Consider the following 227337-nt stretch of genomic DNA (forward strand, 5'->3'; position numbering starts at 1 on the left):
TTTTTGCGTGTTGGTGCAGGCGCGGCATGCTAGCTTGCATGCCAACGCAGAATCCGAGGGACGACAGGTTGATCGACAAGCTTGAACTGCTGCTGGCGCTGGCGAAGGAGCGGCATTTCGGACGCGCGGCGGAGGCCTGCGGGGTCACGCAGCCGACCATGTCGACCGGGCTGAAGCAGCTCGAGGAAATCCTCGGGGTGATGCTGGTCCAGCGCGGCTCCCGCTTCCAGGGTTTCACCCCCGAGGGCGAACGGGCGCTGGACTGGGCGCGGCGGATCGTGGGCGACGCCCGCGCCATGCGTGACGAGATCAACGGGCTGAAGCACCAGCTCTCCGGCGAGATCCGCATCGCTGCGATCCCGACCGTGCTCGGCATGGTCGCCTCGCTGACGACGCCGTTTCGCGCGAGGCATCCCGAGGTGCGCTTCCGCATCCAGTCGACGACGTCATCGGAGGTGCTCGGCCTGCTCGAAAATCTCGAGGTGGATGCGGGGCTGACCTATATCGAGAACGAGCCGATCGGCAAGGTGCGCACCATTCCGCTCTACAACGAGAGCTATCGCCTGCTCACCGCGCCGGATGCGATGTTCGGCGACCGCGAGACGGTGACCTGGACTGAGGTCGGGCAGGTGCCGCTGTGCCTCTTGACGCCCGACATGCAGAACCGCCGCATCATCGACCGCGCGCTCCGTTCGGTCGGCGCGGAGGCGACGCCGACGTTGACTTCGAACTCGCTGCTGGTGCTGTTCACGCATGTGAAGACGGGGCGCTGGGCGAGCGTGATGCCGGCCAAGCTCGCCGAGACGCTCGGCCTGTCCGATACGGTGCGCTCGATCCCGATCACCGATCCCGAGGTGAATTACAGCATCGGCTTGGTGATCCCGCAGCGTGATCCCATGACGCCGCTGATCGCGGCGCTGGTCAATGTGGCGCGGGAAGTCGCGCCGACGCTGCAATTGTAGATCCGAGCAAGCGCCTCGTCCTTCAAGACGCGCGCCGGGCGCGCTCCTCAGGATGAGGCTCCACACCATTGTGCTCCCTTGAAACTGCTGCCACGCACCGTGCCCTCATCCTGAGGGCCCGCGTCTCGAAGGATGGCCGCAGGCACTTAGCTCGCGCCGCCTCAGGCCGCAGCCGATATCCCGGCCGCCTTGACGGCGTCGCGCGGCAGCGTCACGCGGACGACGGTGCCGACTTCGATCTTCGAGCGCAGCCGCATCGAGCCGCCGTGGAGCTGCGCCAGCGAGCGGGCGATGGCGAGGCCCAGCCCCGAGCCGTGATAGGTCTTGGTGAGCTGGCTCTCGACCTGCTCGAACGGGCGTCCGAGCCGCGCCAGCGAATGCGGGGCGATGCCGATCCCGGTGTCCGCGATCATCAGCACGATCCTGTCGTCGAACTGCCGGCTGCGCACCACGATCCGTCCGCCGTCGGGCGTGAACTTCACCGCGTTGGAGAGCAGGTTGACGATGATCTGCTTGGTGGCGCGGCGGTCGGCGACGACCGAGATCGATGTCCCTATGTCGGCATCGAGCGTCAGGTGCTTGTCGTGAGCGCGGCCGGAGACGACGCGCAGGGATTCGGCGAGCGTCCGTGCGAGGTCGAGCTTTTCCATGTCGAGCTTCATGCGGCCGGCCTCGATCTTGGACATGTCGAGGATGTCGTTGATGACCTCGAGCAGATAGTGGCCGCTGGTGAGGATGTCCTGGCAGTATTCCTGGTACTTCTCGCTGCCGAGCTCGCCGAACATGCCGCTTCCCATGATCTCGGAGAAGCCGATGATGGCGTTGAGCGGCGTGCGCAGCTCGTGGCTCATATTGGCGAGGAATTTCGACTTGGTCTGGTTGGCTTCCTCGGCGCGAGTCTTCTCGCGCTGGTACTTCTCGGCGAGGTCGGCGAGCTCGTTGGTCTGGCGCTCCAGCGCGGCCTGCGAGCGCTTGAGGTCGATGACGGTGGCGCGCAGGCGAAGATCGTTGTCGACCAGCTTCTGCTCGTGCTCCTTGATGCGGGTGATGTCGGTGCCGACCGAGACGTAGCCGCCGTCCTTGGTGCGGCGCTCGCTGATGTGCAGCCAGCTGCCGTCGTCGAGCTGCGCCTCGAAGGTGCGCGCGCCCGGGCCTTGGGCAGCGGTCTCGTTGTGGCGGGTGCGCACCTCCGGCATGCGGCCGACCTCGAGCACGGTCTCGTAGGAGGTGCCGGGGATGACGGCGCTGTCGGGCAGCTTGTGCAGGCGCTGGAAGTGCGAGTTGCAGAGCACGAGGCGGTCGCTCGCGTCCCACAGCACGAAGGCCTCCGGAATGGTCTCGATGGCGTCGCGCAGCCGCAAGTCCGCTTCGACCGTTCGCTCGGCGAGGCTCTTCTGCTCGGTGATGTCGACGGCGATGCCGATCAGATGCACGCTGGAATCGGTCGCGCCGCTGGTCTTTTCGCAGCGGACGCGGAGCCAGATCCAGTGGCCGTCGACATGCTGCATACGGAAGGTCTGGTCGATGTGGTCGATCTTCTCGGAGATGAGCTGGTCGGCGATCTCGAACAGGTCGATGTCGTCGGACTTCACCAGCGCGTTGACCTCGCCGAAGGTGAGGAGCTCGTTGCGGCCGTCGAGGCCGAGCATCGAGAACATCGATTGCGACCAGAAGATCCGGCCGCGCGACAGGTCCCAGTCCCACAATCCGCAGCGGCCGCGGTTCAGCGCGGTGTCGATCCGGCCGCGCACGGCGTCGTTGATGAGGTCGCCCTCGCGGGCGCGGGTGGACTGCCAGTGGAAGGCGAAGCCGAGGATCAGGACGACGAAGCCGGTCGTCGCCGACAGCGTCACCGAGAGCGCGGCGTCCGAGCCCCAGATCGGCTCGTTGCGCTCCTGGATCACGGTGACGAAGCCGGGCAGCGACTTGATCTGCCGCGCGGTCGCCATCGCGGCGTTGCCGTTCGGCAATGTCATATCGGAGATATTGCCGTCGCGCGGCGGCGCCGCGAGCAGCTGCGCCGTGGTGATGGCATCGAGCAGGCGGTCGTTGCCGGAAGGATCGCTGTCGATGGGAATGCGGGCGAGGATGCGGCGGTCGATCCCGGCCGAGGTGACGATGACGTGGCGGCCGTTTGCCGTGCCCCAGGACGGGATCAGGTCGGGCAGCAGCGTCGGCAGGCGCTCGATGTTCTTCTGCCGATCGATCCGCACCGAGGTGAGGCGGTCGATGCGCTCGGCGAGCAGGTCGGCGAGCGCGGAGATGTCATGCCGGACCACCAGCCGCTTCTGGCGCGTCTGATCGACGACCTGCACGAACGCGCCGAGGCAGATCGTGATCAGGAATGCGATGATGAGCGTCGGCACCGCGCGGCGCAGCGCCGGCTCCGCAACAAGGAGCCGATGATAGGCAGGTTTCGCGATCGATTGCGCCAATCCCTTGATTGAATCGGATTGGACGCACGCGTTCGCGGCGTCTGCACGCGACATGCCTTCGGCCCCCTGAAAACTAGCTTGCAACTTGAGTTCGGAGGCAGCCCCACGTCGCTTCCGAATCAGACCGATTTGAATCCAGTTTTCCCGGGCTGTCGAGAGTCAACGAATCGTTAACGCGAAATTATTCTTATCCAACGCGCAGTTTGCGCATCGCGCGTGCGCAAACCCACGGGCGCGAGGAGTCCGAAACGAGAACGTGTGACTCCGCGCACATTCTGCGTCACGCGCGCGGCGGCTCGGCGTGACTGATGACGCGCTTCACGCTCGGGAACGCGCGGCGCAAGGCACGCTCGATCGCATCGACCTGCTCGTGCACCCTGATCACGCTCATCGACGGCGCGGCGCGGCAATGGAAGTTGACGATCTCGCCGGCGTCGGTGTTGCGGACGCGCACATTATGGATGTCGTGGATCTCGCCTTCGCCGGCGAACTCCGCCAGCGCGGCGGCGATGGTCTGCACCCTCTCCGGCGCGGCATCGACACCGAACGGCAGTTCCGGTTCCAGCGGCTCGATATGGACGTCGACCTCGACATCCTCACCGAACTCCTCCTGGATGTTGCGCTCCAGCGTGTTGGCGATGTCGTGGGCGGCGTCGAGCCGCATCCCGGCGTCGACCTCGAGATCGATGCTGACGATCAGCTTGGCGCCCAAGTCTTGAATCGTACCCAAGTCGTGCACCGTGACGTGGTGGATGGCGAGGCTCGAATTGCGCGCGATCACCATGATGCGGTCGCGCACGGTCTCGTTGTTGCGCGCCACGGGGACCGGGGTGAAGGTGAGGTCGGCATCGCCGAACGCCGTGTCGAGGGCGGCCTGCGCCTTGCGCTTGATCTCCTCGACGCGGTCGATCGGGTAGGTCCGCGGCACTTTCGCGATGGTGTCGATGAAGGTGGTCGCCCCGACCATGCGCACGCGCAGGCGCTCGACCTCGATCACGCCCGCTACGCTGCGGATCGCGGCCGTGGCCTTCTCCTGCGCACCCTCCGGTGCGCGGTCGACCAGCGTCTGCACGGTCGAGCCGGCCATGCGCAGGCCGAGAGCGGCGATCATCACGGCGACCGCGGCGGCGGCCGCGGCATCGCCCCACCAGAAGCCGAGGCCGGCGAGGACCAGGCCGACGATCACGGCGCAGGAGCCCATGACGTCGGAGGCGAAGTGCAGCGCATCCGCGGCGAGCGCCTGGCTCCGGGTCTCGCGCGCGGCGCGGTGCAGGGCGCGGGCGCGCCAGAGATTGACGGCAATGTCGACCACCAGCACCACGAACGGCACGGCCGAAATGGTCGGCGGCGGCGTTCCCTCGCGCAGCCGGCTATAGGCTTCGACCAGGATGCCGCCGGCGAGCACGTAGAGCAGGGCGGTGACGCCCAGCGCAGAGATGCTCTCCAGCTTGCCGTGGCCGTAATGGTGCTCCTCGTCCGCCGGCTTGTCGGACACCCGCACCACCGCCCAGGTGATGATGGTCGCGATCAGGTCGATCGAGGAGTGCAGGGCCTCGGAGATCAGCGCCAGCGAGCCGATCGCCACGCCGACCACGAACTTGGCCGCCGCCATGCCGCCGCTGGCGAAGATCGAGATGGCGGCGACCGATGTTTTGTTGTGCTGTGCGCTCATGGCGGGGATTTAGCAGGGCGCGGGTGAACATCAAGCGGCGATCCACAGCCGTAGTCGCGAGTGAGTTGCAGGAGCGGATGCTCCTCGGCCCCGTCATTCCGGGTTCGGCCCTGCGGACCGCCCCGGAATGACGGCATCATATCGGTCTCGTAGGCGGGCAAAGGCGCGATGCGCCGTGCCCACGTTCTTCCGCGATCACTGACGGATGGTGGGCACGCTCCGCTCTGCCCACCCTACGAGATTGGGTCTTGGGACGGTGTCTGCGTGCTACGGCACCGTCACCACGATCTTGCCCAAATGCTTGTTCGCCTCCATATGCGCGAACGCCTTGTCGATGTCGTCGAATGCGAACACCTTGTCGATCGGCAGCTGCAGCTTGCGCGACTCCACCGCGCCCCAGATGTCCTTGCGGACCTCGTCGAAGATCTCGCGGACCTCCTCAATGGTGCGGGTACGGAAGGTGACGCCGATATAGCTGATGCGGCGCGCCGCATGCAGGTCGAAGTTGAAATCGGCATGGGTGCCGCCGAGCCGGCCGACATTGACGATGCGGCCCAAAACTCTCGTCGCGGCGAGGTTCTGGCTCGCGACCTTGCCGGAGACCTGGTCGACGATGAGGTCGACGCCTTCGCCGTTCGTCGCCTTCAGCACCTCGTCGACCCATTTGGGATCGGAGGAGTCGACGGCGAGGTCGGCGCCGTATTCCTTCAGCCGTCCGCGGCGATAGGCATCGGTCGATGAGCCGATCACGAGTCTCGCGCCCTTGAGTTTTGCAATCTGCATCGCCATCAGGCCGACGCCGGAACTGGCCCCCTGGATCAGCACGGCTTGCCCGGCCTGCACGCCGCCGATTGTGATGACGGCGTTGTACATGGTCGCCAGCGCGACGGGGAGGGTGGCGGCCTCCTCGAAATTCATGTTCGAGGGCGCGCGGAACAGCCGGCCGTGATCGGCCAGCGTGTATTCGGCGAACGCCGCGCCGCCCGATCCCATGATGCGGTCGCCGACCTCTAAGCCCTTCGCATCCGGTCCGAGCTCGGCGACCTCGCCGGCCCATTCCATCCCGAGCACCGTGCCGACGCCGCCGGCCGCGCCATGGGCGTGCCCCTTGCGCATGCCGGTATCGGCGCGGTTCAGTCCGCAGGCGCGCACGCGAACCAGCACCTGCGTGCCTTTCGGCTTCGGTTGAGCGACGTCGGAAATCCGAGCGCCCTCAGGGCTGTAGACATAAGCCTTCATGCGTTACCTCGGGCTCAATTGAGTTTGTGGATGAAGAGCGATGCCGTTCTTCGCCTCTCCCCGCTTGCGGGGAGAGGCCGACGCGCGGAACGCGCGGCGGGTGAGGGGGAGTCTCCGCGAGTCCAACTCTCACCTCCCTCGTGGAGACTCCCCCTCACCCCAACCCTCTCCCCGCAAGCGGGGCGAGGGAGCATACCTTCGGCGGTGCGAGCGCTGTGTTCAAATCACATCGATGATCATTCCGCCGCTTCGCGTTGCGGCTGAATGATCATAACCTCCAGCCGGCTGCGGATGATCGCCTCCGCCTCGCGCACGATGCGCGAGATCAGCTCGGCGCAGCTCGGGATGTCCTGGATCAGGCCCTGGACCTGGCCAGCCGACCAGATGCCTTCGTCCGAATTGCCGGTCGCATAGACCATCTTGCCGCGGGCCCCCGCAACGAGCTCGCGGATGTCCTCGAACTTGGCGCCCTCCTTCTCCATCGCGACGACCTTGGTCGAGATCTCGTTCTTGGCGACGCGCGAGGTGTTGCGCATGGTGCGGAAGATCAGCTCGGTCTCGCGCTCGTCATTGGCGACGATCTTCTCCTTGATGGACTGGTGGATCGGGCTCTCCTTGGTCGCCATGAAGCGGGTGCCCATGTTGATCCCTTCCGCGCCGAGCGCCAGCGCTGCGACGAGGCCGCGCGCATCGGCAAAGCCGCCGGAGGCGATCATCGGGATCTTGACCTTGTTGGCGGCGGCCGGGATCAGGATCAGGCCGGGCGTGTCGTCCTCGCCGGGATGGCCGGCGCATTCGAACCCGTCGATCGAGATGGCGTCGACACCCATCCGCTCGGCGGAGAGGGCGTGGCGGACGCTGGTGCATTTGTGCACGACCTTGACGCCGTTCTTCCTAAACTCGTCGACATGCTCCTGCGGCTTGTTGCCGGCGGTCTCGACCACCTTGATGCCGGCCTCGATGATGGCGGCGCGGTATTCGGCGTAAGGCGGCGGCTTGATCGCCGGCAGGATGGTGAGGTTCACGCCAAAGGGCTTATCGGTGAGGTCGCGGCAGCGCGCGATCTCCTTGGTCAGGTCTTCCGGCGTCGGCTGCGTCAGTGCCGTGATGAAGCCGAGCGCACCGGCATTGGCAACGGCGGCGACCAGCTCGGCGCGGCCGACCCATTGCATGCCGCCCTGGACGATCGGGTGCTCGACGCCGACGAGCTTTGTGAACCGTGTCTGCAGCATGATGTGTTTCCCCCCGGATGGCCCGCAGGCTCTGTTGTCGGTTGATGCCGGGGAGGATGCCGCCGGGGGTAGGAAAAGTCTATTGCGCCGCCAGGCGGGGCGATCATGCAGGAGGCGAGGGGATTCCGCAGGGCGGATAATTGAGGCGCGCCGTTGCCCGATGAGGGCAAGCTCTTTCCTCAAACTTCACCGTCATACCCCGCGACCCGGCGACGCCAAGGCTTCGCCGGGGTTGGGGTCTAGGGGCGCCGAAGCTTTAGCGTAGGCGGCAGGCGGGGTATCCAATACGCCGCGGCCTCTCGGCTCTAGCCTGCTGTCTCTGGAATACTGGATTGCCCGCTTTCGCGGGCAATGACACCGAGTATGGAGCGAACAGCTACTCCGACAGCCGCACCATCTGCCGGCCGCCGTTCATTTCCTTCAGGCGGTTGACGAAGTTTTCCGGGCGCTGCCAGCGGTTGGGGACTTCCAGGCCCATGAACTCGGCGATGTCGCCGATGAAGCCGGTGCAGTTGGCGGTCTCGGCGTTCCACACCGGCGAGTTCGACTGCAATTTCTTGATATAGGCGAACACGCGCTTGGCGTCGGCCTCGTTCAGGTAGACCCGATAGCTCGCGGTCAGATATTCCGGATCGAGATCGCCGTAGCTCGCACCGGTCTCCGACGGCACGAACGTGATGTGACCGAGCACGTAGGCGAGCGTGTCGCCGGCCGGCGTCAGGCCCGCGACCTCGACCGCCTTCTCGCTGGTCTTGCCGTACCAGACGAAGGCGTGGCCCCAGCTCGCCGCCGTCCGGGCGCGGAAGTCGACGTAGTAAGGGCCCTTCTCCGCGCGCGCGACGGGACGCCGCATCGCTTGCGGCTGAGGCCGCGATGCGGTGTCGGTCGTGGCAAGCGCGTTGGCATCGGCAACGCGCTTGTTCGCTTCGTGGGCCGAGGCCGTGGGCGTCGTGCATGCGATCATCGCCGCGAGGGCGAGCCCCGCGAGAATGCAGGATCCCGATCGATCAGCTTTGTTCGTCACGTTGAGCCCCCTCGACTGTCGGCCGCTTACGCAAAATCTGCGCGTCAGTAGCGCGCAGCGACCGGGCCGGGCGCCTTGCCGATCGGGGCCTTGCCAACCGGGCTCTTGCCAATCGGCATCTTGCCGATCGGCGGCTGCTCCGCCGGATAGACCGGCACGGGCTGCCGGCGCGGAAGGTCCGCGGCATTCGCGGCCGTCACCAGAGCAAGCGTGGCACCCAGAACAAATGCAATCTTCTTCACAGTCATACCCCTAGAAGGTTTGGTCCAAACACGGCAATGCCGTGCCCCCAGACACGCCTCTCAGAAGGGCGGTCGAATGCGTCCAAGTTGCGGCGAGCGCGGGACATGTTGGCGGCATTGATCGGACGCGCGCAGATGTGATGTGTCTGGATGTTTCGCTGCGGCGGCGGTGTCGTAGCCCGGATGAGCGCAGCGATATCCGGGATGCTTTGCGGATCGTCCGTCCCGGATGTCGCTTCGCTCCTCCGGGCTATAGCAGCCGTGCTCACCCGATCCGGTTCAAGCTGTTCCTGATCGTCGCGAAGATGCCGCCGATGTCCTTGCGCAAGGCGTCGAGCGCGTTGAAGTTCTCGAAGATGCGGGCGATGCGGTCTTCGACCTCGCGCTTGCTGTTCGTCAGCGCATCGACGCGCGAGGCCAGCGTCACGCCCGCGTTCGCCTCGATCTCGCCGACGGTTTGGGCGAGGAGATCGCGGGTGGTGCCGACCTCCGCGATCATCGCCTCGATGCCGAACACCGGAGCCATCAGCGGAACGAGGTCGGCTTGCGATTTCGACAGCTCGGTCTTGAAGGTGTTCAGCGTCGCCAGCGTCTCCTGCAACGCGCCGAGACGCTGGCGCGACTGGAGGACGAAATCGTTCAGCGCATTCTGGCGCTCGGTGAGGCTCCTGCCGTCGCCATCGGTCTCGACCTCCGCGATCGCGCGTTCGAGCTGGCCCCGGCGCTGGCCGAGCTCCTCGAAGTCGAGCCGGATGCCTTTCAGGATGTTGAAGCTGTCGTCGATACGGGCGAGGCGCTGCTCGATCTCGATCTTGTTCTTCGACAGCATCTCGACGCGGCTGCCGAGCGGCGCCTCGCCGCCGGTCTCGAGCTCGTCGATGCTTTTTTCGAGGCGGTCATGGTTGAGGCTGAGCTCGCTGATCAGGGCGTTGATGCCGGCATCGGTCGAGCGCAGCGGCGTCAGCTCGGCATGGGACTTCGCCAGATCTTCCTTGTACTGGTTGAGGGTCGCGAATGTGTCCTGGACTGCGCTCACCCGTGTCAGCAGCGCCGACACGTCGCGCGCGATGTCCTTCAGGCGGTCGGCGAGGTTGTTCTTGCGGTCGTCGGTCTCGAGGTCGTGCAGGGAGCGTTCGAGCTGGTTCTGGCGGTCGCGAATCTCGGTGAAGACGGGCTCGACCGCGCGGCGCTGATCGGCGACCTTGCCGACCATCTCGCGCAGCGCCTGCTGGCGGCGGCGGATCTCGGCGAGCTGGTCGTGCATGTCGGTGGCTTCGTTGCGGCCCTGCTGCAGCAGCGCGCGCTGCTCGGTCTCGCCGAGCTTGTCGTGCAGGGCGGAGACGGCCTCCCGCGGATCGCTCTCGATCAGGTGCTGGACGGTAGCGTCGAGGTGGTTTTGCAGGGCGTGGGCGACGACGACGTCTTCCCGGGTCTTCTTCAGGCGGTCGCGCAGCGTGTCGAGGCGCCGGTCCTGGCGCGACAGCTGCCAGGCGGTTGCGCCGATCAGCGCCAGGCCTGCAGCCGGGATCGTGCCGGCCGCGATGCGTTGCGGCATCGACAGGGCCGCGAACCACGCCGGCAGGTGACCGAAATCGTAACCAAACGCCTGCTGGGCGAGAAGCGCGATGGCGGCCAGCAGGGCAAACCAGGCAACCAGGAAAAACAGCCACATCGTGAATTCCTCACGCCGGCACACATTTTCGCCGTAGTTGCTATTGGAGAGCGGAACCGAGATCAAGGGGCGCACGGGTTGTAGATCGCGCGATCCACCGTCGCGCGCGTCCGCCGATTGCTGGAGGACGTTGCGGGGATTGCCGGGTTTTCCCGAGGGGGCTGCGGCCCTCGGCCGTCATTCCGGGGCGCGACGAAGTCGCGAGCCCGGAATCCATGCATCCAACGTCACTGCCGCCCGATGGATTCCGGGCTCGCGCTCCGCGCGCCCCGGAATGACGGAGAGAGGGGAGTGCGGCCGCGTTCGCCGCTACAGCCGAAATTCGTTGGTGAGCTCGCCGATGCCGTCGATCGCAACCGTGACCGTATTCACCGGCTCCTTCATCACGCCGACGCCGACCGAGGTGCCGACGGCGATGAGGTCGCCGGGGAGCAAGGTCATGTCGTGCGAGATCTTGCTCACAAGCTCCTGCGCGGTGAAGATCATGTCCGAGATCGGATAGTTCTGCCGCTCGGCGCCGTTGAGGATGGTGCGCACCGTCAGTTTTGCGGGATCGAGGCCGGTCGCGATCACGGGGCCGAACGGGCCGTAATCGTCGATACCCTTGGCGCGGGCCCATTGCGGGAAGGTGGGATCGCGGGTCAGGATGTCGTTGGCGGTGATGTCGTTGACGCAGGTGTAGCCGAAGATGAAGCTATCGGCTTCCGCAGGCGACACGCGGGCACAGGTCTTGCCGATGACGATGCCGAGCTCGCCTTCATAAGTCGTCTTGCCGTGGTAATAGGCGGGACGGCGGATCACGGCGCCCGGCGTCGTGACGCTGGTGGTCGCCTTGAGCAGGTAGAGCGGCTCCGGCGGCTCGGGCTGGTTCAGCTTGGCGGCGAGCGCGTGGAAATTATTCCAGAGCGCAACGATCTTGCTGGGCGCGCAGGGCGCGAGCAACTCGACCTCCGACAGCGCCAGTGTCCTGCTGGTCGCGACGTTGCGGCCGAACATATCGCCCTCGTGCACGCTGATGCCGGAGGATGTCAGCGTGCCGAAGCCGGTCGCGCCGGCATGGCGGAAGCGCAGCCACTTTTTCATCTCGCCGGCCATCACGCCACCGCCAGCGCGCGCGGATCGGTTGTCGAGACGCCGTCATAGAGGCCGGCGATGCGGGCGCGCTGGCTCACCATGGCCAGCACCGAGTCGAGCGCGGGCGTCGGAATGCCGGTGAGGCGGCCCATCTCCTGCACCACGGTCACGAGCGGGTCGATCTCCATCGGGCGGCCGCGCTCGAGATCCTGCAGCATCGAGGTCTTGTGCGCGCCGACCTTGCGCGCGCCCTCGATGCGGCGCTCGACGTCGACACGGAATTTGACCCCGAAGGTCTCGGCGATGCCTTGCGTCTCCACCATGATCGCACGCGACAGCGCGCGCGTGGCGGGATCGGTGCAGATCACGTCGAGCGTGGCATGGGTCAGCGCGCTGATCGGGTTGAAGCAGACATTGCCCCAGAGTTTCAGCCAGATCTCGTCGCGGATGCGGTCGAGCACCGGGGCCTTCAGGCCGGCGGCGACGAAGAGATCGGCGAGGCGCTGCACGTCGGAGGTGATCTCGCCGGAGGGCTCGCCGAGCGGGAAATTGTTGCCGTAGACGTGGCGGATCACGCCGGGCGCCTCGATCTCGGTGGCGGGATAGACGATGCAGCCGATGGCGCGCTCGGCGCCGATCTCGCGCCATTGCCGGCCGCCGGGGTCGATGCTCTCCAGCGTCGAGTTCTCGTGTTGGCCGCCGTGCTTGTAGAAATACCAATAGGGGATGCCGTTGACGGCGGTGACGATGCGGGTATGGGGCCCGAGCAGCGGCTGCATCTTCTCGATCACGCCGGTGATCGAATGCGCCTTCAGCGTGATGATGATGTAGTCCTGCACGCCGAGTTCAGTGGGATCGTCGGTGCAGCGCGGATGCACGGTGTGCTTCTCCTCGCCGGCGAGCAGCGTCAGGCCGCGCTCGCGCATCGCGGCGAGATGCGCGCCGCGTGCGACCAGGCTGACGTCGGCGCCCGCACGCGCGAGATGAACCCCGAGATATCCGCCGATCGCGCCGGCGCCGTAGATGCAGATCTTCATGAAATCCTCGCGAGCAGAGACCGGAATTTGGGACGAAAGATCCGGTCCGGCTCGGAAGGATCCGAGCCGGGGCCGGTAGTCGCAGGGGAAGTGTTGCCGCTCTAAAGCGCGATGCGCTTTAGTCTATTGTTTGAGCATGATCTTGTCGGAAAACCGCTACGCACTTTGCGCTAACGCGGCTCTCCGGGTCCGGATCATGCTTTAGGCTGCCGCTTGCGGCGTGCCGTTGATCGCCTCGTCCATGGCAGCGGCGATGTCGCGCATGCTGATCACGGAGACGAGGCTGTAATCATCGATGACCGGCAGGTGACGGATGTGATGCCGGTTCATGAGATGGCGAACGTGCTCGATCGTGTCCGAGGAGGTGCAGGAGACGAGCTGCTGCACCGACACGAGCTGCGAGACCTTGACGTTGACGGCATTGGCGCCGTGCTCGGCGACGGCGCGCACCACGTCGCGCTCGGTGAACATGCCGACCGCGGTGTTGCCCTCGGAGCGGACCACGTCCTTGACCACCAGCGCGCTGATATTGTTGGCGCGCATCAGCTTGGCGGCGATACCCACCGTTTCGTTCATTCGCACCGTGACAACGCGCGGCGTCTTCTTGCGCAGAATGTCTCCGACCAGCATTGCAACCTCCCTGGGGTGAATGACTGGGGGAAGTGTGGTATACATAATGCCAATCGTCAAGCGCTGGATTTGGCTGATCCGAAAAATCTTGCGGCAGGAATACTGACGTTTGTCGTCGATCAAAAAGAAAGGGCGCATCGCTGCGCCCCTTCTTCAACCGCTGCCAGGCGTGCGGTGATTTACGCCGTCTCGGTCTTGGCGCTGTCGGGCGCCGTGTCGGCGCTCTCGGCTTCCTTGCCGAGGATGAAGGAGCGGCGCAGCGGCTTGATCACGAACAGCGCCATCAGCGCGGCCGTTGCATTCAGCGCCACCGCCACCACGAACACGGCCTTCCAGCCATACGTTGCCGAGATCACGCTTGCGAGCGGAACGAGCAGGGACGCCGTGCCCTTCGCGGTGTAGAGCATGCCGTTGTTGGTCGTTGCGAACTTCGAGCCGAAGGTGTCGCCGCAGGTCGCGGGGAACAGCGAGTAGATCTCGCCGAACACGCCGAAATACACCGCGGTCGCGAGCACGAACACGATCGGATTGTGGCCGTAGGCCGACAGCGCCAGGAGCATCACCGCGGCGGTGCCGAAGGCGATGAACATGGTGGGCTCGCGACCGATCGTGTCGGAGACCCAGCCGAAGAAGGGGCGTCCGAAGCCGTCGAAGATGCGGTCGAGCGAGATCGCGAAGGTCAGCGCCGCCATCTGGAAGCCCGCGAGCGTCACCGGCGTGTCGGCGATCTTGTAGTCGTGCGCGATCGGGCCGATCTGCGCCGCGGTCATCAGGCCGCCGGAGGCGACCATGACGAAGACGAGGTACATCACCCAGAAAATAGGGGTGCGCAGCACTTGTGGCGGGGTGAAGTCGATCTTGGTCTGCGGCAAATTGAGCTGCTTCTTCCTCGGCGGGATCGAGAGCCGCGGCGGCTGGATGAAGAAGGCAAGCACGAACACGATCAGGCCCTGGCCGATGCCGAAGGTGAGGAACGCCTGCTGGTAGCCGCTCGATGCGATCATGGTGGCGATCGGGACGATGGTGAGCGCGGCGCCCGCGCCGAAGCCTGCGGCGGTCGCGCCGGCGGCAAGGCCGCGGCGGTCGGGAAACCATTTCAGCGCGTTGCCGACGCAGGTGCCGTAGACGGCGCCGGCGCCCATGCCTCCGATGATCGCGGCCGCGTAGAGCAAAGTGAGTGAGTCGGCGTAGGAGTTGAGCACCCAGGACAGCGCGATCATCACGCCGCCGAACATGACGACGATGCGCGGGCCGTATTTGTCGACGAACCAGGCCTCGACCGGCACCAGCCAGGTCTCGGTGACGACGAAGATGGTGAAAGCGAGCTGGATCGCGGCGCGTCCCCAATGGTGCGCGGCATCGATCGGATCGACGAACAGCGTCCAGCCATATTGCAGGTTGGCGATCATCGCCATACAGACGATGCCCATGACGAGCTGGAGCCAACGGAAACCGGTGCGAAGAGGCGCGGCCGTGACGGCGCCGTCCGTGCTGGAAATCATCAAGAACCTCCCAAGCGCCTGATTGCTTGCGACGTGGGATTGCAAGATGACCCAGTGTCGCAATGTTGTGGCTTATCGTCGCAAGCGCGGCCGCCAGCTTGGTATACCATATTCCAGATTGCAAGTCTTAACTTGCCCCATGGTGCAAGAAATTGCGAGTTCGCTTCGGATTTTGCGGAATGCCGAAAGCCTGCCCGAAACGAAAACGCCCGGCCGTGAGGCCGGGCGTCGTGTTTGGATGAGTTGTGCTGGAGCGGGTCAGACGGTCGATTTCGCGACCACGACCTTTCGCCAGGGCTTGAGCACCGCGATCGCGAGCAGCGAAGCCAGGATGTTGGCGCCGGCCGCGATGATGAACACGCTGTCCCAATTGCCCGAACCCTGTTGCATCAGGTTTGCGGCCGGGACGAGCAGCGCGGCCGTGCCCTTTGCGGTGTAGAGCAGGCCCGCATTGGTGGTCGCGAACTTCGCCCCGAACGTGTCGGTGCAGGTCGAGGGGAACAGCGAGTAGATCTCACCCCAGGCGAAGAACACGAAGCCCGAGAGCAGCACGAACCAGACCGGGTCGTGGCCCCAGAGATAAAGCATCCAGATGCCGATACCTTCCATGCCGAACGCGATGAACATCGTGTTCTCGCGGCCGATATTGTCGGAGATCCAGCCGAAGAACGGGCGCGTCAGGCCGTTGAGCACGCGGTCGATGGTCGCCGCGAACGTCACCGCCGTCATGGTCATGCCGATCAGCGTGACCGGAATGCTGTCGACTTTCCAGTCGACTGCGATCGGCTTCAGGTTCGCCGTTACCATCAGGCCGCCGGCGCCGACGATCACGAACATGAAGTACATCAGCCAGAAGATCGGCTGGCGCAGCACCTCGGTCGGCTGGTAGTTGCGCCGGCTCTGCAACAGCGCGGCATTCGCCACCACGTTCGGCACCTGGCCCGCTTTCGGCGCGAGCAGGAAGAAGGCGAGGATGCAGATGATGATGCCTTGTCCGAGGCCGAAATAGAGGAAGGTGGTCTGGAATCCACTGTCCTTGATCATGGCCTGGATCGGCGCGACGGTGAGCGCGGAGCCTGCGCCGAAGCCTGCCGCCGTGATACCCGCGGCGAGACCGCGCTTGTCCGGAAACCATTTCAGCGCGTTGCCGACGCAGGTGCCGTAGACGCCGCCGGCGCCGATGCCCGCGATGATCATGCCAAGATAGTAGCCGTTGAGCGAGGTGGCCTGTGCGTTGATCACCCAGCCGATGGCGCAGAGCACGCCGCCGACGAGAACCACGATGCGCGGACCGTATTTGTCGACGAACCATCCTTCGACCGGCACGAGCCATGTCTCGAACAGCACGAACAGCGTGAACGCCCACTGGATCGAAGCGCGATCCCAGCCGAACTTCTTCTGGATGTCGGGGACGAAGAACGTCCAGCCATATTGGTAGTTGGCGATCATCACCATGGCCGCTACACCGATCGCCAGTTGCGCCCAGCGATACGTGTCGCTAACGCGCGCGGTGGTAGGGGCCGTTGCCTGCACCATGTCCGTCATAAAGCCTCCCGTGGCGCCTCTAATTTTTCTGCGAGCGCTGGAGAGGCATTCTTGTATGCATTATGCCAAGCTTCAAGCGCCGGTCCGGCCACCGTGCGCAAATGCCGCAGGCCCTTGTCCGGGTGCGGCAGTGACTCAGGACAGCACAAGTAGAAATGGCCCCGTCCTGCGGGGCCATTCATCAAAAGTCGAATGTGGACGGTTCCAAAGCCGGCGCGCGCTGCCTCGGCAGCTGCAAAAGCAGGGGCTTAGAGGCCGAAGCGGGGCAGGTCGCCGTTGTGATTCGAGATCTCGGCGCTCGCCATCAGGAAGCGGTCGACAGCGGCCAGGAAGCGGGCGAACAGGGAGGAGGAGGGGACGAGAGCGACGGTAGCGGTCTTGGACATCGGAATTCCCTTTCTTGAGACGGTCAGTGTTGCTGTCTCATTTCGAAGGACAATCTATGTATACCAGATGCCAATGTCCATGCATGCCATTGCATAGCAGCATGCGCTCTGCCGCATTGCAACATAATGCTCCATTAAAGCGGCCGCTTCGGGCTTAAAATTGCCGATGGGACTACTGCGGGTGCAAGACCAGCCCAAAAACCGTCGACTCCGGCGGCAGAAGAGCGCGGCCACCGCGCACACGGCGGCACAAATCTAACTGCACTGCAGCATTTGGATCTTGGCAGCGCAGGCCAAAGCCGTTAGTGGTCTGCCCCCTTTTCCAATCATCTGTCCGAGTGGTTCATGTCGAGCGCCTCGCCCGCCGTCTCGATCGGCATCGATTTTGGGACCAGTAATACGGTCGTAGCCCTCGCGGCCGACGACCGCCGGGTCGAGGCCATCCGCTTCGATCATGGCGGACAGCGCCACAGCGTCTATGTGTCGGCCCTGTGCTTCTGGGAGGATCGGCCGGGAGCCGGCGCCCAGGCCGAAGGCGGGCCGTGGGCGATCGAGACGTTCCTCGAAGGACGCCACGTCTACCGCTTCCTGCAGTCGTTCAAGACCTTCGCGGCGAGCAGCAGCTTCAACACCACGCAAGTGTTCAGGCAGCGCTTCAAGTTCGAGGACATCCTTGCGGCGTTCCTGCGGACGCTGGCGCGCCATGGCGGCGAGAAGTTCGGTTTCGAGACATCGAGCATCACGGTCGGCCGCCCGGTGCGCTTCGCCGGCGGCAATCCCGACGAGGCGCTGGCGATGCAGCGTTACCGGGCCGCGTTCGAGCGGCTCGGTGCCGGCCACGCGCGCTATGTCTATGAGCCCGTGGGAGCGGCGTTCTCCTTCGCCCGCAGGCTCGAGCGCGATGCCACCGTGCTGGTTGCCGATTTCGGCGGCGGCACCAGCGACTTCTCGGTGATGCGGTTTTCCCGCGCGGGCGGCGTCCTGCGCGCCGAGCCGCTTGGACACGCCGGCATCGGCATTGCCGGTGACACGTTCGACTATCGCATTGTCGACCACGTCGTCTCGCCGCGGCTCGGCAAGGGCTCGAGCTTCCGCTCGTTCGACAAGGTGCTGCCGGTCCCCAGCGGCCACTACACCAACCTTGCGCGCTGGCATCAGCTCGCGATGATGAAGAGCAACGGCGACCTGCGCGAGCTCCGCGAGCTTGCGCGTACCGCGCTGAAGCCGGAGCTGCTCGAGGATTTCATCACCATCGTCGACCTCGATCTCGGCTTTTCGCTGTACCGCGCGGTGTCCGACGCCAAGGTCGCGCTGTCGGGGCAGGACCAGACGGACTTCCGTTTCAAGGGCGGCGGCGTCGACATCGGCGCGACCATCACCCGGAAGAATTTTGAATCCTGGATTGCCGACGATATCGCCCGCCTGGGCGCGACCGTCGACAAGGTGCTGGCCGAGGCCGGCATCTCCGCGCGCGAGGTGGAGAAGGTGTTCCTGACCGGTGGCACGTCCTTCGTGCCCGCTGTCCGAAAGCTGTTCGCCGAGCGGTTCGGCAACGAGCGGCTGATGTCGGGCGACCAGTTCGAGTCGATCGCCTATGGCCTCGCCCTGATCGGGCACAGCCCCGACCCGGACCGCTGGACCGCCAGCGGCGGGCTTGCGCCGAAGGCGGGCGCCTAGCCCAGTAGCAGCCGTCATTGCGAGCGGAGCGAAGCAATCCAGGATCGTTCCGCGGAGGGACTCTGGATTGCTTCGCTCCGCTCGCAATGATGTGGGTCGATCTGCGCATGCAATCGAACAGTGCCGTAGGTGGGCAAAGGCGCGGAGCGCCGTGCCCGCCATCTTTCCGAGGTTGAGAGATTGGTGGGCACGCTGGGCTTTCCGCCCTACGATACTGATGTCACCGCTACTGGTTGATCTCGGGCTCGACGAGCTTCGCCAGATTCCGCAGCGACTCCTGCCAGCCGAGGTAACAGGCCTCCGGCGGAATGACGTCGGGAATGCCGGCCTGCGTGATGTCCACTTCGGTGCCGACCGAGACCTTCTTCAGGATCACGGTGACCTGGATCTCGCCCGGCAGATTGGGATCGTCGAACTTGTCGGTGTAGCGCAGGCGTTCGCCGGGGACGAGCTCGAGATATTCGCCGCCGAAGGAGTGGCTGTTGCCCGTCGTAAAATTCCGGAACGACATCTTGAACGTGCCGCCGACCTTGGGCTCGAAATGATGCACCGTGCAGGTGAAGCCGTTCGGCGGCAGCCATTTCGCCAGCGCATCCGCCTCCAGGAACGCGCGATAGACTTTTGCCGGGGTGGTCGTGAGAACGCGGTGCAGGCGGACAGTGCTGGGCATGTTTCTCTCATCCTCTTGAACTGATGGGCCGACCTTGGCGTCTACGACCCATTCATGTCCCTAGGACGACCGGGATGCCGCCGATCCGACATGGGCATCCAACATTTTTGTCAGGAGCGCTGCGGCAGATTGTCCGCCTTGAACCGCCAGGGAGTCGTCACTCCCGGGGCTCCATCGTGAACGTCCGTCACTTCGTGATGACGTGCTTCGTCGGCGTCACTGCAGGCGGCGGCGCCGCCGGCGAGATCACGAACGTCACCCACGCATTCCAGCCCTCGGGCCGGTTCTCGGCGGCAAATTCCTTGTAGCCCTTGAAGTTGAGGTAACCCTGTTTGTCGCCGACCGGGAAGATGAATCCGATCTGCGGGCCGATCCCGCCCACCCGCGAGCGGAAGCAGCCGACGCGATCGCCGGATCCGCTGTCGCAGCCGAGCTGTTGGTAGACATAGCCGACGAGGCCCACCTGCACCTGCTTGCTCACAAACTGGGACGCGCCCCAGTCGAAGTGCATGTCCACGCCACTCTGATACTGTGTATCGGTGTTCTTGAAATTGTAGGTGAAGCCGAGCACGCCGGATAGCTCATGTCCGGTCTGCGGATTGAAATAGGTATAGCCGCCGCCCGCGTCGATCGCGCCATGTCCAAGCCCCATATTGGCGAGCCGGGTCGACTGGTAAGCCCCGACCGGAATGTCACCCATGACATAGGTCATGTAGTTGTTGACACCGACATTCCAGCGCAGCGCGAATTGCGGGATCACATCGCCGAAGGCGGTGATGGAATCGCTGATCGAATCGAAGCGCGAGAAGGAGCCGAGCGGCGTTGCGAGCGTCACTAATCCGTTCAGCGAAGTGGTGTTTGCACCGTAGATTCCGAACAGGCTGGCCGAGGCCTGACCGCCGAGCACTGGCGTCGCGAACACGTAGGTCGCGTTCAGAACACCGAGATCCACGTTCGCATTGACGTTCGCGTTTAAGGTGGCCGTCACGTTCACCGGAATTCGGCCGATCTGAATTTCGCGCGCGCGCGCCACCTCGGCGCCGGCGGACACCGAGGTGTGATAGTAGATCGCGGCGGCCGTCCAGCCCGGTTGCTGAGGTGTGGCAGCAAGGCTGCCGAATATGCCCGGAATCCAGAAGCTGATGCCGCTTTCGTCGGCCAAGGTCTTGGTCGGCATTGATGCCAAGGCCGCAAATGCAAGAGCGGCAAACGCTTTCGTCAATCGCATGGTGCCTCCTCCCGAACCACGAGCTTCGCTCAGTGGGAGCGCCTGATATATTGCCGATCATATGACCGAGCCGACCGGACTTGCCATAGTTGCCGATGTGCCGGGAATTTTTGGCAGCCGGGTGTAGCAAGAGAACAACACTACCGCCCCTTGATACCGGCCACGGAGATGAGGCCCCGGGGAGTTTACGGAAAAACGACGCTATTCTGTCTCCAGCATCTCCGCTTCTGATCCGTCATCCTGATCTGTTGATCCATATCAAACCTTTTTCTGGCCGCCGCAAAATGATGGCGCCTCATTTGAGGGGAGCAATTGCAATGAATACTGCGCGATCCTTTCATCTTGTCGCATTTTCACTGACCCTTGCATTTTCGGCGCCGGCATTCGCACAGCAAGCCCAACAGGCCGCGCCGCCCCCGGGCTCGCCCGCGGCGACCATCACCATTCCCGGCAATCAGCTGCCTCCGCCGCCGCAGAAGTTCGGTGGCAAGATCGAGCGCGATGCGCGCAATTCGACTCCTTTCTGGCCCTCGCGCGTGGTGCCCCCCAAGGGCGCACCGAACGTGCTGCTGATCATCACCGATGATGCCGGCTACGGCGTGCCAAGCACGTTCGGCGGCGTCATTCCGACGCCGGCGCTCGACCGAATCGCGCAAAGCGGATTGCGCTACACCAATTTCCATTCGACGGCGCTGTGCTCGCCGACGCGCGCGGCGCTGATCACCGGACGCAATCATCATTCCGCCGGCTACGGCGTGATCGCCGAGCAGGCCACCGGTTTTCCCGGCTACGACAGCGTGATCACCAGGGACAAGGCCACGATCGGCCGCATCCTGACCGACAACGGCTATCACACCGCCTGGTTCGGCAAGAACCACAACACGCCGGAATATCAGGCGAGCCAGGTCGGCCCGTTCGACCAGTGGCCGACCGGCATGGGCTTTGAATATTTCTACGGCTTCATGGGCGGCGACACCAATCAGTGGGAGCCCGGCAATCTCGTCCGCAACACCACGCCGATTCACCCCTACGTCGGCAAGCCCGGCTGGAATCTGGTGACGGCCATGGCTGATGACGCCATCGACTATGTCAACCGGATGAATGCGCTCTCGCCGGACACGCCGTTCTTCGTCAAGTTCGCCCCAGGTGCGACGCATGCACCCCATCACCCAACGCCGGAGTGGGCCAAGAAGATCGGGGATATGCATCTCTTCGACCAGGGCTGGAACAAGCTGCGCGAGACCATCTTCGAGAACCAGAAACGGCTCGGCGTCATTCCGCCGAATGCCAAGCTGACGCCGTGGCCGAAAGATCTGATCAAGGAATGGGATCAGCTCTCAGCCGATGAGAAGAAGCTGTTCATCCGTCAGGCTGACGTATTTGCCGCCTATGCGGCTTATGCCGACAATGAGATCGGCCGGGTGATCCAGGCGATCGATGACATGGGCAAGCTCGACAACACGCTCATCATTTATATCGAGGGCGACAACGGGACCAGCGCGGAAGGCCAGCCGAACGGAACGCCGAACGAAGTGGCGATGTTCAACCAGATCAACCCGTCCGTCGAGGATCAACTCAAATATTTCTACGACGTCTGGGGCACCGATCGCACCTACAACCACATGTCGATCGGCTGGGCCTGGGCGTTCGATACGCCGTTCTCCTGGACCAAGCAGATCGCCTCTCACTTTGGTGGCATACGCCAGGGCATGGCGATTTCCTGGCCGGCGGTGATCAAGGACAGGGGCGGCATCCGCCACCAGTTCCACCACGTCATCGACGTCGTGCCTACCATCCTCGAGGCGGCTCAGATCAAGCAGCCTGACATCGTCGACGGCATCAAGCAAAGCCCGATCGAAGGCGTCAGCATGGCCTACACGTTCGATCAGAAGAACGCGAACGCGCCGTCCACACACAAGACGCAGTATTTCGAGATGTTTGCCGACCGCGCGCTCTATAACGACGGTTGGATCGCGAGCACCAAGGTTCAGCGTCCGCCATGGGTGACGATTGCGAAATTGCCGGCTCCGGGTGATTACCCGTGGGAGCTCTACGACCTCAGCAACGACTGGACGCAGGCCGACGACGTTGCCGCCAAATATCCGGACAAGCTGAAGGAACTGCAGGCGCTGTTCTGGAAGGAGGCGGAAAAATATCAGGTGCTGCCGCTCGATTCATCGGTGGCGACCCGCCTCATCACGCCGCGTCCGAGTCTCAGTGCCGGCCGGACCAGCTTCGCCTGGACGCGGCCGATGACCGGCACGCCGAATGGCGATGCGCCGAGCCTGCTCAATACCTCCTACACCTTCAAGGCCGACGTGGACATTCCGCAAGGAGGCGCCGAGGGCATGCTGGTGACACAAGGGGGCCGCTTCGCCGGCTATGGCCTCTATGTCCTGAAGAACAAGCCTGTGTTTACGTGGAATCTCGTCGATCTCAAGCGCGTGCGCTGGGAGGGGCCGGAGCTGACACCCGGCAAGCACGTCATCGAGTTTGACTTCAAATATGATGGTCTCGGGGCCGCCACCATGGTGTTCGGCAACTATAGCGGCATCGGACAGGGGGGCACGGGCACGCTGAAAGTCGATGGCAAGGTAGTGGCCACGGAGAAGATGGAGCATACGCTTCCCCTCATCCTCCAGTGGGACGAGGCGCTGGACATCGGCTCCGACACCGGCACGCCGGTCGACGACGACGACTATCAGGCGCCGTTCGCCTTCACCGGCACGATCATCAGGATCACGCTCGACATGGATCGACCAAAGCTGAGCCCGGAGGACATCAAGCGGCTGCAAGAGGCAGCGCGAGTCGCGGGCGACGGTCCGGCGACCGACGACGGAAAGATGGCCTCGGCCGCACCACAGGTCGGCACCGTCGGCCTGAGCCTCGTCGAAAAAATCCAGCTCAGAATGGACAAGCGAGAAGGCTGTCGCAAACAGGCCGAGGCGAAGGGCCTTGGTATGGTGGACCGGGTCAAGTTCGTTCAGGAATGTGTCCGCCAATAGCTCGGCGCAAGACCGGCGGGAAGGCAATCGGCTTCCCGGCGGCCAATGAACGCAAGGCGCGATCGGAGAAGCTCATGAAAGACGGTCGTTGGATATTCCTTTCGGCGCTTGCACTGGTCGACGTCTTGTCCGTCGGCCGCGCTGCGGCGCAGGACGCGGCGGAGACGCTGCAGGGCATGCTCGCCATCCAGATTCGTTCACAAGGCTTTGTCTGCGACAAGGCCCTTGGCGCCATAAAGGATACGAAGCGCTCGAAGCCGGACCTCGGTGTCTGGACCCTCAAATGCAGCAACGCGACCTACAGGATCAGCCGTGCTCCTGACATGGCTGCGAAGGTAACGCCGCTGGAATAGCCGACATGGGCGACCTGTTGCCGCTGACGCCGTCGGTCGAACAACTGTCCCGGATTATTGGCAGCGTCGCGGCGCCTGCCTTTCTGCTGGGCGCGGTGGCTGCGTTTATCTCCGTATTGATTTCGCGGATGAACCGCGTGATCGATCGCTCGCAATTCCTTCACAGCATCACTCGCGATGAGGTCAAAGCGTATCTCAAGGATGATATTCCCCGTCTCAAGCGCCGCGCCGCACTGCTCAACCAGGCGGTATTCTATTCCACGATATGCGCCGTCATCACGTCCATGCTGATCATCGTCGCTTTCGTAAGCGCCATGTTGCATCTGGCGCATGAGTACGGCGTTGCCATTTTGTTTGTTGCCGCCCTGATCTTCTTCGTCCTGTCGCTGATCAACCTCGCTCGCGAGACGCGAATTGCCCTGAGGGATTTTGACCATCACGTGTAAGATCGCTCGCCAAGAGACCCTGTGACGGAAGGTGGATGTGGCAAGGGCATCTCGCAGGAAAACGCGCCGCAAGTACGCTCGCCCGCCCAACGACTCGCGTCGCTCGATGCCCGGTGCCGATGCGCAACCGGGGCGACTGCTCGGTCTCAAGAGGAATGCCCTCGGAATGTTGGCTGCTGTGGGCATCGTTATCGCAGGCGGAGCGTTTTGGTGGTATCTGTCCAGCGGCAGTCAGCAATCCAACGATCCGTCAAGCTCGCAGCACGCGACATTGCACTTCGTCGGCAGTAAAGCCTGTGCCGGCTGCCATCAGGCCGAAGCAGCCCTTTGGCAAAATTCGCAGCACCGGCACGCAATGGATCACGCCACCTATGGATCCGTGCGCGGCGATTTCGATGATGCGACTTTCGACTACGCCGGCACCCGCTCGCGCTTCTTTCGCAAGGACGACAAGTTCCTGGTCGAGACCGATGGGCCCGACGGCAAGCTCGCCGTCTTTGAAGTGAAATACACCTTCGGCCTCGAGCCGCTGCAGCAATATCTGATCCAATTCCCGGATGGTCGCGTCCAGGCCCTGTCCATCGCCTGGGACACGCGGCCGAAAGAGCAGGGCGGTCAGCGCTGGTTTCACCTCTACCCGGACAGCGCCATCACCAGTAGCGATTCCCTGCACTGGACGAAGCTGAACCAGAACTGGAATTTCATGTGTGCGGAGTGCCATTCGACTGATGTGCACAAGGGCTATGACGCCGAGAAGGATCACTTCGTCACCAGATTCTCCGAGATCAGCGTCGGCTGCGAGGCTTGCCACGGCGCCGGCTCGCGCCACATCACGTGGGCCCGCGTCGCCCCGGCGGCGCGCGACGCCGATAACGGCCTGCTGGTCCGCTTCGATGAGCGCAGCGGCATCACCTGGTCCGCCTCTGCCGGCACATTGACGCCGGTACGCAGCGCGCCGGCGCCGGCCCTGCGCAAGGAGGTCGAGACCTGCGGGCGCTGCCACGCGCGCCGCGGGCAGCTTTCGGAAGACTGGATGCCGGGCCGACCGCTCTCTGACACCCACCGCGTATCGCTGCTCGACCGCCAGCGCTTTCATGCCGACGGCCAGATGCGCGACGACGAGGAGACCTACAATTACGCGCCGTTCAAGCAGAGCAGGATGTTCGCCAAGGGCGTGACCTGCAGCGACTGCCACGACCCGCACAGCGCAACGTTGAAGGCGCCCGGAGATGGCGTTTGTTCGCAATGCCATGCGCCCGCCAAATATGAATCCGCCGCGCACCGGCATCACGCCGATGTCTCGCCGCCGCCGGGCTGTCCGGCCTGCCATATGCCGGAGCGCCGCTACATGGTCGTCGACCGCCGCCACGACCACGGCTTCCGCGTTCCGCGTCCCGATCTCTCGGTGCAGACAGGCGCACCGAATGCGTGCAACGATTGCCATCGCGACAAGCCGGCAGCCTGGGCAGCGGATCAGATCGAGGATTGGTTCGGGCCGGAGCGGCGCGGCCATCAGACCTGGGCGCGCGCGTTTCATGCGGCCTGGAGCGAAGCTGCCGACGCGCAAGCGCAGCTCGCCGCAATCGCTGAATCGGCTGACGTTCCCGGTCTCGTTCGCGCCAGCGCGCTGGCGGAGCTTCCGGCGCCAATTCTCGATCTGATCCGGCATGGGCTTTCCGATTCCGATCCGCTCGTGAGGCTCGGCGCGCTCGATCGGCTCGAAGGAGCGCCCGCCGATCAGCTCTGGCCGCTCGCCTCGCCGCGTCTGGGCGATCCCGTGCGTGGTGTGCGCATTCGCGCCGCCGAGCTTCTGGCCGCCGTGCCTCCAGCGCGCCAGCCGGCGGCCGATCGCGACAAGTTCACGCGGGCGGCCACCGAATTCGTCGCTGCGCAGAAGCTGAATGCTGATCGGCCGGATGCGCGAACGGCGCTTGGTAACTTCTTCATGCGCCAGGCCAACCCCGGCGCAGCAGAGGCCGAATACCGCACGGCCCTCAGGCTCGATCCCTCGTTTGCGGCGGCCGCCGTCAACCTGTCCGACCTGTACCGGCAGCTCGGACGCGACGGTGACGGGGAGAAGATCCTGCGTGAAGCGCTCTCCGCGTCGGCGCAGGACGCATCTCTCCACCACGCGCTTGGGCTGACACTCGTGCGCCAGAAGCGCAGCGAGGAAGCCCTCGACGAGCTGCATCGGGCTGCCTCGCTTGACCCCGGCCAAATGCGGTATGCCTACGTCTATGCTGTAGGGCTGAACGGAATGGGCCGCCGCGACGATGCACTTTCTGTGCTGAACCAGAGCCTGCGCGGACATCCGAACAATCTGGAGCTGCTTTCAGCCGCTTTGAGCTTCAGCAGGGAAAAGGGAGACATCGCGGCGGCGCTTGGATATGCAGAGCGACTGGCGCTTCTCCGGCCTGACGATCCACGATTGGCGAACCTCATCAGAGAGCTCAGGCGATAGCCGGGGCGCGAGCGAGGTCGCGCCGCCGCCATAGCTCGCGACGGAATCCACCGGGCATTGATCATGCCTGCTGGTGGATCTCCTCCATCGAGCTCGAAAACCTCACAATGGCGCACCCGGAGATCGTCGAAGCCGCGGCGGTCCCCTTAGGATGAGGCTAAGCAGCATTTGCCCCGTTGAAATTGCCGCCGCGCACTCCGCCCTCATCCTGAGGGCCCGCCGTCGGCGGGCGTCTCGAAGGATCGGCTGCGGGTGAGCTGTCCGCCACGCTTCTTCATATGCGATAGCGCTGCGCCGACGGCGGCTGGGCTGTGATGCCCGTCACATACGCTGTCGATGAAGCGTCTTGCGTCGCGCTCGTCTTCGCCGGATTATCCGGCTAGAATTTCAGGCGTGTTGCGTTTGAAAGCGATTTCCGTTGCAATACCGTTTTGCGGGGAACGACGATGCGGTTCACATCTGTCTTCGCCGTGTTTGCCTGTGTCACACTCGCCGGCCCGGCCTTGGCGGCCAGCGCAAAAGACCTCCGGGATTGTGACGATGCGCGCGGCGATGCCAAGATCGCGGCCTGCTCGCGGGTTATCAGGGCCGGCGACATCTCCACCAATGCGCTCGCCTCGGCCTATAACAAACGCGCCATTGCATGGGGAAACAGGGGCGACAGCGACAAGGCATTCGACGACTACAGCGCCGCGATCCGCACCAATCCTTCCTTCAGCGACCCCTACCACAACCGCGCGCTGATCCTGCAGGAGCGCAAGGAGTACGATCGCGCCATCGCCGATTTCAATCTTGCGATCAAGTTCGACCCGAACTTCGCGCCGTCCTGGAGCGGACGCGCGGACTGCTGGGACTTCAAGAACGAGCACGACAAAGCGATCGCTGATTATTCCGAGGCGGTCCGGCTCGATCCGAAATATGCGTCGGCCTATAGTGGCCGCGGCGATGCCTGGAACAGCAAGCGCGAGTACGACCGGGCGATCGTTGATTACAGCCAGGCCTTGCGGCTTGATCCCAAGAATGCCGTCGTCTTCAACAGCCGCGGCAATGTCTGGGAGAACAAGGGTGACCACGATCGAGCGATCGCGGATTACAGCCAAGCGATCAAGCTCGATCCGAAATATGCCGACGCCTATCGCAATCGCGGCGATGCGCAAAAGAACAGGGGCGAGTTCGAACGAGCGATGGCCGATTACAACGAGGCCATCAGGCTCGAGCCGAAATCTGCTGATAATCATCTCGCGCGCGGCAATGCGCTCGAAGACAAGAACGAGCACGACCGCGCGATCGCGGACTACTCCAAGGCCATTGCTCTCGACGCGACGCTCGACAGCGCCTTTCATGGGCGCGGCAACGCCTACAAGAGCAAATACGAATTCGACCTGGCGATCGCCGACTACAACGAGGCGATCCGTCTAGATCCGAATTTTGCGGGGACATATTCCGCCCGCGGCAGCGCATGGGACGGCAAGGGCGAGACCGCACGCGCGATTGCCGATCTCGATGAAGCGATCCGGCTCGAACCCACCGCCGAGCGCTACTGCGATCGCGCCGACGTCTGGATCGACGCCGTCGAGTACGACAAGGCAATTGGCGACTACGACAGAGCCATCGCGCTCGATGCCAAAGCGTCCCGCCCGCACACCGGCCTCGGCATCGTCTGGCTGAACAAGGGCGACGTCGCGAAGGCCATTGCCGAGCTTGACGAGGCGGTCCGGCTGGAGCCGAAGAAAGCGGACCCCTACGTCGGTCGTGGCAATGCCTACAAGGAGTCCGGCCAGTACGACCGGGCGATCGCCGACTACAACGAGGCGATACGACTCGAGCCGAAGGAGCCGTCGCATTACTCGATGCGCGGCGATGTCTGGTACGAAAAAAGCGATCTCGATCGCGCCATTGCGGATTATGACAAGTCGATCAGCATCAATCCTCGTCATGCCGACGGCTATGCCGGTCGCGCCATGATCTGGCGGGAACGCGACCAGCTCGACCGCGGGCTCGCCGAACTCAAGGAAGCGTTGCGGCTGCAGCCGAAGAATTCGTATTTCGTCGGCTCACTCGCGGTCTTCTACAACGAGCAGGGCGAGAATGAGCGGGCGATTGCGACTTACACCGAAGCGCTCGCGCTCAATCCGAAGAACGCGTCGGTGCTCGGCAATCGCGGACTGGTCTGGGTCGACCTCGGCGATTACGAGCGCGCGATGGCGGATTACGACGAGGCCGTGCGGATCAATCCTCGTCTGAACAAGAGCTATTCCAATCGCGGTGAGCTGTGGCGGTTGAAAGGCGATCTGGTGCGCGCCATCGCCGACCATGAGCGTGCGATCAAGCTGAATCCGGGGGACATTCTCGGCTATCTCTATCGCGGCCACGTTTATCGCTACAAGGGCGACTTCAAGGCTGCACTCGCCGATTATGAGACGGTGCTGCAGCGTAATCCCGACGACCTGACGGCGCTGACGAGCGCCGGCCTGACCTACGAGAAGATGGGCGATCTCGCGCGGGCCAAAGCCGAGTTCCAGAAAGCGCTGGCTTCGAAATCGCAGGAGCGCGGCAACATCAACCGCGAGGCGCTGGCCACCGCACGGGCGCGCCTTGCCGCGCTCGATTCCGGCGCGCTGCAGCCGTCGATCCCTGCAGCTCCATCGAAGGCCGCCTCCGCGAACTCGATCCCGACGCCGACCGTCGCCGTTCCCGTGGTGGTGCCGGGTGCAACGACGCCGAAGCAGGGCAAGCGGATCGCGCTCGTCATCGGCAACTCCGCCTACAAGAATGTGGCGGCGCTTGCCAATCCCAAACGCGACGCCGAGGCGATCGCCGCCTCGATCCGCGCGGTCGGCTTCCAGGAGGTGACGCTGATCGCCGACTCCAGCCGCGAGAAGCTGCTGGACGCGCTGCGCAACTTTGCCAGCCAGGCCGAAACCTCGGAATGGGCGCTGGTCTATTACGCAGGCCACGGCATAGAGGTGAACGGGACCAACTACCTGATCCCCGTCGAGGCCAGGATCGCGGTCGATCGCGACATTCAGTTCGAGGCCGTGCCGCTCGACCAGGTGATGACCGCAGTGGAAGGCGCGCACAAGCTCCGCCTCGTGATGCTCGACGCCTGTCGCGACAATCCGTTTGCCGACCAGATGAGGAAGGTGCCGGTCGCGCAACCCGCGCTCGCTTCGGCAGCGCCGGCAGCACCTGCGACCGGCACGCGGTCGCGCTCGACCAGCCGCGGCCTCAGCGAGGTCAAGGTCTCGGGCGCGACGCTCGTCGTGTATGCTGCCAAGCACGGCCAGGTCGCCCTCGACGGCGAGGGCGGCAACTCTCCGTTCGCAGTGGCCTTCGCGCAGCGAATCGCCACGCCCAATGTCGAGATCAACAAGCTGTTCCGTCTGGTGCGCGACGACGTGATGGAGGCAACCGCCGGCCGCCAGGAACCCTACACCTATGGTTCGTTGCCTGGTCGCGAGGATTTCTACTTCCTCGCGAAGTAGCAGGTCCGCATTGGAACATTCGCGTCGATGTCGCCTCTTGCTGGCGATCTCGATGGGCGTCTCGTTCTGGCGTGCCCTTCGTAGTAGTAGCATCTGCGGCGCTGACCTCAGGAGGCGAGCGACCTCGTAGCTCGGGCTTCGACCGCACGGCTGCGTTCGCCGACCTGATGCTTGCCCGTTCGAGCCCCCATTGCGACGAAGGTTCCGCTGAAGTCCGGAGCTCGATTAAATCTGCCCGAAGCCTTGCTAATGTCGATGGCGAGGTATAGCGTCGCTTCATTCGTTCAGCCGCTGTGCTTGTTGAATGCGCCCGCGGGCTCCTTTTCCAGAGACATCGACGAATTGAATCGATCTGCGTGAGCGTCACGCGGAATGCGCGTCTATGCGCTTTGGAGAAGAGAATGGCGACAGGTACTGTGAAGTGGTTCAACGGCCAGAAGGGCTTTGGATTCATTCAACCCGACGACGGCGGCAATGACGTGTTCGTTCACATCAGCGCGGTCGAGCGGGCTGGTCTTGCGGGGCTCGCCGAGGGCCAGAAGGTCAATTTCGAGACCAAGACCGACAAGATGCGAGGCAAGGTCAGCGCTGAGAATCTCTCGCTGGCTTGAGCTCTGCACCGCCGTTTCACGGATGTACTGAAACGGCTATGCGACCCGCTCGATCGTAAGGATTGAGCGGGTTTTCTCCGTTGCCGGGCAGGGTGAAAGATGAGCGCCAAAAGATGAGCGCCAGGAAATCGGCCGAACCGTCACCCGAAGCCATCGCCCGGTCCGAGCGTCAGCGCCTGGCCGCCGAAGAGGGCGCGCGGGCGATCGCCGATGTCGAAAGGCGCGCTGTCGATATCCGCAAGAACATGGCGCGGCTTCGCGAGCTGCGCGAGGCCAAGGAAGCAGCCGAGCAAGCGGCCGACGCCACTCTTCGCACATCGTCGCCGGCGCCCGCATCGAAGAAGCGCACGAGGAAATTGCCGAGATAGCCGAATTCGAAAGTGCAGACGACAATCTGAAGAGGGTCGTTCACATGCGAAAGAGTGCGGGCCGTGCCTAGGATCAAGCCGGATGACGGCGGCACAATCACCTTCTTTCTCGCGCTCGGCGCGGGCCGACAGCTATGCCGTCTCGCGACGACCTTTCAGACGCAGAAGCAGGCCTTCAGCTATCTTCAGAAATACCGGACGGAGTTCGAGCGTATCGCGCGGGCGCGACTGGCTTCCGGGGAGCTCGAGGACGGCGTCGTCGTCCTCTCGATGCTCTGAAAAATACCGGCGCATTCGCACCGGATCGATTGTGTCCCCCGAAAACAGGCGCTGGCGGGCCCGATCAACTCCGCGCGGCTCGCTTCACCCGGCTGCGGCGAGCGGGTTTGACCTTAGGCGAGCGAGCAGGACGCACGTCGTCGGAAACCTTGCCACGGCCTGCAGACAACGCTTCCAGAGACAGACTTTCGTCGGGCACGTGAAGCGTCGAGAGAAAATCAGCACCGGCCCGCATCACATGCTCGGCGGCAAGCGTGGCGGCCGCGCGCTCGTCGCCGGCAATGATCGCGCGGAGAATGCCGGCATGCTCATCCCAGGTGCGCGCCTGACGCTCCGGATCAGTCGGTGCAAACAGCATCGCGGTCCGCTCGCGCAGCCGCTTGAGCAGATCGGACAGAACGCGATTGCGGCCGGCCGCTGCGAGCTCCTGGTGGAACTGCTGATTGAGTCCGGGCAGCAGGTCGTAGCGCTTGGCCGCGACCGCCTCGGTTCCCTTGTTCAGCACGGCAGCGATCCGCGCCAGAATATCCTCGTCGCGGCGGCGCGCGGCAAGCCGCGCATTCTGTCCCTCAAGCAGCGCACGGACTTCGATGGTCTCGCGCGCTTCCTCGTCCGTCATGGCAAGGACCGACGCGCCGCGGCGTGCGGTCACCTCGACCAGGCCTTCTGTGGTCAGCACGCGGATCGCTTCGCGCACCGGATTGCGCGAGACACCAAGCTCGTCGGCAAGCCGCCCCTCGACCAGCCGCTCGCCGGGCTTCAGCCGCCGGCTAAGGATGGCCTGCCGCAGCTCCTCGATGACCCTGTCGTGCAGGGAGAGGTAGTCGTCACCAAGACGTCGTTTGGAGTTTCCCAGTCTGCCCGCCATGAGATGACCTGTTCAGCCGCGTCGCGTGATCTTCAGAATCACGGCGAAATCCAGGTCGCCATCGACCGATTCGCAATTCCCGGCAATGCGACCGGGACAGTACTTAGACCGGCGATTGTATACCGGCAAGCCGTCGAGTTCGACGGTCAACAGAGCGATTGGTCCGGCAGTCCGGCCAGGACGCTTAGTTCTGGGATTGACCTTCGGCCGCCGGCGCTTCGGGCCGGGCGCTGGCGCCGGTTAGCCGGGGCGTCCAGGACACGCTGACATTACCGATGAGGAATGTCTGACACGCCATCCGGTAGCCGGCGGCGAATTGCTCCTCAGTCAGGTGCTTTCGTTCCTTCGGCTTGATCGCGTCGGTGTTCTCGATGCCTTTCTCGATTCGGCATTTGCAGGTCCCGCAGATTCCGCCGCCGCACTTGAAGGGAATGCCGCCTTGCTCGCGCAGAGAGACCCGCAGCAGGTTGCTGTTCTCCGGCGCGGTGACGGTCTTTCCATCGTTGGTCAGGAACGTGACTTCGATCATGACGGTTTTCGCGACACGCGCATTGAGTTCCTGGAAATCACAGCTTGCGCAGCGCCGTGTCCATGTGGCCGAAGGTCGTGAGGTGCTGAAGCTCGCTGAAGGCGCGCTCGGGCGTTTCGAACTTCTCGAGGAATTTTGAGGGCACCTCGTTCACGATCGGAGGCGACCAGGCCTCGTCGATCACCCTGATCTTGGTGTCCTTGACGAGCTCCGCGATCACGAAGGTCGCCTTCTTCGTGCCGTAGAACAGATAGTCGTAGGATGCGAGCGGCTTGAGCCCGTCGACGATCTCGGTCCGGAACTGTCCGATCTTGCTCGTCAGTATCACATACATGGTTCGCGTCCCTCCCTGTTCTCAGCATGCGCGCTGGCAGATGCATTCACGGCGTGCGGAGCACACCCGGTCCAACAATCAGCCGACATTGGTCGGAGCGACGACGTCGGCGAGCGGCGTTGCCTCCTGTGACAGCTCGATGTCGTGGGTCAGCCAGAGCTGACAGGCGAGGCGATAGCCAAGCTCAATCCTGGCGCCCAGACGCTTCTTTTCCTTCCAGTTCGGCTCCGGCAGGTGTTCGCCGCCCTTGATGATGAGCGCAGTGCACTTGCCGCATTTGCCCATGCCGCAGCCATAGAGGAAGTCCGGATATGGAAATTGCCGGATGCCCGCCCTCACGACGAGATTGGTGTTCTCCTTGACCTCGCCGTGAAAGGTCTGGCCGTTCCTGTGAAAGACGACGTTGGGCATCCTTGCCGTTCCGCTTCAGGCCTGCAGCAGGGTGCGCTCGTCGGCAGGAACCTTGTTGTCGACGAGCTCCGACAGCGGAATGTCCTGGGCGACGTAGTCGTGATAGAGCGCGGTGGTGTAGAGCAGGCGCATCTGCGCGCCGATCTCGCAAATCTTCAGGCAGCGCTGCTGCAGCTCGACGGTGTTGGCGTGCTCGAGCACGATCTGGTAGCCGCGCTCGCCGTGAATCTCGTCCGACACGATGTGGAGATCGAAGAACTCCACCTCCTCGTCGGTGAACTTGTACTTCTCGCGCAAGGTCGGCGTCTGCTTGCGGTAGATCGACGGCACCTGCGATTCCAGGCCGACCACGAGACCGGCCACGGCCACGATCGGGTCCTCGCGCATCGCCACTGCATAGCACCAGCTCTGCAGCCCGCGCGTCGTGGCCGTCATGTTGTCGGGATCCTTGACCCGCGCCGCGGTCGTGCCGCAGGCTTCCGCGAACCGGATCAGGAGGTCGGTATGGCGATCGCCGCCGATTTCCTCCTCGTACATATTGGCGAGTAGGAAGTCCTTGGCTTCCTGGTATTGCTCCGGCATCCGCGCGTAGATGTAGCCGAGATAGTCGGCGAACGGCCCGACATAGTGGTAGTGGTTCTCCGCCCAGCGCGCGAGATGCGCACGGCTCAGCTTTCCGCTCGCCCACGCGATGCTGAAGGGCGCCTTGTTGGCGCTCTTGCCCTTGATGGCATTTTCGAGAGCCGTGCGAAATTCCACGTGGTTCATCAGCTTTTGCATCGTCGCGCTCCTGTCCGCCGTAGTGATGGGTCGTTCCGACTTGAACCGCAGCATTGTGCGAAAATTTCAGTATACAGTATACAATTATGGCGAGCTGTCAACACGCGAGCCGTGGTTGTTTGTGGCTTGCATTTTATTTCTGCCAGTTAAAATATTGAAATACATTCGGAAAACAAAATTTTGGGGAGCGTTCTGCAGCGGCCTTTGCAACGCAATCGCAGTTTCCTGTTGCAATTTTAGAATACAGTATACAACATTGCCGGCGATTGGGGAGCCTACACATGACACTGCAGTCGCATGTTCCGATCGTTGCCGCGCATTGGGTTTATCTGTTCGGCGTCGCCATCATCGTCCTGACCATGATCTGGCGCGCCAATGTGGTCGTGCCGTCGGTTATTGCGACCTGTCTCGTCACACTGGCCTGGACGCACAGTCCGATCGCCGCGCTCGGCAGCATCTTCAATGCGAGTTTCACCGCGGCCAAGGAGCTGTTCAACATCTTCCTGGTGATCGCGCTGATGACCGCGCTGTTGAATGCGCTGAAGGTGCTGCGCTCCGACATCCGCATGGTCGAGCCGTTTCGTGCGGTCATGAAGGACGGGCACTCGGCCTATTTCGTCCTGGCCGCCATCACCTACATCATTTCCCTGTTCTTCTGGCCGACGCCGGCGGTGCCGCTGGTGTCCGCGGTGCTGCTTCCTGCGGCGATCGCGGCCGGACTGCCGCCGCTCGGCGGCGCGCTGGCGATCGCGATCGCCGGACAGGGCATGGCGCTGTCCTCCGACTACGTCATTGGCGTTGCCCCGGGCATCAGTGCCAAGGCCGCCGGCGCCGCGGTCAGTGCCGCCACGGTTGCCGACCGGGCGCTCGTGTTGTCGCTGATCACGGGCCTCATCGCACTGGTGCTCGGCTATTTCGCGATCCGCAAGCTTATCACCAAGCCGGACGACAGGCTGCTCGAACGCTGGCAGGCGCAGTCGATCAACGGCGAGCTGGCGCGTATCGAGGAGGAGGGCACCTTCGACAAGGCCGAGATCGCGCGCGGGACCGCAGGTGACCAAAAGGCATTCGCAACCCAGGCGCAGATCGACAGCGCGCTCGCCGCGCTCCCGAGCCGCCGCGAAAGATGGTCGAAGGTCTTCGCCATTGCCACGCCGGTCGCGTTCCTCGGCGTCATCGTCGTGATGGTGCTTTCCAAGCTCGGAATCGGCCATGATCTCAAGGGCGGCGATGCCGCGGCGCTGGTTGGCGGTGTCGCCGCCGTGCTGATGATCTGCGCGTCGTTCGTCACCGACGAGCTGCGGAAATTCCTCGACGCCAGCGCCGACCATGTGACCGAAGGTTTCATCTTCGCGTTCAAGGCGATGGGGTCGGTGTTGCCGATCGCGGGATTCTTCTTTCTCGGCGCAGAGCCGGGCCTGTCCGCGCCTATTCTCGGCGTTCCCGCGGCGCAGGCGCCGAACTTGCTGTTCGAGCTCGTCCAGGCCGTGCAGGGATGGATTCCGGGCAACCAGGTGTTCGTTGCGTTCGGCGTGCTGATCTCCGGCATGATCACCGGCATCGACGGTTCGGGTTTCGCAGGCCTGCCGCTCACCGGTTCGCTGTCGGGCGCGCTGGCACCCACCGTCGGGCTCGATCCCGCCACGCTCGCAGCGATCGGCCAAATGGGTGCCGTGTGGACCGGTGGCGGCACGCTGGTCGCGTGGTCGTCGCTGATCGCGGTTGCCGGATTTGCCCGCGTCCCCGTGTTCAAGATCGTTCAGACCGTGATGATTCCGGTGCTCACGGGACTGGTGGTCTCGACGATCTGCGCCGTCCTAATCTGGCACTGAGGAAAGTTCGACGAAAATGAGCGACGTTGCTGTGCAGACTGCGCCGGCTTCCGACGGAAGCGCAGCGAAGGTTGAAACGTTCCGGAATCGGATCGACGGCGAGTGGTGCCACAGCGCCTCCAGGCCGTTCGACAACCTCAATCCGGCAGACACCTCGGATATCGTCGGACGTTTCCAGGCGTCCACGGCGGAGGACGCCGAGCGGGCCGTCGGCGCAGCGCAGGCCGCGTTCGAAGTCTGGAAGAAGACACCGATCTCGCGGCGCGCCGCCATCCTGAACCGTGCGGCGGATCATCTCGATGCGTATGCGGACAGGACCGCACGGGAGATGACCCGAGAGATGGGCAAGGCGCTCAATCTTGCCAAGGACGAGATCCTGCGCTCGGTACAGACTTTGCGGTTCTACGCGGTCGAAGGCCAGTCGTTGACCGGCGAAGTGTTTCCAAACGACGATCCCGACATGACCGTCTATACGCTGCGTGAGCCGCTCGGCGTCGTGTCGGTGATCACGCCGTGGAATTTCCCGGTGTCGATACCCGCCCGCAAGATCGCGCCCGCGCTCATCACCGGCAACACGGTCGTCTTCAAGCCGTCGTCGGACGCGCCGCTGAGCGGCTACCGGCTCGCCGAAGCCTTCGCTACGGCGGGACTTCCGAAAGGCGTGCTCAACTTCATCACCGGCGGGGCCGGCGAGGTCGGCCCCGCCATCACCGAACCGCCGGTCATCCGCGCAATCTCCTTCACGGGATCGACCGCGGCCGGCGAGCACATCTGCCGCTCGGTCGGATTCACTACCCGCACACAGATGGAGCTGGGCGGCAAGAATCCGCTGATCGTGATGGACGACGCGGATCTCGACAAGGCGGTTGACCTGACCGTCAAGGGCGGCCTGTCGCTCGCAGGCCAGGCCTGTACCGGCACCAGCCGGGTCCTGGTCATGAAGCAGGTGCGGGCCGAGTTTACCGAAAGGCTGGTAGCCAAGGTGAAAGCCCTGAAGATCGGCAACGGCTTGACGGCGGGAATGGATATGGGCCCGCTGGCTACCGCAAAACAGCTCGAGACGGTGTTGCGCTATATCGCCATCGGAAAGCAGGAGGCGACGCACGTCTATGGCGGCGAGCGGCTCACCGGTGCCGGCTATGAACGCGGCTACTATGTCTCGCCGGCGATCTTTGCCGACGTCAGCCAGGAGATGACGATCGCGCGCGAAGAGATTTTCGGCCCTGTGATCGCGATCATCGAGGTCTCGTCCTATGCGGACGCCATCGCTAAGGCCAACGATACCGAATACGGATTGTCGGCGGCGATCGTGACGCGCAACCCGCGCATCATGCACGATTTCGCCAATGACATTCAGTCGGGAACGGTGAAGATCAACCGCACCACGACCGGCAATCTTGTCAATGCGCCGTTCGGCGGCCTGAAACGGTCGAGTACGTCGACTTTCCGCGAGTCCGGTCGCACGGGACTCGAATTCTATACGCAGATCAAGACTATCTATCGCGGCTGCTAACGGAGCCTTTGTTTGCAGCTGCGCGCCGAGCAAGCGGCGTGCAGCCGCCATAATTGGAAAGGGAAAAATGAAGACATCGATAAAGCTTGAATTGTCGGAGGCCAGGCATATGGCCGCGGCTGCGCTCCAAAAGGCCGCCCAAATCGGCGTGCCGGAGACGGTTTGCGTGGTGGACGAGGGCGGCTATCCCCTCGTTCTCGAACGGATGGATGGTGCGCGCGTCACCGGGCCGCAGATCGCCTGGAACAAGGCGTTCACCGCCGCCGGACACAAGCGGTCGACGCATCTCTTCAATCAGGCACCGAACGGACCAGCACTGCCTGGCAATGAAGCTTTCGGCATCCAGTGGAGCTTCGAAGGCAGGTTCGCCATATTCGTCGGCGGCTTCCCGATCGTTATCGACGACGAGGTCGTCGGCGGCGTCGGGCTGAGCGGCGGTAATGGCGAGCAGGACACTCATTGCGGATTGGCCGCGCTGCAAGCCCTGCAGGAACTGCTGCGCGGCCATCGCGTGCTTGTCGCCGCCGACATCAAGAAGTGATCCATTGAGCTTAAGCGGAGCGGGCTGATGTCGCATCGGATTCAACTGCCGCGAACGGGGGAATCGTTCGAAGCCCTGATCGGCGAAACCGTCTTGCAGGCGGCGCAGCGCGCGGGGGCCGCACTCGCGCATGATTGCGGGGCGGGCGGCTGCGGCACTTGCCGGGTCAGGCTGATCGAAGGCGCGGTGACTTACGACGAATTTCCGTTTGCGCTGACGGAAGAGGAGGCGAGCGCCGGATACGCGCTGGCCTGCCAAGCTCGCCCCACCACCGACTTGGTGATCGAAGCTTCGCGTGCGGTCGAACTGCTGCCCGACCCGGAGCGCCACACAGCCGTCATTCGATCGGTGCGCGCCATCGCTCCCCGAGTCGCCCACCTTACGCTGGAAGTAGAGGCCGTCGGGGCGCTGGCCTATCGTCCTGGGCAATACGCGAACGTCGTTCTCGATGATGGAGAAACGCGCAGCTTCTCGATGGCGTCCGCGCCGCGCGAGCGGCTGATTGACTTCTATATTCGCCGGCAGGAAGGCGGCTTCTTCACCGAACGCATGCTGGCCGCGGCGCGGAAGGGCGATATGCTGGAGGTGGAAATCCCACGTGGTTCATTCGTCCACCACAAGGAGGATGACCGGCCGCTGTTGATGGTCGCGACCGGCACGGGGATCGCGCCGATCAAGGCGATGCTTGAAGGCTTGATGGATGATCCGGATTGTCCGCCGGTGAATCTTTACTGGGGGGCCCGAACCGTCGCCGATCTATATCTTCACGACGCCATCCCCACCTGGGGGCAACGGCTCTACGGTTTCAACTATGTGCCGGTGCTTTCACGAGGGACTACACCGCTTTGCCGCAGTGGCTATGTGCAGGACGCTGTCGCCGCCGATTTCGACGATCTCTCCGAGCACGCGATCTACCTGTGCGGCTCACCAATGATGATCGCCAGCGCTTTGCAGACGTTCCTCGATCGCGGTGCTGTGCGCGAGCGCATCTACACCGAAGGCTTCACAGTCCAGACACGGACCAACCCGGCTTAATCTGATGACCATTCAGCTCACGACCCAGGGCGCAGCGGGCTCAATCGGAGCGCCCAACACGCCCATGCTCCGCCTGTCGACCGAGGACCAGGCACGCCTCGCGAGGTTGAACCGGCATTGGAATGACGACATCGTCAGGCACCGCGCCGAAGTTCTTGAGATCTATGCGCCTTTGATCCGGCGGATGGACAAGGATGGAATAGCGGTATTCCGCGATATCGGCTACGGCGCCGACCCGCGGCAACGACTCGACCTCTTCGTACCGCCCGGCGCCGAGCAATGTCAGATCCTGATCTTCGTCCATGGTGGCGCCTTCACACGCGGCAGCAAGAGCGCTGCTGGCGACTTCTACGACAACGTGGCCTACTGGTTTGCGCGCCAGGGCTTCGTTGCAGTCAACGTGGAGTATCGTTTGGCTCCGGCGGCGCCGTTTCCTGCCGGAGCACAAGATGTTGGGCGGGCGGTCGCCTGGGTGGCGGAGAATATCGCCACCTATGGAGGCGATCCGGGCGATGTGGTGCTGATGGGCCATTCGGCCGGAGGATGCCATGTCGCCTCCTACCTGCTCGATCCGCTGGCCTGGGACGAACCCTATGCCGGCGTCTCTGCTACCGTTTTCGTCAGCGCGCGGTTGCGCTTGGAGTGTCTGTCCAGCAACCCCAACGCCTCGAACGTGGTCGCCTATTGCAGCGCCGATCCGGCGGTGCTCGAGCGCTGCTCGCCCGTCAACCACGCCGAGCGCTGTCGCTGGCCTGTGTTCATTGCGATTGCCGAGTACGAGAACCGCTATCTCGATGCCTATGGACTGGAGTTTGCGGCGCGACTGGCGATGACCCGCGGCCAGGCCCCTCGCATGGTGCAGATGCAGGGGCACAACCACAGCTCGATCATCGCCCACTTCAACTCCGGCGAAGACCGGCTCGGCCGGGAGATCCTCGCCTTTCTCGCCGCCAACAAAGAAACCCCGCGATGATCAAGCTGCCAGCGCCGCCCAAGCCACGCGGGAACGATCGTCCGACGGTGACCTTTGGAGGACTCGTCCAGCTCGGCGGACAGGTGTCCCGGGACGACGCCGGCATGGCGATCACGCGGCGCCTCGTGTCCGGCGACGATCTCGCCACGGCACGCCAGGCTGCGGAAACAGCAATGCTGAGGTGCCTGAGCGCCCTGGAGGCGGAGATCGGAAGCCTCGACCGAGCCGCGCAAATCCTCATGGTGCGCGGCTACATCCGCAGCATGCCGGATTTCGAGGCGCACCCGCAGGTGATGGACGCCGCCTCCGATATTCTGGTGTCGGTACTGGACGAACGCACGAGGTCCTTGGCAGTGTCGGCAAGAGACAGCGCAGCTTCGATCTCGGCAGCTCTCTGGTTCATCAGACTCAGTCCCTCTTCGTCCACAGCGAGTGCCTTGCCGTCCCTGATGTCGAAGTAATAATGCGGCACCGGCATTGCCTTATTTGGGACGATGTGCCTGCTGGGCCTCTCGAGCCAGCCGTTCCGCTTTCAGGCGCTCGCGATTTTCATGAAGAGACTGTTGCGCCTTCGCATAGTCGGTCATCGGCTTCTTCGTTTCGACCGGCTTGAATGCTCTATTGGCCTCCCGCAGAGCCCGGGACGCGGGATGATCTTTCATCATCTTGACCTCGATGTGGGTGGACGGGCGCGATCTCGAAACGCGCCGGACCCGGCGTGTCCAGCTCGCGGCCGGTAGCGATCGATTTGTTGTCGGATGGCCGCCTGCGCTCCCACGGGCGCGCCGGTGCAGGGAACAACGGGGCGGAACCCCGTCTGTTCCCTGCAGGCGGCCTTTAATTCGGCATCGGTCGCTTCCCGGAGTGATCGCAGTGCCATCTCGTCTGGCGCCAATGAAAAGGCCGCCGCAACGGAAGCCACGCGGGTCCGATGCGGTGTGGGACGACAATGGCATAATACCCCTGTTTTGCCCGACGGGTCAACGCGATTTTCGCTAAACCAGAAATCCCCTTTGGTGCCAAGGGGGTCGCTACTGTGCATGGGGTTGTTTTTTCAGTTTTGGTTTGGGCCTGCGACCACATCGCCTTTTCTCATGCAAAAAGGGCCGCCCCTTCGGGCGGCCCTTTCGTCGTTCTCTGACAGACTCGCTTACTCAGCGGCCTGCTTCTGCGGCGGGTCGAGCGCGCCGGACTTGTGGATGTCGGCGACCTGGTGATCGCTGAAGCCGAGCACCGAGCGCAGGATCTCGTCGGTGTGCTCGCCGAGCAGCGGCGAGCGCTGCACGTCGCTCGGGCTATCCGACAGCTTGATCGGGTTGCCGACCGAGATGTACTTGCCGCGGGTGGGGTGATCGACCTCGACCACGGTGCCGGTGGCGCGCAGCGACTGGTCTTCGGCGATCTCCTTCATCGACAGGATCGGGCCGCAGGGGATGTCGTCCTTGTTGAGGATTTCCATCGCCTCGAACTTGGTCTTCGTCATCGTCCACTGCTCGATGCGGGCGAAGATCTCGTTCAGCCGCGGCAGGCGGGCCGCCGGCTTGGCGTAGTTCGGATCGGTCTTCCAGGTGGGCTCGCCGATCACGTCGCAGATCTTCTCCCAGACCGGAGCCTGGGTGATGAAGTAGATGTAGGCGTTCGGGTCGGTCTCCCAGCCCTTGCACTTCAGGATGCGGCCGGGCTGGCCGCCACCGGAATCGTTGCCGGCGCGCGGCACGGCATCGCCGAACGGAACGCCTTCGCCGAACTGGCTGTATTCCTTCAGCGGTCCGTGGGCGAGGCGCTGCTGGTCGCGCAGCTTGACGCGGGCGAGATTGAGTACGCCGTCCTGCATCGCGGCGGTGACCTTCTGGCCCTTGCCGGTGGTGGTACGCTGGTGAAGCGCGGCCAGGATGCCGATCGCGAGGTGCAGGCCGGTGCCGGTGTCGCCGATCTGCGCGCCGGTGACGAGCGGCAGGCCGTCGCGGAAGCCGGTGGTCGAGGCGGCGCCGCCGGTGCACTGCGCGACGTTCTCGTAGACCTTGCAGTCTTCATACGGTCCGGGACCAAAGCCCTTGATCGAGGCGACGATCATCCTCGGGTTGAGGCTATGGATCTTCTCCCAGGGGAAGCCCATGCGGTCGAGCACGCCGGGGCCGAAGTTTTCGACCAGCACGTCGCACTTCTTGATCAGCTCGGTCAGGACTTCCTTGCCCTTGGGGTTCTTGGTGTCGAGCGTGATCGAGCGCTTGTTGTGGTTGAGCATGGTGAAATACAGGCTGTCCACGTTCGGGATGTCCTGCAGCTGGCCGCGGGTGATGTCACCCACGCCGGGGCGTTCCACCTTGATCACGTCGGCGCCGAACCAGGCGAGCAGCTGCGTGCAGGTCGGTCCGGACTGGACGTGGGTGAAGTCGAGAATGCGAACGCCCGTGAGCGCTTTGGTCATCATGTTGCTCCTGTTACCACTTTGTTTCCGTCATGCCCGCGAAGGCGGGCATCCAGTATTCGCTGTCGTTTCAGTTGGGTTCAGTGCTCGCCACCAATGTGGTCCGGCGAATACTGGACTCCCCGCCTGCGCGGGGAGTGACCCGGCGGTCGATTACTTCTTCTTCTGCAGAACGCTCTGCGGATTGAGGTTGCCGATGCGGCCGCTCTCCGAGCCCGCGGCCGGATCGATCACCGCGTTGATGAGCGTCGGCTTGCCGGACTTCATCGCTTCGTTGACGGCGCGCTTGAGCTCGTCGGGGGAAGTGGCGTTCACGCCGACGCCGCCGAAGGCTTCCATCATCTTGTCGTAGCGCGCGCCCTTGACGAACACGGTCGTCGCCGGATCGGCGTTGGCGCCGTTGACGTCGGTGCCGCGATAGATGCCGTCATTGTTGAAGATGACGACACAGATCGGCAGGTTGTAGCGGCAGATGGTCTCGACCTCCATGCCGGAGAAGCCGAACGCCGAGTCGCCTTCCACCGCGAGCACGGGATGGCCGGTCTCGAGCGCGGCCGCAATCGCCTGGCCCATGCCGATGCCCATCACGCCCCAGGTGCCGACGTCGAGACGCTTGCGAGGGCGGTACATGTCGATGACGCCGCGGGCGAGGTCGAGCGTGTTGGCACCTTCGTTGACGAGGATCGCCTCGGGATACTCCTTGATGACGTTCTTCAAGACGCCGAGCGCGCCGTGATAGTCCATCGGCGACTTGTTGTTCATGAGCTTCGGCGCCATCTTGGCGACGTTCTCTTCGCGCTTGGACGAGATCGCCTTGGTCCATTCCGCGGGCGGCGCGGTCCAGCCAGAAGCCATCGCCTGGTTGAAGGCGGAGACGACCGAGCCGATGTCGCCGACGACAGGCGCGACGATCTCGACGTTGGAGTCCATTTCCTTCGGCTCGATGTCGACCTGGATGAACTTCTTCGGCGTTTCGCCCCAGCTCTTGCCCTTGCCGTGCGAGAGCAGCCAGTTCAGCCGCGCGCCGATCAGCAGCACGACGTCGGATTCTTTCAGCACGGTCGAGCGGGCAGCACCAGCGCACTGCGGATGGGTGTCGGGCAGAAGGCCCTTGGCCATGCTCATCGGCAGGAACGGCACGCCGCTCTTCTCGACGAAGCTCTTGATCTCCTCATCGGCCTGCGCGTAGGCCGCGCCCTTGCCGAGGATGATGAGCGGACGTTTTGCGCTTTTGAGCACGTCGAGTGCGCGCTTGATCGAAGCAGGCGAGGGGAGCTGCGCGGGCGCCGCGTCGATCACCTTGACCAGCGACTTCTGGCCGGCCTCGGCGTTCATCACCTGGCCGAACAGCTTTGCCGGCAGGTCGAGATAGACGCCGCCCGGACGGCCCGAGACCGCGGCGCGGATGGCGCGGGCGAAACCGATGCCGATGTCCTGGGCGTGCAGCACGCGATAGGCCGCCTTGCACAGCGGCTTTGCAATCGCGAGCTGGTCCATTTCCTCGTAGTCGCCCTGCTGGAGGTCGACGATCTCGCGCTCCGAGGAGCCCGAGACCAGGATCATCGGGTAGCAGTTGGTGGTGGCGTGCGCGAGCGCGGTGAGGCCGTTGAGGAAGCCGGGCGCCGACACCGTGAGGCAGACGCCGGGCTTCTTGGTGAGGTAGCCGGCGATGCCTGCGGCGTAGCCGGCGTTCTGCTCGTGACGGAAGGAGATCACGCGAATGCCTGCAGCCTGCGCCATGCGGCCCAAATCCGTGATCGGGATGCCCGGCACATTATAGATGGTGTTGATGCCGTTCAGCTTGAGCGCGTCGATGACGAGATGGAAGCCATCCGTCAGTTCCTGCTCGGTGCCCGGTGCTTCGGACTTGGTCGCGGTATTCAGCATGGGCCTTGTCTCCCTGGTCTCAAGTAGTGGGGCGAATTTTTCGCCCTTCTGGTGAACGTTGCTAGGTCAAGAGTTACGTAAACAGTTCCTGGCCATGCGCTTCGACGTAAGCGGCAAGGCCAAGGGTGTGGTCGCGGGCGCGCTTCTCGGCGAGTTCGGTGTCGCGCGCTTCCAGTGCTTCGATCATGCCGAGATGCTCGGGCAGGGACGTCGCGGTGCGGTCCTTGCGTCCGATGGTCAACTGGCGATAACCGCGCACATGCAGCAGCAGGTCGTTGGTGAGATCGACCAGCACAGGGGATTCCGACAGCGAGATCAGCGCCTGGTGGAAGGCGATGTTCGCCTTGGAGTATTCCTCCACATGATCTTCGGGCAGGCGGTCCTTGCCGAAATCCTTGAAGAAGTCGCGCAGCGCCGTGATGTCCTTCTTGCGCGCGGTGGTGGTGATGAGGCGCGCGGCCATGCTCTCCAGCGCCGCCCAGGCGCGGATCATGTCGACGATCTCGCTCTTGGTCCTGCGCACCACCATGATGCCGCGGCGCGGCACCGTCTTCACGAAACCGTCCTGCTCGAGCATCGCGATGGCTTCGCGGATCGGCGTGCGGCTCACGCCCAGTCGCTCGGACAGCGCGCGCTCGTCGAGCATCACCGGCTCGGGCGTCGAGTAGATGTCCATCTTGAGGATGGCTTCCTTCAAGGCGTCATACGCCTTGTTCTTGAAGCTGCTCTCCGGGGCAATACGAACGATTGCGATGTCTGCCTCGGCCATGTTCGGCAACGCCTTGGTTGGTTTCCGTAGTGACACGACGAATCTCCTCCAGTGGGAGTCGTCTTTTACAGGATTATTGACGGGAAAGTTTTTGGCATACCACATGCCAGAATGTCAAGCTGCCTATTTTTTGCGGCGTTCCAGGGTGCGCCGCGACTTGACAAGTTGGCTTCTGGCATACCAAATGCCATCGCCAGCCATTTTTGATCCAAGCCGGCGGAGTAATCTCAGGCTTTATGCCACTCCGTTCCGCGGCATGGAACAGAGCGCGGCGAATGGCAAGCATCACGGGCGGCCGCGACACGCGCGCGCTTTGCAAAGAACGAACCGAGGTCAAGGGAGAAGCCATATGTCCAATTCCAAAGATGCCGTCCGCAAGGTGCTTGACCAGGTCAAGGCGGACAACCGCACCAGCCTGACGGCGCCGGAAGGCAAGCTGGTCTGCGACGCCTACGGCATTCCGGTGCCGAAGGAGGGCGTGGCGAAGTCGGCAGGCGAGGCCGGCAAGATGGCTTCCTCCATGGGCTTCCCCGTCGTGATGAAGATCGTCTCGCCGGACATTCTCCACAAGACCGAAGCCGGCGGCGTCGTCGTCGGCCTCAAGACGGCCGAGGATGCCGAAAAGGCCTACGAGACCATCCTTTCCAACGCCAAGAAGTACAAGGCCGATGCCAAGATCGAAGGCGTCCAGGTGCAGCAGATGCTGGCCGGCGGCACCGAGGTCATCGTCGGCTCGATCACCGACGGCTCGTTCGGCAAGCTGGTGGCCTTCGGCCTCGGCGGCGTGCTGGTCGAGGTCTTGAAGGACATCACCTTCCGCCTCGCGCCCGCGACCAAGGAAGACGCGCTCTCGATGCTCGACGGCATTCAGGCGCATGAGATCCTGAAGGGCGTTCGTGGCGGCGAGCCGGTGAACCGCACGGCGCTCGCCGACGTCATCGTCAAGGTCTCGCAGCTCGTCACCGATTTCCCTGAAATCGTCGAGCTCGACCTCAACCCTGTGTTCGCGACCCCGAAGGGCGCAACCGCCGCCGACGTCCGCATCGTCGTCGACTTCGCCTACAAGCCCAAGCCGAAGCCGCGCCCGACCGAAGAGATCGTCGCGGCGATGAACCGCATCATGCAGCCGAAGGCGGTCGCCGTGATCGGCGCCTCCGCGGAGGACGGCAAGATCGGCAATTCCGTGATGAAGAACCTCATCAACGGCGGTTACAACGGCGAGATCATTCCGATCCATCCCAAGGCCGCCGAGATCCTCGGCTACAAGGCCTATAAGAGCGTCAAGGACGTACCGGGCGTGATCGACGTCGCGGTGTTCGCGATCCCGGCAAAATTCGTCGCCGGCGCGCTCACAGAATGCGGCGAGAAGAAAATCCCGGGCGCGGTGCTGATTCCGTCGGGCTTTGCCGAGGCCGGCGCGCCGGAGCTGCAGGCCGAGATCGTCGAGGTCGGCAAGAAGTACGACATCCGCCTGATGGGGCCGAACATCTACGGCTTCTACTATACGCCCGCCAATCTCTGCGCGACCTTCTGCACCGCCTACGACGTCAAGGGCCACGCCGCGCTGTCGTCGCAGTCGGGCGGCATCGGCATGGCCATCATCGGCTTCTCGCGTTCGGCCAAGATGGGCGTGTCCGCCATCGTCGGCCTCGGCAACAAATCCGACATCGACGAGGACGATCTGCTCGCGTTCTTCGAGCAGGATCCGAACACAAACCTGATCGCGCAGCACTGCGAAGACCTCAAGGACGGCCGCGCCTTTGCGGAAGCCGCCAAGCGCGTTTCCAAGAAGAAGCCGGTCGTCGTGCTCAAGGCCGGCCGTACCTCGGCCGGTGCGAAGGCGGCGTCCTCGCACACCGGCGCGCTCGCCGGCAACGACCGCATCTACGAGGATGTGTTCAAGCAGTCCGGCGTGATCCGCGCCCGCAGCTTGCGCCAGCTGCTCGAATTCGCCCGCGGCGTGCCGGTGCTGCCGACGCCGAAGGGCGAGAACGTGCTGATCATCACCGGTGCCGGCGGCTCGGGCGTGCTGCTGTCGGACTCCTGCGTCGACAACGGCCTGTCGCTGATGTCGATGCCGCCGGATCTCGATGCGGCGTTCCGCAAGTTCATCCCGCCGTTCGGTGCAGCCGGAAATCCTGTGGATATCACCGGCGGCGAGCCCCCGATCACCTACGTCAACACCGTGAAGCTCGGCCTGTCGGATGAGCGCATCCACGCGCTGATCCTCGGCTACTGGCACACCATCGTCACCCCGCCGATGGTGTTCGCCCGCAACATGGTCGAGGTGAAGAAGGAGATGGAGGCCAAGGGTTTCGTGAAGCCCATGGTCGCCTCGCTTGCCGGCGACGTCGAGGTCGAGGAAGCCGCCGAATATCTCTACCAGCACGGCATCCCGGCTTACGCCTATTCGACCGAGCTGCCGGTCGAGGTGTTAGGTGCCAAGTACAAGTGGGCGCGCGGGGCAGGGCTGCTCTGAGACGTTGACCTTCGCCTCTCCCCGCGTGCGGGGAGAGGCCGAATTCGAGCAAGGCTCGAATTCGGGTGAGGGGGACTCTCCGCGAGTCCCACTCTCACCGTCTTTGCGGAGATAGCCCCTCACCCCAGCCCTCTCCCCGCAAGAACGGGGAGAGGGAGAAGAGGCGGCTCGCGTCTTGTCTGATTGGCAAATGCAGGTCGCGATGAGCAAGAACGTGATCCGGCGCAAATCGCTCGAAGCCCGGCCGCCATCGGAGGTCGAGCACGAGGCGCGCGACGGCGGCGTGCAGTCTGTCGACCGCGCGCTGTCGATTCTCGAAACGCTGGCCGAGGACGACGAAGGCTACCGTCTCAGCGATCTCGCCGTCCGCACCGGCCTGTCAGCCTCGACCGTGCACCGGCTGCTGGCGACGCTTGAAAGCCGCCGCTTCGTGCAGTTCGACCGCGCCGAATCCAAATGGCATGTCGGCGTGCGCAGCTTCACCGTGGGCGCCAGCTTCGCCCGGCGGCGCAATTTCTCGGCGCAGGCCGTTCCTTACTTGCGCAAGCTGCGCGATCTCACCCGCGAAACCGCCAATCTCGCCGTCGTCGACGACGAGTTCATCATCGTGCTGACCCGCATGGAGAGCCGCGAGATCATGCGCTCGCTGACCAAGGTCGGCGGCCGCGTCCCCATGGTGACGTCGGGCGTCGGCAAGGCGGTGCTCGCGACCTATTCCGACGAGGACGTCGGCGCCGTCATCCGCCATCACGGCATGCCGCGCCTGACCGAAAAGTCGATCGTGCGGCCGAGCGACTTGTTCAGGGAGCTCGAAAAGATCCGCAAGCAGGGCTTTGCGATCGACGACGAGGAAGCCTGCATGGGCCTGCGCTGTATTGCCGCAGTCGTCTATAGCGACTGCGCCGAGCCGCTGGCCGCGATCTCCGTCTCCGGCATGACCAGCCGCCTGACCGACGACAGGCTGCCGGAAATCGGCCAGATCGTGCGCGAAGTCGCCGCCGAGCTGACCGTCGCGCTCGGCGGGGTGATGCCGACGTCCAGCTAAGGGGGAACCCAGGCCTGTCGCTGGACAGCATCGGCCGTTTTGGCTGATATGCGACCAAACGACACAATGCGGCACCTTGATCAACACGTCCGCACCAGCCTGGAGAATGCCCCATGTTTCGATTTTCCGCGCGCCTTGCCGGCGCAGCCGTTGCGCTGACCCTTGCGGCAGCGACGTCTGCCTTCGCCCAGCAGCTCGAGCTCAAGCTGATGGCGCCGGCGGCTCCGGGCGGGGGCTGGGACCAGACCGCGCGCTCGATGCAGCAGGCGCTGGTCGCTGCGGGGGTCGCACGCAGCGTGCAGGTCACCAACGTTCCCGGGGCCGGCGGCAGCGTCGGCATCGCGCAGTTCGTCAACGGCGCCAAGGGCGACGGCAACCAGATGATGGTCAACGGCTTCGTCATGGTCGGCGCGCTCGCCATGAACAAGTCGCCTGTCACCCTCGACCAGGTGACGCCGATCGCGCGCCTCACCGAGGAAATCCAGGTGATCGTGGTCCCTGCGAATTCGCCGATCAAGACTGCGCAGGACCTCGCCGCCGCGGTGAAGGCCGATATCGCCAAGGTGACCTTCGCCGGCGGCTCGGCCGGTGGCGTCGACCACGTGATGGCCGCGCTGTTCGCAGGCGCGGTCGGCGCCGACGCCAAGAAGATCAACTACATCCCGTTCTCCGGCGGCGGCGAGTCGCTCGCTGCGATCCTCGGCGGCAAGGTCACTGCGGGCATTTCGGGGCTGAGCGAATATGACGGGCAGATCAAGTCCGGCAAGCTGCGCGCGATCGGCGTGACCTCGGAGAAGCGCATCGCAGGCAGCGACATCCCGACCTTCAAGGAGCAGGGCATCGACCTCGTGATCGCCAACTGGCGCTCGGTGGTCGCACCTCCCGGCATCACGCCGGAGCAGCGCAAGACCTTGAGCGATGCGGTCGAGAAGATGGTGAAGTCGGACGCCTGGAAGGAGATCCTCAAGCAGAAGGGCTGGGAGGATGCCTATCTCGGCGGCGACGCCTTCGCCGACTTCCTGAAGAAGGAAACCGTGCGCGTCACCGACGTGCTGAAATCGGTCGGCCTCGTCAAGTCATGAGCTCAGGCGATCCTGCGCAGCCGCGGCGTGTCGATCGCGCCGGCATCATCATCGCCGCCTTGCTCGCCGCGCTCGCAGCGGTGCTGGTCTGGGACGCGCGCGGCCTGCAATCCGCGGCGATGTACGGCATGGGCCCCGAGGCGATGCCGGTCGTCATCGCCAGCGGCCTTGCGCTGCTCGCGATCGGCAATTTCATAGACGCGCTGCGCGGTAATTTGCCGGCGCGCGAGAGCACCGATCCCGTGCCGGTATTTCTGATCCTCGTCGGCCTTGCGCTGCTGATCGCCATCATCGGCTTCGGCGGCGGCTTCATCCTGGCGACCTCGGCGCTGTTCGTGACGACGTCGGCGGCGTTCGGCCGCCGCGCCGTCCTCGTCGACAGCGTCATTGCCCTCGTGATGTCGACCCTCATCTATCTCGCCTTTGACCGGCTGTTGACGCTGAGCCTTCCGGCCGGCCCCCTGGAGCGACTGCTGTGATGGACACTTTTGCGGCGCTGGCCCACGGCATGGCGGTCGCCATCCAGCCGATGAACCTGCTCTATGCGCTGATCGGCGTATTCCTCGGCACCGCCGTCGGCGTGTTGCCCGGCATCGGCCCGGCGCTGACGGTCGCGCTGCTGCTGCCCGTGACCTACAAGCTCGACCCCGGCGGCTCGCTGATCATGTTCGCGGGCATCTACTACGGCGGCATGTATGGCGGCTCGACCACCGCGATCCTGATCAATACGCCCGGCGAAAGCGCCTCGATGGCGACCGCGCTCGAAGGCAACAAGATGGCCAAGGCCGGCCGCGGCGGGCCCGCGCTCGCGACCTCCGCGATCGGCTCCTTTGTCGCCGGCACTATCGCCACCATCGGGCTCGCATTTCTTGCACCCTGGCTGGTCGATTTCGCCGTACGCTTCGGCCCCGAGGATTACTTCGCGCTGATGTGCGTCGCCTTCGTCACGGTATCGGCGACCTTCGGCGATTCCCCGGTCCGCGGCCTGACCAGCCTGTTCATCGGCCTGACGCTCGGCCTTGTCGGCATCGACAAGCTGACCGGCCAGGCACGGCTTGCGTTCGGCGTCCCTGAATTGCTCGACGGCGTCGAGGTGACGACGCTCGCGGTCGGCCTGTTCGCGGTGGGCGAGGCGCTCTACGTCGCCTCGCGCCGTCACCACACCGAGGAGAAGCTGGAGCCGGTGCGCGGCTCGCTGTGGATGACGAAGGAAGACTGGAAGCGGTCGTGGAAGCCGTGGCTGCGCGGCACCATGTTCGGCTTCCCGATCGGCGCGCTGCCCGCGGGCGGCGCGGAGATCCCGACCTTCCTGTCCTATTCGACCGAGAAACGGCTGACGAAGCACCCCGAGGAATTCGGCAAGGGCGCGATCGAAGGCGTCGCCGGACCCGAAGCCGCCAACAACGCGTCCGCCGCCGGCACGCTGGTGCCGCTCCTGACGCTTGGATTGCCGACCTCGGCCACGGCCGCGATGATGCTGGCGGGCTTCCAGCAATACGGCCTCAACCCGGGCCCGCTGCTGTTCGCCGAACGGCCTGACCTCGTGTGGGGCCTGATCGCAAGCCTCTTCATTGCCAACGTGATGCTGCTAGTGCTCAACCTGCCGCTGGTCGGCCTGTGGGTGCGGCTGCTCGCGATCCCGCAGCCCTGGCTCTATGCCGGCATCCTCGTGTTCGCGACCATGGGCACCATCGCCGCAAAGCCGTCGGTGGTCGAATTGTCGATGCTGGCCGGTTTCGGCGTGCTCGGCTTCCTGATGCGCCGGTTCGATTTCCCGATCGCGCCGGTCGTGGTCGGCCTGATCCTAGGCCCGATCGCCGAGAGCCAGTTGCGCCGCGCGCTTGCGATCAGCCTCGGCGATCCCATGACGCTGCTGCAGAGTCCGATCTCGGCGACGCTGCTTGGCGTCGCGCTGATCGCACTGCTGGCACCCTTCGTGTTGAAGGGGCTCGGCCGGTTCAAGGCGAACGAGGATTAGACGTTTCCAGACGCAATTATCTGCTACTCTGGCGTCCATCTCGCTGGGAAACGCCATGCCGTCCGAACTTCGCTCGCCCCGTCTCGCCGTCCTGATCGACGCCGACAATGCGTCCGCCAAGATCGCGGATGGATTGTTTGAAGAGATCGCCAAGATCGGCGAGGCCAGCGTTCGCCGCATCTACGGTGACTTCTCCAATGCGCGTTCCAGGGGCTGGGCCGACATCCTGTCGAAACATGCGATCATCCCGCAGCAGCAGTTCGCATATACGACGGGAAAGAACGCGTCGGACATTACCCTTGTCATCGACGCGATGGACCTGCTTCACAGCGGACGGTTCGATGGTTTCTGCCTCGTCTCGTCCGACAGCGACTTTACCCGTCTGGCCGCCCGTATCCGGGAGCAGGGCATCGATGTCTTTGGGTTCGGCGAGCAGAAGACGCCGGAAAGCTTCAGGCAGGCCTGCCGAAGGTTCGTCTACACAGAGAACCTGCTTGCCGGCACGACGACCACCCAGGACGCCGCTTCAAGATCTGCACCGCTTCAGCCGCCCGATGCCGCCACGCCCATCATCAAGAAAGTCATCACCCAGATGGAGAGTGAGGACGGTTGGGTCACGCTCGGAGAAGTCGGGCGGCAGCTTGCAAACCTGGCTTCCGATTTCGATCCGAGAACGTTCGGCTTCCGCAAGCTGAGCGATCTCGTGCGAAAGACGAATTCGTTCGAGATCGATGAGGCAAAGGGCCGGTCGATGCGAATCCGGGTCAAGCCCACTGCCGCACCGCCGCGGCGGAGGCGGAACTCGCGGCGATCTGCAGGGGCGGGCACGGCAGGCAGTTCGGCGCCTAAGACGTAAGCAGAGCCTGCCGCTATATTTGCGCTTGCCCGGTTTGGTGCGGGGCGTAACCATCGCTCGCCCGTAACGCCACGCGAGGGTCCCGATGACCAAACTCACCCGCTTCACCGTCGCACCGCTGCATGCGATGACCCGACGTCTGGCTGACGTCGCCTCGGCGCGCGTTGCGCCTGATTTGGTCATCACTGGCGCGCGGGTACTCTCGACCTATTCGGAGCGTATCCATCTGGGGCGGGAGGTCTGGATCATAGGCGGCCGCATCGCGGCGGTGAAGCCGGCCGGTACAGCGAAGAAGGCGTGGAGTGACGTACCGCTCTATGACGCCGCCGGGGGCATCGTCGCGCCGGGCCTCGTCGATCCGCACATCCATATCGAATCCTCGATGGTGACGGCCTGCGCCTATGCCGAGGCCGCGCTGCTCAACGGCACCACCACGATCTTCTGCGACAGCCACGAGATCGGCAACGTCATGGACGTCGCCGGCGTCGAGGCGATGCTGGAGGACGCACGCGAGGCGCCGCTCTCGATCTTCCTGACGGTGCCGAGCACGGTGCCTGCGACGTCGGCGGAGCTAGAGACGGCCGGGGGCGATCTCACGCCCGACAAGATCGCCGGCCTGTTCGACCGTTGGCCCGAGGCCGTGGCGCTCGGCGAGAAGATGGATTTCGTGCCTGTCACGATGGGCGATGAACGCAGCCACGCCATCCTCGCCGCCGCCTTGAAGCGGGGACGGCCGGTATCCGGCCATGTCTACGGCCGCGAATTCGTCGCGGCCTATGCGGCATCAGGCGTCACCGACACCCATGAGGCGATCGACCGCGACATCGCCGACGATCTGCTCGATGCCGGCGTCTGGGTGTTCCTGCGCGGCGGCCCGCCGACGACGCCCTGGCATTCGCTGCCGCAGGCCATCCGCACGATCACGGAGCTCGGCGCCTCGCACAAGCGCACGGCCATGTGCACCGACGACCGCGACGCCGACGATTTGCTTCTGTTCGGCCTCGATTGGGTCGTGCGCGAAGCCGTGAAGGCGGGCATGTCGCCGGAGCAGGCCTGGTCAATGGGCTCGCTGCACGGCGCCACGCGCTTCGGCATGGAAGGTGACATCGGCGGCCTCGGCGGCGGCCGCCGCGCCGATCTCGTGCTGATGGACGACCAGCTCAAGCCGCAATGCACCTGGTATGGCGGCGAGCTCGTGGTGGAGAACCGCAAGATCACGGCACGTCTCGATCAGGCGCTGTCGCAGCGCTATCAATATCCGAAGGCGGCCTATGCGACGGTGAAGCTGCCGGCGAAGGTCAAGCTGACGCCGGAGCTGCCCGCGAGGGCCTGCACCGTCAATGCGATCAAGACCGCGCTGCCGGGCATCACCTTGATCCACGAGAAGGTCGCGATCGAGCCCGCAAAGGACTGGCCGTCGTTGTTCGCGCGCTACGGCCTCTGCTTCGTCACGGTGGTCGAGCGCCACGGCAAATCGGCGGGCAATGTCGCCCATGGCCTGCTCAAGGATTTCGGCCTCAAGCGCGGCGCGGTCGCCTCCAGCGTCGGGCACGACAGCCACAACATCATCGTCGCCGGTACCAATGAGGCCGACATGCAGGTCGCGATCGCAGCGATCAAGGAACAGCAGGGCGGCGTCTGCGTCGTCGCCGACGGCAAGGTGAGGGCGCTGGTTCCGCTGCCGATCGCGGGGCTGCTCTCCGACAAGCGCGTTACGGAAGTCGCCGAGCAGGTCAAGGCGCTGAAGAAGGAATGGGCCGAGGCCGGCTGCACCATCCCGTACATGGGCTTCAATTTGATTCCGCTATCGGTCATTCCGGAAATTCGCATCACCGACAAGGGCCTCGTGCTGGTGCCGCAGATGGAGCTGGCGCCGCTGTTCGAGTGAAGCAGCTTTCACGCGTCTCACCGTCTAACTGCTTGAGGCCACCGCGATTTTTTCCACGGCTGCCGCATCGTGGAAAATAAAATCGATCTCGTTGAGATCGCATCCTGCGCACCTGATGATCTCGCTCGCTGACTTAAGCCAAAGCGAGGTCCGATATGGCGAAGATGCGAGCTGTCGATGCGGCTGTGCGAATCCTGGAGAAGGAGGGCATCTCGACTGCCTTCGGTGTTCCCGGGGCTGCGATCAACCCGCTTTACTCGGCGCTGAAGAAGCGTGGCTCGATCCGCCACATCTTGGCACGTCATGTCGAGGGCGCCTCGCACATGGCCGAAGGCTATACGCGGGCCAAGGCCGGCAATATCGGCGTCTGCATCGGCACCTCCGGGCCGGCCGGCACCGACATGATCACCGGGCTCTATTCGGCGATTGCCGATTCCATTCCGATCCTCTGCATCACCGGCCAGGCCCCGCGCGCGCGGCTCTACAAGGAAGACTTCCAGGCCGTCGACATCGAGTCGATCGCCAAGCCCGTGACCAAATGGGCGGTGACGGTGCGCGAGCCAGCGCTGGTGCCGCGCGTGTTCAGCCAGGCCTTCCACATCATGCGCTCGGGCCGGCCGGGGCCGGTGCTGATCGACATGCCGCTCGACGTGCAGCTCGCCGAGATCGAGTTCGACGACGAGACCTATGAACCGCTGCCGGTCTACAAGCCCACAGCGACGCGCAAGCAGGTCGAGAGGGCGCTGGAGATGCTCAACGCCGCCGAACGGCCGCTGATCGTCGCGGGTGGCGGCATCATCAACGCCGATGCGTCGGACCTGCTGGTCGAGTTCGCCGAGATCGCCAACGTGCCTGTCGTGCCGACGCTGATGGGGTGGGGCGCGATTCCCGACGATCACGTGCTGATGGCCGGCATGGTCGGTCTTCAGACCAGCCATCGCTATGGCAATGCCACGCTGCTGGAATCCGACTTCGTGCTCGGCATCGGCAACCGCTGGGCCAATCGTCATACTGGATCGGTCGAGACCTACACCAAGGGCCGCAAATTCGTTCACGTGGACATCGAGCCGACCCAGATCGGGCGCGTGTTCAATCCCGACCTCGGCATCGTCTCGGACGCAAAGGCCGCGCTCGAACTCTTCGTCACCGTCGCCAGGGAGTGGCGGCGGTCAGGCAGGCTTCGCGAGCGTCAGGCATGGCCCGCTGCCTGCCGCGATCGCAAGAAGACGATGCTGCGCAAGAGCCATTTCGACAACGTCCCGATCAAGCCGCAGCGTGTCTATGAGGAGATGAACAAGGCGTTCGGCCGCGACACCACCTATGTCACCGTGATCGGCCTGTCGCAGATCGCCGGCGCGCAATTCCTCGGTGTCTACAAGCCGCGCAACTGGATCAATGCCGGGCAGGCGGGCCCGCTCGGCTGGACACTGCCCGCTGCCCTCGGCGTGCGCGCGGCGTGTCCGGAGCGAGAGATCGTCGCGCTGTCGGGCGACTACGACTTCCAGTTCCTGATCGAGGAGCTCGCGGTCGGCGCGCAGTTCAATCTGCCCTACATCCACGTCGTCGTGAACAATTCCTATCTCGGCCTGATCCGCCAGGCCCAGCGCGGCTTCGACATGGACTACCACGTCCAGCTCTCCTTCGAGAACATCAACGCGCCCGAGATCGGCGTCTACGGCGTCGACCATGTCGCGGTCGCCGAAGGCCTCGGCTGCAAGGCGATCCGCGTCACGGATCCGAAGGACACGCAGGCCGCGTTCGCCACCGCGCGTGAATTGATGGCCAAGCACCGCGTGCCCGTGGTGGTCGAGTTCATCCTCGAGCGCGTCACCAACATCGCGATGGGCACGGAGATCGACAACATCGTCGAGTTCGAGGAGGTGCTGGATCTGCCGCTCGACGAGGTCGGCACCACGCGCGTGTTGCAGCCGGCGGAATAGGGGGAGAGCATCATGCCGAAGTTTGCCGCCAACCTCACCATGCTCTTCAACGAGATGCCGTTCCTCGACCGCTTCGCGGCGGCGAAAGCGGCAGGCTTTGCCGGGGTCGAATATCTCTTCCCCTATGATTTCGACAAGGCGCAGCTGCGCGAGCAGCTGGAGGCCCACGGCCTGACGCAGGTGCTGCACAATCTCCCCGCAGGCAACTGGGCTGGGGGCGAGCGCGGCATAGCGATCCTGCCCGACCGCACCGCCGAATTCCGCGACGGCGTGTTCCGGGCCATCGACTATGCCAAGGCGCTCGATTGCGAGCAGCTCAACTGCCTCGTCGGCATCGCGCCTGTCGATGCCGATCCGCGCGAGCTTCAGGAGACGCTGGTCGGAAACCTGCGCTTTGCGGCCTCGACGCTGGCGCGGGAGAACATCAAGCTGCTGGTCGAGCCGATCAACACGCTCGACATTCCCGGCTTCTACCTCAACGGCACCGAGCAGGCGGTGCAGCTGATCTCCGAGGTGCGCTCGAACAACCTCTTCATCCAGTACGACATCTATCACATGCAGATCATGGAGGGCGATCTCGCCCGCACCATGCAGGAATATCTGCCCCAGATCGCCCACATCCAGCTCGCTGACAATCCCGGCCGCCATGAGCCCGGCACCGGCGAGATCAACTATCCCTTCCTGTTCCGCCATCTCGACGCGATCGGTTATCGCGGCTGGATCGGCTGCGAATACAAGCCGCGCACCACGACGCTGGAAGGCCTCTCCTGGCACGCGGCACAGACGTTTGAGACGTGAGGACATCCTGATATGATCGACATCGGCTTCATCGGACTTGGCACCATGGGACGGCCGATGGCCGGCCACCTCCTGGCCGCGGGCCATCGTGTGTTCCTGCATGACGTCGCGCCGGTCGCGGCCGAGCTGATCTCTGCGGGCGGCATCGTCTGCAAATCGGCCAGGGAGGTGGCGGAGCAGGCGGACGCCGTCATCATCATGGTGCCGGATACGCCGCATGTGGAGGCCGTGCTGTTCGGCAAGGACGGCGTCGCGAGCGGCATCTCCAAGGGTAAGATCGTCGTCGACATGAGCTCGATCTCGCCGCTGGCGACGAAGGAGTTTGCGAGGAAGATCGAGGCGCTCGGCGCCGATTATCTCGACGCGCCGGTGTCGGGCGGGGAGGTCGGGGCGAAAGCTGCGAGCCTCACCATCATGGTCGGCGGTCCCGAGCGGGCCTTTGGCACCATGAAGCCGGTCTTCGACAAGATGGGGAAGAACGTCACCCATGTCGGCGCCAATGGCGACGGCCAGACCACGAAGGTCGCCAACCAGATCATCGTCGCGCTGACGATCGAGGCGGTGAGCGAAGCGCTGCTGTTTGCATCGAAGGCCGGCGCGAATCCCGCGCTGGTACGCAAGGCGCTGATGGGCGGCTTCGCCTCGTCGCGGATTCTCGAGGTGCATGGCGAGCGCATGGTGAAGCGCAATTTCGATCCGGGCTTCCGCATCGAACTGCACCAGAAAGATCTCAACCTCGCGCTCGAAGGCGCGCGCGCACTCGGCCTGTCACTGCCGAGCACGGCGGTGGCGCAGCAATTGTTCTCGTCCTGCACCGCGCATGGCGGCAGGGCCTGGGATCACTCGGCCATGGTACGGGCGCTGGAACTGATGGCGGGTCACGAGATCGCCGCGAGCTGAACTGTTACGCGGTAACAGTCTCCAGACGTGTGATGCATCTTTCGTCGCAGGGGAACCGGAACAATGCTCCAGCCCCGCGGGTTGAAGATGTACAACAATCACTGGAGGCGTAAGGACATGAAAACCCGTCTTGCGATTACGTTGGCTGCTGCGTCGCTGCTGGCGTCGAGCGCAGCCTTTGCCCAGTCGACGACCGAACAGGGCGCCCGAGAAGGCGCGCGCGCGGGTGGCGATATCGGCGGACCGATCGGCGCGATGGTCGGCGGCACCGTCGGTGCGGCCGTTGGCGCGGGCCTAGAAATTCCGAATGCGGTGCTGGGCGGAATCCCGCGCGATCATTCCGTCGTGGTTCACGAGCGCGTCGTCGTCGGCGAGCCACTGCCCCCGACCGTGGTGCTGCGGCCCGTGCCGAACTACACCGAGTATCGCTACGCGGTCGTGAACGATCGCCGCGTGATCGTCGAGCCGCGCACGCGCCGCGTCGTCAGGATCATCGATTGATCGGCGCAGCGTCGCATAGCTGAATCGGGCCCTGCGGAGCATCGCTCCGCGGGGCCTCAGCTTGTCAGGGCCGAGTTTGCCCGAAACCGGGTCATGACCCAATCGGCGACGGCGGCGAGCGCAAAGCCGATGCAGGCGGTGCCGGCATCGACCAGAAAATCCTCCAGCCGCGCATGGCGCCCCGGCGCCCAGAATTGCATCAGTTCGAGCAGGCCGATCAGGACCACCGAAACGGTCGCAACTGCCAGGCGCCGCTGCCGGTAGGCGAGGCCGAAGGCCAGCCCGACAAGGATGAAGGCCAGCGCATGCTCGCCGTCCTGGCCGAGATCGGAATGGGGCCGCAGGCCCGGAGGCCCGAGCGTTGCAAAGGTGACGGCGGCGGCGAGCAGCCAGGCAAAGAAACGAACAAAAATGGACATCCGGTGCCGATAGCACGGAATCGCGACATCCTGTTGCGGGCTGCGGATCAGATCGCCGTGTAGTTAATGACGAAACGTTTAGAGTGGCTCGCGCACGCCGAGGCCGTGCATGAAGCGCTCGCGGATCTGCACGGGGTCACGCCTTGTGGTGCCGACGCCCGGCTTGTCGTCGATGCGGACCGCGATCAGGCTCGGCTCGGAGGCCGACATGGCCTCCTCGACCAGGCGCTCGAAATCCTCCTCGTCCGCGGCCCAGGCGCTGTTGGCAAGGCCCGAGCCCGTGGCAATGGCGACGATGTCGGCGACGCCAGCGGCCGGCGTCGGCTGCGCGCCGGTGATCTGGTAGATGCCGTTGTCCATCACGATCATGATCAGGTTCTTCGGCTTCAACGCCGCGATCGTCGAGAGCGCGCCGAGCTGCATCAGGAGCGAGCCGTCGCCCTCGAGCGCGAAGACGCGGCGGTCGGGCTGCGCCAGCGCCACGCCGAGCGCGATCGGGAAGGCGAGGCCCATGCTGCCGAGCATGTAGAAGTTCTGCGGGCGGTGGCCAGCGGCCCAGAGGTCGAAATTGGTGTTGCCGATGCCGCCGATCACGGCTTCCTCGTGCTGGAGCTTTGCGATCAGGCGCGAGGTGATATCGAAGCGGTTCATCACCTTGGTATTGCCAGTATTCATCGCCGGCCTCACTGGTCAAAAACCTTGCCGCCCGTGAGCAGCGGGTTGAGGATCAGGGCCACCGGCGCCTGCGTGGTGACGGCCTGCTTGATCGAGCGGTCGGCAATGAATTCAAGCTCGTCGAGCCGAGTGATGGTGTGGTGCTCCAATGCCAGCGAATCCAGCACCGGGCGCATGGTGCGGCAGACCAGCGACTGGCCGTAGTTGAACTCGCCGAGCGTGCCGCGCTCCGAGACGAACATGATCAGCGGGATCTGGTAGGGCACCGCGAGCGAAGCGAGAACGTTGGCGAGCGTGGCAAAGCCCGAGGTCTGCATCAGCACTGCGCCGCGCCGTCCGCCCATCCAGGCGCCGGAGACGATGCCGACGGCCTCTTCCTCGCGTGCCGTGGCGAAGGTGGTGAAGAAGGGATTGGCGTGCAAATTCTTGATCAGCGGCGTCAGCACGCGGTCAGGCACGTAGGGGATCAGGCTGATCTCGTTCCGCTTCAGGGTCTGCAGGACGATGCCATGCCAGCTTCTGTCGCTTGTCCCCTGTGCCTGCTGTTCCGCAATCGCCATTGCGTTCTCCCCTCGGCCGCGTGTGCTTCTTGGTTCTTGCCGTCGCGGCGATCCGTCGAACTTGACGCAGGCCGCGGGATTGTCAACATGTCCGGGCCGGCACCGTGATCTGCGCCAGACGGCCTGCCGTGGCCGGCGGCGCCATGGCATAAGCCGTCATAACCAGAAAACGGGAGGGGCACGGACGGGCGCGCATCGCGCTGACCTTGCGGATCTCCCACGAGAGAGCCGGAAGGGTCCTGATGTCCGTCAACAGCAAGCGCGTCTTCTACGTCAAATACCTGGCCAATCCGATTTATATCGACATCCTGAAGGCGCGGCCCGACGTCCGGCTCGATCGTATCGAGAACGAAAGCCCCGAGGACTTTTACGCACCGATCCTGAGCGCGGCCCATGTCTACCAGGTCGGCGCCGCCCGCGATGAGCTCGCTCCGCATTTCCATGTCGATGCCGCCTTCCTGAAGCGCACGCCGAATTTGCTGCTCGTCTCCAGCAACGGTGCCGGCTTCGACCCGGTCGACGTCGAGGCCTGCACGGCCGCCGGCGTCGTGGTCGTCAACCAGTCCGGCGGCAACGCCCATTCGGTCGCCGAGCATGCGCTGGCGATGATGCTGACGCTGTCCAAGCGTATCATCCAGTCGGACCGCCGGCTGCGCCGCGAGCGCGACGTCAACCGCAATGAGCTCGTCGGCAACGAGGTCGAGCACAAGACCGTCGGCATCATCGGCCTCGGCAATGTCGGCCGCCGCATCGCCGCCCTCTGCAACGGCCTGCTCGGCATGAAGGTGCTGGCCTATGATCCGTATCTCACCGCCGAGGTGATGGCGGAGCGGGGCGGCGAGAAGGTCGAGCTCGACGAGCTGCTGCGCCGCTCTGATTTCGTCTCGATCTCCTGCCCGCTGAACAAGGGCAGCCGCAACATGATCAGCGTGCGCGAGTTCGCACTGATGCAGCCGCATGCCTATTTCATCACCACGGCGCGCGGCTTCATCCACGACGAGGACGCGCTGCTGCAGGCGCTGCGCGACAAGCGCATCGCCGGTGCCGGCCTCGACGTCTGGTCCAAGGAGCCGCCGCCGCCGGAGCATCCGCTGCTCCAGCTCGACAATGTGCTGGCGAGCCCGCACACGGCCGGCGTCACGATCGAGGCGCGCCAGAACATGGGCCGCATCGCCGCCGAGCAGGTGCTGGAGACGCTCGACGGCAAGCGCCCGCCGCGCATCATCAATCCGGAGGTCTGGCCGCACTATGCCGAACGCTTCAAGCAGGCTTTTGGCGTGACGCCGGGGTAGGGGCGGCGCGAAGGCTATTGCGCGCCGGCCATTGGTTACCGCGAGGGAAATACAGAGGGGCGCATCTTATCGATGTCGTGAATGAACGTGTATGACTTGTCCTGTAGATCAGGGAGCATGAGCATACTTTCGATTGCGACATCCGGACTTTCCGCGGCAAGTTTGCGCGTGAACGTGGCCGCGAGCAATATCGCCAACATCAGCACGACCGGCCCGCTGCCAGCGTCAGGCGGATCGGGCACATCGGCCGGTGCGGGCAGTTCGAGCATTGCTCCGACGTTTCCCGCCGCCTATGTGCCGCTGCGGGTCGATCAGGTCTCCCAATCGAGCGGCTCGACGCCGGGCGGCACGGTCGCGACCGTGTCGGCGGTTTCGCCGAGCTATACCGCGCAATCCGACCCGAGCGCTCCCTTCGCAAACCAGGACGGCCTGATCGCCGCGCCGAATGTCGATCTCGCCAATGAGTTCGCCCAGCTGGCGGTCGCAAAGTACAGCTTCATTGCCAATGCGAAGGTCATTCAAGCCTACGCCGAGACGGAAGACACACTCCTGGATATCAAGACGTGACGGCTGATGCCGGCCCTGTCTTGCCGGCATCCCTCCCGTTGGCCTCCACCGGCATAACGCCGGGGTAGGGCGTCTACACCAGCTTTGCGCCGAGCTGCCGGAACACGGCCTCGCAGGTCATGAGGTCGAGATGACCGCCGCCGGCGTTCTTGAAAAACGTGATGTCTGACGGTGACGTTCGCCCCTGCACGCGGCCGCCAGCGAGGTCGTAGAGGTCGCCGAGGACATCCGCCTCGCTGATCGCACCGCTTGCGATCGGCTGCAGGATGTCGCCGACGCCATGGAAGGCGGATTCCCGCCGGTCCACGAAGACGCGCGAGCGCTTGGCGGCCTCGTCGTCAGCCTCGCGGGTTTGCGGCGTGTAGCCGCCGACGAGGTCCAGATGCGTGCCCGGCCGCAAATTGCGGCCCTTGATCAACGGCTGATGCGCGCGGGTGCAGGTGGTGATGATGTCGGCCTCGCGCGTCGCGGCGTCGAGGTCCGTGACCGTCTCCGCCTTCACGCCGTCGGCCGCCAGGCGCCTGGCGAGATCATCTGCCCGGTCCGGGCTTCGATTCCAGACCAGCACGCGTTGCAGCGACGTCCGCACGGTGCGATGGCCCCGGATCAGCCACTCGGACATCTCGCCGGCGCCGACGCAAAGAAGGGTCTCGGGATTGGGCGGGGCGAGCAGTTTCGTGCCCAGCGCGGAGTCCGCCGCGGTGCGCCAGTGCGTGATTTCGGTGCCGTCCATCGCCGCCAGCGGCCGCCCATTGGTGCCGTCGAACAGCACGCACACGGCCTGTACCGCCGGCATCTTGCCTTCGGCCAGATTGGCCGGAAAGCTGGTGAACATCTTGCTGGCCATGTAACGGCCGGGATCGACCGCGCTGCGGATGACGTATTGCCCTTTCTCGTCGCCAAGGAAGGCGTCAAGAACCTCCATCTTCGGCCGGCGATGCGCTTCCTCCAGGACTGCGATGAGGATCGGAAACGTCAGAACTTTCGTGACTTCGGTATCGGAGACAAAGTGCAAGGCAAAATCCTCATGGCGATCGGCACTTGCCCATAAACCCGCCCGTTGGGTTCCGCAACGAATCTTCGGTCAGAACTGCCCGGTCTTGATCCGCGTCAAAATCTCCTTCCCCCGTCCGGCCTAAATGGGATTAGAGTGCTGCCGGGGGGCGCAGGAGGTCCCATGTCTACTTTTGTCGTCAAGTTCATGAAGGACGTGCTTGGCGAGTACGGCCGGCAATGCGAGGTCTGTCAGGGCACGCTCGAGATCGACGCCGCCGACGAGGACGAGGCTAGGGAACAGGCGAAGGCGAGGTTCTGCAAGGACCAGGCGTTGCATCACTGGTCGCTGCATGCCGACCGCATTCATGTGAGACCGGCCGACTTTCCGTCATGAGGTCTACCGGCCCGGCACCGTGACCGGGGGCGCCGTCGTTCCCGCGCCGAGCGACCGCTGCACCATGACAGTGTCGGACCAGCGGCCGTGGCGATAGGCGACGCCGCCGAGCAGGCCGGCGCGCGCGAAGCCGAACTTCTCGTGCAGCGCCAGCGAGGGCGCATTGTCGGCGTCGATATAGCCTATCATCTGGCGAAAGCCGGCCGCCGCGCAGGCATCGATCAATTCCTGGAGCAGAAGCCGTCCGACCCCGCGGCCGAGATGCGCGTGGTGGACGTAGATCGAATGCTTGGCCGTATAGCGATAGGCCGGGCGCTTGCGGAACAGGACGGCATAGGCATAGCCGACGACCTCGCCGCGATAGGTCGCGACCAGATGCGGCAGGCGGGTCTGTTTCAGATTCTTGCGGCGGTCGCGCAAGTCATCAGGCTCCGGCGCACCGGTTCCCTCGACATCGCGCGGCACGCCATTGCGGACGTGATGGCGGTAGATCGCCAGCATCGCCTCGACATCGCTCTCGCGTGACGGCCTGACCAGGACGGGTTCGTCACTCGCGCGCGCGGCTGTTTCGTTCATCGGCACCTACTCGGCAACGACGTAAGTGTAGAGCCCGATGCGCCCCTGAGCATCGATCTCCTTGTAGACGCCCTGGATCTCGACGTCGAAGCCCGGGAAGGTGTTGAAGCAGGTCTCGAACATCTTGAGATAATCCACCATCGGCTTGGCCCGTTCCGTCAGCCGCTCGCCGGGCACGATGGTGGCGATGCCGGGCGGATAGACCACGAAGGGCGTGGTGGCGATGCGGCCCGCGATCGCCTCGATCGGAAGGTAGTCGACGTCGTTGCGGAACAGATAGCGCGCGGCATCGCGGGGCGACATCGCGATCTCGGGCATGTGCTCGGGCGTGAACTGCCGGGCCTGGAGCGCGCTGACGTCGGCGGCGCGGAAGAAGCGGTGCATGTCGCCGCAGAGGTCGCGCAGGCGCACACCGGCATAGCGCGTCTGCCGCCGCTGATAAAATTCCGGGATCGCGTCGGCCAGCAGCGCATTGTCGTCATGCAGCCTCTTGAACGCGACGAGGCCGGAGATCAGCGTGCCGGCCTTGCTTGCCTCGACGCCGGGGGTGAGCAGGAAGAGCAGGGAGTTGAGGTCGTTCTTCTCAGCGACGATGCGGTTCTCGCGCAGATATTGCGCGACGACCGGCGCGGGAATGCCGTGCTCGGCATAGGCGCCGGTGGCGCGGTCGAATCCGGGCGTGAGCAAGGTCAGCTTGTTCGGATCGGTCATGGCAAAGCCTTCCGCGAGATCGGGAAAGCCGTGCCAGTTGGTATCAGGAGAGAGCTGCCACAGCGCGGGATTGGTCGCGAGCTCGTCGGTGGAGAGGGTCTCCCAGGCGACGTTATGCGCCGTGCCGGGGCGGCTGACATCGGCAATGGCGACGCGATCGGGAACGAAGGGCTCGAAGAACCAGCGGCGATCCGGATTTTGCTCCTTCTCCTCGAACTCCCGGCGCATCGCACGGACCTTCTTGCGCAGCTCGATGCCAAGGCGGATCGTGTCGTCCCACAGCACTTCGCCGGAGCGGCCCTTCATCATCTGCGCGCCGACGTCGAGCGAGGCGAACAGCGGGTAGAAGGGCGAGGTCGAGGCGTGCTGCATGAAGCTTTCGTTGAAGCGGCGGTGCTCGACGCGCCGCTTCTGGCCGCGGATGTGGCGGTCCTTGATGTGGATCTGGGAGGCCTGCGAAAAGCTCGCGAGCTGCTTGTGGGTCGACTGTGTCGCGATGATGCCCGGGGCTTCCGGAGAGAGATTGGCAAGTCCCATGGCGAAGCGGCCGGCATAGAGCGGGTGGAATTTCATGAAGCCGGCCCAGGCCTCGTCGAACAGGATGTAGTCGCAGAGATGGCCGATGCGCTTGATGATCATCTCGGCACTGTGGATCGAGCCGTCATAGGTGCACTGCTCGACCACGGCGACGCGGAACGGCCGCTCCTGGCGCCAGGCGTCGCGGTCCTTCACGAGGGGATGGTTTCGGATCGCCTCGCGCAGAGCTCTTTCGTCCATCATGTCCCAGCGCATCGGCCCGATCAGGCCCCAGGCGTTGCGGACGGTCGGGACATAGACCGGGATGCCGCCATTGATCATCAGCGCGCCGTGATGGGCGGCCTTGTGGTTGTTGCGGTCGAACAGCACGAGATCGCCGTCGGTGACGAGGGCGCCGAGCGCGACCTTGTTCGAGGTCGAGGTGCCGTTGAGCACGAAATAGGTCTTTTCCGCGCCGAAGATCGCCGCTGCTTCCTTCTGCGCCTTCAGCGCCGGGCCCTCATGGGTGAGGAGGTCGCCGAGGTCGAGCACGGAATTGTCGAGATCGTCGCGGAACACGGATTCGCCGAGGTGCTCGACGAACACGCGCCCGATCGGGCTGCGATTGTAGAACACGCCGCCATTGTGACCCGGGCAGGTCCAGAGCTGGTTGCCTTCCTCGGCATAGTCGACGAGGGCGCCGAAGAACGGCGTCTTCAGCGTCTCGGCATATTGCTTGAGACGGCTGATCAGGTTCTTGGCGATGAAGGGCGGCGTCTCCTCGGACAGGAAGACATAGCCGTCGATGAAGTCGAGCACCTCGACCGGCAGGTCCTCGAACCGCTTGCGCCGGATCAGGAGGATGATCGGGAAGTCGAGGCCGCGCCGGCGCATCAAATTGATCAGCGCCGAGGTCTTGCCCTCCAGCCCCTTCTTGCCCCAGTCCACCACCATGCAGCCGATCGCGGCATCGGTCTGCACCGCCATCTCGGCGTCCTCCAGCTTGCGAGCCCGGACCACCTCGAAGCCGGAGCGCTGGATCTCCTCGATGATCTGATTGAAGCGGACGCCCTCGAGGTCGTCGGCGTCGAACATGGGTGCTGCGAACAGGAAGTTGAAGCGCTTGAAATAGTCCATGGTGCGTCCCGAATGTGCCAGGGACACAGCTCTCGGCACATTCGATGACAGTTGGATGACAGTAAGGCCCGATCGCCTCCGCGCATTCGCGAAGGGAGAGGGCGGTTACCGCTTCGCTTCGCCGAACACCACGGTCGGCACCGCGCGGTTGACCACCTCGCGCAGCGCGAAGCTCGATTGCACCCGCGCGACGCGCGGCAGGCGCGACAGCTCGGTGCGGTGAATGCGCTCGAAATCCTGGATGTCGCGGGCGAGCACGATCAGGATGTAATCGTCGGTGCCCGACATCAGGAAGCAGCGCACGACGGAGGGGCACTTCCCCACTTCCGCCTCGAACGCCTTCAGCGCCTCGTCGCTCTGGCTCTCCAGCGCGATGCGCACCAGCACGGTCGTGGTGAGGCCGAACTGCGTCAGGTCGAGCGCGGCCTGGTAGGCCTGGATGTAGCCGTCGTCCTCCAGCGCCTTCTGCCGCCGCGCCAGCGCGGTACTCGACAGCCCGACCTTGTTGGCGAGCTCGGTGTGGCTGGCCCGCGCGTTGGTCGTGAGTTCCGCGAGGATGGCGAGGTCTTTCCGGTCCAGGGCCAAAGTTTTGTTTCCAGCGTGAAAGGATGTTTGCGCGCCGGAAACCGGCGCGGCCGCAGCCAAACTACCGGATATTTGCACGAAACCAAACCGGCCCTCTCGCTACGATCAACAATGGAATCAATTTGTTGGCGAAGGAGCGGAAGATGCACGTCGGTGTTCCCAGTGAGATCAAGGTGCAGGAATATCGCGTCGGGCTGACGCCGGGCGCGGTCCGTGAATATGTCGCCGCCGGGCACCAGGTGACGGTCGAGACCGGCGCCGGCAGCGGCATTGGCGCGTCCGACGAGGTCTATCGGCGGGCAGGGGCTGCGATCGCCGACAGCGCCCGCGATATCTTCGCCAAATCCGACATGATCGTGAAGGTGAAGGAGCCGCAGCGAAGCGAATGGGCTCAGCTCCGTGAAAGCCAGATCCTGTTTACTTACCTCCATCTTGCGCCGGATCCCGAACAGGCCAAGGGCCTGCTCGCCTCCGGCTGCACCGCGATCGCCTATGAAACCGTCACCGACGCGGCCGGCCACCTCCCCCTGCTCGCGCCGATGAGCGAAGTCGCCGGCCGCCTCGCCATCGAGGCAGCCGGCGCTGCGCTCAAGCGGTCGGCCGGCGGCCGTGGTCTGTTGCTTGGCGGCGTTCCCGGCGTGCAGCCGGCGCGCGTCGTGGTGCTCGGCGGCGGCGTGGTGGGAACGCAGGCCGCGCGCATGGCCGCGGGCCTTGGCGCCGAGGTCACCGTGATCGATCGCTCCATACCCCGGCTTCGGCAGCTCGATGATCTCTTTATGGGACGCGTGCGGACGCGCTTTTCGACGATCGAGTCGGTCGAGGAGGAGGTGTTCGCCGCCGACGTCGTGATCGGCGCGGTGCTGGTGCCGGGCGCTAGTGCGCCGAAGCTGGTCACGCGCGCGATGCTCAAATCGATGCGCCCCGGCGCGGTGCTGGTCGATGTCGCAATCGACCAGGGCGGCTGCTTCGAGACCTCGCACCCGACCACGCACGCGGAGCCGACCTACGAGGTCGACGGCGTCGTGCATTACTGCGTCGCTAACATGCCGGGCGCGGTGCCGGTGACCTCGAGCCAGGCGCTGAACAATGCGACGCTGCCGTTTGGTCTGATGCTCGCAAACAAGGGCTTTGCCGCCGTGCTGGAGAACCCGCATCTGCGCAACGGGCTGAACGTCCATCGCGGCCGTATCACCAACAAGGCGGTGGCGGAGAGTCTGGGGCTGGAGTTTGCTCCGGTGGGGAGCGGACTGGCGGCGTAGGGCGCGGTCTATGCTCGCTCGCGCGAAGCGGTGCTTTCTTCCTTCTCCCCTTGCTTGCGGGAGAAGGTGGCGCGATCAGCGTGGCGCGATTAACCGATCACGACCTAAGGCCAATGACGCAATCCGGCGGCGTTATCTGGCCCTGTAGCCCGCACCGCCAGTGTCCAAATAGGCCGGAAGAAGAAAACTATTGCCGCGGCATCGTCGGGAGGAAGGAGTTTCCCCTTACGAGGGTAAAAATGCCAATCGCTTCCATTGCTGTTTGAGGCCGAAACGACGACATTTCTGCCAGAAATTGATGGATCGGCAGCTATGGAACGCACCGCATTTGAGCCCTTTGGCGAGCAGCTGGTGTCCGCAACGGACGCCCAGCCGAAATCGCGCGCCTCAAAGCTCCTGCTGCGGGCCGGCACGACGCTGTTCTGGTCGCTGGTGGCGGGCATCGTGCTCGCGCGTGCGGCCTTCTTCGAGCCGGGCATCTATGACGGCTTCAGCCGCGTCGCCTCGCTGGCGAAAAGCCTGATCTTCTGAGCCGTTTATTCCGGGCTGAGGATAGAACTTCCCTCGGCCCTGATATGTCGAAAACATATTTCCCAATCGGGGCGCGCTGCGTATAAATCCTTCTCCTCCGGGAGAGATTTGTGTCGCAGAATCAAGCATCCAGCCCGGCCGATTCCAAGCCGGCCACCGCCGTCAGCCGCATTGCGGCGCTGATTCCGGGCATTCTCCTCTGCATTCTCGTTGCCGGTGTGTCGGCCCTGCTGGAACGGGCGGAACTGGGCGTGTTCCAGCATCCCTATATCGAGGCGCTGGTAATGGCGATCCTGCTCGGCATGGCCGTGCGCAGCTTCTGGAAGCCGGCCCCGCGCTGGCAGGCCGGCATCGCCTTCAGCGCCAAGCAGCTGCTCGAAGTCGCGGTGATGCTGCTCGGGGCCTCCATCAGCTTCGCCGCGATCGCGGCTTCAGGCATTGCGCTGCTCGCCTCCGTTGCCGCGGTCGTTGTGGTCGCGCTCTGCGTCTCCTTCGGCCTCAGCCGGCTGCTCGGCCTGCCGACACGGCTGTCGATCCTGATCGCCTGCGGCAACTCGATCTGCGGCAATTCCGCGATCGCCGCCGTGGCGCCGATCATCGGCGCCACCAACGACGAGATTGCGTCCTCGATCTCCTTCACCGCGATCCTCGGCGTGATGATGGTACTGGGCCTGCCGCTGCTGATCCCGTTGCTGCAGCTGTCCGCCACACAATACGGCATCCTCGCCGGTCTCACCGTTTACGCGGTGCCACAGGTGCTTGCGGCGACCGTCCCGGCAGGCCTCGTCTCGACGCAGATCGGCACGCTGGTGAAGCTGATGCGCGTCTTGATGCTGGGGCCGGTCGTCGTCAGCCTGTCGCTGGTCGCCTCGCGCTGGCAGGCCGATGCCAAGAAGACCAGCGTCGGTTTCTTCCGCCTGGTCCCCTGGTTCATTCTCGGCTTCCTTGCGCTCGCGACCCTGCGGTCGCTCGAGATCGTGCCGGCCACGGTGGTTGGCCCGGTGACGAAGATCACGAGCTTTCTCACGGTGGTGTCGATGGCAGCGCTGGGCCTTGGCGTCGATGTGCGCGTGCTCGCCAATGTCGGCGGCCGGGTGACGGCAGCCGTGACGCTGTCGCTGATGCTGCTGCTCGGCATCAGCATCGCGCTGGTGCACTGGTTCAAGTGAGGGACGCGCTCTCTGGACTTCCCCCGCCAGACGTTTATTGGTTTTCGCCAATGTGATCGGCTGCGGCTGATCCCTGGAAACAGCGAGGACGCCGGCCATGACGACACTGTCCGTTAAAGACCTTCTCCCCGAGGATGGAGCGAAGGGAACGCTGGTCGGCCGAGTCTGGCTGCCGCAGGTGAACGGTCCGGCCGTTGTCGCCGTGCGCGGCGACGGCGTGTTCGACGTCACCGCGAAATTCCCGACCATCAGCGCGCTGTGCGAGGAGGACAATCCCGCCAAGGCGCTGGCTGCAACCAAGGGCGAGCGCATCGGCGATCTCGAAGCCATTGTCGCCAACACCGCGCCCGACGGTCGTGATCCCAAGAAGCCGTGGTTGCTCGCGCCCGTCGATCTCCAGACGCTGAAAGCCGCCGGCGTCACCTTCGCAATCTCGATGCTGGAGCGCGTCATCGAGGAACGGGCCAAGGGCAATCCGGCCTCGGCCGAAGCGATCCGCAAAGAGGTGACGCGGCTGATCGGCGACGATTTGTCAAAGCTCAAGCCGGGCTCGGACCAGGCGATGCACCTGAAGCAGGTGCTGATCGACCAGAACGCCTGGAGCCAGTATCTCGAGGTCGGCATCGGCCCGGACGCCGAGGTCTTCACCAAGGCGCCGACCATGTCCTCGGTCGGCACCGGCATGGATGCCGGCCTGCATCCGAAATCGACCTGGAACAATCCCGAGCCCGAGCTCGTGCTGTTCGTCTCGAGCCGCGGCAAGATCGTCGGCGGCGCGCTGGGCAACGACGTCAACCTGCGCGACTTCGAGGGCCGTTCGGCGCTGCTGCTGTCGAAGGCCAAGGACAACAACGCATCCTGCGCGATCGGTCCGCTGCTGCGGCTGTTCGACGACAGCTTCACGCTCGACGATGCGCGCAAGCTGGACATCAGCCTGAACGTGACGGGCACGGACGGCTTCGTCCTCGACGGCCATTCCTCGATCAGCAAGATCAGCCGCGATCCGACCGATCTCGTGGCGCAGACGATCGGCAAGATCCATCAATACCCCGATGGCTTCGTTCTCTTCCTCGGCACCATGTTCGCCCCCGTGAAGGATCGCGACGCGCCGGGACAGGGGTTCACCCACAAGCGCGACGACATCGTCACCATCTCGGCGCCCCAGCTCGGCAAGCTCGTCAACCGCATGCGCGCCAGCGACGAGTGCGAGCCCTGGACGTTCGGCATCGGCGCGCTGATGAAGAATCTGGCGCAGCGGAAGCTGATTTAGCTTCTTCGCCTCTCCCCGCTCGCGGGGAGAGGCCGGAGTTTGCGAAGGCAAATTCCGGGTGAGGGGGACTCTCCACGAGACGCCTTGCCCGATATACGCAGAACTCTCTCCACGCCGTCATTGCGAGCGCAGCGAAGCAATCCAGAGTCCCTCCGCGGAAAGATCTCTGGATTGCTTCGCTGCGCTCGCAATGACGAGGAGGAGAGGTTGCGCCTCTATCTGTCATTGTCCCTGCGGTCCCAACCGTCGCATATTCCCTTCATCTCCCCGTTGCATCGCCGGAACAAAATCGCGCTTGGCGTGTCATAGAACCGCCCGTCGTCGGCGACGTGCGTTTTCCTCCAAATAGTCAAATAATATGACTAGTCGGAACCCATCTTCCATGAAATAGTCCCTCCCGCCGCCCCAGAGGCCGGCCTGTGGGTGCCATGCTACCAATCTGCGCCACGGATAAACATCTTGGGAGACACGCCTGATGACCCCTAAAGCCCTCTCTGCGGCCAGCGCCATGGCCGCCTTGCTGCTCGCGCTGCCGGCCAGTGCCGGCCAGCTCACGATCGGCTTTTCGCAGATCGGATCGGAATCCGGCTGGCGCGCGGCCGAGACGTCGGTCTCCAAGCAGGAGGCCACCAAGCGCCAGGTCAATCTCAAGATCGCCGACGCCCAGCAGAAGCAGGAGAACCAGATCAAGGCGATCCGCTCCTTCATCGCGCAGAACGTCGATGCGATCTTCCTCGCCCCCGTGGTCTCGACCGGCTGGGATTCGGTGCTGAAGGAAGCCAAGGAGGCAAAGATCCCGGTCGTGCTGCTCGACCGCGACATCGATCCTTCCGGTAAGGAGCTCTATCTCACCGCCGTCACCTCCGACAGCGTGCATGAAGGCGAGGTCGCCGGCGACTGGCTGGCGAAGACGGTCGGAACTAAGGCCTGCAACATCGTCGAATTGCAGGGCACGGTCGGCGCCAGCGTCGCTGCCAACCGCAAGAAGGGCTTTGACACTGCGATCGCCAAACATCCGAACCTGAAGGTGGTGCGCAGCCAGACCGGCGATTTCACCCGCGCCAAGGGCAAGGAGGTGATGGAGAGCTTCATCAAGGCCGAAGGTGGCGGCAAGTCGATCTGCGCGGTCTATGCCCACAACGACGACATGATGGTCGGCGCGATCCAGGCGATGAAGGAAGCCGGCCTCAAGCCCGGCAAGGAGATTCTCACCGTCTCGATCGACGCGGTACCCGACATCTTCAAGGCGATGGCCGCCGGCGAAGCCAACGCCACCGTCGAACTGACGCCGAACATGGCCGGCCCCGCGCTCGATGCCATCGCGGCCTTCAAGGACAAGGGCACGGTGCCGCCGAAATGGATCCAGACCGAGTCGAAGCTCTATACCGCTGCCGACGATCCGCAGAAGATCTACGACAGCAAGAAGGGCCTCGGTTACTGAGGCGGGCTTCGCCGGACCGCGCCTTGCGGTCCGGCACCCCCTTCGAAACCGCTGCGCGAACGAATAGGCTTGGTGTCCGCATCATTTGCGGGCGCCGGTGGGAGTGACGTCGGGATGGAAAACAGCCTTGATCCTGCTCTGCCGCTGCTGGAGGTGCGCGGGATCAGCAAGAGCTTTGGCGCCGTCCGTGCGTTGCAGGAGGTCGACTTCACGCTGCGCGCGGGCGAGATCCATGCTCTGCTCGGCGAGAACGGCGCCGGCAAGTCCACGCTGATCAAGGTCGTCACCGGCGTGTTCGCTCGCGATGCCGGCATTGTCAGGCTCGGCGGCGAAGAGGTCGCGCCGCGCTCGGCCAAGGCTGCGCTCCAGGCCGGCATCGCCACCGTCTATCAGGAGGTCAATCTGCTGCCGAACCTGTCGGTGGCGCAGAACCTGTTCCTCGACCGCCAGCCGATGCGCTTCGGCATCGTGCGCGAGGGTGAGATGCGCCGTCGCGCCACGGCGCTGCTTGCGGATTTCGGCCTCGACATCGACGTCGCCGCACCGCTCGGCAACTATTCCGTCGCCATCCAGCACGTCACCGCGATTGCGCGAGCCGTGGATCTCTCCGCCCGCGTGCTGATCCTGGACGAGCCGACCGCGAGCCTCGACCGCCATGAGGTCGAGATTCTCTTCGGCATCATGCGCAAGCTCGCAGGGCGCGGCATCGGCATCGTCTTCGTCAGCCACTTCCTCGACCAGGTCTACGAGATCTCCGACCGCATCACGGCCTTGCGCAACGGCCGCCTCGTCGGCGAACGCGAGACCGCCTCGCTGCCGCGGCTCGAACTGATCCGAATGATGCTCGGCCGCGAGCTCGCGGAAACCACCAGCGCGCGGGCGGCGACGCGCGAGCATCAGGCCCGCGAGGTCTGTGCGAGCTTCGAGAACTACGGCAAGGCCGGCTATGTCGCGCCCTTCAGTCTCGAGCTCCGCCATGGCGAGGTCGTCGGCCTTGCCGGGCTGCTCGGCTCAGGCCGCACCGAAACGGCGCGGCTGGTGTTCGGCGCCGAGCGCGCCGATCGCGGGCAGGCGAGGGTGGAGGGCGCAGCCGTCCGGTTGCAGTCGCCGCGCGACGGCGTCCGCCACGGTTTTGGCTATTGCCCGGAGGAGCGCAAGACCGACGGCATTGTCGCCGAGCTCAGCGTGCGCGAGAACATCGTGCTCGCGCTGCAGGCCAAGCGCGGCCTGCATCGGCCATTGTCGCGCCGCGAGCAGGACGAGATCGCGCGCCGCTACATCAAGATGCTCGACATCCGTCCGCCCGATCCGGAGCGTCCCGTCGGCCTGCTCTCCGGCGGCAACCAGCAAAAGGTGCTGCTGGCGCGCTGGCTTGCGACCTCGCCGCGGCTTCTGGTGCTGGACGAGCCGACCCGCGGCATCGACGTCGGCGCGCATGCCGAAATCATCCGCCTGATCCGCGAGCTCTGCGATGACGGGCTTTCGCTGCTCGTGATCTCCTCCGAGCTCGATGAGATCGTGACCTATTCCGACCGCGTCGTTGTGCTGCGCGATCGCGCCCATGTCGAGGAACTCGCGGGCGAGGCGATCGACGTCGGCAATATTCTCGCCGCCATCGCAGCCGATGGCGGCGGCGCAGCGCACGAGGGCCACGCATGACAGCGCTGCTGCCGCGCCGCGGCCTCGCCCAGATCCTGGCGCTGATCGTCATCCTCGCGGTCGATCGCCTGGTGTCGCCGCAATTCTTCGACCTGCGCCTCCAGGACGGCCGGCTGTTCGGCAGCCTGATCGACGTGCTCAACCGCGGCACGCCGGTGGCGCTGCTCTCACTCGGCATGGTGCTGGTGATCGCGACGCGCGGCATCGACCTCTCGGTCGGCGCGGTCATGGCGATCTGCGGCGCGATCGCGGCGAGCCTCGCTGACAGTCACGGGCTCCCGATCGTGCTGGCGGCCGCGCTCGGCGCCGGCCTCGTCTGCGGCCTGTGGAACGGCTTTCTCGTCGCCGTGCTCGGCATGCAGCCGATTGTGGCGACGCTGATCCTGATGGTGGCGGGGCGCGGTATCGCCCAGCTCATCACCGAGGGGCGCATCGTGACGTTCTCCTCGCCGGATCTGGTCTGGCTCGGCAATGGCTCGGTGCTCGGCCTGCCGGTGCCGGTCGTGATTGCCCTGGGTATGCTACTCCTCACCGGCGCGGTGGTGCGCGGCTCGGCGCTCGGGCTCCTGATCGAGGCGACCGGCGGCAATGCGCGCGCGAGCGAGCTCGCAGGCGTCGGGACGCGCGCCATGATCCTTTCGGTCTATGTCTGGTGCGGCGTCTGCGCCGCGCTCGCCGGCGTGATCGCCGCGGCCGACATCATGGGTGCGGACGCCAACAATTCCGGCCTCTGGCTCGAGCTCGATGCGATCCTCGCCGTGGTGATCGGCGGCACCTCGCTGTTCGGCGGCCGCTTCAGTCTCGTCCTCGCCGTGCTGGGTGCGCTGATCATCCAGACCATGAACACCGGCATTTTGCTGTCGGGCTATCCGCCGGAGTTCAACCTGCTGGTCAAGGCGGTGGTGGTGCTCGCGGTGCTGCTGCTGCAATCGCCGAAATTCTCTGGTCTCGCCGGGATCGCCGCGCGGCTGCGGAGGACCAAAGCATGAAAGGCCTGCCGCCCGTCCTGATCACGGCCATCGTGCTCGTCGCGGGCTTTGCGCTCTGCGCCATGCAATTCCCCAACATCGCCTCCACCCGCGTGGTCGGCAATCTTCTCACCGACAATGCCTTCCTCGGCATCGTCGCGACCGGCATGACCTTCGTCATCATCTCCGGCGGCATCGACCTCTCGGTCGGCTCGGTGATCGGATTCACCACCGTCTTCGTCGCGCTGGCGATCGAGCGCTGGGGCGTGCCGCCGCTGGTCGCCTTCGTCGCCATCCTCGCTCTGTCGGCGGCCTTCGGCGCGGCGATGGGCGCGGTCATCCACGTCTTTGATTTGCCGCCCTTCATCGTCACGCTCGCAGGGATGTTCCTCGCCCGCGGCGCAAGCTTCCTGCTTTCGACGGAATCGGTGCCGATCACCGCGCCGATCTATTCCACCGTGTCGGACTTTGCCTTGCGCATGCCCGGCGGCGGACGATTGACGGCGATCGCAATCATCATGCTCGTGATCGTGATCGGCGGCGCCTTGCTGCTGCATCTGACGCGGTTCGGCGCCAACGTCTATGCGCTCGGCGGCAGCCGGACCACCGCGAGCCTGATGGGCGTTGCCGTTGGCAAGATGACGATCAAGATATACATGCTGTCGAGCCTGCTCGCGGGGATCGCCGGCATCGTCTTCTCCTTCTACACCAGCGCCGGCTATTCGCTCTCCGCGGTCGGCGTCGAGCTCGACAGCATCGCCGCCGTCGTGATCGGCGGCACGCTGCTCACGGGCGGGCAGGGCTCGGTGATCGGCACTTTCCTCGGCGTATTGATCCAGGGCCTGATCCAGACCTACATCAATTTCGACGGGACGCTGTCGAGCTGGTGGACCAAGATCGCGACCGGCGTGCTACTGTTCGCCTTCATCGCGCTTCAGCAGGGGCTGGTCGCGCTGGCGCGCCGGCCAGTGGCGAAACGTGTGGGAGCGGCGTCATGACCTCGCGCATCGTCTTCATCCCGACCCGGCGGGCCCATTCCAACCATGCGGAAGTTGCCCGTTCGATCGGCGTCGACATCATCGCCGGCCACTATGCGGAAGGTACGCGCCTGCCGGGCGATGCCGAGATGATCGCGATGTTCGGCGTGTCGCGGCCGGTGCTGCGCGAGAGCGTGAAGACGCTGGTTGCCAAAGGCCTGCTCACCACCAAGGCGCGGGTCGGCACCGTCGTGCGCGAGCGCGGCGCCTGGAACATGTTCGACGCGGATGTGCTGGCCTGGCACCTCGACGCCGGCATCGACAAGCGTTTCCTCAACGACCTCGCCGAGATACGTCTCGCGGTCGAGCCGCGCGCGGCGATGCTCGCCGCAGTACAGCGGTCCGAGGAGGACGTCGCCGAGCTCCGCCGCTGCATGGATCGCATGCGGCATGAAGCCTCCGACTCGGTCGGGTTTGCCGATGCTGATCTCGCGCTTCACGTTGGCGTGGCGCGCGCCTCCGGCAATCTGTTCATGCGCTCGATCGGGCATGTCATCGAGGCGGCGTTGCGCGCCTCGTTCCTGCTCAGCGCCCCGGTCGAGCCGGAGGACCGCGACACCGTGCTGCTCTGGCACCAGAAGATCGTCGATGCCATCGCCGCGGGTGACGCGGATGCAGCGTCCGAGGCCATGGTCTACGTCATTCACAACGGCATGCGCCGCCACGAGGGCACGGTGATCGAGACCGCCCCGGCCGAGCCGCTGCCGTCAGCGGATACTGGAGAACAAGCGTGACAGACCTTCGCATCGCCATCGTCGGCTTCGGCAAGATCGCGCGCGACCAGCATGTGGGCGCGATCGCGGCGACACCGGGCGCAACGCTCGCGGCCGTTGCCAGCCGCAACGCTTCGCTGCCGGCGCTGCCGCATTTCGCCACCATCGAGGAGCTGCTGGAAAAAGGTCCGCCGATCGACGCCGTCTCGCTCTGCACACCGCCGCAGGTGCGCCGCGCCCAGGCCGCCACCGCGCTCGCCGCCGGCAAGCACGTCATGCTGGAGAAGCCGCCGGGCACCGGCGTTGCCGAGCTCGATCCGCTGATCGCGATGGCGACCGATGCCGGGCGAACGCTGTTTGCGACCTGGCATTCGCGCCATGCACCGGCGGTCGAGCCGGCCCGCGAGTGGCTGGCGAGCCGCCGGATCAAATCCGTGCACATCAACTGGAAGGAAGACGTCCGCGTCTGGCATCCGGGCCAGGCCTGGATCTGGGAACCCGGTGGCCTCGGCGTGTTCGATCCCGGCATCAACGCTCTTTCGATCCTGACCCGCATCCTGCCGCAGCCCGTGTTCGTCACCGCGGCCGAGCTCGCCTTTCCCGCCAATTGCCAGGGGCCGATCGCCGCGAACCTGAACCTGACTGACATCAACGGCCTGCCCATCACCGCCGAATTCGACTTCCGGCAGACCGGCCCGCAGAGCTGGGATATCGTCGCGGAAACCGATCAGGGCCGGATGACATTGTCTGACGGCGGCCGGCGGATGGCCGTCGACGGCAAGGCCATTGCCGAGGCACCCGATCAGGAATATCGCGAGCTGTACCAGCGCTTCGTCAAGCTGGCCGCATCAGGCGCGAGCGACGTCGATCTGGCGCCGCTGCGTCTCGTCGCCGACGCTTTTCTGCTCGGCAAGCGCACGATCGTCGAACCGTTTGTGGACTGAACATGGCCGGCTCAAGGAAAATAGAAAGAGACGTCTTCGGAACACTGCCAGACGGCCGCAAGGTCGAGCGCATCGTGCTGCGCGGCCAGGGCAGCTTCGAGGCTCGCATCGTCACCCATGGCGCGGTGATCCAGGCGCTGATCGCGCCTGACGGCAAAGGCGGCTACGACGACGTCGTGCTCGGCCATGACGGCTTCGCCGGCTATCTCGCCGAACGTAAATTTCTCGGCGCCACCGTCGGTCGTTACGCCAACCGCATCGCCAAAGGACAGTTCTCGCTTGATGGCGAGACGGTGCAGCTTCCCGTTAACAACGGCCCGAACGCGCTGCACGGCGGCCTCGACGGTTTTGATCGCAAGCTCTGGGACATTGCCGAAATCGACGAGGGCGCCGAGCCCGCGGTGACGCTCGCTTACACCAGCCCACATGGCGAGGAGAATTATCCAGGCAAGCTCGACGTCCGCCTGACCTATCGCATCACCGGCCCGACCGAGCTGTCGCTGATGATGGAAGCGCGAACCGACCGGCCGACCATCGTCAACCTCACCAACCACAGCTTCTTCAACCTCGAAGGCGCCACGTCAGGCACGCCGATCCTTGACCACAAACTCACGGTCGCCGCCGAGCATTTCCTCGCCATCGATCCCACTGCCATTCCGCTACCGGAGCCGCCGCGCAGCGTTGCCGGCACGCCGTTCGACTTCCGCGAACCGCATCCCGTCGGGGAGCGCATCCGCGAGAGTGACCAACAATTGCGAAACGGCAGAGGCTACGACCACACCTATTGTCTCGGGCGTGACGGCATGCTCGCGCTCGCTGCGCGGCTGGAGGCACCGCGCTCAGGGCGCATCATGGAGCTGCTCACCAATCAGCCCGGGCTCCAGGTCTATTCCGGCAACTATCTCGACGGCACGATCTCGGGTAAGGGCGGCAAGCTGATCCGGCAATCGGACGCCATGTGCCTGGAGCCTCACATCTGGCCCGACGCACCGAACCGGCCGGACTTTCCGAGCCCGCGCCTCGATCCCGGCCAGGTCTATCGGCATCACACCGTCTATCGCTTTGGAGTGAGGACGTCATGATGGAACAGGTGCCGACGTCAGTTCTGTCCGCCGAGCAATGCCATCTTGGCGAGGGGCCGACCTATGATGCGACCACCGACACGGCCTGGTGGTTCGACATTCGCGAGGGCAAGCTGTTCGAGGCGCAGCTCGGCAGCGGCTCTGTCCGCATCCACGCGCTCGGCCGGATGGCGAGCGCGCTCGGGCGCATCGATGCCGAGCGGCAGCTCGTTGTCGCCGAAGACGGGCTCTACATCCGCAAGCTCGCCGACGGCGCGATGACGCTGTTCTGTCCGCTCGAGGCGGACAATCCGGCGACGCGCTCAAACGATTGCCGCGTGCATCAATCCGGCACGTTCTGGATCGGCACCATGGGCAAGAAAGCCGAGCCGAAGGCGGGCGCGATCTATGCGCTCCATCGCGGCAAGATCTCGACGCTGTTTCCAGGCATCAGCATTCCCAATTCGATCTGCTTCTCGCCGGATGGTGCCACAGGCTATTTCACCGACACCCCGCGCGCGGTGCTCTACGCCGTGCCGCTCAACCCGGCGACCGGCCTGGCGCGCGGCGAGCCGGAGGTGCTGCTGCGCCACAGCGGCATCGGCGGCCTCGACGGCTCGGTGTGCGACGCCGACGGGCAGATCTGGAATGCATGCTGGGGCGCGAGCCGTATCGACGTCTACTCGCCGCAAGGCGAGCGCCTGCGCTCACTCAGCGTGCCGGCAAAGCAGGCGAGCTGCCCCGCCTTCGTCGGCCCCGACCTGTCGCGCCTGCTCGTCACCTCCGCATGGCAGGACATGGACGCGGCGGCGCGCGCCGCCGATCCGCAAGCCGGCTGCACTTTTCTGCTCGAAGCCTCCGCGCGCGGTCGCGCGGAGCCCGACGTCAAGCTCGCATAGGAGACCCCAGGCAACCGACCTTCGTTCTCGACGACACGAAAAACAGTCTGACACCCAAAGGGAGTGAAACATGCTGAAACTGAAGACGACCGTCCTCGCGCTTGCTCTCGCAAGCGCCGCTACGCTGATCGCGGGCGTGCCTGCCTCCGCCCAGGACAAGGCGACCGTCGGCATCGCCATGCCGACGAAGTCGTCGGCACGCTGGATCGACGACGGCAACAACATGGTCAAGGTGCTGAAAGAGCGCGGCTACAACACCGACCTGCAATACGCCGAGGACGACATTCCGAACCAGCTCTCGCAGGTCGAGAACATGGTGACCAAGGGCGCCAAGGCGCTGGTGATCGCCGCGATCGACGGCACCACGCTGTCCGACGTGCTCAAGCAGGCGAAGGCAAAAGGCATCACCGTGATCGCCTATGACCGCCTGATCCGCGGCACGCCGAATGTCGACTATTACGCGACCTTCGACAATTTCCAGGTCGGCGTGCTCCAGGCGGAGTCGCTCGTGCAGGGGCTCGGCCTCAAGGACGGCAAGGGTCCCTTCAACATCGAGCTGTTCGGCGGCTCGCCCGACGACAACAACGCCTACTTCTTCTACAACGGCGCGATGAGCGTGCTGAAGCCCTATATCGACAGCGGCAAGCTCGTCGTCGTGTCCGGCCAGATGGGCATGGACAAGGTCGCGACGCTGCGCTGGGACGGCGCCACCGCCCAGGCCCGCATGGACAATCTGCTCAGCGCCTACTACGGCAACAAGAAGGTCAATGCGGTGCTGTCGCCCTATGACGGCCTCTCGATCGGCATCATCTCCTCGCTGAAGGGCGTCGGCTACGGCAGTGCCGACCAGCCGATGCCTGTCATCTCGGGCCAGGATGCCGAGGTGCCCTCGATCAAGGCGATGCTGCGCGGCGACCAGTACTCGACCATCTTCAAGGACACCCGCGACCTCGCCAAGGTGACCGCCGACATGGTCGACGCCGCGCTCGCCGGCAAGCAGGTCACGGTGAACGACACCAAGACCTATGAGAACGGCGTCAAGACCGTGCCGTCCTATCTGCTCAAGCCGGTCGTGGTCTACAAGGACAATTGGGAGAAGACCCTGGTCGACAGCGGCTACTACAAGAAGTCGCAGTTCCAGTAAGCTTCTTTCTTCTCCCTCTCCCCGTTCTTACGGGGAGAGGGTCGGGGTGAGGGGCCGCCTCCACACGGGCAGTTGCCCTCGCGGAGACTCCCCCTCACCCGGAATTCAAGCTGCGCTCGAATTCCGGCCTCTCCCCGCAGGCGGGGAGAGGCGAAGTAACGCAAGGGACACCAAAGCCAATGACCGCCATGCTGGAAATGCGCAACGTCAGCAAGAGCTTTGCCGGTGTGCAGGCGCTGCGCGACGTCAACTTCTCGGTTCGCGCCGGGCAGATCCACGCCCTCGTCGGCGAGAACGGCGCCGGCAAGTCCACGCTGATGAAGGTGCTGAGCGGGGTCTATCCGCACGGCAGCTACGAGGGCACCATCGTCTTCGATGGCGAGGAACGCCGCTTCCGCGACATCAACGATTCCGAGGCGCTCGGCATCATCATCATCCATCAGGAGCTGGCGCTGATCCCCTTGATGTCGATCGCGGAAAACATTTTTCTGTCGCATCCGCCGTCGAAGTTCGGCGTGATCGATCGCGACGAGGTGTACCGGCGCACGCGCGAGCTGCTGGCGCAGGTCGGCCTGAAGGAATCGCCGGATACGCTGATCACCGATCTCGGCGTCGGCAAGCAGCAGCTCGTGGAAATCGCGAAAGCACTGTCCAAGCGCGTGCGGATGCTGATCCTGGACGAGCCGACCGCGAGCCTGAATGAAGCCGACAGCGCCGCGCTGCTCGAACGCCTGATGGCGTTCCGCGAGCAGGGCATCGGCTCGATCCTGATCTCGCACAAGCTCAACGAGGTCGCCAAGGTCGCCGACCACATTACCGTGCTGCGCGACGGCCGCACCGTCGACAGCATCGACTGCCATGCCGAGCCGATCCAGGAAGATCGCATCATCCGCAGCATGGTGAACCGCGATATGGCTCACCGTTTCCCGGAGCGAAGCGTGACGATCGGCGAGCCCGTGCTCGACGTCGCGAACTGGTCGGTCTATCACCCCATTCATCCCGAGCGGCAGGTGATCAAGAACATCAATTTCGGCGTCAGGCGCGGCGAGGTCGTCGGCATTGCCGGGCTGATGGGGGCAGGCCGCACCGAGTTCGCCATGAGCCTGTTCGGCCGCTCCTGGGGCACCAATATCAGCGGCCATATCCGGCTCGAGGGCCGTGAGATCGTCCTGCCGAGCGTCGCCGCGGCGATCGACGCAGGGCTTGCCTATGTCACCGAGGACCGCAAGCAGCTCGGTCTGATCCTTGCCGACGACGTCCGCAAGAACATCACGCTGGCGAGCCTCGACCAGGTCGCGCCCGGGCGGGTGATCGACGACATCGCCGAGCTGAAGGTCGCCAGCGACTATCGCAACCGCATGCGCATCCGCTGCTCCGACGTCTACCAGGAAACCGGCCAGCTCTCCGGCGGCAACCAGCAGAAGGTGGTGCTGTCGAAATGGCTGATGACCGACCCCAAGGTCCTCATCCTGGACGAGCCGACAAGGGGCATCGACGTCGGTGCCAAATACGAGATTTACTGTATCATCAACGAGCTTGCGGAGGCCGGGCGCGGCGTCGTGGTGATCTCCTCGGAGATGCCCGAGCTGCTCGGCATCTGCGACCGCATCTGCGTCATGAACGACGGCGCCTTCGTCGGGGAATTCAAAGGCGCTGAGGCGACGCAGGAAAAGATTATGCGCGCCATCATGCGCAACCAGAGAAGCAACGGAAACGGCGTGCCTGAGGCCGCGGAGATGGGAGGATTGCAGCCATGACCGACAAGACGGTTTCGCTGCCCGAGGAGCGCCGGCACGGCAGCTTCATCAAAAACAATTTGCGCAATTACGGCATGCTGATGTCGCTGATCGCGATCATGCTGTTCTTCCAGGTCATGACCGGCGGCACCCTGCTGCAGCCGCTCAACCTGACCAATCTGGTGCTCCAGAACAGCTACATCGTTATCATGGCGCTGGGCATGTTGCTGGTGATCGTCACCGGCCATATCGACCTCTCGGTCGGCTCGGTCGCGGGTTTCGTCGGCGCCGTCGCCGCGCTTCTCATGGTGACCTACAAGGTCGACTACACGCTCGCTTTCATCATCTGCCTTGCGGTCGGCGCAGCGATCGGCGCGGCGCAGGGCTATTGGGTGGCCTATTTCAAGATCCCGTCCTTCATCGTGACGCTGGCAGGCATGCTGGTATTCAAGGGCCTCGCGCTTGCGGTGTTGCAGGGCCAGTCGCTCGGACCGTTCCCGCCGACGTTCCAGAAGCTGTCGTCGGGCTTCATTCCGGAGTTGCTGTCCGAGGCCGGCACGCTGCATCCGACATCAATGCTGATCGGCGCTCTGCTCGCGCTCGGCCTCGTCTATGCCAGCGCCAAGGGCAGGTCGCGCGAGCAGTCGCACGGCATCGAGGTCGAGCCCTACGCGTTCTTCCTCGGCAAGAGCATTTTGCTCGCCTGCGCCGTGCTCTATTTCACCTATCTGATTGCCTCGCATCGCGGCCTACCCAACGTGCTGGTGATCATGACTGCGTTGATCGCGCTCTACGGCTTCGTCACCCGCCGCACCGTGATCGGCCGGCAGATCTACGCGGTCGGCGGCAACGCCAAGGCGGCAAGCCTGTCGGGCATCAAGACCGAGCGGCTGACATTCCTCACCTTCGTCAACATGGGCGTGCTCGCCGCGCTCGCCGGCCTTGTCTTCGCCGCGCGCCTCAACACCGCGACGCCTAAGGCCGGCCTCGGCTTCGAGCTCGACGTCATCGCGGCCTGCTTCATCGGCGGCGCCTCGGCCTATGGCGGTGTCGGGCGCGTCGGCGGCGCCGTGGTCGGCGCCATGATCATGGGCGTGATGAACAACGGCATGTCCATCCTCGGCATCGGCATCGACTACCAGCAGGTCATCAAGGGCCTTGTGCTGCTGGGTGCGGTGTGCATCGACGTGTATAACCAGCGGCGGTAGGTGGCCTCGTAGGGTGGGTTAACCTCCCGGCTGCGCGAGCGCAGTCCGCCAGGCGTAACCCACCACTTTTGTATCCGTGGAAAGTGAAGTGGTGGGTTACGCCCTGCAGATGCGCTTCGCGCATTTGCAGGGCTAACCCACCCTACGATTATTGCGTCGTGAACAACACCGTCGCGATCGCGACGGAGAGGCTCACCGCCGCTATGGTCGCGACCGTCGACAACACGCCCATGCGCCTGAGCGCAATCGCAAAGGCGATGATGATGGGGGTCGCGGTCATCAGCCCGATCTGTGCATCACTCATGTGATCTTCGCCACTCCTGGGAACCCTGAACCGGTTCGTACCGCGATCCGGCGGGCCGGACGTTGCGTCGGCGCAAACAAGGCGCCCGGCAATTCCCCAGTTTGTCCGGCGACAAACTCGGAACCGGGCGGCCGGGCTAAGTCTGGCCGGTGTCCTGATCCGGAAAGACGATGTCGACGGCCGAGTGCGAACAACAGGAAACCGGCTGGGGAATTCTGCAAGATCTCCCCGGCGATCCCATGATCTGGGTGCTGATCTTCAGCGAGCTCGTCGCCTTCGGCCTGTTCCTCGGCGCCTTCTCGGTCGCCCGCGCGATCCACCCCGCAGTGTTCGCGGCCGGGCAGGCAGCACTCGATTCGAATCTCGCCGGCCTCAACACCGTCGTGCTGGTGACCAGCGGCTGGGCGGCGGCAAGAGCGACGAAGGCCGCGCGTGCCGGAGAACGGCAGGTGGCGCGATACTGGATTCTCGGCGCGATGGCGCTCGGCGGTCTCTTCATCGCGATCAAGCTCGCCGAATATGCCGAAGAAATCGGGCGCGGCGTCGGGCTCGAAACCAGCCCGTTCTTCACGCTCTACTTCCTCCTCACCGGCTTTCATCTTCTGCATGTCGGCCTCGGCATCGTCATCCTCGCCGTGGTCTGCCGCCGTGCCGAAACATCCGGCGTCGAGACGGCAACGGCCTTCTGGCACATGGTCGATCTGGTCTGGATCGTCATGTTCCCGATTCTCTATCTGGTGAAATGACGATGCCGGATCGTATCGACATCGCCTGGATCGTGCTGATCGGCCTCGCTCTTGCGACCATCCTGGTCCCTCCGTTGGTGCCGCGGCCGCTGCTCGGCAACGCACTGCTGCTCGCCTTCGCCGCGCTGAAGGGCCGCCGAATCGTGCTCGATTTCCTCGATCTCCGCGTCGCGCCCGCGCTCTGGCGCGGCCTCGTCAGCGCCTGGATCCTGATCGTGCTGCTGCTTGCATGGCTCGCCTCGGCCGTCGTTGCCCTGATCTGACGCGCTCATTGCGCCCTGACAAAGAACGGGCCGGGCAAAGCGGCAATAAATCGCAGCATCGCATTTCTTCAGGGAAGCAACCGGAAAGGATTGGCAATGGCTGAACGCCTGACCAAGTCGGCCGCTCGAAACGTGTTCTACGGCGGCTCGGCCTTTTTCTTCGCCATCTTCATAGGGCTGACGGCGCACAGCCATTACTACATGGCCACGAGCTCGACCGACGCGACCACGCTGACGTCGTCGGTCGCGCGCGGCAAGCATGTCTGGGAGAAGAACTCCTGCATCAATTGCCACACGCTGCTGGGCGAGGGCGCCTATTTCGCGCCCGAGGTCGGCAACGTCTGGGATCGCTGGGGCGGCAAGGAGGACCCGGCCGGCGCGCGCGAGACGCTGAAGGCGTGGATGCAGGCGCAGCCCTCGGGCGCATCGGGCCGGCGGCAGATGCCGCAGTTCAACCTGACCGACCAGGAGCTGAATGATCTCGCCGACTTCCTGCAATGGACATCGACGATCAAGCGCCAGGATTGGCCGCCGAACAAGGCGGGCTAGAGCATGATCCGGAAAAGTGTGAAGCGGTTTTCCGAATAGATCATGCTCAAACAACAAGGCGCAGCTTTCCTCTTTCAAGACAGAGAGAACCCGAGATGAAATACCAAACCCAGAAAGTCGCGATGCTGTACTTCTACGGCGCGCTGACGCTGTTCCTGGCCCAGGTCCTGTTCGGCCTGCTCGCCGGAACCATCTACGTCCTGCCCAACACGCTGTCGACGCTCCTGCCGTTCAACATCGTCAGGATGATCCACACCAATGCGCTGATCGTGTGGTCGCTGATCGGCTTCATGGGTGCGACCTACTTCCTGCTGCCTGAGGAAACCGAGACCGAGCTCTACAGCCCGCTGCTCGCAAAGATCCAGTTCTGGATGTTTTTTGGCGCCGCAGGCGTGGCCGTGGTCGGCTATCTCTTCCACTACCACGAGGGCCGCGAATTCCTCGAACAGCCCTTCATCATCAAGGTCGGCATCGTCGTCGTCTGCCTGATGTTCCTGTTCAACGTCACCATGACGGCGCTGAAGGGCCGCAAGACCACGGTCACCAACATCCTCTTGTTCGGCCTGTGGGGCGTTGCGATCTTCTTCCTGTTCGCCTTCTACAACCCGGCGAATCTCGCGGTCGACAAGATGTACTGGTGGTACGTCGTCCATCTCTGGGTCGAGGGCGTCTGGGAGCTGATCATGGCCTCCGTGCTCGCCTACCTCATGATCAAGCTCAACGGCATCGACCGCGAGGTGGTGGAGAAGTGGCTCTACGTCATCATCGGGCTTGCGCTGTTCTCCGGCATCCTCGGCACCGGCCATCACTTCTACTGGATCGGCGCGCCCGGCTACTGGCAGTGGATCGGCTCGCTGTTCTCCACGCTCGAGGTCGCACCGTTCTTCACCATGGTGATCTTCACGGTGCAGATGACCTGGAAGGCCGGCCGCAAGCATCCGAACCGCGCCGCGTTGTTGTGGTCGGTCGGCTGCTCGGTGATGGCGTTCCTGGGCGCCGGCGTCTGGGGCTTCCTGCACACGCTGTCCTCCGTGAACTACTACACCCACGGCACCCAGGTCACCGCGGCGCACGGCCATCTTGCCTTCTTCGGCGCCTATGTGATGCTCAATCTGTCCGTCATGGCCTATGCGATCCCGCAGATCAGGGGACGCGCGCCCTACAACCAGTGGCTCAGCATGACGAGCTTCTGGATCATGTGCACGGCCATGATGGTGATGACCTTCGCGCTGACCTTCGCCGGCGTGGTCCAGGTCCATCTCCAGCGCGTGCTCGGCCAGGGCTACATGGACGTGCAGGACCAGCTCGCTTTCTTCTACTGGATCCGGCTCGGCTCAGGCGTGTTCGTCGCGATCTCCACACTGATGTTCGTGTGGGCCGTGCTGGGGCCCGGCCGCGAGAAGCAGGCGGTCATTCCCGCCGCGCTGCAACCGGCTGAGTAAACGCACATGGCGGCCGCGGTTCGCCGCGGCCGCCATCTCAATGTGAATTGCGGAGAATGACCATGAAAGCTGCCCTTCACGCCGTCACTGCGCCGGCACCTGCGCTGCCGCCCTATGTCGCCAGCGGCAATGAATGCGCGCTGTTCGAGCACGCCTGGCGGCATCAGCTTCCGGTCCTGCTCAAGGGGCCGACCGGCTGCGGCAAGACCCGCTTCGTCGCGCATATGTCGGCGCGCCTCGGACTGCCGCTGCACACCGTCGCCTGCCACGACGATCTCACCGCGGCCGATCTCACCGGCCGCTATCTGCTGCGCGGCGGCGACACCGTGTGGACCGACGGTCCGTTGACACGCGCGGTGCGCGAGGGCGGCATCTGCTATCTCGACGAAGTCGTGGAAGCCGGTAAGGACGTTACCGTTGTGCTGCATCCCCTGACCGACGATCGCCGCATCCTGCCGCTGGAGCGTACCGGCGAGGAACTCGCCGCGCCGAACAGCTTCATGCTCGTGGTCTCCTACAACCCCGGCTACCAGACGCTGCTCAAGGCGCTGAAGCCGTCGACGCGGCAGCGCTTCGTTGCTATCGAATTCGGCTTCCTGCCACCCGAGCAGGAGATTGCCGTCGTGTCCGCCGAAAGCGGACTGTCGCCGGATCGCGTGCGGCCGCTGGTTGCGCTGGCCGGCCGGCTGCGCGCGCTCAAGGGCCACGATCTGGAGGAGGGCGTCTCGACCCGCCTCGTGGTCTATTGCGCCACCCTGATCGCCGCCGGCATGCCGATTGCCGATGCCGTGCTCGCCGGCATGATCGAGCCGCTGACCGACGATGCCGACGTCAAGGCGGCGCTGCTCGACGTCGCACGCGCCGTGATCGGGTGAGGCGGGTCCCATGCTCGACTTCCTCGAACTGGAGGAGACGGTCGGTCGTGCCTGGCACAAAATGGTCGGCGGCACCGCGAGCTATCCGGTTCACGCCGATCAAGCGGTGATGCTTGCAGAGATGAGGGGCCGGCTCGCGGTGATGTTCCGCGCGCTCGGCGGCGAGGCGGGCGTGCAGATCGCGAGCGCCGGCGCGCGCAAGTCCGGGCATCGGCTCGGCTGGCGGCAACGCATCGGTCTCGGCGACGAGCGCCTCGAGCAGCCGGGCCGCGACGCCGCGACCATCTTCCTTCCTGACAGTATCGCGATCTTTCCCGACAACGCGCTGAATGCAGCGCTCTATCGCTGGCTCGCGGCATGGTTCGCGGTCGCGCCGATCGAGACGATCACGGAGACCGATCCGCTCCGGCGCGATCTGCTCGTGCTGCGCCGCGCCGCCGAAACGGCTGTCTTCGTGCTCACGCAGTTTCCCGGGCTCGCCGCCGACTACGGCCAGCTCGCCGCGGCGACCGCCGAGGCCCGGCCGCGGCGTCCCCTGCCGCGCATCGAGCTGGAGATCGAGCAGATCGTTCTCGCCCTGCTCGGCGCCGGACGCGCGCCCGCCGGAAAATTGTGGTCGGCGATGATGGGAACGGGACCGCTGCCGGACGAGGCGCCCCCGGGCTATCGTCCGATCCTGCCATGCCCGCTGTGGGGCGATTGCTGGGCGCGCGAGCTTTCGCCCACGCATGCGGGCGCGGATGAGTGCGCTGATGGTGCGGAGCCCGCAAGCGAGGACAATCGCAAGCGTTTCGCCGTGCGCGAGCGCGAGGACGACGCCAATCGCCGCGATCCCTTCGTGCTCAACCGCTTCGAAAAAATCCTGGCGATGGCCGAGATGGTCAATGTCGATCGCCCGGCCGACGACAGCGAGGACGAGGACGCGCAGAAAGCGGCCGACGATCTCGAGGAGATCACGCTCAGCCGCCGCAGCGGCAAGCCGGCGAACCGGTTCAAGTTCGATCTCGACCTGCCGCCGGAGGCCCTCGATGCCTCGCGCCTGAATGCGGAACTGACCTATCCCGAATGGGATTATCGCAGCAGCTCCTATCTGCCCGATCATTGCCGCGTGCTCGCATCTCCGGCTTCGGAGACCGGCGAAACCTGGACGCCTGACGAGACCATGCGGCGGCACGTCCGCCAGGTGCGCCGCCGCTTCGAGGTCCTGCGTCCGCGTTACGAGCTGATGCGGGCCCAGGCTGACGGACACGACCTCGACCTCGACGCGCTGGTCCGTGCGAGGTGTGATCTCCGCGCCGGCAGCAGCAGCGGTCTCGATCGCGTCCATATGGCGATGCGCCCGCAAGGGCACGATCTCGCCGTCACGCTGCTCGTCGACGTCTCGCTTTCGACGGATGCCTGGGCCAATGGCTATCGGGTGCTCGACGTCGAGAAGGAGGCGCTGCTGGTGCTTGCCCACGGCGTCTCGGCCTGCGGCGATCACCACAGCATCCTGACCTTCACCTCGCGCCGGCGCTCCTGGGTGCGGCTCGAAACCGTCAAGGCCTTCGGCGAGCCGATGAGCGGCGTGGTCGAGCGCCGTATCGGCGCGCTCAAGCCCGGCTATTACACGCGGATCGGCGCGGCGGTGCGCCACGCCTCGGCCGAGCTTGCGCGCCAGCCGCAGCGCAAGAAGCTGCTGCTCGTCCTCACCGACGGCAAGCCGAACGACGTCGACCACTATGAGGGGCGCTTTGCGGTCGAAGACACCAGGAAGTCCGTGCAGGAAGCGCGCCGGCTCGGGATCGCGGTGTTCGGCGTGACGATCGACGCGGCGGCGCAATCCTATTTTCCGACGCTGTTCGGGCGCAGCGGCTATGCCATCGTCGGCAACATCAAGCGGCTGCCTGCGGCGCTGCCGGCAATCTACCGGCAGGTGGCGCACTGATGCGGGAAAGCGGCGGCGCCGTGTTCTCGCCTGAGCTATTGCTCATGGCCTGGGTATATGATCGAATGGCCGGATGGACCAGGGCCGGCCAAATCCCGATCTGATTATCTTCGACTGCGACGGCGTGCTCGTCGACAGCGAGCTCTTGAGCTGCCGCTGCCTGTCCGAGGTCTTGGCCGAATTCGGTCTCGTGCTCAGCGAGGCGCAGGCGCTCGAGCTGTTTCTCGGACGCAGCACCAAGGCGGTCGAGCAGCACTACCGCGATCTTGGTCAGGTCGTGCCGGATGGCTTCCTGCCGCGCCTGAAGTCGCGTGTGCTGGAGGCCTTTGCCGCCTCGCTCGAGCCGATCCCCGGGGTGGAGGCGGTGATCTCGGGGCTGACCGTGCCGTTCTGCGTCGCTTCATCCAGCGACCTCGACCGCGTCTCGCTCTCGCTCGACGTCACCCGTCTTCGGGCACATTTTGGCGATCGCCTCTACACTGCGCAGATGGTCAGGCACGGCAAGCCGGCGCCCGATCTCTTTCTCCATGCAGCCGAGAACATGCGCGTCTCGCCCTCGCGCACGCTGGTAATCGAGGACAGCGTCAGCGGCGTGCAGGCGGGCAAGGCGGCCGGCATGACCGTCTGGGGATTTGTCGGCGGCGGCCATTATCGCAGCCGCGACGGCCGGGCTATATTGTCCGCCGCCGGGGCCGATCGGGTCTTCGCGCGCATGAGCGATTTCTGGGAGGTGTGAGCCCGCATGGCCGCCGAGAACGACAAGTCGAGACTCGACGACGCCGCGCGCGCCGGCTGGCTCTATTTCATTGCCGGCCATACCCAGGATGAGATCGCGAAGATGCTCCAGGTCTCGCGCGCCTCGGCGCAGCGGCTGGTCTCGCTGTGCCTTGCCGAGCGGCTCATCACCTTCCGGCTCGAACACCCCATCGCCGCCTGCATGGAGCTGGCCGCGCGCCTGAAGCAACGGTTCAACCTCGTTCATTGCGAGGTGGTGCCGGCAGATCCTGCCGCGCCGCAGGCCACAGCCGGCATTGCCGAGCGCTGCGCCAATCTGCTCGACTCCACGCTGCGCTCGGAGACGCCCGTCATCGTTGCGCTCGGCACGGGGAGGGCGGTGCGTGCCGCGGTCGAGCGTGTCACGCCGATCGATCGGCCCAATCACCAGATCGTCTCGCTGGTCGGCAATATCTCCGCCGACGGCTCGGCGAGCTTCTACGACACCGTCGGCCGGCTCGCGGACCGCACCGGCGCGCGGCACTATCCGATGCCGCTGCCGTTCCTGATGTCGTCGGAGGACGAGCGCAACAAGATGGTGCGCATCGAGCCGATCGCCAAGGTGAAGGCGGTCGCGGCCAGGGCCGACCTGCGCCTCGTCGGCATTGGCCAGATGGACCAGAAGGCGCAGGTGCACGTCGACGGCTTCGTCACCCGTGACGAATTGTTCGAGATGATGCGCCTGGGAGCGATCGGCGAGATCACCGGCTGGGCTTATGATGCCAAGGGCCGCCTGCTCAAAGCCGGCACCAACAAGCGCCTCACCAGCATTCCTCCGGAAGTGCCGGCGAAGACCACGACCATCGGCGCCGCGGTCGGCGCCGCCAAGGTCCCGGCGATTGCTGCCGCGCTAAGCGGCGGCCTGATCAACGGATTGATCACGGACGAGGCGACGGCAAGGGCGATTCTGGAGCGCTGAGGCAGGCGGTCTCGCCACTTGAGCCGCCGTCATCGCCCGCCTTGTGCGCAATTGCGCACTGGGGCGGGCGATCCAGTACGCCGCAGCCCCTCTTGGGGCAAACCAATAGACGACACGGAGTACTGGATGCCCCGCCTGCCGCCTACGCTAAAGCTTCGGCGCCCCCAGACCCCCAACCCCGGCGAAGCCTTGGCGTAGCCGGGTCGCGGGGCATGACAGCGGAATGTGGTGCGAGAGCTCAGCCTCCCGCACCGCAGCACTCATAAGTTGCTGGAACGCCCGCGCGGCTGCTTGACAAGCACCGCGCCTGCGTTGAACATACGCCCAACGCGTGGGCATATGCTCAAAAGCGCGAGTCCAAGGGAGGTCACCATGAAACACGTCCTCGGCGCCGTCTGCGGCGCGTCCGTTCTGCTGGCCGTCCCTGCGATGGCCGAAACGACCCTGACGATCGCCACCGTCAACAATGGCGACATGATCCGCATGCAGGGGCTGACGGGTGAATTCACCAAGAAGAATCCTGAAATCACCGTGAAATGGGTGACGCTGGAGGAGAACGTGCTGCGGCAGCGCGTCACCACCGACATCGCCACCAAGGGCGGCCAGTTCGACGTCCTCACCATCGGCACCTATGAGGTGCCGATCTGGGCCAAGAAGGGCTGGCTGGTGCCGCTGGCCAATCTCGGCGCCGACTACGACGTCGCCGACCTGCTGCCCAAGATCAAGGACGCGGTCTCCGTCGACGGCAAGCTCTACGCCGCGCCGTTCTACGGCGAGAGCTCGATGGTGATGTATCGCACCGATCTGTTCGAGAAAGCCGGCCTGAAGATGCCGGAAAAGCCGAGCTGGGACTTCGTGATCGACGCCGCCAAGAAGCTGACCGACAAGAACGGAGGCGTCTACGGCATCTGCCTGCGCGGCAAGGCCGGGTGGGGCGAGAACATGGCCTTCCTCTCGGCGATGGCCAATTCCTACGGCGCGCGCTGGTTCGACGAGAAGTGGGAGCCGCAGTTCAACACGCCGGAATGGAAGACGACGCTCACCACCTATGTGAACCTGATGAAGGAAGCCGGCCCTCCCGGCGCGAGTTCCAACGGCTTCAACGAGAATCTGGCGCTGTTCAACGCCGGCAAATGCGCGATGTGGATCGACGCCACGGTCGCGGCGTCCTTTGTCACCAACCCGAAGGACTCCCAGGTCGCCGACAAGGTCGGCTTTGCGCTTGCGCCCAACACCGGGCTCGGCAAGAACGCCAACTGGCTGTGGGCCTGGAATCTCGCAATCCCGGCCGGCTCCAAGAAGACGGAAGCCGCCGAGAAGTTCATCGCCTGGGCAACGAGCAAGGACTACACAAAAATCGTGGCCGCGAAGGACGGGTGGGCCAATGTGCCGCCGGGCACGCGGACTTCGCTCTATCAGAATCCTGAATATCTAAAGGTCGCGCCCTTCGCCAAGCTGACGCTCGCTTCGATCGACGCGGCTGACCCGAACAAGCCGACCGTGAAGCCCGTGCCCTATGTCGGCGTGCAGTACGCCGCCATCCCCGAATTCCAGGGCATCGGCACGCAGGTGGGCCAGCAATTCTCCGCGGCTCTTGCGGGATCGACCAGCATCGATGCGGCGCTGTCGGCCGCGCAATCGTCCACCGAGCGCGAGATGAAGCGCGCCGGCTATATCAAGTGAACCCGAGCTCTCCCTCCTGAGCTCAAACTGGCGGCCATCCACCAGTCCAGCCCCGGTTGGATGGCCGCCTTCTTCCAGCGAGAGGAGTCATCAGGGATGGCAACCCGGCAGACGCAATTTCTTGCGCGGTCGCTCCTGACCCCGGCCGTCGGGCTCCTGTTCATCTGGATGATCATCCCGCTGGCGCTGACGCTCTATTTCTCGACACTGCATTACAGCCTGCTCGATCCCGGCTCGGAGGAATTCATCGGGCTGGAAAACTTCCGCTACTTTCTCACCGATCCCGCCTTCCTCGCCTCGCTCCAGAACACTCTGGTGCTGGTCGGCTCGGTGCTGGCGCTGACCATCCTGCTCGGCATTCCCCTGGCACTGCTGCTCGACCAGCCCGTGATCGGGCGCAATTTCGTCCGGCTGATGGTGATCGCGCCGTTCTTCGTGATGCCGACGGTGAGCGCGCTGGTCTGGAAGAACCTCTTGATGCATCCGGTCTCCGGCCTGTTCGCCTGGCTCGCCAGGCTGGTCGGGCTGACCCCGATCGACTGGTTCAACGACGTGCCGCTGCTCTCGGTGATCCTGATCGTCGCCTGGCAATGGCTGCCGTTCGCGACGCTCATTTTGCTCACCGCGCTGCAATCGCTCGACGAGGAGCAGAAGGAAGCCGCCGAGATGGACGGCGCGAGCGCTGTCTCGACCTTCATCTACATCACGCTGCCGCACCTGGCGCGACCGATCACGGTGGTGATCCTGATCGAGACCATCTTCCTGCTCACGGTGTTCGCCGAGATCTTCGTTACCACGGGCGGCGGGCCGGGCCTGCAAACCACCAACATCGCCTTCCTGATCTATTCGCAGGCGCTGATCCAGTTCGATGTCGGCAGTGCGTCGGCGGGCGGCCTCGTCGCGGTGGTGATCGCCAACATCGTCGCCTTCTTCCTCGTCCGCATCGTCGGTCGCAATTTGGAGGCCTGACATGGCGCGGATGGCAACGACGCGGCGGGTGGCGGTATCGACGGCGGCAGCCTGGCTGGTCGGCTTCCTGATCTTCTTCCCGATCCTGTGGATGGTGCTGGCGAGCTTCAAGACCGAGCTCGAGGCCTTCGCCATCCCGCCGTCCTTCCTGTTCTTCCACTGGACCACCGAGAACTATGCGACCGTGCAGGAGCGCAGCGACTATTTCCACCACGCGATGAACTCGATCATCATCGCCGGCGGCTCGACGCTGATTGCGCTGCTGATCGCAATCCCGGCGGCCTGGTCGATGGCGTTCTCGCCGACCAAGCGCACCAAGGACATCCTGCTCTGGATGCTCTCGACCAAGATGATGCCGCCGGTCGGCGTGCTGGTGCCGATCTACCTGATCTACAAGACGTTCGGTTTGCTCGATTCCCGCATCGGCCTGGTCTTCATCCTTTGCCTCGGGAACTTGCCGATCGTGATCTGGATGCTCTTCACCTATTTCAAGGAGATCCCGCGCGACATCCTGGAGGCCGCGCGCATGGACGGCGCCACCATCGGCCGCGAGCTCGTCTACGTGCTGACGCCGATGGCGATCCCGGGCCTGGCATCGACTTTGCTGCTCAATCTGATCCTGGCCTGGAACGAGGCGTTCTGGACGCTCAACCTGTCGACCTCGAGCGCTGCGCCACTCACGACATTCATCGCCTCCTATTCGAGCCCGGAAGGGCTGTTCTGGGCAAAACTGTCGGCGGCGTCCACGCTGGCGATCGCGCCCATTCTCGTCCTCGGTTGGTTCAGCCAGAAGCAGCTCGTGCGCGGGCTCACCTTTGGCGCGGTGAAATAGAGGGGCTGCGATGGGTCAGATCACACTTCAGGGCGTGCAGAAATCCTTCGGCCCCGTGCACATCATCAAGGGCGCCGACCTCGACATCGCCGACGGCTCCTTCGTGGTGTTCGTCGGTCCCTCCGGCTGCGGCAAGACCACGCTCTTGCGCTTGATCGCGGGGCTCGAGGACGTCAGCGGCGGCAAGATCCTGATCGACGGCAAGAACGTCGTCGACACGCCGCCCGCCAAGCGCGGGCTGTCGATGGTGTTCCAGTCCTACGCGCTCTATCCGCATATGAGCGTGCGCGGCAATATCGGCTTCGGCCTGAAGATGGCGGGGCTGCGCAAGGACGAGATCAACCGCAAGGTCGAGGCGGCCGCCGCGACGCTCAACCTTACGCCCTATCTCGACCGCAAGCCGCGCGAGCTCTCCGGCGGCCAGCGCCAGCGCGTCGCGATCGGCCGCGCCATCGTCCGCGAGCCCAAGGCGTTCCTGTTCGACGAGCCGCTGTCCAATCTCGACGCCGCGCTGCGCGTGCAGATGCGCATCGAGGTGACGCGGCTGCAGAAGCAGCTCGGCACCACCGCGATCTACGTCACCCACGACCAGGTCGAGGCCATGACCATGGCCGACAAGATCGTCGTGCTCAACGGCGGCAAGATCGAGCAATACGGCTCGCCGCTGGAGCTCTATGAGCGGCCCGCCAATCTCTTCGTCGCCGGCTTCATCGGCTCGCCCAAGATGAATTTCGTCACCGGCGAGCTCGCCTTGCAGCGCGGCGCCGCCACGATCGGCGTGCGTCCCGAGCATCTGAAGATCGAGCGGGACGGCGGAGGCGGCTGGCAGGGAACGATCGCGGTGGCCGAGCATCTCGGCAGCGACACCTTCCTTTACGTCGATGCCGGGCCGCTCGGCATGCTGACCGCGCGCTACATCGGCGAATTGAGCCTTCACGCCGGCGACCGCGTCTCGCTGGTGCCGGACCCCCAGCGCATTCACCGCTTCGACGACGGCGGCAACGCCCTTCGAGGCTAACAAGAAACGGCAAGAAAGACGTCAAGACAACGGATAGACACCATGTACCTGGAAAAATTCAAGCTGAGCGGCAAGACCGCGTTCATCACCGGCGGCGGGCAGGGCATCGGCCTTGGCTGCGCGGAGGCGCTGGCCGAGGCCGGCGCCCGGGTCATCATCGGCGACCGCGACAGCAAGGTCGCCGACAGAGCCAAAGCCAGCCTGAAGGCGAAAGGTTATGACGTCGAGACCGCGGTCATGGACGTCACAGACACCAGGCGCGTGGCGGAGGTCGCGAACGACCTCGTCGCCCGCCATGGCAAGGTCGACATCCTCGTCAACAATGCCGGCATCGCGCGCAGCGAGACGCCGGCCGAGACCGTCACTGACGAGCACTGGCTCAACGTCATCGACGTCAATCTCAACGGCACCTTCTGGTGCTGCCGCGAGTTCGGCAAGCACATGCTGAAGGCTGGAAGCGGCGCCATCGTCAATGTCGGCTCGATGTCCGGCTTCATCGTCAACAAGCCACAGGAGCAGTGCTTCTACAACGCCTCCAAGGCCGCCGTGCATCACCTCACCAAGTCGCTGGCCGCCGAATGGGGCGCGCGCGGCATCCGCGTCAACGCGGTGGCCCCGACCTATATCGAGACGCCGCTCAATGCCTTCGTGAAGAGCAATCCGAAGATGTACGACGCCTGGATCGGTGGAACCCCGATGGCGCGGATGGGGCAGGTCGAGGAGATCGCCTCCGTCGTGCTGTTCCTCTCATCCGAGGCCGCGAGCCTGATGACCGGCAGCATCGTGCTGGTGGATGGCGGTTACACTTGCTGGTAGGCTTGCGTCACAATTGACGGAAAGCGACCGGGAGCGACTATGCCGCGAGCGTATATCGGTGTCGACGTGGGGACCACGAGCACGCGGGCAGGGGTGTTTGACGAGGTCGGAACCTTGCTCGCCACCGCCAAGCATCCGATCCGGGTCTGGCACGAGGCCGGCGACATCGTCGAGCAATCCTCCCAGGATATCTGGGAGGCCTGCGTCAAATCGGTGCGGGCGGCGATGGCGGAAGCAGCAATTGCGCCGGGCAGCATCGGCGGCATCGGTTTCGACGCCACCTGTTCCCTTGTGGTGCTTGATGCGCAAGGCGAGCCGCTCACCGTCAGCGCGTCCGGCGATAAGCAGCGCAACGTCATCGTCTGGATGGACCATCGCGCCACGGCCGAAGCGCGGCTGATCAACGAGACCGAGGATGCGGTGTTGCGCTATGTCGGCGGCTCGATCTCGCCGGAGATGGAGATGCCGAAGCTCTTGTGGCTGAAGCGGCATCTGCGCGCGAGCTTTGACGCCGCAGGTCATTTCTTCGACCTGGCCGACTATCTGACCTGGCGCGCGACCGGCGCGCTGCAGCGTTCGACCTGCACCGTCACCTGCAAGTGGAACTATCTCGCCCATGACGGCGGCGCCTGGAGCGCGCCGTTCTTCAAGCGCATCGGCCTGTCCGACTTCGTCAATGAGGCATACGCCCGCATCGGCACCGACATCGTTGCGCCCGGTACGCGCCTCGGCGCGGGTCTCACGCCGGCAGCCGCAGCCGAGCTCGGCCTGATGCCGGGCACGCCGGTCGGGGCGTCCCTGATCGACGCGCATGCCGGCGGCATCGGCGCGATCGGCGGGCGCGACGGGGTGGGCGGCGCGAGCGATGTCAGCGACCGTCTCGCCTACATCATGGGAACGTCGGCCTGCATCATGGCGACGACGAAGGAGCCGTGCTTCGTCCCCGGTGTGTGGGGTCCCTATTATTCCGGCATGGTGCCGGAGTTCTGGCTGAACGAAGGCGGGCAGTCCGCCGCGGGCGCCGCGATCGATCATCTTCTCAAGTCGCATCCCGGCCATACTGATGCGAGCGCGGCGGCGCGGAGTGAGGGCCTCGACGTCATCGATTTCCTCGAGCGCCGCATCATCGCGCGCGCCGGTGATGCCAGCCGCGCCGCGCTGCTCGCGCGCGATGTCCATGTGCTGCCTGAGTTCATCGGCAACCGCTCGCCCTATGCCGATCCTGATACGCGCGCGGTGATCGCCGGTCTCGATCTCGACACCGATATCGCCTCGATGGAGCGGCTGTTCGTTGCCGGTCTCTGCGGTCTCGCCTATGGGCTTGCCGAAGTGATCGAGGCCTTTGCCGCGCATGGGGTCCGTTCCAGCCTCATGATCATGGGCGGCGGTGCCAGTCGCAGCCCGCTGGTGCGGCAGATCATGGCGGATACCACTGGCCTCACGGTCGCACTGCCGCAGACGAAGGAGCCTGTGCTATTGGGCGCCGCGATGCTCGGCGCCGTCGCCGGCGGCGCCTCTGCCTCGATCGGCGAGACCATGGCAAAAATGTCGGCGCTGGGACGCAAGAGCGAGCCGACCGCGCCCGACATGGCCGCCTTTCACATGCGCAAGCGTGAGGTCTACAAGCTGCTGCGCGAGGTCGATCGCGGCAGCCGTGCCGCGATGGCTGACATCGCCAGAGGTTGAAGAGACATGCTGATTGCCTGCGGCGATGCGCTAATCGATTTCGTACCGACGCGAAACGCTGAGGGACGCGAGGCGGTGATGCCCGCGGTCGGCGGCTCCTGCCTGAATGTCGCGATCGGCATGGCGCGGCTGGGCGCGCCGACCGGCTTCGTCGGCGGCATCTCGACCGACCTGTTCGGACGGATGATCGCAGACCACGCGACCGCCTCGAACGTCGGCCTGGATCTCGCCACCCGCAGCGACCACCAGACCACGCTCGCCTTTGTCCGCATCGTCGCCGGCGAGTCGCATTATGCCTTCTACGATGCCGAGACCGCGACGCGGAGCTGGACCTACCGGCGCGGGACAATTTCCTTCGATAAGGTCGAGGCCGTCCATGTCGGCTCCACCACGCTGGTCAACGACAAGGGCGCCGCCGAGACCAAGGCCCTGATCGCGGACGCACGGGCGTCGTCGACGATCTCGTTCGATCCGAACTGCCGCCCCAATCTGGTCAAGGACAAGCCGGCCTATCTCGCGCGCATGGCCGAGTTTGCGGGAGGCGCCGATCTCATCAAGATGTCGGATGTCGATTTCACCTATCTCTTCGGCGACGAACCGTATCAGCAGCGGGCGAGCACATTGCTCGAGCAGGGCACGAGTCTCGTCGTCATCACCCGCGGCAACAACGGTGCCGTCGCCTGGCACGGGGCCACAGGGCAGATTGAAGTGCAAGCACCAAAGGTCGAGGTCGCCGATACCATCGGCGCCGGCGACAGCTTTCAGGCCGCGCTGCTGTTCGCCCTGTACAAGCAAGGCCGCATCGCCCGGCAGCGGCTCAAGGACATCAATGCCGACGAGCTCCGCCGCGCGCTGTCCTTTGCCGCCAATTGCGCCGGCCTGACCTGCACCCGTCCGGGCGCCGATCCCCCCTGGAGCCACGAGATCGGCTGGAGCCCGTAGCCGTCACAACGCCGCCACGACCTTCTCGGCGCATTTGAGGAAGGTGCGGATCAGCGGGCTGTGCGAGTCCCGCCGCCAGCAGACCGCGATGTCGAGGGAGTCTGCGGCATCGCGCAGCGGCCTGAACACGATGCCGCGCGGCGCGCCGAGCTGCGCGCAGGCGGGCAGGATGGCAAAACCTTCACCTGCAAGAACCAGGCTCATCGCCGAATGCACCGTCTCCACCCGGCTCGCGATCGGCATCACCACCTGGTGCCGGCGCAGCAGCGCCACGACCGCGGACGAGGCGGGGCCATGGTCCGGGTGCGGGAGTGCGATCAGCGGACGGCCCTGCAATTTCGCCATAGGCACGGAGCTCAGCCGGGCGAGCGGCGAGCGGATCGGCATGGCCAGCATGAAGGGCTGCGCACCGATCCGCGCCAGCTGGATTTCGGGATGGTTGATCGCCGGCATGCACAGCGCGACCGTGACGCTGCGGTCGAGCAGCCGGGCCTCGCGCGTCGAGGCGCTGAGCTCGGCGAACTCGAGGTCGACGCCTGGAACGGAGCGGCGCAGCTCCGGGATGAGCCGCGGCAGGATCGCATTGGCCAGCACGAACATGTAGCCGACCGACAGCCGCCCGCGCCGCCCCGAGGCAACCGCGCGCGCGGCCTCGATGCCGTCGGCCGCCAGCGCCAGCGCTTCGCTGGCGCGCACCAGCAGCGCCTGGCCCGCCTCGGTCAGGTCCATGCCGCGGGTGCCGCGGCGGAACAGCGGAGCGCCGACCTCGGCCTCGAGCTTGCGGATTTGTACCGAGAGCGGCGGCTGCGCCATGCGCAGCCGCTCGGCGGCCTTGCCGACGCTGCGCGCCTCTGCCACGGCGACGAAATAGCGGAGCCGGCGGAGATCCATTGGCATACCGAAAACGTATGGGTTGGCGACCAAAATCGTATTGGACGGCGAGTTAACAAAACTGTCATTCTCGCTGTCAATGCCTGCCAACGGTGGCCGGCTTTTCGGAGCGTGATGTGACGATGAACGGCGATCCCTGTCTCCTGTCCGCAACCGAGCTGCGCGGCCTGATTGCCGCAAGGAAGATTTCCCCCGTCGAGATCGTCAGCGCCGTGCTCGCCCGCGCCGAGGTGCTGCAGCCCGAACTCAACTGCTTCATCACGCTCTGCGGCGACGAGGCGATGGCGCAAGCGCGCGTGGCCGAGCGCAAGGTGATGGCCGGTGAGCCGCTCGGCCTGCTGCACGGCATCCCCGTGACCGTCAAGGACATCGTCAACACCAAGGGCGTCAAGACCACTTTCGGCGCCGTTCCCTACAAGGACAATGTGCCGGCCGAGGATGCCGTCGCGGTGGCGCGGCTGCGCAGCGCGGGCGCGATCCTGATCGGCAAGACCACGACGCCGGAATTCGGCAGCAAGTGCCTGACGGATTCGCCGCTGTTCGGCCGCACCCGCAATGCCTGGGACGCCTGCCGCTCCTCCGGCGGCTCCAGCGGCGGCGCGGCGGTGGCGGTGGCGAGCGGCATCGCGCCGCTGGCGATTGGGACCGACGGCGGCGGCTCGACCCGTATTCCCGCCGCCTGCAACGGCGTGGTCGGCCTGAAGCAGAGCAATGGCGTGATACCGCACAGCCAGGCCCTCGACGTCTTCGGCAACCAGACCTATGTCACACCGACCACCCGCACCGTCGCCGACACCGCGCTGATGATGCAGGCGATGGCCGGCGAGGACCCTGTCGATCCCTGGTCGATCGGCGTACCCGTGCCCGACTTCATCGGCACCGCCGGCCCGCGCGGCGATCTGCGCGGGTTGCGAATCCTGTACTGTTTGACGCCGCCGGGCCGCCCCGTCTCCGCCGAGGTCGCCGCCAATTTCAAGGCGAGCCTCGACCGGCTGGCCGGCCTGGGCGCCGAGCTCGAGGAATTCTCCGGCGAGGGCTTTGACATCGAGCCGATCTGGCGCGCCATCAACCACACCGTCTGGCGCACGCGTTTTGCCAAGCTCGCGGCCGAGCACGGCGACGAGCTGAGCGAGGCCTTCCTCAAGCAGCTCGCGCTCGCCACCGAGGTCAGCGGCGTCGACTACCAGGAGGCGATGTTCGCGCGCACCGCGCTGTTCCGTCGCGTGCAATCCCTGCTTGCGCGCGGGCACTTTTTGGCGATGCCGACGCTCACCCGCACGGCGCTGCCGATCAAGCAGGATCTGTTCGGCAGCATCGAGATCGACGGCCGGCATTTCGACAGCGTCCGGCCAAACTGGTTCCCCTGGACCATGCCGTTCAACATGACCGGGCATCCCGCCGTCAGCCTTCCCTCAGGCTTTGCCCGCGACGGGCTGCCGATCGGGCTTCAGCTGGTCGGCCGCTTCCGGGCCGACGCCGAATTGCTGCGCGTCAGCGCGCTGTTCGAGGCATCGAGCGACCTTCTGTCCCGTTGGCCGGGCTGAGGAAATGGGCATGCAGCAAAGCCCTTGCCTCCGCCGTCCGGACATGTTGATCGTGCCGCGGATGAGCCCTGAAGCCGAGCGCGCATGAGCGTATTTGTCCTCCGACGTCTGGTGACCCTGCTGGCGACGCTGGTCGGCGCATCGCTGATCATATTCCTGGTGCTCGATGCGCTGCCGGGCAATGCCGCGCAGATGCTGATGGGCGCCGACGCCTCGCCGGACGCGGTGCGCGCGCTCACCGTCAAGCTCGGCCTCGACCAGCCGCTGGCGGTTCGCTACCTGCAATGGATCAAGGGCCTCCTCATTGGCGATCTCGGCAATTCCTATGTCTATGGCACGCCGGTCGCCAGCCTGATCGCGGAGAGGCTGGTGCTGACCATTCCGCTCGCGATCATGTCGATGGCGATCACGGTGACGCTGGCGCTCTCGGCCGGCATCTACACCGCCGCCAACCACAACAAGCTCGGCGACGTCGGCGTGATGTCGCTGACGCAAGTGGGCATCGCGTTGCCGAATTTCTGGTTCGCGATCCTGCTGGTCCTGTTGTTCGCGGTGCGGCTGCAATGGCTTTCGGCGGGCGGCTTCGCCGGCTGGGAGGACGGCATCTGGCTCGGGGTCAAGTCGCTGCTGCTCCCGGCAATCTCGCTCGCGGTGGTGCAGGCGGCGATCCTCGCCCGCGTCACGCGCTCGGCCGTGCTCGAAGTGCTGCGCGAAGATTTCGTCCGCACCGCCCGCGCGAAGGGGCTCGGCAAGCGGGAGGTGCTGTGGAGCCACGTGCTGCGCAACGCCATGATCCCCGTGATGACGGTGATGGGCCTGCAATTCGCCAATCTGCTCGCCGGCACCATCGTGATCGAGAACGTGTTCTATCTGCCGGGCCTCGGCCGGCTGATCTTCCAGTCGATCGCCAACCGCGACCTGATCGTGGTGCGCAATTGCGTGATGCTGCTGGCGACCATGGTCGTCATCGTCAACTTCGTCGTCGACGTGCTCTATGCCTTCATCGATCCCCGCATCAAGGTGCACGACCTGTGAGCGCGCCCGTGACCACTTCCATTAACGCACCCGTCGCGACGCGCCGTCTGCCGGCCAAGACCTTCTGGGGCCGCGCGCTGCGCCATCGCAGTTTTGTCTTGGGCGGCGCGCTCAGCCTGCTGGTGCTTGCCTCGGCGCTGCTGTCGCTGGTGTGGACGCCGTGGTCGCCTTACGAGATCGACATCGCCTCGAAACTCCGGCCGCCCTCGGCGGAGCACTGGCTCGGCACCGATTCCTTCGGCCGCGATATCGTCTCGCTGCTGCTCGCCGGCGCCCGCTCCACCATCATGGTCGGCATCATCGCGGTCAGCATCGGTCTCACCTTCGGCGTCTGCCTCGGCCTGATCGCCTCGGCCAGGCGGAGCTGGACCGAAGAGATCATCATGCGCTTCTCCGATTTCACCTTCGCCTTTCCGGCCGTGCTGTCCGCGATCATGCTCGCCGCGGTCGTCGGACCCGGCATGGTGACCTCGATCGTCGCAATCGGCATCTTTCAGATCCCGACATTGACCCGGCTGACGCGCGGCTCGGCCAACGCGATCTGGGCGCGCGAATTCGTGCTGGCGGCGCGCGCCTCGGGGAAAGGAAAATTCCGCATCACCATCGAGCACGTGCTGCCCAACATCCTGTCGATCCTGATCGTGCAGGTGACCATCCAGTTTGCGCTCGCCATTCTCGCGGAGGCCGCCTTGTCCTATCTCGGCCTCGGCACCCAGCCGCCGCAGCCGTCCTGGGGCCGGATGCTGAACGACGCGCAGACGCTGCTGTTCCAGTCGCCGATGCTCGCGGTCTATCCGGGCGCGGCGATTGCCGTCGCCGTGCTCGGCCTCAATCTGCTCGGCGACGGATTGCGCGACCTGCTCGATCCCCGTCTGGCGCGGGAGCGATGACGATGGCTGAGCGCTCCGACATGCCGCTGATCGAGGTCGAAAATCTCGGCGTCCGCCTCAACACCAGCCGCGGGCCGGCGCAGGCCGTGCGCGGCGTCAGCTTCTCCCTCAAGCGCGGCGAGACGCTCGGGCTCGTCGGCGAGTCCGGCTGCGGCAAGTCGGTTACCGCAATGTCGCTGATGGGCCTGTTGCCGGATAGCGCCGTGGTCTCGGGCAGCATCAAGCTCGACGGCAACGAGCTCGCCGGCTTGCCGGATTCCGACTACTGCCGCCTGCGCGGCAACCGCATCAGCATGATCTTCCAGGAGCCGATGACCGCGCTCAATCCGATGCACACGATTGGCAACCAGGTCGCCGAGCCGCTGCGGCGTCACAAGAAATACTCGGCGGCGCAGGCGCGCAAAGAGACGATCGCCTTGCTCGACCGCGTCGGGCTGCCCGACCCGGCGCGGCGTGTCGATGCCTATCCGCACCAGTTCTCCGGCGGCCAGCGCCAGCGCATCACCATTGCCATGGCGCTCGCCTGCGAGCCGGATCTCTTGATCGCGGACGAGCCGACCACTGCGCTCGACGTCACCATTCAGGGCCAGATCCTCGACCTCATCGCCGATCTCGTCGAGGAGCGTGGCATGTCGATGATCCTGATCTCGCACGATCTCGGCGTCATCGCCGAGAACGTCCAGCGCATGATGGTGATGTATGGCGGCACCGTGGTCGAGAGCGGGCCGACCGACGAGGTGTTCCGCCGCATGGGCCATCCCTATACGCAGGGCCTGTTCCGCGCCCGGCCGAAGCTCGGCGCGCGCAAGGGGACGCGGCTGAAGACGATCTCGGGCACGGTGCCGGAGCTCGCGGACCTTCCGGCCGGCTGCACGTTCTCGGAACGATGTCCGCTCGTGATCGATGCGTGCCGCGCCGCGCTGCCGCCGATGGTCGACGTCGGGCCCGGCCATTTCGTGCGCTGCATCCGAACGGATGTCTCGATGGCTGCGAATGTCGGAGCGCTGTCCGCATGAGCACGGCGCCGCTTCTTGATGTGAAGGATCTCGAGCAGCGCTACACGCTGCCGCGCGAGAGCCTGTTTCGTCCGCCCGGGCAGGTGCGCGCGCTCAATGGCGTCAGCGTGACGGTCGCGGCCGGCAAGAGCCTCGGCATCGTCGGCGAGTCCGGTTCGGGAAAGTCCACTTTTGCGCGCGTCGTGATGGCGCTGGAGCGGCCGACCTCGGGGCAGGTCGCGCTGCTCGGACGCGATCTCAACCGCATCTCCCCCGACGAGTTGCGCCGAGCCCGGCGCGATTTCCAGATGGTGTTCCAGGACCCCTACGGCTCGCTCGATCCGCGCCAGACCATCGCGCGCATCGTGGCCGAGCCGCTGACCGTGCTGGAAGGCGCCGACCGCACCACCTTCCGCGACCGCGTCGCCGCCGTGCTGCGCCAGGTCGGCCTGCGCGATGCCGACATGGACAAATATCCGCATGAGTTTTCCGGCGGCCAGCGCCAGCGTATCGCGATCGCGCGGGCGCTGATCACCCAGCCGAAGCTGATCGTCGCCGACGAGCCGGTCTCCGCGCTCGACGTCTCCGTGCAGGCGCAGGTGCTCAACCTGATGCAGGACCTCCAGGAGCAGTTCGGCCTCAGCTACATCCTGATCAGCCATGATCTCGCCGTCGTCGACTATCTCTGCGACGAGGTCGCGGTGATGTATCTCGGCCGTATCGTCGAGCAGGGACGCCCGGCGGACCTGTTCGAGCATTGTGCCCATCCCTATACAAGGGCGCTGCTGGACGCCGTGCCGCGGGCGCGCGCCGGCGGCGGCCGGCGCCGGCGCGGGGCCCAGGCGATCGCCTCGCAATCGGCGGCAGCCAGCGGGTGTCCCTATGTGGCGCGTTGTCCGCTTGCGGACCAGCATTGCCGCGAGGTCCTGCCTGAGCTACGCACGGTGGGCGAGGGGCACCTTGCCGCCTGTCACAAGGCGGAGGCCGTGATGGCGTTGCCGCTAGCCGCCATGGAAGGTTAGTGTCCGGAGCAGGATTGGCGTAGGCTTACGAAGACAGCAGGCTGGGGAGTTACGAGATGTTCAGGAAACTATCGATCGTCGCATTTGCCGCCGCGCTCGTTGCAGCGCCGCTGCCGGTCCAGGCGCAGAGCAAGAAGGACAGCGTCGTCATGGCGATGGCGCTGGAGCCGCCGGGGCTCGATCCCACCAATGCCGCCGCGGCTGCGATTGCCGAGGTCACACTCTACAACATCTACGAGACGCTGACCAAGATCAACGAGGACGGCTCGGTCTCGCCGCTGCTGGCCGAGAGCTGGACCGCTTCGTCCGACCTGAAGACCTACACCTTCAAGCTGCGCAAGGGCGTCAAATTCCAGAACGGTGAGCCGTTCGACTCCGCTGCGGTGAAGTTCTCGTTCGAGCGCAATGCGGTGCCGACCAGCACCAACAAGGACAAGAGCCTGTTCCAGGCTTTCGAGAAGGTCGAGACGCCCGACGCCGACACCGTCGTGATCACAGTGAAGTATTCCGAGCCGAACCTGCCGTTCCTCCTTGGGCAGGCGAGCGGCTCGATCGTCGAGCCGAAGAGCGCAGCCACCAACGTCACGCAGCCCGTCGGCACCGGGCCTTATCAGTTAGGGGGCTGGGCCAAGGGCTCCTCGATCACCCTGACCAAATGGGCCGACTATCGCAACGCCGCGGCGATCAAACTTTCGAAGGTGACGATCCGCTTCATCTCCGATCCCGCCGCGCAGGTGGCGGCGCTGCTGTCGGGCGACGTCGATGCATTCCCGCGCGTCGCCGCGGCGCGCGCCTTGCCCCAGTTTAAGTCCGATCCGCGCTTTGCGGTGCTGGTCGGGGGCTCCAAGGCCAAGACCATCGTCGCATTCAACCAACGCAAGAAGCCGCTCGATGACGTCCGCGTTCGCCGCGCCATCATTGCCGCGATCGACCGCAAGGCCATGATCGACGGCGCCGTCGACGGTTTCGGTACGCCGATCGGCAGCTTCTACGTGCCGGGATCGCTCGGCTATGTCGACACCACCGGCATTAACCCCTACGACCCCGAGAAGGCCAAGAAGCTGCTCGCGGAAGCGGGCGTCACCACGCCGCTCGAACTGTCGCTGAAGCTGCCGCCGCCGTCCTATGCGCGGCAGGGCGGCGAGATCGTCGCGGCCCAGCTCGCCAAGGTCGGCATCATCGCCAAGATCGAGAACGTCGAATGGGCGCAGTGGCTGTCGCAGGTGTTCGCCGGCAACGGTCCGCATAATTTTGACCTTACCATCGTCAGCCATGTCGAGCCGTTCGACCTCGTCAAGATCACCGAGCCCGACTACTATCTCGGCTACAACAACGAGAAGTTCAACGCACTCTACAAGCAGATCGTCTCGACCCCGGACGAGGCGGCCCGCGCAAAGCTGCTCGGCGACGCCCAGCGCATGCTGGCCACCGACGCCGTCTCCGCCTACCTCTACCAGCCGCAGCTCATCACCATCACAGCCAAGAAGCTGAAGGGCATCTGGAAGGACGTCCCGCAATACGAGAACGATTTCTCGACCTGGTATTGGGAGTAGGGGGCGGCGAGAGTGCGGTGCATATGACTCGTTGCTGCGGCCTGCGCACGCCTCGTCCTTCGAGACGGCGCTTACGCGCCTCCTCAGGATGAGGCTAATCAGCGTCAGTGCCCGTTGAAATTGCCGCCGCGCTCTCCGCCCTCATCCTGAGGGCCCGCCATCGGCGGGCGTCTCGAAGGATGCGTTGTGGGCGAGCTATCCGCAACTCTCCTCTTCATACGCGATAGCCCTGCGCGCCTGTATCCCAATTCCCACACTCGCGCGCAAAACAGCATCCGTTTGTCGCTTTTCGCACAGACGGAAGAGGTCCGCTCCGTTCCAATTCCCAACAGTTAGAAGCGGCCGGTTGGGAGACGTGGGGATGGCTCACTACCGAGCTTATCTTTTGGATCAGCACCGCCACGTTATCAGCGTGGCCAAATTGCAGTGTGCCGACGAGCAGGAAGCACGAGAACGTGCCGCGCAATTGGTCGATGTCAACGACGTCGAGCTATGGCAACTCGATCGCCGTATTGCGGTGTTTGAGGCCCCCACGAGCCGAACCCCGCAGGCGACTAGAAGGGAAAAGCCGCAACGCCCCAAGGACAAATGAAGCAGCGCAGTGCGCGAATTTCGCGAGTTGAATTCGCGGAGACAACCCTTCGTCCGGCGGCCCCGCGCCGTCCGCGGATTTTTCCGGTCAGATGCTTCCGGTTCCTGTTGGGAACTTGCGTGATCAATTCTTCGCTGCGCGCTGGCCGCTTGATTTAGATCAAGCACGAGACGACGAAATGCCAAATGCATGCGCGGGTGCCGTCGCCGTTGGCGCGGGCATTACTCGCGAAAAGCCAGCGGATCGATGGCGCCTCACCATCAGGAGGGAGCCCATGGTTCGTTATGGTCTGATTGGTTTCGCGGCAGCCGTCCTCGTTGCTGCCAGCCTGGTGCCCGATGACGCGTTTGCTCGCCGTGGTGGAGGTGGCGGCTTTCATGGCGGCGGCATGCGCGCCGGTGGCTTTCACGGCGGTGGCATGCGTGCTGCCCATGTTCGGGGCGGCGCCGTTCATGCCGGACGCATCCACGGCGGTCGCGGCTATCACGTGGCCGGAGGACCTCGGCCGTCGCATCCGATAGCAGGCCGCCCGATTGCAGGTCGACCCGGCTATCCGGGGCGCCCGGTGGCTGGTCGCCCGGGCCGTCCGGTTGCCGGCTATCCGGGCTACGGCGGCCGCTACTACCGTCCGGGCTATGGTGCTGCCGCGGTGGGCGCCGCCGCGGCCTACGGAGCCTACGGTTACTACAATAACAATTACAACAGCGGCTGCTACTACAACTCGTACGGCAACTACGTTTGTCCGAATCAATATCCGTATCAGTATTGAGAAGACCAAGTGAGCGCGGACGGCGGTGACCGAGGGCCGCCGCCTGCTCAGCTTTCTCGCCGCCGATTAGTCCGGATCGAACGTCTCGAGAGCTTTCTTCTCTCGCGGCCTCAGGTTGGGCATGAGCGATACATCCCCTGCAGCCGGTTCCCGCGGAGGAATATGGTCCGGGGCGTCAAGCCGCCGCGACCGGCGATCCAGCGTCGCACCGGTGCGGGGTACATGTGATACATCATACGCGTTGCGCCGGCGTTCGTGACAGCCCGTCCGCGACGACCAATATCCCATGCGGCGTGAAACGCTAGCTCTGCCCGCGAAGTCACGCAGATCCTTGTCGAGGGCAGGGTCGCCAGGACAATCGTGCAAGCCGACGCGCAGAATCCATCGATGATGACGCTTTGGCCTGAAGCGCGCAGCCGTTCGTACTTGTATATGTACTTCCCGATCAATCCGCCGCGATCATCCGTGATCCGTACGGCGGCATCGCTCGATCGCGATCCGGCGATCATGAGTGCTGCGATGACGAGCCCCATCCAGCGTTTCATGCCACCCCCCTGCACGTTGCCTGATCAATCCTTTTGAATCAGGCTTCGGTCGGCTTGATCCAGATCAACCAACTCGAAAACACGCCACATATCCCGAAGCCAGCTGCCGCGGTCTCGTGTCGCTCGCGGTGGCTGCGTTAAACGTCACTGGATTGCACCAGTTGTGCTCGAACGATTTGAAGTCGTAACGAACTCGAATCACGTCCGGAAAGTGAAAATTAGTTCTGCGTCATAATCATAATGACTCCGTCGCAAAAAAAGAAAATAAGGTGCAAAAAACAAAAATAATTGGGAGGAGTGAATGGATACTGCGAGTCGCCTGCGCGCGATGGCATCGCTGTGCCGTCAGACCGCCGCGCATCATCCTGATCGAAGTTGGAAGCTGCTCGCCGAAGCTGAGTATTGGGAGCATTTGGCCAACGATGCGTCGCTCGATGATTTCGAACTTTGCCAAGTTGGCTCGCCGCTTCACGAAGAGCGCAGTATCACACAACCGACCGCGGCCCTCGCAGGGGCGAGTGCAAGATAGAATAGTTTGTTGCTTCTGTGTGCCTGACTGGAAGCGTGCCGATTACCGCCGATTGCGGCACATTGGAATGGGAATGCCGGCCCGGCTGTTACCCAAGCCAGGCCAGGGGCCCTTCCGGCACAACCCGTTCTCCTCGTTTATCAGGCAACGTTCTGCCAAGGACGGCTACTTCTTCAACAGTATTCCCATGCTCCGCGCCATTCGTCGCACCGACCCGGCGTGACGGCCCAATTCGGCGGCTATCTTCGATACACCAACTTGCTGCCGGGCAAGCGTGATCAATCGGCGGACTTCCTGCTCAGCCCATTGCTTTGGCTTCGGTGCTTTCATCGCGGTGCTCGACTGCACCACTTAATCAAGAGGACGATAGGCCGGCACTTGGGAAATTTACGGGTGGTGTTTGCCACCCAATCGACATCTGACGCCTTCCGACGGCCACGAGGCGCACGGCTGCGCGCAGGCTCGATAAAGAGGTGCGTGGCCCGTCACTGTGCCCTCGCCCCTTGCGGGAGAGGGCAGCGACGCCGGTAGACGCGGGCTCACTTGGGTGAGGGGTCCGCCTCCGCGGATGGCCCTCTCTCAATCTCGGGCAGCTTTGCCCGCGGAGAGAACCCCTCATCCGGCGCCATAGCCGAAGCTGCGCTTCGGCGTTCTTAAGAACGGCGGCCGAAGGCCGCCTATGCCACCTTCTCCCGCAAGGGGAGAAGGAAGAGGGTACGCGACGATTTCGGAATAATCGCATTATGCCCCTGTTTTGCCCGACGAGTCAAACCACTTCGCCGGCCGCCCGCGTAAGCCGTTGATTGTGTTATCGCCGGCTACTGTGCATGGGGTTGTTTTTGCGTTTTGTTTGTTGGGGATGACTCGGCTACGCCGCCGCCGGCAGATCCGGGTCGGCAATCGCGCCTGCAACGCGCACGCGCACGCGCAGCGCATTGCCGGGCAGATACGCGATCGGCATGTCCTCGACATCGATGGTCTTGAGGCTGTCGCGCGCGGCACCCGCTTGCACGGCACGGTCGGCCGCGATATCGCGCGCGGCGGCGATGGCATCCTCGCGGCTGAGATCGCGGAACACCTGGTCGGCTTCGCCGGAGACCTGCGCGATCGCGGCGCCGACCGCATTGGCGCAGTCGCCGTGCGGCACGCGCACGATCTCGGAGATGCCGGGCAGGCGATCCGGCACCAGGAAGGCGCCGCCGCCGACCGCGAGCAGCGGCACGTCGCCGGCCTCCGTCTTCATGCGGTCGACGTCCTCCTCGAGCTTGCGCCAGGCATGGCGTAGCGCGGCATCGATCAGCCGCTTCGGCAAGTTTGCGACGCGCGAGCGGTCGCCGATGTCGATGAGACCGGCGGCCACCGCAATATCGGTGGCGGTGAGGCGCGAGCCGCCGAACACCAGCGCGTCCGATGTCAGGCGATAGCCGACGCTGAGCGGGCCGACGCGCACCGGGTCCTCGTCGACATGGCTGCCGCCGCCGAGCCCGATCGAGAGCAGATCGGGCATCCGGAACAGCGTGCGCACGCCGCCGACTTCGACGACCGCATTGGCTTCGCGCGGAAAGCCGTGACGCAGCTGGCCGATGTCGCTGGTGGTGCCGCCGACATCGACGACCATGGCGTCGTCGAGACCGGACAGATGCGCGGCGCCGCGCATTGAGTTGGTGGCGCCGGAGGCAAAGCTCATCACCGGGAAGGCGGTGGCGATCTCGGCCTGCATCACCGTGCCGTCGTTCTGGGTCAGGAACAGCGGCGCATCGATGCCGCTGTCGGCGATCGCCTTGCGGAACGCCGCGACCGTGGTGACGGCGAGGTCGTGCAGGGAGGCATTGAGCAGCGCTGCGTTCTCGCGCTCGAGCAGGCCGATGCGGCCGAGATCGTGCGACAGCGTCACCGCGACGTCGGGGCAGATGTCGGCGAGGATTTCTCGCGCCGTCGTCTCGCAGGAAGGATCGAGCGGGGAGAAGCTCGAGCACACCGCGACCGAGCGCAGGCCCTTGTCCTTGATCTTCCGCGCGGCGTCCTTGAGGCCGGCTGTGTCGAGCGGCATGAACGGACGGCCGTCGTAATCGTGACCGCCTTCCAGCATGAAGATCTCGCCGTTGACGAGGGATGCGAGATCGGTCGGCCAGTCACAGAACGGCGGCAGCGAGGCGCTTGCGGGCATGCCGATGCGGATCGCGCCGATCTTCTGCACGTGGCGGCGCTGCACCACGGCGTTAATGAAATGCGTGGTGCCGATCACGACTGCGTCGACCTTCACCGCGGCGGACGGCTCGGCGCGCAGCGCCTTCAGCGCGTCGAGGATGCCCGAGGTGACGTCGGCCGTGGTCGGCCGCTTGACGGAATGAACGACCTTCTCGTCGACGATCAGCACGGCGTCCGTGTTGGTGCCGCCGACATCGATGCCAATTCGCTTCATGGGATCTTAAGCTCCGACTGCTGCGGGCGAGAAGAGGGAACGGAAGTCGAGGTCGTAGCCGAAGGCGCGCGGGCCGACGAATTCGAGACCGCGCGCACTCGTCAGCACCGGCGGTGCCGGCAGGGCGACCACGGTGACGCGCTGGCCGTAGCGGATGGTCTCGGTGCCGATGCCGTGGCCGTTGACGCTGTCGAGCACGCAGATCAGGTCGGGCGACGTCGCGATCGCTTCCTCGTCGCGCCAGGCCACGATCCATTCGTTCTGGAACGAGAGTTTGAGCCTGGTGCCGCGATCGCCATCGCTGCCGTCGACCATGGCGGTGCCGCGCAAAAATCCTTCCGTTGTGCGCCGGGCGACATCGACGATCTTGCCCGTGAACAGCTTCTTGCCGCCTTCCGTCGCGAGCAGCGCGGCGATCGGGTCGTCGTGACGGCGGTTCGCCTCCTGCACGGCGCGGCCGATGCGGATCGCCTTGGTGGTGGTGAAGTGGATGCCCCAGTCCTTGACCTCGCGCCCGGTGCGCGGCGCCTTGCTGGTCGAGGCGATCGAGCCCATCTCGACGCAGATCTTGCGGCTCGCCCGCTCCATCCATTTCCAGCTCGGCACCTTCGTCACCACGGCCTCGATGCCGCGGGGATCGTAGAGCGTGCAAGGGTAGGGGCGTAAGTCCCCGATCGCGACCGAGGTCATCTGTGCCTCGGGGAAGGCGCGGCCCATGCAGTCGGCATCGACCACGGGAATGCCGAGATGCGCGGCCGCCATCAGCGCCTGCACGCCATTGCCGCCGCCGATCTCCACTGACATCACGGCGCGGAACTTGATGCTGTTGACCTCTTCCTGCATGCGCACGGCGCGCGCGATGTTGCGGCTGTCGGCAAGGCGCTCCTGTCCGACCAGCGGCGCGCCCATGTTGGAGACCACCGCGACCCAGTCCTCGTCGTCGAGGTCGAGCGGCGACATCAACTGCACGCGATGGCCTTCGGCATAGAGCCGGCGCAGATTGAGCAGGCCGAGATAGGGGCTGCCGCCGCCGCCGGTGCCGAGAATCCAGGCGCCGACCGCGAGTGCCTCGATCTCCTCGAGGCTGATCGTCTTCAATTCCACTTTGCTCACGATACCAGCTCCTCGACGATGCGGGCCGCGGCAGCGATGCCGAGGATCACGGGGCCCGGATAGGCCTTGCGCACGCGCGCCTTGTTGGCGCTGGTGTAGCTGATGCAGTCCATCACCACGAGATCGGGCTCGAGGTCCGCCATCGTGAGCGCGGCCTCGTCGACCACGGCGTCGCTGGAGCCGGGGCGCAGCGTGATGCCGACGACCTCGACGCCCTCACGCTGCCACTTCTTGTCGATCAGTGCGGTCTGCTCGGGCAGCGGCGAGAACACGCCGAGCCGTCCCCTCGGCAGCACGGCTTCGACGAGATTATGCAGGATGGCCGAGGGAAGAATAACGAGACCGTCGGCGGCGAGGTTGGGGAATTTTCCGGTGCAGGCCATCAGCGTGACGCCGACGCCCTCGTGCTTGAAGCGCGTGATCTGCTGACTCGCGCGCCGCTCGACTTCCTTCTTGCTGATGGTGACGCCGTCGCCGTTCGGCAGCAGCGTGAACAGCGTGTCGTATCCGTCCATCGGCGGGATGGCGTCGATCTCGGCGCGGCTCATGCCGTCGAGCGCGCCGCGCAGCTCGATCTGGATGCCCGGCGACAGCACGGCCGCGATCTCGGCAGCGACGGTCGGGCGCGGGCTCTGGCCGATCACGACCACTCCGATGCGCTGGTGCTTCAATGGCATGTTCATGTGTCTAGTCCTTCAAGACGACGAGATCGGCCGGCGTCCACTGAAGCGTGACACCGTTGCCGGGAACGAACAGGCGGCTCGTGCCTGCATTGGGTTGTTGCACGAGGACGCGATGGCCGCCCTCGAGCGTGATGCGGTAGAGCACGGCGCCGCCGAGGAAGTTGGTGTTCTCGACGATGCCATGGGCCGAGGTGCCGGCCGGGGTGGCAGCGTCAGCGCGCGGGATGAGACGAATCTTTTCGGGGCGCAGCGCGACCGAGAGAACGCCGGTGCCCTGCGCTTCGGTCGGCAATGCCAGGATCAGACCCTTGCCGACGTCGAGGCTCTGGCCTGCGGCGGCGCGCTCACCGCGAAAGATGTTGGTATCGCCGATGAAGTCGGCGACAAAGCGCGTCGTCGGCTGGTTGTAGATCTCGGTGGGCGTTCCGACCTGCTCGACGCGGCCGCCATTCATCACGGCGATGCGGTCGGACATCGCCAGCGCCTCTTCCTGGTCGTGGGTGACGAAGACCAGTGTCAGTCCGAGCTTCTTCTGCAGCTGCTTCAGCTCGAACTGCATCTGCTGGCGCAGCTTCTTGTCGAGCGCCCCTAACGGCTCGTCGCAGAGCAGGACGCGCGGCGCGATGACGATAGCCCGCGCAAGCGCGACGCGCTGCTGCTGACCGCCGGAGAGCTGGGCAGGACGGCGGTCTTCCAGGCCGGACAGCTCGACCATGGCGAGGGCCGCCTTCACCTTCGTCGCGATGGTCGCCTTGTCGAGCCCGCGCATGCGCAAGCCGAAGGCGACGTTCTCGGCGACGGTCCGATGTGGAAACAGCGCGTAGTTCTGGAACACCATGCCCATGTCGCGCTTGTGCGCGGGCACGTGCGTGATGTCGGCGCCGTCGACGCGGATCGCGCCCGCGCTCGGCGTCTCGAAGCCGGCGATCATGCGCAGCGTCGTGGTCTTGCCGCAGCCGGACGGGCCGAGCAGGGAGAAGAACTCGCCCTGCCGGATGTCCATTGCGACCGCATCCACCGCGCGGACGCCGCCGTCATAGACCTTGCTGACGCCGGCGATTTCGATCGATGCGCTCATGCGCGGAAGATCCGGTTGACGCGCTGGTCGATCTCGTCCTTGCGCTCGTTGTACCACTTCCAGTCGACCTGGATCAGCTTGGAGACCTTCTCGGGCGTGGTGAGCAGCTTGGCGTCATATTTGGCATCGAGCTTCACCTTCTTGTTGGCCGGGGAATACCAGACCGTTTCAGCCAAGCGCTTCTGCACCTCGGGGCGCAGCATGTAGTTCACATAGGCGTTGGCGAGCTCCTTCATCTTGCTGCCGGGCGTAATGGTCAGAACCTGCTCCAGCGACAGCACGCCTTCGCTCGGCGATACGAAATCGGTCGGCTGGTTCTGGCCATCATAGCGATAGATGCCGGAATCGTGGATGACGCAGAGGCCGACTTCGCCTGAAAGCAGCATCTTCTCCATCGCGCCGGTGAAATCGACGATCTTGATCGGCTTCAGCTTCTCCAGCGCCGTGTAGGCCGCATCGAGATCGGTCTGCCCCTTGCCGAACAGCGTGCCGCACATCATCAGGAAGGCCTGGCCGAGGCTGTTGACCGGAATGACATAGCCGCCGCGAACGCCGTTGTATTTCGCGTCCCACAGCTCCTTCCAGGAGGTCACGTTGCCGTAGCCCTTGTCCGTGCGCATGCCGAGGCCAATGGCGCTGGTGAAGATCGAGACGCCGACGATCTTGTCGCTGATCGCGTAGGGGTAGACGTCGGCGAGGTTCGGCACCAGCTTGGGATCGATCTTCGGCTCGACCAGGCCCATCTCGGCGGCTGCCCACTGCTCATTGGAATTGGTGTGCAGCACGTCGTAGATCGGCGCCGAACGCGAGCTCGCCTGAAGCTTCGGCAAGTATGGAAAGGCGGAATCGGTCTGGAGCTTGCATTTGAACTCGCTCTCGAAGGCGGGGCCGATCTCGGCCTTCATGATCTCGCCCCACTTGCCACCCCAGCCGGTGATGCGCAGCGTCGGATCGTCTGCGCGCGCGACGTAAGGCGCGGCGATGGTGCCGATGCCGAGCGAGGCGCTCGCGGTCAGAAAGCGGCGGCGGCTGAGCGATCCCAAAGCTTTCATCATGTCTCGAATCCTTAGGGTTACAAAGAGCGGTTACAATTTGACGTAGGAGCGCAGGCCGACCGTGCGGTCGAGCCCGATGACGACGACAAAGGCGAGCACGATCGAGACCACCGAGGCGGCGCCGATCGTGCCGTCCAGATCAAACTTGAGGTAGTTGAACAGCGTGACCGGCAGCGTCTCGTTGCCCGGCGAGACCAGGAACAGCGAGACCGGAAACTGGTCGAACGAGACGATGAAAGCGAAGATCGCGCCTGCGAGCACGCCGGGCTTGATCAGCGGCAGCGTCACCTCGAAGAAGGTGCGCACAGGGCTTGCTCCGAGATTTTGTGCGGCTTCTTCCAGGCGCGTGTCGAAATTATGCAGCACGGCGAGCGTCGTGCGCACCACGTAAGGCAGCGTCACCAGCGTGTGGCCGGCGACAAGGCCCCAGGTCGGGCGGCCCACGTCGAGCAGCACGTAGGTCTGGAACAGCGCAAGGCCGGTGAGGATCGCCGGCAGCATCAAGGGCGACAGCATCGTCGCCACGATCAGCCGCGTGCCCGGCAGGTTGCCGCGCGCGAGCGCCAGCGCCGCGGAGGCGCCAAGCACAGTTGCCGATAGGGTGGTGAGCACGGCGACTTCGAGGCTGAAGCCGAGCGCATGCATGAAGTCGCGCGAGGCGAAGAACTTTTCGAACCAGCGCAGGGAGACGCCGACCGGCGGAAACTGGATGAACGGCGTCGGGTTCAGCGCGAACACGACGACGATCGCAATCGGCGCCAGCAGGAAGATGATGATGGCGATGTTGATCGCGAGATAGAGGTAGCGGCCGTAATGCCTGATAGGTCCGGGCATGCGCACGGATGCGGCCTGCGGTGCCGCCGGGAGCGATGGGCTGTGCGAGGCGGAGGTTTGCATCACCGGCCTCACTGCAATTCGCGCTGGCCGGAGACGAGGCCGAGCGCGCGGTTATAGGCGATGACGAGCATGAGCGAGATCACGAGCAGCACGATACCCAGCGCGGCGGCGAAGCCGACGTTGAAGTTCGCCGAGATCTGCTGGTAGATCAGGATCGGCAGCGTCATGATCTGGAATCCGCCGAGCAGGATCGGCGTGACATAGGCGCTGATCGCGAGCGCGAAGACCAGCAGCGATCCGGCGAGGATGCCGGGGAGGCTGAGCGGCAGCGTCACCTCGAGGAAGGCGCGCAAGGGACTCGCGCCGAGATTTTCGGCGGCCTGCTCCAACCGCTCGTCGATCCGGCCGATCACGCCGGTGAGCGTCAGCACCATGAAGGGCACGTAGATGTGGACGAGGCCGACCACGATGCCGGTCTCGGTGTACATCAGCTTGAGCGGCTGGGCGATCAGGCCGAGCGACATCAGGGTCTGGTTGACCACGCCCTTGTCGGACAGCAGCGTCATCCAGGCGAAGGTGCGCACCACGATGCCGGTCAGCATCGGTGCGAGTACCGCCATCAGCAGCAGCGCGTGTCCGGTGCGGCTCCTGATCCGCGCCATCCAGTGCGCCAGGGGATAGCCGATCAGAAGCGCGACCAGCGTGGTGACGAGCCCGATCCGGATCGTGGTCCAGATCACCTCGAGATAATAGGGATCGCCGATCATGCGGGCGTAGTGACGCGTGGTGAAGGCGACCTTCGGCATCACCACGGGATTGCCGGTGAGTGCGCTCATCAGCGCCATCAGCCCGATCGGCAGGAAGAAGAACAAGGCGAACAGCAGCGCGCTCGGCAGGATGAAGAGCGCAAGGCCGTTGGGGCGCGTGGTCGCGGTGCTGCTCATCGCGTCCCCGTCTGGATGCGCGCCGTGTCCTGATCGAGCGGATCGCCGGTCAGTCGTCTCAGTTTCGCGGCCATCGCCGCCAGCTCGCGGCGGACATTGGCGCGCTCGGCCGCGGTGGTTGCCTGCACGGAATAGGACACCGCGATGCCGATCATCTCGCCGGTCTCGCCGCTCTTGAGCGCAAAGCCTTGCGAGCCGACACCCTCGATGGATTCATCGGCCGCTTCCGACACGCCAGTGCGGCGGATCTCGTCGAGGCGCGCCATCAGCTGCTTGAAGTTCTGCGGCGAGTTGCGCGGCAGCTTTGGATAGGTCGCCGGCACGCGTGCGCGGATGTCCTCGTCAGAGAGGCGCGCGAGCATGGCGCGGCCATTCGAGGTCGCGAGCGCCGGCGTGCGCTGGCCCGGCGGATTGACGACGCGCAGGGGATTGGAGCCCGGCACGATCCGGAGCACGACCTGCTCAAAGCCGTCGAGCACCGCGATGTAGCCGGTGTGGCCTGTGCGCGCGCAGACCTCGCGCAGCTCGCGCTCGGCCATGCTGATGAGATCGTCATGGGCGCGGTGCAGCCGGCCGAGCTCGAAGGTGAGCAGGCCCGGCCGGTAGCGGCGGGTGTGCGGGTCCTGCTCGAGCAGGCCGCAGTCGCGCAACGAGCGCAGCAGCCGCGAGGTCGAGCTCTTCGGCTTGCCCGTCAGCGCCATTACGTCCGCGAACGATAGATCGGGTCGCGCGCTGGAGAAGCAGCGGAGAATCTCGATCGCGTTGGTCAGGGCGCTCATGCTTGCCGGTCCAAGTCAGTTCCAAATTTCGGAACCGTGTCCCAAATTCTAAGCCTGACGCGGAAACGGGCAAGCAGAAATTTCCGGCAGGGTGGTGCCCGATTGCGCAGATGTGGCGGAAGGTCGCTTGTTAGGATATCAAAAGAACGGCGCACCGCGTTGGCGGTGCGCCGTTCTTGGGATCAGGCCGCTTCGGCGGTGATGTTGCCGATCCAGTTGCGGGCGAGCGTCACGTCGGCCTGCGACAATTGATGGCCTGCCGGCAGGACCTTGTGAGTCACGCGGGCGCCTGCTTGCGACAGCACCGCGGCGAGCTGCGCCGAATTGCTCGCCGGCACGATCGGATCAGCCTGCCCGGACAGGAGCAGGACAGGCTTGCCGCCGAGCTCCGCCTTTGCCGGATCGTGTTTGGGCGGATCCGACAGCGGCACCATGGCACGCAGCAGGATCGCGCCTGCGAGCACGTCCGGCATCAGCAGCAACAGCGCCGCCGCGATATTGGCGCCGTTGGAAAAGCCGACCGCGATCGGCGCGGCGATGCCGTAGCGTTGCCGCGCCTCCGTAACGAAGTCGCCGAGTTCGAGCGCGCGCCTGCGCACGTCCTCCTCGTCGAACACGCCCTCCGCGAGGCGGCGGAAGAAGCGCGGCATGCCGTGCTCGAGCACCCGGCCACGCGGCGAGAGCAGGGCAGAGCCGGGCGAGATCATCTTGCCGAGCCCGAGCAGGTCATTCTCGTCGCCCCCCGTGCCGTGCAATAGCAGGAGTGGAGGGGAGCCCGCGCTGGCCGCGGGCTCGAAACGATGGATGAATGCACTCTCGGTCATGCCACGCTCTCTTCCAGGCTCGGCAGCACGTCCTCGATCTGCTTGCGATGCTGCTCGAGGAAGCTGGGCAGCTTCAGGTCACGTCCCAGCGTCGCGACCGGTTCGTCCACGGCGAAGCCGGGGATGTCGGTTGCGATCTCGAACAGCACTCCGCCGGGCTCGCGGAAATAGATCGAGCGGAAGTAGTTGCGGTCACGCTGCTCGGTCGGGTGCAGGCCGTGATTGCTCACCAGCTTCTGCGCCATCTTGCCCTGCTCGGCATCGTCCGCCGCGCGGAAGGCGATGTGATGCACCGAGCCGCCGCCCTGGTGCCCGCGCAGAAAGCCCTTGGCTTCGTAGATGTCGACGACGCTGCCTTCGACATCGCCCGGCGCCTTGAAGCGGATCACCGAGCCCTCGCGCCCCGTCTCCTTGAAGCCGAACACGTCGGTGAGAATGGCAGCCGTCTTCGCCGCGCTGTCGAGCAGCAGCGTCACGCTGTGGAAACCGCGGATCGCATGTTCGGCCGGCACGTCGCCATTGCTCCAGCCGGGCTCGTTCTCGGCGCCGGGCACGCCGACCAGCGCGAGCGCCATCCCATCAGGATCCGTGAAGGGCAGCACGGATTCGCCAAAGCGCTTCTCCAGCGCCTCGTATGCAATGCCCTTCTCGGTGAAGCGCTGCGTCCAGTAGCCGAGCGAGCGCTGCGGCACGCGGAAGGCGGTCTGATGCGTCTCGCCGACGCCGCGGCGGCCTGAGGGCACGCCGGCCCAGGGGAAGAAGGTCAGGATGGTGCCGGGGCGGCCGGTCTCGTCGCCATAATAGAAGTGATAGGTGCCGGGATCGTCGAAATTGACCGTCTTCTTGACGAAGCGCAGGCCGAGATCCCGGGTGTAAAAGCCAAAATTCCTGATGGGGTCGCCGGCGATCGCGGTCACGTGGTGCAGTCCAGACATTGTCGTCCTCCAAAACTTTCGGAGCAGTCTTGCTCTGGGCGGAAATATTGTTCTGCTTTGGATTGGAGACAATCCATGCAAATATGACGGCTATGTCTACGATTTGGAAACAATCGCCGGAGCCGGACCTTGGATAAGGTCGCCAGCCTCCGGGCCTTCGTCAAAGTGGTCGAAAGCGGCAGCTTTGCCGAGGCGGGCCGGCAGCTGCGGCTGTCGCGCTCGGCGATCAGCAAATACATAGCCGATCTCGAGGAGAGCCTCGGCGTCCAGCTGTTGAACCGGACCACCCGCCACGCGAGCCCGACCGAGAGCGGCCAGCGCTATTTCGAGCGCGCGGTGGTGATCCTCTCGGAGATCGAGGCCGCCGACCAGGCGGTGACGCAGGCGCAGTCGGCGCCGCGGGGCTTGTTGCGCGTCAATGCGCCGATGTCGTTCGGCACGATGCGGTTAGGTCCCGTGCTCGCCGATTTCATGGCGCGCTATCCAGAGCTTCAGCTCCAGATCGTGCTCAGCGACGATCTGCTCGATCCCGTCCAGGACGGCTTTGACGTGACGCTGCGGATTGCGGAATTGGAATCCTCGAGTTTGATCGCGCGGAAAATCATGCCGGTGGCGCGCATGATCTGTGCCTCGCCGGACTATCTCGCGCGACACGGCACGCCAAGGCATCCGCAGGATCTGCGCGAGCACGCCTCGCTGACCTACGGCTTCCTGCTTACCGGCAATCAGTGGAAGCTCACCGGAGCGGACGGCGATCACTGGATCCAGCCGGCCTGGTCACTCTGCGTCAACAACGCCGAAGTGCTGCGCGACGTTGCGATCAGGGGAAGGGGGCTGGCGCTGCTCCCGGAGTTCATCGCCGCTGACGCTTTGCGGAAAGGCGAGCTGCGGACGGTGCTGGACAACTACTCTGCGCCGCCGCTCGCGCTCTATGCGGTCTATCCGCCGACGCGGCATCTGTCGGTGAAGGTGCGGCTGTTCATCGATTTCCTGGTGGAGCGGTTTGGTCGCGAGGAAGAGACCGGCGGGCGCAGGCGCGCTGACGCTAACTGACGGATCGCTGCTCGGCCGGCGCGAGCAGATCGTCGAGCGCCCTCATCGACGCCCGCTGAAGCGCGGCAAGTTCGTCGGCCGCACTCTGGCATTCCGCCGCGGACATCGAGATTGCAGCCAATTCGATTTCACGGCAGCGCTCGAACAAGCGGACGAGTCCGAGCGCACCGGCGGCGCTGCCGAGCTGATGCGTGAATCGCGCGAGTTGCTTGTGGTCGCCGCCCAGCGTCGCAGCCTTGGCGATATCGTCGATCAACCGTTCGCTCGTTTGCTGCAGGAGCTGATGGAGTTTTGCGATCTGCCCCGCGCCCAGCAGTTCCTTCTGGTCGTCGAGAAAATGCCGGTCGATCAATGCGCCCGCGGCGAGCTGCACTGCTGTGGGCTCGTCCTGGGGAGCGTCCTCGATCGCCTCGCGCAGGGCATTGATCAGGATCGGTTTGCTCACGACCTTGGCGATGCCTGCGCCGGCGAGCCGCTCGCGGGCGCTGGTGGACACGTCGGCGGTGACGGCGATGATGCGCGGCATCTTGGCAAGTCCTAGCCTGCCGATCCGCGACGCCGCCTCCACGCCGTCCATGTCGGGCATGTGCAGATCCATCAGGATGACGTCGAACGCCTGATCGCGGGCGAGCGCGATGGCCGATGTGCCGTTCCTGGCGATCGTGGGGTGGTGGCCGAGCCTCTTCAGGATCGCTTCGCCGACCTCGCAATTGACGGGATCGTCGTCGACCAGCAGCACGTTGAGCCGCCGTGACGGCGGCGGAAGCGCGCCTTGCGCGATGCCGCTCGCGGCGCGGCCGAGCGGCACTTCAAGCGTGAACGTGCTGCCGGCGCCCGGCGTGCTCTCCACCGTCAGCTCGCCGCGCATCAGGCGCGTAAGGCGACGCGCGATCGCAAGTCCGAGGCCGGTGCCGCCGAACCGCCGCGCGATGCTGTCGTCGGCCTGGACGAAATCCTCGAAGATCCGCTCATGCATGTCGGGCGCGATGCCGATCCCGGTATCGCGAACGGTGACATGCAGCAGGACATGATTGTCGAGCTGGTCGGCCGCTGCCGTCAAAGCGATCCCGCCGCGCGGGGTGAACTTGATCGCGTTGCCGATCAGGTTGAGCAGGATGCGGTTGAGCCTGACAGGATCGCCGTGCACGGACGTGTTGACCGTCGCATCGCTGGCGAGATCGAACGTCAGTCCCTTGTCGAAGGCTTGCGGGCGCATCAGATCGGCGGCGGCCTCGATCAACTGGTCGAGGCGGAAGTCGCGCGTCTCCAGCGCCTCGGTGCTGGCCTCGAGGCGCGCATATTCCAGGATCGCATCGACCAGTGCGATCAGCGTTTCGCCCGATGCGGCGGCGGTGGCGAGGTGGCGCCGCTGCACCTCGCCGAGGCTGCCGTCGTCGAGCAGTTGCAGCACGCCCATGACGCCGTTCAGCGGCGTGCGCAGCTCGTGGCTGACGACGGCAAGGAAGCGCGACTTGGTCTCGTTGGCCTGCACGGCAATGCTGCGCGCGCGCTCGGCCGCGTCGTGCTCGGCCAGGGCCTGATCGCGCGCCTTCTCCAGCTCGGAGGTCCGCTCGACCACCTTGCCCTCGAGTGTTGCGTAGGAGTCGCGCAAGTGAGCGGCCATCCGGTTGAACTGGTCGCCGAGCGCCTCCAGCTCGTCTCCGGTCCTGATCGCGAGCCGCAGGCCGAGATCGCCGCTTCCGATCCGCCGCGCGCCCTGCGTCAGGAGCTGGATCGGCACCGTCATGCGCCGGCTGAGCCAGAGGGACACCAGCACAGCAATGACAAGCAGGGCGACCAGAAGAAACGTGGAACGTCCGATCGAGGCATAGATCGGGGCATAGGCTTCGCTGAGCGGCAGCTCGACGAACACCAGCCAGCCGAGCGAGGGCACCGTCGCATAGGTCGATAGAACGCGTTGACCTGACAGGTCCTCCCTGACCAGGCCGCCCGAGGGCGGGCTCACGCCGTCGAGCGCGGCGCGCACGTCCGCGTGGCCGGTGAGATCGCTGCGGCGTAGCGCCGGCCACAGATCCGGATGCGCGATCAAGACCCCCATGCGGTCGACCACATAGGCCTTGCCGGTGTTGCCGACCCTGATCCCGGCGACGAGATCCCAGATGAAGCGCAGGTTGACTTCGGCGACGAAGACGTTGGGCTCGCGGCCGCTCCCACGGGTGGCGAGCGTCATGAACGGCTCGGTGTCGCCGAAGAAGTAGACCGGCCCGTAATAGGCGCGGCTTTCATTGGCGCCGCGGAAGGCCGGCGAGGCGGAGAGGTCGGCCTTGCTGCCGACCTTGTCTGCGACGCGGCGCGACACGCGCACCTGCTCGCGGCCCTGCGCATCGAGCTCGGCAATTTCGGCGATCGCGGGCGAGAGGCGCAGCAGGCGGATGGCATTCAGGCGATCGTCTTCATTGGTCGACAGCTCCGGAGGCAGGCGCGAGAGCCATCTGATCTGGTTTTCGATCTGGCCGATAAACTGGCCGATCTGGACGGCCGCGGATGCCGCCTGCTCGCGCTGGATCGCCGCGAGGAACTGCTTCTGCTCGCGATAGGAGAACCAGACGTCGAAACCGGTGTTGATGGCGAGCGCGGCAAAGGCGAGGGCAACGATCGAGTAGAGATATTTCCGGAACAGCCGGCCGGGAGGCGTCCGCAAATGTCCCTGGTCGACCTGCTCGTTCACTCGCGGATCTCGTCGGCGCGCGCGAGCAGCGTGAACGGGATCGTCAGTCCGAGCGATCGCGCGACGGTGCGGTTGATCAGGAGCTCGTATTTGCGCGGCGATTGCACCGGCAGATCCCCGGCCTTGGTGCCGCGCAGGATCAGGTCGACATAGTCGGCCGAGCGAACCTCCAGCGTCGGCCCGTAGCTCATGAGCCCGCCCGCATCCATAAAGTAATGAAACGGATAGATCATCGGAACGCGATATTTCGCCGTTGCCGCGATGATCGCCTGGCGGTTCACCACCAGGAAGCTGTCGACGAGCGAGATCATCGCGGCCTTGGGCGGCTCGGAAAAGCGGCTGATCGCCCCGTCGACCTCCGCTGCCTTACCGATGGGGGCGAGGACGACGTCAACCCCTGATGTCACGGCTTCCTGCTCGAGGGAGTCGAGAAAGAAGCGCCCGGCGCGAGGCGTGCTCGCCGGATTGAACAGGACGCCGACACGCGCCATGTCCGGCACGGCCTCCTTGATGAGCTGAAGCCATTTGCCGCCCATCTCGGCGGTGCTGCTGGTGAAGCCAGTGACGTTGCCGCCGGGATGCGCGAGGCTCTCGACGAAGCCGTTGCCGACGGGGTCGTTGGACGTCGCGAAAACGATCGGGATCGTCTTGGTGGCGGCAAGCACGGCCGCGGTTTCACCCGTCGAGCCGGTCAGGATGACATCCGGCTTGAGATCGATGAGCTCCTGCACGGCGGTCTTCAACTTGTCCGGTCCGCCGAAGCTCGACCGGATCTCGAAGCGGAAATTGACCCCTTCGACCCAGCCACGTTGCCTCAGTCCCGCGATGAGCCCGCCGAGCCGCGTGGTCGCAGCTTCGGTCATGCTCCTTTTGGTCAGTTCGTCGTCGAGCGACAATGCCGTCAGCGTGGCGACGATCCGCATGCGGTCCGGAGTTGCGCCGAGCGCAAGGAAGCCCGCGGCAGTTGTGCCGGCAAGCCGAAGGAAATCGCGGCGGGCGACCCCCGGCACAGCGCGGGCAGGAGCGGACCGCTCAATCATGAAATGTTTCGCAAAAGTTGTCCCTGACGCTGTGCATATCGCGAAAGGCTAGCGGCCACAATTGATGAAAAAATGCGCGTGTGAATGTTCATTCGCAGCCATGCGCAGTCCGATACCGTATTCCTACGCGCCGAAAGAGTCGCTGTTTCGATTGGCGGCCCGACCACCGTGCGTGGTTATCCCTCCAACTCGGCATCCGGCGAGTGCTTCGCTGCGCTCGCAATGACGGAGGATGGTACGGCGCCCTAACGCCGCAGCGTGAATTCCTCCGCGCCGCGCCGGTGTTCCCATTTCGCCTGCTCAAGCTCCGGCTGGTCGCATTCGGCCTCGGGAAAGCCGATGCAGAGATAGGCGATGAACTTCCAGGTATCAGGCACGTCGAGAATGGCGTGAATGCGATCCGGGTTCAGGATCGATACCCAGCCAAGACCGATACCTTCCGCGCGCGCGGCGAGCCACATTGCGGTGATCGCAGCGACCACGGAATATTCCGTCGTCTCCGGCATGGTCGCGCGGCCGAGGCCGTGGCCGATATCGCTGGCCTTGTCTGCGAATACGGCGAGGTGGCCCGGGGCCTGTTCGAGACCCGACAGTTTTAGCGCGGCATAGCGCTCCGCGCGGTCGCCTGAGTAGCAGTTGAGCGCGTCGGCGTTGCAGGCCTTGAAGTCTTCGATGACGGCGCGACGCCTTGCCGCGTCGTCGACGATGACGAAGCGCCAGGGCTGGCTCAGGCCGACCGAGGGGGAAAGACAGGCCGTCTCGACCAGGCGATCGATGGCGCCCTCGGGCAGCGGATCGCTGCGAAAGCGGCGCACGTCACGGCGCCACACGAACAGCTCGTGCAGGTGCCGGCGGAAGGTGTCGTCGAACTCGACCATGACGTCAGCGTCCCATCTGGAAAGCCGCGGCGACCAGCAGGATCAGGATCTCGCCCGTCTGCTCGAAGGCGCCGAGAATGTCGCCGGTCTGCCCGCCGATCTGGCGGATGGCGAGCCGCGCCAGCAGCAGCCCGGCGAGCGAGAGCAGGATCAGGCCGACCAGCGCCTTGCCCGGCCCCAACGCCAAGGCGAGCACGAGCGTTCCAACCGCAAAAGCAACGGCCACGCTGTGGCCAGGCGGCGCTCCAGCGCTGGCCGACAGGCCGTCGGGCCGCGCCGGCGGGACCAGCGACATGAAGGCCGGCACGCCCGCGCGGGCAGCGGTGTGCGCGGCGCAGAGTGCAAATGTGACGGCCGATGGATTGGCAATCGCCGCGAGCGCGCTCCAGCGCAGGCCGAACGACAGGATCAGCGCGCAGACGCCATAAGTGCCGATCCGGCTGTCGCGCATGATCTCCAGCTTGCGTTCGCGCGTGCGGCCGCCGCCGAGCCCGTCGGCCGTGTCGGCAAGGCCGTCCTCGTGCAGCGCGCCGGTGATGAGGGTCGTCGTCGCCAGCGCGAGCAGGGCGGCAAGGCTCGGCGTCAGCCCGAGGCGGATGGCGACCTTGTAGATGAAAGCGCCGGCAAGGCCGACCAGAAGGCCGGCGATTGGAAGGGCCCAGGTCGCGCGCGCAACAGTGCCGTCGGCTGCGGGTTTCGACGATGCGACGGGGAGGATCGTGACGAACGATGCCGCCATCCTGAGATCGGCGGCGATGTCCCTGAGAAGCTCCACGCGCGGCATCATTTCAGTTTCATCGGCAGACCGGCGACCACGAACTCGACCTCGTCGGCGAACTCGGCAATCGTCTGGTTCATGATTCCGGCGGCGTCGCGATAGCTGCGCGCCAGTGCGTTGTCGGGGACGATGCCGAGGCCGACCTCGTTGGTGACGAGCACGACCGGGCTCTTGAGATTGAAGAGGGTCGCCGCAAGCGCGTTCACCTCGTGCTCCCAGTTGCGCCCGGCATGCATCAGGTTGGAGAGCCAGAGCGTCAGGCAATCCACCAGCCGTGCGCCGCCGCCGTCGCTTGCGACCAGCGCGGCCGCGAGATCGAGCGGTACTTCCCGCTCGATCCAGCCGGTTCCGCGCCGCGCGCGATGCTTCGCGATGCGTTCCGCCATTTCGGCATCGAGCGCCTCGGCCGTCGCGAGATAGACGGGCTGCCCCGGAAAGGCGCGCGCACGCGCTTCTGCCCGTGTGCTTTTGCCCGATCGCGCTCCGCCCGTGATCAGAATGACGGCCATGAAGGTCTCCTGCCGGCAGCACTAATCACCAAACGCGGCCAAAGACAAAGCCGAAATCAGCCCGTCGGGGGCTTGCGCTCCCCCCTCGCTTTGCGCAACAGGGGCAGGACAGGAGGTATAAGTGGGTTTTGCGGGCGCGATGGCAGTGGCGATGGCAGTGGATGCCTTTCTGGGCTGGCCGTCCTGGCTGTTCGCGCGGATTGGTCACCCCGTGACGTGGCTGGGCCGGCTGATTGGTGCCATCGATACCGCCTGGAATCGCTCCTCCGATCCGCCGGCCATTCGGCGCGCTGCCGGTGTCGCAGGCGCGCTTTTGGTGATCGCGCTCTCCGTCGCGCTCGGCTGGATGCTTCAGTCCTTGCTTGCTTTGGGCTGGATCCAGATCGTGCTGGTGGGCGTGCTCGCTTGGCCGCTGGTCGCGCTGCGCTCGCTCCATGATCACGTTGCCGCCGTCGCGAGGCCGTTGCAGGCCGGTGACATCGCCGCCGCGCGCGAAGCGGTCTCGCGCATCGTCGGCCGCGATCCCGCGGCGCTCGATGAAGCCGGCATCGCGCGCGCGGCGATCGAGAGCCTCGCCGAAAACGCCTCCGACGGTATCGTGGCGCCCGTATTCTGGGGTGCGCTGTTCGGCCTGCCCGGTATTCTCGGCTACAAGGCCATCAACACGCTGGATTCCATGATCGGCCATCGCAGCGACCGGCACGAGGCCTTCGGCTGGGCCGCAGCCCGCATCGACGATGTCGCCAACTTCATTCCGGCGCGCCTGACCGGGTTTCTGTTCGTGCTGCTGGCGCCAAGGCGATCCGAGGCGCTGTCGTGCGTGACGCGCGATGCGCGTCGCCACCGCTCGCCCAATGCCGGCTGGCCGGAAGCAGCGATGGCCGGTGGACTTGGCGTCCGTCTCAGCGGTCCCCGCATTTATCACGGCAGCGTCACGAAGGAGCCCTGGCTCAACGAAGGAGCACGCGATCCGAATCTTGCCGACATCGGTGAGGGATTGGCGGTCTACCGCCGCGCCATGCTGCTTCTCGCCGGCCTCCTTGCGATCCTGGCCTTCGCGTGAAAGAACGGGGCATGCGCGAGCATGGTGGAAATCTCGATCTGGCCCAGCAGCGGTTTGGCGGCCGCGCCGAGGACTGGATCGATCTATCGACCGGGATCAACCGGGTGCATTATCCGGTGGGTGAGGTGAGCATGCGCGCCTGGAGCGCGCTGCCGTCGCGTGCCGAGATCGATGCCTTGCATCAGGCGGCACGGCACGCCTACCGCACGAGCGCACCGCTCGTCGCGATGGGCGGTGCACAGGCCGCCATTCAACTACTGCCGCAACTCGCGCCATGCGGCCGCGCCCGTATCCTTGCGCCGACCTACAATGAATATGCCGGGGTCCTCTCGGCTGCGGGTTGGGATGTCCAGGAGGTCAGAGACCTTCAGGCATTGGCAGGCGCGGACCTCGCCATCGTCGTCAATCCCAACAACCCCGATGGCCGGTGCCACGCGCGCAAGGATTTGCTTGCACTGCTGCCGCGCGTCGGCCGTCTCGTCGTCGACGAGAGTTTTGCCGATGCCGTTCCGCATCAGTCGCTCGCGTCGGACGCGGATCGGCCGGGACTGCTGATCCTGCGCTCCTTCGGAAAGTTTTTTGGGTTGGCCGGCCTGCGGCTTGGGTTTGCGATCGGCAATGCCGCCGATGTCGGCAAGCTCGCGGCAGCATCGGGCCCATGGCCGGTCTCGGGAGCGGCGATCGCAATCGGCGGCCGCGCCTTGCGCGACGATGCCTGGGCCGAGGCCACCTCAGCGCGTCTCGCGCGCGACAGCATACGGCTCGACGCGATGGTGCAGTCGCAAGGCTGGGCGCTGATTGGCGGCACACATCTGTTTCGCCTTTACGAGGCGCCTGACGCGCTGGCCGCACAGGACAAGCTCGCGCGCGACCATATATGGTCGCGCGTCTTCGTGCAGCAGCCGACATGGCTGCGTCTCGGCCTTCCCGGCAATGAAGCCGAATGGACGCGTCTTGCCGAGGTCCTAGCGCGCTAGCGCGAGCAGGCCTTCGACGTCGAGATGCTTTTCGATGTGGTCGGCGAGCGCCTCGAGCGCGCTCTCGACCCTGATGTGATAGGGCTCTTGGCCCGCGGGAATGTCGAGCTTCGTCAAAAACGCCTTGCGGAATTCATCCGACGTGAAGAGGCCGTGCAGATAGCTGCCCTGCACGCGGCCATCCCTGGAGATCGCGCCTTCCGGCTCGCCGTTCAGTTTCGCGAACGGCCGTGCGCGATCGGGTCCGTCGGTGCGGCCGATATGGATTTCGTAGGCCTGGATGGGCTGATCGGTCGCGGCGTGTACGGCCGCAACGCGCGTCAGCGTCTTCTGCGGGCTCATCACCGTCTCGACATCGAGAAGCCCAAGGCCTGGCGTGTCGCCCGCAGGGCCTTCGATGCCCTCAGGATCGGCAACGCTGCGCCCGAGCATCTGATAGCCGCCGCAGAGGCCGAGCACATGGCCGCCCCGGCGGTGATGCGCCAGGAGGTCAATGTCCCAGCCCTGCGCGCGCAGGAAGGCGAGATCGCCACGGGTGGATTTCGAGCCGGGAATGATGACGAGACGGACATCGCCGGGGATCGCTTCGCCCGGACGCACCATGACGAGATCGACACCAGGCTCAAGCTTGAGTGGATCGAGATCGTCGAAATTGGCAATGCGCGACAGTGCGAGGCAGGCGATCTTGCATTGCCCCAGCTTGCGCGCGTCGCTGAGGCCCAGCGCGTCCTCGGCTGGCAGCTCGCCGGCGCGGCCGAACCAGGGCAGCACGCCGAGGCCGCGCCAGGCGGTCTTCGCTTCGATCAGCTTGTAGCCATCATCGAACAGCGTGGGATCGCCCCGGAACTTGTTGATGACGAAACCCTGGATCATCGCGGCATCGTCGGGGTCGATCACCGTCTTGATGCCGACGAGCTGGGCGATGACGCCGCCGCGGTCGACGTCGCCGACCAGCACGACCGGCACGTCGGCCTTGCGGGCAAAGCCCATATTGGCGATGTCGGCCTTGCGCAGGTTCACCTCGGCCGGACTGCCGGCGCCTTCGACCAAAACGAGATCGGCCCGTGACTTCAGCCGCTCAAAACTCTCGATCACCGCGCCCATCAGCGACGGCTTCATCGCCGCGTATTCGCGCGCACGCGCGGTTGCGATGCGCTTTCCCTGCACGACGATTTGCGCGCCGACATCGGTCTCGGGCTTGAGCAGCACCGGGTTCATGTCGGTGTGCGGCTCGACGCCGGCGGCCAGCGCTTGCAGCGCCTGGGCGCGGCCGATCTCGCCGCCGTCGACGGTGACGGCCGCATTGTTCGACATGTTCTGCGGCTTGAACGGGAGCACGCGCAGGCCGCGGCGCGTGAAGGCGCGCGCAAGACCGGCGACGATGAGCGATTTGCCCACGTCCGAGCCGGCCCCCTGGATCATCAGCGCGCGTGCCATCGAATTCAGAACTCGACGCCGGCCTGCGCCTTGATGCCGGAGCGGAACGGGTGCTTGACCAGCGTCATCTCGGTGACGAGATCGGCGATCTCGATCAACTCGTCCTTCGCGTTGCGCCCGGTGAGCACGACATGTGTCATCTCAGGCTTTTGCGTGGTCAGGAACTCGACCACCTCGGCGATGTCGAGATAGTCGTAGCGCAGCGCGATGTTGATCTCGTCGAGCACGACCATGCGCAAATTGGAATCGAGGATCAGCTCCTTGGCCTTGTCCCAGCCGGCGCGCGCGGCGGCGATGTCGCGGGCACGGTCCTGTGTCTCCCAGGTAAAACCTTCGCCCATCGCGTGGAACTGGCAGAGGTCACCGAAATGGCCGGTGAGCAGGCGCCGCTCGCCGGTATCCCAGGCGCCCTTGATGAACTGCACGACTGCGCAGGGGAAGCCGTGGGCGACACAGCGGACAATCATGCCGAAGGCCGAGGAGGACTTGCCCTTGCCCGCGCCGGTATGGACGATAATGAGACCCTTTTCACCGCTCTTGGTCGCCATGATCTTGTCGCGGGCGGCCTTCTTCTTCGCCATTTTCTGGGCGTGGCGGGCGTCGGTTTCCTCAGCTGTTTGGGTATCCGGTTCAGGCGTCATCATACCCGGTCCTTCGGCTTGACAAGAGGCGGCCGGGGGCAAATGGTGACCCGGCGTTGGTTCCTGTCCTATGACAGGCGAAGAGGGAATGCGATAGGGTCCGAATCGGCAAGATTTGGGTCCAAAATGCAGCCGCCCCCGCGACCGTGACCGGAGAGATGCCCGAAGCCACTGATTCCCTAGGGGATCGGGAAGGCGGGGATCGAAGGGCAAAACCCTGCTCCGCAAGCCGGGAGACCTGCCAGCGCGGACGAGTTTTGGACCGGCGGACGGGGTGTTCCGCGACGGGGAAGCGGCCCTTCAGGAGAATGGTCCGCGCGCCTCATCGCCTCCCGCAGTTTATCCTGGAAGAGGCGATGACCGTCACACTTCACGTCTGCATCACCTGCCGCGCCGGCCAGACGCTTGGCGAGGGCGAGACGACGCCCGGCAAGCGCCTGCATGGTGCGATCCTCGAGGCCGGCGTTCCCGACGGCGTCAATGTGGTTCCCGTCGAATGCCTGTCGGCCTGCAGCCAGGGTTGCTCGGTGGCGCTGAGCGCGCCCGGCCGCTGGTCCTATGTTTATGGCCGCTTGTCGGATGTGAATGCGCAGGACGTGGTCGCGGGTGCCGCGGCCTATGCAGCCGCGCCCGACGGCCTCGTGCCGTGGCGCAGCCGCCCGGAAATCTTCCGCAAGCAATCGCTTGCCCGCATTCCCCCCATCGCCGTCGTGCCGGAGGCCGCCGAATGAACTCGCTCGCAAAAGTCCCGGTCACGGTCGTCACCGGTTTTCTCGGCTCCGGCAAGACCACGCTGATCCAGCATTTGCTCAGCAATGCGGGCGGCAAGAAGCTTGCGGTGCTCGTCAACGAGTTCGGCAGCGAGGGTGTCGACGGCGAGATATTGAAGTCCTGCGCCGACGCCAATTGCCCCGAGGAGAACATCGTCGAGCTTGCCAATGGCTGCATCTGCTGCACCGTGGCCGACGATTTCATTCCGACCATGGAGCAGCTCTTGGCGCGGCCGGTGCGGCCCGATCACATCCTGATCGAGACTTCCGGCCTGGCGCTGCCGAAGCCGCTGCTGAAGGCATTCGACTGGCCGGAGATCCGCTCGCGCATCACGGTCGATGGCGTGATTGCGCTGGCCGACGCCGAGGCCGTAGCAGCCGGCCGCTTTGCGCCGGATCCGATTGCCGTCGAAGCGCAGCGTGCGGCGGACGAGAATCTCGATCACGAGACGCCGCTGTCGGAAGTGTTCGAGGACCAGATCGCCTGCGCCGATATCGTGTTGCTCACCAAGGCCGATCTCGCCGGCAGCGCCGGCATTGAAGCCGCCAAGGCGGCGATCACCGCCGAGATGCCGCGCCGCGTGCCGATGCTGCCTGTCACCGACGGCGCGATCGATGCGCGCGTCATCCTCGGTCTCGGCGCTGCCGCCGAGAACGATCTCGCCGCGCGTCCCTCGCATCATGATGGCGAGGAGGAGCACGAGCACGACGATTTCGCCTCCGTCGTGATCGATCTTCCGGAAGTTGCCGACATCGAGACGCTGGTCGCTTCCGTCCAGCGTCTGGCGCGCGAGCAGAACGTGCTGCGCGCGAAGGGCTATATCGCGGTCGCAGGCAAGCCGATGCGCCTGTTGCTGCAGGCGGTCGGCGAGCGCGTGCGCCACCAGTTCGACAAGCCCTGGGGCGCGGGTCTCAGGCAGTCAAAACTCGTCGTGATCGGCGAGCATGGCGACATCGATGAGGCCGCGATCAGGTCAGGACTTGGTATCTGATGCACGTCGTCTTCCGCGAGAGCCGTGGTCTCGAGGAGACCGCGACGCCAAGAGACATCGGCCAGGACCCGGCCGATCTCGTGGTGCTCTCGTACTCGGATTCCGACCTTGCCGCGTTCGCGGCCGGCTGGCGGCGTGGCCGCGACAGCCTGCCGTCGTTGCGGCTTGCCAATCTCGCGGAAATTCGTCATCCGCTGTCGGTCGATACCTATATCGAGCGCACGCTGTCGCAGGCGCGGGGCATCCTGGTGCGCCTGATCGGCGGCGAGTCCTACTGGCCGTATGGTCTCGCGGCGCTCCAGCAGCTTGCGAAGGATCGCAACATCGTGCTGGCGGTGCTGCCGGCCGATGGCCGCGACGACGTCAGGCTCGATACTTACTCGACCTTGCCGGTCTCGACGCTGCGGCGCTTAAAAGTGCTCTGCGACACCGGCGGCCCGGTCGCGGCGCAAGCGGCGATCGCGCAGCTTGCGCTGGCTTCGGGTCTTTATGCGGGTCCGGTCGTCGGCGAGATGACCGTTCCCGAGATGTGCTTTTACGATCCCGCGCGCGGCGTGATCCCGGCGCCGGTCGCCGCGGAGGGAAAGCCGCGCGCGCTGGTGACATTCTATCGATCCTATCTCACTGCTGCCGACACCGGCCCCGTCGATGCCCTGATCGCAGCGTTGCGTGACAAGGGCTTTGACGCGCATGGCGTGTTCGTCACCTCGCTGAAGGCCACGGGCGTTGCCAATTGGCTGCGTGCTTATCTCGCGCAAAATCCGGTGGCTGCGATCGTCAACGCGACGGCGTTTTCCGCGGTTGGCGACGATGGCACCACGCCGTTCGATGCCGCATTGTGCCCGGTGTTCCAGGTTGCGCTCTCCACCGCACGGCGGGAGGACTGGGCGGAATCGCTGCGCGGCCTCTCGCCCGGCGATCTCGCGATGCATGTGGTGCTGCCCGAAGTCGACGGCCGCGTTTTCGCGGGCGTGGTGAGCTTCAAGTCGGCGGCAGAGCGTGATCCAGATCTGCAATTTTCGCATCTTGCGCACCGGCCCGATGAAGAGCGCGTGAAGGCCGTCGCCGCGCGCGTCGCGGCCTGGCGGCGTCTCGCGGAGAAGCCCGTCGGCGAGAAGCGCGTGGCGATCGTGCTCTCGAACTACCCGGGCCGTCCGCACCAGATCGCGCATGCGGTCGGTCTCGATGCGCTTGCTTCGGTCGAAGTCCTGGCATCCGATCTCGCGGAAGCGGGCTTCGATGTCGCGCCGGTCCATGCGCTCGGCGAGACGCTGCTCGAGCAGCAATTGACCTGGAGTGTCGCCGATTATCGCGCCGCGCTTGCGTGCCTCCCGCAAGCCTTGCAGGATGATCTCGGGCGAGCCCGGGGCGCGCCGGAGAATGATCCGAGCTGCCGCGACGGCGCGTTTCATTTCGCGGCCATCGCGTGCGGAAAGTCGATCGTCGCGGTCCAGCCCGAGCGTGGCGAAACCGCCACGCGCAATTCCGACTATCACGATCTCGCCCGCACGCCGCGCCATGCCTATGTCGCGTTCTATCTCTGGCTTCGCGGGCAGGCCATTGATGCCGTCGTGCACATGGGCGCGCATGGCACGCTGGAATGGCTGCCCGGAAAATCGGTGGCGCTGTCGCCCGGCTGCTGGCCCGACGCGCTGATCGGCGACCTGCCGGTCATCTATCCCTTCATCGTCAACGATCCCGGCGAGGCCGCACAGGCCAAGCGGCGCATCGGCGCGGTGACGATCGGCCATCTGCCGCCGCCGCTCGAAAGATCCGCCGTGCCGGAAGGGCTGCGCCGGCTCGAGCGGCTCCTTGACGAATATTCGACCGCCGATGGTCTCGATCCCGCGCGCCGCCGGCGCTTGATCGCGGCAATCCGGGACGAAGCGCGCGCCGCAGGACTGGAGGACGATCTCGGTCTGGATGCATCGGCCGCACCTGCCGAAGCGATCCCGCGGATCGATCGCTTCGTCTGCGACCTCAAGGAAAGCCAGTTCGGCGACGGCCTGCACGTGTTCGGCCGCGGCGCCTGCGGCGATGCGGAGCGGGATGCGCTGCGTGCAGCGCTTGCGGGCCGGCGCGTCGCGCCGGGACCATCAGGCTCGCCCTATCGCGGCCGTCAGGACGTCCTGCCGACCGGGCGCAATCTCTTCGCCGTCGATCCACGTGCGGTGCCGACGCCGTCGGCGCATGCGCAGGGCATCAAACTCGCCGAAGAGCTGCTGCGGCGCCATCTGCAGGATCACGGCGACTGGCCGAAGGGGCTTGTCGTCGACCTCTGGGGCTCGGCGACCATGCGCACCGCGGGCGAGGAGTTTGCCATGGCGCTGCATCTGGCCGGTCTCGCGCCGCGCTGGGATCATGCCTCCGGCCGTGTCACCGGTTACGACATCATCGCGCCGGCCGAGCTCGGCCGTCCCCGCATCGACGTCACGCTGCGGGTATCCGGCCTGTTCCGCGATGTCTTCGCAGGCCTTGCGCAATTGTTCGAAGCCGCTGCCGAGGCGCTCGCGTCGCGCGACGAGGAAGGCGATGAGAATCCGTATCGCCACCGCACCTCCCGCGTGTTCGCGCCGCGTCCCGGACAATACGGCGTCGGCCTGTCGGCGATCCCGGATGCCTTCACATCCGAGACGCACGAGGCGGCCGGCGAGGCCTGGCTGTCGGCGTCCTCATGGGCGCTCTCCGCCGACGGCGAGATCAGGGCCGATCGCGCCGGCATCGAACAGCGGCTCGCGTCGGCCGATGCTTTCGTCCACGTCCAGGACTTGCCGGAAACCGACATCCTGCTCGCCGCCGACTACGCCGCGCATGAAGCGGGGATTGCAGCCGCCGCAGCACAGCTCGGCGGGACCGCGCCATCGCTCTATCATCTCGATGCAACGCGCCCCGACCAGCCGCATGCGCGCACGCTGACCGAGGAGATCTCGCGCGTGGTCCGCGCGCGCGCGGCCAATCCGGCCTGGATCGCGGGCATGATGCGCCACGGTTTTCGCGGCGCCGCCGAGATTACCGCGACGCTCGAGCACATGGCGGCCTTCGCGCATCTGGCGGGTGCCGTGCCGCCGCATCTGTTCGATCTCTACTATGACGCGACACTGGGCAACGAGGACGTCAGCGCGTTCATGGCCCTCGAGAATCCGGTGGCGCTCGCCGCGATGGAGACCTGCTTCATCCGCCTAAACGAGGCCTCGCTCTGGCGGACCCGCCGCAATTCGATTGCGGCGGCGCTGCGGGAGGCCTCATGAGTGCGGCCATGGTCAAGGGCTGGTGCCCCGGTGCGCTGCGGCCGATGCAATCGGGCGACGGACTCGTCGTCCGTGTGCGCCCGTTCGGCGGGCGGCTGGATGCGGCGCAGATCTCCGGACTTGCGCATCTGGCCGAACGCCACGGCAATGGCCTGATCGACGTCACCAGCCGCGCCAATCTCCAGATCAGGGGCGTCAGTGAAAGCAGCCACCGGCTGTTGCTCGACGGGCTCGCGCAACTGGCGCTGCTCGATCCGGACTCCGACACCGAATCCCGGCGCAATATTCTGGTGACACCGTTCTGGCGCGCCGGCGACGAGACCCAGGCGCTTGCCGCCGAGCTCGAAGAGGCGCTCGAGGCGTGCGCGCTCGCGCTTCCGACCAAGTTCGGCTTCGCCGTCGATGACGGCATCTCGCGCGTGCTTGCCGGCGATTCCGCAGATGTGCGGATCGAGCGCGATCGGGCCGGCGGGCTGCTGGTGCGGGCCAACGGCGCCGAGTTCGGCCGGTCTGTTGCGCGCGGCGAGGCCGTGACTGCCGCGCTGGCGCTTGCAAGCTGGTTCGTGATGTCAGGTGGCGCCAAGGGCGGGCGAGGGCGCATGGCAGCGCATCTGGCTGCCGGCGCAATCTTGCCCAGGGCGCTGCGCGGCGAGGCCGAGCCGGCGCCGATCATGGCCGCGGCGCGGCCCGGCCTTTATCCGCAGGGCGCGTTGGTCGGCGTCGCCTTCGGGCAGATGCCGCATGCGACGCTCAACCAGTTCGCCGGTTGCGGACATGCGCTGCGCATGACGCCGTGGCGGATGGTCTTGAGCGAAGGCAAGCGGACCATGCCGACCGCGGCCGGCCTCATCACCGAGGCCTATGACCCGGCGCTGCGCGTCATTGCCTGCAGCGGTGCGCCGCGCTGCCGCGAGGCCCACGCCGACACCCGGGCATTGGCCGCCGCGCTTGCGCCGAACATCGGCGCGGCCGCACGGCTTCATGTCTCCGGCTGCGTCAAGGGCTGCGCGCATTCCGGCGCAGCTGCGATCACACTGGTCGCGACCGGCGCAGGCTTCGATCTGGTGCGCGGCGGGTCGACGCGCGACGAGCCGGTCCTGCGTGGGCTGAACCGCGAGGACATCGTCGGCAATCCTTCCATCCTGATGGGAGGGCATTGATGCCGCACGTTTACGAGACCGATGGCGCGGCGATCTACCGGCAGTCCTTTGCGACCATTCGTGCGGAAGCCGATCTTGCCCGCTTTACACCCGATGAGGAACAGGTCGTCGTGCGGATGATCCATGCCGCCGGCATGGTGGGCCTCGAAGCGCATATCCGCTTCACATCAGGCATGGCGACCGCCGCGCGCGCAGCGCTACAGAAGGGCGCGCCGATCCTGTGCGATGCGCGCATGGTCTCGGAAGGAATTACGCGCGCGAGACTGCCGGCCGACAATGCCGTCATCTGCACGCTCGGTGACGCCGCCGTACCAGTGCTGGCGCAATCCATGCGCAACACCCGCTCGGCCGCGGCGCTGGAGCTGTGGCGGCCGCATCTCGGCGGTGCGATCGTTGCGATCGGCAACGCACCGACGGCGCTGTTCCATCTCCTCAACATGCTGGAGGACCAAAACTGTCCGCGGCCGGCGGCGATCATCGGCTGTCCAGTCGGCTTCGTCGGTGCCGCCGAATCCAAGGCGGCGCTGATGGCCGATCCGCCCGTGCCGGCGCTGACCGTCGAGGGGCGCCTCGGCGGTTCCGCGATCACGGTGGCCGCCGTGAATGCGCTGGCGAGCCGGAGCGAATAGCGATGGGACGCATCATCTGCTGCGGTCTCGGCCCCGGCGATCCCGATCTGATGAGCGTGCGCGCCGATCGCACCGTGCGCGCCGCGCAGCACGTCGCCTATTTCCGCAAGAAGGGCCGACCTGGCCAGGCGCGGCGCATTGTCGAGGGCATGCTCGCTGCCGGCGTCACCGAATATCCCATGGAATATCCGGTTACGACCGAACTCGCCTTCGACAGTGCGGAATACGTCCAGCTGCTGGCCGGCTTCTATGATGAATGGGCCGAGCGGCTGGCGCGGCTGGCGCGCGCGGTCGATGTCGTCGTGCTCTGTGAGGGCGATCCCTACTTCTACGGCTCTTTCATGCATCTGCACACGCGCCTGCAGGGGCGCGTCGAAATCGAGGTGATCGCGGGCATTCCCGGCATGGTTGGCTGCTGGAATGGCGTTGGCCAACCGATCGCGCTCGGCGACGACGTGACGACGGTGCTGATGGGGACGCTTCCCGAAGACGAGCTCGAACGCCGCATGCGCGATTCCGATGCGCTGGTCGTCATGAAGACTGGGCGCAATCTCGCAAAAGTGCGCCGCGCGCTCGAATCCGCTGGCCGCCTGGATGACGCCTGGTTGGTCGAGCGCGGCACCATGCCTGGCGAGCGCGTTGCGCGGCTCGCCGAGATCGATGCTGCCGACTGTCCCTATTTCGCGATCGTGCTCGTGCACGGCAAGGGCCGGCATCTGGACGCGGCCGAATGACGGGCACGCTGACCATAGCGGGCCTCGGCCCCGGCAGTGAGGCGATGGTGACGCCAGAGGTCTCTGCCGCGCTGGCCTCCGCGACGGACATCTTGGGCTATGCACCTTATGTCGCACGCGTGCCGCCGCGGGCCGGGCTGACCCTGCATCCATCCGACAACCGCGAAGAGCTGCAACGCGCGCGCGAGGCGTTGCGCCTGGCCGCCGAAGGCGGTCAGGTCGTTGTCGTCTCCTCGGGCGACCCCGGCGTCTTCGCGATGGCGTCTGCTGTGTTCGAGGCGCTCGAACAGGCGCCGCAATGCCAGGCGCTGCCGATCCGCGTGCTGCCGGGTATCACCGCGATGCTGGCGGCGGCCGCGCGCGCGGGTGCGCCGCTTGGTCACGATTTTTGCGCGATCAACCTCTCCGACAATCTCAAGCCCTGGGCCGTGATCGAGAAGCGCCTGCGGCTCGCCGCGGAAGCCGATTTTGCGATCGCGATGTATAATCCGCGCTCGGCAAGCCGCCCGGAGGGATTTGGCCGCGCTCTCGCGGTGTTGAAAGAGTCCGGCTGCGGCGAGCGCCTCGTGATCTTTGCGCGCGCGATCAGCGCTGCTGACGAGAAGATCGAGACCGTGACGCTGAACGAGGCGCGGCCCGAGATGGCCGACATGCGCACGCTGGTGATCGTCGGCAATTCGCAGACGCGCCGGGTCGGCCGCTGGGTCTATGCACCGAGGCGGGTCGAATGACCGAACCACTGCATCACTTCAGTGACGCTTTCGACCCGCGGACGGTCGGGCAGTTCTGGTCGCGAGATCATGACCACGGGCAGGCCGAGCGTACGGGCAGCGTCGATCTTGGCGCGCGCGCCGTCGCCGCCGGAATTGCGGGCCACGATCCATCCGATGCCGCGCGTGCGCATCATATCGAGCTCACCGTCAAGCGTGAACGGCCCGCGCGACACGATCACGTCCGCGGTGAAGGGCAGGGACGTTTCCGGCGGATCGACGAACCGCAGCGTGTAGGAGTGCTGCGGCTTCGCCGCGAACGGCGCGATGTGCTGGCGGCCGATGGCGAGAAAGACGCGCGCAGGCGTCTCGGGCAACGCGGCGACCGCCGCGTTGACGTCGGCGACCTCGATCCAGTTGTCGCCTTGCGTCCTGTCCCATGGCATGCGTTCGAGCGCGATCAGCGGCGTACCGGCTTCGGCGCACGCCGCGACCGCATTGCGGCTCATCTCGGCAGCGAACGGATGCGTCGCGTCGATCACGTGCGTGATGCCTTCGCGGCGAATGTAATCGGCAAGCCCGCTCACGCCGCCAAAACCGCCGATGCGGGTCGGCAGCGGCTGGCCGGCGGGTGCGCGGGTGCGGCCGCCATAGGAATAGACGGCATCTATGCGCGCGCGCGCGATCTCCGCAGCGAGCAGGCTCGCATCGGCCGTTCCGCCCAGAATGAGGGCGCGCGTCATGGCTAGTTCCTTGGCTGATCCCTGGCTGACCATCATCGGTATCGGCGAAGATGGCCTTGCCGGGCTGTCCGAGGCAAGCCGAAAGGCACTTGCCAAAGCAGAAACCGTCTTTGGCGGTGAGCGCCATCTCGCGCTTGCAGATGTTGGAAGCCGCGGCCATGCGTGGCCTGTGCCGTTCGACGCAGATATCGTGTTGGGTTGCCGCGGCCGGCCGACGGCGGTGCTCGCCTCCGGAGATCCCTTCTGGTGCGGCGCGGGCGCGAGCCTTGCCGAGAAGCTCGATGCGGACGAGTGGATCGCGCATCCGGCACCGTCAACCTTCTCGCTTGCCGCTGCGCGGCTCGGCTGGCGCCTTGAAGCCACCGCTTGTCTCGGGCTCCACGCCGCGCCGTTCGAGCGTCTCGTGCCGCATCTGGCGCGGGATGCACGCATCATCTGCCTGGTGCGCGACGCAGCGGCGGTAGACAAGCTCGCCAAATGGCTGACGCAACGCGGATGGGGCCCCTCACTCTTGTGGACTCTCGAGGCGCTTGGCGGTCCACGCGAATACATCGATCAGCATCGCGCCGATCTTTTTGCTGAGGATATTGCTGAAAATCTGGTTGCAGTGGCGGTGCTGGCGAGGGGAGGCCAAGGCATTCCCCGCAGCTCGGGACTGTCAGACGATCTCTTCGTCCATGACGGTCAGATCACCAAGCGGCCGGTGCGTGCGCTCGCGCTCTCGGCGCTGGCGCCGCGTCCCGGCGAACGGCTGTGGGACGTCGGCGCCGGCTCGGGTTCGATCTCGGTGGAGTGGGCGCTATGCGGTGGAACAGCGATCGCAGTCGAGAGGCGAGAGGATCGCGCCGCGAATATCCGCGGGAATGCGGCTGCGTTCGGGTTGGCGCACCGGATCACCATTGTTGAGGGAAAAGCGCCTGAAGCTCTCGCTGCGCTGGACGCGCCCGACGCCGTCTTCATCGGCGGCGGCCTCGATAGCGCGATGTTTGACGCCATCTGGTCGCGGCTTTCGCCGGGGGCGCGCCTGGTCGCACATTCCGTGACGCTGGAGACGGAAGCGCTGCTCGGCGAATTGCACCAGCGCCATGGCGGCGAACTGATGCGGGTCGAGATCGCGCATGCCGCGCCGCTCGGCCGCTATCGCTCCTGGGAAGCGGCACGCCCTGTGGTGCAGTGGAGTGTGGTCCGATGAAGGTGGCCGGGCTCGGATTCAGAAAGGATGTCACGCTGGCTTCGCTGCGCGAAGCGCTTTTGGCTGCCGGCGGTGCCGAAGGCCTTGCTGCGGTGGCAACTGTCAGCGACAAGGCCGACGCCGACGCGCTGAAGCAACTCGCTTGTGAGTGCGGCGTGCCGATCAGGGCCGTTCCGGCCGAGACACTGGCCGGCATCGACACGCTCACGCAATCGAAGTTCATCGCGGAGAAGTTCGGCACGGGATCTGTTGCAGAAGCCGCGGCGCTTGCCGCGGCTGGCCCCCGGGCCCGGCTGATTGCGACGCGCGCGGTCTCGCAGGACCGCACCGCGACCGCCGCGATCGCGGAAGGAGACGGCCCATGACCGTGCATTTCATCGGCGCCGGGCCGGGTGCTCCTGACCTGCTGACATTGCGGGGCCGCGACCTGATCGCGGCCTGTCCGGTCTGTCTCTATGCCGGCTCGCTGGTGCCCGAAGGCGTCCTGGCGCATTGCCCGCCCGGTGCGCGCATCGTCAACACCGCGCCGCTGTCGCTCGATGAGATCATCGCCGAGATCGCTGCCGCGCATGCGGAGGGCAAGGACGTCGCGCGGCTGCATTCCGGCGATCTCTCGATCTGGTCGGCGATGGGCGAGCAGCTCCGCCGCTTGTGCGCGCTCGGTATTCCCTACACCGTGACGCCCGGCGTTCCCTCGTTCTCGGCTGCCGCGGCGGCGCTGGAGACCGAGCTGACATTGCCCGGCTTGGCCCAGACGGTGGTGCTGACGCGCACGCCCGGCCGCGCCAGCGCGATGCCCGAGGGCGAAAAGCTTGCCGCATTCGCCGCCACCGGCGCGGTGCTTGCGATCCATCTGTCGATCCATCTGCTCGAAAAGGTCGTCGCTGAGCTGACGCCGCATTATGGTGCGGATTGCCCGGTCGCGATCGTCTGGCGCGCGAGCTGGCCGGATCAGCGCATCGTGCGCGCCACGCTGGCGACGCTCGATGCGGCTGTTGGCACTGAGATGGAGCGCACCGCGCTCATTTTGGTCGGCAGGACGCTGGGCTCGGCCGATTTTGATGAGAGCCGTCTCTATGCCGCCGACTACGATCGCCGCTATCGTCCGGTCGGCGTCGAGCCGCGTTTTCCGGAGGCGTCGTGATGCCGGCGGGCCTCGTCATCTCCGCGCCGGCCTCCGGCGTCGGCAAGACCACGCTGACGCTGGCGCTCGCGCGCGCCTGGCGCAATCGCGGATTGAAGGTGCAGTGCTTCAAGAGCGGGCCTGACTATATTGATCCTGCGTTCCACGCTGCCGCGACGGGGCGCGCCTCCGTCAACGTCGATAGCTGGGCGATGGACCGCGGAACGATCGCGCATCTCGTCAGCCGTGGCAGCGATGCCGACATTGTCCTCGCCGAAGGCTCGATGGGTCTGTTCGATGGCGTAGCTGCGCGCGGCGTCTCCGGCACCGGTGCCTCGGCCGACATCGCGGAGATGCTGGGCTGGCCGGTGGTGCTGGTGATCGATCCGTCGGGGCAGGCGCAAACGGCGGCGGCGATCGCTGCCGGCTTGCGCGACTATCGTCCCGGCGTGCGGCTTGCCGGCGTCGTGCTCAATCGCATCGCCAGCCCGCGCCACGAGGACCTCGTGCGACGCGCGCTGAACGATGCCGGCATCGCCGTGTTCGGCGCGCTGCCGCGTCACGCCGAGATTAGTCTGCCGAAGCGGCATCTCGGCCTGGTGCAGGCGGAGGAGCAGGCCGAGATCGGCCAGCTGATCGACGAGGCCGCGCGCTTCGTCGCCGAGCATGTCGATCTCGATGCGGTGCTGCAATCGGCAGCCAGCTGGTCGCCGCAACCTGCGGCGAACGGCCTCAACGTGACGCCGCCCGGCCAGCGCATCGCGCTCGCCCGCGACGCGGCCTTCTCCTTTGTTTATCCGCACATGCTGGAAGCCTGGCGTGCGGCTGGCGCCGAGATCGCGACATTCTCGCCGCTCGCCGACGAGGTGCCCGACGCGAGCGCCGACGTTTGCTGGCTACCGGGTGGCTATCCCGAGCTTCATGCCGGAAAAATCGCGGCCAATGCGCGCTTCCGGAGCGGCCTGCGCGCGTTCGCCGAAACGCGGCCGGTGCATGGCGAGTGCGGAGGCTATATGGTGCTGGGCGCAGGCCTCACCGATGCCGACGGTGTCCGCCATGAGATGACGGGTCTGCTTGGCCTGGAGACCAGCTTTGCCAAGCGCCGCATGCATCTGGGCTATCGTCTCGCCGCCCTCGCGGTGCCGATGCCGGGGCATCGGGCGGGCGCACGCCTGCGCGGTCATGAGTTCCACTATTCGACCATCCTTGCCCAGCCCGATACGCCGCTGGCGATCGTGCATGATGCAACGGGCGCGGTCATCGCCGAGACCGGCTCGCAGCGCGGCCGTGCCACCGGCACATTCTTCCATCTGATCGCGGAGGACCGGTGAGCGGTTTTGTCTCCTTCATCTCCGCCGGCCCCGGCGATCCCGAGCTGCTCACGGTGAAGGGCGCCGCGCGGCTGCGTGAGGCCGACGTCGTGCTCTATGACGACCTTGCGTCCGGTGCGATCCTCGATCTCGCCCGGCCCGGCGCCAACCTCGTCGCGGTGGGAAAGCGGGCGGGGCGTCCCTCGACCAAGCAGCACCACGTCAATCGCCTGTTGGTCGACTATGCCGCAACCGGCGCGCGTGTGGTGCGATTGAAGTCGGGCGATGCCGGCATTTTCGGCCGGCTCGAGGAGGAGATCGAGACGCTGCGCGAGGCCGGCATCGGCTACGAGATCGTTCCCGGCGTCACCTCGGCCTGCGTCGCCGCGGCGCAGGCGGGAATCCCGCTGACCCGACGGCACACCTCGCGCCGGGTGCAGTTCGTCACCGGAGCCGATGTCACCGGCGAGCTGCCGCCAAACCTGAACTGGGCGGCGCTGGCGGACCCTGAAGCGACCACCGTGGTCTATATGGGCCGGCGCACTTTTCCGGCGCTTGCCGCAAAATTGATCGCACACGGCCTCGCGCCAACCACCCCGGCGCTGTTCGCCGAATCGCTCGGGCGACCCGACGAGCGGCTGGTCCGCACCACGATTGCCGAGCTTGCCGAGCAGCTTGCAAGGGGCGGGGCGGCTTCGACGGCCGCCGTCATCCTGTTCGGCGCGCTGGCGGGGGAATATCCGTCATGATGGCCACTGCCGCCGTTCGCCCCTTGACGCCTGCAATGCGAAAGGGGCACACAAGAGGGGCATGGTGCTCGACGCGGCGCAAAGCGCCGGAGCATAATCGGGAATGGGGATGGGCGGACCCAGTTGCGGCGCCCAAAACCCCAGCCGCCCCCGCGACTGTAAGCGGTGAGGGGCTCCGATCAGCCACTGGGCCGCAAGGTCCGGGAAGGCCGGAGATCCCCAGTGAACCGCGAGCCAGGAGACCGGCCGTGCATGTTTTGAGGCCAAGGCCGTCGGGTGTGACGGCAGGAAGGAACTGAGCCATGCATATCGAACCCGGCGTCGTGACGGGCGCCAAGCTCGTGTTGAGTTACGCAACCGGCATCGCCGCAGGCGGCGTTGCCTTGAAGCTCGCGGCCGAGACCGTACGCGAGCAGGGGATTACGTCGTTCGCGGCGCGGACGCTTGCCACCACCGGCCTCGTCTTCACCTTCTTCGAGATTCTGCCGCACTTCCCGGTCGGCGTGTCCGAGGTGCACTTCATCCTCGGCTCGACCCTGTTCCTGCTGTTCGGCGCTGCGCCAGCAGCCTTCGGCCTCGCACTCGGCCTCCTGCTCCAGGGCATCTTCTTCGTGCCGACCGACCTGCCGCAATACGGCATGAACGTCACGACGCTGCTGGTGCCGCTGTTCGGGATCCAGGCGATCGCCACACGGATCGTTTCGCGCAACACTGCCTATGTCGATCTGAAGTATCGTCAGGCGCTGGCGCTCTCGACGACCTATCAGGCCGGCGTGATCGCCTGGGTGGCGTTCTGGGCGCTCTATGGCTCAGGCTTTGCCATGAGCAACCTCGCCAACATCGCGACCTTCGCGGCCTCCTATGCGCTGGTCATCGTGATCGAGCCGCTGGCCGATCTCGCCGTGTTGGCGCTGGCGAAGTCGCTGCGCGGCGTCACCGCGCCCGGCCTCGTCACCCCGCGCCTGCACAACGCGGCTTAAGAGACAAGGGGCGGCCTTCATGGTCGCCCCACACGCCCGATGCTCACGCTCTCCCTGATAGGCATCGGTTGCGGTGATCCCGAGCAGCTCACGCGCGCCGCGATCCGCGCCATCAACACGGCCGATCTCGTCCTGATCCCGCGCAAGGGGAGCGCCAAGTCCGATCTCGCCGATCTCAGGCGGACGATCTGCACTGACGTACTGACCAACGACAAGATGCGCATCGCCGAGTTCGACCTTCCCGTGCGCGACGCGACCGAGGCTGACTACCGCAAGGGCGTGGACGATTGGCACGATGCCGTGGCCGCGACCTGGTCGCAGACCATCGCAAGCCGTCTCGGCGGTGACGGCAAGGTCGCGCTGCTGATCTGGGGCGATCCTTCGCTCTATGACTCCTCGCTGCGTATTGCGCGGCGGCTCAATCCCTTGCCTGATATCGAGGTCGTGCCCGGCATCACCTCGATCCAGGCGCTGTGCGCGGCGCATGCGCTGCCGCTCAACGATATCGGCGAGCCCTTCCTGGTCACGACAGGCCGTCGCTTGCGAGAGGGCGGCTGGCCGCAGGGCGTCGACACAGTGGTCGTGATGCTCGACGGCGGCACCGCGTTTCAATCTCTTGATCCGGCCGGCCTGCACATCTGGTGGGGTGCCTATCTCGGCATGCCCGATCAGATCGTCATGTCCGGCCCGCTCACTGACGTCGGCCCGCGCATCGTGACCGCACGGCAGGAGGCCCGCGAGCGGCATGGCTGGATCATGGACAGCTACATTCTCAAGCGCAGGCCGTAAGCGAGGCAGCATGCTCCCCGAATGGGTCACCCAGAAATGCCCCGAGATTTCCGCGGCTCATCGCGACGCGGCGATCGCGCGTCAGGCGCAACTGACAAAACCGATCGGCGCGCTCGGCCGGCTCGAGCAGCTCGCGATCGAGCTCGCCGGCTTGCAAGCGACTGAGCAGCCGCGTGCCGCGCGCGTGCCCATCATCATCTTCGCCGGCGATCACGGCATCGTCGCGCAGGGTGTGTCGGCCTATCCGCAAGCGGTCACCATTGCGATGATGGCGAATTTTGCCTCCGGAGGCGCGGCGATCTCGGTGCTGGCGCGCGAGCTCGGTTCGCGCCTGGAAGTCGTTGACGCCGGCACGCTGGCCCAGGAGGCGATGCCTGATATCATCACCGACAAGCCGCGCAACGGCACACGCGATTTCAGCGTCGAAGCTGCGCTCACTCCGGCGGAATTGGCCTTCGCGTTCGAAGCCGGCCAGCGCGCGGTTGCGCGTGCCGGGGCAGGCCAGCCCGACCTCCTGATCTTGGGCGAGATGGGCATCGGCAATACCACGACCTCCGCGGCGATCGCCGCGAGCCTGCTCGGCATCAGTGCCGAGGAGATCGCAGGCAGCGGCACCGGTGTCGATGCGGCCGGCCGTGCGCACAAGGCGCGCGTGATCGATGCGGCGATTGCGCGTCATGGCGTTGCGGGCGCGTCGCCCGAAAAGATCCTGTGTGCCGTCGGCGGCCTCGAGATTGCGGCGATCTCGGGCGCCATCATTGCGGCTGCGCAGCGCCGCATCCCTGTGTTGATCGACGGCTTCATCGTGTCGGTCGCGGCGCTGGCAGCCGTGCGGCTCAATCCGTCGTGCCAGCCCTATCTGCTGCCCTCGCATCAGTCGGCGGAGCAGGGGCATCGGCTGGTGTTGCGTGCATTGAACGTGCAGCCCCTGATCAGCCTCGATCTCAGGCTCGGTGAAGGATCGGGGGCGGCCATCGCGCTGCCGCTGGTGCGGTCGGCTTGCGCGCTCCACAATGGCATGGCGACTTTCGCGCAGGCCAATGTGCCGGATCGGCCTAGCTGACCCGCTGATTGACCGAGACGATGCGCCAGCCACTCGCGAGCCGGTCGATCCGGGTCAGCGACAGCGGATCGACCACGAAGCGCAACGCCGCTTCCGGTGTGAGATCGAGCGCGATGCAGAGCGCGGCGCGTATCGTGCCGGAATGCACGACGAGCGTTGCCGAGCCGGCGCCGATCCGCGACAGGCCCAGGCGGACGCGCGCGACCTGATCCGCAAAGCTCTCGCCGCCCGGTGGTCTCAGGTGCGCCGGATCGCTCCAGAATTGCGCGTAAGCTTCGCCGCCGCTCGCTGCGAGCTCGTCATGCCGCCGGCCGGTCCAGTCGCCGAAATCCTGTTCGCTGAATTCGCTTACCAGATCGGGTTCGAGCCCCAGCGCGCGCGCTGTCTCGACGGTGCGTCGGGAAGGGCTCGCATAACTCGCAGCATCCCGCGGCAAGCGTTGCCGCAGCGCTTCCAGTTGGGCGCGGTCGGTCAGATCCGCCGGCGCATCGGCGGCATGGATCGTCCCTTTGACGCCGTCGACGGGTGCATGCCGGATCAGCCAGAGGAAGGTCGCGCCTTCCATACTTATCTCCAGGGAAGTTGGTCGCTGTGGCAATAACGCCGCAACTGGTACATTGACTCTGTCTTGCTGGTAATCCTAGATGCTCATGACGGTTTCCCCGAGAGGGGATGAAAAGGGAATGCGGTGCGGGGACGTTGTCCCCAATGCCGTGGCTGCCCCCGCAACTGTGAGCGGATAATCCTTCGTCAGAAGCCACTGGGTCCTCGGTTCCGGGAAGGCGACGAAGCGGTCGTGACCCGCGAGCCAGGAGACCTGCCGTCAGCCGTGGTCACACGCGAAGATGTCGGTCGGGGAGTACAGACATTCGGCTTCATCGGAGGGCTGACAAGCCGGACGATGAGACCTTGGTTCGCTGTGACGTGCCACTGACGTCATACCGAGGTCTAGACCCGTGTCTTCCATCCGTATCGTACGGCCGCGCAGCATCCTGCTCGCCTCCGCCGCGTTCACATCCTTCGCCGCTCTCGATCTGCCCACCGCGCTGGCGCAGCAGGCCCGCGAACCGCTGCCGCCCGTCGAGGTGTCGCCCGTCCAATCCCGTAAGCCGGCCAACCCGGCCGCCCGGGAAGCCCAGAGCACGCGCCGCGCGGCAGCGCGCCGGCCACCGGTCGCATCCGCGGTGCCGAAGCCTGCGGTGCCGGCCGCAGCCGCGCAGACGCCGCTCAACACCAATGCCGTGGCAGAAAGCGCCTCGCGCCTCGGCCTCACCGTGCGGGAGATACCCGCGACTGTTGAAGTCATCTCCGCCGAAACCATGCGCGAGCAGGGCTATCGCACCGTGTCCGAGGTGGCGCAGGGCGCGGTCGGAGTCACCTCCGGCGACGCGCCGGGGGAGCCGGCGGGTTTCTCGATGCGCGGCTTCACCAACAGCCAGATCAACACGCTCTACAACGGCATCAAGATCGGCCCGCAGAACATGACCTCGCGGATCATGGACACGGCCAATCTGGAGGTTGTGGAATTCCTGAAGGGCCCGGCCTCGCTGATCTCGGGCGAGGGCGCTGCCGGCGGTGCGATCAACTTGGTCAACAAGCAGCCGCACACCGGCGCGATCCGGAACGAAGCGGACTTCTCGTACGACTCCCTGAACTCGTTCCGCACCCATTACGGCTCCGGCGGCAGCACCAACGTTCAAGGCCTCGACTACCGCTTCGACATCAGCCGCTCCTCGCTGAACGGCTTTGTCGACGACACCTATACCAAGACGCTCGATGTCTCCGGCCAGCTCAACTACCGCATCTCCGACAGTCTCAAGGTCTGGGGCGCGATCGAGTACCGTGAGGATCGCGGAAAGGCCTATTGGGGCGCGCCGCTGGTGCCGGTCGCCTTCAGCGGCTCGCATGCGACGACGGGGATTGTCTCGGGCAGCTACTTCAACAGGACCGACCTCGGGGCTGTCACGATCGACGACCGCACCTTCAACACCAACTACAATGTCCTCGACAATCGCAATGTGGGGCAGGAGGCGTGGCTGCGCGGCGGCTTCGAGCTGAAGCTGGCGCCCGACCTGACGCTGAAGAGCCAGGCCTATGGTTACGGTGCGGAGCGGTCGTGGTTCAACAACGAGATCGAGGCGTTCGATTCCACGACGAACAGGGTGTATCGCGAGCGCTTCTATGTCGCGCATAGCCAGCGCCTCGTCGGCAACATCACCGACCTGCTCTGGGACGCGAATATCGCAGGCTTCGACAACCGCCTGGTCACGACGCTGTCGTCGAGCTACCTCGACTTCGTCAGGCCGGGCGCGGCGAACTTCCCGTTCGATGATGTCTCGCTGGTCGATCCCGTCCGCGGCTATTACGGCCTGCTCACGACCAAGCAGCAGACCGCGCGCATCGACAACGAGGCGCTGTCGTTCGAGGACCGGCTGAAGCTGACGCGTACCTTTGCGCTGGTCGGCGGCCTGCGCGTCGAGCATATCGGGCTCGATCGCAATTCGACCGACTCCGCCGGGCTTGTGAACGCGGGCTTCCCGTTCACGAAAGACTGGGCGCCGGTGACGGGACGCATCGGCTACACCTGGGAGGCCGTGCCCGGCCTGACCTTCTTCAGCCAGTACGCGACCGGCGCTGACGTGTCCGCAAACAACATCTTCCTGCTGTTGCCGACCCAGCCGCTGGACCTGACGACGTCGCGCACCTACGAGACCGGCTTCAAGCATCTGTTCTGGGACAACCGGGCGGAGTGGTCGTTCTCGGCCTACGACATCCAGCGCAAGAACGTCTATGCGGCGGCCGGCGGGCAGGCACTCAATATTGCCGGACGACAGGTATCGAAGGGCGTCGAGCTCGCCGCCTCGGTGCGGCCGATCGAGCCCCTTCGGTTGTGGGGCAACATCGCCTATGTCGATGCGCGCTATGCCGACTACAATTTCGCCGGCGGCTCGTTCTCGGGCAACACGCCGCCGAACGTGCCGCGCATCGTCGCGAATGCTGGTGCGTCGTATCGCTTCTTCACGCCGTGGCCGGGGGAGCTCGGCATCGTCGGCCGGCACGTCGGCGATCGCTACAGCACCGATGCCAACACGGTGACGATGAACGCCTACACGGTCGGTGACGTCTACGCCTTCGTCGATATCCCGAAGACCGTGTTCAATGCCGTCGACCAGGCGCGCCTGACCTTCCGCGTGCGCAACTTCACCGACAGGCGCTACGCGATCTGGGGCGATCCGTTCTATCCCGACCAGATCCTCTTGGGCGCGCCACGCACCTACGAGATCTCGGCCGCGTTCAAATGGTAGGGCGTTGACCGCATGATGGGCGCGATCGTCCTCTCGCATCGCTGGCTCGGGATCGCGTTCTGCCTGCTGTTCGCGATGTGGTTCGCGAGCGGAATCGTGATGCACTTCGTTCCGTTTCCGTCGCTGACGGAAGCGGAGCGGGTTGCCGGGCTGGCGCCGGTGGATTGGGGCGAGGTGCGGATCAGCGTTGCCGATGCGGTGGCCGCGAGCGGGATCGCCCATGTCAGGCGCGTGCGCCTGATCCAGCGCGACGACGGACTGGTCTATGTCGTATCGGGCCCCTCGCGCCTGCGCGCGGTTCATGCGACCGACGGGCAGGATGGATCGGTGCGGTCGCCTGAGACAGCGCTCGCCATCGCGCGGGCTCATGCGCGTCAACGCGGGCTCGATGCCGCGCATGCGGCTGTCGTTGCACACGCCGACTACGATCAATGGAGCGTGCCGAACGGCTTTGACCGCCACCGGCCCCTGTTTCGCGTTGCGCTCGGCGATGTCGCCGGGACCGAGGTCTACATCTCCTCGCGCACCGGCGAGGTGGTGCTGGATACGACAAGAGGCGAGCGTGGCTGGAATCTCGTCGGCAGCGTCTTGCACTGGATTTATCCGACAGTGCTGCGGAGCGACTGGGCGCTATGGGACGGCGTGGTCTGGACGCTCTCGCTGGTGGCCCTGTTCGTGGCGGTGCTGGGCGCGGTGCTCGGGATCGTGCGGGTCAAGTTGCAGGGACGCCGGGTCGCGACGCCTTATCGGGGCTGGCACGCCCTGCATCACATCATCGGTCTCGTCGCGACGGCCTTCCTGCTGACCTGGATCTTCAGCGGCTGGCTTTCGATGGATCACGGCCGGCTGTTCTCGCGCGGGCAGCCGACTTCGGCCGAAGCCAGTGTGATCAATGCTTCGCCGGACTGGACGACCGCTCCATCGCCGGACCGGAAACCGCTATCGCCCTCGGCCCGTGAAGTCGAATGGTTTGCCTTTGACGGCAATGTCTATCGACGCGAGCGAACCGGTCTCGACAAGCAGGTCGTGCTCCGGCCGGATGGTGGAGAGTCGCCGGTCCTCAACGCGCAAGCAATCGCGAGCATGATGGCGAGGCTTGCGACGGGCTGCGGTGCGCCGTCCGTTCTTGCCGGTGATGACGACTATCCCGCCCAGTCCAACGTCCCCGGGGCGCCCGTCTACCGCTCACGATGCGGCGATCTCTGGTTCGACATCGACAGCGCCGACGGTAGCGTGCTGCAAAGGCTGGATGCGTCGCGGCGGGCCTATCGCTGGGTCTACGGCGCGCTCCACACGCTTGATTTTCCAATCCTCATGGCGCATCCGCGCCTGCGCGATGTCCTCGTCGTCGGCCTCTGTGCGCTCGGGCTGGTGTTCTCGATCACTGGAATCGTCATCGGCTGGCGGCGGTTGCGTCGATCTTTCGCCAGCTAGGACGCCCGATCAAACAAAGAGTGCGAAAACAACCCCATGCACAGTAGCCGGCGATAATGAAATCAACGGCTTATGCCGGCATACCATGGAGCGCGTTGACACGTCGGGCAAAACAGGTGTATGTTGCTATTATTCCGAAATCGTCACGTTGCCCAAAGCTAGGCCGTCTACCTATAAACCCGGCGGCATCATGTAATTGGTGACTACGTCCACGTTGCTCCTATCGCGACCAAGTTCGCGCAGCAGCGCAGCATGTCGCGAGGGGCCACAACCAGACTCAGTGGAATGGTCTCTGGAAGTCCTTGAGCAGGCCTCGATCACTCGACGAGGTCGCAACGCACGCCAGAGAGACTAACCTGCAAGCCGGCTAAATCCTCTTTGGCCTGCTGCATCGACGGCCTATCCAATGCGTCAGAAACGCCTCGGGGCTCGCATAGACCTCATATTCAGTGTGAAGTGCAGCCTTCATCCCGGGCTTACTTCGGCACGGGTGAGCCGTGATGCTGCGCCACCAGCCATTTGCCGTCCACCTTCACCCAGGCCAGGGTCAGGCGAAAGGGCAACACGGTGCCGTTGGGCAGCGTGAAGTCGGCGAAGCCGGAGCTCAACAACGCGTCGGGACCTGCCGTGATCGCCTGCTGGTCGCCCATTTTCACCTTGATGCCCGGCGGCAGCTTGCTGAAATAGGTGCGCACGCCGTCCGTGCCGGTGAACAGCTGAGCCGTCGAGCCGAACAGCATGGCGTCCTTGGTGTAGATCGCGGCAAACTTCTCCGCATCACCGGAATTATAAACCTGCTCCCACTGCGCGCGCGCCGCCACCGCGTCTTCGTTTGGTCCCGCCTTCGCCGCCGATATGGATAGCAGCACGACCAAGATTGCCAACGAACGATAAATCATTTTTCAATTTCCCCCTTAGAACTCCAATCCGGGTAGCGTAGCACAGCCCGTTGGCGGTGGAAAAGGAACAGACCGGCCCAGCTAGCCGATAGACGAACCCAAGCTTCCCGATTGAAGCGAAGGGGCCGCTGCTTCTGCTTCACCCTCATTAGCGGATCGCTTGGACAGCCTAGGAGGTAGTCAGCCTCGGGCCAACAGCGGACATGCCGGCCCTATTCGATCACTTCGTCGGCGCTGGCGAGCAAGGCTGGCGGCAGTTCAAGTCCAATCATTTTCGCCGACTTTTGATTGAGTGCGAACTTGAAACTGGTCGGCTGCTGCACCGGCAAGTTCCGCTCCCCTCTCAAGACGCGGGCAACGTAGGCGCCGCATTGGCGGTAGATCTCGATATAGTCGGTGGAATAGCTGCTCAGTCCGCCGGCCTCCACAAAATCGCGCACAGGATATGAGGCTGGGATGGCGTAGCGGGTCGCCAACTCGACGATCGGATGGCGCAAGGCACCATAGGCAGTGTCCGCCCCCACCAATAAAGCGTCCACCTTGCTCCGCCCCATACTCTCGAACGCTTTCTCGATTTCGACGAGATTGCGCGCTTGCACGATCACAAGGTGGAGTCCCAGGCCTCGCGCAAGCTCCGTGTTCGTCTTCAACGCAGCTTCGGTGAACGCCGGGTTTGCAGGGTTCACCATGTAGGCCACCGTCTTCGCCTTTGGTACAAGCTCATGCAGCAGTTGCAGTCGCTTGGAGAAGAGCTGGCCCGCGAGACTGGTGATCCCGGTGATGTTTCTACCCGGCTGGGCAAGGCTTGGAACAACCCCTGTCTTTACAGGATCCGCCCCCATAACAAACACAATGGGAATGGACCCTGCGGCCTCCTTTGCAGCGAGAACGGCCGGTGTGTTCGCTCCCACGAAGATCACATCGATCTTGCGTTGGACGAGTTCGGAAGCAAGCTGGCTCAGCCGATCCTGATCGTTGTTCGCAAGCCGATACTCGAGAGAAACGTTCTGATCTCGCTTGAATCCGGCCTCGGCGAGGCCTGCCTCGAACGCAGCGAAATAATGCTGCGATGTCTCGAAACTTGCGCTGTGCAGTATTCCGATCGATCGCGCTGATATAGCTTGAGCCGCAGCACGCGGACCAATGGCCGCGACACCCATCAGTCCGATGAACTCCCTCCGCCTCATGTGCGCTCCCCGTCTTCCCGAGATAATATCGGGTCGCTCCAGTCAAGCAAGGTCGCTGAAATCGAGAGGCTAGGTCGGCTAGGGGTCATTTTCGACGGTTTCAGCGTAGATTGTCGGCCGGCTGATATCCGCTTCTGCCTCGTAAGCGTCCAACCGGAGCCTCCCCGGAAGCGTTGCGTCGGGCCAGACCCGTGTGATTCAAGCTTCCAAACTGGGGTCGAATCATGCGCCACGAACTCGCCGATTACGAATGGATTGCCATCAAGCCAACTCCGCCTCGATCTGCCGCGCCGCGCGCAGCAGCGTGCGGTCCTGGCCGCGCCGGGCGATGATCTGGAGACCGAACGGAAGCCCGCGTGCGTCGGTCCCGCAGGGAATCGAGATCGCCGGCAGCCGGGCGTGATTGACGAACGGCGTGAACACGGCATGCCCGCGCGGACTCGCGGCGCGGCCGCCGATCGTGTCGGGTCCCGCTTGCGTGAACGGCCAGGCGACACAGGGCACGGTCGGCGTGAGCAGCAGATCGACCTCGGTGAAGAAGGCCGCGAAGGCATTGGCAATCGCAGCGCTCGCGACCAGCGCAGCGGCAACGTCGGTGCCCGACCACGACAGCCCACGCTCGATCTGCCTGGCGATATCAGGATCGAAGACGGTCGGATCCTTGCCGAAAGCGTCGCCATAGAGCGCGGCGAGGCCGGCATGCTGAAGCGGCATGATGGCCTCCTCCGTCGCGCCGGCCGGCCAGACAGGATCGCGCTGCATGATGCCAAGGCCTCCGGCGGAGAGACGGGCGATAACGGAAACCAGCCCGTTGGCGACGACGTCATCGACCGCGACGTCGAGCCCGAGACGCGGTGAGAAGGCGATGCGGAGGCCAGCAAGGTCAGTGGCCTCATGCGCGATGCCGGCCGAATCCGGATCGCGCGGATCGGCGCCGGCCATGACCTCGAACGCCAGCGCGATATCGGCGACATCGGCAGCAATCGGCGCCATGACGGAGAGGCCGAAGAACGGTTCGGCGAAACCCGGTCCATAGGGAATTGCGCCGTAGGACGGCTTGAAGCCGGCGACGCCGACATGGGCCGGCGGCCTGCGGCTGGAGCCACCGGCATCGGTGCCGATCGCGAGCGGCACGAGGCCGGCCGCAACCGCAGCGGCCGGGCCGCCCGACGAGCCGCCGGGTGTGAGCGTGGGATCGAGCGGATGCCGCGTTGGCCCGCACAGAAGCGAGGTGGTGACGCCCTTGCAGGCGAACTCGGACGTCGCGCCGATGCCGACGATGACGGCGCCGGCCTTGCGCAGCCGCTCGATCGCAATGCCATCGCGTGGCGCGATGAAATCGCAAAACAGGCGCGAGCCCTGCGTCACGCGCCAGCCGCCGACCCAGATGTTATCCTTGACGATGATGGGAACGCCGGCGAGCGGCATGGTCTCGCCGGCACGGAGGCGAGCATCGACCGCAGCGGCATCGGCAAGCGTGCGTTCGGGATCGACCGTGACGACCGCGTTCAAGGCGCCTTCGCGGCCTCGATGCGGCCGAGGGCGGCCTTGGCGGTCTCGACAGCGCTCGTCCGCCCCGCGATGAGGTCGGCAGCAATCTCGCGCGCGCTATGTGTCCGCTTTGTCATGGCCTCCCCAGATCAGCGCCAATGTGCCGCCGAGGGCGAGGCATGCCAAGGCGAAGAAGGCCATGCCAAGGCTGGCCACGCCATCAAGGATCGACACCAGCGCCGGCGCCGCGAGCAGCCCGGCATAGGATGCTGTCAGCACCGCGCCGGTGGTCTCGCCGATCCGGTCCTGCGGGGCGAGGCGGGCGATCTCGGCGATGAAGACGCCGTTCCAGCCCGACGCCGTCAGGCCGAACAACGCGGCAACGATGAATTGCCCGCTGCGGCCGAGCGAAGCGCCGTTAAGGCCCAGCAGCGCGGCGCAGAAGGCCATGCCGAGGCCGATGACGACGAGCACGGCGCGGGAGGCGTCGAGGCGCATGGCAACATAGCCCCAGCCGAGACGGCCGACGAGGCCGCCGGCTTGCGCGCAGGCGAGCGCCATGCCGGCCTCGATATGGCTGAGGCCGAGCTCGCGGGTGCCGAGCGTGACGAGGACCGTGTTGAGCGACACCTGCATCGCGCTGAACGGCATCGAAGCCAGCGCCAGCATCGCGATGCGCCGGTCCGCAATCACCAGCGCCAGCCGGGCGCGCAGATCGAGCTTTGGCGGCGGGGCGGCCTTGCCGGCATAGGCCGGCCGCAACCATTCGAACAGCGCGATCGCGAGCAGCGCGGAGAAGCCTACCACCGCGTAGCACCAGGCCGGTCCGAACGCGATGGCGATCGCGGGTAGGGCCAGCGAGCCGCAGACGGCGCCAATCTGGTTGCCGGTCTGGCGCACCGAGAAGACGAAGGCACGGCGCTCGGCGGTGACGAGCCGCGACAGCAGCGCCGCGCTCGCCGGCGTCTCGGGTCCCATGGCGAGGCCGAGGCAGAGGCCCGCGGCCAGCAGGGCCGCGCTCGATCCGAGCGAAGCCAGCGCCATGCCGACGACGATGGCCGCCGCGCACAGGCTCGCGATCCGTAGCGAGCCGACCCGCGCGATCAAGCCGCCGCCCCAGAACGAGGCGGGGATGCCGACCGCGAACACCGCACAGGAAAACATCGAGAGCTGCCAGACCTCGATATGGGCGCGCGGGGCGACCACGCCGGGCGCGAACAAGGCAAGCGCGACGAGGGCCTGAAGCGCGGTCATCGCCCCCAGGGCCGGCAGCAGCGCGGGTGCTGGCCGAGCGGCCGTGTTTCCGTCTACCATGGCGGCGTGCTCATGGGAGGAACATCGTGGCAGGCGGTATTTCCATTCACGCGGTCGATGTGGCGAGCGGGCGCCCGGCACAGGGCCTGCGCGTCGAAATCTGGCGGATCGATCCGGACTCGTTGCGCATCGCTGACGGGCGGCTCGGTGCCAGCGGCGTGCTCGATCATGCCGTGGCGCAAGGTGCGGGCGTCACGGCTGGCGAGTACGAGGTGCTGTTTCATCTCGGCGAGTTCTTTGGCGAGCGCGACGGCTTCCTGACCGTGACGCCGTTCCGCTTCCGCATCAAGAACGTTGACGAGCATTTTCATCTGCCGCTGAAATTCACGCGCTGGGGCTATTCGCTGTTCCGCGGTGCCTAGGAAAACGTGGCGGGAAGCCTACCTGCGGCCATCCTTCGAGACGCCCGCCTCCGGCGGGCCCTCAGGATGAGGACGGAGTACGTGGCGGCAATTCGGCAGGCAAAACTGCCGCTAAGCCTCATCCTGAGGAGACCGCGGAGCGGTCGTCTCGAAGGACGAGGCGCTTGCTCGGGCCTTACCAAGTCATATGTGATAGCCCTGCCCCCCAAGGGGGCAGTGAACGCACTTCCACTCGGGAGAAAGGCGAGGCTCATCCCATCAGCCCTTAGTTGGTCAGCCGCCGCGACAGGCCGGTGACGCGCTCCATCACTGCGACCAGCGCGACGGTGGCGATGATCAGCACGCCAGACAGGGCGGCGATGGTGACGTCGAGCTTGCCTTCGAGGTCCTGCCACATCCGGATCGGCAGCATGTCGGTGGCGGCATCGCGCAGGAACAGCGAGACCGGCACGTTGTCGAAGGACGACATGAAGGCGATGAAGGCGCCCGCGATGATGCCAGGCCGGATCAGCGGCAGCACGATGCGGCGGAACGTGTAAAGGCGGCTCGCGCCCAGCACCGCCGAGCTTTCGAGCAGGGTCGGCTCGAGCTGGGCGAGCGCGGCGACCGTGTTGCGCACGACATAGGGCACGCAGACCACGGTGTGACCGATCACCAGCGTCAGCGGCGACACCGGCAGGCCGACCAGCGAGAACAGCATCAGCGCGGCCAGACCAAAAGCCAGTGCCGGCAGCACCAGCGGCGACATGAAGAGGGAATCGAGCAGCCGCGCCGACAGAGTCCGCGACCGCGAGATCGCGAGCGCCGCGGCGACGCCGAGGGCGACGGACAGGCCTGTCGCCCACAGGGCCACGATCAGGCTGTTCTTGGCCGCGAAGTGCAGCTGCCAGGCATTCCACAGCTCGGCGTACCAGCGCAACGAATAACCGGGCGGCGGGAAGCGCAGCGAGAAGCCGCTGGTGAAAGAGACGATCAGCACCACGAGCGACGGCGCGATGATGATCACAAGCGCGATCACCGCGATCACGGTCATGACGAGCTCGAAACTGATCGCCTCAAGAGTGCGCTTGCGGCCGCTCATCATGCGCCTCCATAACCGCGCGACATGCGGCCGAGCGTGGTGAAGACCGAGACGACCGCGAGCACGGCGAGCAGGAAGATGATCGAGATCGCGGATGCAAACGGCCAGTTCTGCAGCGTCGAGGCCTGCTGATAGAGATACATCGGCATGAACAGCATCTGGCCACCGCCGATCAGCGACTGGGTGATGAAGGCGGTGATTGCCGCGGCATAGGTCAGCGTGCAGCCGGCGATGACGCCGGGCAGCGACAGCGGCAGCACGATCCGGAAGAAGGTGCGCCAGCTCCCGGCGCCGAGCGAGCAGGAGGCATCGTCGAAATTGGGATCGATGCGGCCGAGCGCGGTGATCAGCGGCAGCGTCATCAAGGGCATCTGCACCTGCGCCAGCGCGATGACCACGCCGAACTGGGTGTAGAGCAGTTTTAAGGGCGTATCGATGACCCCGAGGGATTGCAGCGTCGCGTTGATGATGCCCTGACGCCCGAGGATGACGATCCAGGCGAAGGTGCGGACGACCACGCTGGTCAAAAGCGGCAGCAGTACGATCAGGATGATGATGGTCTGAAGCTTTGGTCCGACCCGCTGATACAGCCAGGCGATGGGAAAGCCGAGCACGAGGCAGACGGCCGTCACCTCGGCGCCCAGCAGCAGCGTCGAGCCGAGCACGCCCAGGCTGAAGGGATCGGTGAGGAAGTGCAGGTACTGGCCGAGCCCCCAATGGAGCCCGGCCGTGTCGTTGTGCAGGGAGAGCCAGAGCAGTTGCAGCAGCGGCGCGACGAAGAAGAGCAGGAAGAACAGCGCCAGCGGCGCTGCCAATCCCATTCCGTAGGACGTCACGTCCCGTGATGCCGGTGCTGCGCCCATGGTTTAAATCTTGATCTCGCGGTTGAAGCGCTCGATCCAGGCCGAGCGCTGCTCGTTGATCTTCTTCCAGTCCTGGAACACGAACTTCTTCTTCAGCTCGGCGGTGTCCCTGGCCAGCACGCGCGCGATCTCGCCGCCCATCGTCACCTTGGAATTGGTCGGCACGATCAGGTAGGGCGGGTTCATCAGCGTGGTCTGCACCTCCGGCGTCAATGCCGCCTCGATCAGCTTGAAGGCAAGCTCGCGGTTCGGCGAATTCTTGACGATGTGGATCGTGGTCTTGAAGGCGATGGCGCCTTCCTTCGGCGCCACGAACTCGACCGGGACGCCGCGCGCCTTCAGGATCTGGATGGCGTTGAAATTGCCGGGCGAGATGTCGATCTGGCCCTGCTGGAACAGGGTGGCGAGCGCGCCGGGATTGGCGGCGACCGCCGCGAGATTGGGCTTGAGCTCCTCCAGCGCCTTGAAGCCGGGATCGACATTGGCCTCGGAGCCGCCGCGCATCTTGGCGATCTCGACCAGCCAGCCGGTGCCGAGCGTCGAATTGAGATTGGTGATGCCGACGCGGCCCTTGAACTCCGGCTTCCACAGATCGGCCCACGAGGTCGGCGGCGTCTTGACGGCTTCCGGATTGTAGGTGAGGCCGACGACCTGGAAGAACGGGGCGGGGCCCATCGGCTCCTGCGCCTCGGCGATCAGGTCCTTGTAATAGGTGCTCTTCTCGACCGGATAAGGCTCGACCAGATCCTGGCCGATGGCGAGGAGGGCAGGGCCGGGATCGTGCAGCATGACGTCGATCGGCGGATTGGCCTTGGCGGCGTTGACCTTCGCGATCTGGTCGACCGAAAGCATGGGATCGAGCACAATCGCGGCATCCGCATTGGCTTTCCGGAATGCGGGCACCAGCACGGCCTTGTGGGCTTCCTCCCAGCTACCGGTGAAGGTTGCAAACACCAGCGGGCGGGCCTGGGCGTAGCTCAGGCCTGGAAACGCCTTCATGGCCCCGAGTGTGAGCGCCGTGGTCAGCAGGCTTCTGCGGTTCATCATCATGTCGTACTCCCCTCTGGACTGGATCTAAAGCGTTGCGGGAAAGGCGTTGGCGAGCGATGGGGCGAGCGGCGCGAGGCGCACCGCAGCGCCGTTCTCCAGCGCGCGCGTCTCGCCGATGCGCGCCTGCGAGACCTTGACGCCGGAGCCATCGGCCGTGGTGACCTCGTGCACGACGGTGGCGCCCAGCGGCAGCGACATGCCGACGACGCCGGCAAAGCCGGTTTCGTCGCCGACGAATTGCAGATGCTCGGGGCGGATGCAGACGGTGACGCGGCCGCCTTCGCTGAGGGCGCCGCCCACCGGACGTGCGATGATCTCCGCGCCCGCATCGAGGCGCACCTTGGCTGCCGTGCGATCCGCCGAGACCACGACACCGGGCATGCGGTTGGTGGAGCCGACGAAGGTGTTGACGAACAGCGTCTGCGGGCGGTCGTAGACGTCCGATGGCGAGCCGAACTGCTCGAGCTTGCCATGGCTCAGCACGGCGACTCGATCGGCCATCGACAGCGCTTCTTCCTGGTCGTGCGTCACGATCAGCGTGGTGATGCCGGAGACGCGCTGCAGCCGCTTGACCTCGATCTGCATGTCCAAGCGCAAATTCTTGTCGAGCGCGGCGAAGGGTTCGTCGAGCAGCAGGATCGACGGCTTGATAGCCAGCGCGCGGGCCAGCGCAACGCGCTGCTGCTGGCCGCCGGAGAGCTGGCGCGGCAGCCGCTCGGCCATGGTCGGAAGCTGCACCAGCTCCAGCAGGCGCTGCGCCTCGCGCTGGCGCGCGGCCTTGTCGATGCCGCGGGCGGCGAGGCCGTAGGCGACGTTTTCGCTGATGCTGAGATGGGGAAACAGCGCGTAGTTCTGGAACACGATGCCGACCGCGCGTTTGTTCGGCGGCAACGCATCGACGATGTCGTCGCCGATGATGATCCGCCCCTGCGTCTGCGCGATGAAGCCCGCGATGATGCGCAAGAGCGTTGTCTTGCCGCAGCCGGACGGGCCGAGCAGGGCGATGATCTCGCCGCCCTTGACGTCGAGATTGATGTTCTCGACCGCGAGCGCGCCACTTGGATACCGGTGGGTGACCGCGTCGACGACGAGCGATCGGCCGTTTGGCGCATCAGCCATGGTGTTGCCTCCCGTTGCCCCAGAGGAGAAAGCAAGTCTCGTGCCCGCGCCTGTCGCTTTTCGGCGAGCGTTTTGGCATGGTGGTCCGATGACATCGGATCGATCGATATGCGACCTCACGGCTATGGAGCTTGCGCGCGTCATTGCGAGGGGCGAGCTGTCCTCTCGTGACGCCGTCGAAGCGCATCTCGCGCGGATTGCAGACCACGACACCCGATTGGCGGCGTTCGTGACGGTCGATGCGGACGGCGCCCGCCGCGCCGCGCAGATCTGCGACGCGGCACCTGCGCCGATCGGCCCGCTGCACGGCGTGCCCGTAGGGATCAAGGACCTCACCGACACTGCGGGACTTACGACGACTTACGGATCGGTGCTGTTCCGCGATCACGTCCCGGCCGAGGATGATCTCGTGGTGGCGCGACTGCGGCGCGCCGGCGCGATCATTCTCGGCAAGACCAACACGCCGGAGTTCGGCTTCGGCGCTGTCTGCAGCAACAGATTGTGCGGGCCGACGCGCAATCCGTTCGATCCCGCGCTGACCTCCGGCGGATCGTCCGGCGGCTCCGCTGTCGCGGTCGCGGCCGGCATGGTGCCGCTGGCGCACGGCACCGATTTCGGCGGCTCGGTGCGCACGCCCGCCAGCTTCTGCGATGTCGCGTCCATCCGGCCGACGCCCGGTCGCATTCCATCGCCGCGCCGGCCGCTCGGCTGGGACATGCTGGCCACCCATGGCTTCCTCGCGCGCAGTGTCGACGATCTCGAGCTTGCGCTGTCGGTCTGTGCCGGTGGCGATGCGAATGATCCGCTCTCGCTCGGCGGCGCCGGTGATGATCGCCCCATCGCCGGCCGTCCCCGGATTGCCGTCACGCCCGATTTCGGTGTGTCGCCGGTCGCGCGCGAGGTTCGTGCGCGCTTCGCCGGGACTTGCGAGGCGCTCGCGCGCGTTGCCGATGTCGTATCGTCCTCGCCCGATTGTGGCGGGGCGATCGAGACTTTCCGCACCCTGCGCGCCGCGCACATCGCGAGCAGCTATGGCGAGTTGCTGAGGACGCGCTGCGCCGAGCTTACGCCGACGGTGGTCTGGAACATCGAGGCCGGTGCAAACCTGTCCGCGCAGGACTACCTCGACGCCGAGCGGCGCCGCACCGCCATCTATCGCAGCTTTCGCGAGCTGTTCACCGGTGCCGATTTCCTGGTCGCACCGGCCGCGTCCGTCTTCCCCTGGCCGAATGAGATCAGCGACGTCACCGCCATCGATGGGGCCGCGCTGGAGACGCCGATCGACTATCTCGCCGTCACTTTCATCGTGTCGCTGGTCGGTTTCCCGGTTCTGACTTTGCCGGTGCCGCGCGGGGAGAAAGAGCTGCCCTTCGGCATCCAGATCATCGCGCCGCCGGAGTGCGAATCCCGCTTGTTTGCCTTCGGCCATATCCTCGAGAACGAACTTGGGTTTTCGCATCGCCGGCCGCCTCTCTGATCAGCTGTCGCGATGCTCGAGCCGGGCGGCGAGCGCGTCGGCAAGGCCGATGGTCGGCTTGGCGGCGGGCCGGCGATACGTTCCCGCCGCTGCCTTGCGCAGGTGCAGCGCATGCAGCGCCTCGGCTTGCTTCACCGAGGCGATGACCTGGTCGACCACGGGGACGGGGATCCGGTCCGCGACGCGCTCGGCAAGGCCCGAGAGCGGGGCGCCGGCGAAGATCAGTACATCGGCCTCATCCTCGACGATGGCGCGCTGGGCGAGCTCGACCAGCACGTCTTCCTTCTCGGTGCCGACTTCGGAGATTGCCTGAAACGGCGTATCGAGCATGCGGATGCCGGCGCAGCGCTCCCACAGCCCGTGGGCGCGGACGCACTCCTCGTACCAGGGCCCCAGCGCCTGGGCGAAGGTGACGATGGCAAAGCGGCGTCCGGCCATGCAGGCGGTCAGCATCGCGGCTTCCGCCATGCCGACCACGGGAATGTCGAAGGTCTCGCGCGCGGCGAACAGGCCGGGATCGCCGAAGGCCGCGATGATCGCGGCGTCGACCTTCTTGTGCTGCTCGGCCAGCATTTCCAGCGCAATGGCGCCGCCGATCTGCGCCTCGGTGCGCGTTGCGATATAGGGTACGCCGCGGGTCGCGGTGCAGGGAATCAGCTCGGTGCCTGACGAGGCCGCGCGCTGCCCGACACCCAGCATCAGCTGCGTGACCTCTTTGCTGGTGTTCGGGTTGAGCAGCAGCAGCTTCATGATTACGCCGCCGTCCGCTTGGCTTGGGAGGTCGCGAGGACTTCGAGCAGCGCGGTGCCGGTGCGCGCGACGTGGGCGCCGAGCAGGCGGCCGGCGGCTTCGCCGTCGCGCGCCTCGAGGGCGGCGAGGATGTCGGCGTGCTCGTCGACCGAATTGCTCCAGCGCCTGTTAGCGCCGAGCGCCAGATAACGCGCGCGTTCGGCACGGGAGATCAGCGTCTCGTGCGCTTCGCGCAGCGGCGTGTTGCGGGCCATGCGGACGATGGTGTTGTGGATCTCGCCGTTGATGGCGAAATAGTCGTCGAGCTTGCCGCTGCGGTGGTGACCCTCCATGCGGGTCTGAAGCGTGCGCAGGCGGGCGAGATCGCGCTCGGTGGCGCGCTCCGCGGCGAGCTCGGCGGCGAGCCGCTCGATGCCGGCGAGCGCCTCGAACAGCTCAGAGATGCCGTCGACCGCGATATCGGCAATGCGCGGGCTGCGATTGGGACGAAGCTCGATCAACCCCTCCGCCGCCAGCACCTTCATGGCCTCGCGCAAGGGGGTGCGCGACACGCCGAGCTCCTTCGACAGCTTGGTCTCCTGGGTCTGCGAACCCGGCGGCAGCTCGCCCCGAATGATCATCGTCCGCATCCGCGCGGCGGCGCGCTCATGCAGGCCCATCCGCTTGAGTTTGGGCGACTTTCGCCCCTTTGGCGCTTCCGATTTTGGCTGCACGCGTGCCTCACTTCTCACGTTGATCTTAGCCGTTTCTGGCCCTTTGGCCTGCCCAAAATACCGACGTATGTCGCTGAAAACAATGGCATAGCGCGCAAATTGTATGCAGCATGCAAAAACCGGATTGCGCTGCGCCGAAGGCCGGCGGATGATCGTGTCCGACGCGCGAGATCCCGCGCCTTCGAAACGGAGTAAGCGATGCGGACGAGTTTGCGACTGGGCCTCGTGGTGATGGCGGCGGTACTTGGCGGAAGCGATCTCGCATCCGCGCAAGCCGCGAAGATCAAGCTCGGCTATGCCAAATGCGCGCACTGCCTGCCGATGTCGTTGATCCCGGGCTTGGCGAAGGGCGTCGAGGTCGAAGCGACCGGCTTCAATTCGGGCAACGACGTGCTCACCGCCCTGGTGTCGAAGAGCATCGACGTCGCGCAGGTGACCTATCTCCATTACATCACCGCGCTCGACAAAGGCTTTGACGTCGTCGCCGTCTCCGGACAGATCAATGGCGGCTCCGAATGTCTCTCCTCCGCGAAGCTGAACCTTCCCCCTGAGGACTGGGCCACGTTCAAGACGACCGTTGCGAAGGCGAAGAGCGATGGTCAGCCGCTCAAGGTCGCGGCGTCCCGCGGCAATGCGCAGGACATCCACATGCGCGGCGCGTTCCTCAAGCAGGGCGTCGATCCCAACAAGGACATTCAGTTCATCAACATCCCCAATCCGTCCGACCATCTCGCGGCGCTCCAGCGCGGCGAGGTCGACATGATCTGCTCGGTCGAGCCGTTCGCCTCGCAGATCCGGCTCGCCGGCGCCGGCAAGCATTTTGTGCTGCCGTATGAGCAGGCTGCGGGCAACCTGACCAATTTGATCGTCACGCGGTCCGACGTGATCGCGAGCCAGCGCGCCGGCGTGCAGGGCGTCGTCAGCGCCGTGGTCGAGCTCGACAACAAGCTGATCGCCGACAAGGCGCCGTGGATCGAGGTCATCAACAAGCTCACCGGCCTCGACAGGAATGTGGCGACCGAGGCGCTGAAGAATGCCTCGCCGGATCCTGCGATCCATCGGTCGCAGACGCTGGCGATCGCGGCGATGATGCGCGACCTCAAATACATCTCGAAGGACGTCTCCGCAGAAGCTGGGAAGAACATGGACTATTCGTTCCTGGAGCAGGCCACGGGAAAAGCCAAGAATGACCTCGGTTACTGATGTCTCGCCCGCACGGCCGGCGTTTCGGCTGACGCGGGCATTCCACGGGCTCGAACGCCTCGTCGTGCCTGCGCTGCTGATCGTGGGCTGGGAGGCCTTTGCCCGCAGCGGCATGCTTCCGCCCGCGCTGCTGCCAGCGCCGAGCGCTGTGCTGCATGCGCTCGGCGACTGGGTGTTCGGTTTTGATGAGACCACACAGACCTATTCCGGCCACTGGCTGCGCGATGCGCTCGCCAGCGCGCTTCGCGTGTTCGGCGGCTTTGCGCTGGCCAGCCTGCTCGGCATCCTCGCCGGGGTCGCGATTGGCTGGTCGCGCCTGTTCGAGAAGACGCTGGAGCCGACGCTGCAGATGCTGCGCCCGATCCCGCCGGTGTCCTGGATTCCGCTCGCGATCATCTGGTTCGGCATCGCCGACAAGCCGGCGATCTTCCTCGTTTTCCTCGGCGCCTTCTTTCCCGTGCTGATGAATAGCATTCACGGCGTCAAGACCGTGGACCACAATCTCGTGCGCGCCGGCGCGATGATGGGTGCGAACGGCCGGCAGATGCTGACCGACATCGTGCTGCCGGCGGCGCTGCCCTCGATCTTCGCGGGGCTTCGCATCGCGGTCGGATCGGCCTGGATGCTGACGGTCACGGCCGAGATGGTCGCGGTGAAGAGCGGCCTCGGCTACGTGCTCTGGGATTCCTATTACTTCCTGCGCTACGACATCGTGCTGGCTGCGATGATCTCGATCGGGCTGCTCGGCTATCTCTCCGACCTCGGCCTCAAGGCGATCATGGCGCGCACGCTGCGCTGGCAGCAGACAACCACCGTGCAGGGCAGGGCGGGCTGATGGCGGCAATCGAGCTTCGCAACATCGTAAAAGTGTTCTCCGACAAGCGGCGCAGCCGTGACCTCTTGACGCTGGACAACATCAATCTCGACATCGAGGCCAACGACTTCGTCTGCCTGCTCGGCCCGTCCGGTTGCGGCAAGTCGACCTTACTCAACATCATCGCCGGCTTCGAGCAGGCGACGAGCGGGCGCACGCTGGTGGACGGCAAGCAGGTGGAACGGCCCGGCTCGGACCGCGGCGTGGTGTTCCAGCAGCCGACCCTGATGCCGTGGCTGACGGCGATCGACAACATCGCCTTCCATCTCAAGCTCAAGGGCGTCGCCAGGGCCGAGCGCTACGACAGGGCGATGGAGTTCATTGATCTCGTCGGCCTGCGCGGCTTCGAGCATCACCACCCCTCAGAGATGTCCGGCGGCATGAACCAGCGCGTCGGCATCGCCCGCGCGCTGCTGATGAATCCGAGCGTCATCCTGATGGACGAGCCGTTCGCGGCGCTGGATGCCCAGACCAAGCTCGAGATGCAGGAGGAGCTGGTTGCGATCTGGCAGAAGCGCCGCTGCACCATCGTGTTCGTCACCCACAGCGTCGACGAGGCATTGGTGCTCGGCAACAAGATCGTGGTGATGACCAGGCGGCCGGGCCGGATCCGCGAAGCCGTCAATTTCGACCTGCCGCGCCCGCGCGACATCACCAGCCCGGAGTTCAACGACGCCAAGCGCCACATCCTGGCCTTGATCCGGGAGGAGTCGACGCGGCTTGCGCAGGCGTCGTAAGGTTAAGGCCATGCGCAAGCGTCTCGGCATGATCACGCCGTCCTCCAATTCGGTGCTCGAGCCCGTCACCAGTGCGATGCTGGCGGGCGTGGATGGCGTCACCGCGCATTTCTCGCGCTTCCGCGTCACCGAGATCGCGCTCGATGCCGCCGCGCTGAGCCAGTTCGATGCCTCCGCAATGCTGCCCGCGGCGGATCTGCTGGCCGATGCCAAGGTTGACGCGATCGCCTGGAATGGCACCTCCGCAAGCTGGCTCGGCATCGGGCGCGACCGCAGCCTGTGCGACGCGATCACGGCACGCACGGGCGTGCCCGCGACGACGTCGACGCTCGCCTGCATCGAAGCCGCCCACGCGCTCGGCGCCAAACGCGTTGGCCTGGTCTCGCCCTATACCGACGACGTGCAGCGGCGGATCGGCGACGTCTGGGCCGAGGAGGGCGTTGCCCCGCACGCCGAGCGGCACCTCGGCTTGCGCGACAACTTTTCCTTTGGCGAGGTCGCGCCTGCGACGATAGCAGGCATGATCCGCGATGTGGCGGCGGAGGGCGCGGACGCCGTCGTTATCCTCTGCACCAATCTCGACGGCGCCGCCTTGGCGGTCATGCTGGAGCGGGAGCTGGACATCGCCGTGCTCGATTCGGTCGCGGTGACGCTGTGGCGGACCCTCGGCCTCGCCGGCGGCGACCTCACGGCCCTTGCGCAATGGGGCCGGATCTTCCAGACATCAGCTGTCATCAAGTGACGGAGACATCAGTGACGCAGCTCGATCTCGCCATTCGCGGCGGCACCATCGTGACGGCCAGCGACGAGTTCCGCGGCGATATCGGCATTCGCGACGGCCGCATCGTCAGCATCGCCGAGCGCATCGAGGGCGCGGCGCGCGAGATCGACGCGACCGGCCTGCTGGCGCTGCCGGGCGGCATCGACAGCCACGTCCACATCTCGCAAGCCTCGGGCCCCGACGTCGTGATGGCCGACGATTTTGCCTCGGCGACGCGCGCGGCGGCTGCTGGCGGCAACACCATGGTGCTGCCCTTCGCGCTGCAGGAGAAGGGCACGTCCCTGCGTGCCTGTGTCGAGAGCTATCGCAAGCTGGCCGAAGGCGAATGCTATATCGACACCGCCTTCCATCTCATCATCTCCGACCCGACCGCGGTCGTGCTCGGGCAGGAGCTGCCGGCGTTGGTGAAGGACGGCTACACCTCGTTCAAGGTGTTCATGACCTATGACGACCTCGTGCTCAGCGACAAGCAGTTGCTCGAGGTATTCGAGGTTGCCCGCCGCGAGGAAGCGCTGGTCATGGTCCATTGCGAGGGCTATGACGCCATCCGCTTCCTCACCAGCAAGCTCGAACGTGAAGGCCATATCGCGCCCTATTATCACGGCACCTCGCGGCCGCAGGCAGTCGAGCGCGAGGCGACGCATCGCGCCATCAGCCATGCCGAGGTGATCGGCGTGCCCATCATGATCGTGCACGTCTCCGGCCGCGAGGCGATGGAGCAGGTGCGCTGGGCCCAGCAGCGCGGATTGCCTGTTCATGCCGAGACCTGTCCGCAATACATCACGCTGACGGCCGACGACATGAAGGGCCTCAACATGGACATCACAGGCGCGAAGTATGTCTGCTCGCCGCCGCCGCGCGATGCCGAGAGCCAGCAGGCGATCTGGGAGGGCATTACGACCGGCGTGTTCCAGACTTTCTCGTCCGACCACTGCCCGTTCCGCTACGACGATCCCAAGGGCAAGCTGACGCCGAACGCCCGCACCTCGTTCCGCTGGGTGCCGAACGGCATTCCCGGTGTCGAGACGCGGCTGCCGATCCTGTTCTCGGAGGGCGTCTCGAAGGGACGCATCACCCTGCAAAAGTTCGTCGAGCTGACCGCGACCAATCACGCCCGTATCTACGGTCTCTATCCGCGCAAGGGCTCGATCGGCGTCGGCTTCGATGCCGATGTCGTGCTGTGGGATCCGAAGCTGAAGAAAAAGATTCAGCAGACCGATCTGCATCACGGCGCCGACTACACGCCGTGGGAAGGTTTTGATGTCACCGGCTGGCCCGTCACCACCATCGCGCGGGGGAGGGTGGTTTACGAGCAGGGCAAGATCGTCGGCGACAAGGGCGCAGGCGAGCTGCTGAGCCGCGGCAAGTCGAGCCTGGTGTGATCGTCACATCGGCTCGATGCCGATCTGCTTGATGATCGCGGCCCATTTCGTGGTCTCGGCGGTCATGTAATCGGTCAGGCCTTTGGGGGCCATGACCAGCGGCTCGGCGCCCTGCTCGACGAAGAGGGCGCGTACCTTCGGATCGTTCACGGCTTCGACCATCGCCTTATAGAGCTTGTCGACGACAGTCTTGTCGGTATTCGCCGGCGCGAGCAGCGCGAGCCAGGCCGCGCTCTCGATCATGCCGCGGTTACCTGAACACGAAGTTCGTGACGCAGGCGAGCGCGTAAGCGAGGTCTCGTAGGGTGGGTTAGCCTGGCGGATGCGCGCAGCGCAGTCCGCGCAGTGTAACCCACCATTTCCCTTCTTGCGCGGACAGCAAAGAGGTGGGTTACGCCTAGCGGTTTGCGTTTCGCGCAATCCGCGGGGCTAACCCACCCTACAGCACTTGTGTCCGTGCCGTCGCCTACACTCCGTCATTGCGAGCGTAGCGAAGCAATCCAGACTGTCCGCCGTGGAAAGATTCTGGATTGCTTCGCCGCGCTCGCAATGACGCGGAGATGGTAGTTTTGAACCCCAGCCCATCACCGTCACCCTGAGGCGGCCGCTTCTTCAGCGGCCCTCGAAGGGCGACGGCCGGGCATCCTTCGAGGCTCCCGATGGGGCGCGGGGCGCCCCTTCGCTCGCGCCTCAGGATGACGGGACTGACAGCGAAGAGGGCCGCGCCCCCTCAGTTCGTCGGCCCATCCCCACGAATGGCGAACGTCGTCGCCTTCAGCTTGGTCATGCCGAACTTGTCGAACAGCTTGTCATAGGTGCCATCAGTGCGGATCGCGGTGAGGGCATCGGCGACGGCCTGGGCGAGCAGCTTGTCCCGAAAGGCAAAAGTGATGTCGGTGCCGGCGATGTCGCGGACCCAGATCTTTGCGATGCCCTTCTGCTCGAGCGAGTTGGCAGTCTCGTTGATGTTGAGCGCGGCCTCGAGCTGGCCGGCGCGCAGCGCCGCCGAGGTTGCGGTGACCGTGGTGAAGGTGCGCAGCTCGATCGGCTTGAGGCCCTTGGCCTCCATCGCCGTGCTGAACTCGCGCGCCTTGCGCTCGGTGTAGGTCGCCGATTCCACGCCCACCACGCGGCCGGCGAGGTCCTCGAACTTCTCGAGCTTCAGGCTGGAGGAGGGATCGGTGTAGATGCTGATCGCCTGCTGCGCATAGGGCACGAGGTAGAGCATCTTGGAGCGCTCCTCGGTCCAGAACAGGCCGGTGTTGATGGCATCGAACCGCCCCGAGCGCAGCGCCGGGATCATCGGCGGGAAGTCCATGCGCAGAAACACCGGCTCGACGCAGATGCGCTTGGCGATCTCGCGGGCGAGCTCGACGTTGAGGCCCTGCAGCTCACCCTTGTCGTCGACGAATTGCTGCGGCGGCAGCGTCGGGTTGATCGACATCTGCCATTTCGGCGCCTCGATCAGGCTCGACGCCGGCACCTTCGGCGTGCAGGTCTGGGCACCGGCGGCCTGCGTCAGGCCGGCCAGCAGGACGAGGGCGGAGAAGGTCTTTGGAAATCGCATCTGAATACTCCGATCAAATCGTGGGTGGCAGAGGAGCCGTTCTCCGGTCCGAAGTCTTCTTCATTGTCTCGTCATGTGGCCGCCGCAGCATCAGCTTGCCGGGTCAGGATCAGCGAGATGTGGCGGGCCGCGGTCACCACCTCGTCGCGCTGGTTGAGCAGGTCGAGCGTCTCGACGACGATGCCGCGCCCGGGATTTTTGGTGGGCCGCTTCTCGACGAAGCGGAAGCGGACGCGCAAGGTATCGCCGGCGACGATGGGTCCCCTAAATTTCACCTCGTCCCAGCCGAGCGAGGCGACCGAGGTCTCCTCATACAGCTTCAATTCCGACTTCAGCCCTTCCATCAGCGACAGGCCGTACAGGCCATGGCCGATCACCGCGGGAAAGCCGCGGGAGCGCGCATAGGCGCCATCGACATGGAGCGGATGATGATCGCGCGTGACGTCGGCGAAGGCCGCGATATCAGCCTCCGTCACGGTGTGCACAGCGGTCTCGAACTCCGTGCCGAGCGCGATATCTTCGTAACGGAGATTGATCGGGCTGCTGGCGTTCATGCTGATCCCTCAGGCGACCTTCCGTGGCCGCGCCGGCAGCGCCTTGAAGCTCTGCGCGATGCCCATCGGGCCGGAGCGGAAGATGCGCGGGTCCATGTCCTTCAAATGCGGGCTGATCCGTGGCTTGAAGCCCATATGGGCGAGGACGTCCTCCTCGAGGCGTACGCCCGGTGCGATCTCGGTCAGCGTTACGCTGCCGTTCTCGAGCTCGAACACGGCGCGCTCGGTGACGTAGCTGACATGCTGGCCGCGTTGCGCCGCGAGCGAGGCGCTGAAGCTGATCTGGCCGACCTGCGGCACGAATTTGCGGAAGGCGCCGTCGCGCCGGATCGTGAGGCGGCCGTTCTCGACGCCGATGTCGAACTTGCCGCCGGTCATGGTGCCGCTGAAGATCAGCCGCCTGGCGTTCTGCGTGATGTCGATGAAGCCGCCGGAGCCGTCGCGGCGCTCGCCGAAACGGGTGACGTTGACGTTGCCTGTTACGTCCACCTCCGCGAAGGAGAGGAAGGCGCAGGAGAGGCCGCCGCCGTCGTAGAAATCGAATTGATAGGCCTGATCGAGAATGACGCGCGGGTTGATCGCGGTGCCGAATTCGCGCGCATGGCCGGGCACGCCGCCGACCACGCCGGATTCCACCGTCAGCGTGATCAGGTCGGAGATGCCTTCCTCGGCCGCGACATTGGGAATCATCGCGGAGATGCCGACGCCGAGATTGACGACGTCGCGCGGGCGCAGCTCGAAGGCGGCGCGGCGGGCAATCACCCGGCGTTCCGTGAGTGGGTCGGGTGTGATCATCGCCACAGGGACCCGCGTCTCACCGCAGCGCGCGGGATCATAGGCGGTGCCGTAGGTCTGCATCTGCTCGGGCTCGAGCACGACGTGGTCGATCAGGAAGCCCGGGATCTTCACCATCTGCGGATGGATCGAGCCGCGCTTCACGATGCGCTTGACCTGGCAGATCACGGTGCCGCCGGCATTGTGCACAGCCTGCGCGATCGAGAGATCCTCGCGCGTCGTGCCCTCGTGCTCCATGCTGATATAGCCGTCCTCGTCGGCGGAGGTGCCACGGATGATGGCGACATCGGGCGGAGCGGGGACGCGGTAGAGCAGCCAGGACTGGCCGTGCAGCTCGAGCAGGTCGACCAGCGGCGCGGTGGTACGCTTGTTCATGCGCCCGCCGTCCTGGCGCGGGTCCATGTAGGTGTTGAGGCCGACATGGGTCAGCACGCCCGGATGCTTCGCCGCCATGGCGCGGCAGAGCTGGCTCATGACGCCTTGCGGGAAATTATAGGCGTCGATCAGCTCGTCGCGGACCAGGCGCATGAACGGCACCTGAAGCCCGAAATTGCCGCCGATCACGCGCGCGATCAAGCCTTCATGGGCAAGATGGCAGAGGCCCTTCTCGGTCACGGCGCCGACGCCGGTGATGTTGATGAGCGTCAGATTGTGCGGGCCCCGGCCGCCGAGGAACCGCTGCTCCAGCGCGTCGAGAATGGCCTCGGCAGCGCCCGTGCCGCCATTGCCGCCGACGATCAGCGTATCAGTGTCGCGGATCAGGGCGGCGGCCTCTGCCGCTGTGATGATGCTCAGCATGAGCGCGCTTTCCGCATCACGCGGCCTCCTTCTCGACCTGGCGGGCGATGATCAGCCGCTGGATCTGGTTGGTGCCCTCGTAGATCTGGGCGAGGCGGACGTCGCGGAAGATCCGCTCGATGCGGTACTCGCGCGAATAGCCATTGCCGCCGTGGATCTGCAGCGCGTTGGAGACGTGCTTCATCGCCATGTCGGTGGTGAACAGCTTTGCCTGCGCCGCCTCCTTGGCGATTGGCTCGCCTGCGTCGTGCAGGCGCGCGGCGTGGTGGATCAAGAGGCGCGCGGCGGCGATGTCGGTCGACATGTCCGCGAGCATGAATTGCACCGCCTGGAAGCCGATGATGGCCTGGCCGAACTGCTTGCGGTCCTTGGCATAGGCGGTGGCGTCCTCGAACGCAGCCTGCGCCATGCCGAGCGCCATCGAGGCCATCATGAGCCGGCTGAAGTTGAAATTGCTCATCGCCATCTTGAAGGCCTGGTTCTCCGGGCCCATCACGCTGTCCGAAGGCAGGCGCACGTCGGAGAACGTGATCTGGCAGTCGTCGAGGCCGTGCATGCCGAGCAGCTCCTCGTTCTTGCCGCGAGCGATGCCGGGGAGGGCACCGTCGACGAGGAGGCAGGAAATGGAACGGTGGCCCGCCTCGCTACCGGTGCGCGCGAACACCATGATGCGGTCGGCGACGCCGCCGAGCGTCACCCAGGCCTTGGTGCCGTTGAGCCGCCAGCCATTGCCCTCGCGCACCGCGTTGGTGCGAATGCTAGCTACGTCGGAGCCGTGGTCGGGCTCGGAGACGGCGGTGGCGGGAATGATGTCGCCGCTCAGGATTTTTTGGATCAGCGCCTTGTGTGCGTCGGTGCCGTGATGATCGAAGAACAGCACGGCCTCGACGGGGATCGCGAAGGCGTTGGCGACCGCGCCGGAGCAGCGCGCCAGCTCCTCCATCGCGATGCAGGCCGCGACCGCGTCGAGACCGGCGCCGCCGGCGCCTTCGCGCAGGCAGATGCCGAACAGGCCGAGATCGGCCATGCCCTTGTAGAGCGTGCGGTCGAAGCGGTCCTCGCGATCGATCGCGGCGGCGCGCGGCAGGATCTCCGCTTCCGCGAAGCGGCGGGCGGTCTCGCGCAGGGCTTTCTGGTCTTGGCTGTAGAAGCGGTCCATGGCGGGCTCCCGTCAGTCGCTGGCGAGCTTGGAATCGTGGGAGACCTCGCTGCGGTCGCGATCGCAGAAGTAGACCGCGACATCGTCGCCCGGTACGCCATAGGCGCTGCATACGGCGCGGGTCAGCGCGATGGCGGCGGCGCGCCGCTCGGCCTCGCTGCGGCGGAAGGCGTGGACCTTGAGCAGGATGCGCTGGCCGGTGGCCTGGGCGCCGAACGTGCCGGCGTGGGCGTAGTCGTCGGGCGCAATGTTCAGGAAATAGAGCGTGACCGTATCAGCGGTCACGCCGAACGCCGACATCAGGCCGTCGGTCACGGATCGCGCCAGCGCGGCCTTGCGCTCGGATGGGACTTGCGGGGCGAGCACTTCGACATAGGGCATCGATCAGACCTTCGCGGACTTCGTCGCAGATGATTTGGAAGAAGACGATTTGGACTTGCCGGATTTTGCAGGGGCCGGGGCGTCGATCTGGCGGCAGGAGTCGCGCTTGATCAGCCGGGCGCCGACGCGATATTCGCGGACGCCGTCATTGCCGTTGCCCTTGACGTCCATGCGATGCAGCAGCCTGTCGACGGCGAGATTGGCAAGGTCTCGTGCGCCGTTGTCGACGATGCTGATGGCGGGGCGATGCCATTCGAACCACGGCATGTCCTCGTAGCAGAGCAGCGAGAGATCATCGGGAATGGCGATGTTCCGCTCCGCGGTGACGCGCAGCACGCCGAGCGTTGCCTCATGATTGGCGACGAAGATCGCGCTCGGCGGGCGGGGGAGGTCGAGCAGCTTGCGGGCGCAGGTCGCGCCGGTCTCGGGCACGTAGTGGCCGGCATGAATCAATGTGTCGTCCCTGGCGATGCCGGCCTCACGGAGGGCGCGGACGTAGCCGGACAACCGTTCGCGGCCCGACGTGGTGTCCTGGCGGCCGACGATCAGCCCGATGCGCTTGTGCCCGAGCTCGATCAGGTGACGCGTGCCCAGATAAGCGCCTTGCGGATCGTCGGCGAGCACGGTCTCGAGATCGGTGGCGTCATCGCGCCGCACCAGGCAGACGATGGGAACGTCCTTCGATAGCGCCTTGAGCTGCGCGCCGTTCTTGCCCGTGGGCACCACGATCAGCCCGTCGATGCGATGATCGACCAGCGTGGTGAGGGTGTCGCTCTCCGCTTGCGGATCGTCGCCGCCGATGCACAGAAGCATCTGATAACCCAGCGCCTTCAGGCGTGCCTGCACCACTTCGGCCATCACCTGGAACGAGGCGTTGGTGAGATTGTGCACGAGAAGCGCCACGAGCCGCGACTGTCCGGTCTTCAATCCGCGTGCGATCGGGTTCGGCCGATAGCCAAGCTCGCGCGCGATGCGCACCAGGCGCTGCTGCGTGCGTTCGCTGGTCAAGCCGGTTCCCGTCAGCGCTCGGGAAGCAGTGCTGACTGAAACACGGGCCGCCTGTGCCACATCTTTGAGCGTGACGCTCATCAAACCTGCCGATAGACTGCAAACGATTGCAGAAACGCTAAGGGCATATTCTACATGGATCAAGCTCAAAAAATGGATGGTGTTGCCCAATGCAGAGCCATTTATGCAAACGATTGCATAAGGCGTGCGGATATTCCGCAGGCGGCACCCATCGCCTGAATTCACCCGAGCATCCGGCAGTTCCCCGATGAAGACGTTCCGCGGCACCTACACCGTCATGATCACCCCGTTCACAGCAGCGGGCGAGGTCGATGTCGCGGCATTGCGCGCGTTCGTCGACTGGCAGATCGCGGAGGGCATTCATGGGCTCATCCCGCTCGGCTCGACCGGCGAGTTCCTGTCCATGGACGATGACGAGAAGGCGCTGGTTGCCGAAATTGTCATTCGCCAGGCCGCGGGCCGCGTCCCCGTGCTGATCGGCACCGGCGCGGAGGATACGCGTGAGGTGGTGCGCCTCAGCCGCCGTGCCGAAAAACTGGGCGCCGACGGCGTGATGATCATCCCGCCGTTCTATTCGACGCCGACCGACGACGAGCTCGTCCATCACTACAAGACGGTGGCCGACGCGATCTCGCTGCCGATCATGGTCTACAACAATCCGGCGACGGCCAATGTCGATCTCAAGCCGCAGCTCGTGGCGCGCATCGCCGAGATCGACAACTGTCTCTATATCAAGGAGTCGACGCTGGAGGTGACGCGCGTGCGCGACATCATCCGCCTCTGCGGCGACAGGATGACGGTGTTCGGCGGCATCCTCGGTTTCGAATCCTTCGTCGAGGGCGCGCAGGGCTGGGTGGCCGTGGCCTCAAACGTCGTCCCGGCGGAGATGGCGCGGATCTTCAGCCTCGTCGCCGACCACGGCGCGATCAAGGAAGCGCGCGAGCTCTATCTCAAATACCTGCCGGTGATCGAATTTGTCGGCGGCCAGGCCTATGTCGCCGGCACCAAGGCGCTGCTCGGCCACATGGGTTTTGCAGCCGGTCATCCGCGCCCGCCGCGCCTGCCGCTGCCGGCCGCGCAGGATGCGGCCGCGCGTGCCCTGGTCAAGACGTTCGATCTCGCCTGGCGCGCTGCGCCGATTGCGGCTGCTTGAATTGAGGTGAACGGATGAACCTGCTCGACGGCGTCAAGATCCTCAGCTTCAACCACTATCTCGCGGGGCCCCTGGCGGCGCAGACGCTCGCCGATCTCGGAGCCGACGTCATCGCGGTCGAGCCGATCGAGGGTGCGTTTCAGCGCAACTGGGCGGTCGCCAATCATTTCGTCGCAGGCGACAGCGTCAATCATCTGGCGACCGGCCGCAACAAGCGCAGCCTGGCGGTCGATCTCAAGCATCCCGACGGCATCGCCGCGGTGAAGAAGCTGGTCGCGACCGCCGATGTCGTGATGGAGAATTTCCGCCCCGGCACCATGGCCAAGCTCGGCCTCGGCTACGACACGCTCAAGGCGATCAACCCCGGCCTGATCTATGCGGTGGCAACCGGCTTCGGATCGGAGGGGCCGTACAAGGATCGTCCCGGCCAGGATCTGCTGCTCCAGGCCATGTCGGGTCTTGCGATGCGGACCGGGCGCGCCGATGGCGAACCGACGGCAGTCGGCGCTGTCATCGTCGATCAGCACGCCGCCTCGCTCTATGCCATGAGCATCCTCGCGGCGCTGTTTGCCCGGACGAAGACCGGGAAGGGCCAACTCGTCGAGGTCAACCTTTATCAGGCCGCGCTCGATCTCCAGGTCGAGCCGCTGACCGCCTGGCTCAACGGCGCGCCGTCCCCGACCTCGCGCGGTCCGGCCGGCATCGCGGCGTGGTTCAGCCCCGGGCCTTACGGCATTCACGCGACGGCGGACGGCCATCTCGCGATTTCCATGGCGTCGCCCAAGGCGCTCGCGGTTGCGCTCGAGAGCGAAGCGCTGAAGCAGTTCGGCGACACCGACAGTTTTTCGAAACGCGAGGAGATTACGCGGATCGTTGCGGCGCGCTTGAAGCAGAAGCCGACGGCCGATTGGTTGCCCTCGCTTGAAGCCGCGCGGATCTGGCACGCGCCTGTGCAGGATTATCGCGATCTCGAGTCCGATCCCCAGCTCAAGCACCTCGGCGTGTTCAAGAGCGCCGAAAGTGCAGGCGGTGCGCCGATCCGCATGATCGCCCATCCTGCGCGCTATGACGGCCAGGCGCCGGAGGTGCGGCTGGTGCCGCAGCGGTTGGGTGCGCAGACCCGCGAGGTGCTCGGCGAGATCGGTTACGGCGCCGCGGAGATCGAGGCGATGGTCGCCGGCAAGGCCGTCGGGGTGGCGCGATGATCGATTTTTCTGTCCCCGAAGAGACGCGCCTCCTGGTCGATACCGTCCGCCGCTTCGTCGAGACGGAAGTGCAGCCGCTCGAAGAGGTCGTGGAGCAGACGGCTACGGTGCCGGCCGACGCGCTGGCGGTCACCAAGGCCAAGGCGCAGAAGCTCGGCCTCTACGCCATGAACATGCCGGCCGATGTCGGCGGCGGCGGGCTGACTTGCGTCGAGCATTGCCTGGTCGAGGAAGAGTTCGGCAAGACCTCGGACGCGCTGATCCGCCGCGTGTTCGGCCAAGTCTATCCGATGTTGATGGCCTGCAAGGGCGATCAGGTCGAGCGCTATTTGCTGCCGACGGTGAAGGGCGACAAGATCTGCGCCATGGCGATCACGGAGCCGGGCGCCGGTTCCGACGCGGCGTCGATCAGCACGACCGCTCATCTCGATGGCGATCAGTGGGTCCTCAACGGCACCAAGCATTTCATCAGCGACGGCGACATCGCCGATTATGTGATCCTGATGGCGCTGACAGACAAGGAGAAGCGCGCCCGCGGCGGCATCACGCTGTTCCTGGTCGATCGTGGCACGCCCGGTTTCAAGGTCGCGCGGACCCAGCCGATGATGGGCCATCGCGGCTATGGCCATGCCGAGCTGAGCTTCGAGGATTGCCGCATTCCGAAGGCGGCCGTGCTCGGCGAGGTCGGCGGCGGCTTCAAGCTGATCATGCAGAGCGTGCTCCAGATCCGGCTCGCCCATATCGGCGCGCGCGCCGTCGGCATGGCGCAGCGCGCGCTCGAGATGATGCGCAGGCACGCCGGCGAGCGGCGCCAGTTCGGCCAGCTGATCGGCGACTTCCAGATGGTGCAGAAGCTGATCGCCGATTCCGCCACCGAGATCTTCGGCGTGAAGATGATGGTGATGAACGCGGCCTGGGACATCGATCAGGGCAAGGATGCACGCGACAAGGTCTCGATGATCAAGGTTGCGGCGTCCGAGATGCAGGGCCGCGTGGTCGACCGCGCCATCCAGGTGTTCGGCGGCATGGGGTTCAGCAAGGACCTGCCGCTGGAGCGCATGTATCGCGACGCCCGCGTCACCCGCATCTATGACGGCACGTCCGAAATTCACCGCATGCTGGTTGCGCGCAGCACCATCAAGAACGGCTTGCAGCTCTAGGGAAACGCCTCATGTCCCACGCACCTCTCAAGCCCGGCGCAGCCTTCGCCTTCCGCAAGACCATGACGGTCGCCGAGCAGGCGATGTTCACCGGCATCAGCGGCAATCTCGGCGGTCTCTATGTCGACGCCGTCCGCGCCAAAAAGGCGGGCGCCTCCAACATGGTGGCCTTCGAGCTCGCGGTCGGCGGTCTCGCCACCACCTGCCTCAGCCAGCTCGGTGGTCCCACGCGGCGGATCGGCAGCATCGCGCTGACTTTTGCCGCGCCCGTAATGGTCGGCGATTCAGTCGAGGCCAGGGCCGAGATCGTTTCGGTCGCCGGCGATGATGCGGTCTGTCGCGTCACCTGCACGCTGTCGCCCTCAGGTGCGACCGTGGTGGACGGCACCGCGACGCTGGTTCCGTTCGCGAAGGGCTGAGCCATGTACGAGCCGAAATCCTTCGAAGATCTCAAGGTCAACGACAGGGTCAGCCTGAGCAAGACCATCACCGAGGCCGATGGCGCTCTCTATATCGCTGCCACCGGCGATTTCGGCCCGGTCCATGTCGACGAGGTCTATGCCGGCGCGACGCGCTTTGGCCGCAGGCTTGCGCCGGGGATCATGGTCGCGGGCCTCTGCACCAGCATCCTCACCAGCGAGCTGGTCGGCACCATCGGCGTGTCGGTGGAGGATCGGTTCTGGTTCACCGGTCCCGTGTTCTACGGCGACACGCTCACCTTCGATGTCTGGATCGCCGAGCAGCACGAGGAGGCCCGCACCATCATCTGGGAAGCGAGCGCGCGCAACGAGGGCGGCCTCGAAGTGCTGAAGGCGCGCGCGAGCCTGAAATTTCCGCGGCGAAAACCGTCATGAGCAAGGCGATGCAGAAACCGGATTTGCGCGGCGTCACGGTCGCAACCGTGCTGCCCTTCAGGGACGACAGCTCGATCGACTGGGACGCCTACGTCCGCCTTCTCGACTATTGCGCCTGCCCGGACGGGATCGCGGCGGTGTTCGTCAACGGACATGCCGGCGAGGGCGGCTCGCTCTCGGACGATGAACGTCAGGCCGTGATCGAGCGGACACGCAAGCAGATCGGTGGCAAGCCGCTGCTTTCAGGCATCATCGCGCATTCCACCGCGGAAGCGATCCATCAGGCGCAGCTCGCGGAATCTGCCGGCGCCGATTGCGCCGTGCTGTTCCCGCCCGCGCCGCTCGGCGGCGGAGCGTCGGCGACCTCGCGCGCGCCGGTGGCTTTCGTGCAGGCGGTCAGCTCCGCGATCGGAATTCCGGTCTCGATCTTCCAGTACCCGCTGGCATCCGGCTTCGGTTACTCGCCGGAGACCTTGGCCAAGTTCGCTGCGCTCGACAGTGTCATCGCCGTCAAAGAAGGCAGCGACACCATGCTGGCCTATGACGAGAACCGGCGGGCGGTGAAGCAGGCCGATCCCTCCGTCGCGATCCTCCCCTCGAACTTCAACTGGTTCCTGCCGCAGCTCGCCGTCGGCGGCGACGGCATTCTCTCCGGCCTCGTCAGCCTCGCGCCGCATCTGTTCGCAGCACTCTGGCGGGCCTCGCTCGCCGACGATCTGAAGGCGATGCGCGCCGTCAACGAGCGGCTCTATCCGATCGTCCGCGCCATCTACGGACCTGCGCCGATCATGGACATGCACACGCGCATGAAGGTCGGGCTGAAGGCGCTCGGCCTGATCCGCAACGCCGATCCGCGGCCGCCGCTGCTGCCGGTTCTGCCTGCGCTGTGCGACGCCATCGCAACGACAGTCACCGCTGCGCGCGCGGCCGGCGACATCCGTCTGGCATGAGGAACGAGACGATGCCGGACGAAGCCTTCATCCACATCGTGCGGGTCGACATCGATCCCGAGCACGAGGCTGCGTTCAACGCCTGGTACGAGCAGAGGCATTTCCCTGATCTGCTCGCCTGTCCCGGCTGGCTCTCGGCAAAGCGTTTCGTCTCCGTCGGCGACGGGCCGAAATACGCCGCCATGTACGAAGTCGCGGGCAGGTGGGCATTCGAGACGCCGGAGTTCCTGAAGGTGAAGGGCTTTGGTCCTTTCGAATCCCTGGTGAAGAATTTCATGCGCATCCAGCTGAGGCCGATGTCGGGACCGGCTTGAGCCGATCGAAGACGATGCTGCCTGCCGTGTCGCGAGATCCGGCCGGCCGCATCCAAGAAACATCGAGGGGGAATCCCGGGCGAGGAACTGCATCGGTCATTGGCGTCTTACTGGAGGTATCCATGGTCTCGACATTGTTTCGCTTGGGTGCGGTTGCCGCACTCGTTCTCGCATCCACGGCGGTGCACGCCGCCTGTACGCCTGCGATCACCGACGACAATCTGATCGCGCCCGGGAAGTTGCAGCTCTCCATCAACCCGACCAATCCGCCGCAGCAGTTCGTCGACAAGGACGGCCAGCTGCAGGGGCTCAATGTCGAGCTCGCCGCCGAGCTCGGCAAGAGGTTGTGTCTTCCGGTCGAACTCGTCCGGATGGATTTTCCGGCGATGATTCCTGCGCTCAACGCGGCCCGCATCGACGGCATCGACACCGGGATGTTCTGGACCGAGGAACGCTCCAAGCTGATGTACATGGTGCCTTACGCCATCCAGGCGATCTCGGTCGTGGTGGCCCCCGACAGCGGCACAAAAATTGCTACCGAAAACGATCTGATCGGAAAATCATCCGCGGTCGAGGTCAGCAGCTACCAGATGAACTGGCTCAAGAAGCTCAGCGATGCCAGCGTCGCAAAGGGCGGCGCAGCCGTCGAGATGCGCACGTTCCCGACAGCGACCAACGTCGTCAGCGCGCTGCTTGCGGGTCAGGTCGACAACGCGCTGCTGGTCGACAGCGTGGCGCGCGATCTCGTCGGCCGTGGCCGCGTGAAGGAAGTCCTGAGCGGGCTCGGCACCGCGCGCACGACGCTTGGTTTCCGCAACAAGAGGGTCGCCGATACCGTCGTCAAGGCGCTCAACGCGATGCGGGCTGACGGCTTTTATCAGGCGCTGTTCGACAAGTTCGGCCTGACCGCCATGCCGGCCGACCAGCCGCTCGCGATCGCCGGCCCCGGTCCGGCCTGATACCTACGGAGACGAGCCGATGAGCCATTTCAGTCCGACGGCCGCCGTCAGCTACTTCTTCAACTACTTCCTGATGAAGGGAGTGCTCGTCACCATCGGCTTGACTGTGGCGGCGGTCGTCGGCGGATTGATTCTCGGCATGGGCATCGCGTTGCTGCGCATGTCGTCCAATCCGGTGCTCGCGGGCGCCGCGCGTTTCTACATCTGGTTCTTCCGCGGCACGCCACTTCTGATCCAGCTGGTCGTGATCTACAGCGGCTTGCCGCAGCTGGGCATCAAGTTCAGCGTGATCACCTGCGCGCTCGTCGGCCTGATCCTTAACGAGGCCGCCTATCTCGCCGAGATCGTGCGCAGCGGCTTCATGGCGGTGTCGGCAGGGCAGCGCGAGGCCGCCTGGGCGCTCAGCCTGTCGCCCTGGGTGACGTTCCGTCGCGTGACCCTGCCGCAAGCGTTCCGGCTGATGATCCCGCCGCTCGGCAACTCCATCAATTCGCTCTTGAAGGCGACCTCGCTCGCCTCGGTGATCTCAGTCGAGGAGCTCATGCGCCGCAGCGACATGCTGATGCAGGAGCACTTCCAAATCCTCGAAGTCTATGCGGCGGCGACGGCGTATTACCTTATCCTCACATCGGTTTGGGACGCGGTGCAGCGCCGGCTGGAGAAGCATTTCGGTCGATCGAGTGCCGCGAAAACCAGGCGGCTCGCAGCGAGCGCGCCGGTGGCGCAGGCGAGTGTGGAGGCCCGAGCATGAACGAGACATCGATGACGACGGCCGAATGTGCAACAGCGCAGCCGCAGTTTCGCGAGGTGCCGGCGGTTCGCATGGAGGCGGTCTACAAGCACTATGGCGACTTCACCGCGCTGGACCAGATCGATCTCAAGGTCGCCAAGGGCGAGAAGATCGTGGTCTGCGGCCCCTCCGGCTCGGGCAAGTCGACGCTGATCCGCTGCATCAATCACATCGAGAAGCACGATGAGGGCCTGATCTACGTCAACGGCGTCGAGCTCGACCATCAGCGCAAGAACATCGATGCGGTCAGGCGCGACACCGGCATGGTGTTCCAGAGCTTTAATCTGTTCCCGCACATGACAGTGCTGGAGAACTGCACTCTGGCACCGATGACCGCGAACGGGATGAGTGAGGCCGAGGCCAAGGACCTCGCCATGCATTTCCTTACCAAGGTCCGGATTCCCGATCAGGCCGAGAAATTCCCCGGGCAGCTCTCGGGTGGCCAGCAGCAGCGCGTCGCCATCGCACGCGCGCTGTGCATGCGGCCGAAGATCATGCTGTTCGACGAGCCGACCTCGGCGCTCGACCCCGAGATGGTCAAGGAGGTACTGGAGACCATGAAGAAGCTCGCGGAAGAGGGCATGACCATGTTGTGCGTGACCCATGAGATGGGCTTTGCCCGCGAGGTCGCCGACCGCATCGTGTTCATGAACGAGGGCAAGGTGGTCGAGCAGGCCGCACCGGAGGAGTTCTTCAAGCATCCGAAGTCGGAGCGGGCGCGGACGTTCCTCGACCAGATCATTCACTAATCGGCCAAGATGCGGACATTCAGCGACTGCCTGCGCGGCATCCACGCCGCCACCATCGTGCCGATGACGCCCGATTTCGCGATCGACGAGGCGCAGCTCGCAGCCCATCTCACCTCGGTGGCGTCCACGCCGGGCATCAACGGGCTCCTTGTCAACGGCCACGCCGGCGAGAATTTTGGGCTGTCGCTGGCCGAGAAGCGGCGCGTGGTGGAGCTTGCGCGGCAGCACGCGCCAAAGGATTGCCTGATCGTCTCCGGGGTCAACCATGAATCGAGCCTGGAGGCCGCGCGCGAGGCGGCTACGCTGGAGCAGGCCGGCGCGGACGGGCTGCTGGTGTTTCCACCCAACAGCTGGGCGCTCGGCCATGCCGATGACTGTGTGATCGAGCATCACCGCCACATCCGCGATGCCACGATGGTGCCCTTGATGCTCTACGCTGCGCCCGTCGGCGCGGGCGCGATGGCCTACGCGCCGCCGCTGCTGACGCGGCTTGTCGCCGATCCCCGTTTCGTTGCGGTGAAGGAAGGCAGCTGGGAGGTCGCGGCTTATGAACAGAATCTCAGGCTGATCCGCAAGCTGCGGCCGGACTTCGTCGTGCTCGGCTCCGGTGACGAGCATCTGCTGACGAGCTACATCGTGGGCTCGGCCGGTAGCCAGGTCAGTCTCGCCTGCGTCGTGCCGGAGCTCGTAGTCAGCCTTTGGAACGCGGCCGAGGCCGGCGATTGGGAGCGGGCGCGCGCGGCGCATGAGAAGCTCTATCCGCTGGCGGTCGCGATTTATCGCGACCCGCCCGGAGGACGGGCGACCGTGCGGCTCAAGGCCTGCCTGAAATTGCTCGGGCGCCTGTCATGCGACGCGGCGCGGCCACCGCAGCCGGCGGCGACGGCAAACGAGTTGCAGGCGCTTGAGCAGGCACTGCGCGAGGCCGACGTGCTCTAAGCCGCGAAGAACGGATTTTCCGGCCGCGTAAGGCCGAGATGATCGCGCAACGTCGTTCCCTCATAATCCGCACGGAACAGCCCGCGCTCCTGCAGGATCGGCACGACGAGCTCAACAAAGTCCTCGAACCCCTCGTGGAAATAGGGCGGCATCACGTTGAAGCCGTCGGCGGCGTGCGCCTCGAACCAGAGCTGCAGCGTGTCGGCGATGCGCTCGGCCGAGCCGCACAGCACCCAATGGCCGCGGGCGGCGGCGGTGAGATTGTAGAGATCGCGCAGCGTCATGTTCTCGCGGCGCCCCTTGGCGAGCATGACGCTGGCGAAGCTGTGATAGTTGTCTGATGGCGCGATGTCGGGGATCGGCCCGTCGAGATCGTAGGCCGACATGTCGCGGCCGAACCGGTCGGACAGGATGGCGAGCGCATTGCTGCCGCTGACGAAGCTCTGCAGGACGTTGAGCTTCTCGAACGCCTCCTTGTCGGTGCGGCCGACCACCGGCATCACGCCCGGCAGCACCGTGACGTCCTCCGGCCTGCGCCCGAACGCCGGCAGGCGCGTCTTCAGCGAGGCGTAGCCGGCCTTGGCTTCCTCGATATCCTGCACCACCGAGAACACGATGTCGGCGGTGCGCGCGGCGAGCGCCTGGCCGGCCTCGGAGCCGCCGGCCTGGAGCACGACGGGCCGGCCTTGCGGGCTGCGACCAATGTTGAGCGGGCCCTTCACCTTGAAGAAGGCGCCGTCATGGTCGATCGGACGAAGTTTTGCCGGATCGATGTAGAGGCCGCTGGCGCGGTCGGCGACGATGGCATCATCCGCCCAGCCGTCCCACAGGCCCTTGACCACGTCGAGGAATTCGCCAGCCATCTCGTAGCGGCGGGCGTGGTCGGGATGGGTGGTGCCGAAATTCGCCGCAGTCGCCGGATTGGCCGTCGTCACCGCGTTCCACGCGGCGCGGCCCTTGGAGATGTGATCCAGCGAGGCGAACACGCGCGCGACCGAGAACGGATCGCTGTAGGTGGTGGAGACGGTGGCGCCGAGCCCGATATGGCTGGTCGAGGTCGATAGTGCGGCCAGCATCGTCAGCGGCTCGAGCCGCAGCGTGTAGGAGGGGTGGGCGGCGGCGTCGGCATAGAGATTGTCGCCCATGAAGATCAGGTCGAACTTGCCGCGCTCGGCGGTGCGGCCGATCTCCTGGATCGCCGCAAAGTCCTGAAAACTGTCGACCGCGCCGGGATAGCGCCAGCCCGCGACATGGCTGCCGGTGCCGAGGATGAACAAGCCGAGATGCATCTGTCGTTTCATGGCGTCATGTCCAGAACAGGATTTTTCTCTCGAGCAAGCCGATCAGGCCGAAGAAGGCGAGGCTCGCGGCGGAGGCGACGAAGATCGCCGACCATACCTGGACGAAGTCGATCTGGAGCACGGCCTGGTAGATCACCCAGCCGAGCCCGCCATGGGCGCCGAGCATCTCGGTGACGATCGCCACGATCACGCTGCGCACGGTGGAAACGCGCATGCCGGCAAGCAGCAGTGGCAGCGCGGTCGGCAGGCGCAATCGCCACAGCACGCTGAGGCGGCTCGCACCGAAACTCTTCATGAGATCGACGGCGCGGCGATCGACCCGGTCGAGCCCGGCCAGCATCGACAGCAGGATGGTGAAGCTCACCGCCATCGCCACCATCACGATCTTCGAGCTGACGCCGATGCCGAACCAGAGCAGGATCAGCGGCGAATAGCCCACCACGGGGACCGAATTGATCGCGGTTGCAAGCGGCAGGATCGCAGCGCGCAACGCCGGCACCAATGCGATGGCGACGGCGAGGCCGGTGCCGATCAGGCAGCCGAGGGCGTAACCCGCCAGCGCTTCGAATAGCGTGTAGCCCGCGGCATCGATGAGGATTGCGCGTTTGGACCAGAGGCCTGCGACGATGTCGCTGACCGCCGGGAGAACATAGGCCGGCAGATGCAGTCCGCGCGCCAGGCCTTCCCAGCATGCGATCAGGAGGACGGCGCCGAGAATGCCGCGCTGGACAGCGAGCGAGGGAGAGGCGAGCGCACGGCTCATTGTTCGGCGCTCCAGAACACGAGCCGCCGCTCCGCCGCGGCGACCACCGCATAGAAGCCGGTGCCGAGCAGCGCCGCGGCAAGCAGGGCGCCCCAGATCGCGACGACATTCTCGGTGAACATGGCCTGGAGCAAGAGCACGCCGAGCCCGGAGGTGTCGCCGAACCATTCGCCGACGATGGCGCCGACGAGGCTCAGTGACGCAGCGAGCCGCAGCGCCACGAAGATCTGCGGTAGCGCGGTCGGAAGCTGCAGGCGCAGCAGGAGCTGGCGGTTGGAGGCGCCGAAGCTGCGCATCAAATCGACCTGCTTGGGATCGACGGTCTCGAGGCCCAGCAGCGTGTTCACCGTCACCGGGAAGAAGGTCAGATAGAACGCGATGATCGCCTTGGCGAGCAGGGTGTTGCCGAACCACAGCACCACCAGCGCGCCAAAGGCGATGACCGGAATGGTCTGCGACACCACGAAGATCGGAAAGATCATCTCGCGCAGCGCGCGGACGCGGAAGAACACGATGCCCATGAGCACGCCGAAGGCGCCGCCGGACGCAAAGCCGATCAGCGTCTCCGCGAGCGTGCGCAGAAAACCGTCGACATAGGCGCGCGGCGTCGCCGCCATCGCCATCAGGATCGTGCTGAGGCGCGGCAGGTAATAGGGCCGGATGCCGAACAGTACCACCGCGCCTTCCCAGATCACCGCCGCAATGGCGAGACCGAGCAGGAGCCGGATCAGCTTGCGCAGCGAATCCGGCATCGTGATCGACCGCGCCGCGGCGCGGCTGTCACCAAGCGATGTCGCCGCGGGGCGGCTCACGGCAGCCGGTCCGCCACGGGGACGCTCTGGATGAAGCTTGCGTCATAGGCGACAGCAAGATCGAGCGGCTTGGAGATCACGCCATACTTCAGGAAGAAGTCGTGCGCAGTCTTCACGGCATCGGCATCGATCCAGAACATGCCGTTCTTCGCCGCGGCGCCCGCGGTCATCAGGCGCTTCACTTCGGTGAGCATGAACTCCTGCTGCGCGCGGTCGAGCGTCGGGGCTACGGTCATCACGGTGTCGACGGCGCCCTTGGGATCGGAGAACGCGTCCTTCCAGCCCTTGAGCGAGGCGCGCAGGAACGCCTTGACCAGCTCCGGCTTCTCCTTGGCGGTCGCCTCGGCCACGATCAGCGTGTCGCGCGGGAAGGTGATGCCGTAGTCTTCGGCGACGAAGGTCTTCAGGCTGTCCTTCGGCATGCGCGACTGGATGGTGTAGAACTCGTTGTAATAGGTCGCCGTGACGACATCGACGCTGCCGTCGACGAAAGGCGTGACCGAGACTTGCTGCGGCTGGATCTTGAGCTCATCCGGCTTGATGCCTTCCTTGGCCAGCATGCCGTTGAGCACGTGATTGGCGCCGGTGAACCAGGTGGTGACGGTCTTGCCCTTGAAGTCCTGGATCGTCTTCACCGGACCATCTTTGCGGGTGACGAAGATGAACGGCGTGATCTGGTGCGAGACGCCGATGCAGACGATCGGCAGGCCCTTGTCGCGGGCGGCGAACACGCTGTCGGTGCCGCCGGAGAGGCCGAACGTGTCGGCCCCCGTCGCGACCAGGTTTTCGGTGAGCAGATTGGGCCCGCCGGGATTGATGGTGAGGTCGATGCCCTCGGCCTTGTAGTAGCCCTTGGCCACTGCGACGTAGAAGCCGGCGAACTGCGCCTGCGGCAGCCATTTCAGACGCAGGCTCGCCTTCTGCAACTCGGCGGCAGGCGCGGCCGTGACAAGCGAGCCGGTCGCCAGTGCGATGGCGGAGAGGACGGAGAAGGCGTGGCGTCGGCTCAACATGGTCATACTCCAGGCGGTGAAAATCAATTGCGGTAAGACGGATCGGTGCGATCGAGCTGGCGCATCAGCGCAGGCCATTCGCGCTCGCCGGGCACGAGGATGTCGCCCTGCAATTCCCAGAACTGACGGGCGGCCTTCTCGCAGACCTCGTGCGGCGGCATCACCAGCGTGGCGCCGGCTGCCGCTGCCGCCTGCATCTGGAGCTGGATCCGCGCGGCGCGCTCGAAATAATAGAGCAGCATGAAGGCTTCGCCCGGCGTCCGGCCGACGGTGAGGATGCCGTGATTGCGCATCAGCATCACCCTGTGCGGACCGAGGTCGCGCACGAGGCGCGTCTGCTCGTCGAGATCGATGGCGACGCCTTCGTAATCGTGGAAGGCCTGGCGGTCGTAGAAGCGCATCGCGAACTGGCTGAGCGGCAGCAGGCCCTTCTCCTGCCCGGAGACCGCAACGCTCGCGTCGGAATGGGTGTGCAGCACGCAGGCCGCGTCGTGGTTCGAGGTGTGGATCGCGGCATGGATGACGAAGGCGGCGACGTTGACCGCTTGAGGCGTGTCGTCGAGCTTGTTTCCCCTGGTGTCGATCTTGACGAGGCTCGACGCCGTGATCTCGTCGAACAGCAGGCCGTAGGGATTGATCAGGAACTGATCGTCATAGCCGGGAACGCGCAGGGAGATGTGATTGTAGATCAAATCGTCCATGCCGAGCCTGGCGACCATGCGATAGCAGGCCGCGAGCTTGATGCGGGCGTCCCATTCGGTCGGTTCGATGCCGCGCGGCGCGGGCTCTCTGGCTGACATCGCGTTCACTGCGGCTTCTCCTGCGCGATGGAGGACTGGAACGATTTCATGCTTTCCTCCTCGATCGCATCGAGCAGGGTGCGCTTGAGGCGGACGAATTCGGGGGAGGTGACGATCTCCGGCCGGCGCGGGCGGGGCAGGTCGACGACCTGTTCGAGCTTCACCGAGCCGGGACGCGCGGTCATCACCAGCACGCGATCGCCGAGGAAGATCGCCTCGTCGACGTCATGGGTGATGAAGAGAATGGTGCGGCGATATTTCTGCCAGACATCGAGCAGCCAGCGCTGCATCATCGCCCGCGTCAGAGCGTCGAGCGCGCCGAACGGCTCGTCGAGCAGCATCAGGTCGCGCTCGAACAGGAAGGTGCGCATCAGGGCGACGCGCTGGCGCATGCCGCCGGACAATTGATTGGGATACTGCTTCTCGAAGCCGGCGAGGCCGAACTCGGGCAGCATGTTCAGCGCCTTGGCGCGCGCCTGATCGCGCGGCATGCCCTCGACCTCGAGTGCGAGGATGGCGTTGTCCACCACGTTGCGCCACGGAAACAGCAAGTCGCGCTGCGGCATGAAGGAGACGCGGCCGAGTAGGTCGGCGGAATGGCAACTCTTGCCCTCGAAGCGCAGGATGCCGCCGGCATCAGGCTCCTCGAGGCCTGCGACGATATTGAAGAGGGTGCTCTTGCCGCAGCCGCTGGGACCGACGACCGTGACGAACTCGCCGGCGGCGATGCTCGCCTGGAGTCCGGACAGGGCCGCGACAGCACCGAATGTCTTGTTGATCGCGCGCAGCTCGAGTAGCGGCTCGGGCTTGGACTGAGCCTGCGGGGTTTCGGTGGCCGGGCCGGGATGGGGAAGGCGGGCAGCCTGCACCGGGATGTCCTTGTATAATGGCGGCGGTCATTCGCATACGGAAGCGGGACCGCGTCGAAATCTCTTAGCAACTCGTGTGCCAGTGCGATTTTCGCGCAAATCAGGCATAAGACTTGCGAGAGCGCCGGCGAATATCCCGGCGACACCCGCATCTCCGGGAGAAAACCGGTCAATTTCGTCGAGATATGAGCGCCAATATGTATACGTATATTGGCATTGGAGAAACATAATGGCGAGTATTGGTGCACATAGCGCAGGCAAGCGCGTCAAAAATGGGCACGAAACCCTCACCGCGAGTCCCGGCATGACGCTCGCCGAGAGCTTGCGACAGAGGCTCGAGGGCGCGATCGCAGCAGGCCATCTGGAGCCGGGCAGCCGGCTCGACGAGCAGGAGATCGCGCAGCGCTTTGGCGTTTCCCGCACGCCGGTGCGGGAGGCGTTCCGCCTGATGGCGGCGAATAATCTGGTCGAGCTGCGCGGCCGGCAGGGGGCGACGGTCCGCAGCATCAAGGCGCAGGCGCTGATCGAGATGTTTCAGGTCATGGCGGAGCTCGAAGGGCTCTGCGCAAGGCTTGCCGCAAGGCGCGTCTCGCAGGCCTGGGGGGCTGAAATAGGCGAGATTCACCAGAGGCTTGTCGCGGCAGGCGAAACCGGCGACATCGACGTCTTCTACGACATCAACCAGGAATTCCACGAAGCGATCTATGAGGCGTCGCGCAACGCCTTCCTCGCCGATCAGACCCGCAAGCTGCGCAATCAGGTGGCCGCCTATCGCCGCCGGGTGACACGGATGCCGAACCGGATCGCCGATACCGTCCGCGAGCACGAGGCGATCATGCAGGCGATCCTGGCGCACGACCCGGAGCGAGCACACAGCGCTATGCGCGACCACGTCAACCTGCTCGGCGACAACCTGCTGGACTTCCTCGCCGCCTTCGAATGACCTCTCGGTCTCTTGGTATGCAAATTGCTAGACCTTGTATATCTAGCTTGCATCCTGGAGACCCCGTGTGGACCTGAAGCTGACGAACAAGACCGCGCTCATCACCGGCGCGTCGAAAGGAATTGGACTGGCGGTGGCCGAGCTCTTCGCCGCGGAAGGATGTCACCTGCATCTGGCCGCCCGCAACGGCGAGGCGATGCTGGAGGCCAAGAAGCAGCTCGAAGCCCGCCATGGCGTGAAGATCACCATCCATGCGCTCGACCTCTCGAGCACGTCGGCGATGGAGAAGCTCGCAGCCGAGGTCGGCGATATCGACATCCTCATCAACAATGCCGGCGACATCCCGGCCGGATCGCTGGAAATCCTCGACGACGCGGCCTGGCGGCGCGGCTTCGATCTCAAGGTGTTCGGCTACATCACGCTGTCGCGCCTTTATTATCCGCGGATGAAGGGCAAGGACGGCGTCATCATCAACATCATCGGCAATTCCGGCGAGAACTGGGACGCAAGCTACATCGCGGGCTCGACCGGCAATGCGGCGCTGATGTCCTTCACCAAGGCGCTCGGCGGCCGCAGCCTCGACCACGGCGTGCGCGTGGTCGCGGTCAATCCGGGACCGGTTGCCACCGACCGCATGCTCAAGATCATGAAGCGCAAGGCGATCGACATGCTCGGTGACGAAAGCCGTTGGGAGGAGCTGTTCGACAAATATCCCGGCAAGCGCCCGGCCACCTCGGAAGAGGTCGCCGATCTCGTCGCCTTCCTGTCCTCGCCGCGGTCCGGCTACATCACCGGCACGGTGGTGACGATCGATGGTGGCATCGCCGCGCGCGGCTCGGTGATCTGAGGCGCCGATGTCGAAGCCTCAATCCGCCGCACTGGTCCGCAACCGCTATTTCGACGAGCTCTCGGCAACGCCGGGACTCTATTGGCTCGGCCAGAACACCAACCATATCGAGAGCCACCCCGCCGTGCGCGAGGCCATGCTGCGATCGATCGAGGCTGGCGAGTTCAATGCCTATGCGCCGCCGCTCGGCTTCGAGGCGCTGCGCGAGGCGATCGTCGCCGATCTCGGCGCGCCCGGCGCAGAAGCGCTGGTGACCGAGGGCGGCGTCAATGCGCTGGCGATGATCTGCCGCGCGCGCTGCAAGCCGGGCACGACGCTGGTGACGACCGATCCGACCTGGAAATGGCCGTGCCTGTTCGCGCGCCAGCAGGGCGCCGAGGTGATCGAGATCCCGATCTACGATCCCGCCTGCAACTACCGCCTGACGCCTGAGGCCTTGAAGGCGAATGTCGATGAGCGCACCGCGATCATCTATCTCGTCGATCCCAACAATCCGCTTGGCATCCGCTACACGCGCGAGGAGATCGAGAGCTTTGCCGCGATCGCGCGCGATTGCGGCGCGCTGCTGGTGCACGACTGCACCTATCGCGATTTCGCCGACGGCCACACACCGGCGCTTCATGTCGCCCCGAAAGGTTCGGTGGTCTCGACCAGCTTCTCGAAATGGCTCGGGCTCGCCGGCCTGCGCATCGGTGCGCTGGTCGCAGCGCCAGACCTGTTCGAGGAGCTGGCGCAGACCTCCACCAGCGTGCTCGGCGCCAGCGTCATCGCGCAGCGTGCGGCGCAGGCGGGGCTGTCGGTCAAGGCCGAATGGATGAAGAAGGTCCGCAGCACCGACCGCGCCAACAAGGCGATGATCCAGGAGGCGGCTTCCGCGATCGACGGGCTGGCGCTGCCGATCATGCCCTCGCATGGCAACTTCCTGGTGCTGGAGACCATCGCGGCCGGCGTCCGACCGGAAGCGCTGGTCGAGTGCTATCGCCGCCAGGGCATCATGATCCGCCAGGGCACCTATCACACCCAGCGTTTTGGCGACCGCTTTGTGAAGATCAGCACCTCCGTGCCGCAAGGCTGGGTCGAAAAGCTCTGTACGCTGCTGCCGGAGATGGTCACGCAGGCGCGCACGCTCAACGACCTGCCACCGCAATTCTAGGGACGATGCCGATGACGATGATCACAGCGAAGGACGGCGTGAAGCTCCACGTGGAGGAGGCGGGCGAGGGCGCGCCGATCCTGTTCATCCACGAATTCGGCGGCAATCACGACAGCTGGGAGCCGCAGCTGCGCTATTTCAGCCGGCGCCATCGCTGCATCACCTACGCCGCGCGCGGCTATCCGCCGTCGGACGTTCCTGACAGCGTGGAGGCCTATTCGCAGGCGATCGCTGCGGACGACGCGGTTGCCGTGCTCGACGCGCTCGGAATCGACAAGGCGCACATTGTCGGCCTCTCCATGGGCGGGTTCTGCACGGTGCATTTCGGCCTGCGCACGCCGGAGCGCGCTTTGTCGCTCACTGTGGCCGGTGCCGGCTATGGCTGCGAGAAGGAGTTCGAGGAGTATTTTCGCGGCGTCTCGCGCGAGGTCGCCGACAATTTCGAGAAGCAGGGTGCGAAGGAATTCTCCAAGATCTACGCGCTCGGTGCGAGCCGGGTGCAGTTCCAGAACAAGGATCCGCGCGGCTGGCAGGAATTCGCCGATCGCCTCGCCACCCATTCCGACCGTGGCGCCGCCAACACCATGCGCGGCGTCCAGGCGCGGCGGCCGTCGTTCTATGACCTCGAGGACGGCTTGAAAAAGATGATGGTGCCGACGCTGGTCGTGGTCGGCGACGAGGACGATCACTGTCTCCAGCCCGGCATCTTCCTGAAGAAGACCATTCCGGCCTGCGGCCTCTCGGTCTTCCCCAAGACCGGCCACACGCTCAATCTGGAGGAGCCGGCAGCATTCAATGCATTGCTCGCCGAGTTCATCGCCCAGGTCGAGGCGGAACGCTGGTTGCCGCGCGATCCGCGCGCGCTGCCGGGCCAGATCATGCGCACGAAGTAATCGATGACGAGCCAGCCACTGATCAACGCCGATCGGCTCTGGACCCGCCTGATGGCGCTCGCCGAGATCGGCGCGACGCCGGCCGGCGGGGTCAACCGTCAGGCGCTGAGCGACGGTGAGATCGCCGCCTGGCGCCGTGTCATCGGCTGGGCGCGCGAAGCAGGATTGACGCCGTCGACGGACGCTGCGGGAAACCTGTTCCTGGCGTTGGCCGGCCGCGATCGCGCCGCGCCGCCGGTTCTCCTTGGCAGTCATCTCGACAGCCAGCCGACCGGCGGCAAGTTCGACGGCGCCGCCGGCGTGATGGCCGCACTTGAAGCGGTCGTCACGCTCGCCGGGCAAGTCGACAAGCCTGCGCGCGACCTCATCGTCGTCGCCTGGATGAACGAGGAAGGCTCGCGCTTCGCCCCGGGTATGATGGGCTCGGAGGCCTTTACCGGCGAGCGCGACCTGGCGACGATCCGCGCCGCGCGCGATGCGGACGGCATCAGCGTCGGCGAGGCACTCGACCGCCTCCACCAGGCTTTTCCCGATATGCCGCGCAGGCCGCTCGGCTTTGCCGCCGGGGCCTATCTCGAATTGCACATCGAGCAGGGACCGCTGCTGGAAGCGGCCGGCTGCACGATCGGCGTCGTCACCGGCATCCAGGGCAAGAAGACGTTTCAGGTCGTGGTCGAGGGTGCCGAGGGCCATGCCGGCACGCTGGCGCAGCGGGAGCGGCGCGATGCGCTCGCGGCCTTTGCGCGGATAGCGAGCGCGCTCCATGCCGAGATCGGCGCCATCGATGCCGACATCAAGTTCACCATTGGCCGGATCGCTGTCGTGCCGAACGCGCCGTCGGTGGTGCCATCGCGCGTCAGCTTCAGCATCGACCTGCGTCACCCTGACAATGCCGTGCTCGATGCGGCGGGCGTGCGCATCGCGGCTCTTTGCCAGGAGAAGGCCCCGCCTTGCGCGGTCACGGTGACGCCGCTCGTGGATGCACCGTCGAACGTCTTCGATCCGAGCCTGCGCGCGAGCATCGCGAAGGCCGCGCGTGAGCAGGGGCATTCCGCCATGGCGATCCTCTCTGCCGCTGGTCACGACGCGCGCCATCTCGCCAAGGTCTGCCCGGCTGCGATGATCTTCATCCCGTGCCGCGACGGGGTGAGCCATGTCGAGCATGAATGGGCCGAGCCCGATCATGTCGCTGCGGGAGCGTCCGTGCTGGCACAGGTGCTGCGCGAGCTCGCCTTCGCGCCTGCCATCGAGGGGTGAGGACATCGATGCAGGATGTGGCTCCCCGGGACTACCGCGACGCGATGGCCTGTCTCGGCGCGGCCGTCAACATCGTCACGACCGACGGTGCCGCGGGCCGCGCCGGATTTACGGCATCGGCGATTTGCAGCGTCACCGACGATCCACCGACGCTTCTGGTCTGCATCAACCGCGGCTCCTCCGCCTATGCCAGCGTGACCCGCAACAAGGTGGTCTGCGTCAACGTGCTCTCGGCGCGGCACGAGCAACTGTCCCGCCTGTTCGGCGGCAAGGTGCCTGCCGAGGAACGCTTTGCCGCCGCGGATTGGTCGACGCTCGCGACCGGCGTGCCGGTGCTGGCCGACTGTGCTGCTGCGTTCGACTGCCGGATTGCGGATGTCGTCAATGTCGGCAGCCACGATGTGCTGTTCTGCCGCGTCGTCGCGCTGCAAAGATCCGGCTGCACCGATAATCTGATCTATTTCGGGCGCGCCTATCATACGGTCGGGGTGACCGATCCGGCCGAGACTGGACCGGAATCCGCTTCTGGCCCATCCTGAACGGATGCCGGTGGCCATCGCCGGCCGTTCCAACAGCCGCCTCCATGTGATGGACAGAGATCGCCACCCGAGCAAGCGCGTATCCCTTGCGGGAATGCATATCGACCGGACCTCGGCCGTGCCGCTGCATTTGCAGATCGCGGCTCACATCCGGGATTGCATTCTGCGCGGCGTCTTTCCGACCGGAACGCAGTTTCTGGGCTCGCGCGAGATCGCGCGGGAATTGGGCTGCTCGCGCACGGTGGTGCTGACGGCGTGGGATCTGCTCTACGCCGAGGGCTATCTGGAATCGACGCCACGCGGCAGCGTCATGGTGGCGTCCGTCGCGACGTCGCATGCGGAGCCGCCGTCGGTTGCCTCGCCTGAGGCTGCGCCCGCCCATATGTCGAAGCGCTGGCAATCACTGCTTGGCCTGGATTACGAGACCAATTGGCCGTCCGTGTTCGCACCCGGAGCGCCCGACATCTCGACGTTTCCTTTCAAGGAATGGTCACGCCTGCTGCGCCAGACCTGGCAGAATCCGAGGGAGCAGGAGTGCCTCGACCTTCCCGCCGAAGGCCATCCGCGGCTGCGGAGCGAGATCGCGAACTTCCTCGGCTCGGTGCGCGGGCTGGTCTGCTCGCCGGAAGAGGTGGTCGTCACCTCCGGCACATCGGGTGCGCTGGATTTCTGCGGCCGGATGGTCCTCGATCCCGGCGACGAGGTCTGGGTCGAGGAACCCGGCTTCGTCGAGGCCCGCTGGGCGTTGACGGCGGCCGGCGCGAAGCTCGTTCCCATTCCCGTCGACGACAAGGGCCTCGTCGTCTCCGAAGGAATCCGGCGCGCGCCGGGTGCGCGGCTGATCGTGGTCACGCCGTCGCATCAATATCCGCTCGGCGTCAGCATGGGGCTGGAGCGGCGCCTCGAGCTGCTCGACTGGGCCAACAGAAACGACGTCTGGGTGATCGAGGACGATTACAATTCGGAGTTCAGGCACCAGGACAGCATGATCGCCTCCTTGCGTTCGCTCGATCGCGAGGGGCGGGTGATCTATTTCGGCACCTTCTCCAAGATCATGATGCCGAACCTGCGGCTCGGCTACATCGTTGCCAACAGGCATTTCATCGCAGGATTTTCCAAGGGCCGCGCGCGCATCGACGTGCACACCTCCGGCATCGGACAGCTCGCTTTGGCCGAGTTCATGCGGGAAGGGCATCTGCTGCGGCATCTGCGCGCGATGCGGCGGGTCTATGCGAGCAGGCGAAAGGCGCTGATCGAGGCGATCGCATCGCTGATGCCGGATGATCTGGTCGTCTCCGCGGCGGTGACGGGATTGCATCTGGTAGCGGAGTTCACCGAGGCGATGCGGGCGCGGATCAGCGACCGCGAGGCGGCCGCGATCCTGAAGCAGGCGGGCATTCATGTGCAGCCATTGTCGCAGAACTTTCTGGAGCAGCCGACCCGACAGGGACTGGTGTTCGGCTATGGGCGGCTGCATGTCGAGGATGCCTCGCCGCTGCTTGCGAGAATCGCGGCTTGCATCGGCACCGGCTCCCGCAACGCACCATCGGAGGCGGCGATATCCTCTCTTACTGTTCGTACAATAAAGAGAGGCTGAACCGACCGCCATGCATAGCTCGTAGGCAAACAGAGATCCGACGCTACCGGCCGATCGCCTGCAAATTAGACAGGCGATTTGGAGTGTTCGGATTGCAGTGCAGCGGACATCGCGATTTGCGCGGAGAAATCCGTGGTGCACTGCACGTTTGCCGCGTGGCGCGGTCGCCGCTCGCGTGCCGTCAGCGCGGGCAGCGCTGCACCAAAACGTGCAGCAGGTGGCGCGGCGCGCGGCTGAAGTCGCGCACTGGTCTAGTCGTTTGCGACAACTCTGGCCCTATCCCGCGCCCATCGCTCTGTCGCACGCTCGCTCATGGTGGCATGAGAGGGGATGCATGATGAGCGCTCTCGGTTTGGCATTGGACGTTGCGATGGACGGGAAGGACCCGGCGTCCGGTTCGGGCGTCATCCGTAGCTGACTGTGCAGATGAGCTACTCCGACAATCACTGGGAGGTCGGCACCGATATCGGTGGCACCTTCACCGACATCATCGCGATCCGGCGCGATTCCGCCGAAGCGCGGATCGCGAAGGTGCCGTCGCGCCCCGACGCGCCCGTGCAGGCGATGCTGGAGGCCATCGAGGCGGTGGGCTTGCGCAAGAGCGAGGTCAAGCGCTTCGTCCACGGCACAACGCGCGTCACCAACGCCATCGTCGAGGGCCGGTTGCCGAAGGTGGCGCTGGTCGCGACCGAAGGCTTTGCCGACGTGCTGGAGATCGCGCGCTATCGCCGCCGCGATCTCTATCGTCTCGACATCCCGCCGAAATCACCGCCTCTGGTGCCGCCGGAGCGATGCTTTGGGCTCGCCGAGCGCCTCGATCACGAAGGCCGCGTGCTGAAGGCGCTGGATGAAGCCGAGATCGAGCGTCTGGTGGCCTGGCTGAAGCAGACCGGCGTGCAGAGCGTCGCCGTGGCCCTGCTGCACGCCTATGCTAATCCGGTGCATGAAAAGATGCTGGGCGAGCGGCTCAAGGACATCGTCGCCCATGTCTCGCTCTCGCACGAGGTCAATCCCGAGGCGCGCGAATACGAGCGGACTTCGGCGACCGTGTTCAACGCGGCGGCGATGCCGATCGCTGTGGAATATCTGAGCGAGCTGGAGCAGCGGCTACCGATCGGTCCCGGCCTGCAGGTGTTTCACTCGGCCGGCGCCATGGTCCCGATCTCCGCGGTGAAGCGGCGGCCGCTGGTGATGGCGATGTCGGGGCCTGCCGCCGGCGTCTCCGCCTCTGTCAGCATCGCGCGCCAGCTCGGCACCTCGCGCATGCTGACCTTCGACATGGGCGGCACCACGACTGACGTCTGCCTGATCGTCGATGGCCAGGCCGAGATGACGGACGGCCGCATGCTCGGCGACAAGCCGTTGCGCCAGCCGATGCTCGCGGTGCATTCGATCGGGGCCGGCGGTGGATCGATCGTGCGTAACGGTCCCGGTGGCCTCACGGTCGGGCCGGAGAGTGCCGGCTCCGAGCCGGGGCCTGCCTGCTACGGCCGCGGAGGCCATGAGCCGACGATTACCGATGCCAATGCCGTGCTCGGCTATCTCAATCCCGAGACCAAGCTTGGTGACCGCATCGGCATCGACATCGAGGCTGCAAAGCGCGTTATCGAACCGATTGCCCGTGCGCTCGGACTGAGCCTCACCCAAACAGCGCTCGGCATCATCAAGGTCGCCAACGCGACCATGGCCCGTGCGCTCCGGCGCGTCACGGTCGAGCGCGGCATTGACGGGCGCGACTGCACGCTGCTCGCCTTCGGCGGCGGCGGCCCGATGCACGCCGCGGGTCTCGCCGATCTCTACGGGATCGCGGAGGTCGTCGTGCCCAGCGCATCGAGCGCGTTCTCGGCGCTGGGCTGCCTCACCGCCGATTTCAGCTTCCTCCAGCAGCAGACCCTTCGCGCCGCCCTCGACGGCATCGATCTCGCCCGCGTGTCGGAGCGGATTGGCACGCTGATCGACGATGCATCCGCGCCGCTGATCGCCAATGGCGTTACGAAGGCGGAGATCCAGGTCGAACTGGTGGCCTTGATGCGCTATGCGGCCCAGAACGATGCCATCCCAGTGCCGTTCGCGCTGCCGCTCGATATCGCCAGGCTGAAGCAAGATTTCCTGACGCGGCATCACGAGCTGTTCGGCTATGCGACCGGCGAGCCTTGCGTCATCGAATCCGTGCGTGTGCAGGCCCGCCGCCCGTCGACAACCGTTGTGAGCCGGCCGGCGACCGCGGTGAGAGCAGTGTCCAGCGGCAAGCGGAGCTGCTCGTTCGATGGCTTCCACGATATCGCGACAGCAATCATCGACCGCGCCTCGCTCACGGAGACCGTTACCGGTCCGGCCATCATCGAAGATGCGTGGTCGACCGTGGTGGTGCCGCCTGGCTGGCAGGCAAGGCCCGATACCGCCGGCAATCTGTTCCTGACGCGGAGGGCGGCATGAAGCTCGATCCGTTCGTCGTCGAGGTTATCAGGCACGGGCTTTCCGCCGCGGCCGAGGAGATGAGCCTGGTGATGACGCGCTCGGCGCGCTCGCCGCTGCTGCGCGAGGCGGGCGACCTGTCGTCCGCGATCACCGATGGCCATGGCGGCCTGGTCGGGCAGGGCCGCGACATCCCGATCCATCTCGGCGCGATGGCCTACACCATCCCAGAGTTGCTGAAGGTGATGCCGCGCGACAGCCTGAATGACGGCGATGTGGTGATCTACAATGTCGGCGCGCTCGGCGGCAATCATCTCAACGACGTCAAGGTCGTGCGTCCCGTCTTCGTCGACGGCGAGATCGTGGCCTTCGCGGTCAGCCTTGCGCACTGGCCCGATATCGGCGGCACCTGGCCCGGCAGCTATTTCGCCAAGGCGGTCGATACGTTCCAGGAGGCGATGCGGATTCCGCCGGTGCTGATCGCAACCGCAGCCAGCGTCAACACGCCGATCGTGCAACTGCTCAAGGCCAACGTTCGCGATGCCGAATCCTGCGAGGGCGATCTCCTTGCCCAGATTGCGGCAACCAAGGCTGGCGAGAAGCGCATCGTCGAGCTCTGCCGCGAGCACGGTAAGGCCGTCTTCATGGCGACGCAGTCGCGCCTGCACGATCTCTCCGAAATCGAGATGCGCGAGGCGCTGCGCGACCTTCCTGATGGCGTCTACGAGGGCGAGGATTACCTCGACGACGGCAGCCAGAACAACGCGCCGGCGCGCATTCATGTGAAGATCACCATTCGCGGGGATGAGGCGACCTTCGACCTCTCCGGAAGCTGTGACCGGGTCTCCAATTTCTGCAACACGACGCCGTTCATGGCGCGCTCGGCGGTGGCCTATGCCGCCCGCATCATGAGCGGACGTGACATGCAGCAGAACGCCGGCGCGCTGCGGCCTCTGACCATCATCACGCGTCCGGGCTCGATCCTGGAGCCGGGCTGGACCGCGTCCGTCGCCGCCGGCAATCACGAGACGTCCATGCGTATCGTCGATGCGATTTTCCGCGCCATGCAGGACACGATTCCCCAGCGCCTGTCGGCGGGCGGCGCGACCACCGCAGGTGTTCTGTTCTTCGCCGAGCCGCGGCCGAATGGGTCATGGAAGATGCTCTACGAGGTCCATGGCGGCGGCGAAGGCGCGCGGCACGATCGGGCCGGCACCTCGGCGACACGGGTGCATCTCTCCAACACCTCGAACACGCCGGTCGAGGTGATCGAGGCGAATTACGCGATCCGGCTCGAGCAGCAGGCCATTCGCCGGAATTCCGGCGGCATGGGAGTGCATCGCGGTGGTGACGGCTCGGTCCGCACCTACCGCATCCTTGCGCCCTCGATGCACCTGACCACCTGCATTGAGCGCATGGTGATGGCGCCATGGGGCATGCAGGGCGGCGAGTCCGGCAAGGCCTGCCGCATCTCGCTGGTCAGACACGGCGCGAACGTTGCCATCGACGGCAAGTCGAACCTGGTGTTGCAGCAAGGCGATCTCGTCACGATCGAGATGTGCGGCGGCGGCGGTTACGGCGACGCGTCGGCGAAGTGAGGGGACCCGCGATGAGCAGATTGTTGCGAACCGGACTGAATGCGGGCGAGGCTGCGCCGATGGCCGTGGTCGGCGGCGAGGGAGTCTACTTTCACCTGGCTGACGGCCGCAAGCTGATCGACGGCAGCAACACCGGCGGCGGCCTCGGCCATCGCCATCCCGCGATGGTGGAGGCGATCCGCCGCGCGGCCGACACGCCTGTTGTCAACGAAGGTTGGACCTGGGTCGGTCGCGAGCGGGCCGCCGACGACCTGATGGCCACCGCGTTCAAAGGCGAAGAGGACTGGGTCGGTGCTGTGCGCTTCTGCATCAGCGGCAGCGAGGCCAATGACATGGCGCTGTCGCTCTGCCAGGCGCTGACGCAGCGTTCCGCGCTGGCGACCCGCGAGCGCGCCTATCACGGCATCACCGGCCTGTCCCGCAGCATGACGGTGCAGCCGCAATGGCACGGCGGTCTTGCCGTGCACGCCGGCGGCTCAAAACTACCGGCGCCGATGGCGCCGGTGCGGATTCTGCCGGCGCCGGAAGGCGCGATCTATGGCGGGCCGGCCAAGAATACGCCGCCGAGCGAATATCTCGCCGACGCCGCGCGCCTGCTCTCGGACACGGCGGCAACGATCATCGATTACACCCAGGGCGGCATCTACTACGACGGCGCCTATCAGGATGAAGTGGCGAAGCGCGCGCGGCAGGCGGGCTCGTACTGGATCGCGGACGAGGTCGTCACCGGCGCGGGGCGCGCGGGCCGCTGGTTCGCGTTTCAGGGCGCGCAGAGCCGCCCAGATATTGTCACGCTCGGAAAGTCGCTCGGCGGCGGCGCGGCGGCGGTGGCTGCGGTCGTGGTTTCCAAGGACATCGTCGAGCGGCTCAAGGGCACGAGCTGGCAGAACTACGGCACGCTGCGCGGCCATCCCATCAGCATGGCGGCGGTCAGCGCCTATCTGAGGGTCGTCACTGACGACAAGATTCTGGAGCACGTGCAGAATCTGGAAAAGCTGTTCATCCGCCGCCTCCTCGTGATCGCGCAAAAGCATCCGAGCGTGCAGCGCGTGGCGGGGCAGGGGCTGCACTGGACGGTCGAGTTGCATGGCCCGGATTGGCGCACCTGGCACGCCGACACCACGGAGGTGCCGATCGCCTCGCGCGTCGCGGAGCGGGCGCTGGAGGCCGGCGCGGTGATCGGAACCAGCGGCGAGCAGACTTCGCTGTTTCTGGCGCCACCGCTGTTGATCTCCGAGCACGAGGCTACGCTGCTTCTCGATGCGCTCGACCACGGCCTCGACATCGCCGACAAGGAGCACGGGTGAGCGCGGATCACGCAGCACCTCGTCGCTCGCCGGCCTGGCCGACGGATGAGCCCTGGCATCTCGCGATGCCGGAGGGGACACTGTACGACGCGTTGATACGCGCGGCGAACGATGGTCCCTCGCATCTGGCAACTATGTTTTACGGCGCGAGCCTGAGTTATGCCGAGCTGCGCGACCGGGTCGATGCCATGGCCGGCTTCCTGCAAGGCGTTTGCGGCATCAAGCGCGGCGACCGCGTGATGATCGCGCTGCAGAACTCGCCGCAATATGTCATCGCCTATTACGCGGTGATGCGGGCGGATGCCGTGATCGTGCCGGTCAATCCCATGAACAAGACCGTCGAGATCGCGTATCTCGCCGCAGACAGCGGCGCCAGGGTTGCGATCATCGGCAGCGAACTGAGTGATGTGTTTGCTCCGCTGGTGGGCGAGGCGATCACGCATGCGATTGTCGCGCAGTACCGCGACGAGGTTCCGGCCGCGACGCCCTATACGCTTCCTTCATGCGTCACCGAAGCGCCGTCGAAGGTGCCGTCGTCGCCGGGCTGGCATTTGTGGTCGTCGGCGATCGCACGAAGCTTGCGGCCCGGCGCTATGACTGCGGGTCCGGACGATCTCATGATCCTGCCCTATACCTCGGGCACGACGGGCAAGCCCAAGGCCTGCATGCATACCCATCGCAGCGCGCTGTTCACTGCGGTGTTGCAGGCGCGCTGGTACGGGCTCGATGGCAGCGACGTGATGAGCGGCTTCATGCCGTTGTTCCATGTCGCGGGCATGCAGGGTTCGATGAATGCCGCCATCGTCACCGGCGCCACGCTGCTGCTGATGGCGCGCTGGGACAAGGATCTGCTCCCGGACCTGTTCGAGACCTATGGCGTGACGTTCTGGAACGCGGCGCCGACCATGATCGTGGACGTGCTCGCAAGCGCGCGCTTCCGCGACAGATGCTTTGCGAAGCTCAAGGTACTGACCGGCGGCGGCGCGGCGATGCCGACCGCGGTGGCCGAACGGCTCAAAGGGCGATTCGGGCTCGATTTCGTCGAGGGCTACGGCATGACCGAGACGATGTCGCCGACCCATCTCAACCCGATGGCGGCGCCGAAGCCGCAGTGCCTCGGCATCGCCGTGCAGGAGACCGACGCAAGGATCATCGATCCCGAGAGCCTGATCGAGCTCGACGACAATGTCGTCGGCGAGATCGTCGTGCACGGGCCGCAGGTGCTGCAGGGCTACTGGAACAGGCCGCAGGCGGATGCCGAAGCCTTCATCGAGCTCGACGGCAAGCGATTCCTGCGCACGGGCGATCTCGGTTATCGCGATGCCGACGGCTATTTCTTCGCGGTCGACCGCCTGAAGCGGATGATCAATGTCAGCGGCTTCAAGGTGTGGCCGGCCGAGGTCGAGGCGGCGATGTACCAGAACCGGGCCATCCGGGAGTGCTGCATCATTTCGGCGCCGGACGGCTATCGCGGCGAGACGGTCAAGGCGCTGGTGGTGCTCGATGAAGCCGCACGCGTGACGACATCGGAGGACGACATTGTCGGCTGGGCGCGCGGCGCGATGGCGAGCTACAAGGCGCCGCGCGCCGTCGTCTTCGTCGAGTCCCTGCCGCGGACCGCCAGCAACAAGATCAACTGGCGCCTGTTGCAGGACGCCGAATGGGGGCGGACGGCATGAAAGCTGCTTGGCTGGAAAAGCGGTGCGAGGCTGCGTTAAGCTGCGCGCGCCGGAACATCCCTAAAGCCGCTGCTTCCTCCGAGAGATCACCAGGAATTCGCTGATGCGCATCGTCAATGTCGCCGCCGCCCAGATGGGCCCGATCCAGAAAGCCGACAGCCGCGAGGCCGTGGTCAAGCGCATGATCGCGCTGATGGACGAGGCCAAAAGCAAGGGCGCCGACCTGATCGTCTATCCCGAGCTGGCGCTGACGACGTTCTTCCCGCGCTGGTATGTCGAGGACCGCTCGGAGTTCGACATCTGGTTCGAACGTGAAATGCCGAACGCGGCGACCAGGCCGCTGTTCGAGCGCGCGGCGCAGCACGGGATGGCGATGAATTTCGGCTATGCCGAGCTGACGCCGGACGGACACCATTTCAACACAGCGATCCTGACCGACAAATCCGGCAAGATCGTCGGCAAATATCGCAAGGTCCATCTGCCGGGCCATGTGGAATACGACACCAAGCGCTCGCACCAGCATCTGGAGAAGCGCTATTTCGAGCCGGGCGATCTCGGCTTCCAAGTCTGGCGGGAGCTCGGCGGCATCATCGGCATGGCGATCTGCAACGATCGCCGCTGGCCCGAGACCTATCGCGTCATGGGCCTGCAGGGCGTCGAGATGGTGCTGATCGGCTACAACACGCCGTCCGTGAATGCGGAGAAGAGCGAGGAGGGCGTCGAGAAGCGCCTGTTCCACAATCGCCTCTCGGTGCAGGCCGGCGCCTACCAGAATGCGACCTGGGTGGTTGCGGTCGCCAAGGCCGGCAATGAGGACGGCCACCCGCTGTTCGGCGGCAGCCTGATCGTCGATCCCAATGGCGAGATTGTCGCCGAGGCCAAGACGGATGACGACGAGGTTCTGGTTTATCCTTGCGACCTCGACGCCACCATTTTCGGCAAGACCACGATCTTCGATTTCGCCCGGCATCGCCGCATCGAGCATTACGGGCTGATCACCAGCCGGACCGGCGCGGTGCCGCCGCCGGAGAAGTGATGCCGATGGCGGACAAAGGCATCTCACTGCGTGAACTGGATCCGCGCGATCGCTACAAGCTGCTTTGCGGCGTGGTGGTGCCGCGGCCGATCGCGCTGGTGACGACGCTGGATGAGAACGGCGCGGTCAATGCCGCACCGTTCAGCTTCTTCAACGTGTTCTCGGAGAGTCCCGCGCTGATCGTGCTCGGACTCCAGCACAAGCCGGATCACTCGCCGAAGGACACCACCCGCAACATCCACCGCGATGGTGAGTTCGTGGTTCACATGGTGGATGAGGCGCTGTCGGTCGCGATGAACGACTGCGCGGTCGATTTCCCCTCCGGCGACAGCGAGGTCGCCGCGACGGGGCTTGCGACGCTTCCCTCCGTCGACGTGAAGGTGCCGCGTCTCGCCGCGGCGCCGTTTGCGCTGGAATGCCGACGTCACGTCGTGCTGAACTTCTCGCCGGATCGCGAGCTCCTGGTCGGCGAGGTCTTGCGGGTTCACGCCCGCGAAGGCCTCGTCGACACCGCCAACATGTATGTCGATCTCGAGGCCTACCGGCCGATCGGCCGCATGTTCGGCAATCTCTACACCACGCAGCGGGACACGTTTGCGCTCGTCCGCGAGAGCCATGCGCAATGGCTCGCGCGCCAGGACACCAAAGAGCTGAAGGACGCCTAGTGAGCCGAGAACTGCACCGTACCCAGCGCCATGGTGACGGCCGCCTGTGTCGGGTCGATCACGGGAATGCGCAGCGCGTCTTCGAGCGGACGGCGGTGGCGCGCCATGCCGGCGCAGCCCATCACGATGGCGCGCGCGCCGTCCTCGTCGCGCAGCGCGCGGCCGATCTCGATCATTTTGGCGAGCGTGCCTTCGCCCGAGGCGGTTTCGGCAACGCTCATGTTGAGCGGCCGCTCGCCGGCAAGGCGCTCGGTCAATCCCATCTGCCTGAGATAGCGCATGTGGCGCGGGATCGAGCGCTGCGCGATCGCAATCACGCCGAAGGTCTCCGCGCGGGCGAGCGCCGTCAGCACGCCGCACTCGGCGATGCCGAACACGGGGCGGTCGGTGCCTTCGCGGCAGACCTGAAGCCCGGGATCGCTGTAGCAGGCGATGACGAAGGCGGCCGAGCTGTTGTCGCTTTCGACGAGCTTTCGCAGCGGCATCGCTACGCTATCGACGTCTGCCTGGCTTTCAATGCCGAACGGACCCTCGGCCAGCGTCTGGCAGACCACCTCCGGCCCGCCCTCGAAACCGAGCGGCTTCAACGCATCCTCCAACCCTTGCGTGACCTTGTGGTTGGAGTTCGGGTTGATGACGAGAATGCGTGGCCGGGACATGATGGTCTTCCTGCGAAATTACGAGTACGTGCCTTGAGCCTATCACGGAGTGCCTCATGACTGAACCCGCTTACGACCTGATCATCCGCGGCGGCCGCGTCGCCACCACCACCGACGTCTTCGAGGCCGACGTCGCCATCTCAGGCGAGACCATCGCAGCCATCGGCCGCGGGCTTCCCCCGGCCAAGCGCGAGATCGACGCACGCGGCAAGCTGGTGCTGCCCGGCGGCGTCGACAGCCACGCCCATATCGAGCAGCTGTCGGCGGCCGGCATCATGAACGCAGATACGTTCGAGAGCGCCACCGTGTCAGCGGCCTTCGGCGGCACCACCACGGTGATCCCGTTCGCCGCCCAGCATGTCGGCATGAAGCTGCCGCAGGTGGTGGAGGACTATCACGCGCTGGCGAAGAAGGGCGCCGTGATCGACTACGCCTTTCACATGATCATCGCGGATGCGACCAAGGAAACGGTCGAGGAGCACATTCCAGCGCTGGTGAAGCAGGGCCACGCCTCGATCAAGATTTTCATGACCTACGACCGGCTCAAGGTCGACGACGAGCCGCTGCTCGACATTCTGCTCGCCGCGCGCCAGTCCGGCGCGATGCTGTGCGCCCATGCCGAAAACCACGGCATCATCGCCTGGATGGTGAAGCGGCTACTCGCGCGCGGCTATACCATGCCGAAATATCACGCCGTCAGCCATGCCCGTGTGTCGGAGGCCGAAGCCTTCACGCGGCTGATCGGCATGGCGGCGCTGATCGACCAGCCCATCATGATCTTCCATGTCTCGACTGCCGAAGGCGCCAAGGTGATCCGCGACTCCCGCGGGCAGGGGCTGAAGGTCTTCGCCGAGACCTGTCCGCAATACCTGTTCCTTACCGCGAACGATCTCGACAAGTCCGGCGCCGAAGGCGCCAAATGGATGTGCAGCCCGCCGCCGCGCACGCATGCCGACCAGGAGGCGCTGTGGCAGGCGCTGTCGCTCGGCGATCTCCAGACCATCTCGTCGGATCATGCGCCGTATCGCTATGACGAGACCGGCAAGCTGCGCGCCGGCCCCAATCCCAATTTCAAGCAGGTGGCCAACGGCCTGCCCGGACTGGAGCTGCGGCTGCCGCTGCTGTTCGACGCGATGGTGTCGAAGGGACGGCTTGGCCTGGAAAAATTCGTCGAGCTGACTGCGACGGCGCCGGCAAAAATCTACAATCTGCATCCGCGCAAGGGCTCGATCGCGGTCGGCGCCGACGCCGATATCGCGATCTGGGATCCCAACCGCGAGACCGTGATCGCCGACGAGATGATGCACGATCTCACCGGCTACACGCCGTTCGCGGGCCGGAAGCTGAAGGGCTGGCCGGTGACCACGCTCTCGCGCGGGCGCGTGATCGTCGACGGCAACAAGTGCCTCGCGAGCGCCGGCAGCGGAAAATTCCTGGCGCGCAGCGGCGGCGAGGCCGCCAAGCCCACCGGCCGGCTCGTTGCCGACATGGATCCGGAACGGAATTTCGGAGCAAAACTGCTGTGATGGTGGATCGCGCGCGATGAAGATCGTCGTCTTCGGCGGCACCGGCTTTGTCGGCCTCAATCTCGCAGAGGTGCTGCTCGCGCGCGGGCACGAGGTGACGCTGTATGATCGCAAGCAACTTCCAGCCGGAGCGGAGCGATCCCTTACCGAGTACCGGGAGCGCCTCTCGATTGTTCAGGGCGAGATCACGGACGTCGAGAGGATCGATGCCCTCGTAAAACAAGGCTTTGATGCGCTTGTCCTTGGCGCTGTTATAACTGCCGGGGACCAGCTCGAGCGGTCCACGACCTCGAGCATCCTCGAGATCAATGTGATGGCTCAGATACCGATCCTGAGCGCTGCGATCCGCCGTGGCGTTCGGCGCGTGATCAATCTGTCCTCGGCATCTGCCTATGGTGCCGCGGGGCAACGCTATCCGGTACTGGACGAGGAGACGCCGTGCGATCCCGTCTCGTTCTACGCGATCAGCAAATTCACGTCAGAGCGATCGGTGGCGCGGCTTGCCGAGTTGTGGGGAGGCGATTTTCTCAGCGTGCGTTTGAGCGCCGTGTTCGGTCCTTGGGAACGGATCGGGAAGGTGCGCGATACGCCGAGCCTCCAATTCCAGATTCTCGCCGCGTTCGCGCGCGGCGAACCGGCCCTTCTCCCTGCGTCAGGCATCAAGGATTGGACCTACGCGCCGGACGCCGCCGAGGCGGTGGCCGTGCTGATCGAAGCCGAGCGGCCGCGCCACCGGCTCTACAACATCTCCAGCGGCGTGGCCTGGTCGGCGCTGCAATGGGGTGAGGCATTTGCGGCCTTGCATCCCGGGCTCGAGTGTCGGCTTGCGAACCCGGGCGAGAAGACCGTCATCAAGCTTCATGGTGGGGACCGGGCGCCGATGTCGGTCAAGCGGATGGCCGACGAGTTCGGCTGGCGTGCCCGGTTCGGCTGCGCGGAGTCGGCTGCCGCGATGAGCGCCTGGTGGATGCAGCACAGGGAGGGGATCTGACATGCGGCTGCAGGGGCGCACGGCCATCATCACGGGAGCAGGCTCGGGGATCGGCCGCGCCAGTGCAGAACTGTTCGCGGCGGAGGGCGCGCGCCTCGCGCTGGTCGATCGCGATGCCGCGGGGCTTGAGGAAACGCTGAGCCTCGTGAGCGAGGCAACGACGCATGTCGGTGACGTCGGCGATGCCGCATTCGCCGAGACCGTTGTCGGTGATGTCGTGGCGCGGCACGACCGGCTCGACATCCTGATGACCGCAGCCGGCTTCTCCTGCGGCGGCACGGTGCTGACGACGAGCCTGGAAGACTGGGATGCGGTGTTTCGCACCAATGTCGGCGGCACCTGGCTGTGGGCGCGGGCCGCCGTGCCGCAGATGCAGCGGCAGCAGAGCGGATCGATCATCACGCTGGCATCGCAGCTTGCGATGGCCGGCGGCAAGGGCAACAGCGCCTATATCGCGGCCAAGGGTGCGATCATCAGCCTGACACGGACCATGGCGGTGGATTTCGCCACGGACGGCATTCGCGCCAACGCGATCGCGCCGGGCGCGATCGACACGCCGATGCTTCGCCGCAGCTTTGCCCGTCACGCCAATCCGGATGAAGTGCGTGAGGCCTCGCGCAATCGCCACGCCATGAAACGGTTCGGCCAGGCGGAAGAAATCGCACAGACTGCGCTGCATCTTGCCAGCGATGCGTCCTCGTTCACGACTGGCACCGTGGCGGTGGTCGACGGAGGCTGGCTCGCGGCATGAGCGACGCGCTGACACAGCTCGAAGCCGCGGTTCGCGCCGATCTCGCGATGATCGCGCATCCCGGCGCCGCATGGCTTGAGCCGAAGACGGGGCCGGACGGCAAGCCCGCGCTGGACGTGCTCATTATCGGCGCCGGCCAGTCCGGCATCGCCATCGGCTTCGGCCTGATGCGCTCCCGCGTCAGCAACATCCTGCTGCTCGACAAGGCCGAGGAGGGCAAGGAGGGCCCGTGGCTCACCTATGCCCGCATGCCGACGCTGCGCAGCCCGAAGGACTACACCGGCCCGGATCTCGATATCCCGAGCCTGACCTATCAGTCCTGGCATGAAGCCCACTTCGGCAAGGAGAGCTGGCAGGAGCTTGGCCTGATCGCGCGCGAGCACTGGGCGGAGTATCTGCTCTGGCTGCGGCGCACGATCGGCTTGCCGGTGCGCAACGCTTGCGAGCTCCTGGAGGTCACGCCGGCGTCCGACGGCCTGCTCGCCGCGCGCGTGAAACGGGCTGGAGAGGTCGAGGCCCTCTACGCCCGCAAGATCGTGCTGGCGACAGGGCAGGAGGGCATGGGCGACTGGATGATCCCGGAGCAGCTAGCGCATCTGCCGGCGAGCTCCGTTGCGACGGTCGCCGACGACATCGATTTCGAGAGCCTGCGCGGCAGGCGTGTGGCCGTGATCGGCGCTGGCGCTTCCGCCTTCGACAATGCGGCGACGGCTCTGGAGGCGGGTGCCACCGAGGTGCACCTGCTGTGCCGCCGCGCGCAGATCCAGGTGATCCAGCCCTATCGCTGGCTGACTTTCCGCGGGTTCCTCCGTCATCTCAGCGATCTCGACGATGCCTGGCGCTGGCGCTTCATGCGCAAGATCCTCGAAATGCGGGAAGGATTTCCGCAACCGACCTATGACCGCTGCGAGCGTCACGCCAATTTCACATTGCACGAGGGCGCGCCGCTCGAGGCTGCGCGCCAGACGGTCGCCGGCGTTGAACTCGAGACGCCGCGCGGTGCGATCACGGCGGATTTCGTCATCTGCGGCACCGGCATCGACATGAATTTTGCCGGCCGCGGCGAGCTCGCCAAATTCGCCGGCAACATCGCGACCTGGGCCGACCGCTACCAGCCGCCGGAGAGCGAACGCAACGAACGGCTCGGCCGCTTTCCGTATCTCGCCGATGATTACGCCTTCACCGAGCTTGTGCCGGGAAAGACGCCTTGGATATCCGACATCCATCTCTTCGCCATTGCCTCCACCATGAGCTTCGGTCCGTCGGGATCGTCGATCAACGCGATGACGACCGCCGTCCCAAAGCTGGTCCACGGCCTGACGCGCGGCCTGTTCCGCGCCGATATCGCGCGTCACTGGGCCTCGCTCAGCGCCTATGACGTGCCGCAGGCCGTGGTGACGCGGCCGGCGCGAAAAACGGAGCAATCGCTGTGATCATCCATGCGCCGCCGCGACGATGCGTCCTCAAAACGCCTCATGAGACTGGCGCGCAACTTGCTTCTTTCTTAACCTGCCTTGCTGGCGTTCTCGTTCGAAATTCAGGGAAAAACCAATGCGTTTTGTGTCTTTCAGGCCGGCGACCTCAGTCCTCGCTGTCACTGCGCTGTTGCTCATCGCCACCGCGCCGTCGCAAGCGCAAACCAGGGCGGAGACATTGCGCTATGTGACGGGCGCATCCGTCAACACGCTCGATCCCAACATCCCCGGCTCGACCCGCGAGTCCTTCGCGCTGAGCATGAGCACCTATGACCGCCTGGTCGCGTTCGGCCGCAAGCAGCTCAATGGCAAATGGGTGTTCGATCTCGACACCATCACCGGCGAGCTCGCTGAATCCTACGAGGTCAGCCCCGACGGCCTGAAGCTCACCTTCCGCCTGCGCAAGGACGCCAAATTCCAGGACGGCTCGCCGGTCACGGCCGAGGACGTCAAATGGTCGCTCGATCGTTGCGTCACCGCGCCGATCCTCGGCAAGGCGCAGTTGCTGACGGGATCGCTGACGTCGGCCGACCAGTTCAAGGTGATTGATCCGCTCACCATCGAGGTGACGCTGCCCAAGCCCGACAAGCTGGCGCTGCCGAACCTTGCGACCGTCTATCCCATGATTATCAACTCGAAGGTCGCCAAGGAGCATGCGACCGCTGACGATCCGTGGGCAACCGCCTGGCTCAAGGAGCACACCGCCGGCAGCGGCGCCTATGTGGTCGAGAGCTTCAAGCCGGGCGAGCAGGTGATCGTCAAGCGCAACGAGGACTGGAACCGCGGCTCGGCCAACAAGCCGGCCTTCTTCAAGCGCGTGATCGTGCAATCGGTGCCGGAGCCTGCGACCCGCGCCAACCTCGTCGAGCGCGGCGATGCCGATCTCGTGCTCGATCTGCAGGCGAGCGACGTGCAGTCGCTGGAAGCCAAGGGCAAGCTGAAGGTGGTCTCGACGCCGCAATACAATGCGATCACCTACGTCTCGATGAACAACCAGATCCCGCCCTTCGACAACGTCAATGTCCGTCGCGCCATCGCTTATGCGCTCCCCTATGACGACATGTTCAAGGCCGCCCTGTTCGGGCGCGGCTCGCCGCTGTTCGGCGCGAGCTGGCCGGACGGTAAGCCGCTGAACGGCATCTATCCGTTCCAGCAGCCGGTGAAGCTCGATCTCGACAAGGCCAGGGAATATCTGAAGGCCGCAGGTCTCCCCGAGGGCTTCTCGACCACGTTCAGCTTCAATGTCGGCCAAGCCTCGACTGCGGAGCCGATGGCGGCCCTCGTGAAGGAATCGCTCGGCAAGATCGGGATCAAGGTCGACATCCAGAAGCTGCCGGATGCGCAGATGTCGACGCAGATCAACGAGAAGAAACTGCCCTTCTACACCGAAGGCATCGTCGCCTGGCTGCCCTCGACCGACTACTTCTACCGCAACTTCTACACCGGCAATCAGCGCTGGAACTACTCTTCGATCAACAACCCGGACCTGGCCGCGATCGCGCAGGAGGCCCGCTTCGAGCCGGATAAGGCCAAGTACGAGGAGGCCGGCCGCAAGCTCAACGCGATGCACTTTGATCTGATGCCGCAGATCATGCTGTGGCAGCCGAACCAGGACGCCGTCATGGCGCCGTCGATCGAAGGCTACACCTACGAGTTCCATCGCCAGGTCGACTATCGCGACGTCAGCCGCAAATGATATCGGGAAGCGAAGGAGTCTGAAAGGTGACGACCGGTCTTGGCGCAACGATGGTGCGGGCGGGCAGGCGGCTTCTGTCGTCGCTGCCGGCATTGTTCGGTGTGCTGGTCTTCACCTTCCTCTTGATGCGCGTTCTGCCCGGCGACCCCGCGGTGTTCTTCGCCTCGGGGCCCAATGCGGGCAAGGAGGAGATCGAGCTGATCCGCAAGCAAATGGGGCTCGACAAATCGGTGCCGGAGCAGCTGGTGTTCTATCTCTCCGACATCGGTCACGGCAATCTCGGCCGTTCCATGATGACGGGGCAGCCGGTGCTGAAGGATTTGCGCGAGCGGCTGCCGGCCTCGCTCGAGCTCACCTTCACCGCGCTCCTGATCGCGCTGATCGCGGCGGTGCCGCTCGGCGTCATCGCGGCGCTGCGGCCGGGGTCGATCGTCGATCACGGCGTGCGGCTGTTCTGCGCGCTCGGGGTCTGCGTGCCGACCTTCGTCTCGGGCCTGCTCCTGATCTACGTCTTCTACTATCTGCTCGGGCTCGCGCCCGATCCTACCGGGCGGATCGATGTGTTCACCTCGCTGCCGCCGCAGCGCACCGGCTTCCTGTCGATCGACTTCCTGCTGGCCGGCGATTTCGAGGGCTGGTGGGCGGCCTGCAGGCAATTGATCCTTCCGGCGGTGAGCATGGCGCTGTTCGTGATCGCGCCGCTGGCGCGGATCACGCGCGCCTCGATGCTGGTGTCGCTCGGCAGCGATTTCGTGCGCACCGCGCGCTCGGTCGGGCTGTCCTGGCGCAAGGTGGTCGTCACCTATGCGCTGCGCAATGCGATCCTGCCCGTCATCACCATCGCCGGCATCGTGTTCTCGACCATGCTGGGCGCCAACGTCCTCGTGGAGAAAGTGTTCTCCTGGCCGGGCGTTGCCTCCTACGCGCTCGATGCGCTGCTGTCGTCCGACTATGCGCCGGTGCAAGGCTTCGTGCTGCTGATGGCGAGCCTGTTCGTGCTGGTCAATCTCGTGGTCGATATCTGCTATGGCATCGCCGATCCCAGGGTGTCGATCGAATGACCAGTGCAACCCTTCGCCATTCGGTCTGGATCCTGCGCGGCAATCCGCTCACGGCAGTCGCAGCGGCGGGCGCGACGCTGTTCGTCCTCGTCGCGATCTTCGGCCCCTGGATCGTGCCCTATGATCCCGTGGTCTCCAATGTGTCGGAGGCGTTGCAGCCGCCGAGTGCGGCGCATCTCGCCGGCACCGACCAGCTCGGGCGCGACGTGTTCAGCCGTCTCATCATCGCGGCACGGCTCGATCTTGCCATTGCCGTCTCCGCGGTCGGCATCTCCTTCGTGATCGGCGCCGTCGTCGGCTCCTTCTGCGGCTATGCCGGCGGCCGGCTCGATCGCGCGGTCGGCCGCTTCGTCGACGTGATGATGGCCTTTCCGCTGTTCGTGCTGGCGATGGCGATGGTCGCGGCGCTCGGCAACCGCATCGAGAACATCGTGATCGCGACCGCGATCATCAATCTCCCCTTCTACATCCGCTTCGCGCGCGCGGAGGTGAACGTCCGGCGCAATGTCGGCTGGGTCGAAGCCGCGCGCGCCTGCGGCGAGAGCCATTTCTCGGTGGTGCTGCGTTTCCTGCTGCCGAACATCCTGCCGGCGATGGCGGTGCAGATCTCGCTCAATCTCGGCTGGGCCATTCTCAATGCCGCGGGCCTGTCCTTCATCGGACTCGGCGTCAAGCCGCCGACGCCGGAGTGGGGCATCATGGTTGCGGAGGGCGCGCGCTTCATCTCCACGGGGCGGTGGTGGCTGGTGGCCTTTCCGGGCCTTGCACTGATGCTGGCCGTGCTGTGCTTCAATCTGCTCGGGGACGGGATGCGGGATATTCTCGATCCCCGCATGCGCACATGAGCGAGGAACTGCTCAGGATCGACGACCTCCACGTCGCGTTCTCGACGCGGCGTGGCATGGTCGAGGCCGTGCGCGGCGTTTCGCTCAATGTCGGGGCCGGCGAGATGCTCGGCCTCGTCGGCGAGAGCGGCTCGGGCAAGTCGGTGACCGGCTTTGCCACGACGCGGCTGCTCGATGCCGCCGGCCGCGTCACCGGCGGCAAGATCCTGTTTCGCGGGCAGGACGTGACGAAGCTCAGGGGCGATGACCTCCGCCATCTCCAGGGCGCCGCGATGTCGATGATCTTCCAGAATCCGCGGGCTGCGCTCAACCCGATCCGGGCGATCGGCCTGCAGATCGCGGACGCGATCCTCACCCACAAGCGGATCTCGAAAGACGCCGCGCGGGCCGAGGCGTTGGAATTGCTGCGCGCCGTCCAGATCCGCGATCCCGAAGCGCGGATGAATGCCTATCCGCACGAGCTCTCCGGCGGCATGTGCCAGCGCGTCATGATCGCGATCGCGATCTCCTGCAATCCCTCGCTCCTGATTGCGGACGAGCCGACCACCGGTCTGGACGTCACCACGCAGAAGGTGGTGATGGATCTGCTCGCGGACATCGCCGCCGCACGCGGCATGGCGACGATCCTCATCACGCACGACCTCGGCCTCGCGGCACGCTATTGCCGCCGTATCGCGGTGATGGAGCGCGGCCGCATCGTCGAGGAGGCGAGCCCCAGGACACTCTTCAGCGCGCCGCAGCACGCCTATACGCGGCGCCTGGTTGCGGCGTCGCCGACCGCGACGTCCCGGATCGAGGATCTCGTCACCGAGGAGGAGCGGGAGCGTTACGCCACTGTCGTCAGCAAGCCCAGGCAGGAGCCTGCGCACGGGACGCCGCCGCTGCTGGAGGTGCGCAAGCTCGCAAAACGCTTCGACCAGGGCTCTGCGGCCGTCGCCGACTTCTCCATGACGATGGCCGGCGGCGAGAGCGTCGGTCTCGTCGGCGAATCCGGCTCCGGCAAGAGTACGACCTCGCGCATGATCTGCCGCCTGATCGATCCCAGCGAAGGCGACATTGTGTTCGACGGGCAGTCGATCGGCCACGTGGCGGCGCGCGACTTCCACCGCTCGCGCTTTCGCAAAGACATCCAGATGGTGTTCCAGGACCCGAACGAGAGCCTCAACCCGCGCTTCACGGCGTTCGACTGTATCGCCCATCCCCTGATGCGGCTCGACGGCATGCGGGCGGGCGATGCGTTGCGCCAGCGCGTCGAGGAATGCGCCGAGCGGGTCGGGCTGCCGCTCGACCTCTTGCCGCGCTTCCCGCATCAGCTCTCCGGCGGTCAGAAGGCCCGCGTCGGCATTGCCCGCGCCATCGCCTGCCGGCCGCGGCTCCTCGTGTTGGACGAGCCAACCGCTGCGCTCGACGTCTCGGTGCAGGCGGTTGTGCTGCAGCTGCTTGATCGCCTTCGGCGCGAGAATGACATCGCGCTGCTGTTCGTCAGCCACGATCTCAACGTGGTGCGCATGCTGTGCGACCGCACCATCGTGCTGCGCAATGGCGGCATCGTGGAGCAGGGGGAGAGCCGGACGCTGTTCGACAATCCGAAGACCGACTACACCCGCAAGCTGGTCGAGGCGATCCCGCATATCGAGACCGGCGAGTTGCTCGCGGCTGCTCTCTGAGGCCGTGCAAGTCAACGTGGGTCAGCCAAAAAGTCGATGAGATCCCGCTGGCGAAGGGCCATTTACTGGCATACCATTTGCTTGCCAATGAGCTTCGGTTTCACCTGCCTTTGGCCAACGATTGGCCGACATCACGGCATTACTGGGAGGACTTCATGGATCGCAGGACCGTATTGAAGGGACTGGCTGGCGCGGGCAGCCTGGCATTGACGGGCGGCCTCTCGGCACCGGCGATCGCCCAGGGCGCCGCTGCGCGCACCCTGCGCTTCGTGCCGCAAGCCAATCTCGCCAATTTCGACCCGATCTGGGGCACCCAATATGTTGTGCGCAATGCGGCCGCGATGGTCTGGGACACGCTCTACGGCATCGATTCCTCATTCCAGCCGCAGCGGCAGATGGTCGAGTCCGAGGAAGTGACGGATGACGGCACGACCTGGACCTTCAAGCTGCGCCCGGGACTCAAATTCCACGACGGCGAGCCGGTGCTGAGCAAGGACGTCGTCGCAAGCCTCACCCGCTGGGCGGCGCGCGATCCGATGGGCCTGATGATCAAGGCGCTCCAGCAGGAGCTCACGGCCGTCGACGACCGCACCTTCAAATGGGTGCTGAAGCAGCCTTTCCCGAAAATGCTCTACGCGCTGGGCAAGAACAATTCGCCATGCGCCTTCATCATGCCCGAGCGCATCGCGCAGACCGATCCGTTCAAGCAGATTTCCGAATACGTCGGCTCCGGTCCGCTGAAGTTCGCCAAGAGCGAGTGGGTCCCCGGCGCCAAGGCGGTGTTCGAGAAATTCGCGGACTATTCGCCGCGACTGGAGAAGTCGTCCTGGCTCGCAGGCGGCAAGCAGGTGATGGTCGATCGCGTCGAGTGGGTGATCATGCCGGATCCGGCAACCGCGGCGGCCGCGTTGCAGAACGGTGAGATCGACTGGTGGGAGAATCCGATCGCGGATCTCGTTCCGGTTCTGAAGAAGAACAAGAACATCAGCGTCGATATCGGCGATCCCCTCGGCAATATCGGCTCGTTCCGCATGAACTTCCTCTATCCGCCGTTCAACGACGTCAAGGCGCGGCGCGCGGTGCTGATGGCGCTCAGCCAGGAAGACTACATGCGCGCGATCGTCGGCGACGACAATTCGCTGTGGAAGCCGCTGCCCGGCTACTTCACGCCGGATACGCCGCTCTACACCGAAGTGGGCGGCGAGATTCTGAAGGGCAAGCGCGATCTGGACGCCGCCAAGAAGCTGCTCGCCGAGAGCGGCTATTCCGGCCAGCCGGTGACGTGTCTCGTCGCGCAGGACCAGCCGATCACCAAGGCGATGGGCGACGTGACCGCCGACCTCCTCAAGAAGCTCGGCATGAATGTCGACTTCGTTGCGACCGATTGGGGCACGGTCGGCTCCCGCCGCGCGCAGAAGACACCGCCCGGACAGGGCGGCTGGAATATGTTCCACACCTGGCACGCAGGCGCGGATTGCGTCAATCCGGCTCCCTACACCGCCATTCGCGCCAATGGCGACAAGGCCTGGTTCGGCTGGCCGACCAGCGCAGGCACCGAAAAGGAGGTCGCGTCGTGGTTCGAGGGCAAGAACCTCGACGAGGAGAAGGCCGCCATCGGTCGTCTCAACAAGGCGGCGATCGATGACGTCGTCTACGCGCCGACCGGCTTCTTCCTGAGCTACACCGCTTGGCGTAAGAACGTCTCGGGCGTGACCAAGGGACCGTTGCCCTTGTTCTGGGGCGTGTCGAAGTCCGCTTGATCGTGCGTTGAGGCCAGATGCTCTCCTACATCCTCCGTCGCATCGTCGCGACCTTGCCGGTCATGGCAATCGTCGCGCTGTTCGTGTTCAGCCTGCTTTACATCGCGCCGGGTGATCCGGCCGTGGTGATCGCGGGCGATCAGGCAAGCCCGGAGGATGTGGAGCGTATCCGCCAGAGCCTCGGCCTTGACCGGCCCTTCCTGGTCCAGTTCGGAAGCTGGGTCTGGCGCATCCTGCATGGCGATCTCGGCACCTCGATCTTCACCAACCTGCCGGTCTCGGCGATGATCGGGCAGCGTCTTGGACCGACGCTGTCACTGATGATCGTCACGCTGCTGCTCACGATCGTGGTGGCGGTGCCGCTCGGCGTGGTGGCGGCGTGGAAGGCCGGCAGCCTGATCGACCGCGTCATCATGGGCTTTGCCGTGTTCGGCTTCTCGCTGCCCGTCTTCGTTGTCGGCTACATGCTCGCCTACATCTTCGCGCTGGAGCTCGAATGGCTGCCGGTGCAGGGCTACACGCCGCTGACCCAGGGTTTCTTGCCGTGGCTGGAAAACCTGATCCTGCCGTCGATCGCGCTCGGCTGCGTCTACATCGCGCTGGTGGCGCGCATCACGCGCGCCGCCATGCTCGAAGTCCTGCAGCAGGACTATATCCGCACCGCCAAGGCCAAGGGCCTGGGGCAGGGCGGCATCCTGTTCATTCACGCGCTGAAGAACGCTGCGGTGCCGATCGTGACCGTGATCGGGATCGGCATCGCGCTGCTGATCGGCGGCGCGGTCGTCACCGAAAGCGTGTTCGCGATCCCCGGCCTCGGCCGGCTCACGATCGATGCGATCCTGCGCCGCGACTATCCCGTCATCCAGGGCATCGTGCTGCTGTTCAGCTTCGTCTACGTCCTCGTCAATCTGATGATCGACGTCACCTATACGCTCGTTGACCCGAGGATCCGCTATTGACCGACACGACCGTCAACCCGCAATCGCTTCCCGCCGGCCTCGTCCTTGCGCCGCAACTGCCGGAGATCCTCCGGCCGGTCAAGATCCGGCGCGGCTTCATCGGCCTGTTGCGCGGCCATCCGACGGTCGCGATCGGCGGTGCGCTACTGCTGACGCTGGTGCTGATCGCGATCTTCGCGCCCTATCTCGGCACGGTCGATCCGACCGCGCTGGCGCCCGCAAAACGCACGCGCGCGCCCTCGGCCGATTTCTGGTTCGGCACCGACGTGCTCGGCCGCGACATCTATTCGCGCGTGCTCTTTGGTGCCCGGGTCTCGCTCACGGTCGGCCTGTCGGTCGCGATCTTCGCATCCGCGGCGGGTCTTGCGATCGGTATGATCTCGGGTTTCATCCGCTGGGCCGACGGCATCTTGATGCGCTTCATGGACGGCTTGATGTCGATCCCGCCGATTCTGCTCGCGATCGCGCTGATGGCTCTTACGCGCGGCAGCGTGGGGAATGTCATTCTTGCCATCACCATCGCGGAGATCCCGCGCGTCTCGCGCCTCGTCCGCAGCGTCGTGCTGTCGCTGCGCGAGCAGCCCTATGTGGACGCGGCGGTCGCCTGCGGCACGCGTACGCCGATGATCATCCTGCGCCACATCCTGCCCAACACGGTTGCGCCGATGCTGGTGCAGGCGACCTATATCTGCGCCAGCGCCATGATCACGGAGGCGATCCTGTCCTTCATCGGCGCCGGAACGCCGCCCACCATTCCGTCCTGGGGCAACATCATGGCCGAAGGCCGCGCGCTGTGGCAGGTCAAGCCCTACATCGTGTTCTTCCCGGCGGCGTTCTTGTCCGTCACCGTGCTGGCGGTGAACCTGCTCGGCGACGGCCTTCGTGATGCGCTCGATCCGCGCATGGCCAAGAGCCTGTGATAGTGCGGGGCTGATCACGATGGCGCTGCTCGAAGTCGAGAATCTCCAGACCCATTTCCGCACCCCCGGCGGCATCAACCGCGCGGTGGACGGGGTGTCCTTCCACGTCAACGAGGGCGAGACGCTCGCCATCGTCGGCGAGTCCGGCTGCGGCAAGTCGGTGACCTCGATGTCGCTGATGCGGCTGGTCCCGGAGCCGCCGGGCAGGATCGCAGGCAGCATCCGCTTTGCCGGCAAGGATCTCCTGAAGCTGTCCGACCGCGAGATGCGCGCGATCCGCGGCAACGACATCTCGATGATCTTCCAGGAGCCGATGACCAGTCTCAATCCGGTCCTGACCGTCGGCCGCCAGATCCGCGAGACCTTGATGATTCATCAGGGTCTCGACAAGCAGGCCGCGGAGGCGCACGCGATCGAGATGCTGACGCTGGTCGGCATTCCCGAGCCGAAGCGGCGCGTGCGCGAATATCCCCACCAGCTCTCCGGTGGCATGCGCCAGCGCGTGATGATCGCGGTGGCGCTGGCCTGCAATCCAAAGCTGCTGATCGCGGACGAGCCGACCACGGCGCTCGACGTGACCATCCAGGCGCAGATCCTCAAGCTGATGCTGGATCTCAAGCGCCGGGTCGGCGCGGCCATCATCCTGATCACCCACGATCTCGGCGTCGTCGCCGAGATCGCCGAGCGCGTCATGGTGATGTATGCCGGCCGCAAGGTCGAGGAGGCGCCGGTCGCGGAGCTGTTCCGCTCGCCGCGCCATCCCTATACGCAAGGCCTGCTCGGCGCGGTGCCGCGGCTCGGCTCCTCGCTCGCGGGCACGGCGACGCGGCTCGCCGAGATTCCCGGGCAAGTGCCGGATCTGCGCAAGCCGATCATCGGCTGCGTGTTCGCCGGGCGTTGTGCGCTTGCGACCGATCTGTGCCGCCAATATGCGCCGGGGCTGGAAGAGAAGGGCCCGCGCCACATTGCCGCCTGTCACTATGCGGCCAAGGGAGCCGTTGCGGCATGAGTGTTCCGTTGCTCCAGGTCAACGACCTCAAGAAGCATTTCCCGATCAATAAGGGCCTCTTCGGGCGACAAACCGAATTCGTCTATGCGGTGGACGGCGTGTCGTTCGAGATCGCGCGCGGCGAGACCTTGTCGCTGGTCGGCGAGTCCGGCTGCGGCAAGTCGACGGTCGGGCGCGCCATCCTGCGGCTGTTCGAGATCACCTCGGGCCAGGTCATTCTCGACGGCCAGCGTATCGACGACGCGCATCCGAGCACGATGCGCCAGATGCGCCGGCGCGTGCAGGTCGTGTTCCAGGATCCGTTCTCCAGCCTCAACCCGCGCATGCGCGTGCGCGACATTCTCGCCGAGCCGATCCGCAATTTCGGCCTCGCCAAGTCCAAGGAGGATCTCGAGGTCCGCGTCACGTCGCTGATGGATACGGTGCGCCTGCCGCGCGAGGCGCTGAACCGCCGGCCGCACGAATTCTCAGGCGGCCAGCGCCAGCGCATCGGCATTGCGCGCGCGCTCGCGGCTGAGCCCGAGTTGATCGTGTGCGACGAGGCGGTCTCGGCGCTCGACGTCTCGGTCAAGGCGCAGGTCGTCAATCTGCTCCAGGACCTTCAGCAGAAGTTCGGCCTGGCGCTGCTGTTCATCAGCCACGACCTCGCCATCGTCGAGCACATGACCCATCGCGTCGCGGTGATGTATCTCGGCAAGATCGTCGAGGTGGCGCCGCGCCGCGAGATCTTTGCCGCGCCGAGGCATCCCTACACCAAGGCGTTGCTCTCCGCGGTGCCGCTACCCGAGCCCGGTGCCCAACGCAATCCGATCATCCTCGGCGGCGACGTGCCGAGCCCGATCAACCCGCCGAAGGGATGCCGCTTCCACACCCGCTGCCCGTTCGTGTTCGACCGCTGCCGGACCGAGGAGCCGACGCTCCGCGCGGCCGGAGACGAGCAGTGGGTGGCCTGCCACCTGGATGCATTGCCGGCGGGTTGAGTCGCGTTGAATTTTGAACTCCGGTCCGGCTTCCGCCGGATCACGGCATGCGGGATTTCGCCAGCACGCAGTGAATGCCCTTGTTGCCGTCGACCAGCTGCGTGACGCGGAGGTCGGCGGCGATCGAGCAGAGCGTATAGGCATCCTGCGCGCTGAGGCCGCTTTTCTCGCGGATCAGCGCGATCATGTCGCGCAGCGCCGCCTTGGCGGCATCGTCGAGATCTTCGTCGAATCCCATGGTGATCCAGTCGGACGCCGTCTCGGCGCGCGGCGAGGTGAGACGACGATCGCGGCGGACGTGGAATTCGAAGGTGCCGGTGAGCGCGGCCTCGATCGCGGTCAGGCAGACCTCGCCGTCGCCCTGCAGCGCGTGGCCGTCGCCGGCGGAGAACAGCGCGCCCGGCACGAACACCGGAAAATACAGCGTGCTGCCGGCCCCCAACTCCTTGTTGTCCATGTTGCCGCCGAACGCGCGCGGCTCCTTCGAGGACAGCCGGCCCCATGATGGCGGCGGCGCGACACCGAAATTGCCGAAGAAGGGAGAGAGCGGCAGCTCCTGGCCCCAGGGAAGCTTTGCGACGTTGCGCGCGCGGTCGAGCGGAATGTGGATGCGGCGGAATTCCGGAAAGTCCTCCGGCAGGGTACCGAGCGTCGGCACCTGCAGATTCCACCCCCAGTCGCAGCGCAGCTCGATATTCAAGACGCGCACTTCGAGCACGTCGCCCGGCTCGGCCCCCTCGATGTGGATCGGCCCCGTGAGAAGGTGCGGGCCCGGACCGCGGAAGGCGCTTGCCAGCACCTCCGCATGTCCGGGAACGGTGTCAAAGCCGAGCGAGGGATCGGGCAGATCGTCCGGCTCGCCCGACAGCGTCTCGATCCTCACCCGGTCTCCGGATGCGATCCGGAGCACCGGCTTCAATCGTCCGTCCCAGAGTCCCCACTGGACGTTTCCAGGAGTGGATCGCAGGACATGGTCCATACCGCTACCTGCCCGCGCTGCTCGCAACGATCGAGGAGGGCGAGGTGACAAGCTTGCCGAGCCCGAGATAGACGAGGCCCGCTACGCCAATTCCGAACAGCCAGCTCAGATCGGCTCCGCCCAGGAAGTTGATCGAGACCGGTCCCTGCAGCGCGCCGACGAGGCCGTCCTCCACCAGCCAGCCCGCGACGAGGCCGGCGAAGAACGCGATCATGCCGGCCCAGTTGATGTCGCCATAGGCGCTGGTCTCCGGCGAGCGGTAGAGCTCGGCGACGTCGATCTCGCCCTTGCGCTTGATGAAGTAGTCGGCGAGCACCACGCCGGCCCACGGGCTCATCCACAAGAGCAGGCTGATCATCCAGTTGTCGAACGCTTTCGCGAACGACGGCGCGAAGATGAAGTAGAGGGTGACCAGATAGCCGGCGACGCCGACGATGACGGTGAGCCAGAAGCGCGAGAATTTCAGCCCCGCGCTCAGCGCTGCCAATGTCGCCGAATAGACGTTGAGGATGTTGGTAGCGATCGGGCCGTGCAGCACCATCAGCAGCACGAGGATGCTGACGGGCCCGCCGAACACCGCGCTGACCATCTTGGCGGGATCGGTGTCCAGCGTCGTCGAGGCGATGGTCGCACCTAAGATGCCGAGCCAGACCGTCGGCACGAACATGCCGATATAGCTGTACCAGAACACGGACTTCGAAGGCGTGCTGCGCGGCACGAAGCGCGAATAGTCGGAGGCCCAGGTCACCCAGGAAATGCCCCAGCCGACGCCGATCGCGGTCATCAGCAAGGTCAGCATCGCCATATGCGCACCGGGCGGCAGCGAGGTCGTCAGGCCCCAGTTGACGACGCCGGGGCGCGTCCAGGCCAAGACGCTCATCAGCACCATGATGGCGATGGTCGGCGGCACCGTGTACTTCTCGAAGGTGCGGATCGCGTAGAAGCCGTAGATGCCGATCAGCACCTGCGCCGCCATCACCAGCGTGATGACGACGATCTCGATCAGCCAGGTATCGGGCACGCCGAACTGGCCGAGGATGCCCATCGAGACCTTCACCGGGAAATAGGTGTTCACGCCGATCCAGCCCAGCGTCATCAGGAACATCAGGATGCTGGGCAGGTAGGCGCCGCGAACGCCGAAGGCGGACCGGCTCAGCACCATCTGGTTCACGCCGGTCTTGTGTCCCATCACCGTGAAGGTCGCGAAGATCGCGCAGCCCACGATGTTGCCGAGCACGATGACCGCGATCGTCTCCATCAGGCCGAGCTTGAGGATGATTCCGAGCGCGCCGAGCGCCCAGTTGACCGGCGCGATGTTGGCGCCGGCCCAAATCCACATCTGCTGCGGCCCGGTCGAGTCCCGGTCCGCATCGGGAATTGGTTCGATGCTGTGAATATCAGCGCGAAGTTCGGAATCCGTCATGACATCCCCCAATACGAAGCACGCTTCGCATCATCGCAGCATAAATCGTGCCATTGGTTGCGAAGCGGCCGGGCAGGGCGCGCGCCGATACCGGATGCAGCGTGGCTAGCGCCGGATGCACCTGCGATTTCAAGTGCGGGCCATGCTCAAGCGCCGGCTCGCTGCGGCACGTCCGACTTGCCGGCGAGCGGCGGAGATCGTTGCACGAGCGAGCAGCGGTACGATGATAAATTGAGCAGCCCAACTCAAAAGCGCAGCAATCGCGCCTAGTTGAATAGGGCAGCGGAACTGTCGCGACTTGGGTTGCCGGCCACGATGCGCTGCATCATCTCGATGAAGAGCGCCTGTTCCCGCTCGCTCAAATCGCCGAGCGTCGCACGATGCGCCCGCCGCGCCGCGCCCTCGATCTTGACCAGCAGCGCGGCGCCGGCCGGCGTCAATCGGCACAACCGCGCGCGCCGATCGTCCTTGTTCACGGCACGCTCGACCAGGTTCCGGGCGGCGAGCCGCTTCAGCGCGCCGGTCGTCGTGGTCCGATCCAGCGCAATATCGGCCGCCAAAGTGGTCTGATCGGCGGTTTCGCGCACCGCCAGCGCCGAGAGCAGGCTGTATTGCAGCGGTGTGACCTCGAATTCACCGCAAGCGTCCTGAAACAGCGCGACGTGAATCTGGTGCAGCCGCCGGATCAGATAGCCGGGTCGTTGCGACAATGGCCAGGGGCGGTGCTTGCCCCCGCTGCGACTTTTCCTGGCTTGCCGCAATGCACTCTCTCCCAACCCAGAACTACGTCGCGCTTAGCTCGATTCGAACAAGCCCGCCACCACCCGATCATGGCATGATGCTTGCTTTTGTCAAAATACGAAGCATACTTCGTATCCAAATGCGAAGCATGCTTCGTAATTCGAGAGCGGGGCAACCGCCTGCGCAAGAGCTTAAGGAGAGCGCCATGTCCGTCACAGCCAGCTTCGACCTTCTGCTGCGAGGCGGTCGCGTGATTTGCCCGGCCTCCGGTGTCGATGGCATCAAAGACGTTGCCATCCGGGGCGGCAAGATCGCGGCGGTCGCGGCGGACATCCTGCCGACCAGCGCGAAGGAGGTGGTCGATGTCAGCGGCAAGCTGGTGCTGCCCGGGCTGATCGACACCCACGCGCATGTCTATCAATATGTCTCCGGCCGCTTCGGCATGAACCCCGACATGGTCGGCGTGCAGTCGGGCGTGACGACGCTGGTCGACCAGGGCGGGCCGTCCTGCATGACGCTGCCGGGCTTTCGCCATTTCATCGCGGAGCAAGCGGCCTCGCGCGTCTATGCGTTTATCTCCGCCTATCTCGTCGGCGGATTGGAGGGACACTACTATCCGCAGCTCTACAGCCCCGACGGCGTCGACATCGATGCGACGGTCAAGGCGGCGACGGCCAATCTCGACATCGTGCGCGGCATCAAGGCCCATGCCGAGATCGGCGGCTTCGCGCGTTGGGGCATTCGCGTCATCGAGATGGCGGCGGAGATCGGCAAGCGCGCCGACCTGCCCGTCTATGTGCATTTCGGCCAGCTCTGGGGGCTGCCCGAGAGCGGCGCCAATGGCGAGGATGCCGACACCATCCTCACCCGCGTGATCCCGCTCTTGCGCGAGGGCGACATTCTCGCACATCCCTTCACGCGCCA

General features: G+C 65.4%; 215 protein-coding genes, 1 pseudogene and 3 riboswitches (1 of these 219 only partly in view). Of the genes and pseudogenes, 134 read left to right on the forward strand and 82 right to left on the reverse strand.

The window, feature by feature from the left end; translation table 11 throughout:
* Positions 1-68 precede the first annotated feature (68 nt).
* Positions 69-962: a LysR family transcriptional regulator gene (locus GGD63_RS09460; protein WP_183241115.1), complete on the forward strand. Its 894-nt coding sequence runs from the start codon at positions 69-71 to the stop codon at positions 960-962.
* A gap of 161 nt (positions 963-1123) precedes the next feature.
* Here GGD63_RS09460 and GGD63_RS09465 read toward each other — a convergent pair whose 3' ends face one another.
* The 13 genes from GGD63_RS09465 to GGD63_RS09525 form a co-directional block, all read right to left on the reverse strand.
* A complete protein-coding gene (locus GGD63_RS09465; RefSeq protein ID WP_183241118.1) occupies positions 1124-3451 on the reverse strand; it encodes a PAS domain-containing sensor histidine kinase in 2328 nt (775 codons plus the stop codon).
* A gap of 226 nt (positions 3452-3677) precedes the next feature.
* Positions 3678-5069: a cation-efflux pump gene (locus GGD63_RS09470; protein ID WP_183241121.1), complete on the reverse strand. Its 1392-nt coding sequence runs from the start codon at positions 5067-5069 to the stop codon at positions 3678-3680.
* A 267-nt stretch (positions 5070-5336) separates the two neighbouring features.
* Positions 5337-6308: a zinc-binding dehydrogenase gene (locus GGD63_RS09475; protein WP_183241123.1), complete on the reverse strand. Its 972-nt coding sequence runs from the start codon at positions 6306-6308 to the stop codon at positions 5337-5339.
* 236 nt (positions 6309-6544) lie between these two features.
* Positions 6545-7540, reverse strand: a complete 996-nt coding sequence (locus tag GGD63_RS09480) for a nitronate monooxygenase family protein (RefSeq protein ID WP_183241124.1) — start codon at positions 7538-7540, stop codon at positions 6545-6547.
* A 376-nt stretch (positions 7541-7916) separates the two neighbouring features.
* Positions 7917-8564, reverse strand: coding sequence for a hypothetical protein (locus GGD63_RS09485; protein WP_183241126.1), 648 nt, complete (start codon positions 8562-8564; stop codon positions 7917-7919).
* Positions 8565-8608: 44 nt separating this feature from the next.
* Positions 8609-8812 carry a hypothetical protein gene (locus GGD63_RS09490; protein WP_183241128.1) on the reverse strand — a complete coding sequence of 68 codons (204 nt, stop codon included), beginning with the start codon at positions 8810-8812 and terminating at the stop codon, positions 8609-8611.
* Positions 8813-9071: 259 nt separating this feature from the next.
* Entirely contained in the window at positions 9072-10478 is a 1407-nt protein-coding gene (locus tag GGD63_RS09495) for a hypothetical protein (RefSeq protein ID WP_183241130.1), read from the reverse strand.
* Positions 10479-10787: 309 nt separating this feature from the next.
* Positions 10788-11561 carry a fumarylacetoacetate hydrolase family protein gene (locus GGD63_RS09500; protein ID WP_183241132.1) on the reverse strand — a complete coding sequence of 258 codons (774 nt, stop codon included), beginning with the start codon at positions 11559-11561 and terminating at the stop codon, positions 10788-10790.
* Positions 11562-11572: 11 nt separating this feature from the next.
* On the reverse strand, positions 11573-12589 hold the full coding sequence (locus tag GGD63_RS09505; RefSeq protein ID WP_183241134.1) for a 2-dehydropantoate 2-reductase: 1017 nt from the start codon (positions 12587-12589) through the stop codon (positions 11573-11575).
* Between the two features lie 201 nt (positions 12590-12790).
* Positions 12791-13219 (reverse strand): CBS domain-containing protein, encoded by a 429-nt coding sequence (locus tag GGD63_RS09510; RefSeq protein ID WP_183241135.1) that lies wholly within the window; start codon positions 13217-13219, stop codon positions 12791-12793.
* Positions 13220-13398: 179 nt separating this feature from the next.
* Positions 13399-14721, reverse strand: a complete 1323-nt coding sequence (oxlT, locus tag GGD63_RS09515; RefSeq protein WP_183241137.1) for an oxalate/formate MFS antiporter — start codon at positions 14719-14721, stop codon at positions 13399-13401.
* A gap of 258 nt (positions 14722-14979) precedes the next feature.
* Positions 14980-16266, reverse strand: coding sequence for an oxalate/formate MFS antiporter (gene oxlT / locus GGD63_RS09520; RefSeq protein ID WP_183241139.1), 1287 nt, complete (start codon positions 16264-16266; stop codon positions 14980-14982).
* A gap of 248 nt (positions 16267-16514) precedes the next feature.
* Positions 16515-16652, reverse strand: a complete 138-nt coding sequence (locus GGD63_RS09525; protein WP_183241141.1) for a hypothetical protein — start codon at positions 16650-16652, stop codon at positions 16515-16517.
* Between the two features lie 345 nt (positions 16653-16997).
* Between GGD63_RS09525 and GGD63_RS09530 the strand changes: the two genes are divergently transcribed.
* Positions 16998-18329, forward strand: a complete 1332-nt coding sequence (locus GGD63_RS09530; protein WP_183241143.1) for an Hsp70 family protein — start codon at positions 16998-17000, stop codon at positions 18327-18329.
* Between the two features lie 226 nt (positions 18330-18555).
* Here GGD63_RS09530 and GGD63_RS09535 read toward each other — a convergent pair whose 3' ends face one another.
* Positions 18556-18999 carry an SRPBCC family protein gene (locus GGD63_RS09535; protein WP_183241145.1) on the reverse strand — a complete coding sequence of 148 codons (444 nt, stop codon included), beginning with the start codon at positions 18997-18999 and terminating at the stop codon, positions 18556-18558.
* Positions 19000-19186: 187 nt separating this feature from the next.
* Positions 19187-20176, reverse strand: a complete 990-nt coding sequence (locus tag GGD63_RS09540) for a transporter (protein WP_183241147.1) — start codon at positions 20174-20176, stop codon at positions 19187-19189.
* A gap of 368 nt (positions 20177-20544) precedes the next feature.
* Here GGD63_RS09540 and GGD63_RS09545 point away from each other — a divergent pair, with 368 nt between their 5' ends.
* The 8 genes from GGD63_RS09545 to GGD63_RS09580 all read left to right on the forward strand — a co-directional run bounded on the left by GGD63_RS09545 (position 20545) and on the right by GGD63_RS09580 (position 31235).
* Positions 20545-23232: an arylsulfatase gene (locus GGD63_RS09545; RefSeq protein ID WP_183241149.1), complete on the forward strand. Its 2688-nt coding sequence runs from the start codon at positions 20545-20547 to the stop codon at positions 23230-23232.
* A gap of 74 nt (positions 23233-23306) precedes the next feature.
* Positions 23307-23585, forward strand: a complete 279-nt coding sequence (locus GGD63_RS09550; RefSeq protein ID WP_183241151.1) for a hypothetical protein — start codon at positions 23307-23309, stop codon at positions 23583-23585.
* A 5-nt stretch (positions 23586-23590) separates the two neighbouring features.
* Positions 23591-24031 carry a DUF2721 domain-containing protein gene (locus GGD63_RS09555; protein WP_183241153.1) on the forward strand — a complete coding sequence of 147 codons (441 nt, stop codon included), beginning with the start codon at positions 23591-23593 and terminating at the stop codon, positions 24029-24031.
* A 355-nt stretch (positions 24032-24386) separates the two neighbouring features.
* Positions 24387-26492 (forward strand): cytochrome c3 family protein, encoded by a 2106-nt coding sequence (locus tag GGD63_RS09560; RefSeq protein WP_183241155.1) that lies wholly within the window; start codon positions 24387-24389, stop codon positions 26490-26492.
* Positions 26493-26938: 446 nt separating this feature from the next.
* The gene (locus tag GGD63_RS09565) at positions 26939-29977 is read left to right on the forward strand and encodes a tetratricopeptide repeat protein (RefSeq protein ID WP_183241156.1); all 3039 of its coding nucleotides are present in this window, start codon (positions 26939-26941) and stop codon (positions 29975-29977) included.
* A 401-nt stretch (positions 29978-30378) separates the two neighbouring features.
* Entirely contained in the window at positions 30379-30588 is a 210-nt protein-coding gene (locus GGD63_RS09570) for a cold-shock protein (RefSeq protein ID WP_183241158.1), read from the forward strand.
* Positions 30589-30701: 113 nt separating this feature from the next.
* Positions 30702-30956 carry a transcriptional regulator gene (locus tag GGD63_RS09575; RefSeq protein ID WP_183241623.1) on the forward strand — a complete coding sequence of 85 codons (255 nt, stop codon included), beginning with the start codon at positions 30702-30704 and terminating at the stop codon, positions 30954-30956.
* A gap of 54 nt (positions 30957-31010) precedes the next feature.
* Positions 31011-31235 carry a hypothetical protein gene (locus GGD63_RS09580; RefSeq protein WP_183241160.1) on the forward strand — a complete coding sequence of 75 codons (225 nt, stop codon included), beginning with the start codon at positions 31011-31013 and terminating at the stop codon, positions 31233-31235.
* 64 nt (positions 31236-31299) lie between these two features.
* Here GGD63_RS09580 and GGD63_RS09585 read toward each other — a convergent pair whose 3' ends face one another.
* The 5 genes from GGD63_RS09585 to GGD63_RS09605 all read right to left on the reverse strand — a co-directional run bounded on the left by GGD63_RS09585 (position 31300) and on the right by GGD63_RS09605 (position 34157).
* Positions 31300-32103: a GntR family transcriptional regulator gene (locus GGD63_RS09585; protein WP_183241162.1), complete on the reverse strand. Its 804-nt coding sequence runs from the start codon at positions 32101-32103 to the stop codon at positions 31300-31302.
* 184 nt (positions 32104-32287) lie between these two features.
* Positions 32288-32632: a 2Fe-2S iron-sulfur cluster-binding protein gene (locus GGD63_RS09590; protein ID WP_183241164.1), complete on the reverse strand. Its 345-nt coding sequence runs from the start codon at positions 32630-32632 to the stop codon at positions 32288-32290.
* 37 nt (positions 32633-32669) lie between these two features.
* Positions 32670-32966, reverse strand: a complete 297-nt coding sequence (locus GGD63_RS09595) for a ferredoxin (protein WP_183241166.1) — start codon at positions 32964-32966, stop codon at positions 32670-32672.
* A 78-nt stretch (positions 32967-33044) separates the two neighbouring features.
* The gene (locus GGD63_RS09600) at positions 33045-33377 is read right to left on the reverse strand and encodes a 2Fe-2S iron-sulfur cluster binding domain-containing protein (protein WP_183241167.1); all 333 of its coding nucleotides are present in this window, start codon (positions 33375-33377) and stop codon (positions 33045-33047) included.
* 15 nt (positions 33378-33392) lie between these two features.
* Entirely contained in the window at positions 33393-34157 is a 765-nt protein-coding gene (locus tag GGD63_RS09605; protein ID WP_183241169.1) for a TenA family transcriptional regulator, read from the reverse strand.
* A gap of 281 nt (positions 34158-34438) precedes the next feature.
* Between GGD63_RS09605 and GGD63_RS09610 the strand changes: the two genes are divergently transcribed.
* The 5 genes from GGD63_RS09610 (at position 34439) to GGD63_RS09630 (ending at position 40051) form a co-directional block, all read left to right on the forward strand.
* Positions 34439-35989 (forward strand): hypothetical protein, encoded by a 1551-nt coding sequence (locus GGD63_RS09610; RefSeq protein ID WP_210315722.1) that lies wholly within the window; start codon positions 34439-34441, stop codon positions 35987-35989.
* Positions 35990-36005: 16 nt separating this feature from the next.
* Entirely contained in the window at positions 36006-37502 is a 1497-nt protein-coding gene (locus GGD63_RS09615; protein WP_183241171.1) for an aldehyde dehydrogenase family protein, read from the forward strand.
* A gap of 67 nt (positions 37503-37569) precedes the next feature.
* Positions 37570-38043 carry a heme-binding protein gene (locus GGD63_RS09620; protein ID WP_183241173.1) on the forward strand — a complete coding sequence of 158 codons (474 nt, stop codon included), beginning with the start codon at positions 37570-37572 and terminating at the stop codon, positions 38041-38043.
* Positions 38044-38070: 27 nt separating this feature from the next.
* Positions 38071-39078, forward strand: a complete 1008-nt coding sequence (locus tag GGD63_RS09625; RefSeq protein ID WP_183241174.1) for a 2Fe-2S iron-sulfur cluster-binding protein — start codon at positions 38071-38073, stop codon at positions 39076-39078.
* Positions 39079-39082: 4 nt separating this feature from the next.
* Positions 39083-40051, forward strand: a complete 969-nt coding sequence (locus GGD63_RS09630; RefSeq protein WP_210315723.1) for an alpha/beta hydrolase — start codon at positions 39083-39085, stop codon at positions 40049-40051.
* A 250-nt stretch (positions 40052-40301) separates the two neighbouring features.
* On the opposite strand, the gene GGD63_RS40930 is transcribed toward GGD63_RS09630, so the two are convergent.
* The 5 genes from GGD63_RS40930 to GGD63_RS09655 all read right to left on the reverse strand — a co-directional run bounded on the left by GGD63_RS40930 (position 40302) and on the right by GGD63_RS09655 (position 45135).
* Positions 40302-40529 (reverse strand): DUF6894 family protein, encoded by a 228-nt coding sequence (locus GGD63_RS40930; RefSeq protein ID WP_409334048.1) that lies wholly within the window; start codon positions 40527-40529, stop codon positions 40302-40304.
* Positions 40530-40533: 4 nt separating this feature from the next.
* On the reverse strand, positions 40534-40716 hold the full coding sequence (locus GGD63_RS09640; RefSeq protein ID WP_183241178.1) for a hypothetical protein: 183 nt from the start codon (positions 40714-40716) through the stop codon (positions 40534-40536).
* 485 nt (positions 40717-41201) lie between these two features.
* Positions 41202-42479: a formyl-CoA transferase gene (frc, locus tag GGD63_RS09645; protein WP_183241629.1), complete on the reverse strand. Its 1278-nt coding sequence runs from the start codon at positions 42477-42479 to the stop codon at positions 41202-41204.
* Positions 42480-42632: 153 nt separating this feature from the next.
* Positions 42633-44366 carry an oxalyl-CoA decarboxylase gene (gene oxc / locus GGD63_RS09650; RefSeq protein WP_183241180.1) on the reverse strand — a complete coding sequence of 578 codons (1734 nt, stop codon included), beginning with the start codon at positions 44364-44366 and terminating at the stop codon, positions 42633-42635.
* Positions 44367-44439: 73 nt separating this feature from the next.
* Complete coding sequence (locus GGD63_RS09655) at positions 44440-45135, reverse strand: GntR family transcriptional regulator (RefSeq protein WP_164936202.1); 696 nt, start codon at positions 45133-45135, stop codon at positions 44440-44442.
* 349 nt (positions 45136-45484) lie between these two features.
* On the opposite strand from GGD63_RS09655, the gene GGD63_RS09660 reads away from it, so the two are divergent.
* The 11 genes from GGD63_RS09660 (at position 45485) to GGD63_RS09710 (ending at position 58602) form a co-directional block, all read left to right on the forward strand.
* A complete protein-coding gene (locus tag GGD63_RS09660; protein WP_183241182.1) occupies positions 45485-47614 on the forward strand; it encodes an acetate--CoA ligase family protein in 2130 nt (709 codons plus the stop codon).
* 202 nt (positions 47615-47816) lie between these two features.
* Positions 47817-48659, forward strand: a complete 843-nt coding sequence (locus GGD63_RS09665) for an IclR family transcriptional regulator (RefSeq protein WP_183241631.1) — start codon at positions 47817-47819, stop codon at positions 48657-48659.
* A gap of 113 nt (positions 48660-48772) precedes the next feature.
* A complete protein-coding gene (locus GGD63_RS09670) occupies positions 48773-49741 on the forward strand; it encodes a tripartite tricarboxylate transporter substrate binding protein (RefSeq protein ID WP_183241184.1) in 969 nt (322 codons plus the stop codon).
* Positions 49738-50220, forward strand: coding sequence for a tripartite tricarboxylate transporter TctB family protein (locus tag GGD63_RS09675; RefSeq protein ID WP_183241185.1), 483 nt, complete (start codon positions 49738-49740; stop codon positions 50218-50220). Before GGD63_RS09670 ends, GGD63_RS09675 begins: the two co-directional genes overlap by 4 nt.
* Positions 50220-51719 carry a tripartite tricarboxylate transporter permease gene (locus GGD63_RS09680; protein WP_183241187.1) on the forward strand — a complete coding sequence of 500 codons (1500 nt, stop codon included), beginning with the start codon at positions 50220-50222 and terminating at the stop codon, positions 51717-51719. Before GGD63_RS09675 ends, GGD63_RS09680 begins: the two co-directional genes overlap by 1 nt.
* A 55-nt stretch (positions 51720-51774) precedes the next feature.
* Positions 51775-52575 (forward strand): NYN domain-containing protein, encoded by an 801-nt coding sequence (locus tag GGD63_RS09685; protein ID WP_183241189.1) that lies wholly within the window; start codon positions 51775-51777, stop codon positions 52573-52575.
* Between the two features lie 85 nt (positions 52576-52660).
* A complete protein-coding gene (locus GGD63_RS09690; RefSeq protein WP_183241191.1) occupies positions 52661-54463 on the forward strand; it encodes an adenine deaminase C-terminal domain-containing protein in 1803 nt (600 codons plus the stop codon).
* 155 nt (positions 54464-54618) lie between these two features.
* Complete coding sequence (gene gcl, locus GGD63_RS09695) at positions 54619-56403, forward strand: glyoxylate carboligase (protein ID WP_183241197.1); 1785 nt, start codon at positions 54619-54621, stop codon at positions 56401-56403.
* Between the two features lie 12 nt (positions 56404-56415).
* A complete protein-coding gene (gene hyi / locus GGD63_RS09700) occupies positions 56416-57201 on the forward strand; it encodes a hydroxypyruvate isomerase (protein WP_183241198.1) in 786 nt (261 codons plus the stop codon).
* A 12-nt stretch (positions 57202-57213) separates the two neighbouring features.
* On the forward strand, positions 57214-58101 hold the full coding sequence (locus GGD63_RS09705) for a 2-hydroxy-3-oxopropionate reductase (RefSeq protein WP_183241200.1): 888 nt from the start codon (positions 57214-57216) through the stop codon (positions 58099-58101).
* Between the two features lie 117 nt (positions 58102-58218).
* Positions 58219-58602 (forward strand): DUF1236 domain-containing protein, encoded by a 384-nt coding sequence (locus GGD63_RS09710; protein WP_183241202.1) that lies wholly within the window; start codon positions 58219-58221, stop codon positions 58600-58602.
* 56 nt (positions 58603-58658) lie between these two features.
* On the opposite strand, the gene GGD63_RS09715 is transcribed toward GGD63_RS09710, so the two are convergent.
* From GGD63_RS09715 to GGD63_RS09725, 3 genes are all read right to left on the reverse strand, one after another.
* Positions 58659-59021, reverse strand: coding sequence for a VanZ family protein (locus tag GGD63_RS09715; RefSeq protein WP_183241204.1), 363 nt, complete (start codon positions 59019-59021; stop codon positions 58659-58661).
* A gap of 78 nt (positions 59022-59099) precedes the next feature.
* Positions 59100-59696 carry a thiamine pyrophosphate-dependent enzyme gene (locus tag GGD63_RS09720; RefSeq protein WP_183241206.1) on the reverse strand — a complete coding sequence of 199 codons (597 nt, stop codon included), beginning with the start codon at positions 59694-59696 and terminating at the stop codon, positions 59100-59102.
* Positions 59697-59704: 8 nt separating this feature from the next.
* Positions 59705-60256 carry a thiamine pyrophosphate-binding protein gene (locus tag GGD63_RS09725; protein ID WP_183241207.1) on the reverse strand — a complete coding sequence of 184 codons (552 nt, stop codon included), beginning with the start codon at positions 60254-60256 and terminating at the stop codon, positions 59705-59707.
* Positions 60257-60498: 242 nt separating this feature from the next.
* Here GGD63_RS09725 and GGD63_RS09730 point away from each other — a divergent pair, with 242 nt between their 5' ends.
* A complete protein-coding gene (locus GGD63_RS09730; RefSeq protein WP_183241209.1) occupies positions 60499-61548 on the forward strand; it encodes a hydroxyacid dehydrogenase in 1050 nt (349 codons plus the stop codon).
* 117 nt (positions 61549-61665) lie between these two features.
* Entirely contained in the window at positions 61666-62115 is a 450-nt protein-coding gene (locus GGD63_RS09735) for a flagellar basal body rod protein FlgC (RefSeq protein ID WP_183241211.1), read from the forward strand.
* Positions 62116-62188: 73 nt separating this feature from the next.
* On the opposite strand, the gene GGD63_RS09740 is transcribed toward GGD63_RS09735, so the two are convergent.
* Positions 62189-63130 (reverse strand): ornithine cyclodeaminase family protein, encoded by a 942-nt coding sequence (locus GGD63_RS09740; protein ID WP_183241213.1) that lies wholly within the window; start codon positions 63128-63130, stop codon positions 62189-62191.
* A gap of 162 nt (positions 63131-63292) precedes the next feature.
* Here GGD63_RS09740 and GGD63_RS09745 point away from each other — a divergent pair, with 162 nt between their 5' ends.
* Positions 63293-63505 carry a hypothetical protein gene (locus GGD63_RS09745; RefSeq protein WP_183241215.1) on the forward strand — a complete coding sequence of 71 codons (213 nt, stop codon included), beginning with the start codon at positions 63293-63295 and terminating at the stop codon, positions 63503-63505.
* Positions 63506-63508: 3 nt separating this feature from the next.
* Here the strand turns inward: GGD63_RS09745 and GGD63_RS09750 are convergent, their stop codons facing one another.
* The 3 genes from GGD63_RS09750 to GGD63_RS09760 form a co-directional block, all read right to left on the reverse strand.
* Complete coding sequence (locus tag GGD63_RS09750; RefSeq protein WP_183241217.1) at positions 63509-64081, reverse strand: GNAT family N-acetyltransferase; 573 nt, start codon at positions 64079-64081, stop codon at positions 63509-63511.
* A gap of 6 nt (positions 64082-64087) precedes the next feature.
* Positions 64088-66445 carry an Orn/Lys/Arg decarboxylase N-terminal domain-containing protein gene (locus GGD63_RS09755; RefSeq protein ID WP_183241219.1) on the reverse strand — a complete coding sequence of 786 codons (2358 nt, stop codon included), beginning with the start codon at positions 66443-66445 and terminating at the stop codon, positions 64088-64090.
* 105 nt (positions 66446-66550) lie between these two features.
* Positions 66551-67030, reverse strand: coding sequence for an Lrp/AsnC family transcriptional regulator (locus GGD63_RS09760; RefSeq protein ID WP_183241221.1), 480 nt, complete (start codon positions 67028-67030; stop codon positions 66551-66553).
* Positions 67031-67173: 143 nt separating this feature from the next.
* On the opposite strand from GGD63_RS09760, the gene ald reads away from it, so the two are divergent.
* From ald to mmsB, 15 genes are all read left to right on the forward strand, one after another.
* Positions 67174-68289, forward strand: a complete 1116-nt coding sequence (gene ald / locus GGD63_RS09765; RefSeq protein WP_183241223.1) for an alanine dehydrogenase — start codon at positions 67174-67176, stop codon at positions 68287-68289.
* 312 nt (positions 68290-68601) lie between these two features.
* Positions 68602-68820, forward strand: coding sequence for a hypothetical protein (locus tag GGD63_RS09770; RefSeq protein WP_018647704.1), 219 nt, complete (start codon positions 68602-68604; stop codon positions 68818-68820).
* Between the two features lie 110 nt (positions 68821-68930).
* Positions 68931-69989, forward strand: a complete 1059-nt coding sequence (locus GGD63_RS09775) for a putative sulfate exporter family transporter (RefSeq protein ID WP_183241224.1) — start codon at positions 68931-68933, stop codon at positions 69987-69989.
* A 97-nt stretch (positions 69990-70086) separates the two neighbouring features.
* The gene (locus GGD63_RS09780) at positions 70087-71259 is read left to right on the forward strand and encodes a fumarylacetoacetate hydrolase family protein (RefSeq protein WP_183241226.1); all 1173 of its coding nucleotides are present in this window, start codon (positions 70087-70089) and stop codon (positions 71257-71259) included.
* A gap of 475 nt (positions 71260-71734) precedes the next feature.
* Entirely contained in the window at positions 71735-72700 is a 966-nt protein-coding gene (gene ytfQ / locus GGD63_RS09785) for a galactofuranose ABC transporter, galactofuranose-binding protein YtfQ (RefSeq protein WP_183241227.1), read from the forward strand.
* Positions 72701-72814: 114 nt separating this feature from the next.
* Positions 72815-74359, forward strand: coding sequence for a sugar ABC transporter ATP-binding protein (locus GGD63_RS09790; protein WP_183241229.1), 1545 nt, complete (start codon positions 72815-72817; stop codon positions 74357-74359).
* The gene (locus GGD63_RS09795) at positions 74356-75348 is read left to right on the forward strand and encodes an ABC transporter permease (RefSeq protein WP_183241231.1); all 993 of its coding nucleotides are present in this window, start codon (positions 74356-74358) and stop codon (positions 75346-75348) included. The genes GGD63_RS09790 and GGD63_RS09795 overlap by 4 nt, the downstream gene beginning before the upstream one ends.
* Positions 75345-76325 (forward strand): galactofuranose ABC transporter, permease protein YjfF, encoded by a 981-nt coding sequence (yjfF, locus tag GGD63_RS09800; protein ID WP_183241233.1) that lies wholly within the window; start codon positions 75345-75347, stop codon positions 76323-76325. The genes GGD63_RS09795 and yjfF overlap by 4 nt, the downstream gene beginning before the upstream one ends.
* Complete coding sequence (locus GGD63_RS09805) at positions 76322-77098, forward strand: FadR/GntR family transcriptional regulator (RefSeq protein WP_183241235.1); 777 nt, start codon at positions 76322-76324, stop codon at positions 77096-77098. The genes yjfF and GGD63_RS09805 overlap by 4 nt, the downstream gene beginning before the upstream one ends.
* Complete coding sequence (locus GGD63_RS09810; protein ID WP_183241237.1) at positions 77095-78021, forward strand: Gfo/Idh/MocA family protein; 927 nt, start codon at positions 77095-77097, stop codon at positions 78019-78021. Before GGD63_RS09805 ends, GGD63_RS09810 begins: the two co-directional genes overlap by 4 nt.
* Before the next feature lie 2 nt (positions 78022-78023).
* Positions 78024-79103 carry an aldose epimerase family protein gene (locus GGD63_RS09815; RefSeq protein WP_183241238.1) on the forward strand — a complete coding sequence of 360 codons (1080 nt, stop codon included), beginning with the start codon at positions 78024-78026 and terminating at the stop codon, positions 79101-79103.
* Positions 79103-79981 (forward strand): SMP-30/gluconolactonase/LRE family protein, encoded by an 879-nt coding sequence (locus tag GGD63_RS09820; RefSeq protein WP_183241633.1) that lies wholly within the window; start codon positions 79103-79105, stop codon positions 79979-79981. The genes GGD63_RS09815 and GGD63_RS09820 overlap by 1 nt, the downstream gene beginning before the upstream one ends.
* Positions 79982-80051: 70 nt before the next feature.
* Positions 80052-81125: a multiple monosaccharide ABC transporter substrate-binding protein gene (gene chvE, locus GGD63_RS09825; protein ID WP_183241240.1), complete on the forward strand. Its 1074-nt coding sequence runs from the start codon at positions 80052-80054 to the stop codon at positions 81123-81125.
* Positions 81126-81304: 179 nt separating this feature from the next.
* Entirely contained in the window at positions 81305-82882 is a 1578-nt protein-coding gene (gene mmsA / locus GGD63_RS09830) for a multiple monosaccharide ABC transporter ATP-binding protein (RefSeq protein WP_183241242.1), read from the forward strand.
* Positions 82879-84069, forward strand: coding sequence for a multiple monosaccharide ABC transporter permease (gene mmsB, locus GGD63_RS09835; protein WP_183241243.1), 1191 nt, complete (start codon positions 82879-82881; stop codon positions 84067-84069). Before mmsA ends, mmsB begins: the two co-directional genes overlap by 4 nt.
* A gap of 148 nt (positions 84070-84217) precedes the next feature.
* Here the strand turns inward: mmsB and GGD63_RS09840 are convergent, their stop codons facing one another.
* On the reverse strand, positions 84218-84373 hold the full coding sequence (locus GGD63_RS09840; protein ID WP_183241245.1) for a hypothetical protein: 156 nt from the start codon (positions 84371-84373) through the stop codon (positions 84218-84220).
* A gap of 170 nt (positions 84374-84543) precedes the next feature.
* Between GGD63_RS09840 and GGD63_RS09845 the strand changes: the two genes are divergently transcribed.
* The 15 genes from GGD63_RS09845 to GGD63_RS09915 all read left to right on the forward strand — a co-directional run bounded on the left by GGD63_RS09845 (position 84544) and on the right by GGD63_RS09915 (position 99814).
* The gene (locus GGD63_RS09845; protein ID WP_183241247.1) at positions 84544-85119 is read left to right on the forward strand and encodes a cytochrome c oxidase subunit 3 family protein; all 576 of its coding nucleotides are present in this window, start codon (positions 84544-84546) and stop codon (positions 85117-85119) included.
* Positions 85120-85121: 2 nt separating this feature from the next.
* The gene (locus GGD63_RS09850; RefSeq protein ID WP_183241249.1) at positions 85122-85382 is read left to right on the forward strand and encodes a cytochrome C oxidase subunit IV family protein; all 261 of its coding nucleotides are present in this window, start codon (positions 85122-85124) and stop codon (positions 85380-85382) included.
* Positions 85383-85478: 96 nt separating this feature from the next.
* Positions 85479-85931, forward strand: a complete 453-nt coding sequence (locus GGD63_RS09855; RefSeq protein WP_183241251.1) for a cytochrome c — start codon at positions 85479-85481, stop codon at positions 85929-85931.
* A gap of 95 nt (positions 85932-86026) precedes the next feature.
* Positions 86027-87373, forward strand: a complete 1347-nt coding sequence (locus GGD63_RS09860; RefSeq protein ID WP_183241252.1) for a cbb3-type cytochrome c oxidase subunit I — start codon at positions 86027-86029, stop codon at positions 87371-87373.
* Positions 87374-87435: 62 nt separating this feature from the next.
* Positions 87436-88248 (forward strand): CbbQ/NirQ/NorQ/GpvN family protein, encoded by an 813-nt coding sequence (locus tag GGD63_RS09865; protein WP_183241254.1) that lies wholly within the window; start codon positions 87436-87438, stop codon positions 88246-88248.
* 10 nt (positions 88249-88258) lie between these two features.
* Entirely contained in the window at positions 88259-90175 is a 1917-nt protein-coding gene (locus tag GGD63_RS09870) for a nitric oxide reductase activation protein NorD (RefSeq protein WP_183241256.1), read from the forward strand.
* A 73-nt stretch (positions 90176-90248) separates the two neighbouring features.
* Positions 90249-90911: an HAD family hydrolase gene (locus GGD63_RS09875; RefSeq protein ID WP_183241258.1), complete on the forward strand. Its 663-nt coding sequence runs from the start codon at positions 90249-90251 to the stop codon at positions 90909-90911.
* A gap of 6 nt (positions 90912-90917) precedes the next feature.
* The gene (locus GGD63_RS09880) at positions 90918-91868 is read left to right on the forward strand and encodes a sugar-binding transcriptional regulator (RefSeq protein WP_183241259.1); all 951 of its coding nucleotides are present in this window, start codon (positions 90918-90920) and stop codon (positions 91866-91868) included.
* 372 nt (positions 91869-92240) lie between these two features.
* Positions 92241-93551, forward strand: a complete 1311-nt coding sequence (locus tag GGD63_RS09885) for a sugar ABC transporter substrate-binding protein (protein WP_183241261.1) — start codon at positions 92241-92243, stop codon at positions 93549-93551.
* Positions 93552-93647: 96 nt separating this feature from the next.
* The gene (locus tag GGD63_RS09890) at positions 93648-94520 is read left to right on the forward strand and encodes a carbohydrate ABC transporter permease (RefSeq protein ID WP_183241263.1); all 873 of its coding nucleotides are present in this window, start codon (positions 93648-93650) and stop codon (positions 94518-94520) included.
* Position 94521: 1 nt separating this feature from the next.
* Positions 94522-95352: a carbohydrate ABC transporter permease gene (locus tag GGD63_RS09895; protein WP_183241265.1), complete on the forward strand. Its 831-nt coding sequence runs from the start codon at positions 94522-94524 to the stop codon at positions 95350-95352.
* 10 nt (positions 95353-95362) lie between these two features.
* On the forward strand, positions 95363-96370 hold the full coding sequence (locus GGD63_RS09900; RefSeq protein WP_183241266.1) for an ABC transporter ATP-binding protein: 1008 nt from the start codon (positions 95363-95365) through the stop codon (positions 96368-96370).
* A 42-nt stretch (positions 96371-96412) separates the two neighbouring features.
* Positions 96413-97186 carry an SDR family NAD(P)-dependent oxidoreductase gene (locus tag GGD63_RS09905; protein ID WP_183241268.1) on the forward strand — a complete coding sequence of 258 codons (774 nt, stop codon included), beginning with the start codon at positions 96413-96415 and terminating at the stop codon, positions 97184-97186.
* A gap of 39 nt (positions 97187-97225) precedes the next feature.
* A complete protein-coding gene (locus GGD63_RS09910) occupies positions 97226-98872 on the forward strand; it encodes an FGGY-family carbohydrate kinase (RefSeq protein ID WP_183241270.1) in 1647 nt (548 codons plus the stop codon).
* 6 nt (positions 98873-98878) lie between these two features.
* A complete protein-coding gene (locus GGD63_RS09915; RefSeq protein WP_183241271.1) occupies positions 98879-99814 on the forward strand; it encodes a carbohydrate kinase in 936 nt (311 codons plus the stop codon).
* A 3-nt stretch (positions 99815-99817) separates the two neighbouring features.
* Here the strand turns inward: GGD63_RS09915 and GGD63_RS09920 are convergent, their stop codons facing one another.
* On the reverse strand, positions 99818-100705 hold the full coding sequence (locus tag GGD63_RS09920; protein WP_183241273.1) for a LysR family transcriptional regulator: 888 nt from the start codon (positions 100703-100705) through the stop codon (positions 99818-99820).
* 122 nt (positions 100706-100827) lie between these two features.
* Here GGD63_RS09920 and GGD63_RS09925 point away from each other — a divergent pair, with 122 nt between their 5' ends.
* The 7 genes from GGD63_RS09925 (at position 100828) to GGD63_RS09955 (ending at position 108336) form a co-directional block, all read left to right on the forward strand.
* Positions 100828-102249: an amidase gene (locus tag GGD63_RS09925; RefSeq protein ID WP_183241635.1), complete on the forward strand. Its 1422-nt coding sequence runs from the start codon at positions 100828-100830 to the stop codon at positions 102247-102249.
* Between the two features lie 84 nt (positions 102250-102333).
* Positions 102334-103284: an ABC transporter permease gene (locus GGD63_RS09930; RefSeq protein ID WP_183241275.1), complete on the forward strand. Its 951-nt coding sequence runs from the start codon at positions 102334-102336 to the stop codon at positions 103282-103284.
* Positions 103281-104174, forward strand: a complete 894-nt coding sequence (locus GGD63_RS09935) for an ABC transporter permease (protein ID WP_183241276.1) — start codon at positions 103281-103283, stop codon at positions 104172-104174. Before GGD63_RS09930 ends, GGD63_RS09935 begins: the two co-directional genes overlap by 4 nt.
* Positions 104175-104176: 2 nt before the next feature.
* Positions 104177-105190, forward strand: coding sequence for an ABC transporter ATP-binding protein (locus tag GGD63_RS09940; protein ID WP_183241278.1), 1014 nt, complete (start codon positions 104177-104179; stop codon positions 105188-105190).
* Entirely contained in the window at positions 105187-106191 is a 1005-nt protein-coding gene (locus GGD63_RS09945; RefSeq protein ID WP_183241279.1) for an ABC transporter ATP-binding protein, read from the forward strand. The genes GGD63_RS09940 and GGD63_RS09945 overlap by 4 nt, the downstream gene beginning before the upstream one ends.
* A gap of 56 nt (positions 106192-106247) precedes the next feature.
* The gene (locus tag GGD63_RS09950; protein WP_183241281.1) at positions 106248-107744 is read left to right on the forward strand and encodes an ABC transporter substrate-binding protein; all 1497 of its coding nucleotides are present in this window, start codon (positions 106248-106250) and stop codon (positions 107742-107744) included.
* 361 nt (positions 107745-108105) lie between these two features.
* Positions 108106-108336, forward strand: a complete 231-nt coding sequence (locus GGD63_RS09955) for a hypothetical protein (RefSeq protein ID WP_183241283.1) — start codon at positions 108106-108108, stop codon at positions 108334-108336.
* 154 nt (positions 108337-108490) lie between these two features.
* Here the strand turns inward: GGD63_RS09955 and GGD63_RS40935 are convergent, their stop codons facing one another.
* Positions 108491-108790 (reverse strand): hypothetical protein, encoded by a 300-nt coding sequence (locus GGD63_RS40935; RefSeq protein WP_409334049.1) that lies wholly within the window; start codon positions 108788-108790, stop codon positions 108491-108493.
* Between the two features lie 33 nt (positions 108791-108823).
* Here GGD63_RS40935 and GGD63_RS40940 point away from each other — a divergent pair, with 33 nt between their 5' ends.
* Complete coding sequence (locus GGD63_RS40940; protein WP_409334050.1) at positions 108824-109105, forward strand: hypothetical protein; 282 nt, start codon at positions 108824-108826, stop codon at positions 109103-109105.
* Positions 109106-109215: 110 nt separating this feature from the next.
* On the opposite strand, the gene GGD63_RS09965 is transcribed toward GGD63_RS40940, so the two are convergent.
* Positions 109216-109650 carry a hypothetical protein gene (locus GGD63_RS09965; RefSeq protein ID WP_183241286.1) on the reverse strand — a complete coding sequence of 145 codons (435 nt, stop codon included), beginning with the start codon at positions 109648-109650 and terminating at the stop codon, positions 109216-109218.
* 301 nt (positions 109651-109951) lie between these two features.
* On the opposite strand from GGD63_RS09965, the gene GGD63_RS09970 reads away from it, so the two are divergent.
* On the forward strand, positions 109952-110179 hold the full coding sequence (locus GGD63_RS09970) for a hypothetical protein (protein ID WP_183241668.1): 228 nt from the start codon (positions 109952-109954) through the stop codon (positions 110177-110179).
* An 868-nt stretch (positions 110180-111047) separates the two neighbouring features.
* Here GGD63_RS09970 and GGD63_RS09975 read toward each other — a convergent pair.
* The 10 genes from GGD63_RS09975 to GGD63_RS10020 form a co-directional block, all read right to left on the reverse strand.
* Positions 111048-112601, reverse strand: coding sequence for a hydantoinase/oxoprolinase N-terminal domain-containing protein (locus GGD63_RS09975; protein ID WP_183241288.1), 1554 nt, complete (start codon positions 112599-112601; stop codon positions 111048-111050).
* Positions 112602-112607: 6 nt separating this feature from the next.
* Positions 112608-113714 carry a DUF917 domain-containing protein gene (locus GGD63_RS09980; protein ID WP_183241290.1) on the reverse strand — a complete coding sequence of 369 codons (1107 nt, stop codon included), beginning with the start codon at positions 113712-113714 and terminating at the stop codon, positions 112608-112610.
* On the reverse strand, positions 113711-114397 hold the full coding sequence (locus tag GGD63_RS09985; protein ID WP_183241292.1) for an AroM family protein: 687 nt from the start codon (positions 114395-114397) through the stop codon (positions 113711-113713). Before GGD63_RS09985 ends, GGD63_RS09980 begins: the two co-directional genes overlap by 4 nt.
* Positions 114398-114401: 4 nt before the next feature.
* Entirely contained in the window at positions 114402-115475 is a 1074-nt protein-coding gene (locus GGD63_RS09990) for an ABC transporter ATP-binding protein (RefSeq protein ID WP_183241294.1), read from the reverse strand.
* Complete coding sequence (locus GGD63_RS09995; protein ID WP_183241296.1) at positions 115472-116530, reverse strand: extracellular solute-binding protein; 1059 nt, start codon at positions 116528-116530, stop codon at positions 115472-115474. The genes GGD63_RS09990 and GGD63_RS09995 overlap by 4 nt, the downstream gene beginning before the upstream one ends.
* A gap of 30 nt (positions 116531-116560) precedes the next feature.
* Entirely contained in the window at positions 116561-117427 is an 867-nt protein-coding gene (locus tag GGD63_RS10000; RefSeq protein ID WP_183241298.1) for an ABC transporter permease, read from the reverse strand.
* 8 nt (positions 117428-117435) lie between these two features.
* Positions 117436-118311: an ABC transporter permease gene (locus GGD63_RS10005; RefSeq protein ID WP_183241300.1), complete on the reverse strand. Its 876-nt coding sequence runs from the start codon at positions 118309-118311 to the stop codon at positions 117436-117438.
* Positions 118308-119090, reverse strand: coding sequence for an IclR family transcriptional regulator (locus GGD63_RS10010; protein ID WP_183241302.1), 783 nt, complete (start codon positions 119088-119090; stop codon positions 118308-118310). Before GGD63_RS10010 ends, GGD63_RS10005 begins: the two co-directional genes overlap by 4 nt.
* 182 nt (positions 119091-119272) lie before the next feature.
* A complete protein-coding gene (locus GGD63_RS10015; RefSeq protein WP_183241304.1) occupies positions 119273-119914 on the reverse strand; it encodes an alpha/beta hydrolase in 642 nt (213 codons plus the stop codon).
* The gene (locus GGD63_RS10020; RefSeq protein WP_183241306.1) at positions 119911-120849 is read right to left on the reverse strand and encodes a ring-cleaving dioxygenase; all 939 of its coding nucleotides are present in this window, start codon (positions 120847-120849) and stop codon (positions 119911-119913) included. The genes GGD63_RS10015 and GGD63_RS10020 overlap by 4 nt, the downstream gene beginning before the upstream one ends.
* A gap of 129 nt (positions 120850-120978) precedes the next feature.
* Between GGD63_RS10020 and GGD63_RS10025 the strand changes: the two genes are divergently transcribed.
* The gene (locus GGD63_RS10025; protein ID WP_183241307.1) at positions 120979-121902 is read left to right on the forward strand and encodes a LysR family transcriptional regulator; all 924 of its coding nucleotides are present in this window, start codon (positions 120979-120981) and stop codon (positions 121900-121902) included.
* Here GGD63_RS10025 and GGD63_RS10030 read toward each other — a convergent pair.
* The 5 genes from GGD63_RS10030 to cobU all read right to left on the reverse strand — a co-directional run bounded on the left by GGD63_RS10030 (position 121895) and on the right by cobU (position 127796).
* Positions 121895-124591 carry a hybrid sensor histidine kinase/response regulator gene (locus GGD63_RS10030; RefSeq protein WP_183241309.1) on the reverse strand — a complete coding sequence of 899 codons (2697 nt, stop codon included), beginning with the start codon at positions 124589-124591 and terminating at the stop codon, positions 121895-121897. The two genes, GGD63_RS10025 and GGD63_RS10030, sit on opposite strands and share 8 nt — an antisense overlap.
* A complete protein-coding gene (locus GGD63_RS10035; protein ID WP_183241311.1) occupies positions 124588-125631 on the reverse strand; it encodes an ABC transporter substrate-binding protein in 1044 nt (347 codons plus the stop codon). The genes GGD63_RS10030 and GGD63_RS10035 overlap by 4 nt, the downstream gene beginning before the upstream one ends.
* A gap of 245 nt (positions 125632-125876) precedes the next feature.
* Positions 125877-126509 (reverse strand): 5,6-dimethylbenzimidazole synthase, encoded by a 633-nt coding sequence (gene bluB / locus GGD63_RS10040; RefSeq protein WP_183241313.1) that lies wholly within the window; start codon positions 126507-126509, stop codon positions 125877-125879.
* A 4-nt stretch (positions 126510-126513) separates the two neighbouring features.
* Positions 126514-127296, reverse strand: coding sequence for an adenosylcobinamide-GDP ribazoletransferase (gene cobS, locus GGD63_RS10045; RefSeq protein ID WP_183241315.1), 783 nt, complete (start codon positions 127294-127296; stop codon positions 126514-126516).
* On the reverse strand, positions 127293-127796 hold the full coding sequence (cobU, locus tag GGD63_RS10050; protein WP_183241317.1) for a bifunctional adenosylcobinamide kinase/adenosylcobinamide-phosphate guanylyltransferase: 504 nt from the start codon (positions 127794-127796) through the stop codon (positions 127293-127295). The genes cobS and cobU overlap by 4 nt, the downstream gene beginning before the upstream one ends.
* Positions 127797-127917: 121 nt before the next feature.
* Between cobU and cbiB the strand changes: the two genes are divergently transcribed.
* Both cbiB and cobD read left to right on the forward strand, forming a co-directional pair.
* Positions 127918-128859 (forward strand): adenosylcobinamide-phosphate synthase CbiB, encoded by a 942-nt coding sequence (gene cbiB / locus GGD63_RS10055; protein ID WP_183241318.1) that lies wholly within the window; start codon positions 127918-127920, stop codon positions 128857-128859.
* 11 nt (positions 128860-128870) lie between these two features.
* A complete protein-coding gene (cobD, locus tag GGD63_RS10060; RefSeq protein WP_183241320.1) occupies positions 128871-129836 on the forward strand; it encodes a threonine-phosphate decarboxylase CobD in 966 nt (321 codons plus the stop codon).
* On the opposite strand, the gene GGD63_RS10065 is transcribed toward cobD, so the two are convergent.
* Both GGD63_RS10065 and cobO read right to left on the reverse strand, forming a co-directional pair.
* A complete protein-coding gene (locus GGD63_RS10065; protein ID WP_183241322.1) occupies positions 129825-131273 on the reverse strand; it encodes a cobyric acid synthase in 1449 nt (482 codons plus the stop codon). The genes cobD and GGD63_RS10065 overlap by 12 nt on opposite strands.
* A gap of 5 nt (positions 131274-131278) precedes the next feature.
* Positions 131279-131914 (reverse strand): cob(I)yrinic acid a,c-diamide adenosyltransferase, encoded by a 636-nt coding sequence (gene cobO / locus GGD63_RS10070; RefSeq protein WP_183241637.1) that lies wholly within the window; start codon positions 131912-131914, stop codon positions 131279-131281.
* Between the two features lie 40 nt (positions 131915-131954).
* Positions 131955-132175, forward strand: a riboswitch (cobalamin riboswitch).
* A 95-nt stretch (positions 132176-132270) separates the two neighbouring features.
* On the opposite strand from cobO, the gene GGD63_RS10075 reads away from it, so the two are divergent.
* The 7 genes from GGD63_RS10075 to cobJ are packed head-to-tail and all read left to right on the forward strand — an operon-like array spanning position 132271 to position 140178.
* Positions 132271-132645, forward strand: a complete 375-nt coding sequence (locus GGD63_RS10075; protein ID WP_183241324.1) for a DUF1636 domain-containing protein — start codon at positions 132271-132273, stop codon at positions 132643-132645.
* On the forward strand, positions 132642-133676 hold the full coding sequence (cobW, locus tag GGD63_RS10080) for a cobalamin biosynthesis protein CobW (protein WP_183241326.1): 1035 nt from the start codon (positions 132642-132644) through the stop codon (positions 133674-133676). The genes GGD63_RS10075 and cobW overlap by 4 nt, the downstream gene beginning before the upstream one ends.
* Positions 133676-136924, forward strand: coding sequence for a cobaltochelatase subunit CobN (gene cobN, locus GGD63_RS10085; RefSeq protein ID WP_183241328.1), 3249 nt, complete (start codon positions 133676-133678; stop codon positions 136922-136924). The genes cobW and cobN overlap by 1 nt, the downstream gene beginning before the upstream one ends.
* A complete protein-coding gene (gene cobG, locus GGD63_RS10090) occupies positions 136921-138084 on the forward strand; it encodes a precorrin-3B synthase (protein WP_183241330.1) in 1164 nt (387 codons plus the stop codon). The genes cobN and cobG overlap by 4 nt, the downstream gene beginning before the upstream one ends.
* Complete coding sequence (locus GGD63_RS10095; RefSeq protein ID WP_183241332.1) at positions 138084-138713, forward strand: precorrin-8X methylmutase; 630 nt, start codon at positions 138084-138086, stop codon at positions 138711-138713. Before cobG ends, GGD63_RS10095 begins: the two co-directional genes overlap by 1 nt.
* A gap of 2 nt (positions 138714-138715) precedes the next feature.
* On the forward strand, positions 138716-139447 hold the full coding sequence (locus GGD63_RS10100) for a precorrin-2 C(20)-methyltransferase (protein ID WP_183241334.1): 732 nt from the start codon (positions 138716-138718) through the stop codon (positions 139445-139447).
* Positions 139444-140178, forward strand: coding sequence for a precorrin-3B C(17)-methyltransferase (cobJ, locus tag GGD63_RS10105; RefSeq protein ID WP_183241336.1), 735 nt, complete (start codon positions 139444-139446; stop codon positions 140176-140178). The genes GGD63_RS10100 and cobJ overlap by 4 nt, the downstream gene beginning before the upstream one ends.
* On the opposite strand, the gene GGD63_RS10110 is transcribed toward cobJ, so the two are convergent.
* Positions 140154-140900: a cobalt-precorrin-6A reductase gene (locus GGD63_RS10110; RefSeq protein ID WP_183241338.1), complete on the reverse strand. Its 747-nt coding sequence runs from the start codon at positions 140898-140900 to the stop codon at positions 140154-140156. The genes cobJ and GGD63_RS10110 overlap by 25 nt on opposite strands.
* A gap of 10 nt (positions 140901-140910) precedes the next feature.
* On the opposite strand from GGD63_RS10110, the gene cbiT reads away from it, so the two are divergent.
* The 8 genes from cbiT to cobT all read left to right on the forward strand — a co-directional run bounded on the left by cbiT (position 140911) and on the right by cobT (position 148106).
* The gene (cbiT, locus tag GGD63_RS10115) at positions 140911-142092 is read left to right on the forward strand and encodes a precorrin-6Y C5,15-methyltransferase (decarboxylating) subunit CbiT (RefSeq protein WP_183241639.1); all 1182 of its coding nucleotides are present in this window, start codon (positions 140911-140913) and stop codon (positions 142090-142092) included.
* A complete protein-coding gene (locus GGD63_RS10120; protein ID WP_183241340.1) occupies positions 142089-142457 on the forward strand; it encodes a cobalamin biosynthesis protein in 369 nt (122 codons plus the stop codon). The genes cbiT and GGD63_RS10120 overlap by 4 nt, the downstream gene beginning before the upstream one ends.
* Positions 142454-143236, forward strand: a complete 783-nt coding sequence (cobM, locus tag GGD63_RS10125) for a precorrin-4 C(11)-methyltransferase (protein WP_183241342.1) — start codon at positions 142454-142456, stop codon at positions 143234-143236. The genes GGD63_RS10120 and cobM overlap by 4 nt, the downstream gene beginning before the upstream one ends.
* The gene (locus tag GGD63_RS10130) at positions 143236-144546 is read left to right on the forward strand and encodes a cobyrinate a,c-diamide synthase (RefSeq protein ID WP_183241344.1); all 1311 of its coding nucleotides are present in this window, start codon (positions 143236-143238) and stop codon (positions 144544-144546) included. Before cobM ends, GGD63_RS10130 begins: the two co-directional genes overlap by 1 nt.
* Positions 144543-145274: a uroporphyrinogen-III C-methyltransferase gene (gene cobA / locus GGD63_RS10135; protein WP_183241346.1), complete on the forward strand. Its 732-nt coding sequence runs from the start codon at positions 144543-144545 to the stop codon at positions 145272-145274. The genes GGD63_RS10130 and cobA overlap by 4 nt, the downstream gene beginning before the upstream one ends.
* 45 nt (positions 145275-145319) lie before the next feature.
* Positions 145320-145540, forward strand: a riboswitch (cobalamin riboswitch).
* Positions 145541-145576: 36 nt separating this feature from the next.
* A complete protein-coding gene (locus tag GGD63_RS10140; protein WP_183241348.1) occupies positions 145577-146254 on the forward strand; it encodes an energy-coupling factor ABC transporter permease in 678 nt (225 codons plus the stop codon).
* Positions 146255-146293: 39 nt separating this feature from the next.
* Positions 146294-147043, forward strand: a complete 750-nt coding sequence (gene cobF / locus GGD63_RS10145) for a precorrin-6A synthase (deacetylating) (protein WP_183241350.1) — start codon at positions 146294-146296, stop codon at positions 147041-147043.
* Positions 147044-147053: 10 nt separating this feature from the next.
* Positions 147054-148106, forward strand: a complete 1053-nt coding sequence (gene cobT / locus GGD63_RS10150; protein WP_183241352.1) for a nicotinate-nucleotide--dimethylbenzimidazole phosphoribosyltransferase — start codon at positions 147054-147056, stop codon at positions 148104-148106.
* Here the strand turns inward: cobT and GGD63_RS10155 are convergent.
* Positions 148099-148671, reverse strand: a complete 573-nt coding sequence (locus GGD63_RS10155; protein ID WP_183241354.1) for a histidine phosphatase family protein — start codon at positions 148669-148671, stop codon at positions 148099-148101. The genes cobT and GGD63_RS10155 overlap by 8 nt on opposite strands.
* A gap of 72 nt (positions 148672-148743) precedes the next feature.
* Positions 148744-148946: riboswitch (cobalamin riboswitch) on the forward strand.
* Positions 148947-149062: 116 nt separating this feature from the next.
* Between GGD63_RS10155 and GGD63_RS10160 the strand changes: the two genes are divergently transcribed.
* On the forward strand, positions 149063-151411 hold the full coding sequence (locus GGD63_RS10160; protein WP_183241356.1) for a TonB-dependent siderophore receptor: 2349 nt from the start codon (positions 149063-149065) through the stop codon (positions 151409-151411).
* A gap of 12 nt (positions 151412-151423) precedes the next feature.
* Positions 151424-152845 carry a PepSY domain-containing protein gene (locus tag GGD63_RS10165; RefSeq protein WP_183241358.1) on the forward strand — a complete coding sequence of 474 codons (1422 nt, stop codon included), beginning with the start codon at positions 151424-151426 and terminating at the stop codon, positions 152843-152845.
* Positions 152846-153321: 476 nt separating this feature from the next.
* On the opposite strand, the gene GGD63_RS10170 is transcribed toward GGD63_RS10165, so the two are convergent.
* The 4 genes and pseudogenes from GGD63_RS10170 to GGD63_RS10185 form a co-directional block, all read right to left on the reverse strand.
* Complete coding sequence (locus GGD63_RS10170; RefSeq protein WP_183241360.1) at positions 153322-153744, reverse strand: SgcJ/EcaC family oxidoreductase; 423 nt, start codon at positions 153742-153744, stop codon at positions 153322-153324.
* Between the two features lie 212 nt (positions 153745-153956).
* Positions 153957-154904 (reverse strand): ABC transporter substrate-binding protein, encoded by a 948-nt coding sequence (locus GGD63_RS10175; RefSeq protein WP_183241362.1) that lies wholly within the window; start codon positions 154902-154904, stop codon positions 153957-153959.
* 288 nt (positions 154905-155192) lie between these two features.
* Positions 155193-156559: pseudogene (locus tag GGD63_RS10180) on the reverse strand (amidase).
* Positions 156540-157736 (reverse strand): MFS transporter, encoded by a 1197-nt coding sequence (locus GGD63_RS10185; protein ID WP_183241364.1) that lies wholly within the window; start codon positions 157734-157736, stop codon positions 156540-156542. The pseudogene GGD63_RS10180 and the gene GGD63_RS10185 overlap by 20 nt, the downstream one beginning before the upstream one ends.
* A gap of 26 nt (positions 157737-157762) precedes the next feature.
* On the opposite strand from GGD63_RS10185, the gene GGD63_RS10190 reads away from it, so the two are divergent.
* Positions 157763-158098 (forward strand): hydroxyisourate hydrolase, encoded by a 336-nt coding sequence (locus GGD63_RS10190; RefSeq protein WP_183241366.1) that lies wholly within the window; start codon positions 157763-157765, stop codon positions 158096-158098.
* Between the two features lie 265 nt (positions 158099-158363).
* Here the strand turns inward: GGD63_RS10190 and GGD63_RS10195 are convergent, their stop codons facing one another.
* Genes GGD63_RS10195 through GGD63_RS10210 form a run of 4 tightly spaced genes read right to left on the reverse strand, consistent with a single transcriptional unit; the run spans position 158364 to position 162211 of the window.
* Complete coding sequence (locus tag GGD63_RS10195) at positions 158364-159179, reverse strand: ABC transporter permease (RefSeq protein ID WP_183241641.1); 816 nt, start codon at positions 159177-159179, stop codon at positions 158364-158366.
* The gene (locus tag GGD63_RS10200) at positions 159179-160042 is read right to left on the reverse strand and encodes an ABC transporter permease (protein WP_183241368.1); all 864 of its coding nucleotides are present in this window, start codon (positions 160040-160042) and stop codon (positions 159179-159181) included. The genes GGD63_RS10195 and GGD63_RS10200 overlap by 1 nt, the downstream gene beginning before the upstream one ends.
* 3 nt (positions 160043-160045) lie before the next feature.
* The gene (locus GGD63_RS10205; protein ID WP_183241370.1) at positions 160046-161092 is read right to left on the reverse strand and encodes an ABC transporter substrate-binding protein; all 1047 of its coding nucleotides are present in this window, start codon (positions 161090-161092) and stop codon (positions 160046-160048) included.
* A gap of 24 nt (positions 161093-161116) precedes the next feature.
* Complete coding sequence (locus GGD63_RS10210) at positions 161117-162211, reverse strand: ABC transporter ATP-binding protein (RefSeq protein ID WP_183241372.1); 1095 nt, start codon at positions 162209-162211, stop codon at positions 161117-161119.
* A gap of 124 nt (positions 162212-162335) precedes the next feature.
* On the opposite strand from GGD63_RS10210, the gene GGD63_RS10215 reads away from it, so the two are divergent.
* Positions 162336-163688: an amidase gene (locus tag GGD63_RS10215; RefSeq protein WP_246785425.1), complete on the forward strand. Its 1353-nt coding sequence runs from the start codon at positions 162336-162338 to the stop codon at positions 163686-163688.
* Here GGD63_RS10215 and GGD63_RS10220 read toward each other — a convergent pair whose 3' ends face one another.
* Positions 163689-164438: an aspartate/glutamate racemase family protein gene (locus GGD63_RS10220; RefSeq protein WP_183241376.1), complete on the reverse strand. Its 750-nt coding sequence runs from the start codon at positions 164436-164438 to the stop codon at positions 163689-163691.
* 2 nt (positions 164439-164440) lie between these two features.
* Positions 164441-165151 carry a GntR family transcriptional regulator gene (locus tag GGD63_RS10225; protein ID WP_183241378.1) on the reverse strand — a complete coding sequence of 237 codons (711 nt, stop codon included), beginning with the start codon at positions 165149-165151 and terminating at the stop codon, positions 164441-164443.
* A 198-nt stretch (positions 165152-165349) separates the two neighbouring features.
* Here GGD63_RS10225 and GGD63_RS10230 point away from each other — a divergent pair, with 198 nt between their 5' ends.
* From GGD63_RS10230 to hydA (GGD63_RS10250), 5 genes are read left to right on the forward strand one after another with little or no spacing between them, the layout of a single operon-like run.
* Positions 165350-166354 carry an ABC transporter substrate-binding protein gene (locus GGD63_RS10230; RefSeq protein WP_183241380.1) on the forward strand — a complete coding sequence of 335 codons (1005 nt, stop codon included), beginning with the start codon at positions 165350-165352 and terminating at the stop codon, positions 166352-166354.
* On the forward strand, positions 166338-167189 hold the full coding sequence (locus tag GGD63_RS10235) for an ABC transporter permease (protein WP_183241382.1): 852 nt from the start codon (positions 166338-166340) through the stop codon (positions 167187-167189). The genes GGD63_RS10230 and GGD63_RS10235 overlap by 17 nt, the downstream gene beginning before the upstream one ends.
* Complete coding sequence (locus GGD63_RS10240; protein ID WP_183241384.1) at positions 167189-167965, forward strand: ABC transporter ATP-binding protein; 777 nt, start codon at positions 167189-167191, stop codon at positions 167963-167965. The genes GGD63_RS10235 and GGD63_RS10240 overlap by 1 nt, the downstream gene beginning before the upstream one ends.
* A 10-nt stretch (positions 167966-167975) precedes the next feature.
* Positions 167976-168707 carry an aspartate/glutamate racemase family protein gene (locus GGD63_RS10245; protein ID WP_183241386.1) on the forward strand — a complete coding sequence of 244 codons (732 nt, stop codon included), beginning with the start codon at positions 167976-167978 and terminating at the stop codon, positions 168705-168707.
* Complete coding sequence (gene hydA / locus GGD63_RS10250; protein ID WP_183241387.1) at positions 168668-170128, forward strand: dihydropyrimidinase; 1461 nt, start codon at positions 168668-168670, stop codon at positions 170126-170128. The genes GGD63_RS10245 and hydA (GGD63_RS10250) overlap by 40 nt, the downstream gene beginning before the upstream one ends.
* 3 nt (positions 170129-170131) lie before the next feature.
* On the opposite strand, the gene GGD63_RS40945 is transcribed toward hydA (GGD63_RS10250), so the two are convergent.
* From GGD63_RS40945 to GGD63_RS10285, 7 genes are all read right to left on the reverse strand, one after another.
* Complete coding sequence (locus GGD63_RS40945) at positions 170132-170548, reverse strand: tripartite tricarboxylate transporter substrate-binding protein (RefSeq protein WP_409334051.1); 417 nt, start codon at positions 170546-170548, stop codon at positions 170132-170134.
* 310 nt (positions 170549-170858) lie between these two features.
* Positions 170859-171695 (reverse strand): ABC transporter substrate-binding protein, encoded by an 837-nt coding sequence (locus GGD63_RS10260; RefSeq protein WP_183241389.1) that lies wholly within the window; start codon positions 171693-171695, stop codon positions 170859-170861.
* 71 nt (positions 171696-171766) lie between these two features.
* Complete coding sequence (locus tag GGD63_RS10265; protein ID WP_183241391.1) at positions 171767-172249, reverse strand: MaoC family dehydratase; 483 nt, start codon at positions 172247-172249, stop codon at positions 171767-171769.
* A 9-nt stretch (positions 172250-172258) separates the two neighbouring features.
* Positions 172259-173842 (reverse strand): acyl CoA:acetate/3-ketoacid CoA transferase, encoded by a 1584-nt coding sequence (locus tag GGD63_RS10270; protein ID WP_183241393.1) that lies wholly within the window; start codon positions 173840-173842, stop codon positions 172259-172261.
* A gap of 16 nt (positions 173843-173858) precedes the next feature.
* The gene (locus tag GGD63_RS10275; RefSeq protein WP_183241395.1) at positions 173859-175001 is read right to left on the reverse strand and encodes an acyl-CoA dehydrogenase family protein; all 1143 of its coding nucleotides are present in this window, start codon (positions 174999-175001) and stop codon (positions 173859-173861) included.
* 12 nt (positions 175002-175013) lie between these two features.
* Entirely contained in the window at positions 175014-175382 is a 369-nt protein-coding gene (locus tag GGD63_RS10280) for a tautomerase family protein (protein WP_183241397.1), read from the reverse strand.
* Between the two features lie 3 nt (positions 175383-175385).
* Entirely contained in the window at positions 175386-176471 is a 1086-nt protein-coding gene (locus GGD63_RS10285; protein WP_183241399.1) for a LacI family DNA-binding transcriptional regulator, read from the reverse strand.
* Between GGD63_RS10285 and GGD63_RS10290 the strand changes: the two genes are divergently transcribed.
* From GGD63_RS10290 to GGD63_RS10345, 12 genes are all read left to right on the forward strand, one after another.
* The gene (locus GGD63_RS10290; protein ID WP_183241670.1) at positions 176374-176592 is read left to right on the forward strand and encodes a hypothetical protein; all 219 of its coding nucleotides are present in this window, start codon (positions 176374-176376) and stop codon (positions 176590-176592) included. The two genes, GGD63_RS10285 and GGD63_RS10290, sit on opposite strands and share 98 nt — an antisense overlap.
* A gap of 66 nt (positions 176593-176658) precedes the next feature.
* On the forward strand, positions 176659-177564 hold the full coding sequence (dapA, locus tag GGD63_RS10295) for a 4-hydroxy-tetrahydrodipicolinate synthase (RefSeq protein WP_183241401.1): 906 nt from the start codon (positions 176659-176661) through the stop codon (positions 177562-177564).
* 14 nt (positions 177565-177578) lie between these two features.
* Positions 177579-178769, forward strand: coding sequence for a CaiB/BaiF CoA-transferase family protein (locus GGD63_RS10300; RefSeq protein ID WP_183241403.1), 1191 nt, complete (start codon positions 177579-177581; stop codon positions 178767-178769).
* The gene (locus GGD63_RS10305) at positions 178766-179929 is read left to right on the forward strand and encodes an acyl-CoA dehydrogenase family protein (protein ID WP_183241405.1); all 1164 of its coding nucleotides are present in this window, start codon (positions 178766-178768) and stop codon (positions 179927-179929) included. Before GGD63_RS10300 ends, GGD63_RS10305 begins: the two co-directional genes overlap by 4 nt.
* A gap of 11 nt (positions 179930-179940) precedes the next feature.
* Positions 179941-180348: a MaoC/PaaZ C-terminal domain-containing protein gene (locus tag GGD63_RS10310; protein WP_183241407.1), complete on the forward strand. Its 408-nt coding sequence runs from the start codon at positions 179941-179943 to the stop codon at positions 180346-180348.
* 3 nt (positions 180349-180351) lie between these two features.
* Positions 180352-180783, forward strand: coding sequence for a MaoC/PaaZ C-terminal domain-containing protein (locus GGD63_RS10315; protein ID WP_183241409.1), 432 nt, complete (start codon positions 180352-180354; stop codon positions 180781-180783).
* Positions 180780-181733, forward strand: coding sequence for a dihydrodipicolinate synthase family protein (locus tag GGD63_RS10320; RefSeq protein ID WP_183241411.1), 954 nt, complete (start codon positions 180780-180782; stop codon positions 181731-181733). Before GGD63_RS10315 ends, GGD63_RS10320 begins: the two co-directional genes overlap by 4 nt.
* Before the next feature lie 11 nt (positions 181734-181744).
* Positions 181745-182047 (forward strand): DUF4286 family protein, encoded by a 303-nt coding sequence (locus tag GGD63_RS10325; protein WP_246785427.1) that lies wholly within the window; start codon positions 181745-181747, stop codon positions 182045-182047.
* A gap of 122 nt (positions 182048-182169) precedes the next feature.
* Positions 182170-183006 carry an ABC transporter substrate-binding protein gene (locus GGD63_RS10330; protein ID WP_183241414.1) on the forward strand — a complete coding sequence of 279 codons (837 nt, stop codon included), beginning with the start codon at positions 182170-182172 and terminating at the stop codon, positions 183004-183006.
* A gap of 19 nt (positions 183007-183025) precedes the next feature.
* Positions 183026-183757, forward strand: a complete 732-nt coding sequence (locus tag GGD63_RS10335; RefSeq protein WP_183241416.1) for an amino acid ABC transporter permease — start codon at positions 183026-183028, stop codon at positions 183755-183757.
* Positions 183754-184545, forward strand: a complete 792-nt coding sequence (locus GGD63_RS10340) for an amino acid ABC transporter ATP-binding protein (protein WP_283811944.1) — start codon at positions 183754-183756, stop codon at positions 184543-184545. The genes GGD63_RS10335 and GGD63_RS10340 overlap by 4 nt, the downstream gene beginning before the upstream one ends.
* Before the next feature lie 9 nt (positions 184546-184554).
* Positions 184555-185484 carry a dihydrodipicolinate synthase family protein gene (locus GGD63_RS10345; protein WP_183241418.1) on the forward strand — a complete coding sequence of 310 codons (930 nt, stop codon included), beginning with the start codon at positions 184555-184557 and terminating at the stop codon, positions 185482-185484.
* Here GGD63_RS10345 and GGD63_RS10350 read toward each other — a convergent pair.
* From GGD63_RS10350 to GGD63_RS10375, 6 genes are read right to left on the reverse strand one after another with little or no spacing between them, the layout of a single operon-like run.
* Positions 185481-186785 (reverse strand): LLM class flavin-dependent oxidoreductase, encoded by a 1305-nt coding sequence (locus GGD63_RS10350; protein ID WP_183241420.1) that lies wholly within the window; start codon positions 186783-186785, stop codon positions 185481-185483. The genes GGD63_RS10345 and GGD63_RS10350 overlap by 4 nt on opposite strands.
* A gap of 4 nt (positions 186786-186789) precedes the next feature.
* Positions 186790-187548, reverse strand: a complete 759-nt coding sequence (locus GGD63_RS10355; protein ID WP_183241422.1) for an ABC transporter permease — start codon at positions 187546-187548, stop codon at positions 186790-186792.
* Positions 187545-188360 (reverse strand): ABC transporter permease, encoded by an 816-nt coding sequence (locus GGD63_RS10360; RefSeq protein ID WP_183241423.1) that lies wholly within the window; start codon positions 188358-188360, stop codon positions 187545-187547. The genes GGD63_RS10355 and GGD63_RS10360 overlap by 4 nt, the downstream gene beginning before the upstream one ends.
* Complete coding sequence (locus GGD63_RS10365; protein WP_183241425.1) at positions 188357-189373, reverse strand: ABC transporter substrate-binding protein; 1017 nt, start codon at positions 189371-189373, stop codon at positions 188357-188359. The genes GGD63_RS10360 and GGD63_RS10365 overlap by 4 nt, the downstream gene beginning before the upstream one ends.
* Positions 189374-189396: 23 nt before the next feature.
* A complete protein-coding gene (locus GGD63_RS10370; RefSeq protein ID WP_183241427.1) occupies positions 189397-190182 on the reverse strand; it encodes a class II aldolase/adducin family protein in 786 nt (261 codons plus the stop codon).
* The gene (locus GGD63_RS10375; RefSeq protein ID WP_183241429.1) at positions 190179-191042 is read right to left on the reverse strand and encodes an ABC transporter ATP-binding protein; all 864 of its coding nucleotides are present in this window, start codon (positions 191040-191042) and stop codon (positions 190179-190181) included. The genes GGD63_RS10370 and GGD63_RS10375 overlap by 4 nt, the downstream gene beginning before the upstream one ends.
* 229 nt (positions 191043-191271) lie before the next feature.
* Between GGD63_RS10375 and GGD63_RS10380 the strand changes: the two genes are divergently transcribed.
* The 13 genes from GGD63_RS10380 (at position 191272) to GGD63_RS10440 (ending at position 206971) form a co-directional block, all read left to right on the forward strand.
* Entirely contained in the window at positions 191272-191985 is a 714-nt protein-coding gene (locus GGD63_RS10380) for a GntR family transcriptional regulator (RefSeq protein WP_210315724.1), read from the forward strand.
* A gap of 67 nt (positions 191986-192052) precedes the next feature.
* The gene (locus GGD63_RS10385; protein ID WP_183241431.1) at positions 192053-192832 is read left to right on the forward strand and encodes an SDR family oxidoreductase; all 780 of its coding nucleotides are present in this window, start codon (positions 192053-192055) and stop codon (positions 192830-192832) included.
* 7 nt (positions 192833-192839) lie between these two features.
* Entirely contained in the window at positions 192840-193985 is a 1146-nt protein-coding gene (locus GGD63_RS10390) for a pyridoxal phosphate-dependent aminotransferase (RefSeq protein ID WP_183241433.1), read from the forward strand.
* 11 nt (positions 193986-193996) lie between these two features.
* Entirely contained in the window at positions 193997-194878 is an 882-nt protein-coding gene (locus tag GGD63_RS10395; protein WP_183241435.1) for an alpha/beta fold hydrolase, read from the forward strand.
* Between the two features lie 3 nt (positions 194879-194881).
* Complete coding sequence (locus GGD63_RS10400; protein ID WP_183241437.1) at positions 194882-196135, forward strand: Zn-dependent hydrolase; 1254 nt, start codon at positions 194882-194884, stop codon at positions 196133-196135.
* A gap of 8 nt (positions 196136-196143) precedes the next feature.
* On the forward strand, positions 196144-196674 hold the full coding sequence (locus GGD63_RS10405; protein WP_183241439.1) for a flavin reductase: 531 nt from the start codon (positions 196144-196146) through the stop codon (positions 196672-196674).
* 118 nt (positions 196675-196792) lie between these two features.
* Positions 196793-198271, forward strand: a complete 1479-nt coding sequence (locus tag GGD63_RS10410; RefSeq protein WP_312013136.1) for a PLP-dependent aminotransferase family protein — start codon at positions 196793-196795, stop codon at positions 198269-198271.
* A 426-nt stretch (positions 198272-198697) separates the two neighbouring features.
* Positions 198698-200707 (forward strand): hydantoinase/oxoprolinase family protein, encoded by a 2010-nt coding sequence (locus tag GGD63_RS10415; RefSeq protein WP_183241441.1) that lies wholly within the window; start codon positions 198698-198700, stop codon positions 200705-200707.
* A complete protein-coding gene (locus GGD63_RS10420; protein ID WP_183241443.1) occupies positions 200704-202284 on the forward strand; it encodes a hydantoinase B/oxoprolinase family protein in 1581 nt (526 codons plus the stop codon). The genes GGD63_RS10415 and GGD63_RS10420 overlap by 4 nt, the downstream gene beginning before the upstream one ends.
* A gap of 11 nt (positions 202285-202295) precedes the next feature.
* Positions 202296-203591, forward strand: coding sequence for an aminotransferase class III-fold pyridoxal phosphate-dependent enzyme (locus GGD63_RS10425; RefSeq protein WP_183241444.1), 1296 nt, complete (start codon positions 202296-202298; stop codon positions 203589-203591).
* The gene (locus GGD63_RS10430; RefSeq protein WP_183241446.1) at positions 203588-205270 is read left to right on the forward strand and encodes a long-chain-fatty-acid--CoA ligase; all 1683 of its coding nucleotides are present in this window, start codon (positions 203588-203590) and stop codon (positions 205268-205270) included. The genes GGD63_RS10425 and GGD63_RS10430 overlap by 4 nt, the downstream gene beginning before the upstream one ends.
* 103 nt (positions 205271-205373) lie before the next feature.
* Positions 205374-206306 (forward strand): N-carbamoyl-D-amino-acid hydrolase, encoded by a 933-nt coding sequence (locus GGD63_RS10435; RefSeq protein WP_183241448.1) that lies wholly within the window; start codon positions 205374-205376, stop codon positions 206304-206306.
* 5 nt (positions 206307-206311) lie between these two features.
* A complete protein-coding gene (locus GGD63_RS10440) occupies positions 206312-206971 on the forward strand; it encodes a flavin reductase family protein (protein WP_183241649.1) in 660 nt (219 codons plus the stop codon).
* Here GGD63_RS10440 and GGD63_RS10445 read toward each other — a convergent pair.
* Positions 206968-207630: an aspartate/glutamate racemase family protein gene (locus tag GGD63_RS10445; protein WP_183241450.1), complete on the reverse strand. Its 663-nt coding sequence runs from the start codon at positions 207628-207630 to the stop codon at positions 206968-206970. The two genes, GGD63_RS10440 and GGD63_RS10445, sit on opposite strands and share 4 nt — an antisense overlap.
* Before the next feature lie 56 nt (positions 207631-207686).
* Between GGD63_RS10445 and hydA (GGD63_RS10450) the strand changes: the two genes are divergently transcribed.
* The 13 genes from hydA (GGD63_RS10450) to GGD63_RS10510 all read left to right on the forward strand — a co-directional run bounded on the left by hydA (GGD63_RS10450) (position 207687) and on the right by GGD63_RS10510 (position 223270).
* Positions 207687-209156, forward strand: a complete 1470-nt coding sequence (gene hydA / locus GGD63_RS10450; RefSeq protein WP_183241453.1) for a dihydropyrimidinase — start codon at positions 207687-207689, stop codon at positions 209154-209156.
* Positions 209157-209172: 16 nt separating this feature from the next.
* A complete protein-coding gene (locus tag GGD63_RS10455) occupies positions 209173-210147 on the forward strand; it encodes an NAD(P)-dependent oxidoreductase (protein ID WP_183241455.1) in 975 nt (324 codons plus the stop codon).
* A 1-nt stretch (position 210148) separates the two neighbouring features.
* Entirely contained in the window at positions 210149-210898 is a 750-nt protein-coding gene (locus GGD63_RS10460; RefSeq protein ID WP_183241457.1) for an SDR family oxidoreductase, read from the forward strand.
* Positions 210895-212331, forward strand: a complete 1437-nt coding sequence (locus GGD63_RS10465; protein WP_183241459.1) for an NAD(P)-binding domain-containing protein — start codon at positions 210895-210897, stop codon at positions 212329-212331. Before GGD63_RS10460 ends, GGD63_RS10465 begins: the two co-directional genes overlap by 4 nt.
* Before the next feature lie 118 nt (positions 212332-212449).
* Complete coding sequence (locus GGD63_RS10470) at positions 212450-214069, forward strand: ABC transporter substrate-binding protein (RefSeq protein ID WP_183241461.1); 1620 nt, start codon at positions 212450-212452, stop codon at positions 214067-214069.
* Between the two features lie 26 nt (positions 214070-214095).
* Positions 214096-215130, forward strand: a complete 1035-nt coding sequence (locus GGD63_RS10475; RefSeq protein ID WP_183241463.1) for an ABC transporter permease — start codon at positions 214096-214098, stop codon at positions 215128-215130.
* Positions 215127-215975, forward strand: a complete 849-nt coding sequence (locus GGD63_RS10480) for an ABC transporter permease (protein WP_183241465.1) — start codon at positions 215127-215129, stop codon at positions 215973-215975. Before GGD63_RS10475 ends, GGD63_RS10480 begins: the two co-directional genes overlap by 4 nt.
* Positions 215972-217642, forward strand: a complete 1671-nt coding sequence (gene nikE / locus GGD63_RS10485) for an ABC transporter ATP-binding protein (RefSeq protein ID WP_183241467.1) — start codon at positions 215972-215974, stop codon at positions 217640-217642. Before GGD63_RS10480 ends, nikE begins: the two co-directional genes overlap by 4 nt.
* A gap of 155 nt (positions 217643-217797) precedes the next feature.
* Positions 217798-219402 carry an ABC transporter substrate-binding protein gene (locus GGD63_RS10490; RefSeq protein ID WP_183241469.1) on the forward strand — a complete coding sequence of 535 codons (1605 nt, stop codon included), beginning with the start codon at positions 217798-217800 and terminating at the stop codon, positions 219400-219402.
* A gap of 17 nt (positions 219403-219419) precedes the next feature.
* Complete coding sequence (locus tag GGD63_RS10495) at positions 219420-220361, forward strand: ABC transporter permease (protein ID WP_183241470.1); 942 nt, start codon at positions 219420-219422, stop codon at positions 220359-220361.
* Positions 220358-221281: an ABC transporter permease gene (locus tag GGD63_RS10500; RefSeq protein ID WP_183241471.1), complete on the forward strand. Its 924-nt coding sequence runs from the start codon at positions 220358-220360 to the stop codon at positions 221279-221281. The genes GGD63_RS10495 and GGD63_RS10500 overlap by 4 nt, the downstream gene beginning before the upstream one ends.
* A gap of 19 nt (positions 221282-221300) precedes the next feature.
* Positions 221301-222290, forward strand: coding sequence for an ABC transporter ATP-binding protein (locus GGD63_RS10505; RefSeq protein ID WP_183241472.1), 990 nt, complete (start codon positions 221301-221303; stop codon positions 222288-222290).
* A complete protein-coding gene (locus tag GGD63_RS10510; protein ID WP_183241473.1) occupies positions 222287-223270 on the forward strand; it encodes an ABC transporter ATP-binding protein in 984 nt (327 codons plus the stop codon). The genes GGD63_RS10505 and GGD63_RS10510 overlap by 4 nt, the downstream gene beginning before the upstream one ends.
* A gap of 40 nt (positions 223271-223310) precedes the next feature.
* On the opposite strand, the gene GGD63_RS10515 is transcribed toward GGD63_RS10510, so the two are convergent.
* The 3 genes from GGD63_RS10515 to GGD63_RS10525 all read right to left on the reverse strand — a co-directional run bounded on the left by GGD63_RS10515 (position 223311) and on the right by GGD63_RS10525 (position 226433).
* On the reverse strand, positions 223311-224249 hold the full coding sequence (locus GGD63_RS10515; RefSeq protein ID WP_183241474.1) for an acetamidase/formamidase family protein: 939 nt from the start codon (positions 224247-224249) through the stop codon (positions 223311-223313).
* A 4-nt stretch (positions 224250-224253) separates the two neighbouring features.
* Complete coding sequence (locus tag GGD63_RS10520; protein WP_183241475.1) at positions 224254-225672, reverse strand: cytosine permease; 1419 nt, start codon at positions 225670-225672, stop codon at positions 224254-224256.
* A 266-nt stretch (positions 225673-225938) separates the two neighbouring features.
* Positions 225939-226433, reverse strand: a complete 495-nt coding sequence (locus GGD63_RS10525; protein ID WP_246785428.1) for a MarR family winged helix-turn-helix transcriptional regulator — start codon at positions 226431-226433, stop codon at positions 225939-225941.
* A gap of 185 nt (positions 226434-226618) precedes the next feature.
* Between GGD63_RS10525 and GGD63_RS10530 the strand changes: the two genes are divergently transcribed.
* On the forward strand, positions 226619-227337 hold the 5' portion of the coding sequence (locus GGD63_RS10530) for an amidohydrolase/deacetylase family metallohydrolase (RefSeq protein WP_183241476.1). 559 nt of this gene lie beyond the right edge of the window; 719 of the gene's 1278 nt are visible here — the first part of the coding sequence; its start codon is at positions 226619-226621; the stop codon falls past the right edge of the window.

It is taken from the genome of Bradyrhizobium sp. cir1 (assembly GCF_014198245.1).
Lineage (GTDB): Bacteria > Pseudomonadota > Alphaproteobacteria > Rhizobiales > Xanthobacteraceae > Bradyrhizobium.

Bases quoted from the DNA above. Each gene is read 5' to 3' on its own strand.
- GGD63_RS09665 (WP_183241631.1), top strand. From the start codon at position 47,817: ATGAGCAAGAACGTGATCCGGCGCAAATCGCTCGAAGCCCGGCCGCCA.
- GGD63_RS09890 (WP_183241263.1), top strand. From the start codon at position 93,648: ATGGCAACCCGGCAGACGCAATTTCTTGCGCGGTCGCTCCTGACCCCG.
- oxlT (WP_183241137.1), bottom strand. From the start codon at position 14,721: ATGATTTCCAGCACGGACGGCGCCGTCACGGCCGCGCCTCTTCGCACC.
- GGD63_RS10120 (WP_183241340.1), top strand. From the start codon at position 142,089: ATGAAGGTGGCCGGGCTCGGATTCAGAAAGGATGTCACGCTGGCTTCG.
- GGD63_RS10495 (WP_183241470.1), top strand. From the start codon at position 219,420: ATGCTCTCCTACATCCTCCGTCGCATCGTCGCGACCTTGCCGGTCATG.
- GGD63_RS09475 (WP_183241123.1), bottom strand. From the start codon at position 6,308: ATGAAGGCTTATGTCTACAGCCCTGAGGGCGCTCGGATTTCCGACGTC.
- GGD63_RS40935 (WP_409334049.1), bottom strand. From the start codon at position 108,790: ATGAACGGCGCCGCCCCGAACATGGGCAGCACGCATGCCACCGCCGTG.
- GGD63_RS09605 (WP_183241169.1), bottom strand. From the start codon at position 34,157: ATGCAAAAGCTGATGAACCACGTGGAATTTCGCACGGCTCTCGAAAAT.
- GGD63_RS10320 (WP_183241411.1), top strand. From the start codon at position 180,780: ATGAGCAAGGCGATGCAGAAACCGGATTTGCGCGGCGTCACGGTCGCA.
- GGD63_RS10155 (WP_183241354.1), bottom strand. From the start codon at position 148,671: ATGGAAGGCGCGACCTTCCTCTGGCTGATCCGGCATGCACCCGTCGAC.
- GGD63_RS10335 (WP_183241416.1), top strand. From the start codon at position 183,026: ATGAGCCATTTCAGTCCGACGGCCGCCGTCAGCTACTTCTTCAACTAC.
- cobU (WP_183241317.1), bottom strand. From the start codon at position 127,796: ATGGCCGTCATTCTGATCACGGGCGGAGCGCGATCGGGCAAAAGCACA.
- GGD63_RS09720 (WP_183241206.1), bottom strand. From the start codon at position 59,696: ATGAATACTGGCAATACCAAGGTGATGAACCGCTTCGATATCACCTCG.
- GGD63_RS09505 (WP_183241134.1), bottom strand. From the start codon at position 12,589: ATGAAGATCTGCATCTACGGCGCCGGCGCGATCGGCGGATATCTCGGG.
- GGD63_RS09925 (WP_183241635.1), top strand. From the start codon at position 100,828: ATGAACGGCGATCCCTGTCTCCTGTCCGCAACCGAGCTGCGCGGCCTG.
- GGD63_RS09690 (WP_183241191.1), top strand. From the start codon at position 52,661: ATGACCAAACTCACCCGCTTCACCGTCGCACCGCTGCATGCGATGACC.
- GGD63_RS10240 (WP_183241384.1), top strand. From the start codon at position 167,189: ATGGCGGCAATCGAGCTTCGCAACATCGTAAAAGTGTTCTCCGACAAG.
- GGD63_RS10235 (WP_183241382.1), top strand. From the start codon at position 166,338: ATGACCTCGGTTACTGATGTCTCGCCCGCACGGCCGGCGTTTCGGCTG.
- GGD63_RS09895 (WP_183241265.1), top strand. From the start codon at position 94,522: ATGGCGCGGATGGCAACGACGCGGCGGGTGGCGGTATCGACGGCGGCA.
- GGD63_RS10355 (WP_183241422.1), bottom strand. From the start codon at position 187,548: ATGAGCCGTGCGCTCGCCTCTCCCTCGCTCGCTGTCCAGCGCGGCATT.
- GGD63_RS09725 (WP_183241207.1), bottom strand. From the start codon at position 60,256: ATGGCGATTGCGGAACAGCAGGCACAGGGGACAAGCGACAGAAGCTGG.
- GGD63_RS09630 (WP_210315723.1), top strand. From the start codon at position 39,083: ATGACCATTCAGCTCACGACCCAGGGCGCAGCGGGCTCAATCGGAGCG.
- mmsB (WP_183241243.1), top strand. From the start codon at position 82,879: ATGACCGACAAGACGGTTTCGCTGCCCGAGGAGCGCCGGCACGGCAGC.
- GGD63_RS10435 (WP_183241448.1), top strand. From the start codon at position 205,374: ATGCGCATCGTCAATGTCGCCGCCGCCCAGATGGGCCCGATCCAGAAA.
- dapA (WP_183241401.1), top strand. From the start codon at position 176,659: ATGAAGACGTTCCGCGGCACCTACACCGTCATGATCACCCCGTTCACA.
- GGD63_RS10425 (WP_183241444.1), top strand. From the start codon at position 202,296: ATGAGCAGATTGTTGCGAACCGGACTGAATGCGGGCGAGGCTGCGCCG.
- GGD63_RS10445 (WP_183241450.1), bottom strand. From the start codon at position 207,630: ATGTCCCGGCCACGCATTCTCGTCATCAACCCGAACTCCAACCACAAG.
- GGD63_RS09910 (WP_183241270.1), top strand. From the start codon at position 97,226: ATGCCGCGAGCGTATATCGGTGTCGACGTGGGGACCACGAGCACGCGG.
- GGD63_RS10265 (WP_183241391.1), bottom strand. From the start codon at position 172,249: ATGAACGCCAGCAGCCCGATCAATCTCCGTTACGAAGATATCGCGCTC.
- GGD63_RS09745 (WP_183241215.1), top strand. From the start codon at position 63,293: ATGTCTACTTTTGTCGTCAAGTTCATGAAGGACGTGCTTGGCGAGTAC.
- hydA (WP_183241453.1), top strand. From the start codon at position 207,687: ATGACTGAACCCGCTTACGACCTGATCATCCGCGGCGGCCGCGTCGCC.
- GGD63_RS10260 (WP_183241389.1), bottom strand. From the start codon at position 171,695: ATGCGATTTCCAAAGACCTTCTCCGCCCTCGTCCTGCTGGCCGGCCTG.
- GGD63_RS10175 (WP_183241362.1), bottom strand. From the start codon at position 154,904: ATGGGTGTCGCGGCCATTGGTCCGCGTGCTGCGGCTCAAGCTATATCA.
- GGD63_RS09525 (WP_183241141.1), bottom strand. From the start codon at position 16,652: ATGTCCAAGACCGCTACCGTCGCTCTCGTCCCCTCCTCCTCCCTGTTC.
- GGD63_RS10310 (WP_183241407.1), top strand. From the start codon at position 179,941: ATGTCCCACGCACCTCTCAAGCCCGGCGCAGCCTTCGCCTTCCGCAAG.
- GGD63_RS10220 (WP_183241376.1), bottom strand. From the start codon at position 164,438: ATGAAGCTGCTGCTGCTCAACCCGAACACCAGCAAAGAGGTCACGCAG.
- GGD63_RS10205 (WP_183241370.1), bottom strand. From the start codon at position 161,092: ATGATGATGAACCGCAGAAGCCTGCTGACCACGGCGCTCACACTCGGG.
- GGD63_RS09790 (WP_183241229.1), top strand. From the start codon at position 72,815: ATGGAAAACAGCCTTGATCCTGCTCTGCCGCTGCTGGAGGTGCGCGGG.
- yjfF (WP_183241233.1), top strand. From the start codon at position 75,345: ATGAAAGGCCTGCCGCCCGTCCTGATCACGGCCATCGTGCTCGTCGCG.
- GGD63_RS09555 (WP_183241153.1), top strand. From the start codon at position 23,591: ATGGGCGACCTGTTGCCGCTGACGCCGTCGGTCGAACAACTGTCCCGG.
- ytfQ (WP_183241227.1), top strand. From the start codon at position 71,735: ATGACCCCTAAAGCCCTCTCTGCGGCCAGCGCCATGGCCGCCTTGCTG.
- GGD63_RS10305 (WP_183241405.1), top strand. From the start codon at position 178,766: ATGATCGATTTTTCTGTCCCCGAAGAGACGCGCCTCCTGGTCGATACC.
- GGD63_RS10420 (WP_183241443.1), top strand. From the start codon at position 200,704: ATGAAGCTCGATCCGTTCGTCGTCGAGGTTATCAGGCACGGGCTTTCC.
- GGD63_RS10300 (WP_183241403.1), top strand. From the start codon at position 177,579: ATGAACCTGCTCGACGGCGTCAAGATCCTCAGCTTCAACCACTATCTC.
- nikE (WP_183241467.1), top strand. From the start codon at position 215,972: ATGAGCGAGGAACTGCTCAGGATCGACGACCTCCACGTCGCGTTCTCG.
- GGD63_RS09470 (WP_183241121.1), bottom strand. From the start codon at position 5,069: ATGAGCGCACAGCACAACAAAACATCGGTCGCCGCCATCTCGATCTTC.
- GGD63_RS09860 (WP_183241252.1), top strand. From the start codon at position 86,027: ATGAAATACCAAACCCAGAAAGTCGCGATGCTGTACTTCTACGGCGCG.
- hydA (WP_183241387.1), top strand. From the start codon at position 168,668: ATGGGGCCGGATCTTCCAGACATCAGCTGTCATCAAGTGACGGAGACA.
- GGD63_RS10140 (WP_183241348.1), top strand. From the start codon at position 145,577: ATGCATATCGAACCCGGCGTCGTGACGGGCGCCAAGCTCGTGTTGAGT.
- GGD63_RS09855 (WP_183241251.1), top strand. From the start codon at position 85,479: ATGGCTGAACGCCTGACCAAGTCGGCCGCTCGAAACGTGTTCTACGGC.
- GGD63_RS10170 (WP_183241360.1), bottom strand. From the start codon at position 153,744: ATGATTTATCGTTCGTTGGCAATCTTGGTCGTGCTGCTATCCATATCG.
- GGD63_RS09710 (WP_183241202.1), top strand. From the start codon at position 58,219: ATGAAAACCCGTCTTGCGATTACGTTGGCTGCTGCGTCGCTGCTGGCG.
- GGD63_RS09625 (WP_183241174.1), top strand. From the start codon at position 38,071: ATGTCGCATCGGATTCAACTGCCGCGAACGGGGGAATCGTTCGAAGCC.
- GGD63_RS10075 (WP_183241324.1), top strand. From the start codon at position 132,271: ATGACCGTCACACTTCACGTCTGCATCACCTGCCGCGCCGGCCAGACG.
- GGD63_RS10280 (WP_183241397.1), bottom strand. From the start codon at position 175,382: ATGCCCTATGTCGAAGTGCTCGCCCCGCAAGTCCCATCCGAGCGCAAG.
- gcl (WP_183241197.1), top strand. From the start codon at position 54,619: ATGGCGAAGATGCGAGCTGTCGATGCGGCTGTGCGAATCCTGGAGAAG.
- GGD63_RS10110 (WP_183241338.1), bottom strand. From the start codon at position 140,900: ATGACGCGCGCCCTCATTCTGGGCGGAACGGCCGATGCGAGCCTGCTC.
- GGD63_RS10505 (WP_183241472.1), top strand. From the start codon at position 221,301: ATGGCGCTGCTCGAAGTCGAGAATCTCCAGACCCATTTCCGCACCCCC.
- GGD63_RS09640 (WP_183241178.1), bottom strand. From the start codon at position 40,716: ATGATGAAAGATCATCCCGCGTCCCGGGCTCTGCGGGAGGCCAATAGA.
- GGD63_RS09975 (WP_183241288.1), bottom strand. From the start codon at position 112,601: ATGAAGCGAATTGGCATCGATGTCGGCGGCACCAACACGGACGCCGTG.
- GGD63_RS09530 (WP_183241143.1), top strand. From the start codon at position 16,998: ATGTCGAGCGCCTCGCCCGCCGTCTCGATCGGCATCGATTTTGGGACC.
- GGD63_RS09900 (WP_183241266.1), top strand. From the start codon at position 95,363: ATGGGTCAGATCACACTTCAGGGCGTGCAGAAATCCTTCGGCCCCGTG.
- GGD63_RS09780 (WP_183241226.1), top strand. From the start codon at position 70,087: ATGACGACACTGTCCGTTAAAGACCTTCTCCCCGAGGATGGAGCGAAG.
- GGD63_RS09500 (WP_183241132.1), bottom strand. From the start codon at position 11,561: ATGAAAAAGTGGCTGCGCTTCCGCCATGCCGGCGCGACCGGCTTCGGC.
- GGD63_RS10480 (WP_183241465.1), top strand. From the start codon at position 215,127: ATGACCAGTGCAACCCTTCGCCATTCGGTCTGGATCCTGCGCGGCAAT.
- GGD63_RS10465 (WP_183241459.1), top strand. From the start codon at position 210,895: ATGAGCGACGCGCTGACACAGCTCGAAGCCGCGGTTCGCGCCGATCTC.
- GGD63_RS10510 (WP_183241473.1), top strand. From the start codon at position 222,287: ATGAGTGTTCCGTTGCTCCAGGTCAACGACCTCAAGAAGCATTTCCCG.
- GGD63_RS09820 (WP_183241633.1), top strand. From the start codon at position 79,103: ATGGAACAGGTGCCGACGTCAGTTCTGTCCGCCGAGCAATGCCATCTT.
- GGD63_RS10165 (WP_183241358.1), top strand. From the start codon at position 151,424: ATGATGGGCGCGATCGTCCTCTCGCATCGCTGGCTCGGGATCGCGTTC.
- GGD63_RS10515 (WP_183241474.1), bottom strand. From the start codon at position 224,249: ATGGACCATGTCCTGCGATCCACTCCTGGAAACGTCCAGTGGGGACTC.
- cobF (WP_183241350.1), top strand. From the start codon at position 146,294: ATGCTCACGCTCTCCCTGATAGGCATCGGTTGCGGTGATCCCGAGCAG.
- chvE (WP_183241240.1), top strand. From the start codon at position 80,052: ATGCTGAAACTGAAGACGACCGTCCTCGCGCTTGCTCTCGCAAGCGCC.
- GGD63_RS09915 (WP_183241271.1), top strand. From the start codon at position 98,879: ATGCTGATTGCCTGCGGCGATGCGCTAATCGATTTCGTACCGACGCGA.
- GGD63_RS09510 (WP_183241135.1), bottom strand. From the start codon at position 13,219: ATGCTGGTCGGAGACATTCTGCGCAAGAAGACGCCGCGCGTTGTCACG.
- GGD63_RS10345 (WP_183241418.1), top strand. From the start codon at position 184,555: ATGCGGACATTCAGCGACTGCCTGCGCGGCATCCACGCCGCCACCATC.
- GGD63_RS09480 (WP_183241124.1), bottom strand. From the start codon at position 7,540: ATGCTGCAGACACGGTTCACAAAGCTCGTCGGCGTCGAGCACCCGATC.
- GGD63_RS10350 (WP_183241420.1), bottom strand. From the start codon at position 186,785: ATGAAACGACAGATGCATCTCGGCTTGTTCATCCTCGGCACCGGCAGC.
- GGD63_RS10065 (WP_183241322.1), bottom strand. From the start codon at position 131,273: ATGGCACGCGCGCTGATGATCCAGGGGGCCGGCTCGGACGTGGGCAAA.
- GGD63_RS09955 (WP_183241283.1), top strand. From the start codon at position 108,106: ATGGCTCACTACCGAGCTTATCTTTTGGATCAGCACCGCCACGTTATC.
- GGD63_RS09600 (WP_183241167.1), bottom strand. From the start codon at position 33,377: ATGCCCAACGTCGTCTTTCACAGGAACGGCCAGACCTTTCACGGCGAG.
- cobJ (WP_183241336.1), top strand. From the start codon at position 139,444: ATGACGGGCACGCTGACCATAGCGGGCCTCGGCCCCGGCAGTGAGGCG.
- GGD63_RS09840 (WP_183241245.1), bottom strand. From the start codon at position 84,373: ATGAGTGATGCACAGATCGGGCTGATGACCGCGACCCCCATCATCATC.
- GGD63_RS10330 (WP_183241414.1), top strand. From the start codon at position 182,170: ATGGTCTCGACATTGTTTCGCTTGGGTGCGGTTGCCGCACTCGTTCTC.
- GGD63_RS09465 (WP_183241118.1), bottom strand. From the start codon at position 3,451: ATGTCGCGTGCAGACGCCGCGAACGCGTGCGTCCAATCCGATTCAATC.
- GGD63_RS09930 (WP_183241275.1), top strand. From the start codon at position 102,334: ATGAGCGTATTTGTCCTCCGACGTCTGGTGACCCTGCTGGCGACGCTG.
- oxlT (WP_183241139.1), bottom strand. From the start codon at position 16,266: ATGACGGACATGGTGCAGGCAACGGCCCCTACCACCGCGCGCGTTAGC.
- mmsA (WP_183241242.1), top strand. From the start codon at position 81,305: ATGACCGCCATGCTGGAAATGCGCAACGTCAGCAAGAGCTTTGCCGGT.
- GGD63_RS10415 (WP_183241441.1), top strand. From the start codon at position 198,698: ATGAGCTACTCCGACAATCACTGGGAGGTCGGCACCGATATCGGTGGC.
- cobM (WP_183241342.1), top strand. From the start codon at position 142,454: ATGACCGTGCATTTCATCGGCGCCGGGCCGGGTGCTCCTGACCTGCTG.
- GGD63_RS09655 (WP_164936202.1), bottom strand. From the start codon at position 45,135: ATGGCCGAGGCAGACATCGCAATCGTTCGTATTGCCCCGGAGAGCAGC.
- GGD63_RS09755 (WP_183241219.1), bottom strand. From the start codon at position 66,445: ATGGACTATTTCAAGCGCTTCAACTTCCTGTTCGCAGCACCCATGTTC.
- GGD63_RS10215 (WP_246785425.1), top strand. From the start codon at position 162,336: ATGGAGCTTGCGCGCGTCATTGCGAGGGGCGAGCTGTCCTCTCGTGAC.
- GGD63_RS09540 (WP_183241147.1), bottom strand. From the start codon at position 20,176: ATGCCGACCAAGACCTTGGCCGACGAAAGCGGCATCAGCTTCTGGATT.
- GGD63_RS10200 (WP_183241368.1), bottom strand. From the start codon at position 160,042: ATGGGCGCAGCACCGGCATCACGGGACGTGACGTCCTACGGAATGGGA.
- GGD63_RS09685 (WP_183241189.1), top strand. From the start codon at position 51,775: ATGCCGTCCGAACTTCGCTCGCCCCGTCTCGCCGTCCTGATCGACGCC.
- GGD63_RS10020 (WP_183241306.1), bottom strand. From the start codon at position 120,849: ATGTCTGGACTGCACCACGTGACCGCGATCGCCGGCGACCCCATCAGG.
- GGD63_RS09995 (WP_183241296.1), bottom strand. From the start codon at position 116,530: ATGATGAAAGCTTTGGGATCGCTCAGCCGCCGCCGCTTTCTGACCGCG.
- GGD63_RS10285 (WP_183241399.1), bottom strand. From the start codon at position 176,471: ATGAGCGTCACGCTCAAAGATGTGGCACAGGCGGCCCGTGTTTCAGTC.
- GGD63_RS09535 (WP_183241145.1), bottom strand. From the start codon at position 18,999: ATGCCCAGCACTGTCCGCCTGCACCGCGTTCTCACGACCACCCCGGCA.
- GGD63_RS09730 (WP_183241209.1), top strand. From the start codon at position 60,499: ATGTCCGTCAACAGCAAGCGCGTCTTCTACGTCAAATACCTGGCCAAT.
- GGD63_RS10340 (WP_283811944.1), top strand. From the start codon at position 183,754: ATGAACGAGACATCGATGACGACGGCCGAATGTGCAACAGCGCAGCCG.
- GGD63_RS09735 (WP_183241211.1), top strand. From the start codon at position 61,666: ATGAGCATACTTTCGATTGCGACATCCGGACTTTCCGCGGCAAGTTTG.
- cobG (WP_183241330.1), top strand. From the start codon at position 136,921: ATGAGTGCGGCCATGGTCAAGGGCTGGTGCCCCGGTGCGCTGCGGCCG.
- GGD63_RS10230 (WP_183241380.1), top strand. From the start codon at position 165,350: ATGCGGACGAGTTTGCGACTGGGCCTCGTGGTGATGGCGGCGGTACTT.
- GGD63_RS09595 (WP_183241166.1), bottom strand. From the start codon at position 32,966: ATGTATGTGATACTGACGAGCAAGATCGGACAGTTCCGGACCGAGATC.
- ald (WP_183241223.1), top strand. From the start codon at position 67,174: ATGCACGTCGGTGTTCCCAGTGAGATCAAGGTGCAGGAATATCGCGTC.
- GGD63_RS09920 (WP_183241273.1), bottom strand. From the start codon at position 100,705: ATGGATCTCCGCCGGCTCCGCTATTTCGTCGCCGTGGCAGAGGCGCGC.
- hyi (WP_183241198.1), top strand. From the start codon at position 56,416: ATGCCGAAGTTTGCCGCCAACCTCACCATGCTCTTCAACGAGATGCCG.
- GGD63_RS10470 (WP_183241461.1), top strand. From the start codon at position 212,450: ATGCGTTTTGTGTCTTTCAGGCCGGCGACCTCAGTCCTCGCTGTCACT.
- GGD63_RS09950 (WP_183241281.1), top strand. From the start codon at position 106,248: ATGTTCAGGAAACTATCGATCGTCGCATTTGCCGCCGCGCTCGTTGCA.
- GGD63_RS09990 (WP_183241294.1), bottom strand. From the start codon at position 115,475: ATGAGCGCATCGATCGAAATCGCCGGCGTCAGCAAGGTCTATGACGGC.
- GGD63_RS10195 (WP_183241641.1), bottom strand. From the start codon at position 159,179: ATGAGCGGCCGCAAGCGCACTCTTGAGGCGATCAGTTTCGAGCTCGTC.
- GGD63_RS10270 (WP_183241393.1), bottom strand. From the start codon at position 173,842: ATGCTGAGCATCATCACAGCGGCAGAGGCCGCCGCCCTGATCCGCGAC.
- bluB (WP_183241313.1), bottom strand. From the start codon at position 126,509: ATGGTCGAGTTCGACGACACCTTCCGCCGGCACCTGCACGAGCTGTTC.
- GGD63_RS10210 (WP_183241372.1), bottom strand. From the start codon at position 162,211: ATGGCTGATGCGCCAAACGGCCGATCGCTCGTCGTCGACGCGGTCACC.
- GGD63_RS09590 (WP_183241164.1), bottom strand. From the start codon at position 32,632: ATGATCGAAGTCACGTTCCTGACCAACGATGGAAAGACCGTCACCGCG.
- GGD63_RS10400 (WP_183241437.1), top strand. From the start codon at position 194,882: ATGACGAGCCAGCCACTGATCAACGCCGATCGGCTCTGGACCCGCCTG.
- GGD63_RS09985 (WP_183241292.1), bottom strand. From the start codon at position 114,397: ATGAACATGCCATTGAAGCACCAGCGCATCGGAGTGGTCGTGATCGGC.
- GGD63_RS09850 (WP_183241249.1), top strand. From the start codon at position 85,122: ATGCCGGATCGTATCGACATCGCCTGGATCGTGCTGATCGGCCTCGCT.
- GGD63_RS10455 (WP_183241455.1), top strand. From the start codon at position 209,173: ATGAAGATCGTCGTCTTCGGCGGCACCGGCTTTGTCGGCCTCAATCTC.
- GGD63_RS09610 (WP_210315722.1), top strand. From the start codon at position 34,439: ATGACACTGCAGTCGCATGTTCCGATCGTTGCCGCGCATTGGGTTTAT.
- GGD63_RS10325 (WP_246785427.1), top strand. From the start codon at position 181,745: ATGCCGGACGAAGCCTTCATCCACATCGTGCGGGTCGACATCGATCCC.
- GGD63_RS10100 (WP_183241334.1), top strand. From the start codon at position 138,716: ATGGGACGCATCATCTGCTGCGGTCTCGGCCCCGGCGATCCCGATCTG.
- GGD63_RS09940 (WP_183241278.1), top strand. From the start codon at position 104,177: ATGGCTGAGCGCTCCGACATGCCGCTGATCGAGGTCGAAAATCTCGGC.
- GGD63_RS09875 (WP_183241258.1), top strand. From the start codon at position 90,249: ATGGACCAGGGCCGGCCAAATCCCGATCTGATTATCTTCGACTGCGAC.
- GGD63_RS10275 (WP_183241395.1), bottom strand. From the start codon at position 175,001: ATGGACCGCTTCTACAGCCAAGACCAGAAAGCCCTGCGCGAGACCGCC.
- GGD63_RS09880 (WP_183241259.1), top strand. From the start codon at position 90,918: ATGGCCGCCGAGAACGACAAGTCGAGACTCGACGACGCCGCGCGCGCC.
- GGD63_RS10185 (WP_183241364.1), bottom strand. From the start codon at position 157,736: ATGGTAGACGGAAACACGGCCGCTCGGCCAGCACCCGCGCTGCTGCCG.
- GGD63_RS09560 (WP_183241155.1), top strand. From the start codon at position 24,387: ATGGATCACGCCACCTATGGATCCGTGCGCGGCGATTTCGATGATGCG.
- GGD63_RS09750 (WP_183241217.1), bottom strand. From the start codon at position 64,081: ATGAACGAAACAGCCGCGCGCGCGAGTGACGAACCCGTCCTGGTCAGG.
- GGD63_RS10000 (WP_183241298.1), bottom strand. From the start codon at position 117,427: ATGCAAACCTCCGCCTCGCACAGCCCATCGCTCCCGGCGGCACCGCAG.
- GGD63_RS09675 (WP_183241185.1), top strand. From the start codon at position 49,738: ATGAGCTCAGGCGATCCTGCGCAGCCGCGGCGTGTCGATCGCGCCGGC.
- GGD63_RS09545 (WP_183241149.1), top strand. From the start codon at position 20,545: ATGAATACTGCGCGATCCTTTCATCTTGTCGCATTTTCACTGACCCTT.
- cobW (WP_183241326.1), top strand. From the start codon at position 132,642: ATGAACTCGCTCGCAAAAGTCCCGGTCACGGTCGTCACCGGTTTTCTC.
- GGD63_RS09965 (WP_183241286.1), bottom strand. From the start codon at position 109,650: ATGAAACGCTGGATGGGGCTCGTCATCGCAGCACTCATGATCGCCGGA.
- GGD63_RS10035 (WP_183241311.1), bottom strand. From the start codon at position 125,631: ATGATTGAGCGGTCCGCTCCTGCCCGCGCTGTGCCGGGGGTCGCCCGC.
- oxc (WP_183241180.1), bottom strand. From the start codon at position 44,366: ATGCTGAATACCGCGACCAAGTCCGAAGCACCGGGCACCGAGCAGGAA.
- GGD63_RS09490 (WP_183241128.1), bottom strand. From the start codon at position 8,812: ATGACTGTGAAGAAGATTGCATTTGTTCTGGGTGCCACGCTTGCTCTG.
- GGD63_RS09620 (WP_183241173.1), top strand. From the start codon at position 37,570: ATGAAGACATCGATAAAGCTTGAATTGTCGGAGGCCAGGCATATGGCC.
- cobS (WP_183241315.1), bottom strand. From the start codon at position 127,296: ATGATGCCGCGCGTGGAGCTTCTCAGGGACATCGCCGCCGATCTCAGG.
- GGD63_RS09670 (WP_183241184.1), top strand. From the start codon at position 48,773: ATGTTTCGATTTTCCGCGCGCCTTGCCGGCGCAGCCGTTGCGCTGACC.
- GGD63_RS40930 (WP_409334048.1), bottom strand. From the start codon at position 40,529: ATGCCGGTGCCGCATTATTACTTCGACATCAGGGACGGCAAGGCACTC.
- GGD63_RS09970 (WP_183241668.1), top strand. From the start codon at position 109,952: ATGGATACTGCGAGTCGCCTGCGCGCGATGGCATCGCTGTGCCGTCAG.
- GGD63_RS09660 (WP_183241182.1), top strand. From the start codon at position 45,485: ATGTCCAATTCCAAAGATGCCGTCCGCAAGGTGCTTGACCAGGTCAAG.
- GGD63_RS09770 (WP_018647704.1), top strand. From the start codon at position 68,602: ATGGAACGCACCGCATTTGAGCCCTTTGGCGAGCAGCTGGTGTCCGCA.
- cobT (WP_183241352.1), top strand. From the start codon at position 147,054: ATGCTCCCCGAATGGGTCACCCAGAAATGCCCCGAGATTTCCGCGGCT.
- GGD63_RS09585 (WP_183241162.1), bottom strand. From the start codon at position 32,103: ATGGCGGGCAGACTGGGAAACTCCAAACGACGTCTTGGTGACGACTAC.
- GGD63_RS09885 (WP_183241261.1), top strand. From the start codon at position 92,241: ATGAAACACGTCCTCGGCGCCGTCTGCGGCGCGTCCGTTCTGCTGGCC.
- GGD63_RS09550 (WP_183241151.1), top strand. From the start codon at position 23,307: ATGAAAGACGGTCGTTGGATATTCCTTTCGGCGCTTGCACTGGTCGAC.
- GGD63_RS10460 (WP_183241457.1), top strand. From the start codon at position 210,149: ATGCGGCTGCAGGGGCGCACGGCCATCATCACGGGAGCAGGCTCGGGG.
- GGD63_RS09905 (WP_183241268.1), top strand. From the start codon at position 96,413: ATGTACCTGGAAAAATTCAAGCTGAGCGGCAAGACCGCGTTCATCACC.
- GGD63_RS09870 (WP_183241256.1), top strand. From the start codon at position 88,259: ATGCTCGACTTCCTCGAACTGGAGGAGACGGTCGGTCGTGCCTGGCAC.
- GGD63_RS10005 (WP_183241300.1), bottom strand. From the start codon at position 118,311: ATGAGCAGCACCGCGACCACGCGCCCCAACGGCCTTGCGCTCTTCATC.
- GGD63_RS10315 (WP_183241409.1), top strand. From the start codon at position 180,352: ATGTACGAGCCGAAATCCTTCGAAGATCTCAAGGTCAACGACAGGGTC.
- GGD63_RS10130 (WP_183241344.1), top strand. From the start codon at position 143,236: ATGCCGGCGGGCCTCGTCATCTCCGCGCCGGCCTCCGGCGTCGGCAAG.
- GGD63_RS09865 (WP_183241254.1), top strand. From the start codon at position 87,436: ATGAAAGCTGCCCTTCACGCCGTCACTGCGCCGGCACCTGCGCTGCCG.
- GGD63_RS10395 (WP_183241435.1), top strand. From the start codon at position 193,997: ATGACGATGATCACAGCGAAGGACGGCGTGAAGCTCCACGTGGAGGAG.
- GGD63_RS09495 (WP_183241130.1), bottom strand. From the start codon at position 10,478: ATGTGGCTGTTTTTCCTGGTTGCCTGGTTTGCCCTGCTGGCCGCCATC.
- GGD63_RS09795 (WP_183241231.1), top strand. From the start codon at position 74,356: ATGACAGCGCTGCTGCCGCGCCGCGGCCTCGCCCAGATCCTGGCGCTG.
- GGD63_RS10390 (WP_183241433.1), top strand. From the start codon at position 192,840: ATGTCGAAGCCTCAATCCGCCGCACTGGTCCGCAACCGCTATTTCGAC.
- GGD63_RS09565 (WP_183241156.1), top strand. From the start codon at position 26,939: ATGCGGTTCACATCTGTCTTCGCCGTGTTTGCCTGTGTCACACTCGCC.
- cobD (WP_183241320.1), top strand. From the start codon at position 128,871: ATGCGCGAGCATGGTGGAAATCTCGATCTGGCCCAGCAGCGGTTTGGC.
- GGD63_RS10380 (WP_210315724.1), top strand. From the start codon at position 191,272: ATGGCGAGTATTGGTGCACATAGCGCAGGCAAGCGCGTCAAAAATGGG.
- GGD63_RS10245 (WP_183241386.1), top strand. From the start codon at position 167,976: ATGCGCAAGCGTCTCGGCATGATCACGCCGTCCTCCAATTCGGTGCTC.
- GGD63_RS10440 (WP_183241649.1), top strand. From the start codon at position 206,312: ATGGCGGACAAAGGCATCTCACTGCGTGAACTGGATCCGCGCGATCGC.
- GGD63_RS10095 (WP_183241332.1), top strand. From the start codon at position 138,084: ATGCCGCACGTTTACGAGACCGATGGCGCGGCGATCTACCGGCAGTCC.
- GGD63_RS10010 (WP_183241302.1), bottom strand. From the start codon at position 119,090: ATGAGCGCCCTGACCAACGCGATCGAGATTCTCCGCTGCTTCTCCAGC.
- GGD63_RS10015 (WP_183241304.1), bottom strand. From the start codon at position 119,914: ATGACCGAGAGTGCATTCATCCATCGTTTCGAGCCCGCGGCCAGCGCG.
- GGD63_RS10490 (WP_183241469.1), top strand. From the start codon at position 217,798: ATGGATCGCAGGACCGTATTGAAGGGACTGGCTGGCGCGGGCAGCCTG.
- GGD63_RS09805 (WP_183241235.1), top strand. From the start codon at position 76,322: ATGACCTCGCGCATCGTCTTCATCCCGACCCGGCGGGCCCATTCCAAC.
- cobN (WP_183241328.1), top strand. From the start codon at position 133,676: ATGCACGTCGTCTTCCGCGAGAGCCGTGGTCTCGAGGAGACCGCGACG.
- GGD63_RS09815 (WP_183241238.1), top strand. From the start codon at position 78,024: ATGGCCGGCTCAAGGAAAATAGAAAGAGACGTCTTCGGAACACTGCCA.
- GGD63_RS09575 (WP_183241623.1), top strand. From the start codon at position 30,702: ATGAGCGCCAGGAAATCGGCCGAACCGTCACCCGAAGCCATCGCCCGG.
- GGD63_RS10520 (WP_183241475.1), bottom strand. From the start codon at position 225,672: ATGACGGATTCCGAACTTCGCGCTGATATTCACAGCATCGAACCAATT.
- GGD63_RS09715 (WP_183241204.1), bottom strand. From the start codon at position 59,021: ATGTCCATTTTTGTTCGTTTCTTTGCCTGGCTGCTCGCCGCCGCCGTC.
- GGD63_RS09680 (WP_183241187.1), top strand. From the start codon at position 50,220: ATGGACACTTTTGCGGCGCTGGCCCACGGCATGGCGGTCGCCATCCAG.
- GGD63_RS10405 (WP_183241439.1), top strand. From the start codon at position 196,144: ATGCAGGATGTGGCTCCCCGGGACTACCGCGACGCGATGGCCTGTCTC.
- GGD63_RS09615 (WP_183241171.1), top strand. From the start codon at position 36,006: ATGAGCGACGTTGCTGTGCAGACTGCGCCGGCTTCCGACGGAAGCGCA.
- GGD63_RS09705 (WP_183241200.1), top strand. From the start codon at position 57,214: ATGATCGACATCGGCTTCATCGGACTTGGCACCATGGGACGGCCGATG.
- GGD63_RS10365 (WP_183241425.1), bottom strand. From the start codon at position 189,373: ATGTTGAGCCGACGCCACGCCTTCTCCGTCCTCTCCGCCATCGCACTG.
- GGD63_RS09945 (WP_183241279.1), top strand. From the start codon at position 105,187: ATGAGCACGGCGCCGCTTCTTGATGTGAAGGATCTCGAGCAGCGCTAC.
- frc (WP_183241629.1), bottom strand. From the start codon at position 42,479: ATGACCAAAGCGCTCACGGGCGTTCGCATTCTCGACTTCACCCACGTC.
- GGD63_RS09570 (WP_183241158.1), top strand. From the start codon at position 30,379: ATGGCGACAGGTACTGTGAAGTGGTTCAACGGCCAGAAGGGCTTTGGA.
- GGD63_RS09845 (WP_183241247.1), top strand. From the start codon at position 84,544: ATGTCGACGGCCGAGTGCGAACAACAGGAAACCGGCTGGGGAATTCTG.
- cobO (WP_183241637.1), bottom strand. From the start codon at position 131,914: ATGACGCCTGAACCGGATACCCAAACAGCTGAGGAAACCGACGCCCGC.